The organism is uncultured Sneathiella sp., from assembly GCF_963973085.1.
GTDB lineage: Bacteria > Pseudomonadota > Alphaproteobacteria > Sneathiellales > Sneathiellaceae > Sneathiella.
Window position 1 is genome coordinate 56,737 of sequence record NZ_CAXAXA010000002.1, and the last position, 230,686, is coordinate 287,422.

209 protein-coding genes, 4 tRNA genes and 1 riboswitch (2 of these 214 running past the window's edge) are annotated in these 230,686 nt (G+C 51.2%); of the genes, 116 read left to right on the plus strand and 97 right to left on the minus strand.

Annotated features, from left to right (window positions below; genetic code table 11):
• Positions 1-515, plus strand: the 3' portion of a protein-coding gene (locus AACZ19_RS04445) for a NifU family protein (RefSeq protein ID WP_339631526.1). 370 nt of this gene lie to the left of the window's left edge; 515 of the gene's 885 nt are visible here — the last part of the coding sequence; the start codon falls outside the window, past its left edge; its stop codon occupies positions 513-515.
• Between the two features lie 6 nt (positions 516-521).
• Here the strand turns inward: AACZ19_RS04445 and AACZ19_RS04450 are convergent, their stop codons facing one another.
• Complete coding sequence (locus AACZ19_RS04450; protein ID WP_339631528.1) at positions 522-734, minus strand: hypothetical protein; 213 nt, start codon at positions 732-734, stop codon at positions 522-524.
• 62 nt (positions 735-796) lie between these two features.
• Positions 797-1,267, minus strand: a complete 471-nt coding sequence (locus tag AACZ19_RS04455) for an OsmC family protein (RefSeq protein WP_339631530.1) — start codon at positions 1,265-1,267, stop codon at positions 797-799.
• 140 nt (positions 1,268-1,407) lie between these two features.
• On the opposite strand from AACZ19_RS04455, the gene AACZ19_RS04460 reads away from it, so the two are divergent.
• The 3 genes from AACZ19_RS04460 (at position 1,408) to AACZ19_RS04470 (ending at position 3,719) form a co-directional block, all read left to right on the plus strand.
• Positions 1,408-2,019: a CDP-alcohol phosphatidyltransferase family protein gene (locus AACZ19_RS04460; protein ID WP_339631532.1), complete on the plus strand. Its 612-nt coding sequence runs from the start codon at positions 1,408-1,410 to the stop codon at positions 2,017-2,019.
• 71 nt (positions 2,020-2,090) lie between these two features.
• Positions 2,091-2,942, plus strand: a complete 852-nt coding sequence (locus AACZ19_RS04465; RefSeq protein ID WP_339631534.1) for an MBL fold metallo-hydrolase — start codon at positions 2,091-2,093, stop codon at positions 2,940-2,942.
• Positions 2,943-3,086: 144 nt separating this feature from the next.
• A complete protein-coding gene (locus AACZ19_RS04470; protein WP_339631536.1) occupies positions 3,087-3,719 on the plus strand; it encodes a glutathione S-transferase family protein in 633 nt (210 codons plus the stop codon).
• 12 nt (positions 3,720-3,731) lie between these two features.
• Here AACZ19_RS04470 and bmt read toward each other — a convergent pair whose 3' ends face one another.
• The 6 genes from bmt to AACZ19_RS04500 form a co-directional block, all read right to left on the minus strand.
• On the minus strand, positions 3,732-4,766 hold the full coding sequence (bmt, locus tag AACZ19_RS04475; RefSeq protein ID WP_339631538.1) for a betaine--homocysteine S-methyltransferase: 1,035 nt from the start codon (positions 4,764-4,766) through the stop codon (positions 3,732-3,734).
• 137 nt (positions 4,767-4,903) lie between these two features.
• The gene (locus tag AACZ19_RS04480) at positions 4,904-5,314 is read right to left on the minus strand and encodes a DUF4389 domain-containing protein (protein WP_339631540.1); all 411 of its coding nucleotides are present in this window, start codon (positions 5,312-5,314) and stop codon (positions 4,904-4,906) included.
• Between the two features lie 53 nt (positions 5,315-5,367).
• Entirely contained in the window at positions 5,368-5,832 is a 465-nt protein-coding gene (locus tag AACZ19_RS04485) for an isoprenylcysteine carboxylmethyltransferase family protein (protein WP_339631542.1), read from the minus strand.
• Between the two features lie 75 nt (positions 5,833-5,907).
• Positions 5,908-7,095, minus strand: coding sequence for an aminotransferase class V-fold PLP-dependent enzyme (locus AACZ19_RS04490; RefSeq protein ID WP_339631544.1), 1,188 nt, complete (start codon positions 7,093-7,095; stop codon positions 5,908-5,910).
• Positions 7,096-7,185: 90 nt separating this feature from the next.
• Positions 7,186-8,442, minus strand: a complete 1,257-nt coding sequence (locus AACZ19_RS04495) for an MFS transporter (protein WP_339631546.1) — start codon at positions 8,440-8,442, stop codon at positions 7,186-7,188.
• Between the two features lie 6 nt (positions 8,443-8,448).
• Positions 8,449-9,666: a multidrug effflux MFS transporter gene (locus tag AACZ19_RS04500; protein WP_339631548.1), complete on the minus strand. Its 1,218-nt coding sequence runs from the start codon at positions 9,664-9,666 to the stop codon at positions 8,449-8,451.
• Positions 9,667-9,915: 249 nt separating this feature from the next.
• Between AACZ19_RS04500 and AACZ19_RS04505 the strand changes: the two genes are divergently transcribed.
• The 5 genes from AACZ19_RS04505 (at position 9,916) to AACZ19_RS04525 (ending at position 14,833) form a co-directional block, all read left to right on the plus strand.
• A complete protein-coding gene (locus AACZ19_RS04505) occupies positions 9,916-11,283 on the plus strand; it encodes an MFS transporter (protein WP_339631550.1) in 1,368 nt (455 codons plus the stop codon).
• 26 nt (positions 11,284-11,309) lie between these two features.
• Positions 11,310-12,068 (plus strand): SDR family oxidoreductase, encoded by a 759-nt coding sequence (locus tag AACZ19_RS04510; RefSeq protein ID WP_339631552.1) that lies wholly within the window; start codon positions 11,310-11,312, stop codon positions 12,066-12,068.
• Positions 12,069-12,149: 81 nt separating this feature from the next.
• Positions 12,150-12,989, plus strand: a complete 840-nt coding sequence (locus AACZ19_RS04515; protein ID WP_339631554.1) for a pirin family protein — start codon at positions 12,150-12,152, stop codon at positions 12,987-12,989.
• 85 nt (positions 12,990-13,074) lie between these two features.
• Complete coding sequence (locus AACZ19_RS04520) at positions 13,075-14,301, plus strand: NADH:flavin oxidoreductase/NADH oxidase family protein (RefSeq protein ID WP_339631556.1); 1,227 nt, start codon at positions 13,075-13,077, stop codon at positions 14,299-14,301.
• An 88-nt stretch (positions 14,302-14,389) separates the two neighbouring features.
• Positions 14,390-14,833 carry a hypothetical protein gene (locus AACZ19_RS04525; RefSeq protein WP_339631558.1) on the plus strand — a complete coding sequence of 148 codons (444 nt, stop codon included), beginning with the start codon at positions 14,390-14,392 and terminating at the stop codon, positions 14,831-14,833.
• Between the two features lie 40 nt (positions 14,834-14,873).
• Here the strand turns inward: AACZ19_RS04525 and AACZ19_RS04530 are convergent, their stop codons facing one another.
• Complete coding sequence (locus AACZ19_RS04530; protein WP_339631560.1) at positions 14,874-15,482, minus strand: 2-hydroxychromene-2-carboxylate isomerase; 609 nt, start codon at positions 15,480-15,482, stop codon at positions 14,874-14,876.
• Positions 15,483-15,614: 132 nt separating this feature from the next.
• Here AACZ19_RS04530 and AACZ19_RS04535 point away from each other — a divergent pair, with 132 nt between their 5' ends.
• Positions 15,615-16,196 (plus strand): HD domain-containing protein, encoded by a 582-nt coding sequence (locus AACZ19_RS04535; RefSeq protein WP_339631562.1) that lies wholly within the window; start codon positions 15,615-15,617, stop codon positions 16,194-16,196.
• 25 nt (positions 16,197-16,221) lie between these two features.
• On the opposite strand, the gene AACZ19_RS04540 is transcribed toward AACZ19_RS04535, so the two are convergent.
• The 3 genes from AACZ19_RS04540 to AACZ19_RS04550 all read right to left on the minus strand — a co-directional run bounded on the left by AACZ19_RS04540 (position 16,222) and on the right by AACZ19_RS04550 (position 18,928).
• Complete coding sequence (locus AACZ19_RS04540) at positions 16,222-17,136, minus strand: DMT family transporter (RefSeq protein WP_339631564.1); 915 nt, start codon at positions 17,134-17,136, stop codon at positions 16,222-16,224.
• 140 nt (positions 17,137-17,276) lie between these two features.
• The gene (msrA, locus tag AACZ19_RS04545) at positions 17,277-17,876 is read right to left on the minus strand and encodes a peptide-methionine (S)-S-oxide reductase MsrA (RefSeq protein ID WP_339631566.1); all 600 of its coding nucleotides are present in this window, start codon (positions 17,874-17,876) and stop codon (positions 17,277-17,279) included.
• A 281-nt stretch (positions 17,877-18,157) separates the two neighbouring features.
• Positions 18,158-18,928 (minus strand): class II aldolase/adducin family protein, encoded by a 771-nt coding sequence (locus AACZ19_RS04550; RefSeq protein ID WP_339631568.1) that lies wholly within the window; start codon positions 18,926-18,928, stop codon positions 18,158-18,160.
• Positions 18,929-19,148: 220 nt separating this feature from the next.
• On the opposite strand from AACZ19_RS04550, the gene AACZ19_RS04555 reads away from it, so the two are divergent.
• From AACZ19_RS04555 to AACZ19_RS04580, 6 genes are all read left to right on the plus strand, one after another.
• Positions 19,149-21,497: a methyl-accepting chemotaxis protein gene (locus AACZ19_RS04555; RefSeq protein WP_339631570.1), complete on the plus strand. Its 2,349-nt coding sequence runs from the start codon at positions 19,149-19,151 to the stop codon at positions 21,495-21,497.
• Positions 21,498-21,799: 302 nt separating this feature from the next.
• The gene (locus tag AACZ19_RS04560) at positions 21,800-22,615 is read left to right on the plus strand and encodes an ABC transporter ATP-binding protein (protein ID WP_339631572.1); all 816 of its coding nucleotides are present in this window, start codon (positions 21,800-21,802) and stop codon (positions 22,613-22,615) included.
• Positions 22,612-23,325: an ABC transporter ATP-binding protein gene (locus tag AACZ19_RS04565; RefSeq protein WP_339631574.1), complete on the plus strand. Its 714-nt coding sequence runs from the start codon at positions 22,612-22,614 to the stop codon at positions 23,323-23,325. Before AACZ19_RS04560 ends, AACZ19_RS04565 begins: the two co-directional genes overlap by 4 nt.
• Positions 23,326-23,335: 10 nt before the next feature.
• On the plus strand, positions 23,336-24,208 hold the full coding sequence (locus tag AACZ19_RS04570; protein ID WP_339631576.1) for a branched-chain amino acid ABC transporter permease: 873 nt from the start codon (positions 23,336-23,338) through the stop codon (positions 24,206-24,208).
• A 4-nt stretch (positions 24,209-24,212) separates the two neighbouring features.
• The gene (locus tag AACZ19_RS04575) at positions 24,213-25,220 is read left to right on the plus strand and encodes a branched-chain amino acid ABC transporter permease (protein WP_339631578.1); all 1,008 of its coding nucleotides are present in this window, start codon (positions 24,213-24,215) and stop codon (positions 25,218-25,220) included.
• 66 nt (positions 25,221-25,286) lie between these two features.
• The gene (locus tag AACZ19_RS04580) at positions 25,287-26,504 is read left to right on the plus strand and encodes an ABC transporter substrate-binding protein (RefSeq protein ID WP_339631580.1); all 1,218 of its coding nucleotides are present in this window, start codon (positions 25,287-25,289) and stop codon (positions 26,502-26,504) included.
• A gap of 61 nt (positions 26,505-26,565) precedes the next feature.
• Here AACZ19_RS04580 and AACZ19_RS04585 read toward each other — a convergent pair whose 3' ends face one another.
• From AACZ19_RS04585 to AACZ19_RS04600, 4 genes are all read right to left on the minus strand, one after another.
• Positions 26,566-27,624, minus strand: coding sequence for an alcohol dehydrogenase (locus AACZ19_RS04585; protein ID WP_339631582.1), 1,059 nt, complete (start codon positions 27,622-27,624; stop codon positions 26,566-26,568).
• Between the two features lie 165 nt (positions 27,625-27,789).
• A complete protein-coding gene (gene hspQ / locus AACZ19_RS04590; RefSeq protein WP_339631584.1) occupies positions 27,790-28,131 on the minus strand; it encodes a heat shock protein HspQ in 342 nt (113 codons plus the stop codon).
• A gap of 88 nt (positions 28,132-28,219) precedes the next feature.
• Positions 28,220-29,767, minus strand: coding sequence for an AMP-binding protein (locus AACZ19_RS04595; RefSeq protein WP_339631586.1), 1,548 nt, complete (start codon positions 29,765-29,767; stop codon positions 28,220-28,222).
• A 308-nt stretch (positions 29,768-30,075) separates the two neighbouring features.
• On the minus strand, positions 30,076-31,143 hold the full coding sequence (locus AACZ19_RS04600) for a DegT/DnrJ/EryC1/StrS family aminotransferase (RefSeq protein WP_339631587.1): 1,068 nt from the start codon (positions 31,141-31,143) through the stop codon (positions 30,076-30,078).
• Between the two features lie 303 nt (positions 31,144-31,446).
• Between AACZ19_RS04600 and AACZ19_RS04605 the strand changes: the two genes are divergently transcribed.
• A complete protein-coding gene (locus AACZ19_RS04605; RefSeq protein ID WP_339631589.1) occupies positions 31,447-32,349 on the plus strand; it encodes a DMT family transporter in 903 nt (300 codons plus the stop codon).
• On the opposite strand, the gene glpD is transcribed toward AACZ19_RS04605, so the two are convergent.
• Together glpD and AACZ19_RS04615 are read right to left on the minus strand one after the other, a co-directional pair.
• On the minus strand, positions 32,327-33,850 hold the full coding sequence (gene glpD / locus AACZ19_RS04610; protein WP_339631591.1) for a glycerol-3-phosphate dehydrogenase: 1,524 nt from the start codon (positions 33,848-33,850) through the stop codon (positions 32,327-32,329). The two genes, AACZ19_RS04605 and glpD, sit on opposite strands and share 23 nt — an antisense overlap.
• Before the next feature lie 115 nt (positions 33,851-33,965).
• A complete protein-coding gene (locus AACZ19_RS04615; protein ID WP_339631593.1) occupies positions 33,966-34,748 on the minus strand; it encodes a DeoR/GlpR family DNA-binding transcription regulator in 783 nt (260 codons plus the stop codon).
• Between the two features lie 223 nt (positions 34,749-34,971).
• Here AACZ19_RS04615 and AACZ19_RS04620 point away from each other — a divergent pair, with 223 nt between their 5' ends.
• From AACZ19_RS04620 to AACZ19_RS04630, 3 genes are read left to right on the plus strand one after another with little or no spacing between them, the layout of a single operon-like run.
• Entirely contained in the window at positions 34,972-35,676 is a 705-nt protein-coding gene (locus tag AACZ19_RS04620; RefSeq protein ID WP_339631594.1) for an ABC transporter permease, read from the plus strand.
• Entirely contained in the window at positions 35,670-36,386 is a 717-nt protein-coding gene (locus tag AACZ19_RS04625) for an ATP-binding cassette domain-containing protein (protein WP_339631596.1), read from the plus strand. The genes AACZ19_RS04620 and AACZ19_RS04625 overlap by 7 nt, the downstream gene beginning before the upstream one ends.
• Positions 36,383-37,210, plus strand: coding sequence for a substrate-binding domain-containing protein (locus AACZ19_RS04630; RefSeq protein WP_339631597.1), 828 nt, complete (start codon positions 36,383-36,385; stop codon positions 37,208-37,210). The genes AACZ19_RS04625 and AACZ19_RS04630 overlap by 4 nt, the downstream gene beginning before the upstream one ends.
• Here the strand turns inward: AACZ19_RS04630 and AACZ19_RS04635 are convergent.
• Together AACZ19_RS04635 and glpK are read right to left on the minus strand one after the other, a co-directional pair.
• Entirely contained in the window at positions 37,207-37,806 is a 600-nt protein-coding gene (locus AACZ19_RS04635) for a 2-hydroxychromene-2-carboxylate isomerase (RefSeq protein WP_339631598.1), read from the minus strand. The two genes, AACZ19_RS04630 and AACZ19_RS04635, sit on opposite strands and share 4 nt — an antisense overlap.
• A gap of 30 nt (positions 37,807-37,836) precedes the next feature.
• Positions 37,837-39,333 (minus strand): glycerol kinase GlpK, encoded by a 1,497-nt coding sequence (gene glpK, locus AACZ19_RS04640; protein ID WP_339631600.1) that lies wholly within the window; start codon positions 39,331-39,333, stop codon positions 37,837-37,839.
• A gap of 336 nt (positions 39,334-39,669) precedes the next feature.
• Here glpK and AACZ19_RS04645 point away from each other — a divergent pair, with 336 nt between their 5' ends.
• The 3 genes from AACZ19_RS04645 to AACZ19_RS04655 all read left to right on the plus strand — a co-directional run bounded on the left by AACZ19_RS04645 (position 39,670) and on the right by AACZ19_RS04655 (position 44,536).
• On the plus strand, positions 39,670-40,893 hold the full coding sequence (locus AACZ19_RS04645) for an MFS transporter (RefSeq protein ID WP_339631602.1): 1,224 nt from the start codon (positions 39,670-39,672) through the stop codon (positions 40,891-40,893).
• 254 nt (positions 40,894-41,147) lie between these two features.
• The gene (locus tag AACZ19_RS04650) at positions 41,148-43,835 is read left to right on the plus strand and encodes a VWA domain-containing protein (protein WP_339631605.1); all 2,688 of its coding nucleotides are present in this window, start codon (positions 41,148-41,150) and stop codon (positions 43,833-43,835) included.
• A gap of 152 nt (positions 43,836-43,987) precedes the next feature.
• Positions 43,988-44,536, plus strand: a complete 549-nt coding sequence (locus AACZ19_RS04655) for a hypothetical protein (RefSeq protein ID WP_339631606.1) — start codon at positions 43,988-43,990, stop codon at positions 44,534-44,536.
• A 15-nt stretch (positions 44,537-44,551) separates the two neighbouring features.
• Here AACZ19_RS04655 and AACZ19_RS04660 read toward each other — a convergent pair whose 3' ends face one another.
• The gene (locus AACZ19_RS04660; RefSeq protein WP_339631607.1) at positions 44,552-46,168 is read right to left on the minus strand and encodes a short-chain fatty acyl-CoA regulator family protein; all 1,617 of its coding nucleotides are present in this window, start codon (positions 46,166-46,168) and stop codon (positions 44,552-44,554) included.
• Positions 46,169-46,372: 204 nt separating this feature from the next.
• Here AACZ19_RS04660 and AACZ19_RS04665 point away from each other — a divergent pair, with 204 nt between their 5' ends.
• The 8 genes from AACZ19_RS04665 (at position 46,373) to AACZ19_RS04700 (ending at position 57,197) form a co-directional block, all read left to right on the plus strand.
• Positions 46,373-47,725 carry an ABC transporter substrate-binding protein gene (locus tag AACZ19_RS04665; protein ID WP_339631608.1) on the plus strand — a complete coding sequence of 451 codons (1,353 nt, stop codon included), beginning with the start codon at positions 46,373-46,375 and terminating at the stop codon, positions 47,723-47,725.
• Positions 47,726-47,837: 112 nt separating this feature from the next.
• Positions 47,838-48,854, plus strand: coding sequence for a branched-chain amino acid ABC transporter permease (locus AACZ19_RS04670; RefSeq protein ID WP_339631609.1), 1,017 nt, complete (start codon positions 47,838-47,840; stop codon positions 48,852-48,854).
• Entirely contained in the window at positions 48,847-50,004 is a 1,158-nt protein-coding gene (locus tag AACZ19_RS04675) for a branched-chain amino acid ABC transporter permease (RefSeq protein WP_339631610.1), read from the plus strand. The genes AACZ19_RS04670 and AACZ19_RS04675 overlap by 8 nt, the downstream gene beginning before the upstream one ends.
• A 10-nt stretch (positions 50,005-50,014) precedes the next feature.
• Positions 50,015-50,773: an ABC transporter ATP-binding protein gene (locus AACZ19_RS04680; RefSeq protein ID WP_339631612.1), complete on the plus strand. Its 759-nt coding sequence runs from the start codon at positions 50,015-50,017 to the stop codon at positions 50,771-50,773.
• Positions 50,773-51,498 carry an ABC transporter ATP-binding protein gene (locus AACZ19_RS04685; RefSeq protein ID WP_339631614.1) on the plus strand — a complete coding sequence of 242 codons (726 nt, stop codon included), beginning with the start codon at positions 50,773-50,775 and terminating at the stop codon, positions 51,496-51,498. Before AACZ19_RS04680 ends, AACZ19_RS04685 begins: the two co-directional genes overlap by 1 nt.
• Before the next feature lie 126 nt (positions 51,499-51,624).
• Positions 51,625-53,565 carry an acetate--CoA ligase gene (gene acs, locus AACZ19_RS04690; protein ID WP_339631616.1) on the plus strand — a complete coding sequence of 647 codons (1,941 nt, stop codon included), beginning with the start codon at positions 51,625-51,627 and terminating at the stop codon, positions 53,563-53,565.
• A 178-nt stretch (positions 53,566-53,743) separates the two neighbouring features.
• On the plus strand, positions 53,744-54,136 hold the full coding sequence (locus tag AACZ19_RS04695; protein ID WP_339631618.1) for a response regulator: 393 nt from the start codon (positions 53,744-53,746) through the stop codon (positions 54,134-54,136).
• 310 nt (positions 54,137-54,446) lie between these two features.
• Positions 54,447-57,197, plus strand: a complete 2,751-nt coding sequence (locus AACZ19_RS04700; RefSeq protein ID WP_339631620.1) for a sensor histidine kinase — start codon at positions 54,447-54,449, stop codon at positions 57,195-57,197.
• A gap of 7 nt (positions 57,198-57,204) precedes the next feature.
• On the opposite strand, the gene AACZ19_RS04705 is transcribed toward AACZ19_RS04700, so the two are convergent.
• Positions 57,205-57,969, minus strand: a complete 765-nt coding sequence (locus tag AACZ19_RS04705; RefSeq protein ID WP_339631622.1) for a sulfite exporter TauE/SafE family protein — start codon at positions 57,967-57,969, stop codon at positions 57,205-57,207.
• 149 nt (positions 57,970-58,118) lie between these two features.
• Here AACZ19_RS04705 and AACZ19_RS04710 point away from each other — a divergent pair, with 149 nt between their 5' ends.
• From AACZ19_RS04710 to AACZ19_RS04725, 4 genes are all read left to right on the plus strand, one after another.
• Positions 58,119-59,123, plus strand: coding sequence for an NAD(P)-dependent alcohol dehydrogenase (locus AACZ19_RS04710; RefSeq protein WP_339631627.1), 1,005 nt, complete (start codon positions 58,119-58,121; stop codon positions 59,121-59,123).
• Between the two features lie 26 nt (positions 59,124-59,149).
• Positions 59,150-59,995, plus strand: a complete 846-nt coding sequence (locus tag AACZ19_RS04715; protein ID WP_339631628.1) for an ureidoglycolate lyase — start codon at positions 59,150-59,152, stop codon at positions 59,993-59,995.
• Between the two features lie 29 nt (positions 59,996-60,024).
• Positions 60,025-61,242 carry a serine hydrolase domain-containing protein gene (locus AACZ19_RS04720; RefSeq protein WP_339631630.1) on the plus strand — a complete coding sequence of 406 codons (1,218 nt, stop codon included), beginning with the start codon at positions 60,025-60,027 and terminating at the stop codon, positions 61,240-61,242.
• A 125-nt stretch (positions 61,243-61,367) separates the two neighbouring features.
• Positions 61,368-62,198 carry a GNAT family N-acyltransferase gene (locus AACZ19_RS04725; protein ID WP_339631631.1) on the plus strand — a complete coding sequence of 277 codons (831 nt, stop codon included), beginning with the start codon at positions 61,368-61,370 and terminating at the stop codon, positions 62,196-62,198.
• Here AACZ19_RS04725 and AACZ19_RS04730 read toward each other — a convergent pair.
• The 11 genes from AACZ19_RS04730 to uraH form a co-directional block, all read right to left on the minus strand.
• A complete protein-coding gene (locus AACZ19_RS04730) occupies positions 62,189-63,397 on the minus strand; it encodes a urate hydroxylase PuuD (RefSeq protein WP_339631633.1) in 1,209 nt (402 codons plus the stop codon). The two genes, AACZ19_RS04725 and AACZ19_RS04730, sit on opposite strands and share 10 nt — an antisense overlap.
• Positions 63,397-64,629, minus strand: a complete 1,233-nt coding sequence (locus tag AACZ19_RS04735) for a cysteine desulfurase family protein (protein ID WP_339631635.1) — start codon at positions 64,627-64,629, stop codon at positions 63,397-63,399. The genes AACZ19_RS04730 and AACZ19_RS04735 overlap by 1 nt, the downstream gene beginning before the upstream one ends.
• Positions 64,630-64,632: 3 nt before the next feature.
• A complete protein-coding gene (locus AACZ19_RS04740) occupies positions 64,633-65,640 on the minus strand; it encodes an adenosine deaminase (protein WP_339631637.1) in 1,008 nt (335 codons plus the stop codon).
• A 79-nt stretch (positions 65,641-65,719) separates the two neighbouring features.
• The gene (locus tag AACZ19_RS04745; RefSeq protein ID WP_339631639.1) at positions 65,720-66,796 is read right to left on the minus strand and encodes a BMP family ABC transporter substrate-binding protein; all 1,077 of its coding nucleotides are present in this window, start codon (positions 66,794-66,796) and stop codon (positions 65,720-65,722) included.
• Between the two features lie 41 nt (positions 66,797-66,837).
• Positions 66,838-67,767 carry an ABC transporter permease gene (locus AACZ19_RS04750; RefSeq protein ID WP_339631642.1) on the minus strand — a complete coding sequence of 310 codons (930 nt, stop codon included), beginning with the start codon at positions 67,765-67,767 and terminating at the stop codon, positions 66,838-66,840.
• Complete coding sequence (locus AACZ19_RS04755; protein ID WP_339631644.1) at positions 67,767-68,843, minus strand: ABC transporter permease; 1,077 nt, start codon at positions 68,841-68,843, stop codon at positions 67,767-67,769. Before AACZ19_RS04755 ends, AACZ19_RS04750 begins: the two co-directional genes overlap by 1 nt.
• The gene (locus AACZ19_RS04760; RefSeq protein ID WP_339631646.1) at positions 68,833-70,386 is read right to left on the minus strand and encodes an ABC transporter ATP-binding protein; all 1,554 of its coding nucleotides are present in this window, start codon (positions 70,384-70,386) and stop codon (positions 68,833-68,835) included. The genes AACZ19_RS04755 and AACZ19_RS04760 overlap by 11 nt, the downstream gene beginning before the upstream one ends.
• Positions 70,387-70,466: 80 nt before the next feature.
• Entirely contained in the window at positions 70,467-71,519 is a 1,053-nt protein-coding gene (gene xdhC, locus AACZ19_RS04765) for a xanthine dehydrogenase accessory protein XdhC (RefSeq protein ID WP_339631648.1), read from the minus strand.
• A complete protein-coding gene (gene xdhB / locus AACZ19_RS04770; RefSeq protein WP_339631650.1) occupies positions 71,516-73,870 on the minus strand; it encodes a xanthine dehydrogenase molybdopterin binding subunit in 2,355 nt (784 codons plus the stop codon). The genes xdhC and xdhB overlap by 4 nt, the downstream gene beginning before the upstream one ends.
• Positions 73,863-75,329 carry a xanthine dehydrogenase small subunit gene (gene xdhA, locus AACZ19_RS04775; RefSeq protein WP_339631652.1) on the minus strand — a complete coding sequence of 489 codons (1,467 nt, stop codon included), beginning with the start codon at positions 75,327-75,329 and terminating at the stop codon, positions 73,863-73,865. The genes xdhB and xdhA overlap by 8 nt, the downstream gene beginning before the upstream one ends.
• Positions 75,330-75,351: 22 nt before the next feature.
• A complete protein-coding gene (uraH, locus tag AACZ19_RS04780) occupies positions 75,352-75,705 on the minus strand; it encodes a hydroxyisourate hydrolase (protein WP_339631654.1) in 354 nt (117 codons plus the stop codon).
• Between the two features lie 153 nt (positions 75,706-75,858).
• Here uraH and AACZ19_RS04785 point away from each other — a divergent pair, with 153 nt between their 5' ends.
• The 5 genes from AACZ19_RS04785 to AACZ19_RS04805 are packed head-to-tail and all read left to right on the plus strand — an operon-like array spanning position 75,859 to position 79,580.
• On the plus strand, positions 75,859-76,614 hold the full coding sequence (locus tag AACZ19_RS04785; protein WP_339631656.1) for a GntR family transcriptional regulator: 756 nt from the start codon (positions 75,859-75,861) through the stop codon (positions 76,612-76,614).
• Entirely contained in the window at positions 76,611-77,543 is a 933-nt protein-coding gene (gene puuE, locus AACZ19_RS04790; RefSeq protein ID WP_339631658.1) for an allantoinase PuuE, read from the plus strand. Before AACZ19_RS04785 ends, puuE begins: the two co-directional genes overlap by 4 nt.
• 26 nt (positions 77,544-77,569) lie before the next feature.
• A complete protein-coding gene (gene uraD, locus AACZ19_RS04795; protein WP_339631660.1) occupies positions 77,570-78,052 on the plus strand; it encodes a 2-oxo-4-hydroxy-4-carboxy-5-ureidoimidazoline decarboxylase in 483 nt (160 codons plus the stop codon).
• A 30-nt stretch (positions 78,053-78,082) separates the two neighbouring features.
• Positions 78,083-79,087 (plus strand): allantoicase, encoded by a 1,005-nt coding sequence (alc, locus tag AACZ19_RS04800; RefSeq protein ID WP_339631662.1) that lies wholly within the window; start codon positions 78,083-78,085, stop codon positions 79,085-79,087.
• Between the two features lie 4 nt (positions 79,088-79,091).
• Complete coding sequence (locus AACZ19_RS04805) at positions 79,092-79,580, plus strand: ureidoglycolate lyase (RefSeq protein WP_339631664.1); 489 nt, start codon at positions 79,092-79,094, stop codon at positions 79,578-79,580.
• Here AACZ19_RS04805 and AACZ19_RS04810 read toward each other — a convergent pair.
• Complete coding sequence (locus AACZ19_RS04810; protein ID WP_339631666.1) at positions 79,575-80,189, minus strand: GNAT family N-acetyltransferase; 615 nt, start codon at positions 80,187-80,189, stop codon at positions 79,575-79,577. The two genes, AACZ19_RS04805 and AACZ19_RS04810, sit on opposite strands and share 6 nt — an antisense overlap.
• Positions 80,190-80,467: 278 nt before the next feature.
• Here AACZ19_RS04810 and AACZ19_RS04815 point away from each other — a divergent pair, with 278 nt between their 5' ends.
• Complete coding sequence (locus tag AACZ19_RS04815) at positions 80,468-82,528, plus strand: MMPL family transporter (protein ID WP_339631668.1); 2,061 nt, start codon at positions 80,468-80,470, stop codon at positions 82,526-82,528.
• The gene (hrpB, locus tag AACZ19_RS04820) at positions 82,525-85,041 is read left to right on the plus strand and encodes an ATP-dependent helicase HrpB (RefSeq protein WP_339631670.1); all 2,517 of its coding nucleotides are present in this window, start codon (positions 82,525-82,527) and stop codon (positions 85,039-85,041) included. The genes AACZ19_RS04815 and hrpB overlap by 4 nt, the downstream gene beginning before the upstream one ends.
• Before the next feature lie 8 nt (positions 85,042-85,049).
• Here hrpB and cobS read toward each other — a convergent pair whose 3' ends face one another.
• Genes cobS through cobA form a run of 4 tightly spaced genes read right to left on the minus strand, consistent with a single transcriptional unit; the run spans position 85,050 to position 88,456 of the window.
• Positions 85,050-85,838: an adenosylcobinamide-GDP ribazoletransferase gene (gene cobS / locus AACZ19_RS04825; protein WP_339631672.1), complete on the minus strand. Its 789-nt coding sequence runs from the start codon at positions 85,836-85,838 to the stop codon at positions 85,050-85,052.
• A 5-nt stretch (positions 85,839-85,843) separates the two neighbouring features.
• Entirely contained in the window at positions 85,844-86,356 is a 513-nt protein-coding gene (cobU, locus tag AACZ19_RS04830) for a bifunctional adenosylcobinamide kinase/adenosylcobinamide-phosphate guanylyltransferase (protein ID WP_339631674.1), read from the minus strand.
• A 1-nt stretch (position 86,357) separates the two neighbouring features.
• Positions 86,358-87,674, minus strand: a complete 1,317-nt coding sequence (locus tag AACZ19_RS04835; RefSeq protein ID WP_339631676.1) for a cobyrinate a,c-diamide synthase — start codon at positions 87,672-87,674, stop codon at positions 86,358-86,360.
• A gap of 2 nt (positions 87,675-87,676) precedes the next feature.
• Positions 87,677-88,456, minus strand: coding sequence for a uroporphyrinogen-III C-methyltransferase (gene cobA / locus AACZ19_RS04840; protein ID WP_339631678.1), 780 nt, complete (start codon positions 88,454-88,456; stop codon positions 87,677-87,679).
• A gap of 90 nt (positions 88,457-88,546) precedes the next feature.
• On the opposite strand from cobA, the gene AACZ19_RS04845 reads away from it, so the two are divergent.
• Both AACZ19_RS04845 and AACZ19_RS04850 read left to right on the plus strand, forming a co-directional pair.
• Positions 88,547-89,632, plus strand: coding sequence for a cobalt-precorrin-5B (C(1))-methyltransferase (locus AACZ19_RS04845; protein ID WP_339631681.1), 1,086 nt, complete (start codon positions 88,547-88,549; stop codon positions 89,630-89,632).
• 1 nt (position 89,633) lies between these two features.
• Positions 89,634-90,365, plus strand: coding sequence for a cobalt-precorrin-6A reductase (locus AACZ19_RS04850; RefSeq protein WP_339631683.1), 732 nt, complete (start codon positions 89,634-89,636; stop codon positions 90,363-90,365).
• Positions 90,366-90,382: 17 nt separating this feature from the next.
• Here AACZ19_RS04850 and cobM read toward each other — a convergent pair whose 3' ends face one another.
• Genes cobM through AACZ19_RS04880 form a run of 6 tightly spaced genes read right to left on the minus strand, consistent with a single transcriptional unit; the run spans position 90,383 to position 96,556 of the window.
• The gene (gene cobM, locus AACZ19_RS04855) at positions 90,383-91,147 is read right to left on the minus strand and encodes a precorrin-4 C(11)-methyltransferase (RefSeq protein ID WP_339631685.1); all 765 of its coding nucleotides are present in this window, start codon (positions 91,145-91,147) and stop codon (positions 90,383-90,385) included.
• Positions 91,144-92,979 (minus strand): precorrin-3B C(17)-methyltransferase, encoded by a 1,836-nt coding sequence (cobJ, locus tag AACZ19_RS04860; RefSeq protein WP_339631687.1) that lies wholly within the window; start codon positions 92,977-92,979, stop codon positions 91,144-91,146. Before cobJ ends, cobM begins: the two co-directional genes overlap by 4 nt.
• Positions 92,970-93,674: a precorrin-2 C(20)-methyltransferase gene (gene cobI, locus AACZ19_RS04865; protein ID WP_339631689.1), complete on the minus strand. Its 705-nt coding sequence runs from the start codon at positions 93,672-93,674 to the stop codon at positions 92,970-92,972. Before cobI ends, cobJ begins: the two co-directional genes overlap by 10 nt.
• Positions 93,671-94,876, minus strand: coding sequence for a precorrin-6y C5,15-methyltransferase (decarboxylating) subunit CbiE (gene cbiE, locus AACZ19_RS04870; protein ID WP_339631691.1), 1,206 nt, complete (start codon positions 94,874-94,876; stop codon positions 93,671-93,673). The genes cobI and cbiE overlap by 4 nt, the downstream gene beginning before the upstream one ends.
• Positions 94,873-95,508, minus strand: coding sequence for a precorrin-8X methylmutase (locus AACZ19_RS04875; RefSeq protein WP_339631693.1), 636 nt, complete (start codon positions 95,506-95,508; stop codon positions 94,873-94,875). The genes cbiE and AACZ19_RS04875 overlap by 4 nt, the downstream gene beginning before the upstream one ends.
• Before the next feature lie 4 nt (positions 95,509-95,512).
• Complete coding sequence (locus AACZ19_RS04880) at positions 95,513-96,556, minus strand: sirohydrochlorin chelatase (protein WP_339631695.1); 1,044 nt, start codon at positions 96,554-96,556, stop codon at positions 95,513-95,515.
• A gap of 91 nt (positions 96,557-96,647) precedes the next feature.
• Between AACZ19_RS04880 and cbiB the strand changes: the two genes are divergently transcribed.
• The gene (gene cbiB / locus AACZ19_RS04885; protein WP_339631696.1) at positions 96,648-97,685 is read left to right on the plus strand and encodes an adenosylcobinamide-phosphate synthase CbiB; all 1,038 of its coding nucleotides are present in this window, start codon (positions 96,648-96,650) and stop codon (positions 97,683-97,685) included.
• On the opposite strand, the gene AACZ19_RS04890 is transcribed toward cbiB, so the two are convergent.
• From AACZ19_RS04890 to cobD, 5 genes are all read right to left on the minus strand, one after another.
• Positions 97,678-99,141 (minus strand): cobyric acid synthase, encoded by a 1,464-nt coding sequence (locus AACZ19_RS04890; protein WP_339631698.1) that lies wholly within the window; start codon positions 99,139-99,141, stop codon positions 97,678-97,680. The two genes, cbiB and AACZ19_RS04890, sit on opposite strands and share 8 nt — an antisense overlap.
• The gene (gene cobO / locus AACZ19_RS04895; protein ID WP_339631700.1) at positions 99,141-99,773 is read right to left on the minus strand and encodes a cob(I)yrinic acid a,c-diamide adenosyltransferase; all 633 of its coding nucleotides are present in this window, start codon (positions 99,771-99,773) and stop codon (positions 99,141-99,143) included. The genes AACZ19_RS04890 and cobO overlap by 1 nt, the downstream gene beginning before the upstream one ends.
• Positions 99,770-103,507 carry a cobaltochelatase subunit CobN gene (gene cobN, locus AACZ19_RS04900; protein ID WP_339631701.1) on the minus strand — a complete coding sequence of 1,246 codons (3,738 nt, stop codon included), beginning with the start codon at positions 103,505-103,507 and terminating at the stop codon, positions 99,770-99,772. The genes cobO and cobN overlap by 4 nt, the downstream gene beginning before the upstream one ends.
• 1 nt (position 103,508) lies before the next feature.
• Positions 103,509-104,537 (minus strand): cobalamin biosynthesis protein CobW, encoded by a 1,029-nt coding sequence (cobW, locus tag AACZ19_RS04905; RefSeq protein WP_339631703.1) that lies wholly within the window; start codon positions 104,535-104,537, stop codon positions 103,509-103,511.
• A gap of 127 nt (positions 104,538-104,664) precedes the next feature.
• A riboswitch (cobalamin riboswitch) is annotated at positions 104,665-104,852 on the minus strand.
• Between the two features lie 25 nt (positions 104,853-104,877).
• A complete protein-coding gene (gene cobD / locus AACZ19_RS04910; RefSeq protein ID WP_339631704.1) occupies positions 104,878-105,924 on the minus strand; it encodes a threonine-phosphate decarboxylase CobD in 1,047 nt (348 codons plus the stop codon).
• 80 nt (positions 105,925-106,004) lie between these two features.
• Here cobD and AACZ19_RS04915 point away from each other — a divergent pair, with 80 nt between their 5' ends.
• The 7 genes from AACZ19_RS04915 to AACZ19_RS04945 all read left to right on the plus strand — a co-directional run bounded on the left by AACZ19_RS04915 (position 106,005) and on the right by AACZ19_RS04945 (position 111,971).
• Entirely contained in the window at positions 106,005-106,793 is a 789-nt protein-coding gene (locus AACZ19_RS04915) for an ATP-binding cassette domain-containing protein (RefSeq protein WP_339631705.1), read from the plus strand.
• 86 nt (positions 106,794-106,879) lie between these two features.
• On the plus strand, positions 106,880-107,620 hold the full coding sequence (locus tag AACZ19_RS04920) for a hypothetical protein (protein WP_339631706.1): 741 nt from the start codon (positions 106,880-106,882) through the stop codon (positions 107,618-107,620).
• 113 nt (positions 107,621-107,733) lie between these two features.
• Positions 107,734-109,155: a cation:proton antiporter gene (locus AACZ19_RS04925; protein WP_339631707.1), complete on the plus strand. Its 1,422-nt coding sequence runs from the start codon at positions 107,734-107,736 to the stop codon at positions 109,153-109,155.
• Between the two features lie 115 nt (positions 109,156-109,270).
• Entirely contained in the window at positions 109,271-109,834 is a 564-nt protein-coding gene (locus AACZ19_RS04930; RefSeq protein ID WP_339631709.1) for a DUF924 family protein, read from the plus strand.
• Between the two features lie 31 nt (positions 109,835-109,865).
• The gene (locus tag AACZ19_RS04935) at positions 109,866-110,630 is read left to right on the plus strand and encodes an SDR family oxidoreductase (RefSeq protein WP_339631711.1); all 765 of its coding nucleotides are present in this window, start codon (positions 109,866-109,868) and stop codon (positions 110,628-110,630) included.
• A 10-nt stretch (positions 110,631-110,640) separates the two neighbouring features.
• Entirely contained in the window at positions 110,641-111,501 is an 861-nt protein-coding gene (locus AACZ19_RS04940; protein WP_339631713.1) for a trypsin-like serine protease, read from the plus strand.
• 152 nt (positions 111,502-111,653) lie between these two features.
• A complete protein-coding gene (locus AACZ19_RS04945) occupies positions 111,654-111,971 on the plus strand; it encodes a hypothetical protein (RefSeq protein WP_339631715.1) in 318 nt (105 codons plus the stop codon).
• Here AACZ19_RS04945 and AACZ19_RS04950 read toward each other — a convergent pair.
• Genes AACZ19_RS04950 through AACZ19_RS04965 form a run of 4 tightly spaced genes read right to left on the minus strand, consistent with a single transcriptional unit; the run spans position 111,968 to position 118,326 of the window.
• On the minus strand, positions 111,968-114,031 hold the full coding sequence (locus AACZ19_RS04950) for an HD domain-containing phosphohydrolase (protein WP_339631717.1): 2,064 nt from the start codon (positions 114,029-114,031) through the stop codon (positions 111,968-111,970). The genes AACZ19_RS04945 and AACZ19_RS04950 overlap by 4 nt on opposite strands.
• Positions 114,024-114,728 (minus strand): transglutaminase-like cysteine peptidase, encoded by a 705-nt coding sequence (locus AACZ19_RS04955; RefSeq protein WP_339631719.1) that lies wholly within the window; start codon positions 114,726-114,728, stop codon positions 114,024-114,026. The genes AACZ19_RS04950 and AACZ19_RS04955 overlap by 8 nt, the downstream gene beginning before the upstream one ends.
• Positions 114,729-114,739: 11 nt before the next feature.
• On the minus strand, positions 114,740-116,068 hold the full coding sequence (locus AACZ19_RS04960) for an HlyD family type I secretion periplasmic adaptor subunit (RefSeq protein ID WP_339631720.1): 1,329 nt from the start codon (positions 116,066-116,068) through the stop codon (positions 114,740-114,742).
• A 2-nt stretch (positions 116,069-116,070) separates the two neighbouring features.
• Positions 116,071-118,326, minus strand: a complete 2,256-nt coding sequence (locus AACZ19_RS04965) for a type I secretion system permease/ATPase (protein ID WP_339631722.1) — start codon at positions 118,324-118,326, stop codon at positions 116,071-116,073.
• A gap of 808 nt (positions 118,327-119,134) precedes the next feature.
• Between AACZ19_RS04965 and AACZ19_RS04970 the strand changes: the two genes are divergently transcribed.
• Positions 119,135-120,478: a TolC family outer membrane protein gene (locus AACZ19_RS04970; protein WP_339631724.1), complete on the plus strand. Its 1,344-nt coding sequence runs from the start codon at positions 119,135-119,137 to the stop codon at positions 120,476-120,478.
• Between the two features lie 87 nt (positions 120,479-120,565).
• Here AACZ19_RS04970 and AACZ19_RS04975 read toward each other — a convergent pair whose 3' ends face one another.
• Positions 120,566-121,213, minus strand: coding sequence for a transglutaminase-like cysteine peptidase (locus AACZ19_RS04975; protein WP_339631725.1), 648 nt, complete (start codon positions 121,211-121,213; stop codon positions 120,566-120,568).
• A gap of 202 nt (positions 121,214-121,415) precedes the next feature.
• Here AACZ19_RS04975 and AACZ19_RS04980 point away from each other — a divergent pair, with 202 nt between their 5' ends.
• Positions 121,416-123,551, plus strand: a complete 2,136-nt coding sequence (locus AACZ19_RS04980; RefSeq protein WP_339631727.1) for an HD domain-containing phosphohydrolase — start codon at positions 121,416-121,418, stop codon at positions 123,549-123,551.
• A 13-nt stretch (positions 123,552-123,564) separates the two neighbouring features.
• Here the strand turns inward: AACZ19_RS04980 and AACZ19_RS04985 are convergent, their stop codons facing one another.
• Positions 123,565-124,587, minus strand: a complete 1,023-nt coding sequence (locus AACZ19_RS04985; RefSeq protein ID WP_339631729.1) for a response regulator — start codon at positions 124,585-124,587, stop codon at positions 123,565-123,567.
• A 175-nt stretch (positions 124,588-124,762) separates the two neighbouring features.
• On the opposite strand from AACZ19_RS04985, the gene AACZ19_RS04990 reads away from it, so the two are divergent.
• Positions 124,763-125,317, plus strand: coding sequence for a pseudouridine synthase (locus AACZ19_RS04990; protein ID WP_339631731.1), 555 nt, complete (start codon positions 124,763-124,765; stop codon positions 125,315-125,317).
• Positions 125,318-125,344: 27 nt separating this feature from the next.
• Here the strand turns inward: AACZ19_RS04990 and AACZ19_RS04995 are convergent, their stop codons facing one another.
• Positions 125,345-126,169: a universal stress protein gene (locus AACZ19_RS04995; protein WP_339631733.1), complete on the minus strand. Its 825-nt coding sequence runs from the start codon at positions 126,167-126,169 to the stop codon at positions 125,345-125,347.
• Positions 126,170-126,424: 255 nt separating this feature from the next.
• Here AACZ19_RS04995 and AACZ19_RS05000 point away from each other — a divergent pair, with 255 nt between their 5' ends.
• The 3 genes from AACZ19_RS05000 (at position 126,425) to AACZ19_RS05010 (ending at position 128,712) form a co-directional block, all read left to right on the plus strand.
• Complete coding sequence (locus AACZ19_RS05000) at positions 126,425-126,982, plus strand: nitroreductase (protein WP_339631735.1); 558 nt, start codon at positions 126,425-126,427, stop codon at positions 126,980-126,982.
• A 54-nt stretch (positions 126,983-127,036) separates the two neighbouring features.
• Positions 127,037-127,945, plus strand: coding sequence for a glutathione S-transferase family protein (locus tag AACZ19_RS05005; protein ID WP_339631737.1), 909 nt, complete (start codon positions 127,037-127,039; stop codon positions 127,943-127,945).
• A 152-nt stretch (positions 127,946-128,097) separates the two neighbouring features.
• Positions 128,098-128,712, plus strand: coding sequence for an OmpH family outer membrane protein (locus AACZ19_RS05010; RefSeq protein WP_339631739.1), 615 nt, complete (start codon positions 128,098-128,100; stop codon positions 128,710-128,712).
• Here the strand turns inward: AACZ19_RS05010 and add are convergent, their stop codons facing one another.
• From add to AACZ19_RS05060, 10 genes are read right to left on the minus strand one after another with little or no spacing between them, the layout of a single operon-like run.
• On the minus strand, positions 128,713-129,678 hold the full coding sequence (gene add, locus AACZ19_RS05015) for an adenosine deaminase (RefSeq protein WP_339631741.1): 966 nt from the start codon (positions 129,676-129,678) through the stop codon (positions 128,713-128,715).
• A gap of 2 nt (positions 129,679-129,680) precedes the next feature.
• Positions 129,681-130,886, minus strand: coding sequence for a phosphopentomutase (locus AACZ19_RS05020; protein ID WP_339631743.1), 1,206 nt, complete (start codon positions 130,884-130,886; stop codon positions 129,681-129,683).
• Positions 130,883-132,229 (minus strand): thymidine phosphorylase, encoded by a 1,347-nt coding sequence (gene deoA, locus AACZ19_RS05025; RefSeq protein ID WP_339631745.1) that lies wholly within the window; start codon positions 132,227-132,229, stop codon positions 130,883-130,885. Before deoA ends, AACZ19_RS05020 begins: the two co-directional genes overlap by 4 nt.
• Positions 132,219-134,600, minus strand: coding sequence for an aldehyde dehydrogenase family protein (locus tag AACZ19_RS05030; RefSeq protein WP_339631747.1), 2,382 nt, complete (start codon positions 134,598-134,600; stop codon positions 132,219-132,221). Before AACZ19_RS05030 ends, deoA begins: the two co-directional genes overlap by 11 nt.
• Positions 134,601-134,609: 9 nt before the next feature.
• A complete protein-coding gene (gene deoC, locus AACZ19_RS05035; RefSeq protein ID WP_339631750.1) occupies positions 134,610-135,596 on the minus strand; it encodes a deoxyribose-phosphate aldolase in 987 nt (328 codons plus the stop codon).
• Complete coding sequence (locus tag AACZ19_RS05040) at positions 135,583-136,449, minus strand: purine-nucleoside phosphorylase (protein ID WP_339631752.1); 867 nt, start codon at positions 136,447-136,449, stop codon at positions 135,583-135,585. The genes deoC and AACZ19_RS05040 overlap by 14 nt, the downstream gene beginning before the upstream one ends.
• A complete protein-coding gene (locus AACZ19_RS05045; protein ID WP_339631754.1) occupies positions 136,449-137,420 on the minus strand; it encodes an ABC transporter permease in 972 nt (323 codons plus the stop codon). The genes AACZ19_RS05040 and AACZ19_RS05045 overlap by 1 nt, the downstream gene beginning before the upstream one ends.
• Entirely contained in the window at positions 137,420-138,541 is a 1,122-nt protein-coding gene (locus AACZ19_RS05050; protein WP_339631756.1) for an ABC transporter permease, read from the minus strand. The genes AACZ19_RS05045 and AACZ19_RS05050 overlap by 1 nt, the downstream gene beginning before the upstream one ends.
• Before the next feature lie 4 nt (positions 138,542-138,545).
• Positions 138,546-140,093 (minus strand): ABC transporter ATP-binding protein, encoded by a 1,548-nt coding sequence (locus AACZ19_RS05055; RefSeq protein WP_339631757.1) that lies wholly within the window; start codon positions 140,091-140,093, stop codon positions 138,546-138,548.
• An 11-nt stretch (positions 140,094-140,104) separates the two neighbouring features.
• Complete coding sequence (locus AACZ19_RS05060; RefSeq protein WP_339631758.1) at positions 140,105-141,091, minus strand: BMP family ABC transporter substrate-binding protein; 987 nt, start codon at positions 141,089-141,091, stop codon at positions 140,105-140,107.
• A 252-nt stretch (positions 141,092-141,343) separates the two neighbouring features.
• On the opposite strand from AACZ19_RS05060, the gene upp reads away from it, so the two are divergent.
• Both upp and lpxC read left to right on the plus strand, forming a co-directional pair.
• Positions 141,344-141,994: a uracil phosphoribosyltransferase gene (gene upp / locus AACZ19_RS05065; RefSeq protein ID WP_339631759.1), complete on the plus strand. Its 651-nt coding sequence runs from the start codon at positions 141,344-141,346 to the stop codon at positions 141,992-141,994.
• A gap of 148 nt (positions 141,995-142,142) precedes the next feature.
• Positions 142,143-143,078 carry a UDP-3-O-acyl-N-acetylglucosamine deacetylase gene (gene lpxC, locus AACZ19_RS05070; RefSeq protein WP_339631761.1) on the plus strand — a complete coding sequence of 312 codons (936 nt, stop codon included), beginning with the start codon at positions 142,143-142,145 and terminating at the stop codon, positions 143,076-143,078.
• Between the two features lie 97 nt (positions 143,079-143,175).
• Here the strand turns inward: lpxC and AACZ19_RS05075 are convergent, their stop codons facing one another.
• Positions 143,176-143,562 carry a helix-turn-helix domain-containing protein gene (locus tag AACZ19_RS05075; protein WP_339631763.1) on the minus strand — a complete coding sequence of 129 codons (387 nt, stop codon included), beginning with the start codon at positions 143,560-143,562 and terminating at the stop codon, positions 143,176-143,178.
• 408 nt (positions 143,563-143,970) lie between these two features.
• Between AACZ19_RS05075 and AACZ19_RS05080 the strand changes: the two genes are divergently transcribed.
• The 3 genes from AACZ19_RS05080 to ligA are packed head-to-tail and all read left to right on the plus strand — an operon-like array spanning position 143,971 to position 148,583.
• The gene (locus tag AACZ19_RS05080) at positions 143,971-144,795 is read left to right on the plus strand and encodes an outer membrane protein assembly factor BamD (protein WP_339631765.1); all 825 of its coding nucleotides are present in this window, start codon (positions 143,971-143,973) and stop codon (positions 144,793-144,795) included.
• A gap of 14 nt (positions 144,796-144,809) precedes the next feature.
• Positions 144,810-146,471, plus strand: coding sequence for a DNA repair protein RecN (gene recN, locus AACZ19_RS05085; protein WP_339631767.1), 1,662 nt, complete (start codon positions 144,810-144,812; stop codon positions 146,469-146,471).
• A 3-nt stretch (positions 146,472-146,474) separates the two neighbouring features.
• Positions 146,475-148,583, plus strand: a complete 2,109-nt coding sequence (ligA, locus tag AACZ19_RS05090) for an NAD-dependent DNA ligase LigA (RefSeq protein ID WP_339631769.1) — start codon at positions 146,475-146,477, stop codon at positions 148,581-148,583.
• 12 nt (positions 148,584-148,595) lie between these two features.
• Here ligA and AACZ19_RS05095 read toward each other — a convergent pair whose 3' ends face one another.
• Entirely contained in the window at positions 148,596-150,599 is a 2,004-nt protein-coding gene (locus AACZ19_RS05095; RefSeq protein ID WP_339631771.1) for an aminopeptidase P family protein, read from the minus strand.
• A gap of 209 nt (positions 150,600-150,808) precedes the next feature.
• On the opposite strand from AACZ19_RS05095, the gene AACZ19_RS05100 reads away from it, so the two are divergent.
• Positions 150,809-151,090, plus strand: coding sequence for a hypothetical protein (locus tag AACZ19_RS05100; RefSeq protein WP_339631773.1), 282 nt, complete (start codon positions 150,809-150,811; stop codon positions 151,088-151,090).
• 44 nt (positions 151,091-151,134) lie between these two features.
• Positions 151,135-151,659, plus strand: coding sequence for a DUF1127 domain-containing protein (locus AACZ19_RS05105; protein WP_339631776.1), 525 nt, complete (start codon positions 151,135-151,137; stop codon positions 151,657-151,659).
• A 73-nt stretch (positions 151,660-151,732) separates the two neighbouring features.
• Here AACZ19_RS05105 and AACZ19_RS05110 read toward each other — a convergent pair whose 3' ends face one another.
• From AACZ19_RS05110 to gpt, 5 genes are all read right to left on the minus strand, one after another.
• Complete coding sequence (locus AACZ19_RS05110; protein ID WP_339631778.1) at positions 151,733-152,593, minus strand: 50S ribosomal protein L11 methyltransferase; 861 nt, start codon at positions 152,591-152,593, stop codon at positions 151,733-151,735.
• Complete coding sequence (locus tag AACZ19_RS05115; protein WP_339631780.1) at positions 152,577-154,856, minus strand: UvrD-helicase domain-containing protein; 2,280 nt, start codon at positions 154,854-154,856, stop codon at positions 152,577-152,579. The genes AACZ19_RS05110 and AACZ19_RS05115 overlap by 17 nt, the downstream gene beginning before the upstream one ends.
• A 52-nt stretch (positions 154,857-154,908) precedes the next feature.
• Positions 154,909-156,702, minus strand: coding sequence for a chloride channel protein (locus AACZ19_RS05120; RefSeq protein ID WP_339631782.1), 1,794 nt, complete (start codon positions 156,700-156,702; stop codon positions 154,909-154,911).
• A gap of 109 nt (positions 156,703-156,811) precedes the next feature.
• Positions 156,812-157,597, minus strand: a complete 786-nt coding sequence (gene otnI / locus AACZ19_RS05125; protein WP_339631784.1) for a 2-oxo-tetronate isomerase — start codon at positions 157,595-157,597, stop codon at positions 156,812-156,814.
• Positions 157,598-157,601: 4 nt separating this feature from the next.
• Positions 157,602-158,102 carry a xanthine phosphoribosyltransferase gene (gpt, locus tag AACZ19_RS05130; RefSeq protein ID WP_339631786.1) on the minus strand — a complete coding sequence of 167 codons (501 nt, stop codon included), beginning with the start codon at positions 158,100-158,102 and terminating at the stop codon, positions 157,602-157,604.
• A 120-nt stretch (positions 158,103-158,222) separates the two neighbouring features.
• Between gpt and AACZ19_RS05135 the strand changes: the two genes are divergently transcribed.
• Both AACZ19_RS05135 and AACZ19_RS05140 read left to right on the plus strand, forming a co-directional pair.
• Positions 158,223-158,468, plus strand: coding sequence for a hypothetical protein (locus AACZ19_RS05135; RefSeq protein ID WP_339631787.1), 246 nt, complete (start codon positions 158,223-158,225; stop codon positions 158,466-158,468).
• Positions 158,469-158,591: 123 nt separating this feature from the next.
• Entirely contained in the window at positions 158,592-159,284 is a 693-nt protein-coding gene (locus tag AACZ19_RS05140; protein WP_339631788.1) for an NnrU family protein, read from the plus strand.
• Positions 159,285-159,301: 17 nt separating this feature from the next.
• On the opposite strand, the gene AACZ19_RS05145 is transcribed toward AACZ19_RS05140, so the two are convergent.
• The gene (locus AACZ19_RS05145) at positions 159,302-159,763 is read right to left on the minus strand and encodes a PaaI family thioesterase (protein WP_339631789.1); all 462 of its coding nucleotides are present in this window, start codon (positions 159,761-159,763) and stop codon (positions 159,302-159,304) included.
• A 105-nt stretch (positions 159,764-159,868) separates the two neighbouring features.
• Between AACZ19_RS05145 and AACZ19_RS05150 the strand changes: the two genes are divergently transcribed.
• Positions 159,869-160,762, plus strand: coding sequence for a LysR family transcriptional regulator (locus AACZ19_RS05150; RefSeq protein WP_339631791.1), 894 nt, complete (start codon positions 159,869-159,871; stop codon positions 160,760-160,762).
• A 6-nt stretch (positions 160,763-160,768) separates the two neighbouring features.
• Here AACZ19_RS05150 and AACZ19_RS05155 read toward each other — a convergent pair whose 3' ends face one another.
• Positions 160,769-162,259, minus strand: a complete 1,491-nt coding sequence (locus tag AACZ19_RS05155) for an inorganic phosphate transporter (protein WP_339631793.1) — start codon at positions 162,257-162,259, stop codon at positions 160,769-160,771.
• 197 nt (positions 162,260-162,456) lie between these two features.
• On the opposite strand from AACZ19_RS05155, the gene AACZ19_RS05160 reads away from it, so the two are divergent.
• On the plus strand, positions 162,457-163,632 hold the full coding sequence (locus tag AACZ19_RS05160; RefSeq protein ID WP_339631795.1) for a M20 aminoacylase family protein: 1,176 nt from the start codon (positions 162,457-162,459) through the stop codon (positions 163,630-163,632).
• 150 nt (positions 163,633-163,782) lie between these two features.
• Positions 163,783-164,643: an MBL fold metallo-hydrolase gene (locus tag AACZ19_RS05165; RefSeq protein ID WP_339631797.1), complete on the plus strand. Its 861-nt coding sequence runs from the start codon at positions 163,783-163,785 to the stop codon at positions 164,641-164,643.
• Positions 164,644-164,649: 6 nt separating this feature from the next.
• Here the strand turns inward: AACZ19_RS05165 and AACZ19_RS05170 are convergent, their stop codons facing one another.
• Positions 164,650-165,522: a LysR substrate-binding domain-containing protein gene (locus AACZ19_RS05170; protein ID WP_339631799.1), complete on the minus strand. Its 873-nt coding sequence runs from the start codon at positions 165,520-165,522 to the stop codon at positions 164,650-164,652.
• Between the two features lie 270 nt (positions 165,523-165,792).
• Between AACZ19_RS05170 and AACZ19_RS05175 the strand changes: the two genes are divergently transcribed.
• From AACZ19_RS05175 to AACZ19_RS05190, 4 genes are all read left to right on the plus strand, one after another.
• Positions 165,793-166,347, plus strand: coding sequence for a histidine phosphatase family protein (locus AACZ19_RS05175; RefSeq protein ID WP_339631801.1), 555 nt, complete (start codon positions 165,793-165,795; stop codon positions 166,345-166,347).
• Between the two features lie 45 nt (positions 166,348-166,392).
• The gene (locus tag AACZ19_RS05180; RefSeq protein ID WP_339631803.1) at positions 166,393-166,875 is read left to right on the plus strand and encodes a MarR family winged helix-turn-helix transcriptional regulator; all 483 of its coding nucleotides are present in this window, start codon (positions 166,393-166,395) and stop codon (positions 166,873-166,875) included.
• Positions 166,876-166,927: 52 nt separating this feature from the next.
• Positions 166,928-167,488, plus strand: a complete 561-nt coding sequence (locus tag AACZ19_RS05185; protein ID WP_339631805.1) for a paraquat-inducible protein A — start codon at positions 166,928-166,930, stop codon at positions 167,486-167,488.
• A gap of 96 nt (positions 167,489-167,584) precedes the next feature.
• Entirely contained in the window at positions 167,585-168,391 is an 807-nt protein-coding gene (locus AACZ19_RS05190) for a class I SAM-dependent methyltransferase (protein WP_339631806.1), read from the plus strand.
• Positions 168,392-168,398: 7 nt separating this feature from the next.
• On the opposite strand, the gene AACZ19_RS05195 is transcribed toward AACZ19_RS05190, so the two are convergent.
• From AACZ19_RS05195 to AACZ19_RS05205, 3 genes are all read right to left on the minus strand, one after another.
• Complete coding sequence (locus tag AACZ19_RS05195; protein WP_339631808.1) at positions 168,399-169,577, minus strand: VWA domain-containing protein; 1,179 nt, start codon at positions 169,575-169,577, stop codon at positions 168,399-168,401.
• Between the two features lie 12 nt (positions 169,578-169,589).
• Entirely contained in the window at positions 169,590-170,435 is an 846-nt protein-coding gene (locus tag AACZ19_RS05200) for a MoxR family ATPase (RefSeq protein ID WP_339631810.1), read from the minus strand.
• Positions 170,436-170,566: 131 nt separating this feature from the next.
• Positions 170,567-171,205, minus strand: a complete 639-nt coding sequence (locus AACZ19_RS05205) for a carbonic anhydrase (protein WP_339631812.1) — start codon at positions 171,203-171,205, stop codon at positions 170,567-170,569.
• Positions 171,206-171,402: 197 nt separating this feature from the next.
• Between AACZ19_RS05205 and AACZ19_RS05210 the strand changes: the two genes are divergently transcribed.
• Both AACZ19_RS05210 and AACZ19_RS05215 read left to right on the plus strand, forming a co-directional pair.
• On the plus strand, positions 171,403-172,641 hold the full coding sequence (locus tag AACZ19_RS05210; protein WP_339631814.1) for an MFS transporter: 1,239 nt from the start codon (positions 171,403-171,405) through the stop codon (positions 172,639-172,641).
• Positions 172,642-172,851: 210 nt separating this feature from the next.
• Entirely contained in the window at positions 172,852-173,757 is a 906-nt protein-coding gene (locus tag AACZ19_RS05215; protein ID WP_339631816.1) for an RNA polymerase factor sigma-32, read from the plus strand.
• Here the strand turns inward: AACZ19_RS05215 and AACZ19_RS05220 are convergent.
• Both AACZ19_RS05220 and AACZ19_RS05225 read right to left on the minus strand, forming a co-directional pair.
• Complete coding sequence (locus AACZ19_RS05220) at positions 173,754-174,449, minus strand: SOS response-associated peptidase (RefSeq protein ID WP_339631818.1); 696 nt, start codon at positions 174,447-174,449, stop codon at positions 173,754-173,756. The genes AACZ19_RS05215 and AACZ19_RS05220 overlap by 4 nt on opposite strands.
• Positions 174,450-174,755: 306 nt before the next feature.
• Positions 174,756-175,505, minus strand: a complete 750-nt coding sequence (locus AACZ19_RS05225) for a cytochrome c biogenesis protein CcdA (RefSeq protein WP_339631820.1) — start codon at positions 175,503-175,505, stop codon at positions 174,756-174,758.
• Positions 175,506-175,626: 121 nt separating this feature from the next.
• On the opposite strand from AACZ19_RS05225, the gene AACZ19_RS05230 reads away from it, so the two are divergent.
• The gene (locus AACZ19_RS05230; protein WP_339631822.1) at positions 175,627-176,622 is read left to right on the plus strand and encodes an NADPH:quinone oxidoreductase family protein; all 996 of its coding nucleotides are present in this window, start codon (positions 175,627-175,629) and stop codon (positions 176,620-176,622) included.
• Positions 176,623-176,698: 76 nt separating this feature from the next.
• On the opposite strand, the gene AACZ19_RS05235 is transcribed toward AACZ19_RS05230, so the two are convergent.
• Positions 176,699-177,019, minus strand: coding sequence for a metalloregulator ArsR/SmtB family transcription factor (locus tag AACZ19_RS05235; RefSeq protein WP_339631825.1), 321 nt, complete (start codon positions 177,017-177,019; stop codon positions 176,699-176,701).
• 653 nt (positions 177,020-177,672) lie between these two features.
• Between AACZ19_RS05235 and AACZ19_RS05240 the strand changes: the two genes are divergently transcribed.
• A complete protein-coding gene (locus tag AACZ19_RS05240; protein WP_339631827.1) occupies positions 177,673-178,392 on the plus strand; it encodes a cell wall hydrolase in 720 nt (239 codons plus the stop codon).
• Here AACZ19_RS05240 and AACZ19_RS05245 read toward each other — a convergent pair.
• Both AACZ19_RS05245 and AACZ19_RS05250 read right to left on the minus strand, forming a co-directional pair.
• On the minus strand, positions 178,389-179,270 hold the full coding sequence (locus AACZ19_RS05245; protein WP_339631829.1) for a DMT family transporter: 882 nt from the start codon (positions 179,268-179,270) through the stop codon (positions 178,389-178,391). The genes AACZ19_RS05240 and AACZ19_RS05245 overlap by 4 nt on opposite strands.
• A 21-nt stretch (positions 179,271-179,291) precedes the next feature.
• The gene (locus AACZ19_RS05250) at positions 179,292-180,314 is read right to left on the minus strand and encodes an NAD-dependent epimerase/dehydratase family protein (protein WP_339631831.1); all 1,023 of its coding nucleotides are present in this window, start codon (positions 180,312-180,314) and stop codon (positions 179,292-179,294) included.
• A gap of 141 nt (positions 180,315-180,455) precedes the next feature.
• Here AACZ19_RS05250 and AACZ19_RS05255 point away from each other — a divergent pair, with 141 nt between their 5' ends.
• The 7 genes from AACZ19_RS05255 (at position 180,456) to AACZ19_RS05285 (ending at position 187,359) form a co-directional block, all read left to right on the plus strand.
• Positions 180,456-181,151: a 2OG-Fe(II) oxygenase gene (locus AACZ19_RS05255; RefSeq protein ID WP_339631833.1), complete on the plus strand. Its 696-nt coding sequence runs from the start codon at positions 180,456-180,458 to the stop codon at positions 181,149-181,151.
• 146 nt (positions 181,152-181,297) lie between these two features.
• The gene (locus tag AACZ19_RS05260) at positions 181,298-182,263 is read left to right on the plus strand and encodes a GlxA family transcriptional regulator (RefSeq protein ID WP_339631835.1); all 966 of its coding nucleotides are present in this window, start codon (positions 181,298-181,300) and stop codon (positions 182,261-182,263) included.
• 201 nt (positions 182,264-182,464) lie between these two features.
• Positions 182,465-183,202, plus strand: coding sequence for a cephalosporin hydroxylase family protein (locus AACZ19_RS05265; RefSeq protein WP_339631837.1), 738 nt, complete (start codon positions 182,465-182,467; stop codon positions 183,200-183,202).
• A gap of 3 nt (positions 183,203-183,205) precedes the next feature.
• Positions 183,206-184,333 carry a DegT/DnrJ/EryC1/StrS family aminotransferase gene (locus AACZ19_RS05270; RefSeq protein WP_339631839.1) on the plus strand — a complete coding sequence of 376 codons (1,128 nt, stop codon included), beginning with the start codon at positions 183,206-183,208 and terminating at the stop codon, positions 184,331-184,333.
• Positions 184,330-185,346 (plus strand): ATP-grasp domain-containing protein, encoded by a 1,017-nt coding sequence (locus AACZ19_RS05275; protein ID WP_339631841.1) that lies wholly within the window; start codon positions 184,330-184,332, stop codon positions 185,344-185,346. Before AACZ19_RS05270 ends, AACZ19_RS05275 begins: the two co-directional genes overlap by 4 nt.
• A complete protein-coding gene (locus AACZ19_RS05280) occupies positions 185,343-186,572 on the plus strand; it encodes an NAD(P)-dependent oxidoreductase (protein ID WP_339631843.1) in 1,230 nt (409 codons plus the stop codon). Before AACZ19_RS05275 ends, AACZ19_RS05280 begins: the two co-directional genes overlap by 4 nt.
• Positions 186,565-187,359 carry a class I SAM-dependent methyltransferase gene (locus tag AACZ19_RS05285; RefSeq protein ID WP_339631845.1) on the plus strand — a complete coding sequence of 265 codons (795 nt, stop codon included), beginning with the start codon at positions 186,565-186,567 and terminating at the stop codon, positions 187,357-187,359. Before AACZ19_RS05280 ends, AACZ19_RS05285 begins: the two co-directional genes overlap by 8 nt.
• Here the strand turns inward: AACZ19_RS05285 and AACZ19_RS05290 are convergent.
• Entirely contained in the window at positions 187,352-188,599 is a 1,248-nt protein-coding gene (locus AACZ19_RS05290) for a glycosyltransferase (RefSeq protein WP_339631846.1), read from the minus strand. The genes AACZ19_RS05285 and AACZ19_RS05290 overlap by 8 nt on opposite strands.
• 314 nt (positions 188,600-188,913) lie before the next feature.
• Between AACZ19_RS05290 and AACZ19_RS05295 the strand changes: the two genes are divergently transcribed.
• Both AACZ19_RS05295 and AACZ19_RS05300 read left to right on the plus strand, forming a co-directional pair.
• Positions 188,914-190,041 (plus strand): hypothetical protein, encoded by a 1,128-nt coding sequence (locus tag AACZ19_RS05295; RefSeq protein WP_339631847.1) that lies wholly within the window; start codon positions 188,914-188,916, stop codon positions 190,039-190,041.
• Between the two features lie 20 nt (positions 190,042-190,061).
• Complete coding sequence (locus tag AACZ19_RS05300; RefSeq protein WP_339631849.1) at positions 190,062-190,865, plus strand: class I SAM-dependent methyltransferase; 804 nt, start codon at positions 190,062-190,064, stop codon at positions 190,863-190,865.
• 83 nt (positions 190,866-190,948) lie between these two features.
• On the opposite strand, the gene rfbC is transcribed toward AACZ19_RS05300, so the two are convergent.
• Genes rfbC through rfbF form a run of 4 tightly spaced genes read right to left on the minus strand, consistent with a single transcriptional unit; the run spans position 190,949 to position 194,568 of the window.
• Positions 190,949-191,473, minus strand: coding sequence for a dTDP-4-dehydrorhamnose 3,5-epimerase (rfbC, locus tag AACZ19_RS05305; RefSeq protein WP_339631851.1), 525 nt, complete (start codon positions 191,471-191,473; stop codon positions 190,949-190,951).
• Positions 191,470-192,708 carry a class I SAM-dependent methyltransferase gene (locus AACZ19_RS05310; protein WP_339631854.1) on the minus strand — a complete coding sequence of 413 codons (1,239 nt, stop codon included), beginning with the start codon at positions 192,706-192,708 and terminating at the stop codon, positions 191,470-191,472. The genes rfbC and AACZ19_RS05310 overlap by 4 nt, the downstream gene beginning before the upstream one ends.
• Positions 192,709-192,711: 3 nt before the next feature.
• Positions 192,712-193,782 carry a CDP-glucose 4,6-dehydratase gene (gene rfbG / locus AACZ19_RS05315; RefSeq protein WP_339631856.1) on the minus strand — a complete coding sequence of 357 codons (1,071 nt, stop codon included), beginning with the start codon at positions 193,780-193,782 and terminating at the stop codon, positions 192,712-192,714.
• 12 nt (positions 193,783-193,794) lie between these two features.
• Positions 193,795-194,568 carry a glucose-1-phosphate cytidylyltransferase gene (gene rfbF, locus AACZ19_RS05320; RefSeq protein WP_339631858.1) on the minus strand — a complete coding sequence of 258 codons (774 nt, stop codon included), beginning with the start codon at positions 194,566-194,568 and terminating at the stop codon, positions 193,795-193,797.
• Between the two features lie 176 nt (positions 194,569-194,744).
• Between rfbF and AACZ19_RS05325 the strand changes: the two genes are divergently transcribed.
• Together AACZ19_RS05325 and AACZ19_RS05330 are read left to right on the plus strand one after the other, a co-directional pair.
• Entirely contained in the window at positions 194,745-196,193 is a 1,449-nt protein-coding gene (locus tag AACZ19_RS05325) for an NAD(P)/FAD-dependent oxidoreductase (RefSeq protein ID WP_339631860.1), read from the plus strand.
• A complete protein-coding gene (locus AACZ19_RS05330; RefSeq protein WP_339631862.1) occupies positions 196,186-197,082 on the plus strand; it encodes a DMT family transporter in 897 nt (298 codons plus the stop codon). The genes AACZ19_RS05325 and AACZ19_RS05330 overlap by 8 nt, the downstream gene beginning before the upstream one ends.
• A 121-nt stretch (positions 197,083-197,203) precedes the next feature.
• Here the strand turns inward: AACZ19_RS05330 and AACZ19_RS05335 are convergent, their stop codons facing one another.
• Positions 197,204-197,584 carry a VOC family protein gene (locus tag AACZ19_RS05335; protein WP_339631864.1) on the minus strand — a complete coding sequence of 127 codons (381 nt, stop codon included), beginning with the start codon at positions 197,582-197,584 and terminating at the stop codon, positions 197,204-197,206.
• Positions 197,585-198,053: 469 nt separating this feature from the next.
• Between AACZ19_RS05335 and AACZ19_RS05340 the strand changes: the two genes are divergently transcribed.
• From AACZ19_RS05340 to AACZ19_RS05405, 14 genes are all read left to right on the plus strand, one after another.
• Positions 198,054-199,787: an ABC transporter substrate-binding protein gene (locus AACZ19_RS05340; protein ID WP_339631866.1), complete on the plus strand. Its 1,734-nt coding sequence runs from the start codon at positions 198,054-198,056 to the stop codon at positions 199,785-199,787.
• Between the two features lie 127 nt (positions 199,788-199,914).
• Positions 199,915-200,982 (plus strand): ABC transporter ATP-binding protein, encoded by a 1,068-nt coding sequence (locus AACZ19_RS05345; RefSeq protein WP_339631868.1) that lies wholly within the window; start codon positions 199,915-199,917, stop codon positions 200,980-200,982.
• A 1-nt stretch (position 200,983) separates the two neighbouring features.
• On the plus strand, positions 200,984-202,060 hold the full coding sequence (locus AACZ19_RS05350; protein ID WP_339631870.1) for an ABC transporter ATP-binding protein: 1,077 nt from the start codon (positions 200,984-200,986) through the stop codon (positions 202,058-202,060).
• A gap of 4 nt (positions 202,061-202,064) precedes the next feature.
• The gene (locus AACZ19_RS05355) at positions 202,065-202,931 is read left to right on the plus strand and encodes a sugar ABC transporter permease (RefSeq protein WP_339631873.1); all 867 of its coding nucleotides are present in this window, start codon (positions 202,065-202,067) and stop codon (positions 202,929-202,931) included.
• A gap of 4 nt (positions 202,932-202,935) precedes the next feature.
• The gene (locus tag AACZ19_RS05360) at positions 202,936-203,733 is read left to right on the plus strand and encodes a carbohydrate ABC transporter permease (RefSeq protein WP_339631875.1); all 798 of its coding nucleotides are present in this window, start codon (positions 202,936-202,938) and stop codon (positions 203,731-203,733) included.
• 445 nt (positions 203,734-204,178) lie between these two features.
• Positions 204,179-204,574, plus strand: coding sequence for a BlaI/MecI/CopY family transcriptional regulator (locus AACZ19_RS05365; RefSeq protein ID WP_339631877.1), 396 nt, complete (start codon positions 204,179-204,181; stop codon positions 204,572-204,574).
• Positions 204,564-205,667 carry a M56 family metallopeptidase gene (locus tag AACZ19_RS05370; protein WP_339631879.1) on the plus strand — a complete coding sequence of 368 codons (1,104 nt, stop codon included), beginning with the start codon at positions 204,564-204,566 and terminating at the stop codon, positions 205,665-205,667. The genes AACZ19_RS05365 and AACZ19_RS05370 overlap by 11 nt, the downstream gene beginning before the upstream one ends.
• 1,043 nt (positions 205,668-206,710) lie before the next feature.
• Positions 206,711-207,916 (plus strand): amino acid ABC transporter substrate-binding protein, encoded by a 1,206-nt coding sequence (locus AACZ19_RS05375; RefSeq protein ID WP_339631881.1) that lies wholly within the window; start codon positions 206,711-206,713, stop codon positions 207,914-207,916.
• A 25-nt stretch (positions 207,917-207,941) separates the two neighbouring features.
• Positions 207,942-208,769 (plus strand): phytanoyl-CoA dioxygenase family protein, encoded by an 828-nt coding sequence (locus tag AACZ19_RS05380; RefSeq protein WP_339631883.1) that lies wholly within the window; start codon positions 207,942-207,944, stop codon positions 208,767-208,769.
• Positions 208,770-209,146: 377 nt separating this feature from the next.
• The gene (locus tag AACZ19_RS05385) at positions 209,147-210,355 is read left to right on the plus strand and encodes an amino acid ABC transporter substrate-binding protein (RefSeq protein ID WP_339631885.1); all 1,209 of its coding nucleotides are present in this window, start codon (positions 209,147-209,149) and stop codon (positions 210,353-210,355) included.
• Between the two features lie 119 nt (positions 210,356-210,474).
• The gene (locus tag AACZ19_RS05390) at positions 210,475-211,335 is read left to right on the plus strand and encodes a branched-chain amino acid ABC transporter permease (protein WP_339631887.1); all 861 of its coding nucleotides are present in this window, start codon (positions 210,475-210,477) and stop codon (positions 211,333-211,335) included.
• The gene (locus AACZ19_RS05395; RefSeq protein ID WP_339631889.1) at positions 211,335-212,309 is read left to right on the plus strand and encodes a branched-chain amino acid ABC transporter permease; all 975 of its coding nucleotides are present in this window, start codon (positions 211,335-211,337) and stop codon (positions 212,307-212,309) included. The genes AACZ19_RS05390 and AACZ19_RS05395 overlap by 1 nt, the downstream gene beginning before the upstream one ends.
• Positions 212,306-213,064 carry an ABC transporter ATP-binding protein gene (locus AACZ19_RS05400; RefSeq protein ID WP_339631890.1) on the plus strand — a complete coding sequence of 253 codons (759 nt, stop codon included), beginning with the start codon at positions 212,306-212,308 and terminating at the stop codon, positions 213,062-213,064. The genes AACZ19_RS05395 and AACZ19_RS05400 overlap by 4 nt, the downstream gene beginning before the upstream one ends.
• Positions 213,057-213,773, plus strand: a complete 717-nt coding sequence (locus AACZ19_RS05405; protein ID WP_339631891.1) for an ABC transporter ATP-binding protein — start codon at positions 213,057-213,059, stop codon at positions 213,771-213,773. Before AACZ19_RS05400 ends, AACZ19_RS05405 begins: the two co-directional genes overlap by 8 nt.
• Here AACZ19_RS05405 and AACZ19_RS05410 read toward each other — a convergent pair.
• Positions 213,770-214,516 carry a phosphoribosyltransferase gene (locus AACZ19_RS05410; protein ID WP_339631893.1) on the minus strand — a complete coding sequence of 249 codons (747 nt, stop codon included), beginning with the start codon at positions 214,514-214,516 and terminating at the stop codon, positions 213,770-213,772. The two genes, AACZ19_RS05405 and AACZ19_RS05410, sit on opposite strands and share 4 nt — an antisense overlap.
• Positions 214,517-214,548: 32 nt before the next feature.
• On the opposite strand from AACZ19_RS05410, the gene AACZ19_RS05415 reads away from it, so the two are divergent.
• The gene (locus AACZ19_RS05415; protein WP_339631895.1) at positions 214,549-214,896 is read left to right on the plus strand and encodes a Rieske (2Fe-2S) protein; all 348 of its coding nucleotides are present in this window, start codon (positions 214,549-214,551) and stop codon (positions 214,894-214,896) included.
• A 10-nt stretch (positions 214,897-214,906) separates the two neighbouring features.
• Here the strand turns inward: AACZ19_RS05415 and AACZ19_RS05420 are convergent, their stop codons facing one another.
• Genes AACZ19_RS05420 through AACZ19_RS05435 form a run of 4 tightly spaced genes read right to left on the minus strand, consistent with a single transcriptional unit; the run spans position 214,907 to position 221,001 of the window.
• Positions 214,907-216,577 (minus strand): DUF1116 domain-containing protein, encoded by a 1,671-nt coding sequence (locus tag AACZ19_RS05420; protein WP_339631897.1) that lies wholly within the window; start codon positions 216,575-216,577, stop codon positions 214,907-214,909.
• Between the two features lie 55 nt (positions 216,578-216,632).
• Positions 216,633-217,802 carry a 2Fe-2S iron-sulfur cluster-binding protein gene (locus tag AACZ19_RS05425; protein WP_339631899.1) on the minus strand — a complete coding sequence of 390 codons (1,170 nt, stop codon included), beginning with the start codon at positions 217,800-217,802 and terminating at the stop codon, positions 216,633-216,635.
• Entirely contained in the window at positions 217,799-218,626 is an 828-nt protein-coding gene (locus AACZ19_RS05430) for an FAD binding domain-containing protein (RefSeq protein WP_339631901.1), read from the minus strand. Before AACZ19_RS05430 ends, AACZ19_RS05425 begins: the two co-directional genes overlap by 4 nt.
• A complete protein-coding gene (locus AACZ19_RS05435) occupies positions 218,623-221,001 on the minus strand; it encodes a xanthine dehydrogenase family protein molybdopterin-binding subunit (RefSeq protein ID WP_339631903.1) in 2,379 nt (792 codons plus the stop codon). Before AACZ19_RS05435 ends, AACZ19_RS05430 begins: the two co-directional genes overlap by 4 nt.
• A gap of 225 nt (positions 221,002-221,226) precedes the next feature.
• On the opposite strand from AACZ19_RS05435, the gene AACZ19_RS05440 reads away from it, so the two are divergent.
• The gene (locus tag AACZ19_RS05440) at positions 221,227-222,492 is read left to right on the plus strand and encodes an amidohydrolase/deacetylase family metallohydrolase (RefSeq protein ID WP_339631905.1); all 1,266 of its coding nucleotides are present in this window, start codon (positions 221,227-221,229) and stop codon (positions 222,490-222,492) included.
• Positions 222,493-223,005: 513 nt separating this feature from the next.
• Here the strand turns inward: AACZ19_RS05440 and AACZ19_RS05445 are convergent.
• Positions 223,006-223,081: transfer RNA gene (locus tag AACZ19_RS05445), tRNA-Thr, on the minus strand.
• A gap of 97 nt (positions 223,082-223,178) precedes the next feature.
• On the minus strand, positions 223,179-224,027 hold the full coding sequence (gene rlmB, locus AACZ19_RS05450; RefSeq protein ID WP_339631907.1) for a 23S rRNA (guanosine(2251)-2'-O)-methyltransferase RlmB: 849 nt from the start codon (positions 224,025-224,027) through the stop codon (positions 223,179-223,181).
• Between the two features lie 168 nt (positions 224,028-224,195).
• On the opposite strand from rlmB, the gene AACZ19_RS05455 reads away from it, so the two are divergent.
• The 11 genes from AACZ19_RS05455 to rpoB all read left to right on the plus strand — a co-directional run.
• Positions 224,196-224,280 (plus strand) — tRNA-Tyr (locus AACZ19_RS05455).
• Positions 224,281-224,339: 59 nt separating this feature from the next.
• A tRNA-Gly gene (locus tag AACZ19_RS05460) sits at positions 224,340-224,413 on the plus strand.
• Positions 224,414-224,518: 105 nt separating this feature from the next.
• Positions 224,519-225,709 carry an elongation factor Tu gene (tuf, locus tag AACZ19_RS05465; RefSeq protein WP_339631909.1) on the plus strand — a complete coding sequence of 397 codons (1,191 nt, stop codon included), beginning with the start codon at positions 224,519-224,521 and terminating at the stop codon, positions 225,707-225,709.
• Positions 225,710-225,820: 111 nt separating this feature from the next.
• Positions 225,821-225,896 (plus strand) — tRNA-Trp (locus tag AACZ19_RS05470).
• A gap of 73 nt (positions 225,897-225,969) precedes the next feature.
• Positions 225,970-226,167 (plus strand): preprotein translocase subunit SecE, encoded by a 198-nt coding sequence (gene secE, locus AACZ19_RS05475; protein ID WP_293959282.1) that lies wholly within the window; start codon positions 225,970-225,972, stop codon positions 226,165-226,167.
• Between the two features lie 4 nt (positions 226,168-226,171).
• On the plus strand, positions 226,172-226,702 hold the full coding sequence (gene nusG / locus AACZ19_RS05480) for a transcription termination/antitermination protein NusG (RefSeq protein WP_339631913.1): 531 nt from the start codon (positions 226,172-226,174) through the stop codon (positions 226,700-226,702).
• Between the two features lie 86 nt (positions 226,703-226,788).
• Positions 226,789-227,217 (plus strand): 50S ribosomal protein L11, encoded by a 429-nt coding sequence (gene rplK, locus AACZ19_RS05485; protein WP_339631914.1) that lies wholly within the window; start codon positions 226,789-226,791, stop codon positions 227,215-227,217.
• A gap of 4 nt (positions 227,218-227,221) precedes the next feature.
• Entirely contained in the window at positions 227,222-227,914 is a 693-nt protein-coding gene (gene rplA, locus AACZ19_RS05490) for a 50S ribosomal protein L1 (RefSeq protein WP_339631916.1), read from the plus strand.
• Positions 227,915-228,188: 274 nt separating this feature from the next.
• Positions 228,189-228,698, plus strand: coding sequence for a 50S ribosomal protein L10 (gene rplJ, locus AACZ19_RS05495; protein ID WP_339631918.1), 510 nt, complete (start codon positions 228,189-228,191; stop codon positions 228,696-228,698).
• A 59-nt stretch (positions 228,699-228,757) separates the two neighbouring features.
• Complete coding sequence (gene rplL, locus AACZ19_RS05500; RefSeq protein ID WP_339631920.1) at positions 228,758-229,138, plus strand: 50S ribosomal protein L7/L12; 381 nt, start codon at positions 228,758-228,760, stop codon at positions 229,136-229,138.
• Positions 229,139-229,413: 275 nt separating this feature from the next.
• Positions 229,414-230,686 carry the start of a DNA-directed RNA polymerase subunit beta gene (gene rpoB / locus AACZ19_RS05505; protein WP_339632721.1) on the plus strand. Its footprint extends 2,825 nt past the window's final position, so the window shows 1,273 of its 4,098 coding nt (coding positions 1-1,273); it begins with the start codon at positions 229,414-229,416; the stop codon falls past the right edge of the window.

The following is a 230,686-nucleotide window of genomic DNA, read 5'->3' on the forward strand; positions in this document are numbered from 1 at the left end:
TGGAAACGCGGGTAAGGCCTCAATTGCTGGACGATGGCGGTGATGTCGCCTTTAAGTCCTATGACCCGGCGGATGGTGTTGTTGTGCTGGAAATGGATAGTTCCGGCCTGTCGACGCCGGCGTTCGGGACGCAGATTAAAATCGAGAATACGGTCAAGCATTTCATCCCTGAAATTCAAAGGGTCCGTTTTGAGCGTATGGTCGATGAAGAGGCGGAAAACACTACGGACCGTCCGGGACTTCAAAGCGATGAAGCGGAACAAATTCGCGTGCTTCTGGAAACCCGGATCAATCCTGCGATTGCTGCGCATGGGGGTTATATCACTCTGATCGATATTCAGGACCAGACCGCCTATGTCGAAATGGCGGGAGGGTGTCAGGGCTGCGGTATGGCAGACGCAACCCTTAAGCAGGGCGTTGAGGTGGAAATCAAGACTGCCGTTCCGATGATTGAGCGTGTTCTTGATGTTACCGACCATGCCGGTGGCACCAATCCCTATTATGTCGGGTATTAAAAAGCCCTAGTCGACTTCTTCGACAGATTTGATCACAAAACCACGCTCGGCGCTGTATTTCCGCCGCATTTTTTCCCATGCGTCCTCAAGGCTTGAGGCGTAAATTTCGAAGTAATGCGTTTCCGCCCAGCTGTCAGACAGATTCTTATGGTGCTCGCCATCCTGGATGGCCGTGAGGACTTCTTCGTTGAAAATCGCGGCTTCGAATTTAAGTTGCATAATCGGTCTCGGTTCAGGTTCTGTATTGGCAACTAAGGTGACATAACAGGATTAAATTTTGGTTATTTGGCGAACATAACACTGGCTTCGTTACGAACTGGAAAGTTCACAGAATTTGCAATGAAACAGATACCATGGGCATCTTCATGGAGCTTTTCCGCTTTTGTCAGATCCCCATTGGCGGTAATCGTCACAAAAGGTTTCAGAACGACTTCCGTGAATCGCAGACCGCCGTCTTTCATTTCCATTTTCCCCCAGGCGTCATCATGATAAGCGGTTACCTCTATCCTTTTGCGGGCGCACAGGGCGAGGTAGCTTAGCATGTGGCAGGCGGAAAGGGACGCCACCAGCAAATCTTCCGGATTATATCGATCGTCCGAGCCAAGGAAAGGAGGGGCCGCTGATCCCTTGATCGTCGGTCGTCCGTCAATCAGGATATCATAGTTACGAGAATATGTTCTGTAGTCCGTCGTTGCCCCATCCCGGGCGCCGGTCCAGTCAATACGGGCGAAAAATTCATGTATCTGAGCCATTTTATTCCCTGATAAAGAGAATTCACATTATTGGGAGCGACCTGATATCGCTTTGCTATGTCCGGTTATTACCATTATGTATTTCGTTAAGTACAATCTCACTAGACTGTTCTCGGATCAAGAGGGTATTTCAGGCCAAAATGTTTGATGCGGCGTTACGACATATCATTGATCCGCCGTTGAACGCGGTGGGAACGAAAATTGCGGCGACCGGTGTTTCCGCAAATACAATAACGATTGCCGGCTTTTTTCTTGGGCTCGTTGCCGTTCCCCTCATCGCGATTGAGGAATATGGTTTGGCCCTTTTCTTCATACTTCTCAACCGGCTTTTTGACGGTCTTGACGGTGCCGTGGCGCGACACTCGTTACTCACCGATTTTGGCGGTTATCTGGACATCGTTTGTGATTTCATCTTTTATTCTGCGGTTGTTTTCGCCTTTGCACTCGCCCGTCCGGAAAATGCTGTGTTCGCCGCTTTTCTTATTTTCAGCTTTATGGGTACGGGCTCAACGTTTCTGACCTATGCAATCATGGCGGAGAAGCATCGCATCACCACTGCTATTCAGGGAAGCAAATCACTCTATTACCTGGGTGGCCTTGCGGAAGGAGGCGAGACGATTGCGGCGATGGTGCTAATGTGCCTTTTCCCGGATTACTTTTTTGCAATTGCGCTGATATTTGGGGGTATGTGCTGGATAACGACCTGTACCCGTATTTATGCGGCTTGGGCGACCTTCGGAAAATCCGGTTGATCGTTATTGTAAGGTGATCCTGAACCGTTATACTCGTTTGCCAGAAAATAATAATAATGGAGGGAGAGCGGATGAACAGGTGGCAGATCGGGAATATTAAAATCACCCAGGTCGTTGAGGTGGAGGCAATGGGCGGGACACGGTTTATCCTGCCACAGGCAACCCCGGAGGCAATACAGCCTATTGACTGGCTTATCCCGCATTTCGCCTCGAAAGAGGGGAAGTTGATCATGAGCATTCATGCGCTGATCATCGACACGGGAGAGCGCCGAATTATTGTCGATACCTGCCTCGGCAACGATAAGAAACGTGAAATCCCGGCCTGGAATATGCTGCAAACCAGCTTTCTGGCGGATATCGAGGCCGCAGGCTATCCACGTGAAAGTATCGATACTGTTTTATGTACACATTTGCATGTCGATCATGTTGGCTGGAACACAATGCTTGTGGATGGTGAGTGGGTGCCGACATTTCCAAACGCGCGATATCTTATAGGCGAGAAAGAGTGGGCTCACTGGAGTTCTGCGTCACAGGACGAGTTCGGCGATGTAATCGGCGATTCTGTGGCGCCTATCGTTGATGCGGGGCTTGCCGACTTCGTCTCAATGGAACATCAGATTTGTGACGGGATAAGCCTGTTCCCTTCCCCCGGACATACGCCCGGGCATGTCTGTGTCCAGATCAGATCCAATGGAGAAGAGGCCGTGATCACGGGTGATAGTATGCACCATCCCTGTCAGATCGCCCATCCGGAATGGTCGAGTTCCGCCGATGCCGATGCGGATGCGGCCCGTGTTACCCGCGAAGGTTTTCTAAAAAAATATAGTGACTCGGATACGCTTATTATCGGCACGCATTTTGCCGGACCGACCGCAGGACATCTCAAGACGCGGGAAAATGGAGACTACTGGCTGAAAACGTAATAGCTAATGTTGTTTCCGGTCGGCGCCAGTGTTTCTTGAGAATGAGAAATCTACTACTGTGATCGGCTGCAACTGTTAGTTCGCAGAATTACCGTAAAACGGAGAAAACTGATCCGGGGCGCAAAACTGGATAGGAAAAAGAAAATGAAGCTATATGATTGTGTTGGCCCGCCAAGCCCGCGCCGGGTCAGAATATTTCTGGCGGAAAAGGGTCTTGAAGTAGAAAAAGTCATGGTCAATATGCGCGAGGGCGAGCAGTTGACGGACGCCTTCAAGCAGATTAATCCGAACTGTACGGTTCCGGTATTGGAGCTGGATGACGGCACACGGATCTCGTCCATCGACGCGATGAATCGCTATATCGAGGAAATTTGCCCCGAACCGCCTTTGTTTGGCAGAAATCCTACTGAGCGGGCACAGATAAATGACTGGTGCCACAATATTAATGTCAATGGGTTTATGGCCGTGGCGGAAGCGCTTCGGAATTCAGCCCCCCGTCTTGCCGGACGTGCGATTACGGGTCCGCGCGATGTGGAACAGATTCCGGCACTTGCAGAACGCGGACGGCAGCGTGTTGTCTATTTTTTCGAGGACCTGAATGAGCAATTGGCGGGGCATGACTTCGTCGTGGGCGACACTTTTTCAGCCGCAGATGTCGGAGCGCTGGTCGTTGTCGACTTTGCAACCGGCATGGCGAAAATCGAAATGCCGGAAGGGCTGGACAATCTGAAGCGCTGGTATGCCGCTGTATCCGCGAGACCAAGTGCGAGCGCCTAACGCACGCGTGATCTAATTCCTGCGACGACGGCCGCTGCGGCGGCCGCCTTCACTTCCCCCTGAGGCGCCATGCGTAGCACCAGCCGGTATTTCGGTTTGCCAGACCGGCCCGAAATGCGCCTCAATCTCTGGCAGGCCCAAGTTTGGTTTTGGCGCATATCCATCAAGGGCGTCTGCCATCGCCTTAAGGTGGGCATGACTGGTGCCACAGCAACCGCCAATAATGCGGGCGCCTGCATCTGCGGCGAGACGGGCATACTCGGCCATGACCTCCAATGTGCCGCTATAGGTGAGGGCACCATCCTTGAATTCAGGAATGCCACAATTGGCCTTCGCGACAATAATATCTTCCGCTGCTGCGGTTGATTTGAGACCCAGCACGGTTTCAAGCATTTCTCCCGCCCCAACACCGCAGTTCGCGCCCCAACCAATGGGGCGCACAGGAAGCTCGTGGCAGAACTCCGTATATTCCGAGGGCTTTATACCCATCATCGTCCGTCGGTTCGTATCGAACGACATGGTGCAGACAAAAGGATATCCGGTTGCCCGAACGGCATCGACAGCGGCGGCGACTTCCTCCTTCGACGACATGGTCTCAATCCACAGAACGTCTACGCCTCCTTCAATGAGGGCTTCAGCCTGCGCCTTGAAGGCGGCAACTGCCCCTTCATGGGTCAGAGTTCCCATCGGCTCCATGAGTTCGCCGGTCGGTCCCATGGACCCCGCGACGATCACAGTGTGATCTGTGCGGTCAGCCTCGGAGCGGGCAATTTTAGCGGCGGCAAGGTTCAGTTCATGGACACGATCCTGTGCATTGTGAAGCTTAAGCCGATAGCTTGTTCCACCAAAGCTGTTTGTCAGGATGATGTCCGAGCCAGCGTCTACAAAGCCACGGTGAAGCGCGTGAATTTTCTCCGGTGCGTCAATGTTCCAAAGCTCCGGTGCGTCGCCTGATTGAAGTCCGGCGGCGAAAAGGTTGGTCCCTACGGCTCCATCTGCAAGAAGAAACGGTTTTTCATTGAGGAGCTGTTCAAGTTTATTGGTCATGCCGACACACCGTATTGATTTTCAGTATTTTCGTCATGACATAGGCCGGCATTATTGGCAATGCAAAAGCTCCGCCGTGCTTACGTTCCGCGTCTATCACACGGTGAAGCTCAACTTCGTTATTACACACAGAAATATCAGCTTGTTTCCGGGCCAGAGTCTTTTTTCGGATCATCCGTCTTTTTTGTGCGGGTGGTAGTTGTTTTCTTCGGAGCGGTGGTTTCGTCGGCTTTCTCTGCGACAATAATGACCTCATCCGATTTTTCGACTTCCGGTTCCGGTGGCCACGGTCCGACCGGAAATGGCCGCTCATCACTCTGGTAGGAGAGAAAGGCAACCAGTTGTTTGTTGTATTCCGCCAATGCGCCGCCGAAAGACTGCAGGCGGGTAAACGGAGAGCCGGTTAAAAGAGATTTCAAAAATTGCACGATTGTAATCACAAGAAGTACAATTTCCGCAACCCGGTAGATAATCCCGTACAGGATCAGGTAAATCAGCCGTGTCCAGGTTGATTTCGATTTAACATGGGTTTTAACATCGTCCGTCATCCGTTGCGCCCTTTACTTTATTGAAGTTCAGCTAAATGCCGACGCGAAATATATCAAAGCCAGCGCCGGACCTTCTTCTTATAGTCTAGATATTCACTGCCGAACTTATCTTCAAGGTAGGCCTCTTCGCGGGCAATGACGTAATGGCGAATGATGTAAAGGCAGGCGGGCAGCAGCAGGAGCGCTAGCCAGCTTCCCGCCGCTATCGCCGCACCGACGTAAAAGACCGCCATGGCAAGATAGATTGGATTGCGGGAGTATTTATAGGCGCCGTCCGAAATTATCGTCGTCGTCGGTTTCCACGGCTCAACGTTAGAGCCTGCTGATCTGTGCTTTTGCGCGGCCAAAACCAGATAAACGAAGGAAGCGGCGGCTATTAAAGCGCCTGTAATGGTCAGGTAATTTGCCGCGAGACGCCCCTCAACCCAGGCGGAATTCGCAAGAATGCCAACCGCAAGAAATGTAAAGAAACAAAGGGGCGGTGGAATTCTCACCCCCGCATGATCCGGTTTGGACATGAAAACCTCCCTTTAACGCCAAAAATGTTAGCAGAAATGAGGCCTCATATCCGTGCCCTACATCACAAACAGCAGCTATTGCGGGACATTCTCTGCAAGGTAATCGATGGCGGCTTGGACGCCACCGGAACCATGAGGAATGTCCTGAGCTTTCATACTCATCTCGATCGCGCTGAGTGTTCCCATCAACATCGGGGCGTTGATGTGTCCCATATGCGCAATTCGAAGAGCTTTGCCCGAGAGTTGCGAGATTCCGACACCAACGACAACCCCACATTTTTCACTACAGTATTTATGAACGGCGTCGAGAGATTTATCGTTGGCAGCGAGGACAGTCGTGACCGAATTTGCACGTTCCGCCGGATTTAGGATATTGAACGAGAACTCTCCTCCTTCAGACCATTTTTTGACGGCCATGCGTGTCGCTTCAGCGAGGAGTTGATGGCGCAGGAATATTGCCTCCAACCCTTCCGCTTTGATCATTTCGAATGCTTTTTGAAGGCCGAACAACATGTGAACCGGCGGGGTGCCTGCATAATTCTGGTAGTGCTCCGGCCCCAGGCGGCTGGTCCAGTCCCAATAAGCCGTGCGAAGGTTTGCCGTTTCATGACGGGCCAGCGCCTTTTTGTTGGCGATGACAAAGCTGATGCCCGGGGACATCATCAGGCCTTTCTGGCAAGCCGTAACGGTTACATCAACACCCCACTCATCCATGCGGAAATCCATCGTGCCGAGAGAGGCAATTGTATCGACCATGAATAACGCGTCATGGCCGACATTATCGATTGCACGGCGGATCGCCGATATGTCATTTACAACACTTGTAGCAGTGTCGACCTGGACAACCAGCACGGCTTTGATGTCACCGCTCTTGTCTTCTTTCAACCTTGCCTCCAGGGCATCCACATTGACCGCCCTCTGCCAGCTGCCCGGTAATATCTCAACGTCAAGACCCATCGTGCCGCCAGTCTGGCCCCAGCCAACGGCAAAGGACCCGCTTTCAAGCACAAGGACCTTGTCGCCCCGGTTCAGTACATTGCTGAGTGCCGCTTCCCATGCGCCATGACCGTTGGCGATGTAGATAAATGGTGTTCCGTCTGATTTGCTGATCATGCGAAGGCCATCTTTTATCGCTGCCGTCACATCAACCAGTTCACCTTTGCGAATATCTATTGCAGGACGGTGCATAGCCGCCAGAACTTCATCGGGAACCGTTGTCGGGCCCGGAATGCTCAAAAATTGTCGTCCGTTCTTGACACTCATGACGATATTTTCCTCATGCTGCGATCTTTCATATATAGAGACTTTATCCGCTTTTTCCGGGGTGGCAACGGCATTTCCCCGGATCTTATATTAATCAGTTTTTTTGGTGCCACGCTTTCGGCTTTCCCTCACGACGGTACTGTAAAGTTGTTTACTAGATGATCCCAGGCTGCCAAGAGGCAGGAATACTGCTTTTTTGTCCCCTGCGGGGCGCTGTAATACACGAATTATAGTGAAACCGGCGAGAAATAGAGTGCAGCCGATGACATAGTAAAACAAACCATATGGCCCTACCCGGCCCATTATCTGCGACGCCAGTATCGGGCCGATGCTCGCACCCGTTCCGTAAGCAAGCAATAATCCTGCTGACACCTGGACAAGGCGGTTCTGATCTGCAAGGTCGTTTACCTGGGCGGATGACATTGGATAGATCGTATAACAGAATCCGCCATACAGGAGACAAAACGCAAACAACGCGATGACATGATGACCGGCGGCGGCCCAGACGATTCCGCCACTTATCAGTGCTGTTGCCAGGGCGGAACTGATCAGGATCGTCCGTCGGTCGAAATGGTCAGACAGTCGGCCAACCGGAAATTGCAGCAACATGCCGCCGAGCAATATACTCGCCATAAAAGTTGATATCTGTCCAAGACTGAGCCCTATTGAAGTGGCAAAAATCGGCCCCATGCTATTGATGGCCGAATTTGTCAGTCCCGCAATTAACGTACCGGCGACCCCTACCGGTGAAATTTTGATAAGATCGCGAAATTTCATGCGCTCCGGTGCGGATGGCCGGGGAACAGTAGCACGGGTCAGGAGAATGGGAACCAAGGCAATGGAAAAGATAATTGATGCAACGGAGAAAAGCTGGAATCCGTCGGGATTTGCAATGGTGATAAGGAACTGGCCGGAGCCAGCCCCAAGGTAATTTGTTATCATATAGAGCGAGAGAACGCGCCCCCTGGTGGCGTTGGTGGACCGCTCATTGAGCCAACTTTCGACGATCATGACCATCCCGGCCATACAGAAACCAGTGACCGCGCGCAGTGTGAACCATGCGACAGGATCAATTATCAGGACATGGGCAAGAACCGCAACCGACATTATGGAAGCGAAGGCCGCGAATGACCTGATATGCCCGGCACTGGCGACCACCCGGACCGCGTATAATGCGCCCAACAGCATTCCGATGAAAAAGCCGGCCATAATTACACCGGTCACTTCCGTCGAAAAGCCTTCAAGCTTGCTACGCAATCCAAGCAGGGTACCAAACATGGCATTCGCAACCATCAGGAGGCCATAGCTTGCCAAGAGAGAAGCGACGGATTTGATTGAATTCCACATTCCGGATCAGGAGCCCGGAAGTGTTTTAGATGTCCGCACGGTCCAGATCATCGCGGCGAGAGACAAGGCTCCCAAACAGGCAAACCCGGCAATCAGGGGCAACACCGTTCCATCATAAAATTGAGCAATCAGCGTGCCCAGTCCCATGGAAACGAAAGTCGTGATGGAACCAATGACGGCTGCGGCGACGCCGGCAATATGACCGAGAGGCTCCATCGCCATGGCATTGAAATTCCCGAACAGGATTCCAATGCAGAAAAAGGCAATCATAAAGAAACTGACAAGTGTCCAAAGTGGGGGGTGGCCAATTGTTATATAAGTAAAGACCAGAAAGAGGAAGGATATGCTAGTGAGAATAATAAGGGCAATATATGACAGTTGCCGCATCCCGAAACGCATAACAAGCCGAGCGTTGACAAAAGAGGCGGCCCCAATGGCCAGTGCAAGGACACCAAAATACACAGCGAACATCTCGCCGACACCGTACTGGTCCTGAAAAATTTGCTGGGACATTGTAAGATACCCCAAAAAAGCGCTGAAAATAAATCCACCGACCATCGTAAAGCCAAATGCGGCTCGGGTATAGATTACTTCTTTCACGGCACGCCAGATCCTGCGGAGTGAAAATGGCGCACGCTTTTCAGGAACCAAGGTTTCTTCCTGCCGCAAACCGAACCAAAGTAAGGTTGCAAAACCCAACATAAAAAGCGTTACGAAAATCATTCGCCATTCAGCAAAAAACAAAATTCCCTGTCCGACAGCGGGGGCCAATATCGGCACCAGAATGAAAACCGTCATGACGAGAGAGACAAATCTCGCCATTTCCCGTCCTTCATACTGATCACGAATGAGCGCAAGGGAGACAATGCGGGGTGAGGCGACGCCCAGTCCCTGCAAAAACCTTCCTATCAACATTACGGTGAAGTTCTCCGCGAAGATCGACAAAAGGCATCCCACAAGGAACAGTCCAAAGCCAAAGTAAATTGCCGGTTTGCGGCCTGTGCTATCGGAGATCGGTCCGTAAAATAATTGTCCGACCGCTAGCCCAAGGAAGACTGCGGATATAACATATTGTCGATCATTCGGGCTGTTTGCTTGTAGATCCTGACTGATGGGAAGCAGGGCGGGCAACATGACATCTATCGACAGCGCCACCATAGAAATCATCATCGCAAGCAGGACGACCTGTTCTACAAACCCGAGTTTTGTGGAGGACGAGGTCATGGCCCAATTCAGCTCCCGCATTTTGGTGACATTGAGAAATAAAGCCAGAAGAACTACGGTGCCTTTCCGACCCGGACCTACGGCTTGGTTAATCCGCCCTATAGTATAATTCCTGCCGGATAGAGCAAGTTGTTTATCGTCAAACAAAAAAGCAAATATTTCCGTTTCGCTCGCGGTAAATACTGGAGTAAGATTTTGTTATGCTGAGCGAGAGATTCCGCATTACAAAATAAATAACAGGGAAACAGCATGAGCCCACTAGAAAGTAACAGGCCGCTCAGCGGTATGGATGCCTTGCTGGCGCGCACGCCGTTTTTTTATGGCTGGGCCGTGGTGGCGATTGTTTTTATTACGATGGGAATCGGGGTTAATGTACGAACCTCCTTCTCCTTGCTTTTTCCGGCAATCCTGAATGAATACGGCTGGGATCGGGCAACGACAGCTGCGACATTTTCAATCGGATTTGCGATCGGGGCAATGCTGGCACCAGTTGTAGGCAAGCTTCTTGAGTTTGTTGCGCCGAGGTATCTTTTGTCAATTTCGGCGATTTTGGTCAGTCTCGGCTTTATTCTTTCCACATATGCGACGCAGCCCTGGCATTTTTATCTCACTCTGGGTGTGTTGATGGTCGGCACCGGCATTGTTCTCACCTACGTGGGGCAGTCAATGTTCCTGCCCAACTGGTTTCAGCGTCGTCGCGGACTTGCGGTGGGCGTTGCTTTCTCGGGTGTCGGGATCGGGTCGATTATTCTGATGCCGTTGATACAGGAAACCATTTCCGCCGAGGGGTGGCGGGACGCCTGCTGGCTAATGGCCGGACTGCTGCTGGTAATCGTGCTGCCGATGAATTTTTTCCTTCAACGCAAGGAGCCTGCCGATATTGGCCTGTACCCGGACGGGGACGCGGCACCGGACAAGGAAATGACTCGTGGCCAACAGACGGCGGCGGATCCTGTCGTTGACGTTGAATGGGTGAATACAGACTGGACCTTGCGTAAGGCAATCAAGACAGGCACATTCTGGTGGCTGGCGTTGGCATGCTCTACTGCACTTTACGTTTGGTATGCCGTGCAAGTGCATCAGACAAAATACCTAATTGAAATTGGTTTTTCCGAATTGGAGGCGGCATCTGCGCTGGGACTTGTCGGCTTTGCCGGCGTGATTGGGCAGATTTATCTGGGCAATCTTTCCGATCGTATCGGCCGTGAATGGGTCTGGTCTCTTTCCACCGCAGGATTTTTGCTGAGCTGTGTTTTACTGCTGGTGATGGAGCACGTACCGAGTGCGACCATGATGTATGCCATGGTTATACTGCAAGGGGGCCTTGGCTATGGGATTGCCACGGTTTTCGGATCCATGCCCGCCGATCTTTTTCAGGGACGGGGATATGGTATCATCTTCGGTACGCTCGGTACGCTGGCTCTTGTTGGCGGGGCTGTAGGACCATGGTTGACGGGATATTTTTATGATGAGGGCGGGAACTACCATCTGGCCTTTTATGTAGTTATTGCCATGTCAGTTTTGTCAATACTGTCTGTCTGGCTTGCCGCGCCGCGCAAACGCAGGTTGGTTGCGGGACAGGCTCGAAAACGGGCGATGAGGGCGATGTTGAAATAATAAAAACATAAAATTTGGGATGATAAATGGCTGATAAGGATAAGATCGCTCTTGTTACCGGAGCAGGGGCCGGAATTGGACGTGCAGTATCATTGATGCTGCTGAAAAATGGCTACAAAGTGGTTCTTGCCGGTCGTCACCGCAAGACGTTGCAGGAAACGCTGGACCTAGCAGAGAATAATGCGGAAAACGGTCGGGTTGTGCCAACGGATGTGAGTGATCCGGCTGCTGTCGATGCCCTGTTCGCAGCGATCCGGTCTGCTTTCGGGCGGCTCGATCTTCTATTCAACAATGCCGGGATTGGGGCACCGCCCGTGCCACCGGATGAACTGGCGATCGATGCCTGGCAGAACGTTGTCAATACAAACCTCAACGGATCGTTCTATTGCGCCCGTGCCGCCTTCGGGTTGATGCGCGAGCAAAGACCGATGGGCGGGCGTATCATCAATAACGGATCGATTTCCGCGCATGTTCCCCGGCCCTATAGTATTGCCTATACCTCGACCAAGCACGCGATAACCGGCCTGACCAGGTCTCTGTCACTCGATGGGCGGGCGTTTGACATTGCCTGCGGGCAAATCGATATCGGAAATGCGGAGACACCCATGACAGCCGTTATAAAGAAGGGGGTTCCGCAGGCAAATCTTGAAAAGGCGCCGGAACCTGTCATGAATGTGGAAAATGTGGCGTCGGCTGTTCTCTACATGGATAGTCTCAGTCTTGAGGCGAATGTCCAGTTCATGACGATAATGGCGACCAAGATGCCGTTTATCGGACGTGGATAGGGCAGGACTTACAATCTGGATATGGATGCCTATATCTAACCGATCGTTCCAATATTAAGGAGAAGGAAAGTAGGGTTTATTATGTCCAAATCACGTACCGTTACCCGTGTCATCCTCTCGACAGAAGCCTCGGATGGGGCCGGTGTAAAGCTCCGTCGGTCAATCGGGACAGGCCAGATTTCAGAGCTGGATCCATTTTTGCTGCTGGATAACTTCGGCACGGAAAATCCTGATGACTATATCGCCGGGTTTCCGTCTCATCCGCATCGCGGCTTTGAAACCGTGACATACATGATCGCGGGTCAGATGCGGCACAAGGATTCTACGGGCGCGGAAGGAATTCTTGGACCCGGCAGTGTCCAGTGGATGACGGCCGGTCGCGGTATTGTGCATTCGGAAATGCCGGAGCAGAAAGAAGGCCGTATGAGCGGATTCCAGCTCTGGGTAAACCTGCCGGCGAAGGACAAAATGTGCCCTCCTCGCTATCAGAATATTGATCCGGAAGATGTGCCTGAAGTGGATCTTGGTCGCGTGCATGTCCGTGTGCTTGCGGGTAAGGTTGACGGTCCTGACGGTGTCGTCGATGGGCCGGTTACAGGTGTCGCGACGGACCCGACCTATATTGATATAACGCTTTCACCCGGTGGTAGCTATGAGCATTTGATTCCTGAAGGTCATACGGCATTTGCCTATGTTTTCGAAGGGTCGGTCGATGTCGGTGGCAAGGCCATCGACCAGCACCATCTTGCGATCCTCTCTGATGGTGATCGTGTTCGACTGGCGAGCGAGGCTGGCGGACGGGCAATTCTGGTTGCCGGACGACCCATAGGCGAGCCGGTTGCGCGGTATGGACCTTTCGTGATGAACAGCTTTGATGAAATTCAGCAGGCTGTTCAGGACTTTCAGACCGGTAACTTTTAAGCCTGCTTGATTGGCGCGGCAAAGCCCGATAGGATTTTGCCGCGCATAATTGTCACCTTGAGAATGACGAAAAGGACAGCAACCGATGACCGTCGATATTTCCTCGCCGATAACCCTTCCCTGTGGCGTAACCGTGAAAAACCGGATTGCCAAAGCACCGATGACGGAGGGGCTGGCGGATTCCATGAACCGGGCGACTGAACGCCATGTCAGGCTCTATCGCAAATGGGCGGAGGGTGGCGCGGGTATTCTTGTGACCGGCAACGTTCAGGTTGATCGCCGGTTTCTGGAGCGGCCGGGCAATGTCGTTATTGATCAGAATGGTGGACTGGAAGAGTTGCGCGCCTTTGCCACGGCGGGAACGGTCAACAATACGCTACTTTTCATGCAAATTGGCCATGCCGGTCGTCAGACGCCCCGGCGAGTGAATCCGCGCCCTGTGGCGCCATCAGAAATTTCCATGACATTACCCGACAGCGCGTTTGGGGCACCCCGAGCGCTGACATCTGAAGAAGTGGAGGATGTTATCCAGCGGTTCATTCATGTAGCGAGGATCGCTAAGGAAACCGGCTTTTCTGGCGTGCAGATTCATGGCGCGCATGGATATCTGATTTCCGAGTTTCTCTCGCCCTTGGCTAATCAGCGTGAGGATAAATGGGGTGGAAGCCTTGAAAACCGGGCGCGTTTGCTGCGTGAAGCGGTGCAGGGTATCCGCGCTGCTGTTGGTAAGGAATATCCAATCTCTGTGAAGCTGAATTCTTCGGATTTCCAAAAAGGCGGTTTTAGCCATGAAGATTGTCTGCAGGTTGTCAAATGGCTGGAAGAAGACACTGTCGATCTTCTTGAAATATCTGGAGGGAATTACGAAAATCCGGCTATGATGATCGGCGCGCGCGGCACGGATGAAGTCCGAAGCACGACCGTCGCACGGGAAGCCTATTTCATGGGTTATGCAAAAAGTATCCGCGACGCAACCAGTATTCCGTTAATGGTAACGGGGGGTTTCCGCAGCCGAAATGCCATGGATGCTGCCCTTGAAGAAGGGGATATTGATATTATCGGAATTGGCCGACCTCTCTGCGTGGATACAGACGCGCCCAACCAGTTGTTGGCGGCGGCGAACAGCACGGCGATTGCCTATGAACAACAGATCAAGCCCTCAAAGGCTGCGCTTGGCTGGTTCTGCTTGAATATCATCCGAATTGCCGATGGTCTTGAACCGGATCGCAATATGAGCGGAGAGACGGCAATTGCCGACTATTTGGAGAATGAAGAGAAAACGGCCTCCGCTCTTGAGGGGCGAATTATCTAACGAGCAAAATCGTCAGAAATTGATCACTATCAATGCGGCGCTAAATTTATTAGATAAGCTGAATGTTCCAATTCATGAGGGAAGAGGTATGTTTGACAAACCGTCTTTGATTACACGTATTGCCGTTGGGAAGATTATCGGTTTTATCGTTGGGCTTATCGCATTTGTTCTTCTGCCCTATGTCTGGCCCGAAGGCGACCTCATGCTGAGGTTCGGTGTCCTGTTCTGGTACATTACGTTGGGCGCCATCATCGGGGCGTTCGGTGTGTTGACCTGGAACCCGGTGCTTCGCCTTCCCATGCCGTGGTGGTTCCGCGCTCCCCTTGTCGGCGGATGGATGAATTTTGTGCTGACGCTCTTTGTCTACGATACTTTTGCGCAAATGATGCTGGATATCTTCGGTCCTGATTTTCCCCTTACTTCCCCGTTTTGGTTCGTGCTGGAAGGGGCGCTGGTCGGACTTGTCATAGGCTTCTTCGCAACCAGATTTGGCGGAGAGGGTAAAGCCGCGGTTCCTGAGGCGCCGTCTTAGTCAAAGGGCTGCTAGTGGAAGTATAAACCGGGTGTGTCGGTCAGCTCTGTTTGATAATTTGCCCCTCGACGGCTTCCAGCCGGTCTTTGCCGAAATACATTTCATTGCCAACAAAGAACATCGGTGCCCCGAAACATCCGCGTTCGACAGAGGAATTCGTATTGTTGATGAGGGCGTCCTTGATCTCCTGATCCTGCGCGCGCGCCATGATTTTTTCCGCCTCGAGGCCGGCCTCGTTTAAGACGTCCTGAATAATGGCGGGGTCGTCCATTTTCTTGCCATCTTCCCACATGGCCGTGAAAACAGTGTCAATATATTGATCCACGCAGCCTTCCTTTTCAGCAGCAAGAGCCCCGCGCATGATCTGCACGGTATTTACCGGGAAATTGGGGTTCATTTTGAATTTTGTCAGGTTATGCTCTTCGATGAACCGCTTGGTTTCAAGGCGCATATAATCCATTTTGAGCGGAATCTCCCGGAACTGTTCCATCGGAGATTTGTTGTTGGTCAGCTTGAAAACGCCGCCAAGCAAAATGGGGAAGTATGTGAATTTAACGCCTGTGCGCTTTTCAATCTCGGGAATGACAAGATGCGAAAAGTAGCAATTTGGGCTGCCGAAATCATAATGAAACTCCACTTGCATTGTCATTTCTTCTTTCCTTTGTTTATTTTTGCTCTGTCAATGATATTGTAAAATCTGGATCTTGTCTCGAAGACAGACAGGCGCGGTTTCAGATTAATTTTAAACAAACAATAACAATAGCACACGGGAAACAGCAAGATGAATGACATGTCCGATGGAAGAGCGGCCTTCAGCCAGATGACAGAAGGCACGGCCGCAGATTACAAAATAATCTCAAAAAGTTTCAAGGCTTACTCTGCAGAGTTGCCGGACCGTGTGCTGGCACACCTCAAATTGCTGGAAGGCGATTTTGGAGGGTTTCCCGTAGACCGGCTGGAACACTCACTGCAATCGGCAACCCTTGCGCATAAAGATGGACAGGACGAGGAATACGTCGTTGCGGCACTTCTCCACGATATAGGGGACACCCTTGGTAGTTTTAATCATGCAGATATCGGAGCAGCAATACTCAAGCCATTCGTTTCTGAAAAGCTGCATTGGGTTCTTGAAAATCATGGTATTTTTCAGGGGTATTATTTCTTCCATCATATTGGGCTTGACCGGGACATGCGTGAGAAGTTCCGGGGCCATGATCATTTCGAGGACTGTGCGCATTTCTGTGAGGCCTATGATCAGGCGGCCTTTGATAAAGACTTCAAGTCAGCACCGCTTTCGTTTTTTGAGCCTATGGTTCGCCGGGTCATGGCGGCGCCAAAACAGTCTATTTATGTAATGGAATAACGAGATCTGCTTGACATAGGGGGCGCTATACCTTGGTGGCAATCGCCGTGGGGGTCTGTTGCTGACGACTGACCTGTAGCTCCCGATGGGAAATATAGGTAGCCGCGCCGATAATCACTGCCCCGCCTATCATGACATAAGGATCGAGAGGTTCGCCGAATGCGAGCACACCCAGAATAGCCGCCCAGATTAATTGCAGGAAGCCGAGAGGCTGAGTGACAGTTATCGGCGCTGCCTGGAAAGCCCGGGTTAATGTATAATGTGCAGCTGTTGCAATGACAGCGGCGAGGGTAAGCCACAGCAATTCTTCCAGCGTCGGGTTTCGCCATTGAAATATGGCACCCGGCAATAAGGCGATTGTGCAAGCTATCGTTAACATGCCAACAATTACCGAGGAATCTTGTGTTTCCGTCAGTTTTTTGGCAAGAATGAAGGAAATGGCAAAAAGCGGTGCAGCACAAAGCTGTGCCATCTGACCCAGATTTATTTCCTGAAATCCGGGCCGGAGAATAATCAATGCACCGATAAAGCCGCAGATTACCCCGCCAATCCTGCGAAACTGAAGTCTCTCCCCCAAAAACAGGGCTGCGCCGATGGTAACGAAAATAGGGGCGACATATCCGATCGCCGTCACTTCCGCGATTGGAATACGAGCCATGGCATAAAACCAGAGAATAACACCGCCTGCATGTACAATCCCCCGTAATGTGTAAAAGCCTGTTTCGCGTTTACTCAGCCTGCCCGGCCAGTGCCGGATGACCATGGGAAGGATCATAAGTGATCCAAGGAAATAACGGATGAAGGCCGCCTCAACAGCGGGCAGCCCGGATCCCAGATGCCGGATAATACCGGTCATGCCAACGAAAAGGATGCTCGACAGCACCATCCAGGCAATACCTTGAAGGGTTTTACTGTTTTGAAGCGCCGCAGGGAGGGGCATGGGCGAATCTTTTCTTGTTATTATTTGGTCGATTGGAAATAAGAATGGTTCCAATCGAAACTATATGAGGGGCATTCTAATTCGCCTATCGCTTTTATGCTACTTTAATTACAAGCGACCTCTCCTGCTAGCAATTGCGATTAGTGATCGAGAATGCCCTGATGTGCTTGGTCTCCCCATAATTCAACGATCTTGGCATCGCGACCACAGGAAAAGCGATAGAATTTATATCGAATTGGATTTTTGTTGTAATAATCCTGATGATATTCCTCCGCCGGATAGAATTTGGACGCGTCGCGAATTTCGGTGACGATCGGCTTTTTCAAGACGCCTGACTCATTGAGCGCGGCCTTTGAAGATTGCGCGGTTTCCTTTTGAGCATCGGTAGTTGCGAAAATTGCCGTTTTGTAACTTTCCCCCCGATCACAAAATTGTCCGCCATCATCGGTTGGATCAACACTCCGCCAGAAAACGTCAAGAATGTTTGAATAGGATGTCTTGTCGGGATCAAAGACAATCTTAACGGCTTCTATATTTCCCGTTCCGCCCGCGGAGACGGCTTTATAGGTAGGGTTTGGGGTCTCACCGCCGATATAGCCGGATGTTGTGGAAATGACGCCGGGCACATGATCATAATCGGACTCAACGCACCAGAAGCAACCACCTGCCAAAATTGCCGTTTCCTCCGCGGCAACGGCCCGGGACGAATATCCTAGGAGACCAAAACCCAATATGGTCATTGCCATGCAAGAAAAAACTAAGGTTTTTATGTATCTGCGCATCCGGAATTCTCCGTTTCACTGCTTTCATCATGTCTGAAAACTAGCGACTATCTACGTGAATACCAATGCCACTCGCGGAAAGTTGATATCACAACATCGTCAGTTGTCTCACACCGTGAAGGAATTTTAACGCATTCTCGTTCAGACGCCGCCGATCAACGGTGCAACTCTCATTCTGTTGCCGCCGAGCTAACCGATCTTCCAGACTTATGTTTTTCTTTGTAGGGGCAGCAATATTTTCAGTCGGCGTATCCGGGCAGCTGTCGGTCCAGCTTTCGCAAGAGAGCTTTCCACGCCATTCCCGATACAGCAGTGAGACCATTTTCACCTTGACCTGCTGTTACCTGCATTACCGCATCGGAAGGATAGTGAAGCTTCTCGCCGCCTGCCAGGCTGGCAACCTGCATTTCGCAGGCGCGCTCGAGAAAATACATTCCCAAGAAAGCGTCGGCAACGGTCTCTCCAAGCGCAAGGGTGCCGTGGTTCCAGAGCAGCATCAGCTTTTTACCCCCTAGATCCTTTTGCAGGCGTGGACGCTCCTCATGATTGAGGGCAATGCCTTCATACTCATGATAGGCAAGCTGTTCACGGATTACCAAAGCCGTTTGATTGAGGGGCATAAGCCCCTCTTCCTGAGTGGCAACGGCCGTGCCAGCAGCAGTGTGCAAATGTATGACACATGCCGCATCGTGGCGGACTTCATGGACAGCCGAGTGAATTGTAAAGCCAGCCGGGTTCACCTTATACTCACTTTCCCCGACAATTTCCCCGTTCATATCGACTTTGACAAGAGAGGACGCTGTAATTTCTTCGAACATCATGCCATAGGGATTAATGAGGAAATGGTTGTCTTCTCCCGGAAGCCGGGCAGAGATGTGAGTGAAAATAAGATCGTCCCAGCCATAGAGTGCGACGAGGCGATAGGCGGCGGCCAAATCGACCCGGACTTGCCACTCTGTCTCGCTGTATTGTTCATGTGATGACGGTTCTTTTAGTGTTGTTAAGCTCATCTTGATCTCCTGTTAGTGATTTTTGGCAAGAGTTCGAGTGCGGGGAATCGAAAAACTGCGCTAAAACGAATGCACTGGTATTATTTTTCTTAAATCAGTTTAGCGGAATTTTACTGCCTAGGGAAAAGCTCTTTCTGAATAGCCTAGTATAACTCATCGTTAATATTTTTACGGTAACTATGGCAAGGCCATTACAATTATTGAGGGGCTATGCAGGCTGATGTACCAGAAGATGAAAAAATTTACGAAGTATTTCGTTAGAAAAAACAAGGCTGTAAAAGAAAAGGGTGAGGCTTCTTTTTCGAAATTTGGAATTGGACCGAGACTTATCGCATCATTTTCGGTAGTGGCAGCATTAACCGTGGCGATATCGATTGTGAGCTGGGTCAGCCTGGGAACACTTACATCATCTAAAAAAGAACTGATCGATCAGAAGGTTCCGGCGATCACTCTTGCTTTGAAGCTTGCGAACGAAATTACGGCTTTTATAGCTGCGGCTCCGCAACTAAGTAATGCTAAGAGTGAAGCGGAGAGAAATCAAAGCTACAAAGGGATCACCAATGCCGCCAGTAAAACGAGCGAACAGCTGAAAATATTACAGCAGTATATGGTTGGAAATGAATCGCTTCAGAAAATTGACGTCGGCCTTACCAATATCCAGAAGAACCTGGAGCGTTTGAACGAGCAGGTTCAAATGCGTATTGAATATGCAAATATGTTAAATTCGACCGCGCCGCGGCTTTCCGTAGCACGCGACATATTGGATACTGGATTGAACACGTTTTTACTTCCGTTGCGCATACAAGTCATCGAAAACTCGGAACAATGGAAAGAAATCCTTTCAAATTCGGTAGACCAGGCGCTTACAGGCGTAAGACCGGAGTATGATACGTCAGAGCTTTCTTCAGGGCCTTCTAATGTTTTGCGCTTTCAGGAAGAAGTTTTCACTTTCAAGAGCAGTGGATATCAGATGCTGAGTCTTCTGACTGAAGGCTTGCAGGCAAATGATGTTGATTCTGTCACAGACTTGGAAGCAGTGTTTCTCTCTTCAATTTCATCTATGGGAACACCGCTTTCCGCGATCGAAAGTGAGACATCCAAAGCTCGCACAAAGGAATTGTCTGAACTTTTCAATGATTTCCTCGCCATGGGTGTAGAGGGTAACACAGATAGTTCGGTGAATATTTTTAAAACTCGCATTCAGGAGCTTGAGGCTGCGGCCGCCGCTCAGGGTATTGTAAGCGAAAGCCGGTTTCTCGCCGGGATTCTTGTAAAGAATGTAAATACTTTCACTCAAGAAGTGCAGGAATCTCTTGGCATCGCAGCCGAGAAAAGCGAAGCACTTTCCAATAACACGAAGATGGCGTTGATTGTCTGCGCAGTAGTTTCGTTAATCGTGACAATAGCTATCGGCTGGCTCTATGTCCGGCGTAATATCATCCGCCGCATGATGCTTTTGGTGGCGTCGGCGCAACGGCTTTCTGAAGGGGATCTGACGTCAAGCATATATCGTGACGGTTCAGATGAAATTGCTCGTCTCGGGCATGCTCTGGTCGGGTTTCGCGATACTGCGCGGGAAGCGAATGAAGCGCGACTGGAAGCTGATGAACAGCGTAAAATACGCGAAGAAGAAAAGGCAAAGCAGGAAGAAGCGCAGCGTCAGGCTGAAAAATCCGCACAGGAAGACCGTGAACGTGTTGAGCGTGAAGCCACAGAAACAAAAAACAGAGAAAGAAATCAACTTGCTGATACCTTTGAGGGCAGTGTAAAGCATATGGTCGAGAAATTCGCTGCTGCGACGGCTGAAATGAACGGAATGTCAGTATCGATGACAAGTTCGGCGGAAGATACGACGCAGCGATCTGCAACGGTTGCATCTGCTTCCGACCTCGCTACGTCCAGCGTGAACTCCGTGGCGGCGGCAACCGAGGAGCTGACCTCGTCCATCAATGAGATTAGCCGACAGGTTAATCAGGCAGCGAATATCGCTGGTGACGCCGTATCCGAGGCCGAACGGACGAATATAATGGTCACGTCCCTGAATGAAGCCGCCGCTAAGATTGGTGATGTTGTGGGTCTTATCAATGATATAGCGGGTCAAACCAACTTGCTGGCATTGAATGCCACAATTGAAGCGGCCCGCGCCGGAGACGCGGGTAAGGGTTTCGCCGTCGTCGCGAGTGAAGTAAAGAACCTCGCGGCCCAGACGGCTAAAGCGACGGAAGAAATCACTGAGCAGATCAGAGCCGTTCAGGAAGAAACCGGAAATGCTGTTGGAGCAATTGGCGGCATTACAACCACGATTAGCAAAATCAACGAGATAGCAACATCAATTTCTGCTGCAGTAGAAGAGCAGGGGGCGGCTACCGGCGAGATAAGCCGGAGTGTTCAACAGGCCGCAGAAGGATCGCAGGAAGTATCTCAGAATATCAGTTCCGTCAGAGATGCCGCAGAATCCACCGGGAAAACAGCGCTTCAGGTGCAAGAAGTCTCAAATGAAATGGCAAAAGAAGTTTCTGACCTTGATCGGGAAGTAGAGAATTTCCTGTCGCAAATTCGCGCCAGCTAAGTTTTCGTTGCGCATAAAAGGCGGCGCCATTCGGTAAAATCTGCCGAATTATGCGCCGCCTTTTTATTCCCGCAAAAACACCCTTATAGATAGTTTTCTAATATACTAAATACTAAAATCTTTCCTTACCCTCTAGAAACAATATATTTTTTTGCTAGCCAAATTGAAAATATTGAGTCACAGTCTGACTACAAAAATAAAGAATAACGTTTTAACTGGGAGGTGGACGCTTAGGCGTCTGGAAGCGTATTCAAAATGAGATTGAAGATGCATCTGGGAGCTTGTGCAGCCATTAGTTATGAGTGAACAAAAATACTGATAGTATAGCGTCTGCGGACGTTCAGGCGACAGACACATTGCTTAGTGTCAAGGATGTCAGCGTTCATTTCGGCGGGATCGTCGCATTGGATGGCGTATCCTTCGATATACCTTCCGGGCAAATCGTCGGACTCATTGGTCCGAACGGAGCCGGAAAGACCACCTTGTTCAATTGTATCAGTCGACTTTATGACGTCAATGGAGGCGATATCCTGTTTCGCGGGAAATCCATCCTAAAAAGCCCTGTGCACAAGATGAGCTCAATTGGTCTTGGACGGACGTTCCAAAATCTGGCCCTCTTTACCAATCTGACCGTTCTGGACAACATTATGATTGGCGGTCATTCAAAGGGGAAGTCAGACTATTTAAGCAATGCGCTCCATTTGCCCTGGATCAAGAGAGAAGAGAAGGAGCTGCGGCACCAGGCTCTCGAAGTTCTCCGCTTTATGGAGCTTGAAAACACGGCATTGCAACGCATTGGTGATCTCCCGTTCGGGGTCCAAAAACGCCTTGAAATTGCTCGTGCATTATTGAGCAACCCTAAACTGCTGTTGATGGATGAGCCGGCAGGCGGCCTCAATCACAATGAATTATCCTTGCTGGTCAATACAATACGACGGATTCGCGATGAGTTCGGTACAACGGTCCTGTTGGTGGAACATCATATGGGGCTGGTGATGGAAGTCTCGGAGAAGGTCGTTGCGCTCAGCTTTGGCCGTAAGCTGGCAGAAGGCCCGCCTTCTGCCATCCAGCAGCATCCTGATGTTATTGAAGCGTACTTGGGGACGGGCAAAAAATGAGTCATTTACTTGAAGTAAAAGGGCTTGAAGCATCCTATGGCCCGACCAAAGCTTTGCATGGGCTGGATTTCAGTCTGGAGAAGGGAGGGGTGACCACGATTCTCGGTGCGAACGGTGCAGGTAAAACGACGACGTTGCGTGCCATCAGTGGAATGGTTACCCGCAAAGGACAGATTAATCTCAACGGAACGGAATTGATTTCGCTGAGTACGGCGGATATTACGCGCAAAGGAGTTGCACATGTACCTGAAGGGCGGGGCACTTTTGTCAGAATGTCGGCAGAAGATAACCTGCGCCTTGGTGCTTACAGCCGTAACGATAAAGCTGGCATCGCAGAAGATATAGAACGGGTTTACAACTATTTTCCCATTCTCAAACAACGTCGAAATCAGCAAGCCGGCACCTTGAGTGGTGGTGAAGCTCAGATGCTGGCTGTCGGCCGGGCATTGATGTTGCGGCCGATATTACTTCTGTTGGATGAGCCATCCTTTGGCCTTGCACCGCTCATTGTTCAGGAATTGTTTGATATCTTGAAGCGGATCAACGCTGAAGAAGGCGTAAGCATGTTGCTAGTTGAGCAGAATGCGGCTCTCGCGTTGGAACTGGCGGATCATGCCTACTTGCTGGAGACGGGAAACATTGTCATTTCCGGCACATCACAATCCATTATCGAAAACGAGACCGTTCGCCGGTCCTACTTAGGGTATTAGGAAAACTTCCATGGATCTTTTTCTGCAACAAATACTGACAGGTATCGCGAACGGTGCAATTTATGCTTGCCTGGCTCTCGCGGTTGTCATGATTTATCAAGCAATCGACCATTTTAATTTTGCACAGGGCGAAATGGCGATGTTCAGCACCTATATTTGCTGGGCAATGATCGCGGGCGGCCTGCCTTATTGGGTGGCTTTTTTCGCGACAATCATTATTTCCTTCATTGGCGGGCTCGCGATTGAGCGGATTATCTTCAAGCCGCTCCATAGCGCGCCGGTCCTCAGCCACATTGTTGTGTTTATTGGTCTCGTCGCCATATTCAACAGTACGGCTGGTGCAATTTGGGATCATAATATCAAGACCTTCCCGTCGCCTTTTCCTGAGGGATCGTTCAGTGGCCTGATTGGGCTGCATGAAGTTGGCATGTTCTTTGTGACATTGTTCCTGCTTTTGGCGATTTTCTGCTTTTTCCGTTTCACCCGTGTTGGAATGGCTATGCAGGCTGCGGCTGCAAATCCAGCATCTGCCGGGCTCGTAGGTATTCGGGTCGGCTGGATGCTGGCTCTGGGCTGGGGCTTGGCCGCAGCGATTGGCGCGGTAGCCGGTATGATGATTGCGCCGATTGTCTTTCTGGAACCGAACATGATGCTGGGTATCCTACTCTATGGGTTTGCAGCTGCAATTGTCGGAGGGATATCAAGCCCGGGAGGCGCTGTCGCCGGCGGCTTCCTTGTCGGCATCATCGAGAATTTGGCCGGGACATACATTCCGGCAATTGGCAGTGAATTGAAACTGACGGTCGCGCTTGTGCTGATCGTTACGGTGCTGTTGTTCAAGCCGAATGGATTATTCGGCAAAACCATTGTGACCAGGGTGTAGCGGTATGGCAACGGATGTAGAAACGCGTGTAGATCCAAGACTGACAGTCGGCGCGAAAATTCCCTTCAAATGGGTGGCTTTCTTTATAATCATCGGCGCTGTCTTGCCCTTTTTCCTTGAAGGCTATGCGACCTTCCAGGGCACGTTGATCATGATTTATGCGATCGCGATTTTGGGCCTCAATCTTTTGACAGGCTTCAACGGACAGTTCTCGCTTGGCCATAGCGCCTTTTACGCGGTTGGGGCGTATACAGCGGCAATACTCGTTTATCATCTGGATTGGCCGGTATATGTGACAATTCCGTTCGGCGGTATTGTCTGCTTTGTTGCGGGCTTCCTTTTCGGGTTACCCGCCCTCAGGCTGGAAGGTCTGTATCTTGCGCTTGCGACTTTCGCGCTTGGTGTTTCCGTCCCCCAGATTTTGAAATCATCCCATCTGGAAGGCCTGACTGGCGGTGTTCAGGGTCTGGATATTTTCCGGCCGAAGGTTCCGGCGTTTGTGGCTGAAAATTTTGGTCTTACGATGGACCAGTGGTGGTACATGATCGCATTCGTTGTCATGTTGTTCATGTTCTGGATAGCCTGGAATCTGATCAACAGCCGTACAGGGCGTGCCATGATGGCAATTCGGGACAATCCCATTGCGGCAAGATCCATGGGCGTCAATGCGTCTCTTTATAAATCCCTTACCTTTGGTGTCAGTGCATTTTACACGGGTATAGCTGGTGCATTGGCTGCGATTGTAATTGAGTTTGTTGCTCCGGATAGTTTCACCTTCCAACTCTCTATCTTGTTGTTCATCGGCATGGTAGTGGGCGGAACGGGATCTATTTGGGGTGCAGTTTTCGGAGGGTTTTTCATATTGTCAGTTCCAAATTATGCAGAGGAAATCTCGACAGGCCTTTCCTATGCCATTTTTGGCGTTATTCTTATACTTGTCATATATGTGATGCCCTCAGGATTTGCCGGTTTGGTAAATGTGCTGAAAATGCGAGTAAAGAAGTTGTTTTAAACGATCAGTTGAATACGTGAAGAAAACTCGTATCATTGATATGATAACTAATAACAGGAGGAACTAATGTATAACGGGAGAAAACTAACATTTGGGCTTGCCGCCATTGCCGCAATGGGAATGGTCGCAAGCACGGCGTTTGCCGACAAAATGTATGGACCGGGCGTGACCGATGAGTCCATTAAAATTGGCAATACCATGCCTTACAGTGGCCCAGCTGCTGCCTATGGCCAGATCGGTAAATCTACAGCCGCTTATTTCGATAAGATCAATAAGGAAAATGGCGGCGTCAACGGTCGGAAGATCGAATTTATTTCGCTGGATGATGGCTATAGCCCGCCAAAAACGAAGGAGCAGATCCGCAAGCTTGTGGAGCAGGATGAAGTCTTGCTCATTTTTGAAAGCCTGGGAACGCCGACTAACTCGGCAATTCACAATTATATGAACCAGAAAGAGATCCCGCAGCTGTTCGTCGCGACCGGTGCGACAAAATGGGGTGATCCTGAGAACTTCCCTTGGACAATGGGCTGGCAGCCGAGCTACCAGACAGAAGGTAAATTGTTTGGGGCCTATATTCTTGAAAATGTGACGGATCCGAAAGTAGCCATTCTTTATCAGAATGACGACTATGGTAAAGATTATGTCCATGGTTTGAGAGAGTTCTTGGGCGATAAGGCCGATTCTATTATCGTTGCTGAAGAAAGCTATGAAGTGACGGACCCGACGATCAACTCACAGATGATCAAGCTCAAAGATAGCGGCGCGAATGTCTTTTTTAACGTTACAACGCCAAAATTTGCGGCGCAGGCCATTAAGAAATTCCGTGAGTTGAACTGGGATGCTGTTTTCCTGAATAACTCTGTTTCCAACTCTATTGGTTCCGTTTACAAGCCAGCCGGGCTTGATAATTCCAAGGGTATCATTTCCTTGATGTATTACATGGATGTCACCGATCCGGCGAACTTCGAGACAGAAGCATACCAGAAATGGTCGAAATTCATGGATGAGTACTATCCGGATGGCGACAAGACTAGTGCCTTTACTGCTTATGGATATCTGGTCGGTCAGACAATGGAGCAGGTGTTGAAGCAGGCTGGTGATAATCTGACGCGTGAGAATATCATGAAAGAAGCCGCCAATCTGGATCTGGAGCTTGATATGCTGCTGCCAGGCATCAAAATCAAGACCAGCCCGACTGACTTCTTCCCGATTGAAGCGATGATGCCGGCTGAGTTTGACGGCGAGAAACTTAAATCGCTGGGCGAGGTTGTCTCTGTAAACTAAGCAGATACCTAACCTGAATAAGAAAGGGCAGAGGATTAGATTCTCTGCCCTTTTTCTATGACTATTTGTTTGGACTGAGAACGACCCGCCCTCTTATTTTACCTTCTTGTAGGTCTGTCAGGGCACTATTTGCGTCGTCCAATGGCCGGACTTCGTAGGGGATCGGGGCCACTTTTCCCGCCCGCACGAGTGCCATCATCTCATGCATTTCTTCAAGGGAGCCAACGTAGGAGCCCTGTATCGTTCGCGTCATGAGGGGGAGCATGGCGATTGAAAGTGGCATTGAATCGCCAAACAGACCAACGGTGACCATATGGCCGCCTTTTCTCAAGCCATTGAAGCCAAAGAGTGCCGTAGCGGGGGCGCCGACAAAATCGATAGCACCCGCCGCTCCGCCGTTTGTAATCTCCTGAAGTTTGGCGAGCGCCGCATCGGGGTCACTGTTATCGATGGTTTCATGCGCGCCGGACTGACGGGCGATAGCGCGTTTTGTATCATCAATATCCGCTACAATTATTTTCGCCTTGACGACGCTGGAGGCGAAATGAACTGCTGACAGTCCAACGCCGCCTGCCCCGATAATAACCAGATGGTCGTCCTCGCTTAGATGAGAGAGTTTTTTTAATGCGCTGTAAGCGGTCAAGCCGGAGCAGGCATAGGTACAGGCAAGTTCGGTGGGAACGCCGTCATAAGGGATGAGATATTTTGGATGCGGCGCGACAACCTCATCTGCATATCCGCCGTTATATCGGGTGCCAACCGTTTGCGGGGCCATGCAGAGAAGCTCATCCCCCGCCTTGCATACATTGCAGCTCCCACAGCCAATCCAGGGGAAAACAATCCGTTTGTCACCGACTTCAACTCCTTTCGCATCTGGGCCGAGGGCGGCGACGACGCCGACAACTTCATGGCCTAGCGTGAAGGGGAGTTTCATGCGTTGCAAGAGATCCATTTTCTGCCCGCCGCCGAGATCGAAGAATCCCTCCCAGATATGAAGATCACTATGGCAGACGCCGCAGGCGGAGACCTTCAATAAAACCTGGGTTCCTGTGGGTTCCGGCGTTGGATAATCACGTGCCTGTAAAGGCTCTCCAAACTGGATGATTTGCTGGCAATGCATCAGTATTCCTCCCTTATTGTTATTTGGTTAGTGTCACTGTGATGCTAGCGCTTTTCACATAGGACGACCAGAGTTTCTAGGCGGATTTTTACAGCATCCGCAACGGTGCATTTTTTGGCTGCGCCGGAGAATAGAAGAGGGGAACTGCGGGTGAGCAGAGGATAGCTAAGATTGCAAACGGTTTTCGTAGATGTATCGCCCGTCGCGAAGTTCTGAAAAATATTCTTTTACGGCTGGATGGGAAATGGGTTTGCCACTATCATCAATCAGAAGATTTTGCTCTGATACATATGCCTCATATGTTGTTTGCGCATTCTCTGCGAACAGGTGATAGTATGGCTGATCTTTCTTTGGCCGCACTTCCTCCGGAATCGATTGCCACCATTCTTCGCTGTTGCTGAATGTTGGGTCAACATCGTAGATTACGCCGCGAAACGGATATACCCGGTGCTTGACGATTTGTCCGATTGAAAATTTAGCGGCTCTGAAATGTGAATCGTTGTCCATAGGCCGCCATCATAAGGCAGTTTATTCCTCGGGCAAGTCTTGAAAACAGAGATTTTGATCCAGTCGCTTATATATAAGGTGAAAGCTTCTAAACAATCTTGTTCTTTTTATCTCCCCAGTAGCGATCCCGGAGCAACCGTTTGTAGAGTTTGCCCGTTGGCAGGCGAGGTAGCTGTTCTTCAAAATCGAAGGAACGGGGACATTTTTGAGGCGAGAGATGCGCATGACAGAAGTCGGAGAGCTCCGCCGCAAGCGCCTCCCCCGGAGTAACACCGGGCATTGGCTGGATAACAGCTTTTACTTCCTCGCCGAAGTCTTCATTCGGGACGCCAAATACTGCTGCATCCGCAACTTTTGGGTGTGTTATAAGTAAATTTTCGCATTCCTGCGGGTAAATATTCACACCACCTGACACAATCATGAAAGTTGCACGATCGGTAAGGTAGAGAAATCCGTCCTCGTCAATATATCCCATATCCCCGACTGTACTCATTGCGCCATCCGGCGAGAGCGCTTCTTTTGTGCGATCCGGATCATTGAAGTATTCGAACTCCGTTGCCGTTTTGAACCAGACCGTGCCGGAAGTGCCCGTTGGACATGGGTTCATTTCTTCGTCAAGGATGTGTAAATCCCCCAAAAGGACTTTCCCCACGGAACCTGGATGGGCAAGCCATTCTTCACTGTTGCAGGCGGTAAAACCGAGGCCTTCCGTGGCACCGTAATATTCATGGATAATCGGTCCCCACCAGCTGATCATGTCTTTCTTGACCTGAACCGGGCAAGGCGCGGCGGCATGGATTGCAATTTCTAACGATGAAGTATCTGCGAAATTGCGGATTTCTACAGGTAACTTCAACATGCGTGAAAACATGGTGGGGACAAGCTGACTGTGGGTAACTTTGTACTTTGAAATTAATTGCAGATATTCTTCCGGATCGAAACGTTCCATGATGACAACGGTGCCGCCGAACCGGATCGCGAAATTGACGGCCGCCTGCGGCGCGGAATGATATAGTGGCGCTGGCGAGAGATACACCATGTCTTCGCGATAGCGCCAGAGCTTTTGCAGGAAGGTATAGAGCGGGATTTGCTCAAGAGGTGAATTGTCCGGCATAGGGCGGAGAATGCCTTTCGGCTGTCCGGTTGTGCCTGAAGAGTAAAGCATTGATAACCCGAGCTTCTCGTTTTCGAGTGGTTTGGTGGGGCAGTCTGCAGTTGCCTCTTGAAGATTGATGAACTGATCGTCCGTCTCTCCATCAACTACAATGCCCAATTTCACGTTCGGGCATGATTTCAATGCTTCTTTCGCGACGGAGCGTTTTGCGTCAGACGTTATGAGAATTTTTGATTCACTATTGTTGATGATATAGGCAAGCTCTTCTGCCGTTAGATAGGAATTTATGCAGGTGTAATAGAGGCCTGTTCGTTCTCCCGAGCCGCAGCTTTCGAGATACCAGGCATTGTTTTCCATAAAAATGGCGTAATGATCCCGCGGGCGCAATCCTTTCCGGGCAAGCAAATGCGCGAGCCTGTTCGTTCTCGCCTCATATTCCTTGTAGGTAACGGTCTCTCCGGTGGAGGCCATGATAAAGGCCGGCCGGTCGGGATTTTCCTTTGCAAATTTCCCCGGATACATCCTGCATACTCCCTTTTTATTCTTCCTTTTTCGGGAAGCCGTTTTCCCGAAAGGATAGGTTGCAGCGATAGCAACTGCAACACATTTATGGCGCGGAAAAATGCGGAAAGAGTGGAGAAAAGTTGTAACGAACAGCTTCTGGCGCGAGGGAAAATCGGTTCTCACGCTACATATCAGGACGCAGAACGCCCGTAAAAAATGAACGTCATACTCGCGCCGTCAGATGCTGGGCGGCGTGAGCCAATTTTGATGCGCCGATCGCGGGTGGTTCCAGCCCGCGAAAAGCAAGGTGGCCTGGTTTCTCAAGCTCAAACTCTAACGGTCGCTTTCCTCGTAAGCCGCGAGAAATCTTCAAGCAGCTTTTCCTCTTTAACCAGCGCGACGTCCGGGTGGCAGGGGATATTCACCAGCCGCTCGAAGATATTCAGGCAATTTGGTGTTGGCGCAAGCGGCTGATAGTACTTCGAGAGCATCAGGTGCTCCGCTTTAGCGATGTTCTCTTCGAGAACCGTCGCTGTCCCGCAAAAGGGAAGGCTTGTCGCCGGGATGTTTGCGTCAAACGGATATAGCGGTTTCAAACCGGCTTTCGCCGCAATCTCGACGACCCTTGCCGTTTGCTCAAGGTAGGACGGCTTCCAGATATGATTGTGATCCAGCCGGTCGATTTGAAACGCACAGGCAATATCTGAAACTTTTCCATTGTTTATCCAATGGCGTTTTTCCACATCCGTCAGATGACCGTAGTTCAGGAGATTGTAAATCGCCTCCGCTTCATCCTTTGGTGACAGAATCAATCCCCCTTCGCCGGCGCCATAAGGTTTCGTATGATGCAGGCTGAAGCTCTGGTAGGGCCAATCCGGCAGATGCTCGTTCAATCCGGCGGCATTATCGATCAGCATGAATTTGCCGGATTTTTTCGCATACTCGATGAATGGGTCGAAATCAGGCCAAGCCCCGAAGGGATTGGTGACCACAAATCCATCGAAACTGTCCGGATCCAGCGCCCCCAGGGCTTCCAGGCTTAATATGCCCTGTTTGGTGCAATCAGCGAACTGCATGCCGCTGAAATAGCCTCGTCCCAGGTTGCTGAAGCTGAACGAACTGGCGACCCAGCGGATCGGCTTGCCGAATTTAATTTCCAGGAATCGCGCAATCGCTTCCAGGCCAATGCCGCCGTTCGCGCAAGGGGTGATGGCCTGTTCCGCCGGAACATTCATATGCGCTTCATACTTTTCCGCCAGCATATGATAGAGAGGACCGCGGTTCGCCCACAAATTCGTTTCAATGCAAAGCTCGAGAAGCTTTGCAATATACGCCATGTCCGGCCGTTTGCTCTCGACAAACGGCATCTTCGCCTTGGAGTTTGACAGTTTCATGATCGTTACCGCCCAAATAAAAAATGTATCTACTGACGTTTAAAAAACGCTAAACACGCGTCAAATTATAATATAAGACAAATTTCTGAAAATTTGATTAGCGTCTAAAAAAACATTATTCCCAAATCAGGGATGCTGACGGCGAATTATCAGAATTAAGTCTTCGATGTTACGCCTTCTAAACGCTAGTTGCCGCCCGACTGGTAAATTCACCGGCTACGCTACGAATTTTCACCCTATCTATAGGTTGCCGTTGCCGTCAATATAGAAATAGCGCAAAAACAAAGGGACGGAGAATCCGGTATGAATAACAAGTCTGCGCGGGCGATATCGGGCGGTTTCAAAAGCGGGGATTTCTTCCTTATGGGAGCGGTTCTCGCTTGGGGAATTAATTTCCCGTTTGCCAAATATGCACTGGAATTTATGGATCCGGTCATTTTTTCGGCCACGAGATATATTGCCGCCCCTTGCTTTTTGTTTGGTATTTTGTGGGTGCGAAAGGTGCGCATCGCCATTTCCTGGCGTGAGGCGCGGATGCTTGTCTTGATAGGATTGCTGGGCATCACTCTGTTCCAGGGAGGGTGGGCCTATGGTCTTAATTTAACATCGGCGTCCAAAGCGTCGGTTCTCATTACAACGTCGCCGATTTTTGGCGCCCTGATATCGGCAGCCATGGGTAATCCGCCAAGCTTGCGAGGATGGTTTGGAATCCTGCTCGCGTTTCTTGGCGTCGCCGTGGTTATCAATAACAGCTTTACCGAAATCAGAATTGGCGAGGGATCGGTACTGGGTGATTTACTTATTGTCGCCGCTTCTTTTGCGTGGGCGCTTTATACAATTGTCTCGGGGCGCCTTGTTGCAGAGCGTGGCCCCCTCCTGGTGACGGCATGGGCGATGCTGTTTGGTGCCATCATGCTAACCGCTCTTGGGATACCCAGCCTATTTGAGCAGGACTGGGGGAGCATACCCGGGCTTGGCTGGCTGGCATGGGCTTCTACCGCTATTTTTGGGGCCGCCCTTGCCTTCGTCTGGTATTGCGCCGGCATCGCCCGCCTTGGTGTGACCAAGGGGATGGTCTACAGTTTCTTCATTCCCGTGATTGCGATCCTCAGCTCGGTCATTCTGCTCGATGAAGTTATTACAATGGTTCAGATTTTAGGGGCGTGCATTGTTTTGCTGGGTGTCAAGCTGACGCGTTCCGGCTAAAGTCTTCGTTTTGTGCCTTCATATATATATCAAGCTCGGATACTTGATTATTGTTCATGCCGATACCTAACTTGCTGCGCCGCCAAATAACGTCATCGGCACATCGCGCCCACTCCTGAGCCATCAAATAACGAACTTCCTTCTCGTAAAGCCCATTCCCGAAATGACGGCCAAGATCAGTTTCAGCTGCAGCGTCCCCCAGCAATGCGTAAACTTTTGTCCCGTAGGCACGGAGCATGCGGACGGCCTGGTGAACCTCTAGAAAAGGATATTTTTCTTGTACCCAATTGAGAAGGTCGTCAAACCCGTCCATCGGGAAATCCCCTCCGGGAAGCGGCGCTTCTATTGTCCATGCAGCTTTCTTGGGACCAAGTTTTACTTCCACTTTTTCTAGAACGGCTTCAGCTAACCGGCGATAGGTTGTAATTTTTCCGCCAAAGATGTTCAGGAGCAATGCACTATCGGATTCGGATTGCCATCTAAGGACGTAATCGCGTGTCGCTTCTTGCGCCTTGCTGGCTCCGTCATCGACAAGTGGCCGTACCGCAGAATAGGTCCAGATGACATCAGAATTCTTCACTGGCGTCTTTAAATATTCGCTGGCCGCGTCGCACAGATAGAAAATTTCCGAGTCACTGATGGCAACCTTGCCCGGATCACCATCGTAATCCCTGTCGGTCGTACCGATCAGGGTATAGTGTTGCTCATAGGGAATGACGAAGATGATACGTTCATCCTCGTTCTGAAATATATAACATTCGTCATGATCGTAGAGCTTGGGAACGACAATATGGCTGCCCTGGACGAGGCGGACATTGTGAGGTGATTTTTCTTCGGTTGCAGCATCAATGACACCATCAACCCATGGTCCAGCGGCGTTTATGATCATCCGTGCCGTTCTGCTTTTCTTTTCCCCGGTCTGGCTGTCTTCAGTTGTTATGCGCCAAAGACCGTTTTTTTGTTCGGCCCCGATGCATTTTGTTCGCGGCTCGATAACTGCGCCGTGGGCGGCGGCATCCATCGCGTTCAGTATCACGAGGCGAGAGTCATTCACCCAGCAATCCGAATATTCGAAGCCGGTTGAAAATTCTTCTTTCAGCAAGTTACCGGGAGCTGTTTTTCGAAGGTTAAGCGTTTTTGTCGCGGGGAGCTTTGTTCGCCCGCCAAGATGGTCGTATATGAAAAGTCCAAGACGTAGAAGCCAGGCGGGGCGCAATCCTTTATGGTGCGGAAGCACAAAGCGTAAAGGCCAGATAATATGCGGGGCATTCGACCAAAGCACCTCGCGTTCCGAAAGCGCCTTCTGAACCAGACGGAACTCGTAATGCTCAAGGTAGCGAAGACCCCCATGGACAAGTTTAGTCGATCCTGAGGACGTTCCGCTTGCGAGATCATTCATTTCGCAAAGCGCAACGGAATAGCCACGACCCGCTGCATCGCGGGCAATGCCACAGCCATTTACGCCTCCCCCGATGACAAACAGGTCAAATTCCGCAGTCATTAAGCCCCGCTTTCCTTAAATGCGAATTCACTGATTTCTCGCTGATAACGAAGAATAATAAGCTATATATGAAAATAAAAAGAAAATATAACGAAAATATTTCTATCAAGACTCATTATTGATTTCTGGAGGTCAGGGGGGAGACCTCTATCACTCGGACGTCGCCTTCTGCGCAGATTTGACGGATGGAGGGCTCTGTGACGCAGTCGGTAATCAGTGTATCCACTTGTGCAATCCTCGCAATTTTTACGGGAGCACGGCGGGCATATTTCGTCGAATCGGCGACGAGGATTACATGGCGGGCGTTCGCGATGATAGCCTGGGCAACCTTAACTTCGCGAAAATCAAAGTCAAGAAGAGAGCCGTCGGGATCAATAGCGGAGGCGCCTATGACAGCATAATCAACGCGGAACTGGTTTATGAAATCAATCGCGGCCTCACCGACGATGCCGCCATCTGAATGTCGGACAACACCGCCTGCAATCGCGACTTCGATTGATGGATAAAGCCGTAAGTTATTCGCAACATTAATATTATTCGTGACGACCATAAGCCCTTTGTGGTTGACCAGACTGTGTCCGACAGCTTCCGTCGTCGTTCCGATGTTAATAAAAAGGGAGGAATGATCCGGAATAATTTTAGCGGTTTCTTCACCGATCGCAGCCTTTTCCGCAGCAGCTATTTGCCGCCTCGCCTCATACTCAACATTTTCATTGGCTTCCGGAAAGAGGGCGCCCCCATGGAACCGGACAAGTACACGGTTAGCGCAGAGGCTATTCAGATCCATCCGGATTGTTTGTGGTGTGATATCGAAATGTGATGCCAGGTCATCAACCTGTACTCGTCCTCGCGTCTTCGCAATTTCAACAATTTCTGCCTGGCGCTTGGTCAGATGCATAAACGACGTCCTCTTTTTTTGAATAGGTATCCTGATTATATCGCGTCAATACGAAAAAAAATTGAAAAGATTCCCAAAAGGAAATTCACACTTGGCCGGGATGATTCTGGTAAAAATATTTATCATACTTTACTACTTAGTTGGAAAAGGCGCGCAAGCTGAATAAAAAACGACGGAAATGGAGAGCCTGAGGAACATCCGGTTCCGGTAAATTGCAGACAGAATGAATGATTTACTAGAAGGGCTGCAATCGGCTGCCGGACTCATTATTCATCTGGATCGTGATCTCATCGAAATTTCGTTGAGATCACTGCAGGTGACCGTTTCTGCTGTTCTCATCGCAGCAGTGATTGGTCTGCCGTTTGGGGCCTGGCTGTCAGTGACGCGGTTTCGCTACCGGCGCCTGGCAATAGCCCTGTTGAATGCGTTGATGGGCCTCCCTCCGGTCGTTGTTGGGCTAGTTGTTTATATCCTATTGTCACGGTCCGGCCCGTTTGGCGTTCTGGATCTGCTATTTACCCCAACAGCTATGATCATAGCGCAGGTAATCATTGTGACGCCGATTATTGCGTCTATCTCGCATCAGACCATGCGGGAGCTCTGGTTCCTTTATCATGATCTCCTGATCTCCGTGAGGACCACCAAGTGGCAGCGGATGACGGCGTTGCTTTGGGATGGTCGGCGGGGTCTCCTGACGGCGACATTGACAGGATTCGGCCGCGGCATTGGCGAAATCGGCGCCATCATGATTGTTGGCGGGAATATTGATCATTTGACCCGCGTATTGACAACGGCAATTGCACTTGAAGTGGGAAAAGGGAATTTCCCGCTTGCACTTGGTCTTGGCATTATCCTGATTACCATTGCGATACTTATCAATCTGGCAATCCATACCCTGTCGCGAACCGAGCGGGAGGGGACGTGGTAGAGTCAATCCTTCCTGTATCCCTTGAGAATGTATCCGTGCGTAAGGGTGGAAAGTCAATCCTCGGCCCGCTCGACCTTTATATTGGAGAAACCGGCTGCAGTATTGTCATTGGACCAAACGGGGCAGGGAAGACGACGTTGCTGCGCTTGATGCATGGGTTGGAACGGGCGAGTTCTGGCAGCGTCAAATGGGCCGTCAGGAAAAGTGCCGCATACGCACGGCAATCCTTCGTTTTCCAAACACCTGTAATGCTGCGCCGTTCCGTTATCGAGAATATCGCCTATCCGCTTTACGTTCGGGGTGTGGGCCGACGGACGGCGCGCGCCACAGCTGAAGAATGGGTCGCCAAGGTCGGTCTTGAAGAGGCGGCTTTTCTTGATGCGCATGTGCTTTCCGGCGGAGAGAAGCAAAAGCTGGCGACGGCGCGGGCGTTAATCACGGCGCCGGATATCCTGTTTCTCGATGAGCCGACGACGAACCTTGATGGCGCATCAACCCTGGAGATCGAAGCGTTAATCCGAACGGCGAATGAAGACGGAACGCGGATTGTTATGGCGACCCATGACTTTGGGCAGGCGCGCCGGCTCGCAACGGAAATCCTGTTCATGTATCACGGTGTCATCCATGAGCGCGCCGCCGTCAGTGACTTTTTTGACGGACCCAAAACCAAGGAAGCCGCAACTTTTATCAGAGGAGATCTATTGATATGAAATTTCGATCTTTCTTAATGGCATTTTCCATCTGGCTGATGACGGCTACAGTGACGGTGGCCGACGAGATGAAAATGGCCGTCACGACCTCTTTTCATAATTCCGGTCTGTCGGACATTCTGGTTCCGGAGATCAAGAAGGACCTCGGGATTGACGTGCATCTTCTTGTGGTTGGAACAGGTCAGGCGTTAAAGCTGGGGCGGGCAGGCGATGTTGATGCCATTCTGGTACATTCACGCAAGCCTGAAGAAGAATTCGTGGCGCAGGGTTTCGGCATGCACCGCCGGGAAATTATGTATAACGACTTTATCCTTATCGGTCCAAAAACCGATGAAGCAGGCATTGAGGGTGCGAAAACGGCCGCCGATGCCTTGGCCGCCATTGCAGAGAAAGGCGCTGTATTTGTCAGCCGCGGGGATGATAGTGGTACTCACCGGAAAGAGTTGGCGCTTTGGAAATCGGCTGGTCTCGACCCGGAAAAAGAAGGTGGGCAGTGGTATCGTGCCAGTGGTTCCGGCATGGGGGCGACGCTCAATACGGCAAGTGCAATGAATGGGTATGTGTTCGCCGATCGTGCAAGTTGGCTTAATTTCAAGAACAAGGGAGAGCTTGAGTTGCTGTTCTCCGGCGATCCGGTGCTGTTCAACCAATATGCGTATCTGCCGGTCAATCCGGAAAAGCACCCCCATGTAAAAAAGGAACTGGCGGTTAAGCTCGAAAAATGGCTGGTCAGCCCGAAGGCTCAGAAAATGATTGGTGAATATGAAATTGCGGGCCAGCAGCTTTTCGTGCCGAATGCCGGGACACTTGATAGCGACAGCTAGATTTTCAGGATATGGGCAATCAATTCCAGATGATCCTGCCCATAAAACATGTCACCGTCGATGAAATAGGTGGGAGAGCCAAAAGCCGATCGGCGAATGGCTTCCTCTGTATTCTTATCATAGATTTCACGCACTTCGCTGGATAATGCGGCGGAGAGGAGCGGCGACGGATCGACACCGGCCCGCGCACAGATTTTCGTCAGATCCTCAGGATTATTCAGGTCAAAATCGTCGACCCAATGCGCATGCAGCATTTCCAGTGACAGTTTGTCTATATTCAACCCCTGAACCAGAGCTGCGATTAACAGGCAGTTAGACAGCGTAATATCGTGCGCGTGATAAGTCGGCGTTCCCGTCATTATGGGGATGTTGCGATACTCCGCCCATCTCTCGATCTCGCGGCCGAAGAAATAATCTTTATGCGCCTGAGTTCGGGATGCAATAGGGGGAGCGCCCGTTGTCGCTACGAGCTTGCGTAAGTCAAACGGCCGATGGTCAATCTTGCGGTTAGCAGCTTTGGCGATGTGCAACAGCTCCGCATGACCGATATAGGTAAAAGCAGAGTATCCGGCATAAAAATATTCGATTACCGCCATGACATGCTTCTTCTTTCCCGGTTTTTTCGATTAGTAGTTTGAAAGGGTGCGGTGAACTGCGTCCTGCCATTTCTCATAAGCGGCATCCCGTTCCTGTCGAGATATCGAAGGAGTAAATTGTTTGTCGCGTTGCCAGCTATTCGAAAACTCTTCAACCGACGGATAAAATCCGATTTGAAGCCCGGCAAGGTATGCGGCGCCGAGAGCTGTTGTTTCGGCTGAAGCAGGGCGGTCGACCGGCGCTCCCAGAATGTCAGCAAGGCGTTGCATTGTCCATTCCGAGGCAACCATGCCGCCATCCACCCGCAACACCGTTTCATAGCCCTGGCTGTCGGTGAAATCCGCCTGCATGGCATTAAGCAGATCCCGGGTCTGAAAGCAGACACTTTCCAGCGCGGCTTTTGCAAGTTCCTTTGGGCCGGTTGCACGGGTAAGGCCAAATATCGCGCCGCGGCAATCCGCATCCCAATAGGGGGCACCAATCCCGACAAAAGCTGGCACCATGATGACGGACTGACCGGAATCCGCCTCCTTTGCGAACTCTCCCGATTGCGAGGCATGCTCGATGATTCCAAGACCATCCCGAAGCCATTGAACGGCGGCGCCAGCAACAAAAATAGACCCTTCCAGCGCATATGTCGGCTTGCCGTTTAACTGATAGGCTATTGTCGTTAGAAGCTTGTGAGTAGACTGAATAGGCGTATCGCCGGTATTGAGCAGGGCAAAGCATCCCGTCCCATAGGTTGATTTCATCATGCCGGGTTTGGTGCAGGCCTGACCGACAACGGCGGCCTGTTGATCGCCAGCGATGCCCGCAATTTTAACGGAGCGGCCAAACAGAGACGGATCCAGTTCGCCGAAATCCCCCGAACTGTCACGAACGTCAGGTAGCAGCGACTTTGGAATATTCAGGATTTCCAGCAATTCATCGGACCAGCACCCTTTATGAATATCGTAAATCAGGGTTCTGCTGGCGTTGGTGGCATCTGTTGCATGAACCTTTCCCCCGGTCAGTCGCCAGAGAAGAAAACTGTCTATTGTTCCGAAAGCGAGCTTTCCGGCATTTGCCGCATCACGCGCTCCTGTCACATTATCGAGCAGCCAGGAGATTTTGGTGCCGGAAAAATAGGGGTCCAGTAAAAGGCCGGTCTCTTCCGAGAACAGTGGCTCCAGATTCCGGGATTTTAGTTCCGTGCAGAATTGGGAGGTGCGGCGATCTTGCCAGACAATGGCATTATGTATGGCTTTTCCGGTTTCTCGATCCCAGATGACAGTCGTTTCGCGCTGATTGGTGATGCCGATGGCCGCGACATCCTCGATCGTTGCGTTTGCTAGCTCCAATGCGTCTTTGATGGTCGCCAATGTGCTTTGCCAGATATCTTCCGGATCGTGCTCGACCCATCCCGAGGCTGGAAAATGTTGCGTGAATTCCTGCTGTCCGACGGCAACTGGTTGATGTCTCTGGTCGAAAAGGATGGCGCGGCTCGACGTCGTGCCCTGGTCGATGGCTAGAATATAGTCCGGCATTCGTTTTATTCGCTTTTGTCTTTATTCCCTGTCACAGGATTTTGGCATGCAGAGAAATGATATGCCAGCCCGTTTTATATGACTCGGTATTCAAATGCTATTTTCAATGAAACTCACCTTTGCGAAATTGATGTGGAGTGGTGTGATTTCGGCTTTTCTGACTTGACGTAACCTCTCGGGGCTTTAACTTCGCGAAAAACGGGAGGTGGGCACGACAGAGCGTGTCATCGGTGCTACAGGAGCTTTTGGCCAGAAACATCTCGTTGTTCGATTGACTTGAACTTCCATACATGACGCAATGACGGGCAGTATATTTGTCTTAATCGGTTATGAATAATGTTGCGTCTACAGGGCACGCTTCCGTTTCTCCGCCTGGAATGGCGTTTTCTTTTGTTCGGCTTACTTCTGGCTTTCTGGTCCGGACCGGGGCAGACCTACGTGATCTCTGTCATTGGCGGGCATATCCGGAATGACTTCGGCCTCAGTAACGGTGAATTCGGTGGTATCTACACTGTAGCCACCCTTTGTTGCGCCGCGCTTCTGTGGAAGGCGGGACCGCTGGTGGATCGTTTGCCGCTCAAAAGTTTCGTTCTCAAGATAGGACTTTTGATGGTGACGGCAATGGTTGCCTTTGGGTTTGTGCAGGGGCCGATTTCTCTATTTTTCGGCATCATCGGCATCCGGTTTCTTGGACAGGGTATGATGACCCATGTGGCCCTGACGGCAATGGCGCGGCGCTACGAAGTCGAGCGGGGTCGGGCTATTGCAATCGCGGCGCTTGGCTTTCCATTGGGAGAGGCGTTATTTCCACCACTCATCGTGCTGGCGCTTGGCTTCGTCGATTGGCGTATGATCTGGCCAGGCATGGCAATTTTGGCAGCGATAACATTGTTGCCTGGCGCCTCTTTCCTGATCCGGCATACAAGCCATCAGGATGGATCGGGGGCTGCGGAACTTCAGGCGGCGGACGACGATGCCAAGCACTGGACTCGCGCGGAAATGCTCTCTGACAGTAAATTTTATTTGCTGCTTCCGACGGCGATGGCGCAGGCGGCGATTATCACCGGCCTGTTCTTTCATCAGGTGTATTTTATCTCCCTCAAGGGCTGGGATTTTGAGACTTGGAGTTTGAGCTTTGTGATCTTTGCGATCGCCTCGCTGGTCGGGGGTATGATGTCCGGATTTCTCGTGGATATGTTCCGGGCACGCCGTTTGGTGTCTTTTGTCCTGATTCCAATGTCACTAGGCATTCTTATTTTTGCCTTTCTTGAAGCCCAGATTTTCGCTGGCGTTGTTATGTTCTTTCTGGGAGTGGGGGCTGGTTCGACCAATCCTGTTTTATCGTCGCTATGGCCGGAATTATACGGAACCCGTCATCTCGGTGCCATTCGCTCGGTGGCAACAGTAGTCATGGTGTTTGGGTCGGCCCTTGGCCCCGTTTTCATGGGATTTGCACTGGATGCGGGCGCTTCCTTGGAAGCCATTGTTCTGGTTTCAGTGTTGATCACTTTGCTGGCGGCAATTATGGCCAAGATCGCGCTGTCTTCTCGTGTTCGTTAATTAGTATGGTCAATTGGCTGGCCAAAGAGGGCGCATTCGCCATTTTGCCGCCATTTCCCGGTTGAGAAGCTTAAAATTTTATTAATTTTTTTGTTATATCCCTCGTTTAGGGGATGAAGATGCGGGTCTCTTCATAGTAGGTTCACTTCAGAATTAAGAAATTTACAGACATGAGGTCCGAATTTAGCTATTTTTATAAAGAGTTAGCTGATTCGGTTTCGCCAAGGTTAAATTAGGTTCGTGGAGTAGGTAAAATGGTGACGGCAAACGGTAATAATGCTCTCGGTACAGGAAATGCCAGCGGCGCTGAAATAGTGGTTGAAGCGGCTCCTGGGATGACGATCAAGTTACCTATTGAATCGCTTCAGGGTGTATTGTTTACGCAGAATTCAGGGAATCTGATTGTTGTTCCGGCTGACGGCGGTGAACCTATTCTGCTTCAGGACTTCCTGACCTTTGGCGCCACGGAAAATCCTCCAAAAATTGAGCTGATGGATGGTGAAATCGTAGAGATAAGTGAAATTACACCGCTTATTCAGGGATATTCACTTGCGGACATCAACCCGGAGGCCGGTGAAGATATTAGCGATGGTGGAGGTGCGAACTTCCGTCCCTTTGCTGATGGAAACATCGGGGATCCCCTTGGGATTGCCGATTTGCTGCCGCCGACGGAATTGGCGTTTGCGCGGGATGAAATTGAGGAGATTATTGGCGAGAATGAGGATATTGATCCGATTTCCGACATACCGCCTGATACACCTCCGCCACCTCCTCCGCCTCCCCCGCCCGGTCCTGATGATCCGACGGGTACGGTTACCCTTACGTTTGAGACACCGGGAGGTCAGTCCGGGCCGGTGAACGGCGGATATGAGGATTGGCAGCCAAACCAGAATGTTGGCGATACGACCGAACTTCCGATGCAAGTCGTTGTGGGCTTCACTCCGGATACGGATGAAGAGCTGACGTCTGTTGATATTTCCGGATTTCCGGCTGGATCACGTTTCTTTATTGGAGGAACCGGCGCTGTTAATGAAGTAAATGTTGCCGGTGGCAGCTATTCGGTGCTGACTGTTGGCGGCGTTCTCCCGGCAATGTTTCTTTTGCCGCCAGGAAACACCGATGCTGATATTCCGTTAGATGTAACAGCGAATTTCCAGAACGGCGCTGGGGCAACCGGGTCGGCGGATGGCAACGGGATTGCTATCATTGATGCGGTTGCAGATGTGCCGACAGCTTCTGGGAGCGGTTCTGTTTCAGGGGATGAGAACACGGCAATTGAACTTCCCGAAATTTCAGCTGCGCTGCAAGATAACGACGGCTCCGAAACACTGGCCTTGTCTATTGGCGGCGTGCCTGTAGGGGCAACACTGACCGATGGTGTCAATAACTTTGTTGGGGATGGATCGGATGTTGATATTACAGGTTGGGATCTTGCAAATCTGACAATTACTCCACCAACAGATGATGACGCCGATTTCACCCTGACGGTAACGGCGACAGCCACTGAGAGTGCGACCGTGGCCGGTGGCGGAGAATTGACGGACGGAAATAATGAGGCAAGTACGAGCTTTACAATAGATGTAGCGGTTGAGAGTGCCGGCCCGCCTGGCGACGATGGCCCAACAGCAATTGACGATCGACCGGCGGCATTGATTGAGACAGTTAATACACATGCGGTTTTTGTTATTGATACGTCGGAAAGCATGGACTCCAACGAACTGAGGTTAGTGGAGGAGGCACTTCAGTTTTTGGCGTGGACCATGTTCACGCAGAATGAGACAGGCACCGCAATTACCCTGGTTGAATTTAATGATGAAGCAAACTTTATCGGTGGCGGAACCTATACGACTTTGGAATCTGTTTTGGAAGCGCTTAACGTTGTTAGCACGCTGTCTAATGGCTATACAAACTATGACTCGGCGCTCGATTTGACCCGAACTGTCGATTTTATGCCCGGATATCAACAGGAGATTTATTTTCTATCCGATGGTCAACCGACGTTGGGCGATACAGAGAATGGTATAAATGAATTCAATAGCTGGGTGACAAATGATCTCAATGGCGCAAAGGTGTATTCAGTCGGCATTGGAAGTGACGCACTTAATAGTGTTTATCTTGGCCAGATTGATAATACGCCTGACGATAATAACATCGATCCACCAGCGGGCGATCCGTATTTTCATGTGAACAATGCGGAAGATTTGATGTCGAGCATCGTTCCTAAAAGTGGGTGGGTTAATGGTAATGTGCTTGATAATGATGTTTTGGGCACAGATCCCCTGGCGGATATTCCAATTGAATCCATAAGCTATAAGGGCGAGACATTCAATCTTGATGGTAGTCCGAACTCTACTGTCGAAGGCAATTTTCTTTATATCGCTACGGATTTCGGCCTTTTGCAGATGAATTTCGAGAACGGTGAATACGCCTTCCTGACAAATACAAATGTGACCGGTGTCGAGCAGGAAGAGATAGGGTATACCATCGTAGATAATGACGGATCGACGAGTTCTGCGGTACTGACCATAACGATCGCGCCGGATTATAGCTTAATGGGAACAGTGGCGGATGATGATATTGATGGCAGCGCAATCAATGACATCATCATCGGCGGCGGCGGAAACGATATTTTGTCTGGTGGTGACGGAGATGACCAGTTCTATTATAGCAATGCCGCGTCAGATGGAAATGATGTCATCGAAGACTTTGGTGCCAATGGCGATTCAGATGTTATCAATCTGTCCGCAATTTTCGACCGGCTTGACATTGCATCCGGTGAGCGGGCAGATCATGTTGCCTTTTCTGAATCGGGAGGGAATACAACGATAACAGTCACCGATGGATCGAATGCGGAAATAGCCGGATTCTCTATCGTGGTTGAAAACGCCTCTCTAGACAGTTCCGATATTACTAATGGAAAAATTGTCGTCGATGAAAGCTAAAGGCTTTGTTGACAGGAAGGGAAAGGGCCGTAGTTATCTGCGGCCTTTTTTCTTTACAATCGGGATTTAAAATGCTGGAAGGTGGACATTGCTTGTTTTAGTATGAACTCCCGCATACGGAGTGTGGCGCAATAAATTTTGGGGATTGAGTTTTGAGCAGCATAAAAAGTTTTCTGATATTTGTTCTGGCCATTGTAATGGCCGCCCCGGCAATTGCGATGGCGAAGGACCTGCCGATTTCTGCATTTAAGGGTGATTGGCGGGGTAACGCTATTTCAGAAAGTAATGTCAGCGTTAGCTTTCCCATCACGAGTCGCGATATTGATGTCGATATCAAGCCGACAGCGGAAGGGGATTTTTCCATTACCTGGCGGACGCTCCTTCGTCAGAAAGGAACACCCGAAGATCCCAAAGAAGTCCTGAAGGAAACCACCCTCACCTTTATCAAAACGGACGAGAAAAATGTTTGGAAAGACAGTAAAGCAGGTGATGTTTATGCTGGAGATACAATTTCCTGGGCGCAGTTGAAAAATCAGACGTTGACGGTTTATGTCATGGCTATCAGTGGCTCTGGTGGCTACGACATGCAGATTTATAAGCGGACACTGACGGGTGTGAATATGGAGCTTGATTTCACGGCTATACGCGATGGCGCAATTCGCAGGACAGCAAAAGGCCAGCTTATACTCAATAACTATTGATTGTCCGGCGATGGCTCAGAAATCACCTATTCCTGGTGAAATATTACGCCTCTGAGGAATAGCTTGGCGCGTTTGTGAGGGTGGCGGCGCCGCGCGCTGGGCACAGTCTGGGCGTTCGCAAAGTCGGCAGGTTATGCCAATGGGCATGACGGCTTTCGGTGTGGTGAGATTTAGACTGTCTGCATAGATCAGCCGCCGCGCGTCGGCAATGTCGCATCCGATGCTGATGGCGTAATGACGCTTTGGCTGAGCATACCCAAGGCTCGGTTTTGTGACAGTGCGAGCAATTGAGAAAAAACGACTCCCGTCCGGCATCTCGGATATTTGCGGGCACAGTCTTCCCGGTGTCAGAAACGCTGAATGCAGGACCCATCGCGGACAGGAGTTGCCATATCTTGGAATGCGCAAGCCGGATGCGCTGAAGCGTTTTGAGATATTTCCGGCGATATCACTTCGGATCAGGTGGAGCGGAACACCGCTTTTTCCGGGTCGCATCAAGGTTGTCAATCGGTGGCAGATTTGCTCGAAACTTGCGTCGAACTGCTGTTGCAGGAGTTCGATATCATACCTTAGGTCCTCAGCTGACTGAAAGAACTGCTCGTAGGGAAGCAAAAGAGCGCCAGCAAAATAGTTGGCAAGGGCTGCTATCCCTTTCTGTCTGGCGGCATCCGTGGGCAGCTCTGGGGCATTAACAAGTTCTTGAAAAAGATCAGGGAAATTCAGATGCCCACAGAGCAAAGCAAGATGGAAATTAACGCTTGATTGCGGCAAAGACTTGGACAGAACCAGAGACTGGTTTTTCTCGTCATAAAGCGTTGCTTCAGTATTATGGCTGTCACGTGTCGCAAAATCGACGCTGACGCCATATTCCTGCTGCAAATGCTCGATCATGAGCGGCATCGGCGGAAGGCTATGATCGCCAAGTGACGCACGAAACTCCGTTGCCGCAGTTTCTATCTGGTCAAAGTAGTTATTGCGGGCCTGAATGAAATCTGAAACAGCCTCGTTTGGGGAGGGGGCCCAGCTTTTGCCGGTCAGACTGCCGTCACCGACGACGCCCAGCATTTCAGTTACAGTGTCATTCAGCGCGTCGCTATCTTTCAACGCGATTTGCAGAAATTCTCTACGTTCCTTCGGACTGAGGTCCTCATTGTCATGAACAATTTCTGTGGAGGACATAATAGACGTCACTAGTGTTCTTAACCGAAAGGATGAGTCTGCAAACAGCAGATCCTGGGAGAGACGTTCGCTCAATAGCTGCAGGTCTGTCTGCGCGGCCTTAAAGGCATCATAGGTTTTCTTAAAGGCGGAACTCAAAGCCGGCGCATCTGCCGCCATCTCGGCTATTTCTTCATCCGTAAATTGATCGTCCGAGAATAGTGGATCTTTCAGGGCGTCGGTTATCTCCCCGATCAGATGGCCTTCTTCTTGAGGCGAAAATACCTGAGGGTCGACTTTCAGGATTTTGCTTAAATGCAACAATAGAGGAACTGTAATGCTGCGCCGATTATGCTCGAGCAGGTTAAGGTAACTCGCGGATATGCCCAGCCGGTCCGCAAGCTCGACCTGTGTTAGTTTTCTTTCCTTGCGCAAACGCCGTAACCGGTTGCCTAGAAGTGGGGATTTCGCCATCAGCTGCTCCAGAAAATTTACAATAATTTACAAATTTACAAAACACATTAGAAAATATTTACATAAAAAACCGCTGTTTTACAATGTTTTATTGGGAAAAAAGGCGAAAATGTGAAACTTTTACACAACAGGGCCGAGTCTGAATAACAACATATCATGCGCGCCCTGTCCGGGGATGATCCAATAACCTATGGGAGACAATTCATGAGCGATATTAAAAAATCAGGCTTGTCGCGCCGCGGCCTACTCAAGGCCGGTGCTGTTGGCGGCTTGGTTGCCGCAACGCCAAGCTTCTTTATAAAGAACGCCTGGGCCGAAGAGTTCCGTAACAATCCTGAGAATTCTGGCGAGCTGAAATTAGGCTTTAACGTACCGCAGTCCGGGCCTTATGCCGATGAGGGGGCCGACGAGCTGCGCGCCTATATGCTGGCTGTGAAGCATCTGAACGGCGAGGGGGACGGCGGTATGCTGAATACCTTCAAGCCGTCGATGCTCACGGGCAAGGGCGTTCTAGGCAAAAAAGTGACCTATTCAACGGGTGACACTCAAACGAAATCCGACGCTGCGCGGGCCTCCGCAAAGCGGATGATTGAAAAGGACGGCGTTTTGATGGTTACTGGCGGTTCGTCCTCCGGCGTTGCCGTCGCCGTTCAGTCACTTTGTCAGGAGCAGGGCATTATCTTCATGGCTGGCCTGACCCATTCCAATGATACAACGGGTAAGGACAAGCGTCGCTATGGTTTCCGGCATTTCTTCAATGCCTATATGTCCGGTGCGGCACTGGCGCCTGTGTTGAACAAGGAATATGGCGGCGATCGCCGGGCCTATCACCTGACGGCTGACTATACATGGGGCTGGACCCAGGAAGAGTCGATCAAGAACTCTACTGAGGCGCTTGGCTGGGAAACAGTGAACACAGTGAAGACACCGGTTGGTGCTGGCGACTTCTCCCAGTATATTACACCGGTTCTGAATTCCGGCGCAGATGTGTTGATCCTGAACCACTATGGTAAGGACATGATCAACTCGCTTAGTCAGGCGGTCCAGTTCGGTCTGCGTGACAAGCAGGTCAATGGCAAAAATTTCGAGATTGTTGTTCCGCTCTTCTCGCGTCTGATGGCGCAAGGTGCGGGTGATGCGATCAAGGGAATTCTTGGCACAACCAACTGGAACTGGTCGCTGCAGGATGAAGGCTCGCAAGCCTTCGTTCAATCCTTCGGCGCAGAATATGGTGCGCCGCCTTCAATGGCCGCTCATACCTGTTACGTGCAAACGTTGCTTTATGCGAATGCTTGTGAAATGGCCGGAACATTCTATCCCCCGGAAGTGATCAAGCAGCTGGAAGGCTTTAACTTTGACGGTATGGGTAATGGTCCGACACTTTACCGTGCAGAGGATCATCAGTGCTTCAAGGATGTCCTTGTGGTGCGGGGTAATGACAACCCGAGCAGTCAATTTGATCTTCTGAAAGTGGTTGACGTTACGCCACGTGCGCAGGTTGAGTATGACTGGACAATTTTCGGTGGTGAATTGGGGCCATACGAAGTAAAAATGTAGTCCAACTTAAAACCATGGGCTGGCGCATGGTGAAATGCGCCAGCCTGTAATTTTCTGGACGGTGTTCTAAGTCGTTTAAAAAGGCGGCGCTGGGTTATTCGGGGTAGATTTCATGGATGCCATTTTTATTCAAATACTCAATGGCCTTGATAAGGGAGCAGCTTATGCTCTGATTGCATTGGGACTGACCCTGGTGTTTGGAACGCTGGGGATTGTGAATTTCGCGCATGGGGCCTTATTCATGCTCGGCGCCTTCTGCGCGGTGACCTTTCAAAAGCTCGTTACACTTTCAGTCAAGGTTCGCGACGAAGGGGTAACTGCCTTTGCCGCCTACAAAGAGCAGCCTTATCTCGAAACCTGGTTCGGTGATACCGGCCGGATGATTATTGACTATTCGGTTCCGCTGTCCATTTTGCTGGCCATTCCTTTCATGTTGCTGGTTGGCTATGTGATGGAACGGGGCCTAATCAAACATTTTTACAAGCGCCCGCATGCAGAGCAAATTCTCGTGACATTCGGCCTTGCCATCGTCATACAGGAAATTATCAAGGCGTATTTCGGCGCCAACCCGATCCCCCAGCCTGCGCCGGAAATTCTTGCCGGCAGCGCGGACGTCGGGTCCTGGGTCGGGCTTGGAAACAATCTTGTATATCCGTGGTGGCGCCTTGTTTATCTTTGCTTCTCCGGCATTGTCATATTTGCGGTTTTCGCCTTTTTACAGTTTACGACCTACGGCATGGTCGTTCGTGCCGGGATGCGTGATCGTGAGACCGTTGGCTTGCTGGGAATCAATATCGAGAGGCGGTTCACGGTGGTTTTTGCGATTGCCGCCATTGTCGCAGGTGTCGCAGGGGTGATGTACACGCCGATATTACCCCCGGATTATCATTTGGGGATGGATTTTCTTGTACTCTCCTTCGTCGTCGTTGTGGTTGGTGGTATGGGCTCCCTTGGTGGTGCTGTGCTGGCCGGGTTCCTGCTTGGGATCGTACAATCCTTCGCGTCCATGAACGAAGTGAAGGATATTTTCCCGGGCATTGACCAGATTATTCTCTATCTCGTTGCTGTTGTAATCTTGCTGGTTCTGCCGCGTGGCCTGATGGGCCGGGCTGGAGTGATGGATGACTGATATGAAAAAGCCATTCTTTAATGATACTCTCCTCGTAATTGTTTTTGCGGTCGCTATTCTGGCGATGCCTATCTGGCTGGACCCTATTGGCGGCAACTACCCGGACCTTCTTCAGAAGTTTGCGATCTATGGCATTTTTGCTATCGGGTTCAATATTCTCTTCGGTTTGACAGGCTATCTATCCTTTGGTCATGCCGCCTTTCTCGGTGTCGGTTCCTACGCGGCAGTATGGTCGTTCAAGCTGTTGACGATGAATGTTATTCCAGCCGTGATCTTCGGTGTGCTTTTTGCCGGGCTGCTGGCGGCGGCTATCGGGTTTTTGAGTTTGCGGCGATCAGGAATTTATTTTTCCATTCTAACTCTGGCCTTTGCGCAAATGTCATACAATCTCGCCTATTCCGTTTTGACACCCATCACTAACGGTGAAACTGGATTGCAGCTGTCGCGTTCCGATCCGCGCATACTTGACAACATGTTTTCGGATGGGCCGACCGCATTGGGCTTGCCAAGCACGGACCTGTTCGGAGAAACCATGAGCGGCTATCCAGGATTCTATTTCTGTGCCGTGCTACTGATTATATGTTTCTTCTTATCGCTCAGGATATTTCGATCACCTTTCGGGTTGATGCTGAAAGGGATCAAATCGAACCAGAACCGGATGAAATATACTGGCCTCAACACCAGGCCCTATATGCTTACGGCGTTCATTATCTCAGGCATGTACGCCGGACTGGCGGGTAGTCTGCTTGCGGTGACAGATCCGCTGGCTGGTGCCGAGCGCATGCAGTGGACTGCCTCTGGTGAGGTGGTTCTGATGACAATTCTCGGCGGTGCGGGCACCCTCGTCGGCCCGATGCTGGGCGCAGGTATCATCAAATATTTTGAGAATATCTTCTCGTCTTTCGATAATAATGTTCTTGAACAAGCGTTCTCTTTCATGCCTGAAGCGGTCGTTGACTTTATGGTTCCGGTCGTTGGGCTATTTGTCGGCAGCGGATGGCACCTTACGCTGGGATTGTTGTTCATGATCATCGTGATCTTCCTGCCAGGCGGGCTGGTTGAAGGTTTCCGCCGTATTTACAATTATATCAAGACGCGTGGAAATACTAAATCGCAGACGGTTGAAGCGCATAATCAGGCAGGCGAGTAGAGGGTAAATTATGAGCGATCTCGTTCTTCATCTTGATAATATTAACAAGAGCTTTGGTGGCCTTAGCGCTCTTTCCGACGTCAATCTGAGCGTCGAGGAAGGGACGACACATGCGATTATCGGCCCAAACGGCGCCGGTAAATCGACATTGCTGAATGTGTGCATTGGTCGCCTCAAGCCCGATACCGGAAAAGTGATCTTTGCCGGCTCTGAATTGACGGGGAGGCCACCGCATGAAATTGCCCAGCTCGGCGTTGCGCGGGTTTTTCAGACCCCTGAGATTTTTCAGGAGATGTCCTTGCTTGAGAATGTCATGATACCCGCCTTTTCGCATCGGGACGGGGCCTTCCGATTTAATGCAAATAAGCTGTTGAGCCGACAGTCGGAGCTTCGCGATGAAGCGGAACATATCCTCGAGGATGTGGGTCTTAAAGACATGATGATGACGGAAGCCGGTAGTCTTAGCCGCGGTGATAAACGACGGCTGGAACTCGGGATGTGTCTGATCTTGCGTCCGCGCCTGCTGCTCCTGGATGAACCCACGGCGGGTATGGCACGCCATGACACCAACCAAACGATTGAACTTTTAAAGAAGATCAAGTCACGGGGAATGACAAAAGTGATTATTGAACATGATATGCATGTTGTGTTCAGTCTTGCCGACAAGGTTAGTGTGCTTGCCCGCGGCCAGATTATCGCAGGTGGGGATCCGCAGAGCGTTCGGGAGGACCCAAAAGTTAAGGAAGCCTATCTGGGAGGGGCCCATTAATGTCTGAATCTTCTGAAAAGAGGCCCTATTTCAGCGTCAAGGATATCCACGCTTATTATGGCGAATCCTATATTGTTCAGGGCGTCTCCTTTGATGTTGAGGAAGGGGATATTGTTGCACTGTTAGGGCGTAATGGTGCGGGCAAGACGTCGACTTTGCGAGCGCTTGCCCGAGTTGACAGCCCGAATTTGAAGCGTGGTGAAATATATCTGAATGGTATGCCGGTTCACCCGCTCAAGGCGTATCAAGCAGCGAGTGAAGGTATTCAGCTTGTGCCTGAGGATCGCCGGATCATCGGCGGGTTAACAGTTGAGGAGAATCTCGTCCTTGCCCAGGTAGCAGAGCCAAAAGGCTGGGAGATCGAACGAATATATGATCATTTCCCACGTCTTGGTGAACGGCGCAATCAGGATGCAATCACCATGTCCGGCGGGGAGCAGCAGATGCTTGCGGTTGCCCGGGCACTTGCTAGAGATGTGAAACTCCTTTTCCTCGACGAGCCTTATGAAGGTCTGGCGCCGGTAATCGTTCAGGAGATCGAGAAAATACTCCTGGAAATCAAGAAACTTGGAATTACAACAATCATTGTTGAGCAAAATGCGATCGCGGCATTGAAGCTTGCAGACAAGGCGTTGATCCTCGATATGGGACAAATTGCCTTTCGCGGCACGGCTCAGCAAGTGCTTGATGATCAGGAATTACGCCACGAATATTTGGCGATCTGAGTGCGCTAAGATAAGTGAATTCTATTATTTTGATCGCATTTGGCTGGCGACAGGCGTTTAAATATCCTATTGATTGTTGATTAGCACGACGACAAAGACAAACATTGGGTGAAAGGACTTAGAAGAATGTCTGCAAAGGATCTATATCCCGTACCGGAAGAACTGGCAAAAACGGCGTGGGCCGATAAGACGAGCTATCAGGCGATGTATCGCGCGTCAATCGAGGATCCCGAGGCTTTTTGGGGAGAGCACGGTAAACGAATTGACTGGATCAAGCCTTATACGGAAGTCAAGGATGTTTCCTATGACAAAGATGATTTGCACATTCGTTGGTTCCATGATGGAACACTCAATGTTAGCTATAATTGCCTTGATCGGCACCTGGAAACCCGCGGCGACAGCACGGCGATAATATGGGAAGGGGACGATCCGAACGACGATAAAACCCTGACATATCGCGAATTGCATGCCGAGGTATGTAAATTCTCAAATGTATTGAAGGCGCAGGGAATCAAGAAAGGGGACCGTGTAACCCTTTATATGCCAATGGTCGTGGAGGCAGCTGTTGCCATGCTGGCGTGCACCCGCATTGGTGCCATTCATTCGATTGTGTTCGGAGGTTTTTCTCCGGACGCACTGGCAGGCCGTATACAGGACTGCAAATCAAACTGCATCATTACTGCAGATGAAGGTGTTCGGGGCGGTAAACCGATTCCTCTAAAGGCCAATACGGACAAAGCGCTGGAAGCTTGTCCCGATTGCACCACCTGTATTGTTGTTGAGCGCACGGGCGCAAAGACAGGCTGGGTTGAAGGCCGGGATGTCTGGTACCACGAAGAAATGGCCAAGGTTGATGCAGACTGCCCACCGGAAGAAATGAACGCCGAAGACCCGCTTTTTATCCTGTATACCTCCGGTTCTACAGGACAGCCAAAAGGCGTCTTGCATACGACGGGTGGATACATCGTTTATGCGGCGATGACGCATCGTTATGTATTCGACTATCACGATGGCGATATTTACTGGTGTACAGCAGATGTCGGCTGGGTAACGGGGCATAGTTATATTATATATGGGCCGCTCGCAAATGGAGCGACAACCCTTATGTTCGAAGGGGTGCCGAACTATCCGACTGTCTCACGTTTCTGGGAGGTGTGTGACAAGCATCAGGTCAATATTTTCTATACAGCACCGACGGCAATCCGCGCGCTGATGCGTGATGGGGATGAGCCGGTTAAAAAGACATCCCGTAAATCGCTTCGCCTGCTGGGCTCGGTCGGAGAGCCGATTAACCCGGAAGCCTGGCGATGGTATTATGATGTCGTTGGCGAAGGGCGCTGCCCGATCGTTGATACATGGTGGCAGACGGAAACCGGCGGTATCCTGATTTCGCCATTGCCGGGCGCCACAGCATTGAAGCCGGGTTCGGCAACTCTTCCATTCTTTGGAATTGACCCTGTTATGGTGGACACCGAAGGCAAGGTGCTCGAAGGGGCTTGCGAAGGGGTCCTTTGCATCAAGGATAGCTGGCCGGGCCAGATGCGGACAGTTTATGGTGATCATGAGCGGTTTATCCAGACCTATTTTTCTAACTTTCCCGGCCGGTACTTCACGGGCGATGGCGCCCGTCGGGATGAGGATGGGTATTATTGGATTACCGGACGGGTAGACGATGTGATCAATGTGTCAGGGCATCGCATGGGGACAGCGGAAGTCGAAAGTGCGCTGGTCGCCCATGACCTTGTGGCTGAAGCCGCTGTCGTGGGATATCCCCATGATATCAAGGGGCAGGGAATATATGCCTATGTGACGTTAACATCCGGCGTTGAACCCACGGAAGAATTACGGGCCGAGCTTTCGAAATGGGTGCGGCAGGAAATCGGTCCAATCGCGACGCCGGACTTGATCCAATGGGCGCCGGGACTACCAAAGACACGGTCCGGCAAGATAATGCGCCGGATATTGCGGAAAGTTGCGGAAAATGACTACGGAAGTCTGGGCGATACCTCAACATTGGCCGAACCTGCTGTCGTCGATGATCTTATCTCAAACCGAATGAACAGGTGATGCGCGCTGTCATTACTTGCTGATAGACATTGACCGATGACAATATCCGGATGAATGGGGTATGATTGACGTTCAGGAAGCTGAAGGGCTGGACAACTGATATAAAAGTGCTTGATGAAGAGCCGGATATTATCGTTGACCTCAGGACCTTTGGCGAAGTGAGGGAGCGTACGTCAATATGTCACATACGGTACTGGTCGTGGAGGACGAACCTAATATCGTCCTTTCACTACAGTTTATTTTGAGGCAGGCCGGTTTTACCGTGCGCGTAGCGCGAGATGGCGATCAGGCGTTGCGGGCGATAGATGACTATGTACCCAATCTGGTGATACTGGACATCATGTTGCCCAAACAGGATGGTTTCTCGGTATGCGAGGCGATCCGGGCCAACGCCGCCTGCCGGAACGTGAAAATTATCATGCTGTCGGCCAAAAGCCGAGAGGCCGATAAGGAACGGGCTCTTGCGCTTGGTGCGGACGAATTTGTTACCAAGCCTTTTTCTACCCGGGCACTTGGTAAAATGGTTAAGGATATCGTTGCGCCGAAAAAGCCGGCACATCAGGCGAAATAAACCTGAAACGGTAGGATGCTAACAGATGACACGGACATGAACGGATGATTAGGACCGGGCGCAAAAAGGAATGGTCAATCCTGTTGTTCGTTGTTTGCCTGATAGCCTTCGTGCCCCCAGTAATTTCTCTATTTGATGTACCGACCTTAACCTTTGGAATTCCGATTAGCTATCTGTACATGTTCGGTATATGGGCGGCTGTCATTGCCATGACCGCCCTTGGTGCAAGACGTGGGACTGAGAAAGCAGTCGCTTTACCTGGGGCTGGTCGCGACAGAGGCAACTCTGGTGGCGAGCGAGGAAATGAATAATGTCCGGTGGTATCGTCCTCACGGTTTCGTTCCTTTATCTCGGTCTGTTGTTTGCTATCGCCCAGTTTGTGGACTCGCGAGCTGAAAAAGGCCGGCCTCTTACTAGAAACCCCTACATATACACTCTTTCAATAGCAGTATTCTGCACCTCCTGGACATTCTACGGTAGCGTTGGATTAGCGGCGACGCGGGGCCTCGATTTTCTGCCTATTTATCTTGGGCCGACGCTTGTCTTCGTGCTCTGGTCGATTGTCTGGGTCAAGATTGTCCGGATATGCAAGGTTCATCGCATCACGTCCATTGCCGACTTCATTGCATCGCGCTATGGCAAGCAGGCGAAGTTGGGCGGTCTGGTGACAATCATTGCCGTGGTGGGAACAACCCCTTATATATCCCTCCAGCTTAAATCGATTGCGACCAGTTTTCGCATCCTTGTCAGTTCGTCGGAGACCGCGTTGCTGCACGCGCCGAGCGAACCCATATTCTTCATTGATACAACTCTCATTGTCGCAATTGCTCTCGCGCTTTTTGCCATTCTTTTCGGGACCCGCCATATCGATGCGAGTGAGCATCATGAGGGTCTTGTAGCTGCTATCGCCTTTGAGTCTGTGGTTAAGTTGGTCTCCTTTCTTGCTGTCGGCTTTTTTGTGACCTACGGCCTTTTTAACGGTTTCTCCGATCTTTTCACGACGGCAGCGGAGAGCGGTCTGAGCGAGCTTTTTACCGTATCGAGTGATAATGATTACAGCGTCTGGATGACCATGACAATTTTGTCTATGGCCGCAATTATTTGTCTGCCGCGACAGTTTTATATTACCGCCGTGGAAAACCCGGACGAATCCTTTTTGCGCAAGGCAACCTGGTTGTTCCCACTTTATCTGCTGGTCATTAACATCTTCGTCTTACCAATCGCGCTTGCGGGCCGTTTGTCATTTGGCGGGGCGTCGGCCGATGCAGATATGTTCATGCTCACCGTCCCGCTTTTTCACGACCAAGCTTTTCTTGCGCTCATCGCTTTTGTCGGCGGGCTATCTGCAGCAACATCCATGGTGATTGTGGCGGCAATTGCCTTGAGTACAATGGTATGTAATGACCTCATTATGCCACTTCTCCTTCGCTGGAAGGGACTTAATATTAACAAGAATGACGACCTGACCGGTCTTTTGCTGACGATCAGGCGGGTCAGCATTCTGTTGATATTGATCCTGGGATATGTCTATTACCTGATCGCGAGCGAGTCCTATTCACTCGTAACCATTGGGCTTGTCTCTTTTGCAGCGGCGGCGCAGTTTGCACCAGCCATCATTGGCGGCATCTTTTGGAAGGGGGCGTCCTACCGGGGGGCTTTGATGGGCCTTGCTCTTGGTTTTTTGGCCTGGCTCTATACTCTTTTGCTGCCGTCTTTCGCGCAGTCCGGCTGGCTTCCGCTCAGCTTTATTACAGAGGGGCCATATGGGATTGATTTGCTCAAACCTTATGCCCTATTCGGAATGGACGGGTTCGACCGTCTCACCCACGCCCTGTTCTGGAGCATGCTGCTCAATATTGGCGCCTATTGGGTGGTATCCCTGTTGTCGCAACAGACGGCAATCGAGCGTATTCAGGGCACGCTTTTTGTGGATGTTTTTGGGCATACAGACGACGAGCGGGACAGCCGGTACTGGCGCGGCTCGGCAACTGTGGCTGACCTGCAGCAACTCGTTGGCCGCTTTGTTGGTGTACAGCGCGCCGCGCAGGCATTCTCGGATTTTGCCGCTGATCGCGATATCAATCTACGGAAAAGTCAGACGGCAGACGCGGCACTTCTTGACTTTGCGGAGAAAATGCTCGCTGGCGCTATCGGCTCGGCAACGGCGAGGGTGATGGTCGGGTCGGTGGTCAAAGGGGAGATTGTCGGCCTTGAAGAAGTGTATCGCATTCTGGATGAAACCAGTCAGGTCATAGAATACAGCCACCGACTGGAGCAAAAATCAGCAGAGTTGGAACGTGCAACGGCGCAGCTCAGGAATGCCAACGAGCGTCTGCAGGAGCTGGATTCCCTGAAAGATCACTTCCTCTCTATGGTTAGTCACGAGCTTCGCACGCCGCTTACCTCGCTTCGTGCTTTTGGTGAAATTCTTGTCGATAACCCGGAGGTCTCACCTGAAGAAAGAACGCAATTTCTGAATGTTATTATCAAGGAAAGCTCCCGTTTGACGCGGTTGATTGACCAACTTCTTGATCTCGCCCGGATGGAGGCAGGACAGATGGATTGGTCCCTCAATACTGTTGATATGGAGGCGACACTACACGAGGCGATGGCGGCCCTCGCCGGGTTGATCAAGGAAAATGATGTCATTGTGGATGTGAATATCCCGGATCACCTGCCTAAGGTGCGCGCAGATCGGGATCAATTGATACAGGTCATCATCAACCTCGTCTCAAATGCCATAAAATTCTGTGACAAATCAAACGGGCGTATTGATGTCGCTGTATCTGTCGCCGATAACATGCTGGAAGTCAGCGTGTCCGATAATGGCAAGGGTATTCCGGAAAACATGAGCATGCGGATTTTTGAAAAATTCCATCAGTCTCTTGATCGGGACGAGGACAAGCCGCAAGGTTCCGGATTGGGACTGGCTATCTGTCGAGAGATTGTCACTTTTCATGGCGGGCAGGTCTGGGTTGTCAACAAGCCGGAGGGAGGAGCAGTATTTTCCTTTACCGTTCCACGTGCCGATCGTCTGGAAGCACGGCTTTCCGCAGAATAACAACCAATCAGAAAAGCGCCCGATAGATCATTATCACACCTATCAAAGCGACAAGCGTCAGGACGAATTTCTTAAAGGTGGCTTGCGGGATATGGCCGCGGACTTTGGTGCCAGCCCACATACCCGCAAAAAGTGGGACTAAACCGATAACACTGTAAGCGATCTCAGTGGGCTTGAGAAAGTCCATGCTTTGGAGGCTGAGCAACAGGAAGATGCTTCCTCCAAACAGCATGACGCTCACGGCGGAAACGAAATCATCCTTTTCAAGTCCGAGGGCGATGAAGAAAAAAACCGGCAAAGTGCCGTAAAGGGTTGTGATGCCGCCGATTATTCCGGCAGCCAGGCCAATGAGGGGGCCGTACAAATTCTCCCTCGACCCCAGGAAAGAAAAGGATATACCGGTAATTTCGAGTGTGGCGATAAACATCAGGAAGATACCGACCGCGATCAGTAAATATTGCGTTTCCACGGCAGACAGCATGAAGACACCGATTGGCAGGCCGGTAAACAATCCCAGAAACAGGCGCCAATGGCGGATGATAACGGATTTAATCCGGCCAGAGATCATCATCTGGACGAAATTGGTAATGACCATGGGGATGGTCATGATCGAGACAGCGGAAGGCAGTGACATAAACAGGACGATAGGCGGGACGGCGATCGTGGGGAGACCAAAGGCGGCAATTCCCTTGACAAATCCGCCGAGGGCAAAGGCGACACAGACAATCAGCAAATTGAAAAGATTGAATTCAGGAAGATATTGCGCGATCATGACATGGACTGCATTGAGAAATAAAAAAACGTCTTTCCGGAACAGGACGACCCGGACAGCCAAGCAGGACTATGGACCAGAAAAATGCTTTGCAGCAAACAAATAAATTACAAGTTAGAAGAAGTCTTAGCTGAGAACCGGAGTATTTTATGAAAGCCTGGGTCATTAACGGGGAGCAAGGTATTGAAAGCCTTGAACTGGTAGAGCGGGAAGTGCCAAAGCCGGGACCCGGAGAGATACTGGTGCGGCTTTGGGCCAATTCCATTAATTACCGTGATCTCTCGACAATTAAGAGTGTCCGGGCACGCGGTATTCTGGAGCCGCGCATCCCGAATTCTGATGGTGCCGGCATTGTTGAAGACATAGGCGACGGAGTTACTGCATTTAAAAAAGGCAACCGCGTTGTAGGCACCTTTTTCCAGGACTGGACCAGCGGACCTATTCATGATGACGCAATGGCCAGCGCCCTCGGCGGTGCGATCGACGGGCTCTTGTGTGAATATGCGATCCTGAATGAGAGCGGCGCCCTGCCAATTCCAGACAATCTGTCATTTGAGGAGGCAGCCACACTGCCGTGCGCAGGACTTACCGCCTGGAATTGCCTGATTGAGGCGGGGCAAGCGCGAGCTGGACAGACTGCGTTACTTTTAGGGACCGGCGGTGTTTCCATCTTTGCGCAGCAACTTGCCAGAGCTTCGGGCATTCGGACTATTCTAACCTCAAGCAGCGAGGAGAAGCTTGATAGAGCAAAAGCGCTCGGCGCAAAAGACGTCATCAATTACAGGGAGCATCCGGACTGGGAAAAGAAAGTTATGGAGATGACGGATGGGCGCGGTGTTGATCTCGTCGTAGAAGTTGGCGGTGCGGGAACCCTTGAAAAATCCATTGCTGCGGTACGGCTGGGCGGTCGCATATCCCTCGTCGGTGTGCTGACCGGCGGGCAGATTGACCCGACATCCATCATGCGGAAATCTATTACGCTACAGGGGATTTATGTCGGGCCTCGTGATATGTTTGCGCGGTTGAACGCGGCGCTCTCGCACAATGATATTCATCCTGTTATTGATGCGACCGTCGATTTTCAGGATGCGAAGGAGGCCTATCGCATGATGGAGCGAGCGGGCCATTTCGGAAAGATCGTGATAAAAATCTAGACAACAAATATGCGCGGGGAATGAGCATGAAGTTATTGAGGTACGGCCCTTCGGGGAGAGAAAAGCCAGGGTTGATGGATACGGAGGGCAAAATCCGTGATCTCGGTGATATCATCTCAGATATCGCTGGTGATGTGCTGACAGATGCGGGAATTGCGAAACTTCGCGATCTGGATGCGACATCCTTGCCGCTGGTGGAGGGGGAGCCCCGGATTGGACCCTGTGTTGGCGGAGTTGGGAAGTTTGTGTGTATCGGGCTTAACTACTCCGATCATGCTGCAGAAGCAGGCCAGCCGGTACCGACGGAGCCCATAGTTTTCATGAAGGCGACGTCTGCCATTTGTGGTCCCAATGACAATGTTGAAATACCGCGCGGCTCGGTGAAAACTGACTGGGAAGTTGAGCTCGGCGTCGTTATCGGCAAGCGCGCAAAGTATATCAGCGAGTCAGAGGCGCTGGATCACGTTGCGGGCTATTGTATCGTGAATGATATTTCTGAACGGGAATTCCAGTCAGAAAGGTTGGGTCAATGGACCAAGGGAAAAAGCCACGACAGCTTTGGCCCAATCGGTCCCTGGCTGGTGACACGTGATGACGTGCCGGACCCTCAAAAGCTTGATTTATGGCTCGAAGTTGATGGTGTGCGACGACAGGACGGAAATACGGATACGATGATCTTCGGTGTTGCTAAAATCATTTCGTATCTCAGCCATTTCATGACCCTCGATATTGGTGATGTGATCTCGACCGGGACGCCTCCTGGTGTCGGCATGGGACAGAAGCCAGCCCCCATATTCCTCAAGCCAGGCCAGATCATGAAACTGGGTGTTGATGGGCTGGGCGAACAGGAGCAAACCACTGTTCAGGCATAGTCAAACTAGCAACAAAAGGAATAGATACCGTGACACCCGTTCAAAATCCCGAAAGCGCCGGTTTCAACAAAATGCGTCTTGAGTATATCACGGACTGGATGAACCGGTATGTGGACGGCGGCAAGCTTGCGGGCGCCCAAACGGTCGTTTCGCGTGGCGGTAATGTCGTCTATTCGAAATCTGTGGGACAGGCTGACCGGGAAAGGAACATTCCCTGGAAGAATGATACCATGGCGCGCTTCTATTCCATGACTAAACCGATCACCTCTGTCGCCTTGATGATGCTTTATGAACGGGGATTGTTTCATCTGGATGATCCGGTGGAAGACTTCATTCCCGCATTCAAGGATATGCAGGTTCTTCGGCCACAGGCCCGGAGCGTCGACGATACGGAACCGGCAACCAGCAAAATGACCATTCATAACCTTCTCACCCACATGTCCGGTATGACCTATGGTTTTAATGAAGGCGTGCTCGGAACGCATTACAATGATGCCAGGATGGACTTTGGACCAACACGCGGTAGTCTTGAAAGCCAGATTGAAAAGCTCGCTTCCATGCCTCTTCTGTTCAATCCGGGCACGCGCTGGAACTACGGGGTGTCGACGGATGTGGTCGGACGATTGGTAGAAATTATTTCCGGGCAGGATCTTAGAGCTTACTTTCACCAAAACATATTCGAACCTCTCGGTATGGTTGACACGGATTTCGGCGTACCAGCAGCCAAAATCGATCGCTACAGCTCGGCCTATGGGGTTGATGACGCGGGCGGATCCATAGTTATGGATGACCGAACGAAAAGCGCGTTCCAACAGGAGAAAGTAGTTTGCTATTCCGGTGGGGGCGGACTGATTTCAACAGCTCCGGACTATCTTAAGTTCGCGGAGATGATCCGCAAACTGGGAGAGTATGACGGCGGAAACCTGCTGGGATCGCGAACGGTTGATTTCATGACGCAAAACCATCTCGATGGGGATCTTGCAGAATATGGCCAGCCGGTTTTCTCTGAAGTTTCCTTTGTCGGCGTCGGTTTCGGCCTCGGCGGCTGGGTCATGTTGGAACCGGCCCTGTCACAGATGATGGGGTCTCCTGGTGATTTTGGCTGGGGCGGTATGGCGAGTACGGTCTTCTGGGTTGATCCTGTTGAGGACATGACCGTCCTTTTCCTGACGCAGTTTATACCGAGCAGTCACTATCCGCTGCGCAAGGAACTTCGTTCACTCGTTTATCAGGCGTTGATCGATTAGGCCTATTTTCTGTCACGCAACTGACATAAAAGGGCAAAGGTTGCGTCACTGAACCGACATCCAATCGCAACAATTATTTGAGATATCTTCCTGCAACCTCTCGTAAGAGTATGTAGGAGTGTATTTTGGAAACCTTGCGATTCAATAATCTGGAACTTCGTCTTGCGAACAGTGCTGCCGATATCGACGCGGCGCAGGCACTGCGCTACCGGATTTTCTATGAAGAAATGGGCGCGACGCCGTCGGTTTTATGTAAAAGCCTTGCGCGTGATACAGACCGTTTCGATGAAATTTGCGATCACCTGCTCGTAATTGACCTGGAGAAAGGGACGGATTCAACACCTTATGTGGTCGGAACCTATCGTTTTCTCCGGAGCAGTATTGCCCGGAAAAATGGCGGATTTTATTCAGAGTCAGAATTTGATCTCGGTCATCTGAATGTCTTTCCCGGCGAGATTATGGAGCTGGGACGCTCCTGCATCGACGCTGCCTATCGCCGCCGAGGCGCGATGCAGCTGCTATGGCGGGGGATCGCCGCCTATATCCATCAGTATGATGTACAAATCATGTTTGGCTGTGGCAGCATTCATGGGACGGATCTGAAAGAGCAGGCGCGGGTTCTATCTTATCTTCATCACTATCATAAAGCGCCCGGGCATTTACGCCCGCGAGCGCTCGATAAGCACTACATTCCGATGAAGATGATGAAGCGTAAGGAAATTGATATTGAAATGGCACATCGGGAGCTTCCGCCGCTGTTGAAAGGGTACCTTCGCCTTGGCGGCTATATCGGTGACGGTGCGGTAATCGATCATCAGTTCAACACGATTGATGTCTGCGTCATTGTTGAAACCGAGAATGTGACGAACAAATATATCCGCCATTTTTCCCGGGATCAGAAACAGAAAGTGGGTGCCACCGTAGCTACGGGAAATCCGGTCCAGGTTTATTCCTGACCGGTTGACGCACCCTGTGAAATCCACCAGCCGATAATCTTGCGCTCCTCCTCCGTCATTTGGGTGAGGTTGCCAAGCGGCATGGTTTTCGTATCGACCGACTGCTGTCTGATGCGGGTCCTTTCGCGGGCAATTTGTGCGGGTGTCTCTAAGCGGACACCTTTGGGAGGGCTTTCATAGTCTGCATTCGTTGGCTTTGCGGCATGGCAACTGGTACAACGCTCAAAGATGATTTTTTCGACTTCGGCAAATGGAACCTTCTCCGCTGGCGCGTTGTCATCCGATTTCGGCGCGGCGGCATAGGCAATTGCAAAAAACAGGACGAAGGCAATTGGCAGCAGGATAAAACCCTGCTTCGCCCGACCTTGGTTCTTCATATTGAAGTAATGCCTGACCAGAATGCCGACCAGTGCAATGCCCGCAAGCAACGCCCAACCGTAGGTATTCCCATATGTCATGGGATAATGGTTGCTGATCATGATGAAGAGGACAGGCAGCGTAAAATAGTTGTTGTGAAGTGAACGCTGCTTTGCCCGCAACCCATAAACCGGGTCCGGGGCTTCACCTTTTTTTGCAGCCGAGACGAGCGCCATCTGCCCTGGAATGATAACCATGAGAACATTGGCGACCATGATGGTCCCCATAATCGCCCCGACATGTATGTAGGCGCCCCGGCCACTGAAAACCTTAGAGAGCCCGTATGCAGCCAAAGTGAGTAAGATAAAAAGGACGATACCGAATGCGGCCTGATTATTGATCAAGGGCGATTTGCAAAGAACATCATAGATAATCCAGCCCCCGACGATCGATCCGAGCCCAATCAAAATTGCGGCGTCCGTAGAAATATCAGCGATGCTTCTGTCGATGAGATAAATATCCGCCCCGAAATAATAGAGGATCGCGAGCAGGATGAAGCCGCTGATCCATGTAAAATAGGCTTCGTATTTGAACCAGTGAAGCACCGGCGGGATTTCGGGCGGGGCCAGTCGGTATTTCTGGACTTCATAAAAGCCGCCGCCATGAACGGCCCATAATTCTCCGCCAACCCCGGCTTTGTCCTTGTATCCGTCCTTGACGGGCGGGGTTAGGTTCATGTCGAGCCAGACGAAGTAGAAAGACGCGCCAATCCAGGCGATGCCGGTAACCATATGGATCCAGCGAATGGCCAACTGGACCCATTCCATCAAATCAAATTCCATCAACTTCCCTCACGGCGGATGTCCATGTCGCGTTCACCGCCGTTTCTGATGTTATGATAAGCTCTGACAATTTGCTGAACGGTATAGGCGACGTCGTCAAACTTTGTTGGTCGACCGAGGCCAATCCTGATGGTTGCAGCAGCTTCCTCAGCGCTTAGTCCCATCGCGCGCAGTACGTGAGAGGGCTCTGATGTCATCGAACTACAGGCAGACCCTGTGCTGAACGCGAGATCAGGTAGTTCAAGCAATAAGTCCTCGGCATTAATGCCGGTGAATGTCATACTGACACATCCTGGGATATGTGATGCTGCGTCGGCGTTAAAACGAACCTCATCTCCAAGTTGGTTGCATAACGCTTCCTTGAATGCAGAGCGCAAGCGCTTGATATGTTGAGTATCACTCTCCCTGGTCTCACTTACAATCCGGCAGGCTTCCCCAAGCCCAACGCAAAGAGCGGTTGGCTGCGTCCCGGGGCGGAGAGCCCTTTGCTGGCCGCCGCCATGGAAAAGGGGGTTGATTTTCGTGCCTTCTTTTACATAGAGGGCGCCGATGCCCATTGGGGCATATATCTTATGCCCGGATAGGCTGAGCAATGTGATGTTTTCAACGGTAACGTCGATCTTCTCTGTGACGAGGGCTTGTGCGGCGTCGCAGTGAAAGGCAATATTTCGTTCAGCGCAAATGCGGCCGATGGACCTAATATCCTGCCGTACTCCTGTCTCATTATTCGCGGCCATGACAGAGACAAGAACTGTCTCCCGTCTTATTTCCTTTTCCAGTCTTTTTAGATCTATCAGGCCATTCTCATCGACTGGCAACAGGGTAAGTTCGACGCCTTCATGGTTAGAGAGAAATTTGAGCGGTTGCAGGACTGCTTCATGCTCTGTTTCAACCGAGATTACGTGCCGTGTGCCGGATACAGCGCGTATGAAACCCAAAAGCGCAAGGTTATTCGCTTCAGTTGCTCCCGACGTGAAAATAATCTCGTGAGGACGGGCATTAATGAGGGTGGCGATATGCTCTTGCGCCTGTTCAATTGACTGGCGGGCCTGATGACCGAAGCTGTGTGTGCTGCTATGGGGATTGCCCGATGATTTCTGCATCGCTGTTGTTATTGCTATTGCGACTTGCTCATCCAATGGCGTCGAAGCCGGATAATCAAGGTAAATGGGAAGTGACAAAGTTGACCCTTCAAAAGATACCTGACGATGCTGGTTATCCGGGGAAACCATCAGCTAGGATCCATATGCATCGAGCTTGGCAAGCATGGCCTGCTTTTCGTCGGCGGTGCAGAAACTTGCCTCAAACCCGTTCCTCGCCAATGTGAGAATGTTTTCTTTTGTCAGGTCGAGGCTCTTGGCAATCGCGAGATAATTCTCGTTTACATAGCCGCCGAAATAAGCGGGATCATCGGAATTGACGGTTGCTTTCAGACCCAGTTCCAGCATTCTCTTTATGGGATGAGTCCGCATGTCCGTGACGCCTGCCAGCTTGAAATTGGATAACGGGCAGACCGTAAGGGCCATTCCGCTTTCGACAAGTCGCTTTACCAACACGTCATCTTCCAGCGACCGGTTGCCATGGTCCAGGCGATCGATTTTCAACAGATCAAGAGCCTCATAAACATACTCGGGTGGCCCTTCTTCTCCCGCATGGGCAACCGCGAGGAATCCCTCCGACTTCGCCTTTTCAAACACCCGCTCAAACTTTGACGGGGGAAATCCGACTTCGGATGAGTCAAGTCCAACAGCAATAATATGATCGCGATAGGGAAGGGCCTGATCAAGGGTTTCAAAAGCCGCATCTTCACTCAGATGGCGCAGGAAACACATGATAAGCTTTGAGGTAATGCCGTATTTCTTGTGTCCGTCGTCTAAGGCGCGGCTGATACCATTGATCACCGTTGCAAAGGGAACCTCGCGGTCAGTGTGGCCTTGTGGGTCAAAGAAAATTTCCGCATGTATGACATTCTGGTCATGGATGCGGGATATGTAGGCGAGAGTTAGATCATAAAAATCCTGCTCCGATTTCAGAACGCTCATGCCCTGATAATAGATATCGAGAAAATCCTGAAGGTTTGAAAACTGATAAGCAGCCCGAACTTCGTCAACATTTTTGAAGGGTATTTCAACATTGTTACGTCCGGCTAGCGCGAACATAAGCTCCGGTTCAAGGCTCCCTTCAATATGCAGATGCAATTCGGCCTTCGGCATTTTTCGGATGAAGCTATCAAGCTCTGTCATAACGGCGTTCCGTGCATTTCAACACCCGCCACCCGCTGGTCAAGAGAGATCAGCGGGTGGCGGAGTAACTTAAAAAAAGTTATTTTGGAAGCTGACCTTCAACGCCCTCAACATACCAGTTCATGCCAAGCAGCGTTCCGTCATCAAGGGCAGATCCTTCGGCCGCGCCGACGGAACCGTCCTGTTTGTTAAAGGGCCCTGCGAATGGAAGAATGGACCCGTCCTCGATGCCTTTCTGGGTTTCCATGGCAAGGGCGATGACATCTTCCGGAATTGCCTGGTTATAAGGAGCAAGTTCGACCATGCCGGACTTGAAACCGCCCCAGACATCCTCGGATTTCCAGGTTCCGTCAAGAACCGCCTTGGTGCGTTCAACATAATATCCGTCCCAATTGTCGATGATCGCGGTCAGTTGCGCCTTGGGGGCAAACTTGGCCATATCGGAGGCCTGACCAACGGCCCAAACACCACGATTTTCTGCTACTTGCAGCGGGGCGGGGCTGTCTGTGTGCTGCAGTATAATATCTGCGCCCTGGTCGATAAGGGCCTTGGCGGCATCGCCTTCCTTGCCGGGATCATACCATGTGCTGACCCAGGCAACCTTGACTGTTACGTCCGGATTTACGCTCCGCGCGGCAAGGGTCATGGCATTAATACCGCGTACGACCTCTGGGATCGGGAAGGAACCAACATAGCCAATAATGTTTGACTTTGTCATTTTACCGGCAACCTTGCCTACAACATAACGCCCTTCATAAAAGCGGGCGGAATATGTGCTCACATTGTCCGCACGCTTGTAGCCAGTCGCATGTTCGAACTTTACGTCGGGGAACTGCTTTGCAACTTTCAGTGTAGGGTTCATGAAACCAAAAGACGTTGTGAAAATCAGTTTGTGACCATCGGCGGCCATCTGACGAATTACCCGTTCGCTGTCCGGACCTTCTTTCACGCTTTCGACGAAAGTTGTTTTGACCTTGTCTCCCAGTTCGTTCTGAACGGCCTGACGACCAACATCATGGCGATACGTCCAGCCATGGTCACCGACCGGTCCTACATATATAAAGCCGATTTTATCCTCGGCATAGGCGCCACCAGCCAAAAGACTGCTGGCGAGCGCCGCGGCGCCGATCAGGGTCGAAATATGTTTCAATGTCATTATTTTCTCCTTTGTTTTCATGATGTCTTAATTGGGTTTTTCTACGCCGCTGGATGAAAAATCTTGCCTATACAAGCCGGCGCATGTTTTCGAATTCGGGATTGATCTTTCGATATTAGGACGAGAACAAGAATAGTCGCAAGATAAGGTAGCATCGAAAGGACCTGTGAAGGCACGTTAAGTCCGGCTGCCTGTGCGTGCAACTGCAAAATCGTGATGCCACCGAACATATAAGCACCAACGAGGACCAGGCCGGGCTTCCATGTGGCAAACACGATAAGCGCAAGAGCTATCCAACCTCTTCCGGCAGTCATATTTTCCGCCCACATCGGAGTATAGGCGAGGGAGAGATAGGCCCCGCCAATACCGGACATTGCACCGCCAAACATGACCGCAAGATAGCGTATGCCAATGACAGGATAACCGATTGAATGGGCGGCGTCATGGGAATCGCCGACCGCCCGAAGAATGAGGCCCGCCTTCGTTTTATAGAGAAACCAGCTGACCGCAGCGACCATAAAGAAAGACAGGTAAACCAACGCATCCTGGGCAAAGAGGATTGGTCCGACAAACGGGATGTCGGAAAGGCCCGGGATGTTGAGCTGTACCAATGCAGGCACCGGCGTGCCGACGAACTCCTGTCCCATTAATGCACTTAACCCGACGCCGAATAATGTCAGAGCAAGACCCGTTGCGACCTGGTTGGCCATCAGAGAGAGCGTCAAAATTCCGAAAAGAAACGCCATGACAGCTCCCGCCAATGCCGCCGCCGCGACCGCCAGAAAATAGTTTCCGGTCAAGGTGGCGGCGATAAAACCGCTGACGGCGCCGACGAGCATCATTCCCTCTATCCCGAGGTTTAGCACGCCAGACTTCTCGGTTACCAATTCACCTATTCCCGCGAAAACGAGGGGAGTAGCGGCCGTAATTACGGTGAGGATAACCGGTACGATCCAATCAAATCCAGACATTACGACGTAGCCTTTCTAACGATGTTCAAGCGGAAGCGATAATGGACCAGCACATCGCAGGCGAGCAGGAAGAAAAGAACCATGCCTTGAAAAACACCGGTGACAGCGACCGGAAGGCCGAGATTTATTTGCGCGGTTTCTCCGCCCAGATACGTCAGGGCCATCAACAGGCTGGCAAAGAAAATCCCGACTGGGTGCAATCGTCCCAGAAAGGCGACGATAATCGCTGTAAATCCGTAACCGGGTGAAATGGAGGGCAGGACCTGGTCTATCGGGCCACTCACTTCAGATAGTCCGGCAACACCCGCGAGAGCGCCGCCAAAGAGGAGGCTGAACCAGATGATTTTCTTCTGGCTGAAGCCGGCGTAGCCACCGGCCCTCGGGGCTTCGCCAATCACTTTTACCTGAAACCCGACCAAAGTGCGGGCCATCATGATCCAGGCACCAAAAACGGCCAACAGGGCGAGCAAGGTGCCAAAATGCATACGGGTTCCGGAAATAAGAATTGGCATGTCCGCGCTTTCGCTGAATGTCTGCGATTCCGGGAAGTTAAACCCGGCTGGGTCACGCCACGGACCATGCACCAAGACGGACAGCACCAAAATTGCAACATAAACCAGCATCAGGCTGGTCAGGATTTCGTTGGCATTGAACCGGGTCTTCAAGAAGGCCGGGATCGCGCCCCATGCAGCACCGCCAATAGCGCCCAGGATGATCATTGCGGGCAGCATAAAAATACTGTCTGTGTCCGGGAAATAAATGAACAGGCTGCTGCCGACGATGGCGCCCATGGTGAGCTGGCCTTCCGCGCCGATATTCCACACGTTCGCCCGAAAACCGACGGACAATCCGATGGCGCACAGCATCAATGGCGTTGCTTTGACAAACAACTCGGAAAATTCATACTCGGTATCCAGTGGGGCGACGAAAAACTGGTAGAGCGCTTCAATCGGATTTACGCCCAGTAGCTCGAACAGGAGGATGCTGGTAAGGACGGTCAGAGCAAGGGCTATGAGCGGCGTCAGATAGACCATCGCCTTCGAATATTCGCTTCGTTTCTCGATTTTAAGTAACATGGGTCGTCTCCACGTTTTCTCCCATGCCATGGGTGCCGCCCATCAGCAGGCCAATTTCTTCAATGGTTATCTCAGAAAGTTCCCGCCCTACGGACAGTCTCCCTTCCGAAATCACCGCTATTCTGTTGCTGATCGCGAACAGTTCATCGAGATCCTGACTGATCACCAGGACAGCGGCGCCGTTTTCGGCGAGGTTAATCAGTGTCTGGTGAATGAAGGATGCCGCGCCCGCATCCACACCCCATGTCGGGTGCGCCACGATTATAACATTCGGCTTCTGCAATACCTCTCGTCCGACGATGAATTTCTGTAAGTTGCCGCCGGAAAGGCTATTTGCTGTGTGGTTGACACCCGGAGTTCGAACATCGAACCGTTTTACAATATCGGCGGCGTAGGTTTCCGTATTCCCCTTATTGATGAAGCCGTTGTTCATCAGAGTCATGCGGCTGTAACCGCTTAAAAAGGCATTCTCCGTCAGCATCATTTCCGGTACGGAGCCGTGGCCGAGCCGATCTTCCGGTACAAATGCCAGCCCAAGATTTCGTCGTTGATTGGGGCCAAAGTGCCCTATTTCTTTTCCATCAAGGGCAATTGAACCAGAGTTTTTGCTGCGTGTTTCCCCGCTTAATGCAGCAAGCAATTCTATCTGTCCGTTACCGGCAACACCCGCAATGCCAAATACTTCACCGCTACGAACCTCAAAATTGATTGTGCTGAGGTTAATTCCGAATTCTATATCCGCCTCTACATTCAGGTTGTTCACTTTTAATCGAACGGGTCCTTTTGCCGTTTGCTCGGAATGTTCCGGCGCGTGCAAATTCGTCCCAATCATCATCTCAGCAAGACTTTTTGCGGTTTCCTGTGTCGGATCGCATTCACTGATATATTTCCCGCCACGCAGAATAGTCGCCTTGTGACAGAGTGCCTTGATCTCATCGAGTTTATGGCTGATGTACAGGATTGAGACGCCTTCATCGGACAGTCGCCGCAAAGTTTCGAACATTTTCTCGGCTTCCTGCGGGGTAAGCACCGACGTCGGTTCATCCATGATGAGAAGCTTCGGATTTTGCAGGAGGCAGCGGACGATCTCAATACGCTGCTTCTCGCCGACGGAGAGTGTGTGTACCTGTCTATGCGGCTCCAGTGGCAGGCCATAGTTATTGGAAACATCGACTATTTCACGTGCCAGTTCAGCCATGTTTTGCCGATCGGCCATACCGAGCGCAATATTCTCCGTGACCGTCATCGCCTCGAACAAAGAGAAATGCTGAAACACCATACCAATGCCGGTTTTGCGGGCGGTATGGGGGTTGGGAATCTTTACCGGGCTGCCCGCCCAGAAAATTTCCCCTTCGTCAGCTTCCAGGACACCATAAATTATTTTGACAAGCGTGCTTTTGCCGGCCCCATTTTCTCCCAGCAGGGCATGAATTTCACCGGGCATAATCTTGAGATCAATATGATCATTGGCAAGACAGCCCGGATAGGCCTTGGTGATCCCCCGCAGTTCAAGCTGTGGTGTTATGCCGCCATCATTCTTCATGCGGCCATTTCCGATACTTCATTTTCATCCCCCTCCATAGTCTGTCTTAATCGTAGCAGCCGATCATCTGATGGCCCTTATTACGTTCCATGAAGACCCTCCGACTGCACCAAGTTCCCTTTGTGTCGTGATTTTCGATGGCGCTTCATTATGTCGGTCGCGACGCCAAGTGCAATTTCCGCAGGCTGCTTTCCCTCCAGCTCCGGAAGTCCGATGGGGCAGGTAATACGATCGATTTTCGCTGTCGAAAATCCCCTTGTCGCCAGACGTTTATAGAATTTCGCCTTCTTCGTGGTTGATCCTATCAACCCGATATATCTCGCATCAGACCGCTGTTTTAGCAGTGCTTCGCAAATGTCCAGGTCCAGTTGATGACTATGCGTCATGATCAAGTAATAGCCACCAATCGGCCTACCGGGAATTGCACTGATCGGACTTTCGGTCACGATCTTGCGAACGTTGGTCGGGATATAATCGGGAAATTCATTCGGGCGCTCATCCACCCAATCGATGGTGCAAGGAAGTTGGGAAAGGGTCCGGACGACCGCTTTGCCGACATGGCCGGCACCAAAAAGGGTCAGATGAAACTCTGACTCATGAAGGGATTGAATCAGCGTAAATTCCGTCTCCGCTTCTGTTCCAGAGCTGAGAATTTCCACTCCGGGTGATGTGAGCCGTCGTTTGATAGCAGACTGGATCACTTGATCAAGGTAGATCCTGCTGTCGTCTGCTGTGATGATTTGTCGGCGGCAGCTCGATGCAGTCCAGCAAGAAAGCAGAATAGAATTTTCTTCATTTAACTGGTTAAATATATTATACGCATCTTCAACGGCTAGCTTTCCAAGCAGGATATCCACATGCCCTCCGCAGCATTGGGCGAGCTCGGGACCGAGCGGGACATTCAATATTTCTGCCGTTTTTTCGTCCTCACGAAGCATATTCCGGGCGGCATCGATCGCGAGATATTCCAGCCGACCTCCGCCGATGGTGCCCATTGATTTGGAAGACGTCACCAGCATATTTGTTCCCATGTCTCGAGGTGTGGAGCCTTTGACCCTGCCGACGGTCACGAGAACGGCCGCGCCGTCCTGAGCCGGATCGTATGCAGCGGCGATGTCGGTCCAATTACTCATTGTGCAGCTTCCGTAATTTTTTCAGGCTGACTGGCCGCCGACATTTTTTGTACGGCGAACAGGACGCGTTCCGGTGTGGCCGGGGCATCAAGATCCGGATAAAGTTGATAGCCTGACACGCTGGAAATGGCGTCTGCAATTGCATTGAATGCAGAAATGGCGAGCATGAAAGGTGGCTCACCAGTTGCTTTCGATTTGAAAATCGTTTCCTCGACATTTTCACCGCGATCAAAGATTTTCATATTGAACACGGGCGGGCGATCGCTGCAGGCAGGTATTTTATATGTCGATGGCGCGTGGGTTTTCAGGATGCCCTTATCGTCGAAAAACAGCTCTTCCGTCGTCAGCCATCCCATGCCTTGAATATAGCCTCCTTCGATCTGACCGAGGTCAATGGCCGGATTAAGGCTTTTGCCCGCATCATGGAGAATATCCACGGCGACAACTTTATTCTCACCGGTCAATGTATCAACAATAACTTCCGATACCGCCGCTCCATAGGCGAAATAATAGAACGGCCGCCCGCTGTATGTTTCGGCGTCATAATGAATTTTCGGTGTACGATAAAAACCTGTCGCGGATAGGGAAACCCGGTTCATATAGGCGAGCTGGATCAGGTCCTTGAAAGCGACGACTTGCGTTCCGATCTGCACACGGTTTGGCAGGAAAGTAATGTCATTTTCTGTGACCCCATAGTTATGGGCGGCGAAAGCTGTCAGCCGCTTTTTGAGGGTGAGAGCAGCCGCTTCCGCAGCTTTGCCGTTCAAATCCGCACCGGAAGAGGCGGCGGTTGGCGATGTATTCGGCACCTTATCCGTGCGCGTTGCCGTGATTTTGACCCGTTCAATATCGATCTTAAGCACTTCCGCGACTACCTGGGCAACCTTGATATATAGGCCCTGGCCCATCTCTGTGCCGCCGTGATTGATCATCACGCTACCATCCGTGTAAATATGCAAGAGGGCGCCAGCTTGGTTGAGGTGGGAAGCCGTAAAGGATATTCCGAACTTAACCGGGGTGAGGGAAATACCTTTCTTGAGATAGGGACTTGTTTTGTTGAATGCGCGGATCGCCCCCCGGCGTGCCGTATAATTGGCGCTCTTTTCCAGCTCATCAATAATTTCAGGGGCAATATTATCCTCGACCGTCATCTGATAGGGCGTCACATTGCGCTTGGTTTTGCCATAAAGGTTAATCTTGCGCACCTCAAGCGGGTCTTTCTTTAGATAGCAGGCGATGGCGTCCATCATGCGCTCTGGTGCCAGCATCCCTTGCGGGCCTCCAAAACCGCGAAACGCGGTATTGGAAACCGTATGGGTTTTGCACCGATGTGAAATTATCGTCACATTTTCGAAATAGTAACAGTTGTCCGCATGAAACATTGCGCGATCATTGATGGATGCTGAAAGATCGACGGAACGGCCGCAACGGGATGCAAGTATGAAATCGGCGCCACTGACGCGCCCCTTGTCGTCGAATCCCATCTCGACAGTAATGACAAAATCATGCCGCTTGCCGGTCATGATCATGTCATCGTCCCGATCGAGCCGGATTTTCGCCGGGCGTCCGGTTTTATGAGCTGCGAGTGCGGCAATGGCCGCGAACCAGGCACCCTGTGTTTCCTTGCCGCCAAACCCGCCACCCATTCTCCGGATCTCGACCGTGACCGCATGATCGGGCAGATCGAGGAACTTTGCGACGTTGTGTTGCACCTCAGTTGGATGCTGGGTGGATGAATGCACAAACATATCGCCATCTTCGCCGGGCAATGCGAGAGCGACATGTCCTTCAAGATAAAAATGATCCTGTCCGCCGACTTCAAAGCGCTGGGTCAGACGATGCTTCGCATTTTTAATGGCCTTGGAGGCGTCGCCGCGGCGTATTTCACGGCTTGGTAAGACAAATGAGTTCGCTGCTATGGCTTGTTCGACGGTTACAATAGCCGGGAGTTCCTCATATTCAATGTCTGCCAGCTTCGCTGCTGCACGTGCCTGTTCAATACTCTCCGCGGCAACGGCGAACAGGGACTGCCCGGCATATTCAACGGTTTCTTCGGAAAAAGCCGGATCATCTCCGGCGATTGGGGCCGCGTCATTTACTCCTGGCACATCCGCCGCTGTCAGAACAGCGACAACGCCCGGCGCCGTTCTCACTTTTGAAACGTCGAGCTTTGTGAGACGAGCATGAGCCTTTACACTTTGAGCAACATAAAGATGCAGGAGGTCTTTTGCCTCTGGAATATCATCTATATAGAGCGCTTCGCCCGCCACCTGCTTTGCCGCACTGTCATGCGGAGTGGGTGTGTGAACGGTACCCCGGACCACATTCCGGCTAAGCGGCGGATTACGCATAAGCGAGCCCCCCTTCGCCAACGATACGTGTCGCCTGGTCCGGTATGGTCGTTTCGATATGGAATTTCCTGAGGAGGTTTTGCGTGATCACCATCCGGTACTGGCTGCTTGCACGCATGTCGTTGAGGGGCTGAAAGTCTTCGGTCATTTTCAGCATGGCAGAAGCAATAGTGGCATCCGTCCATTCTGCTCCGATCAGTTCCTGTTCGGCTTTATATGCACGCCGCGGCGTGCCCGCCATTCCGCCATAACAAATGCGGATATCTTCAACAGTATTTCCGTTCAGAATTAGATGGAACGCTCCGCAGACGGCAGAAATATCCTGGTCAAATCGCTTTGATATTTTATAGGTGGCAAAATGACTCTCAGGCTTGTGATGTGGGAGAAACACAGCCTCTACAAACTCACCGGATTTAAGGTCCTGCTGTCCATATTCGATAAAGAAATCTTCAAGCAAAATCTCACGCAATCCCTTTTTGGACCTTAGGTGTAACTGCGCACCGAGAGCAATCAGGGCAGGCGGCATATCGCCGATTGGCGATCCATTCGCGATATTTCCGCCAATGGTTCCGCAGTTGCGAATCTGGGTCGAGGCGATGCGCCGGATAAGCTCACCAAGGTCCGGATGCAGTTTTTCAAGGGGGCGCCACGCGTCGCTATAGGTTGCTCCGGCGCCGATATGAAGCCCACTTTCCTTTTCGGTGATACTCTTAAGAGATTCAATTTGCCCTATATAGATAACCGTCTGAAGCTCCCGATGTTGCTTGGTTACCCAGAGTCCGACGTCGGTTGCCCCTGCGAGTAGGACTGCATCTGGATAGGTCGCGAGGAGTTCTGTCAATTCTTCAGTTATTTTCGGCGCGAAATAGGTACGATTTTGCCAGTCTAACTGTAGGCCAGGTTCATTCATGAGCGTTTCAAGTTTTTCAATCGTCGCTTTTTCTCGCGCGTGAAACTGGTCGATTGTATCCGTTTTGGTGACTGTAATCGCCGCGTCTACGATCGTTCCGTACCCTGTGCAACGGCAAAGGTTGCCTGCAAGGATATTGTCGATATGCCGACGATCCGGAGTCTTGCCTGTATGCATTTCAGCGAAAAGGGACATAACAAAACCCGGTGTACAAAAGCCGCATTGAGTACCATTCGCGTCGACCATCGCGCTCTGGACAGGATGAAGATCGCCGTTCGCAGATTTCAGGTCTTCAACTGTGATCAGTTCTTTCCCATTCAGCGTTGGAAGAAACTGGATGCAGGCATTTACGGCTTGATAGCGCAGCTTGCCGTCTTTCAAGTCGCCAAGAACTACCGTACAGGCGCCGCAGTCGCCCTCTGCGCATCCTTCCTTCGTCCCGGTCAGCGCCTGCTCATAGCGGAGAAAATTCAGAACCGTCATCGTTGGATCAATATTTTCCAATTCGACGATTTCACCACGATGAACATATTTTATTTTTTGGCGCATCAATTTCCTTTACTGACTTACCCTAGCTACCGCGGTAGGTGGAGTAGCTGTAGGGGGAGATGAGAAGGGGAACATGGTAATGTGTTTCGGCGTCTGCAATGCCAAACCGAAGCACCACCTCATCGAGAAATTTGGGTTCGGGCAATGTCACTCCGGACGCCTCGAAATATGCCCCGACATGAAACAGCAGTTCATACTGGCCGCGTTCAAATTTTGTACCCTCTAAGAGAGGTGTGTCGCAACGTCCGTCTGAGTTTGTGTGGCGAGTATCTATCAGCGTTCGTTCACTGTCGGCGACGCGATAGAGATCGACCCGGATCCCCATGCCGGGTTTGCCCGCGGCGGTGTCCAGTACATGCGTTGTCAGTTTCCCCATAGTCTTCCTTAAAACCAACGGCCCCTGATAGGGCACAGCAAAACTTTGCATGACAGAATTTATATTGTCCACATAATTAATTAATTTTGTATACAATATTTTTTACTATTGTATAACTAAACTAAGGGAAACCAATAAACTTGAGGAATATTCATGAGCCGGACTGCCCCAACAGTCGCTCTGAACCAGAGCGGAAGCCCGACACGCAAGGGCGTGAATAACGATTATATTTATGAGGAGATGTTTGCGGCAATTCTCGAGCAGAGATTGGCGCCGGGCACAAAACTCTCCGAGGATACCCTTGGTGAAATTTTTAGTGTTAGCCGGACGGTTATCCGCGCTGTGCTGCAGCGACTCGCCCATGAACGGATTGTTCAGATACATCCAAATCGTGGTGCTTTTGTCTCTGAACCGTCGCCTGCGGAAGCACAGGAAGTTTTGCAGGCGCGCCGCTTGATCGAAGCCGGAATTGTTCGGGAGGCCATTCGTAAGCAAATACCTTCAGATATGGAGACGCTCCGCCGTTCTGTCGCGGCAGAACGTGAAAGCCTTGAAAAAGGGGATCACGAATCCTGGGTCAGACTATCTGGTGATTTTCATTTGAAACTGGCCGCGATCGCAAAGAACCGGACGTTGGCGGCCTATGTAAAGGAGCTGGTCTCGCGGACATCGCTGATAATCGTCCAGTATCAGAAAGGGAACGTTTCCCCATGTAGTTGCGATGAACATACGGAAATTATTAAAGCGATAGAGGCTCATGAAGAAGAAAGGGCAGTCGAGCTGATGATTGCCCATCTCAAGGCATGTGAGGATCAGCTGAACCTTAGAAATGGCGAGGTTAAAGTGGACCTTTTCTCAATTTTCGCCAAGCCGGGAAATCGGGCAGTCAAGAAACGGAGCGTCGTATGAGTGGCGGGGAGGTCTATCCGCGTGACATGATCGGTTATGGTGCCGCGCCACCGGATCCGAAATGGCCCGGAAATGCCCGCATTGCTGTACAGTTTGTTCTAAATTATGAAGAAGGCGGGGAGAATTGTATCCTGCATGGAGATGATGCCTCCGAATCTTTTCTCTCAGAGATAATCGGCGCAGCGCCGATCCCCGATGCCCGCCATATCAGCATGGAATCAATTTATGAGTATGGAAGCCGGACGGGTGTCTGGCGGGTGCTGCGGCTGTTTGAAAAATACGACATTCCGCTTACCATATTTGGGGTTGCGATGGCACTTGAGCGGAATCCCGACGTCGCCCGGGCGTTTATTGACCATGGCCATGAAATCTGCAGCCACGGATATCGCTGGATCAATTATCAGAATGTGCCTGAAGCCGTTGAGCGCGACCATATGCATCGGGCGATCGAGATTATCGAGAGATTGACAGGGGAGCGGCCCTTGGGTTGGTATACGGGGCGAACAAGCCCGAACACCCGTCGCCTCGTCGCTGAGGAAGGCGGTTTTCTCTATGACGCCGATGCCTATGATGATGACCTCCCTCACTGGATTGAGGCAGCAGGCCGGCATCAGCTTGTCGTTCCTTATACGCTTGATGCAAATGATATGCGCTTTGCCGCGTTGCAGGGGTTTAATAGCGGAGATCAGTTCTTTACCTATCTTAAGGACAGTTTCGACACCTTATATGAAGAAGGGGAGAACAGCGCGAAAATGATGTCGGTGGGGCTGCATTGCCGGCTCGTTGGGCGACCCGGCAGGATTGCCGCTCTCAAGCGTTTTATAGAATATGCGCGAGACCATAAATCTGTGTGGTTCTGCCGCCGGATTGATATCGCACGACATTGGCATGAACATCACCCGCCAATTGCGAAAATGGTGTCGCGGTGACAAAATTTAAAACATTGCCTAGTAAAATGAACAATGTTCAATTCATAGGAACATTTGGAGAGGTGTATGAGCATTCTCCCTGGGTAGCGGAGCGTGCCTGGGAGTTCGGCATTACGAAAGAACATGATACGGTGGAAGGGCTCGCGACGCTGATGGCTCGAATTGTTAAGGAGGCGGAGCAGCCGCTCAAGCTGGAGCTGATTGCGGCCCATCCCGATCTTGCCGGTAAAGCTGCGATAAAGGGAAAGTTGACGGCCGCATCCAATTCCGAGCAATCGGGCGCCGGGCTTGACGAATGTTCGCGGGAAGAATTCGCTGTCTTTGAAAAGTATAATGCGGCCTATAAATCGAAATTCGGATTTCCCTTTATTATGGCCGTCAAGAACAGCAACCGCCATGACATACTTGCCGGGTTTGAACGGCGTCTTCAAAATTCTATAGAGCAGGAATTTGAGACAGCGCTCGCGGAAATCGACAAGATAGCTTTTTTTAGACTGGCTGGAATATAGTCCAGTAGTTTTTGATTTGAGGAGATGTAAATGAATTCGGCTACCATACCAACTGTCGGGTTTGTGGATAAGTTTATTGACCTTGCATCCCCTCGTCTCGGGACGGAGGTGATCTCTGCAACGGACGACTTTTTTGCCGACAAGTCGCGGTTGATCAATCCTGCGCCACCGGTCTTTATCGCCGATAAATATGATGAGAACGGGAAATGGATGGATGGCTGGGAAAGTCGTCGGAAACGCGGGGAGGGCCATGATCATTGCATTATTCGCCTTGGTCTCCTTGGGATCATTCACGGCGTAAATATAGACACCAGCCATTTTACCGGAAATTTCCCCCCATCGGCTTCAATCGATGCTTGCCTCATCGAGGGGGACCCTGATGAGAAGACGGACTGGACGGAAATTCTCCCTGCCGTTGCCCTTAAAGGCGATAGCCATCATTTGCATGCTATCGGGGATAACAGAAACTGGAGTCACCTCAGGCTTAATATCTATCCCGATGGTGGCATTGCCCGACTGAGAGTATATGGTGAAGTACAATGCAACTGGGAGAAACGGGACCCGGATGAACTGGTTGATCTTGCTGCCCTTATAAACGGTGGCCGCGGTTTTGAAGCAAGTGACCAGCATTACGGGTCGCCTTCACAGATTCTCGCGCCGGGCCGGGGAATCAATATGGGTGATGGCTGGGAAACACGTCGCCGCCGTGAACCCGGTAATGACTGGGCGTTAATCGCCCTTGGTCATCCGGGCATCATTTCGAAAATTGAAGTCGATACGGCGCATTTCAAGGGGAATTATCCTGACCGCTGCTCAATACAGGGGGCACTTGTCGCGGGGGGAACAGAGGACTCGCTTGTGACGCAAAGTATGTTCTGGAAAATGTTGCTGCCTGAACAAAAACTTGAAATGGATGCGATCCACCCTTTCGAAAAGGAGATTATTGATATCGGTCCAATCAGTCATATAAGGCTTAACATTATTCCCGATGGCGGGATAAGCCGTCTTAGACTTTTCGGCCGAATAAAGAGGTAGCGGAATGCCCCTCAAGATAGAACCACTGACCCGGGAGGCCTTCGCCCCATTTGGCGACGTCATCGAAACTGATGGTGCAGAGCATTTTGATATTAACAATGGTTCAACAATCCGCTTTCATGATCTTGCGAAAATTGAGACGGATGAAGGGGGGCGCGTTCTTGTCAATATTTTCCGGGCGACCCCGCTTGAGTATCCGCTCACTATCCGGATGGTGGAGCGGCACCCGAAAGGCAGTCAGGCTTTTGTCCCTCTTAATAACCAGCCTTATCTGATCTTGGTCGCGCCAAAGGGCGAAACTGTGCAGCCCCCGGATTTACGAGCTTTTCGCGCGACGGGACAACAGGGCGTTAATTATCATGTTGGGACATGGCATCATCCGGTATTGGCGCTGGAGGATGTCAGTGATTTTCTGGTTATCGATCGCGGGGGGGAAGGCATGAATTGCGATGAAATTTATTTCACCAATCCTGACCTCACACTCGATCTATGACTTTGTCCGGTAGTGATAGCGATAGAGTGTTTCCTCGAACCCCATCTGTTCCCAAAAGGCTTTTCCGATTTCATTTTCGGCCACAACTTGTAAATAGGCATGAGAAACTCCGGAGCTTTGAGCTTTGGTCAGCATGTGCTGAACGATATGCGCGGCGAACCCCCTGCGGCGGAAATCGGGATGGACGGCAAACTCAAACAGTCCGAGAAGCTTAGGAGATTGTACGCCGAAGCCGCAGGCGACGATTTCCTTTCCGCACAGAATGGCGAGAGCATGTATTTCAAGATCAATGAGAGTAAGCATCTCGCGGAAAACGGCTTGTTTTATCTTATCCTGCCCGGTCAAAGCTGCGACGCCTCTCCGCCAAAAGAAGCTATCACGGTCATAGGTATGGACTTTTGGTCCTTGGCCAGGCCTGATTGCCGCATCGAGTGTCCGTAGCCGTACTTCTGTTTCGCCAAAATAGCCATAGCCGCGCGAGGCTAACGCCGCATCAATTCCGTCATCGGCAAGGGGTGTCAGACGAAAATGACACGGTTGCTTTTCTTGCCTATAAGCAGCTTCGCAATAGTCAATTTTCTCTTCCAGCGGCAGTGTTCCCGATGCCATTACATTGACCGAGTTTGCCCGCCGTGTATGGTTTCTTGCGAAACGCAGGTGCCAGCCATCATAAATCTCTGTTCGAAGCGCAGGGATTGAAGCAAGGGAATGAGACTCTATTTCGGCGATTTGTTGCAACATGATGCCTGATCGGGATTAAACGGGGCTTGTGCAGACAGCCCACCCATACATACTTAACGACATATTGCCACAGGAGAAACGACCTGCCTATGGGTTCTTTTTTTAAGCCGCTAAAACGGCGCCTTATATCTGCCTGCCTTTTGGTAATGGCGTTCGTTGCATGTCTGTTCATGCTATTCGTCGATTTGCAGCCGAAAGTCTCGTCCGATTTCTTCTTTGGCTCCGATGACCCGGAGCTTGCTCAATCCGCTCGTATTCACGCGCTTTTTCCGTCCGACGAGTTTTTGATTATAAGTGCTGCCAGTCACGATATTTTCTCATCGCGTTACTACCAGACCCTTGAGAATTTTTCCGATGATATAGGGAAAATCGCCGGTATCCGGAGAGTCGTGAGCGTTTCAACAGGCCCGGAAAGTGTCGCCCGGGCAAGTGAGAGTCCTTTCTGGAAATCATTGCTGATCGGTGACGATGGCAAGTCGACATTGATTATCGCGTTTATTGATACGCCGACATCCTCTCACATTATAGAAGAAGTGGAGGCGGCAGCGAGGATATTCAATGTCGGTGAAGCTTTCCATATCCGCCTTTCCGGGACACCCTATATTGTTGAGCAGATCCGGCGAAGCCTGGTTGATGATATCAAGATATTCAGTTCCGCTTCCCTGCTGATTTTTGCTGTTATATTGTTGATTTTTTTTAAGTCCCCCGTCATTGCCTTGGGCGCGAGCGCCAGCGGCATCACAGCCATTTTCCTGACTTTACTAATACTCCAGTCAATTGGTCAGCCCGTTGGCATCCTGACGGCGAATCTGGCTATCATTGTGTTTGTGCTGATGCAGTCACAGGTTATCTACCTTACGGCTAACTGGCGTCAGACTAATGCCAAGGATGAAATCGCGGCCGTTCGAAGCGCTTTGGCCCTGACTTTCCGGGCATCTTTCTGGTGTATGCTGACGACCCTCTTGGGATTTGCCACGCTTTTGAATGTGGCTGCGGAACCGCTTCGGCAACTCGGGATGGGAGGTATTGTCGGTGCAATAGTTGCATTAATATGTAGCTATGGCCTTTACCCTGTTTTCCTGCTTTTTGCAGAGCGTAAGACGGAGAAGATGCCGAGAATTAATGGGATTGTGAAGATCCGTAGCTTTATTCGGTATGGGGTCGGAGGCTGTTTACTTTTGGTAGCTCTTAGTGCTGTTCCGGGGCTATCACGGCTCAATACGGACCCGAGCCTGCTGTCATACTTTGATCCGGGGACTGTGCTGGGTGAGGGGCTTCAATATATCGATGAGAACGGAGGCAGCAGTCCCTTGAAGCTGGTCGTCCGCCTTAAGGATGGCGCAAGGCTTGATAATGAAGCCGGATATAACGCCATGTGGCAATTGCACAATAACCTTTTGGCGGATGAAAGCGTTGGAACGGTGATTTCTCTGCCTGCGCTGCTGGCCGAGGCAAACACACATCCGCTGGCGTTTTTGCTGCCCTGGCGGGAGATCGTCACACTGCTTTCCCTCGGGATCAATGATAACGTGGCTGAGAATTTCCTGAATGAAGATCGGGATCAGGTGCTGTTTCTATTGCGGATGAATGAAGTAGGTCGTAACAAGACACGGAATATAGTTATCTCGGAGCTTCAGGAAATCACTGAAAGGGAAGGTTTTGAACCAGTACTGACGGGAGGCGTCTACATGCTGCAGGGTCGGCTGTCCTCGCTCGTATCACAGAGCCTGATTGCCGGTCTTGCCGGTCTTCTGGTTTTATTTGCGATAATCGCCTGGATTGTCAGTCGCAACTGGCGTGTATCCGCCGCCATGACACTGACGGCCGCGTTTATACCTGTCACGATCCTGGGAGGAGTTGGGTGGTTCAATGTTCCGGTGGATATAATTTCGGCGCCAGCGGTCAGTGTCTGTATCGGGATTGCGGTTGATGCGCTTATCCATCTTGCTCTTGCCCTTCGGCGACACGATTACAGTACGAATGGGATTAATGCCTGGACGCGGACCCTTCAGGAACAATCCATGGGAGTCATCGCCTCCAGCAGTCTCATCGCAATCGGATTTCTGATCTTCGCCGGTTCCGCATTTCCGCCGACAGCCCGATTTGGCATGGAGATTGTGCTAGGCGCGATATTCGCGGGCATCGCGGCTCTCACTCTGTTCCCGTTATTGACCTGGTTTCTCGAAAAAGTTACGAGGCGGCCATGACTATTGATTTTCTGCATACGGGACTACCGGTGGAGGGCGTGCTGCCGGTGCTTGCCACGGCACTAACATCTGCACCGGTCGCGATCCTTGAGGCGGCGCCCGGAGCCGGGAAAACCACGCTCGTTCCGTTATTTCTTCTCAAGTCCGGACTAATGGGTTCAGGCAAGATAATCATGCTGGAGCCCCGGCGTCTGGCGGCGCGGGCGGCGGCGCGGCGGATGGCAGACCTGCTGGGAGAAGAGGTCGGTCAGACCGTGGGTTATCGTGTCCGACTTGACAGTAAGGTCAGTCAGCAGACCCGGATCGAAGTGGTAACGGAAGGTATCCTGACCCGGCGCCTTCAATCCGACCCGGAGCTTGAGGGGGTTGATCTGCTGATTTTTGATGAATTCCATGAACGCAACCTGCAAACGGATCTAGGCCTCGCTCTCGCACGGCAGGTTCAGGAAATCCTGCGCGATGACCTAAAGCTGCTGTTGATGTCGGCGACAATCGATACGGCGAGGATATCAAAAGCGCTGGGAGGGGCGCCTGTCATCAGCAGTGCCGGACGACAGTTCCCGGTGGAAACCCGCTTCCTGTCACGCACTGGCTCCAAATCGACCGTGCAGGAAGTCGTAACCGCGATTGAACAGGCAATTCAGGAGGAAGGGGATATTCTGGTGTTCCTGCCCGGAGCCGGAGAAATTACGCGCCTGCAACAGCGGCTTTCACAGTTGCCCTCCTTATCGGATATCCTGATTTTAGCCCTATACGGAAACCTTCCGCCAAAAGATCAGGACGGGGCGATCCTGCCGGATCCCGATGGCAGGCGAAAAATTGTCCTTTCAACAGATATAGCGGAGACAAGCCTGACGATTGAAGGAGTGCGGATTGTCATCGATTCAGGCCTGGCGCGGCGGCCCGTATTCAACCCAAACAGCGGAATGACGGCGCTGGAGACCCGGCGGATTGCGCGGGCTTCTGCAGATCAACGTCGAGGACGTGCCGGGCGACTCGGTCCCGGCATTTGCTATCGCCTCTGGAGTGCTGCGGAAGACAGAGGGCTCATTGAGTTTGCACCGCCCGAGATTATGACAGCGGATTTAACGGCGCTGGTACTGGAATTGGCGAAATGGGGAGTTGAAGACCCTTCTGATCTTTTCTGGATGGATGTGCCGCCACGAGGCCCGTTCGCGCAGGGCAGAGATGTGTTGCAGGCGCTGGGCGCAGTTGACGAGAACGGAAAGATTACCGCCCTGGGGCAGAAAATTGTCAACCTTCCCCTTCACCCAAGACTAGGGGGAATGCTATTGAGAGCACAGAAAATTGGTGCGGGAGGGCTTGCCGTGAATATTTCCGCATTGTTGTCGGAGCGGGATATTTTTCGTCGCGACCCCGATTCTCCAAATGCGGATATTCGTTCGCGACTGGAGATATTGTCTCAGGCTGAACTGAAGGGCGGAAAAACCTTTGGCGCTGCGCAACAGGTGCGACGTACAAGCCAGGATTTACGCCGCCGTCTGAAAATTCCACATGGTTCAGAGGATCAGAATATGGCTGGGCTATTACTGGCCTTTGCCTATCCAGATCGGATCGGGGAGCTGCGCAGCGGAAGTCAGCTTCAATATCGTTTGTCTGGCGGGCGAGGGGCTCGGCTTATGGAGAATGACCGGTTACAAGGAGAGCCATATCTCGTGGTCGCCGACCTTGACGGGAAAGGCCGGGAGGCACGAATTGATCTCGCCGCACCGATCTCGGTAGAGGAGATAGAAGAGAATTTCGCGGACTTGATTGTATCGGTCAGGCGAGTCTTCTGGGATGAAAAGAAATCACGTGTTCTGGCTGTTCTGGAACGTAAACTCGGGGCTCTTCTGATCACACAGCAACGAATAGAAAACCCCGCCCCGGAAGAGGTGGAAGCCGCCTTACTCACCGCGGTCAAGAGTAAGGGCCTGAAAGTTCTTCCTTGGAATGAGGAAAGCAGATCCCTTGCCGCCCGGATCAATTTTGTACGATATCATGAAACCGAAGAGGGCTGGCCTGACCTGTCAGATACGGCACTGGTGAGTTCCGTCGAGGATTGGTTGCTTCCTTATCTTGCAGGAGCATCGTCCCTTGATGATCTCCAAAAAATCAATCTGACGGACATTCTGCTGAATCTTATGAGCCGGGATCAGCGAAAGCAGCTCGAAGAATATGCGCCACCAGCTATAAAAGTACCAAGCGGATCGTATATTCGGCTTAATTTCAATGATCCGGAAAGTCCGGTTCTTGCGGCGCGGTTGCAGGAATTGTTCGGTCTACAGGACGTGCCGAAATTATGTAACGGTCGTGTTTCTGTTTCCATCCATCTTTTGTCTCCGGCACGCCGGCCCGTACAGATTACGCAAGATCTCGCCAGCTTCTGGAAGAATACTTACACCGATGTAAAAAAGGATTTGAAGGGGCGATACCCGAAACATTATTGGCCGGATGATCCGCTGGAGGCAGAGGCAACGAGCCGCGTTAAGCCACGCCGGAGCCAAAAATGACGGCTTCGTTAAATGGCAGCGAGGCAGGCAATCAGGATACAAACTTCTGCAAGTTGCTGGATTGCACCGAGAACGTCCCCGGTTTGTCCGCCAACTTGCCGCATGGCGATTGCTCCCATAATGCTGGCGCCGACAATACCGGAAAGCAATGCAACGGCGCCTATTTGTGGCCCGAAAACGAGAACGGTAATCAGGACAATAAGGACTGTTGACGTCAGGGGCGCCATAATTTCAGGCCGACCAGCTCCGTGTCCCAGCCCATTCTCTCTTGCCGGGGGAAGAAAATAAAGCGCCCATGCAATCAGACCACGGCTGATTGTCGCCGCTACGACGAGAAGGGCAAACCCCTTCAATGGATCGGACAAAGTTCCCAATACGGCGACTTTAAGCCCGACGACTATGATCAGGGTTACGACAGCATAGGTGCCAACCCGGCTGTCGCGCATGATTTCCAGCTTTTTTGATTTGTCCCCACCGCCTCCGAAACCGTCCGCCACGTCGCCGATGGCGTCTTCATGCAGGGCGCCCGTGAGAATAATCTGCGCGGCCACGGCCAATATTGCACAAACGACAAGAGGCAGACCGATAAAGGCCGCAAAAACATAGATCGTTCCCGCAACGCCGCCGACGATTAACCCAACAAGCGAAAAGAAACGGCATGCGGATTTCAGTGCGTTCATTTCAAAAGTAAAGTTTGGGCGTATCGGTAGACGAGTCAAAAAGACGAGTGCAACAAGAAAATCCTGAACCCAACTGCCTTTGTATGCCGGATATTTTTTGGAAGGGGTGTTTGTCATGGCGCCTATTTCAATTTCTGCGGCAAGCCCGCAGTAATAAAATACACCTCTTTCGATATTTCGGCGAGTCGTTGATGGAGGCGTCCGGCATGATCGCGAAAGGCCCGTGCCAGTGCGTTATCCGGTACAATTCCTTGCCCCACCTCGTTGGAGACAAAGACGACCGGCCCGGAAAGTTCCTCGATTGCAGCGATAAGATTATCAAATTCCGCGTCAATCGGCGAGTCGCGTCCCATCAGGTTGCTGAGCCACAGCGTGAGGCAATCAACCAGAACAATATTATCGTTTCGGGAATGAGCTTTCAGAGCGTCGGCAAGTTTCAAAGGCTCTTCGATGGTCATCCAGCTAGCTCCACGATCTTGCTGATGCTGCCTAATTCTATCGTCCATCTCGGAATCATAAGATTCCGCTGTCGCAAGATAAATCCTATTTGCGCGCTGATTAATCACCAAGTCTTCGGCGAACCTGCTTTTGCCGGAACGCGCGCCACCCAGAACAAGGATAATGTCATCGCTCATGTTATCTCCTGTCAATCAGGTGAATAAAGGAACCCGATACAGAGCCGATCGCTGTCCCCGCATTGCCGAGATCAGCGCCGCGTGCATCCTGAATATTGAATAATACCGGCGCGTCGGCGGCCTTGATTATCGACGCATAGTGAAACTCATGGGCGGAGAATATGTCTCCTTTATCTCCAAGAATACAGTCTGTCGCAAGTCTGGCATTTCGATACCCCAAGTGTAATTTTGGCTTGGCAAAAGATGTTTCTATTGGCAGCAGGTTCAGCATTTCATGTGCCGTCCCGCCTTTGTCGAGAATATTTTTCCCGAGTACCATGAAGCCCCCGCATTCACCATAGATCGGTTTGTTCTTCGCTGCCGCGGTTTTTAAAGCTCTCTTGAACTTACCGGCGGCGGCCAGTTGCGCGCCATATAGTTCCGGATATCCACCGGGGAGGTAGATTGCCCCGGCGTCAGTATCGGGTTGCTCGTCCGCCAGGGGGGAGAAAAAAGAGATTTCCGCGCCGCTGGCACGCCAGCCATTCAGCAGATGCGGATAAGTGAAGGCGAAGGCATTGTCTTCGGCGACCGCTATTTTCTGAGCGAAAGGAACAAGCGAGGTGCCGGCCTTTGCCGGGATGTCGCGGGGGGCTTTGGCGATTTCCTTCAATCCATCAAGGTCGCAATGGCGCTCGATTATATCTGCAGCATTTTCCAGAAAAACATTCAGTTCCGGATTTTCCCGCGCTTGAACCAGACCCAGATGTCGGTGATCAATTGCGAGAATGTCTGATTTGGGAATGAATCCGAGGGACTTGACGCCGACAGCTGTGGCGGCTTCCTCAAGGAGGCGGATATGGGCCTCTCCACCAACATTATTGAAGATAACTCCGGCAATTCGAGTGTCGGTACGAAATTTATCAAAGCCCTGAATGAGCGCCGCAACACTGGCTGCTTGTCCTTTCGCATTGACAATGAGCACAACAGGCAGGTTCCATTCTGCGGCCGTATCTGCGGTTGAGCCGGAGCCATCCTGTGCCCCGTCAAATAATCCCATGACGCCTTCCCCGATGACCATGTCCGTGTCTGAGAATACGGTAGACAGGACAGCGGCTTGCGTGTCTCTCCGCATTGCCCATAAATCAAGATTAAAGCAAGGGGTGCCGGAAGCGAAAGTATGAAAGGCGGGGTCAATATAATCGGGACCAACCTTGAATGAGCCGATTTTAATGCCTTGCCGCCGAAATGCCCGCAAAAGGGCAAGTGTCACTGTAGTTTTGCCCGAGCCCGATGCCGGAGCCGCGATAAGCAAGGCAGGTTGATGAAGCGCTTCCACGGTCAGCCCTTGGCTCCCAGCGCGAGAAATTTGCCGTACCAATCAAGTTCAGGCCGAAGCTTGACCACGTCTCCTATAACGATGAGAGCGGGTGGTTTCAATTTGCTTTTATTGAGATCGTCAGCAGCGGTTTCGAGCGTCGTGATGACAACTTTCTGATCCTCTGTTGTAGCCTTGAAAATGATGGCTACACTCTCGGATTTATTGCGGCCGTAACGGATCAACCTTTCGGAAATCGACCGGATATGCTTGACCCCCATATAGACAACGATGACAGGAGAACCTTTTGCGATATGGTCCCAGTTGACATTGGGTATCTTGCCGCTCGCGTCATGGCCGGTCAGGAAGGTGACGGCCGAATTTGTTTCGCGATGGGTCAAAGGAATGCCGGCGTAGGCAAGACCACCCACACCGGATGATATTCCGGGAATGACCCGAAAAGGAACGTTGTGTGCTGCCAGCGTCAGGGCTTCTTCTCCGCCGCGACCGAAGATATAGGGATCACCGCCCTTAAGGCGCAGCACCTTCTTTCCTTCCCGGGCGAGCGCGATCAACCGCTCCGTAATATCGTTTTGCTTCGGAGACGGTTTGCCGCCCCGCTTGCCGGCATACTCCAGAATTGTGTCCGGGCCGGTCAGTTCCAGAATATCCTGACCGACCAGCGCGTCATAGACCAGCACATCCGCCTGCCGAAGCGCTTCGTAGGCATAGAGAGTCAGTAATCCGGCATCTCCGGGGCCGGCGCCAACCAGCCAGACTGAGCCCGCTTCAAACGGGGGCATTTTGTTTAAGATATTCTCCATAATCCTCTTTTACACATCTATCATCTTCGCGCCTAGCCATCTGTCCAGTTGCCGCTTATAAATGTTTTCATGAAGGATAGAAATGCCAAAGAGCTGCGATATGGCTGGACGACGGGAGCATGCGCGACGGCGGCGACCAAAGCGGCATTGATTGCCCTTTTCGGCGACGATTTCCCCGATCCGGTAACAATTACATTACCGCGCGGTCAGACACCGGCGTTTGCGCTTGCAACAGAAGAAAAGGGCGAAGATTTCACCCGTGTCAGCATTATCAAAGATGCAGGAGATGATCCGGACGTTACACATTTGGCCCGGATTATTGCGACAGTGCGTAGAGGCAAAGCAGGAGGCGGCATTGTATTTCGTGGCGGAGAAGGAGTTGGAACGGTTACCAGAGAAGGCCTGCCGATTGCGGTAGGAGAGCCCGCCATCAATCCGGTTCCTCGAAAAATGCTGCGTGAGGTGGTTAACGAAGTCACGACTGCGTATCGGCAGCCGACTGATATCGAGGTTGAAATCAGTGTCGAGAACGGCGCAGAGCTTGCAACACATACAATGAATGGGCGGCTTGGTATTATTGGTGGTTTGTCGATATTGGGAACTACGGGGATTGTTGTGCCTTATTCCTGCGCTTCCTGGATCGCCTCTATTCATAGAGGAATTGATGTCGCCCGCGCGGCGAAAGAACCGCACCTTGCCGCGAGCACGGGCTCAACTTCAGAGAAGGCCGTGGCAGAACTCTATGGCCTCCCCGAGATTGCATTGCTGGACATGGGAGATTTCGCAGGGGGTGTCCTTAAATATATTCGGACCCATCCGGTCCCCCGACTGAGTATTGCCGGTGGTTTTGGCAAGATTACAAAACTTGCGCAAGGCAGTATGGATTTGCATTCCGGCCGAAGCTCCGTTGATTTTATCTGGCTGGCGGATCAGCTGACTGAACTCGGCGCGCAAGAGAAACTAGTAGAGAATGCTCGGAAGGCGAATACTGCATTACAGGTGTTTTCCTGGGCGATGGAGGCAGAGCTATCCCTGGCGCATCATGTCGCCAGAAAAGCCAAAATTGTAGCTGTGGAGGCAGGTGGCCGAGAGACTGATATTGAAGTGCTGATTTTTGATCGTGCGGGCACGCTCGTGGGCCGGAGTGATGAGTGACATGAAGAAAATTCTCCTGATAGGAGGCACAAAGGAGGCGGTCACTCTAAACCGGGAACTTTTCGCCCGTCCTGATATAGATCTGGTAACCTCACTTGCCGGAAGAACAGCCCAGCCAGCGACCTTAAAGGGTCATGTCGTCACTGGCGGCTTTGGCGGGACAGCGGGCCTGGCGGAATTTATTGACCAGAACCGGGTAGACCACATCATTGATGCCAGTCACCCTTATGCCGAACAAATTACCCGGACGGCGATCACGGTCTGTCGTGCGAAGGGTATTCCGTGCCTGAGGTATTTGCGGCCTGCGTGGGAAAAGCAGCAAGAGGATCATTGGATTGCCGCTGGCAACATGGAAGATGCACCAGAAAAAACAAAAAATTTCAATCGCGTATTCCTGTCCATAGGTCGGCAGGAGCTCGCGCATTTTGAGAAAATCCCCAGGAAGTACTTTCTCGTCAGGACGATAGAGCCGATTGAATTTAATCCTGAAAACTCTCAGGCCGAGCTGATACGGGCGAGGGGGCCCTTCACCCTGGAAGATGAAGCACGCTTGATGGTAGAGCACAGGATTGATCTCATAGTCAGCAAAAACAGCGGTGGAGCTGCGACTTACCCAAAAATAGAAGCCGCGCGACAGCTTCGGATTCCGGTAGTGATGATCGATCGTCCGGAAACCACTGAAGGAAAAATATTCAGCCGATTGCAGGATCTTATAGCCGCTATCGATGGCTAGCTCAGTATGAGTTTCTACTAGGCCTTCTTTTTCGGCCGGAGAACATGAACATGATCGGCATGATAAAGAGCGCTGTCCCGATATGTTTCCGCCGTGAGAACCCTTCCGACAATAATCAGGGCTGTCCGGGTGATTTTCTCGGCTCGCACTTTTCCCTGTATATCTTTTAAGGTCCCGCGGATGACCTGCTCATCTGGCCAGCTTGCGCGAAATACCACGGCGACTGGGCAGTCCTCACCATAATGCGGGATTAGCTCCGCCGACACATGGCGCAAATTCCGCACGGAAAGATGTATGGCAAGCGTAGCCCCCGAAGCCCCGAGAGTTGATAAATCCTCCCGGTTAGGCATGGCGGTTGCCTTCATTGAGGTCCGCGTCAGAATAACGGTTTGACTTACCTCGGGTAGGGTAAATTCGGTTTTCAGTGTCGCTGCAACGGCGGCAAAGGCGGGCACCCCGGGCGTGATTGTATAATCGATCCCCAATTCATCAAGTCGGCGCATCTGCTCCCCTATCGCCCCGTAAAGACTCGGATCGCCGGAATGCACCCGCGCGACATGGAGCCCGGCTTCATTTGCCTTGACCATCTCTGAAATGATTTCATCAAGGGTGAGGGGGGCTGTATCAATAACCAGCGCGTCCTTCGGCGCATGGGTGAGAATTTCCTCCGGAACCAGCGATCCCGCATAAAGGCATACCGGGCAGGCGGCGATCAGATCGCGACCGCGTAAAGTGATAAGGTCCGCAGCGCCGGGTCCGGCGCCAATAAAATAGACGGTCATTTCTCTGTTCCTGTTTTGAGCGGCTGGCTTCTCATTTTTCCACTATAGCCTCGCGGCGTATAAACCCAGCTTCTTGCGCCTGAATTTGTGGTTGTAATCTGGCTTTCGCTGGACCCTACCATGACGAGGGTCAGCATATCGACCAACTCCGGATCGAGATCTTCAAGCGCGACAAAGGTCACATTTTCCGTGTCCCTGCCAAGATTGCGCGCAATGATCACCGGTGTGTCCGCCGGGCGATGTTTTAGCAGGATGCTCTTTGCCGCATGAAGCTGTGTCCGCCGCTTCATGGAAACGGGATTGTAGAAGGAAATCACAAAATCCCCCTCGGCGGCGGCGGTTATCCGCTTCTCTATCACTTCCCAAGGGGTTAGCAAATCCGAAAGGGATATGGTGCAGAAGTCATGGCCGAGTGGTGCACCCGCGCGGGCCGCTGCTGCCTGCAGCGCCGAAATTCCGGGCGCTACGTGAATATCAAGTCGGCCCCATTCTGCATTGTCTTCACGATCGATCAGTTCGAACACCAGTGTTGCCATTGCGTAGATGCCGATATCGCCGGAGGATATCAGGGCGACATTCTTGCCCTCCGCCGCGAGGTCAAGTGCCGCGCGAACCCTTGTTTCTTCTTCTCCCAGCCCAAAATCGTGGCGAATTTTACCTGCAATGCCCTCTCCCAGCAGATCAAGATACAGGCTGTAAGCAACGAGATCTGTCGCCTCATTAATAAGGTGACTTGCCTCCGGTGTGCGCCATGCGTCCTGCCCAGGGCCAATGCCGATCACCGAGAGTTTCCCTTGCATATTGCCGACCTGGCCCTGCTCGATCGGGTGACGAGCTCTTGCTATTGCAACGGTTGCTTTCCTGGATTTCTGCTTTGGAATGATAAGGTCACCTTCGGGACCGGCGGCGGAAAGGGCCGCCCCTTCGCTAACACCGTAACAACCGACTTCCTTGAACACGATTTCCGATGGTGTGCTAAGCCGGGGTGTTTCGCGGCTTAATGTTTCCGCGTCCATGAACCGGGCGTCGAGTCCGAAAAATCCAGCAACGGCATGCATGGCTGCCTCATCGGATTTGAGGTCTATCGAGCTGACGCAGCCAACGGAAAGTCGGCTTAAGTCGTGTTTTGCCAATGTCGTTTTTACTAATTCGACAAGCTCTGAAGGGTCTGTCCCACGCTCGCATCCGACACCGACTGACAGTGTTTTAGGGTGATAGACAAGTCGTCCACCGCCGCCGTGAACAACGTTTGTCGTCACCTCAATCGTCAGCGTGCCATCGTCGGAAAAGGGGAGATTGGAATTGGTAAGCCAGCCATGTCCGCCGTTTAGGCGGATTGTCTCGCCACTCAGCAATCGTGTAACGAAACCCTTCACATGTTGCGGATTGGCAAGGGCCAGGCCAGAGGGCGGCGCATCCATCGCAATGTCGAAATGCACATCGCTCGCTGTGGTGATTGCGGCGTGGCTCTCCAGTGCTTCCGCAATTTCCATCGCCAACTTGTTTGCGCCGTGATGCCCGCCAAGCAAAGGGACAATAGTCTGTCCATCATCAGCGATTGCCAAAACTGGCGGCTCCACCAGCTTGTCTTTCAAGACAGGTGCCAGACATCTGATCAGGATGGCAGAAGCGCAAATACCCAGGATCGGTGCACCTGCGCGAAATAGTTCCTGTATGTGTGATGCGGTTTGCTGAAAGGTGATATCAGAGCCTCTAACACGCCCGCTAAGTCCATGGATCAGCGCCTCAGGATAGAGCGCCTGTAATTTTTCAGCGGTTTCCCGTCCGCTATCATTCAAAAGGACAATTGCGATGGGAGGGGTCATTTCCATGCTTGGCCCCGCTTGTGAATAAGGATCATGGAAAAATAGGGCGCAGCATCCTTCGGCACATCCTCAAGCGCCATTATTTTCTCATTCTCCATCGTTGCACGCTCAATATATCGCGCACTTTTCTCAAGCCCGAGATCAAATATCAGTTTCCGTACCCGGTCGAAATGACGTCCGATTTTCATAATGGCAGCACTATCAGTTTCCTGAAGGCGTGCGGTCAGTATATCTGAAGGCAGCGGTGCCGGTAATACTGTGAGAATATCGTTCCGTGCCGATAGCGGAGATTGTAAAGCGGTTGCGCAGGCTGTCAGGGATGATACCCCGGGAATGACCTCCACCGGAAATTTCTCCGCAATACGGCCAAAAAGATACATGAAGGAGCCATAAAAGAAAGGATCTCCCTCACAGAGGACAACAACATCCTGTCCGGCGTCCAGATGCGCACAGAGTTCTTCAGCCGCGACGTCATAAGCCGCCTGAGCCGGCGCTCGCTCAATCGTCATCGGGATACGAATGGCTATTTCCGTTTTCGGGGTTGTCAGATGCGGAGCGATGATAGCCCGTGCGAGACTGTCCCCGTCTTCCAGCACCGGATAGGCAAGGACTGTCGTGGCCTGCAGGCGTTTCAAGGCTTTCACGGTGATGAGGTCCGGATCGCCGGGACCAATCCCGAGGCCGTAGAGAGTTCCTGTCATTCTTTTACCAATCGTAATTGTGTTATTTGTCGGAATGGTTTCCAACTTGTGAAGCCACCGATCTTTTCCGCACGGGAGTAATTAAGCCGGGTAAGCGCACCGTCATATGAGTCATGCAGCTGAAAAAGCCGTTGCTCACCCTCTATCGTGACGGCGTTTGCGACCAGCCTCCCTCCCGGCTTCAAGGCCTTCCAGCTCGCTTCAAAGATACCTTCGACATTTAGTCCCCCGCCAATAAAGATCGCATCGGGGGCCTCCAGTCCAACCAAGGCATCAGGTGCGGTTGCATTTAGGGTTTTAAGCTGCGGGACGCCGAGATTAACGCGGTTCTTTTCAATCAGGTCGAACCGGTCCTTACGCGCTTCAACAGCAATGGCGCGGTTGCGGGGATCGCACCTCATCCATTCGATGGCCACGGATCCGCATCCCGCGCCTATATCCCACAATAATTGCCCGGGAAAAGGACCAAGGGCAGAGAGAGTTGCGCTTCGAACTTCTCGTTTCGTCAGCTGTCCGTCATGCTCGAACGCTTCATCCGCAAGCCCTGGGATGGAAGGATACATTTTTGCATTGGATTGCGGCGGGCAATGTACTGCAATCGTGTTGAAATCACGGAACGATTTCCCCGCAAACTGATCGGCCGTTCCTTGATGGATACCCTCTCTCGCGCCACCCATATGTTCAAGTACAGCCATTACACTTTCCCCAAGCCCTCGGGAAGTCAGCAGATGTGCAACGCGCGATGGTGTCTCGCCGCTATCGGAGAGAGCCAGAATGCGGGCATCCGGGGCAAGGTGCGGGATTATCATTTCAAGTGGCCGCCCATGCAAAGTGATGGTGTCTGTTCGGGCCAGGTCCCATCCCAGTCTTGCCGCGGCAAGGCTGAAAGCAGAGCGGGATGGGAAAATTGCAATTTCCTCCGCGGGGAGGCGCTTGGCGAAGGTAACGCCAATCCCGTATTGCATCGGGTCGCCGGTCGCAAGAATACAGATTTTCTCGCCGCGTCGCGCCATGATTTCATTGACAAGGATCATCAGCGGGCTGGGCCAGGTTTTTCGTTCCCGCTCATCTTCTGGCAGCATGGCGAGATGGCGTTCGCCGCCGACGAGCAGCGTGGCCGACTCAATAGCCCGTGTCGCGGAGGGAGAGATTGCCTCTATTCCATCTTCCCCGATGCCCACAATGCTGAGCCATGCCGTCATTCCGTCTTCCCCGCAAGTCCGGCCAGAGCGTTGAGTGCTGCCGCGGCCATGGCGCTTCCGCCTTTGCGGCCCCGAAGTGTAATAAAAGGAACCTCGTAATTATGCGTTATCAGCGCCTCCTTGGATTCCGCCGCGCCGACAAATCCGACCGGAAATGAAAGAATGGCGGCAGGCTTTGGCGCGCCGGCGTCCAATCGCTCAAGTAAGTGAAAAAGCGCCGTTGGCGCGTTCCCGATTACCACAATACTTCCCTCCAATTGCTCCAGCCAGAGATCAACTGCGGCGGCAGAGCGGGTTGTTTGCAATCGCGCCGCCATTTTCGGAACTTCTTCCCGGTTAAGGGTACAGATCACTTTATTTCCCGGAGGAAGAAATCGCCGGATAATCCCATGTGTGACCATTTCGCAATCGCAGAAGATCGGCGCTCCTGCCTTGAGTGCTTTTGCGCCAGACGATGCGATATCGGCACTGCATACAAGATCGGAGAGGATTTCCGGCATACCGCAGGCATGAATGACCCGGGTAGCAAGGGTTCTCGTCGCCGCGTCAAAGCCGGAGAAATCCGCTTCGGACTCTATGGTCGCGAAGGATTTTTCATAAATAGCTTTTGGATCGCGGAGATAATCGAACATAACTCTATCGACCGTTTTTCTTCATGCTGACCGGGCCGAGTGGATGGTCGGCGTGAGGGTAAGGATGATGGTGATGGTCATGGTCATGGCTGTGGGAATGATCATGACCGTGCGAATGGTCGTGTTCATTGTGATGATGGTGATCATGACTATGGTCGTGAGTGTTATCGCCTGTGCCGATCCCTTCGACATGATGATGATGGCTCTCCTGTTTAAGGCCGACTTCATCCTCGAACCCGAGGGCCTGTTCACGGTACTTGCACATCCCGCAGTTCATATTATTGGTGCCATCAAGGATTTCCGTCACCCTTTCGGCGAAGCAGTCGAGAACCAAGGGATGATCATTGAGATAAGGGGCCTTGATGAATTCGATGTCCGGGTGAGCTGCGGCGACCTTGTCCGTATAATCATAGATTCGATTGACAAGAATGCCGGTGAACAGGAAATAGGGGAAGACGACAATTCGTTTGTAGCCAAGCCGCGCCGCATGTTCCAAGCCCGGCTCAACCAGCGGGAAGGTCACGCCTGAATAGACCGTTTCCCCCCATCCGAAGCCCAATCCTTCCCACAAGAGTCGCATAACCTTGGTGACATTGGAATTGGCATCCGGGTCCGAGGCGCCGCGTCCGACAACCACAAGCATGGTTTCATGCAAGGGGACGTCAGTGGCCGCTTCCGCCAGTGCCTCGCGGATTCTTTCTCCGGCAGCGCGGATCATTTTAGGATCAATACCGAGCTCCCTGCCGTAGGAAATAGTCAATCCTTCATGCTCCGCCGCATACCGATTGAGAACCGACGGAATGTCATTCTTGGCATGGCCTGCGGCAAACAACATGCCCGGAATGGCGAGGATATGGTTGTGATGGCTTTCCCGAAGGCGGTCGAGACCATCGCGGATTATCGGCGTCGCAAACTCAAGAAAACCTGAATCCACCTGATATTGCGGCAGGCGCTTCGCTATGCCTTTTGCAACGGCGGCAAACTCAGTCACCGCACCCTCATCGCGACTGCCGTGGCCGCAGACCATTACGCCATATTTTTCTGTCATATCAAGCTCCGGTTTCTGCACACAGCAAATTGTACGCAGGGAATAGTTTTAGGGGGCTGTGTCGTCTGAGGTCAATAAATTCAAGATTGACGTGTCCACACGACCATATCATGTTGCGCCGATGTCCAGCATATTGTTCACGTCCAGCTCTGCTTTTTTCACACCGCCGCTGATTATCCTGCTGGCGCTCCTCATTGATGCACTGGCGGGGGATCCAAAATGGCTTTATCGAGCTATTCCGCATCCCGTCGTCCTGCTGGGCAAATTGATATCGGTGCTGGAAACCCGGACGAACGACGGTGGAAAAAGTAGCAGGCAGCAGTTTGTATCGGGCGCACAATGTTGTGCAGCCGTCATTATCGTTGCGGTCTTGGTGGGATCTGCCATCGCAACACTTTGCCAGGCCATTCCGGCCGGCATGATTTTGCTGGCGGTTCTGGCGAGTAGCTTGATCGCCTGGCACGGGCTTTACATTCATGTTCGCGACGTAAGGGTTGGACTGGAGTGCAGTCTTGGAGAGGGACGAGCGGCGATTTCCCATATTGTCGGGCGCGATCCTGAGAAACTTGATGAGAGCGCCATTTCGCGGGCGGCCATCGAATCGCTTGCCGAGAATTTTTCTGATGGCACCGTTGCGCCCATTTTCTGGTTTGCCCTGCTGGGACTCCCCGGGCTCTGTGCCTATAAGGCGGTCAACACCCTCGATAGTATGATCGGGCATCACAATACGCGATATGAATTTTTTGGTAAAGCGGCGGCCCGGATTGATGATGTGGCGAACTATATCCCGGCGCGACTGACAGCTATTCTGATAGTTGTTGCAGCTTGTTTCGTGAAAGGCGCGAATGCGAAGGCGGCCCTTAAAGCTATTTTCAGGGATGCATCTTATCACCGCAGTTTTAATGCCGGCTGGCCGGAAGCGGCGATGGCGGGCGCTCTTGGTATCGCGCTGGCCGGACCGCGTATGTATGACGGGATCGAAGTTTCCGACCATTGGATGAACGGGGCCGGGATTCGTGCTGCCAGTTCTGAGCATATTTTTCGCGCCCTCCTTCTCTACCGGGTAGCGGGCGGTTTGATCATGGCGCTGCTTATTGGTCTCGCGTTCGTAATATACTGCTTCAGCTGACATCATTGGCAACCTCCAGCAGGCCATCAAGGTCAAGATGGCGCTCCATATGTTCTGCGAGTTTATCTAAGGTATTTTCTACAAGATATTCAAAATTATCAATTTTTTCATTTTGATTTTTAAACCGGTTAATAAATTTATATCGAAATTCATCGCTTGTGAATAATCCGTGCAGATAGCCTCCCATGATCCGCTTGTTTGGCGAGATTGCACCATCTGGGCCGGAGGAAAGCGTGACAAAAGGCTGTTCAAGGGCTGGTCCATTGGTCCTGCCGACATGCATGTGATACCCCCGGATCGCACTGCCGGTTAGATGCTCCTTGCCATCTTCTTCCACTAGTGTTTTCTCCGCCGTGAGCGTCGTCGTGAAATCGAGAAGGCCAAGCCCGTCAATGGTTCGCGCGGGGCCTTCAATTCCGCCGGGATCGGATAGTTGGCGGCCTAGCATCTGGTATCCGGCGCAAAGACCGATTACCGTTCCGCCCTGTCGGACATGAGACTGTATATCGATATCCCAACCCTGCAGACGGATGAAATCCATATCGGCGAGAGTCGCCTTGGATCCGGGCAGCAAGATTACATCCATGCCGGCTGGAATGGTATTGCCGGGACGCACCATATGAATCGTCACGCCGGGTTCGGCCAGCAGCGGATCAAGATCATCAAAATTCGCAATGCGCGAAAGGATCGGAACGGCAATATTTATGTCGCCAAGTCGAGCAGGCCGTGACGTGATCGAAAAGGCATCTTCCGGGGGCAGGTGATGTGCTTCATCGAAGAAGGGAAGCACGCCGAAATTCCTGAGCCCGGTTTTCTCACTCGTTATTTTGAGGCCATCATCGAAGAGAGAGATATCTCCGCGAAACTTGTTGATGAGATAGCCCTTCATCCGTTGCTGTTCCGACGGGGAGAGTAGCATATGTGTGCCGACAATCTGGGCGATCACACCACCCCGGTCGATATCCCCGATGAGGACGACCGGCACGTCGGCGGCCTCGGCAAATCCCATATTGGCAATATCGTTGGCACGGAGGTTGACCTCCGCAGGGCTGCCGGCGCCCTCGATAAGGACAAGATCGACATTTTCGCCGATCCGGTGGAAGCTCTCCAAAACCTTGGGTAGCAGTTTCTGTTTAATGGCCTGATAGTCGCGCGCAGCGGCGGTGCCATACATCTTTCCCTGCACGATAACCTGAGCACCGATATCGGTTTGCGGCTTAAGCAGAACCGGGTTCATATCGTTTAGAAGCGGTGTTCTTGCCGCTCGTGCCTGCAGGGCTTGGGCCCGGCCAATCTCGCCACCTTCGATCGTCACAGCGGCATTGTTTGACATATTCTGCGGCTTGAACGGTCGGACTTTGAGCCCCCGATTACTGTAGGCGCGGGCCAGTCCGGCAACAAGCAGCGACTTGCCGACATCAGATCCCGTTCCCTGCAGCATGAGGGCCGCTGTCATCAGAATTCTATCCCGACTTGCGCTTTTACGCCGGAACGAAAGGGATGTTTGATCTGGGTCATTTCGGTCACCAGATCGGCAATCTCGATAAGTTCTTCTTTCGCATTGCGGCCGGTCACCACCACATGCAGTTTTTCCGGTTTGTTTTTCAGGAACTCTATGACTTCTCCGAGAGGGAGGCTGTCATACCGGAGTACGATATTCAGCTCGTCGAGGATAACCATGTCATAGGCGGGATTGTCGCCACGGCTCGCTTCGATCATTTCCTTGGATTTCTCCCACGCTTTTTCGGCCGCACGAATGTCCCGCTCCCGATCCTGCGTTTCCCAGGTAAAGCCTTCACCCATGGTGTGAATGTCGATCTGGTCGGGGAAGGCTTCCAGGACTTTTCGCTCTCCGGTCTCCCATTTCCCCTTCACATATTGCACGACGCCAACTCTCATATCATTGCCGATTGCGCGTGCAGCAAGGCCGAAGGCCGCCGTCGATTTCCCCTTACCCTTGCCGGTATGCACAATCAACAATCCTTTTTCGATTGTTTTGGTGGCAAGCATCTTATCCCGAGCAGCCTTTTTCTTCGCGGCTTTTTCATTCGCGCGGGCGATTTCTTCCTGCGTTAGATTAATGCTCATTGCGCTCCCTCCTGTTTCAGTAACTTGAGCTCATCATGGATGGTGTTTCGGCGTGGACGCCAAAGATCTCGGTCTAATGCTTCCTGAAACCGGTCCGCCATTTCCCGCAAGGCGTCCGGATTGTTGTCTTTAAGGAAATCCCGAACCTTGCCGTCCATCATGTAAGCGTCAAACACGGCATCAAAATGATGATCCCTGACGGCCTTGGCCGTCGCGGCAAAGGCGAAAAGATAGTCGACCGTTGCGGCCATTTCAAAGGCCCCTTTATATCCATGGCGCATCACACCCTCTATCCATTTCGGATTAACGACACGGGCACGGACTACCCGGCCGACCTCTTCTTCGAGCGTCCTTATTTTCGGGTTCTCAGGTCGGGAATGATCGTTGTGATACACGATGGGTTGGACGCCCTTGATATGCCGTACTGCCGCCGTGACACCCCCTTCAAACTGGTAATAATCATCGCTATCAAGCAGATCATGCTCCCGGTTATCCTGATTGTGAACGACCGCTTCTACATGCCCCAGCCTTTTCTCGAAAAGGGAGTGTTCGGCCACGCCCTCGTCACCGGCCCCATAGGCATAACCGCCCCAGGCTATATAGGCGCGGGCAAGATCCCCTTCTTCTGTCCAGCCTTTTTCATCGATCAGGGCCTGCAATCCCGCACCATATGCACCGGGCTTGGAGCCGAACAGGCGATGTCCGGCACGCTTTGTCGCAACGTCCTCCGGTAAGCCGGATTTGATGAGCTCAGCCTTGTCACTACGGACACGAGCGGCGAGGGGGTTTGTCTTCTCATCCTCTTCAAGCGCAGCAACATCTCGTGCGGCACTATCGAACAGGGCCATTTGTTGCGGGAAGGCATCGCGGAAAAAGCCGGATACCCGTAATGTTACGTCAACACGAGGGCGGTCAAGAATGCTTGCGGGAAGGATTTCGAAGCCAGTCACCCGGTTGGAGGCTTTGTCCCATGTCGGGCGAACGCCCATCAGCGCAAGGGCCTGTGCGATATCGTCGCCGCCTGTGCGCATGTTGGAGGTGCCCCAGGCGCTCAGGATCATTGTTTTTGGCCAGGCGCCGTTTTCCTGCCGATAGCGGTCAATCAGAAGGCCGGCCGATTTCCAACCTAACAGCCATGCCGTTGGTGTCGGTATAGCGCGGCTGTCGACCGAGTAGAAATTTCGCCCTGTCGGAAGCACGTCACTTCGTCCGCGTGTCGGGGCCCCTGACGGGCCGGGCTCCACAAAGCGTCCGTTTAAGCCCTTCAGTAAGCCATCAATTTCGGCGCGGCCACTCGCTTCAACGGCTGGACGCAATGTATTCTCCAAACCTTCCAGTACCGCTCGGGTTTTTTGCCAATCCGGGCTTGCAACTTTTTCTCCGGCGACAAGCTCGGCAGCGAGGAGTTCAAGCCGTTCAACCGTATCGCCGTTGGATCGCCATGTGCCGTCATAGGCCAGCATATCAGGCCGCGCGCCGGTCCATTTCGCCCCCATGTCACAATCTAGTGGGTCAAAGTCTTCAGATAGTTCCAAGTCTTGCGCCATGCTGCGAATAAGGGATGCATTGCCGAATTTGCCGTCGCCGCGTGGGATGCGCAAAAGGGCGACGAGCAGGTCAGTAAGCTGGCGATCTGTCGGCGAAACACCAAAAACATGCAGCCCATCGCGGATCTGCAATTCCTTCAACTCACAGAGATAGTTGTCGAGTTTGGATAGTTGATTGTCTTCCGGCTCTTCAGCCTCAATGCCGCAATCAATGTCGATGCCAGTCGTTTGGGTCAGCTCCAGTATCTGTTTACGAAGCAGCGCTATACGACGCGGATCAACGCCGGCCGCCTCATAATACTCATCAATCAACCGTTCAAGATCAGCAAGCGGGCCATAGCTCTCTGCTCGCGTCATCGGCGGTGTCAGATGGTCGATGATAACAGCACTTGCCCGGCGCTTGGCTTGTGTCCCTTCACCCGGATCATTGACGATAAACGGATATAGATGAACCATAGGTCCAAAGACCGCCTCAGGGTAGCATTCTTGCGAGAGGGCAACCGACTTTCCAGGAAGCCATTCCAGATTGCCATGCTTGCCCATATGAATAACAGCATGCACTTTCTCAGCTTCCCGCAAGAAAGCATAAAAAGCCAGATAGCCGTGCGGAGGGACCAGGTCCGGATCGTGATAGCTGGCTGCAGGGTCAATATTATAACCCCGGGCGGGCTGGATGCCGACAATGATATTGCCAAGTCTGTGCGCCGCCAGTTTGAATTCGCCCTCTTCTACAAAGGGATCATTTTCGGGCTGTCCCCAACGTTCCAGTATCGTCGATTGCAAGAAGCCGGGCAGTTGTTCAAAAAAGTTTTTGTAAGATGCCATGGAATAGGAAAGGCCTGATTTTCGCTTTATGACTTTGCGGTCATTTGTTGGGCCTTCCAGCAGACTATTGATCAGGTCATTTCCGGACTCCGGAATAACGGAAACATCATAACCGTTTTTTTTCAAAGCCTTTAATACTTCTATCGTGCCCGCAGGCGTATCAAGCCCTACACCATTACCGATACGGCCATTTTTCGTTGGATAGTTTGCCAGGATCAGAGCGATTTTTCGCTCAGAGGCTTTTGCGTTGCGAAGCCGCGCCCAGCTTGCTGCGAGATCTGCAACAAATTCAATGCGATCCGGAACCGATTTATAGGCGATAATATTCGTTTGTGTCGCATCATCGAAACCGTCATCGGCTTTAAAGGAAACGGCGCGCGAGAGGATCCGGCCATCAACTTCCGGGAGGGCGACATTCATTGCAATGTCCCTTGCGTTAAGCCCGGTAACCCCGTCACGCCAGGCCGCTTCATTTCCGCCAGAAAATATAACCTGCAGGATAGGACAGTCTGCTGCGTCGAAGGGTGTTTCTTTTCTCTCCGCTCCCGGGTTGGATATTGCAAAACCGGTTGCATTCAGCAAGACAGACGGAGGCGCTTCGTATAGATGATGAGAGACTATTTCAGCTGATATTCTATCTTTCAGGCTGGAGACGAATATGGGCAGTGGATTTATATCCCGTGCGAGCAATGCAGCGATAAGGTCATTAACCGGAGCCAGATTATTCGCCTGAAAAAGTGCGCGATAGAAAATAATGCCAGCGACGGGCGCGTCCTTTTTCCAATGCTCGCGGAGACTATCTAAATCCGGCCTTTCAAGTTCCGGCCAGTAAAGACCCGCCCTCATCAGAGGTTTGGGTTCCCGCCACTCACCCTCTCCGTCCAGCAAATGCCGCGCATAATCCAGAAAGCCATTATAATTTTCTGCGCCGCCTTCCACCAGATACTGCCAGAGCCGGTGGACAGAATCGCGCGGCAGCGTGTTCAGGCCCGCAAGTTCCTCGTCTGGTTGATCGTCACCGGGCAGGAACGCAAGCCTTATGTCTTTTTGGCGGCAACATTCCGTGATCCTCTCAACCGCATAAGGCCAGTAGCTGACCCCTCCCAGAAGCCGGATTATGACCAGCTTTGCATGGGCGATGACATCCTCGACATAGATATCGACAGAAAGATTGTGCGATAGTTGCATATTATTGGCGAGCCGCAGCGACGGTCTGTTCAGTCCGGATTTTTGCGCCGTTGCAAGACTGGATAGTTCCGTATCTGCCGACGAGAGAAAGACGATGTCTCCCGGCGTCTGGCCAAGATCAATCGCTTCCGATCCATCCGCGATCCCACCCGGTATGGCTGCCAGCAAATGCATGTCAGGTCGTTATCAATCGGGTAACGGCAACCTGATCCATATCATGCTCACCGATAATTACCAGTTTGCTGACCCGGGTTTCGCCGTCTTCCCAGTCGCGATCGAAATAGTGTTGCAGCCGGTTGCCGACACCTTGCAGCACCATCCGCATGTCCTTACCAACCACTGCTATAAAGCCTTTTACGCGCAATATATTATGAGCAGAAATCGCGGCTTCTAGTTTGGAAACCAGGGCCTCAGGAGACGTTATTTCTCCGATATCAAGAACGAAACTTTCAAAATCATCATGTTCATGATCATCGGCGTCGTCGTGAACGGAGGGGCGCGCCGCGAGGTCATCTTCCGCAGCCGCGCCTAATCCTAGAAGCACTCGCGCATCGACCTTGCCATGACTTGACAGGAGCATCTTCACGGAAGGTCGGACCCTTCCTTTTAGCGTAGCAGTCGCCGCTGATATGGATGTTTCGTCCAGAAGGTCAGCCTTATTGAAGATGATCAGGTCAGCGCAGTTGAGCTGGTCATCGAACAGCTCTTCAAGCGGACTGTCGTGGTCGAGATTTTCGTCGGCTTCCCGCTGCGCCTGAACGGCCGCCGGGTTGGCCGCGAACAGGCCATCCCGATAGGCCGGGCCATCAATGACTGTTACGACACCATCGACTGTGACCTGCGTTCGTACTTCGGGCCAGCCAAAGGCACGGACAAGCGGCTTGGGAAGCGCGAGCCCTGATGTTTCCACAATGATATGATCGGGACGAATGTCACGATCGAGTAGTTTCTGAATTGTCGGCAGAAAATCATCTGCGACGGTACAGCAGATACAGCCGTTCGCAAGCTCGACGATATCATCTTCTGTGCAGTTCTCGTTGCCGCACCCCTTCAGGATTTCGCCATCAACCCCCAGATCCCCGAATTCATTAATGATCAACGCAATTTTGCGGCCATCTGAATTCTCAATCAGGTTTCGAATGAGACTGGTTTTTCCAGCCCCCAGAAAGCCGGTAATAACCGTTGCGGGGATCTTTTCGCTCATAATGAGAGTTCCATTGATTGAAAGAGAAAGTCGCAGTGAAGCGATGCTGACGCGTAAAGGTTGTCAGGAAGCAGATATTTAAGACGCGAAGCGATTACGCTCATCATGATCCTCCGTCATGCAGCTGACATTAACACATAATGATGGCAGGTCTCCTGGCTTGCGAATGGCACCGGCACTTGCCTTCCCGATTTCCTCAGTGGCTTTTTGTGCTGGCTAATCGCTTACAGTTGCGGGGACAGCCGCGGCATTGATAAAAATCGCACCGCATTCCCTTATAATCCCGGATTGGGAACCATCGGACCGGACGCTAAGGCGGAAAGCTTCTTCTGTCAATCCGTTAGCGGCTGTTTTCTGACCTAGTCCAGTCATGCAGAGAGGTTTCGAGACGGATCCATTCCTTTTCGGTCCCCGGATGGCCGAAACGCAGAAAATTTGGGCGCTCTGGAAACATCCTGCAGAGAATGGCCGCTTCGCAAAGATGCCGGAATAGATCCTCGGTGTTTTCCGATTCTGTCAGGCAAAATAGATCCGTGCCACCAACAATCTTGAGGCCGCTTTGCGCTAATAGATTGGTCATTCGATGCGCCGAATTGTGAAGCCTGCTGCGGGTCGAGGTGATCCATTCATCGTCGGCTAGTGCTTTTGCCCCGGCCTCTAAGGCGATGCCACTGACAGCCCAAGGGCCTAATTCTCCGCGAATTCTGTCGACGAACGGAGGTGGTCCGATCAGGAATCCAAGCCGGAGCCCGGCAAGCCCGAAGAATTTTCCGAAGGATTTCAGAATGAGGGGGCCGTTTTCATCGACATCCGGCGCAAGCGAAATTTCAGGGTCCGTGTCGGCGAAAGCCTCATCAATAATAAGCCAGCCGCCGCGGGCATGGAGTTTTTTTGCCAATGCCTTCAAGTCTTGCGTCAGATACTTTCGGCCATCGGGATTATTGGGATGAACAAGGATAGCAATTTTCGCGGTCCCACTGATATCCTCAATACCTTCTATTTCACGCACCTGATGCCCCGCTCGTGACCAGCAGGCGGCATGCTCATTATAGGTCGGAGAGATAATTTCTACTTCCGACAGAGGCATCAGTCGAGGCAACAACTGAATAGCCGATTGTGTTCCGGGCAATGCGCAGATTTTTGCGGCTTTGGAAACCGAATAGTAAGTTTTTGCCGCATCTAGAATTGCAGTTTCGGCACTCGCCGAAGGGAGTCTCTGCCAAGCGCTAGTCGTTACATCCGTAATCGGATAGGGATATGGGTTTATGCCGGTGCTGATGTCCAGCCATTCAGACATGTCATGGCCGAAATTCGCGCAGGCCCAATGTAGATCACCGCCGTGAAACTGCAGGCCGTTTTCGGGTTTTTGCAAGAAAGTCGGGATCATTGCACCTCGCGTTCTTAAAACTGTCCTCTCTTATCAGAATGCAGTTTGTTTTCGCAAATTTATCCTGTAGTTTCGAAATCATGACAGACACAGTCAAAAATAAGATCGTGGTCAAGGACCTCTGCAAGAGCTTTGATGGCGTTCAGGTTCTGAACGGCATTAATCTGGAGGTTAAAACCGGTGAGATTCTCACGTTGATCGGGCCTTCCGGCTCGGGCAAGACACTTACCCTCAAATGTATTCTTGGCCTTATCAAGCCTGATAGCGGTTCAATTCTGCTTGATGGCAAGGAAGTCAGCGACTTGCCGGAGAAAGAACGGGTCAAGTTTTTTCGTAATTTCGGTATTCTGTTCCAGCGTTCTGGGCTGTTTGATGGCATGCGGGTCTGGGAGAATATCGGTTTTCGGCTCAGTCAGCAGCCGGGCATGAGCAAAAGTGATGTCAAGGAAATGGCGATCAAGAAGCTGCGTTCTGTCGGACTTTCATCCGATGTCGCGGATCTCTATCCGGCTGAGCTTTCCGGAGGGATGCAGAAACGCGTTGGATTTGCCCGCGCCATCGCCGGTGATCCGGCAATCCTGTTTCTCGACGAGCCCACGGCGGGTCTCGACCCGATCATGAGCAACGTGATCAATGACCAGATTTTCAACAACGTGCGGGAGTTGGGGAGTACGGTGATGGCGATTACGAGCAATTTGCTCACGGCACGTATTATCTCTGATCGGATTGCCATGTTGCATGAAGGGCGCGTTGTTTGGACCGGGGATGTCCGCGAGGCCGCGCATAGCGATAACGCTTATGTTTCCCAATTTTGGAACAAGCGAAAAGATGGCCCGATACAAATGTCGGTATCAACGATTTCCGCTTGATTTGATTTACAGGAATTTTTATCACGCAGGCAGCTTGCTGAGCGTCTGAATTGTCACATGCCGACAATCAGGACTGCACAATATCCATGCGTGACAGGGAAATTGATTCTTTCATTGCTTCCGACCTATTAAGGCATCGCAAAAACCTGCCTTGGAAGCAAAATGCATCGTCCCCCGGCTGTTGGGAGCGTCCATATCTCATTGATGACTATATAACACGTGCCCATGCGGAAAACCGGCGCTTAGAAGAGAGTCGTGAATTGGCAACCCTGCGTGATGCGGTCGAGTGTGAACTCGCGCATCTGCCGTCGACAAAACAACGCCTGTGGTTGGCGGAATACCGGTTTCTGGAAAAACTTATGTCCTTTCGTCAGCTCGTAGTATATGCGCCGGCTTTTCTAACCCTGTCCCGTATCATGCCGAAGAAGATGGTGTTCTGCAGACGTGAGGTTGTTCATCGATATCTAAAACTGAATTCTTTGCCAAAAACGCCATATATGGAGAAGCTATCTCGCCAGTTTGTGCGTTCAAGTGTGCTGCTTTATCCTGCGGAGAAGCTTGTCCCGGCGGCCGACAAATTCATTCGCCTTGCCGTGCGTTCCGCAGATCAGAGCAAAAAGCAAAACCGCCATCGGGTGGCCATTTTATTACGTTCTCACCAGATGATGAGTGATAAGGAAATCTGTGAGAGATTTCAATGCGAGGAGATATATTTTGACGAACTGGCGCTTCTTGCGGAACTGGCTGATCACTACCGATTGACTATCGAAGATATTTTCAGGGTCTCCGCGGAGGAAATCAATCGTTTCTGGGATATCCAATATTAATGCTTGAGATCCGGAAATAAAATAGCGAAGGCGGCGCGCGCGCCTTGCGCTTTTGCCCGCGTAAACGTATCCTATTAATTCAAAACATCTTTTTGCAGGTTCCGAAGTACCCAATGCATCAACTCACGGAAATTGCCCTCATTGCGACAATTGCCCTGATTCTCGGGATGATTATGACGCGGCTCAAGCAGCCAGCCATCGTCGGCTACTTGCTGACGGGAATGGTTTTGGGTCGCTCCGCCTTCGGTTTTGTCGAGGACCGGGAAAATGTGGAAATACTGGCCGAGCTAGGTGTGTTGATGCTGCTCTATCTGATCGGGATGGAGCTGAATCTGAAATCCTTTATGCGTATCTGGAAAACAGCAATCGGGGGCGTTTTCCTCCAAGTTGCTGTTGCTTATCTGGTTGTCGGCGTCCTTGCGCTCTATTTGGACTGGCCCTGGCAGTTGACGGTATTGCTTGCTTTCAGCCTGTCCATCAGTTCGACGGCTGTTGCGGTAAAAATACTTGAAGATATAGGGGAACTTCATCAACGCACGGGTAACATTGCGATTGGCCTGCTGATTGCGCAGGATCTTGCTGTGGTGCCGATGTTGCTGATAGTCGGCAGCCTCTCCGGAGAAGCGCTGAATGTCCCGATACTCCTGCTTACGCTGGGCCTTGCCGTTGCATTCCTTATAGGACTCATTCTTTTTCTGAGCCGCCGCGAACGCATTCACCTTCCCTTCTTGCAGGCGATCTCGGGTCATGCGGATCTAGCGCCTCTTTTCGGAATTGTCTTCTGTCTTGGACTTGCAGCAATCAGTGGTCTTCTGGGTACATCCCCGGCCTTTGGCGCTTTCCTTGCTGGGCTTATTATTGGTAACAGCCAGGAACGTAAAAGCATTGTCGAGGCGACACAGCCCATACAGTCTATCCTGCTGATGATCTTTTTCCTCTCGATTGGCCTCTTGATTGACATAACCTATATCTGGGAGAATATAGGCCTTGTCCTGGTTATGCTGCTTGTTGTGATCGTCGGCAAAACGGCGATAAATATTGTTATTCTCAGGGTGACGGGCGTCGACTGGCGTTCAGCCTTTATTGCGGGAACTGCCCTTGGCCAGATTGGAGAGTTCTCCTTCCTACTTATGGCGATCGGTGGCGGTAGCGGATATGTATCGCGCGATATTTCCCAATTGATGATTACGGTCATCGCCTTGAGCCTGATGGTCAGTCCACTTTGGCTGATGACGGCGAGACGTGCGCAGACAGTGGCCGCGGGTCAGGCCAGTAATTTTCAAGCCTTCTGGAATAATGCATATGGCAAGGAAACTGTGGCGGTTGTCAGGGCAGCAAAGTCGACGAAGGGGTATCTCAAATCGTTGACGAAAGGTAAATCAGCGCGATCAAATGTGGCCGCGGATGATGGCGAAGAAAATACTGTCTCTTCTCATACGGAAGGATCCGAGACTCTTATCCAAAGTGAGGATGCAGCATCTTATCAGGCTTTGATGGAGCAGGAGCGCGGAGATAATGACAAGGACAGAAAATAGTCGCTGCGCAATCCGCCGCGTTAACAAGCCTGTTATTATTTTTCGGGCGATGCTTGTTTTCGGCAGTCGGCCTATATAGGTTTCTTCCACACTTCAAATTTTACAAGAGGTAACCTTGGACCGTATTCAGGACATACTGGATTTCTGGTTTTTGCCGGAAAGTGATAAAAATTATGGCAAGCAACGTGAAGTCTGGTTCAAGAAGAATTCTGATTTTGATGCCGAAATTCGTCAAAAATTCCTTGGCGACTTTGAAAAGGCCGAAGCGGGGGAGCTGCTTCACTGGACAGAAAGCGCCCGAGGATCGCTGGCTTTGATTTTGCTGTTTGACCAGTTTACCCGAAATATGTTCCGTGACTCATCCCGCGCTTTCGCCGCCGATGGTAAAGCGCGAGAAATCGCTCGGCATATGCTTTCCCGCGGCTTTTACGATAAGCTCAATGATGTGGAAAAGCAGTTCGCTGCATTACCATTTGAACATAGCGAAGATATGGACGACCAGAAGCTATCGGTTAAATTGTTCGAAGAACTCGGATCGGAAGAGGCCTTGGACTATGCTCAACGGCACCTTGACATTATTAAGCGATTTGGACGCTTTCCGCATCGGAACCAGCAGTTGGGCAGGGAAAGTACGAAAGAGGAAGAGGCGTTCTTGAAAACGCCAAATTCTTCTTTTTAGCAATTAACACTAAGAAACGTCAGGATACTAGATGGGTCAGTTGTCAGATCAGGTCATTTTAGTTACGGGTGCCAGTCGTGGTATCGGCGCTGCGGCTGCCGTGGCGCTCGCGGAATCGGGAGCAAAGCTCTGTTTGAGTGCGCGATCCGCAGCCTCCTGCAGTACTGTCCTTGAGGAAATTAAAAACGCCGGCGGAGAGGCTTTCGCCGCAAGTTGCGACGTATCTGATTTTTCAGCCGTGGAAAAGATGGTAACGGAAACGCTGGATCGGTATGGGAAAATTGATGCCATAATAAATAACGCAGGTATCGTTGACCCGATAGGTCTAATCGCGGAGAGTGACCCGGATGAATGGGCCCGTAATATCTCAGTTAACCTCCTCGGAGTTTATCATGGAACACGGGCGGTTTTGCCGAATTTTCTCGCGCAGCAGTCAGGCGTGATTATCAATATCAGCTCCGGCGCTGCGCACGGCCCCATGGAGGGGTGGGGTGCATATTGTTCTGGCAAGGCCGGGGTATATATGCTTACCCGGGCAACGGCCTTGGAGGCCGGCGAGAAAGGCGTGCGCGTTTATGGTTTTGCACCGGGTGTTGTTGATACTGAAATGCAGGTTGTGATCCGTGCATCCGGCATCAATCCGGTAAGTCAGATTCCCCGTGAAAACCTTGCCGCAGCTGAGGAACCGGCGAAAGCGATTGTGTGGCTCTGTAGCGATGCTGCCAGTGATCTCGCGGGGCAGGAACTCACGATCCGCGACGAAACATTCCGCGAGAGGGTTGGGCTGCCAGTCTGAGGAACAATAGATGAAGCTGTTTTCGCGGCGCTCTTTAAGGCTACAGCAATTAATCGCGCTTGTTCTTGCGTTTTCAGCTGGGGTCCTTTCATTTCAGCCAATTGATCTGCGAGCAGACGAAGCCGATATAAACGTAGCTGATCCCGGTAGGCCTTCGAAAACGCTCAAGGTATTGGGCATCAAAGGAGATGATAACCGGGTGCGAGTGGATATCTCCACCAAACCGTGGCAGATGGTCGGTCGGTTAAATCACTCCGGAAACCATTGCACGGCCGTGCTTGTCGGACCCGAAACCATTTTGACAGCGGCTCATTGTTTCTGGGACAAACGGCGAAATCAATGGTCTGTTGCAAGCGCCTATCACTTCGTTCTTGGATATGACAAAGGAGAAATTGCTGCGCACTCAAAGGTGAAAAGCTTCATTGTGGCAGGTGATAATTCTTCTGTCAAAAAGCAATCTCGTCCTGATTTTATAAATGACTGGACGATCGCGCGACTTGAAAAGCCTCTTGGGAAATCATTCGGTTTTGCCAAGCTTGCCAAGGTAAATCCGCGAAATCTGAATAAGCTTATTGCGGCCGGGTCGACCGTTGTGCAGGGCGGTTACAGCAAAGATATCGCACATGTCCTGACTGCCGATACAAACTGTCAAATTAAGAGCATCCAATCGAGTAAATCCGGTTCTGTATTGATACATCAATGTGATGCCACAAAGGGCGATTCCGGGTCTCCTTTGTTTTTACAGACTGGAAAGCAATATACTTTGCTGGGTATTCACGTTGCGACCCTGCCCCGATCCAATGGGGAGACAGACGGAATTGCCCTGGCTGTTGATATGTTTCAGGACGAAGTATCTGCGGCGCAAAAGTGACGAAATACATAAAATTTTATGAAAAAACGGCAAAATTTGTTATATTCTACTCCAAATGAGGGATGAAATGCTCAATAGCGCGGTTTAAGGTAATATAGAATTAACCAATGGGCCCCTTGAGAGAGCCATGGCTCATGAAGGATGTAGTGACGATGAGTGACGGACAGGCGAAAGACGTCGGGCAGAATACCGCGGATTCCTTGACACAGAATGATACCGACGAAACAGTCGCGGCCTTTCTGGAGCTGGATCAGAGTGGCGCAGTTGATCTGGACGCATTGTTCGATGCATTGAACATCGCGACGGAAAGCGGTGGTACCGCAGTGGAATTTGCATCTGACGATGCTGGCAATGGCGGAACGCTTACAATATCGGGAGCCAATATTTCCCTTGGGAGCGTTGCGCCGGAAGATTTGCCGGACGCGACGGATATGCTCGTCAAAAGTAATATTGTTTCTGACGAATCTTAAGCTTTTCCATCATTCTTTTCGATCCTTGCCTTAAAATCGCGACCTATCTCCGTGTCGAAAAACCGGACCATTGCTTCCACGATTTCAGAATCGTATTTCTCCGGATTATCTCTGAACACTCTGAGCGCTTCGTCAACCGTTGTCGCTTCCCGATATGAGCGCGGTGATATTCTGGCGATGAGAATATCCGCCATGCCAAGTATACGGGCCGGAACCTTGATCTCATTTGCGGTCAAGCCGTTAGGATAACCGCTACCATCGAGGCATTCGTTAATCTGTGTAACTGCATCCAGGACCGGCTTTTCCATATCCGCATTGGTTAGAATCTTCTCTGCGGTCAGAATATGTCCTTGCATGATTTTCAGTTCGTTTTCTGTGAGCCTAGAGGTCTTTACCCGGATTTCGCGCGGGATCGAGATTTTTCCAATCTGCGAAAGATGTGCACTCGTGTTGATCAGCTTACGCGTCTCCGGCGGTAACCCAAGCTCCGTCGAGATATGGTCGGCGAGTTGTGCCATACGTGCGGAGTGATGAGACAGGTAGGGATCATTCGCCTCCAGCATTTGCGATAGAACATTGATGGATTTGCGGTCCATATCTTCCTTGCGGCGCTGGTATTCCGCGTAGTCGGTGATATCACTGCATACAGTCACAATGCCGATAAATGCGCCTTCTTCATTGAGAAAACGCGATTTGGCGACTCGCAACGTCCGCACTCCGTCCCGCGTTTCTATATCGACGAAGGCGTTTACAGTTTGTTCTGTCGCGATGGCCTTGCGATCATATTCTGCAAGTTCCCGCGCAGCCTTGTCGCCAAAAATATCTCTATCAGTTTTGCCGGGTATGGAGCGAAGCGGAAAATCCGCAAGCCGGGCGAGGGATGGATTGGCATATATGTAGCGGCCTTCCGGATCGGTCAGGCTGATTAATTCGTCAATGGTGTTGTTGATGCTTCCCAATAACCGCCGCTGTACGTTGATCTGCGCCGCAAATTCCTTGTATTGATGCGCAAGTGCGCGAGCGTTCTGGCCTTTGAACATTAGCCAGATGGTTGCCAGAACCGTCATGATGACAATAAAAATACATATCGCAAGACCATAGACGAAGATCGAATAACTCTGAAGGGATGCAAGGGCGTGTGCCTTGCTGACAAGCTGGAAAACCATCAGGTTTGTACCGCTTACAGCTGCGCCAGAGGTATAGATATCTCTACCATTGCTATCTTGAAATTCCTGAAAGCCGATGGAGCCGGGGGTGAATTCCAACTCAGCTTGGCTATCTAAAAACGGAGGGTTGAGGGGAGTAATCTGGAAAAATTCCCCATCCCTTTCCTGATAGAGCCGAGTAGAGCCGACTTGCAGGCTGAAAGGCTCTATCTCCAAAAATCTAGAGAGTGGTTTCGAGGCAGGTACAGTGATCAACAGAACGCCGACAACATTATTATTGCTCGCAGGGTCAGTCTGTGCGGCCCGGATCGGCAATAGATAATCGAAAACAAGTCCGTCCCCTGCCTCTCGGAATGGTAAAAACGTAACATCCGCTTTCGAATATTGTTCTTGAGCCATTCTCCGCTGGGTCTCGTTGAGCGCAGGGGCATTGCCGGAGGCGAAATATGCGCGACCGGTCTTACCGATAAGGTAAGCCCCAATCAGCTCGTTCTGATCAGTAAATTTGGTCAGGGCATTTTGCATATAGGGAAGCTGTGCACTCAGAGAATTTTCCAGCTTTCTGTCACCAATAAGGTTTATCTCTGTCGCAAATAACTGAAATAGGTCATTGGAGGCAATCCTGTCCGCATTCTGGATAGTGCCCGCGAGCCAGGTTTCGATCACGCGAGCTTTTCCCGATGCGCTGACGTCTAACCGTTTGTGTAATTCCTCAACCATCGCGTCTTTACGCGATTCAACGGCGTAGTCGCAGATAAAATAACCCAGAACTGCCAGCACAAAGAGAAAAACGGCGGCAAATTTCATAGGCATGTTCCCAGACAGGCCCTTGTCGTCCGGCGATTCCCTGGAAAGAAAGGAATTCAGTTCGAGCTTCAACGATGCATCAGTCATTTTTCTCACTCCCGGACGCTTCCTGTGCAATCAGGTAGTCCTGAGGGATATGTGCCCAGCGTGTCGTTTCATTGACCGAGTAGAGCGGCAGATAATAGTTGATATGGTGATCATCGAGGATTGTATTATTGATGCTATCAAGGATATAGCGCTTTCCACGAAGTTCAACGCTCAGCAAACCGTGGGTTTCGTTGCGCAATACATCATTGGCAATCACGATCCGCATGGTGTCCGGGTCGAAGCCTAGTTCTTTTAGGCTGATGTATTTCATGACTGAAAAGTCACGTGACCCGCCGCCATTCGAAATAAATTCAAGCGGGGCAATCCACTCTGCATCGGACCCATTGCCCGGGTCACTCGCGTTGTGCTTCCAACCATTCAAAAAGCGGTTTATGCCGTGCATCTGGATGCGCTTGTCTTCCCGTTCCAGCTCCGCGATTTTCGTGCGCCACAGCGTCATCTGTTGCGATTTGCAATCTTCGATTTTTGCATCGCAAGCTTTTGCTGCCGCAGCAAGTTTCGGAAAGCTCTCCATAACTTTTTGCCAGCGCGGCAGTGCATCAAGATTATCTGAAGAAATTTCAACCATTCCAAAAAGGCCTTTTTCCGTAACTTCAGCCTGAACAGATACTCCATTTGAGAGACCAATGAGCAAAACACCCGCTGCCAGCAGGGCGAACAAAGATGTTTGGTTCATAACGTGGCGCATCAGCGTTCCCTCAACGCCGTATCCCGAGTCTTCAGGATCGGTTTCAGGATATAATCGAGGACTGTTTTATGCCCTGTCAGGATATCAACGGAAGCGACCATCCCCGGAATGATCGGGTAACTATTTTCGCCTCGCTTCAAGGAATTTTGATCGGTACGCACGATGATCTGGTAATAACTTTCGCCGGTTTTTTCATCGACGATGGTATCTGCGCTGATCCGCTCCAATTTTGCCGGCAACCCGCCATAAATAGAGTAGTCATAGGCTGTAATTTTGACAGTTGCCTCCTGGCCGGGTCGGAGGAACGCGATATCAGCGGGCCGGATATTGGCCTCCACCAAAAGCGTATCATCAATTGGAACGATTTCGATAATATCCTGCCCCGGTTTGACAACGCCGCCAATTGTCTGGATTTTCACATCTTTGACTTCACCGGTTACCGGTGATCGAACATCTGTCCGGGCCACGCGATCTTTGACGCCAAGAATGGCCTGGCGCGCCGCTTCATATTCTGCGCGGGTCTGACTAAGTTCTTGTGAGGCGGAACTCTTAAAACTTAGAATTTTCTCTTCAATACGCTGGTTCGCCTCTTTCAGCGCACCTTCCACCCGCGGAAGGGAGAGTTTGGAGGCGGCGATCTGGCCCTCCAGCTCGTTGATTTCGCGGCGCAGTTTGAGGGAGTCCACTTTTGGCACGATCCCTTTCTTGACCAAGGGGGCCGTAATTTCCATTTCTTCATTGGCAAGGCCAAGACTGGCGCGGAATTGACTCAGTTTCCCATTGATCTCAGCAATTTCTTGCTTCCGCTGTTGCGCTTGCTGGCGCAGGATCTGGATCTGGGATTGCAGAGCCGCCTGTCGGGCATTAAATAGATTCTGTTCGCGGATGGTGATGTCTTTTCGCTCTGCTATCAATTCAGCGGGGAAAGTTAGCGGCTCCCCTGACGCTTCCGCCTCAAGGCGGGCGATACGTCCCATTAGATTGAGGTAGTTTGATTCAATTTCACCGGCACGGGAGGCATATCCTGTAGCATCAATACGAAGGAGGATTTGTCCCTTCTCGACAATGTCGCCTTCACGGACCAGCAAGTCCTGAAGGATACCCCCTTCCAGGTTCTGGATTATCTGAACCTGACTGGAGGGTATGACTTTTCCGTCTCCGCGAGTCACTTCGTCCAGAACGGCATTTTTCGACCAGAAAAAAGCGACGACAAAAAAAGCAACAATTCCGAACAACAACAAAAAGGCGCGCGGATGCGGCCCTTGTATTTTTGCAGCAACGACATCGGAAGCAAAGTCAGTATCGTTCCATTTGAGCTTTGCTGACATCGCTACTCCTCCTTTCTCGGAAGAGGCTTGGTGACAGTCGCCGACACAGTTCTAGAGGCGGCATTGCCACTCTGTCCAAGCTTCAGGATTTCGTCACGTGGACCATCGGCCGCGATTTTACCATTTCCCAACACAATGATCCGGTCAACCAGTGAGAAAAGCGAGGTACGATGGGTTACCAGAAGGACAGTCTTTCCGTCGATATACGATTGCAACCGGTTGATCAGCTGGCGCTCGGAATTTAAATCCATAGCACTGGTCGGCTCATCAAGCATCAGGATGGGCGGATTGGGCAGAAAGGCGCGGGCAAGCCCGATTGTCTGTCGCTGTCCGCCGGACATCGTGGCACCCTTTTCCCCCACATGCAGATCATATCCATGTGGATGCTTGGAAATAAAATCATGAACACCGGACAGTTTCGCAGCATTCAGGATCATCTCATCATCCGCTTGCGGATGCCCCATGGTAATGTTCTGCCGCACGGATGCTTGAAAGAGTGTAATATCCTGCATGACACTGCCAATGCTGCGGCGGATATCGGACGGATCAATCTGCCTGATATCCGTGCCATCTATTAGTACAGCGCCTTCATCGGGTTCATAAAGATTGATCAGCAAACGTGAAATCGTCGTTTTTCCTGAGCCCACGGGTCCGATAATGCCAACTTTCTCGCCCGCGCTGATCTTGAAGGAGACATTATTGAGAGAGGGCAAGTCTGAGCCCGGATATTTGAAGGTGACATTCTTGAACTCGATGTCCCCCTGTATATTCGGCCGGCTGAGCTGACGTTTTTCTGCGCCGCGTTCCACCGGTAGGGACATGATGTTATTGAGACCCTTCAGGGCGACCATTGCCTGATTAAGGCGGGTGAGAAGACCTGCAATCTGACCCAATGGGGCCATTGTTCGGCCTGTCAGAATTGTACAGGCGATCAGAGCCCCAACTGTGATTGTTGAGTTGGGTTCGCCCATAAGTATGACCCCATAAACAACAACCCCGACCGTTACGAGCTGCATTGCGGTGGCAGAAAGATTAATGCCAAGGCCGGCAAAAAACCGGGCCGCCACACCGGTTTCGGCTGTCTTTCCGACAAAGCGTTCCCATTCCTTCTGCATATGCCCCTCAATCCCCATGCTTTTCACCGTATCGAGGGCTGAGATTGTTTCGATGATGACGCCATGTTTTTGTGCGGCTTCTTCGGATGTTTTTGCGACCGCGCGGCGCATCGGCCATTGCAGGAATAGCCCGATGATGAGAACGGCGGGAATAGCAACCGCCGGAATTATAAACAGCGACCCGCCGATCAGGTAGATAATAAACAGGAAGATTCCGAGAAAAGGCAGATCCACAAGCGCAGTCACAGTGACCGATGTAAAGAAATCCCGTAATGTTTCGAATTCACGCAAATGGTTGGCGAAGGCGCCTGCCGATGTTGGTCTCGCCTTGACTTGCAGATTGAGAACCTGTTCGAAAATCCGGCTGGACAGCAGGACGTCCGCCCGCTTGCCCGCATTGTCGACGAAATAGGCCCTGAGCGATTTCAGGAGCAAATCGAAACCGATGACGATAACAACACCAATCGCCAGGACCCAGAGTGTTTCCAGTGCGCGATTGGGAACAACGCGATCATAGACATTCATAATGAAGAGCGGGCTTGCGAGCGCAAAGCTGTTAATCAGGAACGCGGCAACGATGACCTGAAGATATGTCGGCCAGAATTGCCTCATTGTGCCCCAGAACCAGGAACCGGAGCGATTTTGTAGCTTCTCATCCTTGTCGACACGGTACTTGAAGCTTGGCCGTGTCAATATCGTGTATCCGGCGTAAAGCTCTTCGAGCTCTTTTAAGGGAAGGCTATCACTGCCTTCACCCGTCTCGGGGAAAATGACAGTTGCCTCATGGTCATTTCGTGAGAGCAAAATGCAGGCGCGGCGATCTTTCAGTAAAATGACGCAAGGCAGGACAACATCCGGCACTTTGTCAAGGCTGCGGTTGGAAATACGGGCGCTAATCCCTACGCGCTCTGCGGCGCGGACGAACAGTTGCGGCGTTAATCTGTTGCCTTCAAGCGGCAGCCCATAAATAAGGGCGTCCGGCGTTCTGGGATCATCAAAAAGTTTGGTTAAAGCCGCAAGGCAACCAAGCAGGGGATCCTGGTCCGACCGCGTGACTTCGGATAAGTTTATTGTCCACTCGCGTTTCTGTCGGGGTTCGTTCGTCATGGCCGGGCTAATGGCGCCTTTATCTTCGGCCTTCATTGGCTCTTTCTTTCTCTCTGGCTTCGGGTTCCCGCCAGAGGTGGTCTTTTCTCCGCCTTTGGATGCGAAAAGACTACTTGCAGACGCGGTATCCAAGGGTAAAGGATTACGTGATTTATCACTCACTTTCTCGCCCCCATTTTTCCCCAAGATATCATCACGTCGTCCCACAGAGCCTGATTGTAAAATCCGATATGTTCATTGTCCGGATCAATTATTTTCGCCTCATTTTTTTGTCTCGAACGTCGCTTGCAACCCAATTTGCACAGCCTGTCAGGGCATTTCGCTTTTGCGTCTATGACCATACTTAACCCATTCAATGCTCATTTGGTGAAAATGCAGTTAACAAAACGTCTAAAATTATCTATTCCCGGCACATAAGGCCTAGAGTTCAGTCGCTCCAAAATGCTTTTCAAAACATAAAGTGTATGACCGAAACATATATATAAGAATAATTGCGGAGTTTCTTGGCTTTTTTCAACAAAAATTAACCCTGTATAGCCTGCACGGCAAGACATGGGGGTTTAACGATTAGGTCGCGGATTTCCGATGTGTTAGAGCTTCAATGCATTTTTTGAACACAGTTTTATGTTGTCGAGACGATTGCTGTTGTAATTTGGCCACAGGGCGGTCGGGTCCCTGCGAATTCTGGCAAGGTCACGGACATATAAAGTTGATCGTGGGCAAAAAGAACGGGTAGATTACCCAACACATAAAACGATCTTGGACGTTTTGTTAAGTCTTGATAAGCATAATTTAGAGCGAAATGTTGTCATGACGATCAAAACGGACGAAATGGGAGAGGGGCATGAAGTTTAGAAACAGCGCGGTTAAGACAAGGAATGTGCTTTCCGCCAGTATTCTAACGGCAGTATTCGGTAGTTTTCTCGCGGCGGGGGCCGCGCATTCGGAAACCTTGAACGAGGCAGTTCAGCAAACGGTTTCTACCTATCCTGAAATTGCGGAGGCATCTGCTAATCGCCGGGCGGTCGATCAGGAGTTGAAGCAGGCAGAAGGGCTTTATCTTCCAACTCTGGATCTGGCAGCCGGCATCGGCTATGAATGGACCGATACAGTTACCATCGACAATGAAGATTTGCGCCGCACTGAGTCAAGTCTTCTTCTTGTGCAGACTCTGTACGATGGTGGTTTCCGCAGCGCCGAAGTTGATCGGCAGGGAAACCGGGTCGACAGCGCTGCTTATCGTGTGAGGGAGCGCGCAGAAGCGATTGCTCTGGACGCGGTGCGTGCCTATCTTGATACACTCCGGAGTATTGAAATAGTCGAACTGGCCCGACAGAATGTTGAAAAGCATCGCCGCACCTTAAATGAAATTCAGGACCGTGTGAGCGCCGGGCAGAGCGGCATCGGGGATGATCAGCAAGCGCTGGCTCGTCTGGCCGCCGCGGAAGATACATTGGTTGAGACAATGCGGGCGCTGGATGATGCGGAAATTACGTATCAGCGCGTTGTCGGTGCACCGCCTGCAAATCTGACGCAGCCTGAATTCAGCGACGGCACCCTTCCGGACAATATCGATGATATTGTCGCCATTGCGCTTGAGAGTAATCCCGATCTTAAATTTGCTGAATCTGATATCAAGTCGTCTGAGGCGGAAATCAGGGCCACACAGGCGAGCTACTATCCGACAATAAATTTGGAAGTTGGTGCCTCTGCTGACAATAACATCGATGGAGTTGACGGGCATAACGACGATTTTCTTGCCATGGTGCGGTTGCGCTATAATCTGTATCGCGGTGGTATTGATGAGGGCCGCGAGAAGGAAGCGATTGCACGCAAAGCCGAGACCGAACAGCGGAAACTTCGGTTTGAGCGTTTGGTTGAAGAGGAAGTCCGCCGTAGCTGGAGTTCACTTGCCCGTTCGCAAGCCCGTTCGGAAGTTCTTGCGGCCGCTGTTGTTGCCAACCGTGAAGTTGCCTCGACATATGGGCAGGAATTCGAAATTGGCCAGCGGGACCTGCTGGATCTTCTGTATGCCGACAATGAGCTTTTTAACTCCAGAACCTCTTTGGTAACGGTCGAATATTCGGTACGGTTTGCCAAATACCGGCTGCTGGCGACAATGGGACGATTGAATTCAACACTTGGTGTAACGCTTCCAAATGAAGCGACGCCGATGGAAAAAGGCTAGAGTCTCCAAAGACGCTAGCTGGATCTTGGAAATTGACAAAGCCGCTCTATGAATATAGAGCGGCTTTTTCTTTTCTCGGATACATGCTTATTGAGGCTTGTGTCGCCACCAGCCTGCCTCGTTCACTGAATAGATAGGCTTATAGTGACGAATACGTTTTGCATCGACGATCTGACCGATCTGATTATCGAGCACCAGGCTCTTGCCTTTGAATTCAACAACAAGAATTGCGTGAGCTACTGCTAGGTTGATATCTTGCAACACCACTATTTTCATGTCTTTTGCAGACCAGCCGAGTGCGCGCAAAGTAAAATATTTGACGATTGCATAATCTTCACAGTCCCCGAACCGCGCAAAAAACTCCTTCGGAATTTCCCAGTAATCACGAACGCCCCAGTTGATTGGGTCGAGGATATACCGAAATAAATTCATGTGACGGTTAACTTTTTCGAGCTGCTTTTCTTTCGGCAGTAACCTCCATTCGTCAATCAGGGCGGCCCATTTCTGGTAGGCGCAGCGATTGTACTTGTTTGGAACGCATTCCCCCGGTTCGTTTTTGTAGGTGTTGAGTACCTTACGCCATTTGGGAAAAGGTTTAAGGCCGGAATAGGGAGTTGCCTCATATCCGAAAAGACCGACAGCTTCCGCCTCTGTGGTCAGTGGGATGATGACAAGCATGCAGGCGAGCGTAACTGCCCGTAAAACCGTGAATAACTGCTTGCTTGTGCCTGCCACCGAGTTTGTTCCTGTTTTAATTTTATTCCATCTCCGAACGGTGGCATTATGGACAACAAATGGTTAACAAAGGCTAACCAGAGGCCCTATTGTCGTTGCAAGGTACACAGATAATTGCATAGGTTAAATGATAGGAATTTACCTATCTTAAAGGGTTCCACGTCATTCTATGGGCAAGTAGTTTATATGTACCGGGGCATCCATGACAGACACGCAGACTGAAGAACCAGTAAAAGGCAAGACGTACAGAACGCTTGGGATTAGTGTTCTGCTGCTTCTGGCTGTCGTCATTGCCGGAGTTTGGGGCACCTTCAAATTTGTGGAAGAGCAACGCGCGCGTGACATACGGAATTGGGAAATTCGTCTGGGTATTGTTGCGGACAGCCGCACGGCGAGTGTCGAAGAATGGCTACGCAAACAGGAACAGGCGATCGGAACGCTCGCGACGAATGCGTCATTGCAGGTTTATCTTACACAGCTGGTTATCGAAACGTCCGAAAACGGGAACGCCATCACGGAAGTGCCGGAGGCGGGTTACCTCATCAATCTGCTGAATAACCAGGCGGTCATCAGCGGCTTCTGGGAGCCTGAGGAACCGCAGGTTCGGGCAAATGTGTCGCGGCCGGGTCGTGCCGGGATTGCCCTTACCGATGCAACCGGGGATTTGCTTGTTTCAAGTGGCAGCATGCCGCCTTTGAACTCAATGATCCGGGCGGCCATGGCGAAGGCAGGTGAAGGTAGTGCAGCATTTATAGATTTGTATGAAGGGATCAACGGTGATCCAACTCTTGGCTTTGTCTGGCCTGTCTTTGCCGTTCAGGATGAAGGCAGCGCCAAAGATATCATTGGCTATGTCATTGGACTGCGGACAGTAGAGACCTCGCTGTTCCCTTTGCTATTCCAGCCTGGCGACACCCTGCAAACTGCTGAGAATTATCTTGTCCGCCGGGACAGCAATCTTGTGCAGTACATATCTCCATTGGCCGACGGAACCTTGGCGCTAACCAGGAAATTGAGCGCCCAGAAGGATTTGGCGGCCGCATTTGTCATCGACAATCCCGGAGATTTTGCGATTTCAGCAAACTATCTGGGCAATAAGGTTCTGGTGACCGGGCGGGCGCTCTCGATTGCGCCATGGTATCTTGTACGGACAGTATCAGAGCAAGAGGCTCTCTCGGAAACAGACCAGCGGTTGCAAACGATGCTGGGGATTTTTCTGCTCCTGATCTTTGCCATTGCAGGGACGGTTGTTGCGGTCTGGCGCCACGGGACATCAATCCGGGCGGCGGAGCTCGCCGTGCGCTACAAGAATATAGCGGAACGGCTTAAAGAGCGAAGCGAGTTTTTGAAAATTGTCACTGACCAGCAACCGACGGCAATTGCTGTCTTTGACGCTGAGGATAAATATACCTTCGCCAATAGCGTCGCCGCTGAAGAAATTGATATATCTCAGGAAGAGATGATTGGTAAAAAGGCGACGAGCGTCCTTGGACCAAGCTTGGCCCGGGAGATTATTGAGATGACCAATCTCGTCCGTCAGGACTATGAGCCTCGTTCGATCGTCAGTCGTTTGAAGAGTGAAACAGAGGAAAATCCCGATCGCGTTATCAAATCGGACTTCGTGCCATTGCGCTCCGCCCGTGTGAACAGCAAGGAAGTGCTCACGGTATTTCAGGATATTTCCGACGTCGTGATTGCGCAGGAGCGCCGGGAGGATGTCCTGCGCAATCTGGTCTCGACGCTGGTTGCTTTCGTTGATCGGCGGGATCCCTATTCGGCGGACCAGTCACGTCGCGTGGCGAAAGTTGCCGTTGCCATTGCCGGCGAAATGGATGCGTCGGAAGAGCTTGTGCGAACCGTTGATATTGCGGGCAACCTGATGAATATTGGTAAGATACTGGTGCCACCGGAACTCCTGACAAAGACGAAAAATCTGACCAAAAAAGAAATGAGCATTATCCGCAATAGCCTTGTTGCGAGTGCGGACCTTCTGGAAGAAGTGAACTTCGATTTGCCGATTACAACGACATTGCGCCAACTCCAGGAAAATTTTGATGGGAGCGGGCAGCCGAACGGCCTAAAGGGCACGGAAATTACGGAAGCGGCGCGCATTATTGCTGTCGCGAACGCCTTTGTCGGGATGGTAAGCCCGCGCGCTTATCGCAGTGCGCTCGGTTTCAGTGCAGCTGTCAAAAACCTGCTTGAAGATGCCGATATTCGGTATGATCGGCGGATGGTTAGCGCTCTCATCAATTATCTTGAGAACCGGGGTGGGCGCGAAGCCTGGAAGTATTTCTCGGAAAGTGTCGATCAGACTCCGGATAAACAGGAACCCTAGACGCCCGAAGTTATCACCGGCTTACGGATGCCTGTAGCGCGGCCGGTCCTGTAAGGATCAGCTTGACGACTTCACTCTGTCGGCTTGTATCCGTTTTGCGGAAAATCTGCCTGAGTTGGGAGCGGACTGTATGCATACTCACACCCCATTTCTCCGCCAGATCATCGAGTTTGTCTCCATTCGTCAGGCCAAGCGCGAGGCGACCTTCCGCGGGGGTCAATCCATAAAGACGACAAATGCTGTCAATTGAAAGTTCTACTGGTTCTGCGGGATCGGAGACAAACAAAACCGCGCCCTTGCCTGCAACACCTGTCCCGATCGGGGCCACCATGATGTTGAGCGGATAATCGCTTTCCATCCGTGTTATGGAGATTGCAAAATCGCCTTCGGCCTTCGCCTTTTCATCCGGGGAGAGGGTGTCAGACAACAATTTTGCCAACGCGCGGCTTTCGCCCGGCAGTGTGGCACGACATATCTTGTCCGCACCGACGACCAGGCCGTCTCCTTGTTCCAGATACCGTTTGGCCTTGTCATTGAAGAACAGGATCCTTGAATCCGCGGTCACAAGGATGACGCCGATGGGGAGCCTGTTCAGAACGGCAGTGGCAGAATCCAAGAGCGGCGCGGCCTCGGCATTACGTTGATGTCCCTGATGCCTTTGAATGGCATTAAGCAGATTGCGGGACATTCCGTCGGTTGTTAATTGGCTTTTGACGAGGTAATCCTGCGCGCCCTGACGAATGGCTTCCCGCCCGACTGTCTCGTCATCATCGGTCAACACGACAACGGGCGTCTGCGGAATTTTTGCGCTGAGAGTGGAGATCGCGTCGAGATGGGAGCCTGATGTTTCAGTTATGTCGAGAATAATGACATCGCCATTTTGTCCCCGTCCGGCCTCAATGAAATTCTCCAGACAGGAAACATGCTCAAATGAAAAATTTGCACTTGCGGCATTGGAAAGCATCCAGCTAATTTGCTGGGCATCCTCTTCCTTTCGTCCTATAAAGCGGACTGTCGCGGTTGCATTTTCGTCCATTGAGCAGGTCTATCCGGCTTTTTGCCTGATTGTCACGTAATTTGAGCCAGTGATTCATCCACAGCATGGTCAAAATTACCTAAAATTTTGATAAGATGAAGAAAATTGCTCTATAGTCCGACTTCCTTAAACATACTGTACTATTAAGGCAGTAAAATGCCGACCTCGTTGTTCAATGCCAAGATATATTCTTTTCAATAAGCCATTTGGGGTGCTCAGCCAGTTTACGGGAGGACCGGATCAACGCACTTTGGCAGAATTTTCGCTTCCCGCGCATGTGTATGCGGCGGGTCGGCTTGACAAGGATAGTGAAGGATTGCTCCTTCTCAGTGACGACGGACCTTTTATCAAGCGGCTCCTCGATCCGGCAAACAACCATGAACGCAAATATTGGGCGGAACTTGAGGGGGTTCCGACAACGGCCGCAATTGAGAAGCTATCGCGTGGTGTGGAATTCAAAGGCTATCGATCAAAACCATGCCGCGCGAAAATACTTGATCCGCAACCGGACATCGCTGAGCGCGATCCTCCTGTTCGCTTTCGCAAATCAATTCCGACCTGCTGGATTGAATTGGTCCTGACCGAGGGAAAGAATCGTCAGGTCCGCAGAATGACTGCGGCAGCCGGATTCCCTACCCTCCGTCTTATCCGCAAGAAGATTGGAAAACTATCGCTTGGCGATCTTGCGCCAGGGGCATGGCGAGAAGTTCAAAAAACCGATATTTTCTGACCTTCCGCCAAGCTAAATATTTTTATATCAATGGGCGAACAGAACCGGTGCAGTCATGTGCTCCAGGATATTCTTCGTCGCACCGCCAAGAATCATCTCGCGGAGCCGACTGTGGCCGTAGGCTCCCATGACCAGCATATCGGCACTGTAATCAACCAGAGCGTCGAGGATCGCATCTCCGACGCTGAGGTCCGGCCAGCGGCCCGCCTTATACTCGGCCTTGACCCCATGACGTTCCAGATGAGCGAGAATGTGCTTGGTCTCGTCCTCTTCGTCGTCTGTTGCGTTGACGCTTAACAGGGTAACCTTTTCTGCCATTTGCAGAAAGGGCATGGATTCATGCAGGGCGCGGGACGCTTCGCGCGTATTGTTCCAGCCAACAATGACATGCTTGCCGAAGTTTCGATAATTGCCGGCGGCGGGTATAATCAACACCGGGCGAGGTGAACTGACGACGATCTCTTCCGCAATGTATCGGGACTGGGTATTATTCTCCTCTTCCGGGTCGCCCTGACCTACCACTACAATATCAACAGCAAGCGCGTGGTGGTTGATCAGGTCGGGTGCGTAACCTTCCTCGACAATAATCTCAACCTGTTTGTCCACTTTGGCCGCGAGGCTTTCCAATTTGTTTTTTGCTGCGGCGGCATTCTCTTCTTCGGATTTACGGGATTGCTCGATAAATTCCGGCGGGACATAACCCATGAAGGATGTCGGAACAGTAACCTGTGCAATTGTATACAGACCTATCAGGTGGGCATCGTGCTCGACCGCGAGGCCAAGGGCTGTTTCAATGCGGGCATCAAGTTGCTGATCATTGTTAAGATGTAGCAATACAGTTTTTATGGACATTTTGCTTTTACCTCTTTTGAATCCTTAATCCGCGACCGCCAAACTTCATTTTAACGGTTTATTGGGTGCGCGCCATTGATTTGAAACAAACTTCTGCAAGGGTATATTTTAATGCACGCATCGGCGCCCCGTTGTTTATATAGGGTCTGCGGCATGTATAACATCCATACAAACACCTAGCATAGGCATAAGTTCCGTTCTCTGATATGAAGGACACTTGCTTATTAATTTTACGGGCAGGAGATATTTCCTCTGATGAATGCCATTGAAGCGCTTGTAACGCGTAAATCTACCGCACGGCTGATAGAGCCGGCTCCTGGAGCAGAAGATCTGGGTATTATGATGAAAGCGGCCATCCGCGCTCCGGATCATTGTCGTCTGCGCCCTTGGCGATTTCTGGTTGTTGAAGGCACCGCGCGAGAGAAGCTGGGGGACATATTCATGGATGCCCTCAAATCGCGTGACCCGGAAGCAGCGGAGGCGCTGCTTCAGAAAGAGAAAAATAAACCTCAAAGGGCGCCGATGGTTATCGTTGTAATCGCCAAGGTGGAGGAGCATCCAAAAGTTCCGGCAATAGAGCAGATTCTCTCAGCAGGTGCGGCCGCGCAAAATCTGATGCTGGCAGCCCATGCGTTGGGGTACGGAGGAATATGGCGATCGGGAAAGCCCTGTTTTGATCCGAACGTCAAGCGGGCGCTCGGAGCGCGGGAGGCGGACCAGATTGTAGGATTTCTCTATCTGGGAACGGCGGAGCGTCCACCGATCCTCTCCGATGAGTCTCCCGAGGAATATGTGGAAATGTGGAACGGATAAGGCGCCTTCCACTGTTGGATTATTTACTGAATAACAATAATAGGGAAAATTTATATGTCTGAGCTTATTTTACACCATTACGATCCGTCGCCTTATGCGGAAAAAGTCCGCGCTGTCCTGGGGTTCAAGAACCTTGAATGGCAGTCTGTGCAAATTCCGCGCATGATGCCCAAGCCGGAGCTAATGCCACTCACGGGGGGATACCGGAAAACGCCTGTTCTACAGATTGGCGCCCATGTTTATTGTGATACGCAAATGATAATCCGCGAGTTGGAAGCGCGTCATCCCACACCGACGATGTTTCCGGATAACAGTCAGTTTCTGGGATGGGGAACGAGTTTCTGGACCGACAAGCTTCTGTTCAGCACGTCCGTTGCAATCGTATTCGGAACCTTTGGCGATCAGATGCCGCCCGAGTTTATCAAGGACAGGGCCGAGTTTTCCGGCGGCGGTATTAATGTCGAGAAAATGAAGGCTCTCTTGCCAATCTCGCTGCAGCAGTTTGCGGCCATGATGGACTGGGCGGAGCAGGGCCTGGCGGATGATCGCGACTATCTTCTTGGTCCGAAAGCAAGTCTCGTTGATTTTAATCTCTATTTTAATGTCTGGTTCGCCGGGCGCGCGCCTGCGGCGAAAGAAATTATTGAAAGCTATCCGAAGTTAAAGGCATGGGCCGCACGGATGGCGGCATTCGGGAATGGCAATTTTACGGAAATGAGTGCAACAGAGGCGCTGGAAATTGCTAAAAATGATGATGTTTCCGGTTTTCAGGGTGAAATTGGCGAGGAGGAAGAAAACAAAGCCGGTGAAACGGTGACGGTAACACCGAATGATTCCGGCCGTGTACCGGTAAGCGGAACGCTTGTAACCCTCAATCGCCGGGAAATTGCGGTGCGTCATGAGAACGAAACAGTGGGAGAGGTCATCCTGCACTTCCCAAGGGCGGGATTTGTCGTTCGCTGACAATTTGGAAGAGAGGCGAAATCAAAGTTTCGCCTTTATTTCAATCTAGCTTTTGCTCATTGACGACAGTAACTCGCTATGACGCTTCTGGATTTATTCGTCCGGCGATGTTATGTAACACAATATAAATTCAGAATTTTCCGGAGAGACCATTGGTTACAAAATTTAAAGCTCTCGGCTTTGGGGTGTTTTTTTCAGCGATAGTTCTTGCGCTGAACATACAGAGCCCGTCAATTGCGCTCGCCCAGGAAAAGCTGCCGGAAGCCGTGGTTGCGATCGTAGATATCAATCAGATTTTGCAGGTTTCTGAACCGTCAAAAAAAGCGGAAGAAAAAGTGAAGTCGTTTTTAAAAACAAAGGTTGATGATTTGAACAAGCGCGGCGATGCATTGCTTGCCGAGAAAGAGGCGCTCGACAAGCAAAGGGCCATTTTGTCGCCGGATGCTTATCAGAAGAAACTGTCTGAGCTGAATGTCCAACGGCAAAATCTTCAGAGGGAATTTCAGGTCGTCAATGGTAAAATGAACGAAGTCCTAGTTGGTATTCGACTTCGCTTTCGCGAGATCATTGTGCGAATGGCAGCAGACGTGAGTAAGGAGAAAGGCGTTAACCTCGGCATCGATCGGGCAAAAACGGTCTTCTTCAATCCTGGCATGGACATCACTGAAGAGGTGCTGGCAAAATTTAATGCGGAAGATCCGAAAGTCGAGATTACAGAGAAAGTAGATGGCGCGGCGGAAACAACGCAGCCTGCGAAAAAAGAATAGCTATAGACAGGAAAGTAATTTTTCCTTCAGTTCCTCGCCGCAAAAAGCAGCGGAAATGGCATTTCGCGTAATATTCTTCAAATCAGCTTTGGATAATCCGAAGATCTTCGCAGCCTGCTCATATTCATGTCCAATGGATGTGCCAAAATACGGTGGATCATCGGAGTTAAGCGTGACAAGACAGCCGGTATCCATAAATTTTCTGAATGGATGTTTTTCCCAGCTTTTATAAAGGCCGGTGGCGATATTGCTGCCTGGGCATAGCTCAAGAGGGATGCGGCGGTATGCTAACTCTTCGAGCAATTCCGGGTCTTCAATGGCGCGAACGCCATGGCCAACGCGACTGATTGGAAGGGCGGCAAGGGATGCCCGAATGCTTTCCGGTCCGCTAAATTCTCCGGCATGGCTTGTCGTCTGGTATCCAGCCTTAGTCACAAGATTGAAGGCGGCAGCAAAATCATCTGGATGAAAACGGGATTCATCACCGCCCATTCCAAAGCCAACCACATAAGGATGAGGTGTCAATGCGACGAGACGCGCGATTGCGAGCGCACGCTCAGCACCAAGGTGCCGGACACAAGTGACAATGATCCGGCCTTCAATTCCGAACTCCAACCGCGCGTCATCAATACCTGCAGCAATTCCTTCCAAGTGATCCGTATAGCTCATCCCAACCTCGGCGGCGTGGTCGGGAGACGAGAACATCTCGACATAAATCGTGTTTTCTTTTGCGCATCTCGCCAGATAATCATAGGTGATCAGGCGATAGTCATCCTTTGTCAGGATCGTCGCCGCGGCCTTGTCATAACAATCAAGAAACTCCCAAAAATTGGACCACGCGAACTCCCCGCCTGATTTAAATGTTGTCGGATCAAGCTTTGCGCCATTACGTGCTGCCATTTTCCGTACAAGAGCCGGTGGGGCTGTGCCTTCAAGATGCACATGAAGCTCAGCTTTCTTCACCATGATTAGCTCAGAAACGCAGTGCCAAAAGGCAGCGGTGGGAGTGACAGATGCGCGGCAATCGTCTGGCCGATATCGGCAAAAGTCTCCCGCTCTCCTATCGGGCGGCCTTCTATCCCCGGTCCAAATGCCAGCACAGGAACAACCTCCCGCGTATGATCTGAGCCAGGCCAGGTGGGGTCGCAACCATGATCCGCACTCAGGATCACGATATCGCCCGGCCTTAACTTATCAATGAGTTCCGGCAGGCGCGCATCAAATTCCTCTAGCGCCTTGGCATATCCGGCGATATCGCGTCGATGCCCGTATGACTGATCGAAATCGACAAGGTTGGTGAAAATCAGGCTGCCGTCTACAGCGCTATCAACTGCGTCCATCGTGGCATCCATAAGCGCCATGTTGCCCGCTGCCTTGACAATCCTACCGGTTCCCTGATGGGCAAAAATATCACCAATCTTCCCTATTGAAATTACTTGATGACCGGCCTCCGTCAAATAATCGAGAAGGGTTTTTCCAGGCGGGGGAACCGCAAGGTCTTTTCGGTTTGCGGTTCTGGTGAAATTGCCGTTGCTGCCGATAAACGGTCTTGCGATCACACGTCCTATATTCAATGGATCAACGAGCTCACGGGCGAGATCACAAAGTGTGTAAAGCCGGTCGAGCCCAAAGCATTCTTCATGCGCAGCAATCTGGAAAACACTATCGGCAGATGTGTAAATGATGGGCTTTCCCGTTGCCATATGCTCATCCCCGAGCTTTGCAATTATCTCGGTGCCGGAAGCGTGGCAATTCCCAAGAACGCCCTGCAACTCTCCTTGTTCGATCAGCGTCGTTGTCAATTCTTCGGGAAAGCAAGGGATCGTCCGTGGGAAATATCCCCAGTCAAATAACACTGGAACGCCGGTCATTTCCCAATGCCCGGACGGGGTATCCTTGCCCTTGCTCATCTCATGCGCAACGCCATATAGTCCGGTGAAAGGTCCGTCTTTCGGCATTTTACCGTTATAGAGATCATGGGCGGCAAACAGTCCGAGTTTTTCCAAATGCGGCAAATTAAGGGGCCCGGACCGGCTGTCGGTGTCCGCCTTGCCCGCGCTCGCCTCTTCGATTATATGCCCGAAAGTATCTGCGCCTGTATCACCAAAAATGTCTGCATCACGTGCGGCGCCAAGCCCAAAACTATCGAGGACGATCAGAATTGCCCGCATCATAAATCCTCCTTGGTTAATCGGGATCGAACCGGCGGTGTCGGGCTTTGCGTTTCATCAACAAGCGTGATTGCGTTCAGTATACGCATTTCCGCTCGTCTGGCGTCATCTTCACTCCGGGCGAAGATTGTGGCAATAGGCCTTCTCGGCCCAAGTTTTGCTCCAAGACCTGCAATATCTGAAATGCCAACACCGTAATCGATGGGATCCGATGCCTTGTGCCGGCCACCTCCTAAATCCATCACGGCGACACCCATTTCACGGACATTCATTGATCCGATAACGCCACGCTTTGGTGAAATGACATCATGGCGGACGGGTGCAAGTGGAAGATGCTTCCCCACATTCGTCATAAGGTCATGGGGTCCGCCTAGGGCGGCGATCATCTGCGCGAATTTTTCGGCGGCGGTTCCGCTTGCAAGGGCGCCCTGCACCGCATGCGGCGCGGTCACTTCATCCGCGACGTCACCAAGCACGAGCATCTCTGCTGCAAGGGCTGTGACAACACTAAGAAGTCTGGGATCCACATTCTTGCCCATCAGGAAATCGATTGTCTCACGCACTTCGATGGCATTCCCGGCCGACGCGCCAAGAACCTCATTCATGTCGGTCAGAAGCGCCGTGGTTGGAAGCCCGGCGCAATTGGCGATAGTTACAATACTGTGGGCAAGCTCTTGTGCTTCGTTATAGTCTTCCTTGAACGCACCGGAGCCGAACTTAACATCCATAACAAGGGCCTCCAGTCCCGCTGCCAGCTTTTTCGACAAGATCGACGCAGTAATGAGAGGAATGGATTCAACGGTCGCTGTCACATCGCGGATGGCGTAAAACCGTTTGTCTGCGGGGGCGAGGTCAGCAGTCTGACCGATGATGGCACAGCCGATCTGCTTTACGGTTTTTGTTAGCAATGCCGGATCAGGCGCCGTATTATAGCCGGGCACACTGTCTAGCTTATCAAGCGTTCCTCCCGTATGACCCAGGCCGCGTCCCGAAATCATTGGGACCGCCCCACCGCAGGCAGCGACGATCGGGGCGAGCATCAAGCTGACTTTATCGCCTACGCCTCCCGTGGAATGTTTGTCGACGACGGGGCGGCCAAGGTCCGCTTTTTTCCAGTCCATCACTTGGCCGGACTGAACCATTGCGTGTGTCAGGGAGACACGCTCGTCCATCGTCATTCCCTGAAAGAAAACCGCCATGGCGAAGGCCGCAATTTGTCCTTCGGAAATTGAATTGTCTGCAAGCCCGGCCACCATGAACCGGATCTCGGCGTCATTCAACGCGGAGCCGTCCCGTTTCTTACGGATAAGCTCCTGCGGAAAGAAGTTTGCGGGCTTAGTCGCCATAAGGAATCCAAATATTCTTTACCTGGGTGGCCTGATGCAGGAATTCCCGCCCTTCGCCCTGTCGTCTGTCAAACCAGTTTCGCTGGCGTCCATTATTGACCCATGTGCGCTTCATGTTTCCGCTTGATGTGGTTTCAACGATACGGCTCCCCTCAAGCGGACCGAAATACCAGACGGATTTTACGTCATCATGCGCGGCGAGGGTTTTGGCAAGGTCATCGCGATGGCCCGTTACGATGTTAAAGGCGCCACCCGGTACGTCGGATGTTTCGAGAATCTGGTAAAAATCCGTAGATGTCAGCGGATGCCGTTCGGAGGGAATCAAGACAATCCGGTTTCCCATCGCCAATGCCGGGGCAGCGAGAGAAACCATTGACAAAAGCGGGTTCTCGTCCGGACAGGCGATGCCAATCGTTCCAAGCGCCTCTTTCATGGCAAGGGTTACGCCGCGCATCGGTGGTGAATGGACGGTGCTTTCATATTTATCTGCCCAGGCACCGTAGGAGAAAAGGCGTTGGATGGTAGCCGCTACCTCAGCCGCAGCTTTTTTTGCACTGACGCCGGTAGTTTGACGGAGGCGTGCAGCAAACTCTTCCTTTCGGGTATCAAGGTTTTCGGCCATGTAATAAAGAACCTGGGCCCGATTATGGCTGCTCGCTTTTGTCCAGCCGGTTGCCTTGTTCGCGACCTCTACGGCATTGCGGATATCTTTGCGATTGCCATCTCCGACCTCTCCTGTTTTCTCTCCCTTTGGCGAATAGACGGGGAGGCTATAGCCTGAGTCCGGTCGTGCCTGCTTTCCGCCAATATAGAGCTTCGGCGTTCTGTCCAGATGCTTAGGTGAGGGTTTATCGGCGGAAATTTTAGAAGGTGTTGCTGCCGTTTTATACAGCGGTAATTTTGAGATAAAGACAGGTTTCAGGACTTCCATCATCCCTTCAAGGCCGCCTTCGCGTCCATAGCCGGATTCGCGATTCCCGCCAAAGCCGCAGGTTGCATCAAACTGGTTGGTGGAATTGATCCAGACAACACCGCAATCGAGCTTTGGCGCTACATCAAGCGCTAGATTGATATTCTCGCTCCAGATCGAGGCGGCGAGCCCGTAACGGGTGTTATTGGCCAGAGCCACGGCCTCATCCGGTGTTCTGAATGTCATGGCGACGAGAACGGGTCCGAAAATTTCTTCCTGCGCGATGGTCGCGGCCGGGGCGACATTGGTGAAGAGGGTGGGCGGGTAGTAGCAACCTTCCTTCGGTGCCGCCCAGCTCGGTTGCCACATTTCGGCGCCTTCCTCGGTTCCCTTGCTCACCATTTTCTTGATGGTTTCAAGCTGAACCGGGGCGACAATCGCACCCATGTCGATGGATTTATCAAGCGGATCGCCAATGCGCAGGGTCTCCATCCGGGCGCGCAGCTTGGCAATCATTTTCTCGGCGATACCTTCCTGCAGCAGCAATCTGGAGCCTGCACAGCATACTTGCCCCTGATTGAACCAGATGGCATCGACAACCCCTTCGATGGTGCTGTCGAGATCGGCATCTTCAAAGACAATAAACGGGGATTTCCCGCCGAGCTCCAGTGTCAGATGTTTGCCGCTTCCCGCTGTGACTTCGCGAATGTTGCGGCCCACGTCGGTGGATCCGGTAAAGGCAATTTTGTCGACATCAGGATGCTTCACGAGAGCGCCCCCAGTTTTGCCGCCGCCCGTGACAATATTCACCACACCTTTCGGAAGGCCAATATCCTGACATAGTTCTGCAAAATAAAGAGCTGTAAGGGACGTATACTCCGCCGGCTTCAGAACGATTGTATTTCCGGCCGCGATGGCAGGCGCAATTTTCCAGGCGAGCATCAGGAGAGGAAAATTCCAGGGAATGATCTGGCCGATAACGCCCATCGGCTCAAAGTCTGGAAACTCCTGCTCCAGCAGTTGCGCCCAGCCGGCGTGATGATAGAAATGCCGGGCAACCAGCGGAATGTCGATATCCCGAGTTTCCCGCACCGGTTTGCCATTATCCAGCGTTTCAAGGACTGCCAGAAGCCGGGCATGGCGTTGAACAGCACGGGCGAGCGCATAGAGATAACGAGCGCGGGCAGGACCGCCAATAGCCTGCCAGTTTTTCTGGGCGTTTCGTGCGGCGGCAACGGCAGCATCGACATCTTTCTCACCTGCGGCGGCGATTTTCGCCAGCAGTTTGCCAGTTGCGGGATTATAGCTCTCGAACCAGCTTCCGGATATAGGCTTGACCCATTCGCCATTAATAAAGAGGTTGAACTTCCCTTTTCGGGTTGAGATCCAGTCGAGAGCAACCTCGCTGCTCTCCGGGGCAGGGCCATATTCCATGCTGTCAAATTTTTCTGCGATACTCATTGTCGTTCCTCAGGCCATCGGGTGGCGGAAACCGGCAGAATAACGGCCGGTGACGAAATGCTCTATCTGGCGTTCGATATCCCCAAGCAGGCTGGAAGCACCGATGCGGAACAGATCAGGCTGTAACCAGTCATTTCCAAGTTCTTCCTTCATCATGATCTGGTAATTTAGCACATCTTTTGCCGTACTGATCCCACCCGCCGGTTTGTATCCGATCTTGTAACCCGTCATCTCAAGATATTCCCGTATCATACGGACCATGACGAGGGTTACGGGCAGTGTCGCATTCATGCTTTCCTTCCCGGTTGATGTTTTGATGAAATCCGCACCGGCCATCATGGCGATCATGCTGGCTTTGGCGACGTTCCGCAATGTCACAATATCCCCTGTTCCGAGAATGGCCTTGAGATGGGCTTGTCCGGCGGCAGCGCGAAAGGTTTTTACCTCTTCATAAAGCGCCTGCCAGTTCTGCGTCAGCACATGGCCACGGGTAATCACGATATCAATTTCATTTGCGCCTGCTGCGACCGATGCTTCTATCTCTTTCACGCGCAGATCGAAAGGGTTGAGACCGGCCGGGAAGCCAGTCGAGACAGCGGCGATTGGAATGTTTGACCCCTTCAAGGCTTCAACTGCCGTATCAATCATGCTGTGGTAGACGCAAACAGCGCCTGTCGTCAGATTACGATCTCCCATGCCCAAGGCATCAAGAAGGTCAGCGCGTACTGGCTGGCGTGCCTTTGCGCACAGACGTTGGACGCGGCCCGGAGTGTCATCGCCATTTAACGTGGTCAAATCAATGCAGGTAATGGCTTTCAGAAGCCATGCCGCTTGCGTTTCTTTCTTGACGGTTCGCCGACCGCCAAGAGTGGAGGCCCGTCGCTCTACGGCACTCATATTGACACGAATGCGGTCCAGAACGTCCAGATCAAGCGGAATGCCGGAATTTCTCCGATGAGTATCGGGGGCCTGTTGTAGTGAGCTAATTGTCGCCATTTTCGGTGCTCCGTAAATGCGCTTTCAGCAATTCTCGTTTCAGGGTTTCAAGAAACACAATAATGAGAGTCTCCAGATCCTCCGCCGCAAGCTTGGCGCTTTCAAGGGTTTGTTCATGGCTGAGCTCGGTCTTGCTCATTCCAGCGGCGAGATTGGTAATGTTTGAAATCGCCGCAACGCGCAAACCGGCATGACGAGCGACGAGAACTTCCGGCGTTGTGGACATGCCGACGGCATCGGGGCCCAATGCCTTGAAGGCCTTGATTTCCGCTGGGGTCTCGAAATTCGGTCCGAGATAATGCAGATAAATGCCCTCATGCAACGTGATATCCAGTTCCTTCGCCACCGCCTTAAAATGCTTGCGAAGGGTTGGGTCATAAGCATTTTCCATCGAGAAAAACCGCGGGCCGAATGTATCGTCATTCTCTCCGACCAGCGGGTTTAGCCCCGTGAAATTGATATGATCGCTGATCAGCATCAGGCTGCCAGGTCCCATTTTCTTATGAAAACTACCGGCCGCATTGGTTAGCAGCAGAATGTCGACGCCGAGAAGTTTCAGCATCCGCACGGGAATGGCAAGGTCCTGAGGATTAACTCCCTCATAATAGTGGACGCGTCCCTGCAGGCAGGCAATCGGCATGCCGCCGAGCCGACCGAGGATAAGACGGCCTTCATGCCCCTCTACTGTTGATTTCGGGAAGTCCGGGATATCTTCATACTCAATGCTGGCAACGACTTCGACTTTGTCTGCAAGGGGGCCCAGTCCGGACCCCAGAACGATGCCGACGCGAGGAGAAAAGCCTGGCGCGGCCTCTTTAACAAAATTTGCAGCCAGATTTGGGTCTAACGTCATCATCTTTCCTTAATATAGGGCTTGCCAATAGCTTTTGGCGGATGCGCCTTGCCAACAAATCCGGCAAGCAGCAATACTGTCAGTATATATGGGAGCGCCTGAATAAACTGCACAGGAATAACACCAACTACAGGAAGCTCAACACCCTGAAGCCTTATCTGAACCGCATCCGTAAAGGCGAAGAGCAGGCAGGCGAACAACGTCGGCACCGGCCGCCATTTCCCAAAAATAAGAGCCGCCAGCGCAAGATAGCCTTTGCCTGCCGTCATATCGCGCGTAAATGCCGCTCCATGGGCTGTCGAGAGATAGGCTCCAGATATCCCGCAAAGAAGTCCGGTGACGGCCAGGGCCTTGTAGCGCAGATAGTTGACGGAAATGCCTGCCGTATCAACCGCATGAGGATTCTCCCCGACGGCCCGCACGCGGAGGCCGAAACGTGTCTTGTACAATATCCAAGCGCATATCGGTACCGCTGCCGCCGCCAGATACACGATGATGTTATGTCCAGAGATCAGATCGGCATAGATATAACCGATGACCGGAATCTGACGAGCAGCCTCTGTGAACGGTAATTCCAGGGAGCGAAAGCGCTCATCTCCGGCAAGAGCCGGGGTCTGGCCCCCCATCTGAAACCAGGCATAGGCCAATGTTGGAGCAAGACCGGCAACGACGATATTGATTGCCATACCGGAAACAACCTGATTCCCTTTATGTGTGACGCAGGCATAGGCATGCAGCGCGGAAAGGGCAAGCGAAGCCATGATCCCGGCGCCAAGCCCCACCCATGCAGAACCGGAAACAGAGGCGACCGCTGCCGCCGCGAAGGCCGCGCCCAGCATCTTGCCTTCCAGTCCGATATCAACAATGCCGGCGCGCTCCGAGAACATGCCCGCGAGTGCCGCGAGTACCAGCGGCGTTGCGACACGGAATGTCGCATCCATGAGCAGGACAATGATGTGAAATGTTTCCATCACCCCGCCTCCACAGTCCGCCAAGTGGCAAGACGACGGTAAGCGGCCTCGATTCTGGGCCGAAACATATGTTCAAGCGCGCCAGAAAACAGGATGATCAATCCCTGAATAACAATCACCATTTCCTTGTTGATCGTTTTCATTTCGAATGCCAGTTCAGAACCCCCTTGATACAGCGCACCAAACAGAAGCGCCGCAAGCAAAATCCCGACCGGATGGTTGCGCCCCATCAATGCCACAGCAATTCCGACGAAGCCATATTCGTTGGTAAAATCCAGGATTAAGCGATGCTGCACGCCCTGAATTTCATTGACACCGACAAAACCGGCAAGGGCGCCCGAAATCATCATGGCAAGGATAATGTTGCGGGCAGGAGAGATGCCTGCGTAACGCGCCGCCGTTTCATTCTGACCCACGACCCTGATTTCATATCCCCACCTTGTGCGCCAGATAAAGAAGTAAAATCCGCCTGCCAGAACCAACGCATACAGGAAAGAGAGATTGAGCGGGGTTTCCGGCATACTCAGGAAATCATGAAAATAGGGAAGCCAGGTCGCCTCGATAAAGGGACGGCTTTCCGGAGACTGACCTTCCGGATTAATAAGAACCTCTACAAGCAGGTATGTCATTACGGAGGCGGCAATAAAATTGAACATGATTGTCGTAATGACAATATGACTGCCGCGCTTCGCCTGAAGATATGCGGGAATATAAGCCCATGCTGCACCGAACAGGGCCGCCGCAATCATGGCAATGGGGATGATGGCCCAACTTGGCAGCCAGTCAAGATAGAGGCAAACAATGGCGGTTCCAATGCCGCCAAGGGCAGCCTGTCCTTCCGCCCCGATATTGAAAAGCCCGCAATGAAAGGCAATCGCGACGGCGAGGCCGGTAAAGATGAAGTTGGTGGTGTAATAAAGTGTATAGCCAACAGCCTCCGGATATCCGAAGGCTCCATATAATAACACCTCCAATGCCTTTAACGGATTATCGCCGACGATAAGGATGACAATCCCGGAAATCAGCAGTGCAGCCAACAGATTAATCAACGGAACCAGAGCGTAGTTGATCCAACCGGGAATTTTCAAGGGTACGCCGAACTTTGCCTTGCTTTCCGCCATCGGGTTAAACCATTTCCGATGAGATGTTTTCGCGCACACCTGCCATCATCAGGCCAAGCCGGGTTTCCGTGGCGTCGGCGGCGCTTACCTCGCCGACGATTTCGCCATCGAACATGACCGCGATCCGATCCGCAATGGACATGACTTCGTCAATTTCGACGGAAACGACGAGAATGGCCTTGCCTGCATCTCGCATCTGGATCAATTGTTTATGAATAAACTCAATTGCGCCAATGTCGACACCCCGTGTCGGTTGTCCGACCAGAAGAACATCTGGTGACTGCTCCATTTCCCGCGCAAGCACCAGCTTTTGCTGGTTGCCGCCGGAAAAGCCAGATGCCAGCAGATATGCATCCGGTGGCCGGATATCATATTTCTCTATGTAGGTTTCGCAATTCCTGACCATTGTGTCCCGGTCCAGTCTTATGCCCCGATTGTACTCCGGGTTGTCGTGATATCCCAGAATTGTGCATTCATTCGCACTAAAAGAGAGAACAAGGCCGGCACGGTGGCGGTCTTCCGGGACGTGACCTATACCAATTTTCCGGAGATTCCGGGCAGAAAAAGCCTTGCTGCCAACCAGCTCCTGCCCTTTGTATTGGATACTCCCGGAGGTCGGTGACAGCATCCCGCCCAGTATTTCCAGCAGTTCCGACTGGCCATTGCCCGAGACCCCGGCAATGCCAAGTATCTCTCCCGCTTTGAGGTCCAGATCTAAGCTTTTAAGGCGTGGGACGTTATCCATATCTATATAATTCAGGTTCCGTATAGCCATGAGGGTCTCGGCAGGCTTCGCGGGAGATTTCTCAACCCGAAGAAGGACAGACCGGCCAACCATCAATTCAGCGAGGGCATCCCGCGTTGTGTTGGCTGTTTTCAAATGCGCGACCATTTCCCCCCGGCGCATAACAGAGACACTATCGGTGATCGCCATGATCTCACGAAGTTTGTGAGTAATAAGGATGACTGTCTTGCCTTGTTGGCGGAGCGTGTCAAGGATACGGAACAGGTGGTCCGCCTCCTGCGGGGTGAGGACACCAGTAGGCTCATCCAGAATAAGAATTTCCGCCTCACGGTATAAGGCTTTCAATATCTCGACCCGCTGACGAAGCCCTACCGGCAAATCGCCAACGACCGCATCCACATTGACTTCGAGAGAATATTCCTTTTCCAGCCGGATTAATTCTTCACGAGCAGCGGCAAGTCCTTTTGAAAGGCGTGCCCCTCCCTCGATCCCCAGAATAATATTTTCAAGCACAGTAAAGGTGTCAACGAGCATGAAATGCTGATGCACCATGCCGATACCGGCTTCGATAGAACTCTGTGGGTTGTCGATATGGCAGGGCGTCCCGTTGACCAGTATTTCACCGCTATCGGCTTGATAAAAGCCGTAGACGATGCTCATCAGTGTCGATTTTCCGGCTCCATTTTCACCGACAATGCCGTGAATGCTGCCCCGGTCCACTGACAGGGAAATATCCTTGTTCGCATGGACCGGGCCGAAGCTTTTATTGACACGGCGGAGTTCAAGCGCCGGGCGTTGCTCTGACATGATAGCCAGGATTACTTATCCATATAATTCGTGACCTTGATCTTGCCATCGATGATATCGTTTCTAGCTGCGTTCAGCTTGGCGATCATATCTTCCGTCAGCAGATCCTTGTTCCACTCATCAACAGAGAAACCAACACCGTCTTCCGCCAGGCCGAGGACCTGTATGCCGGGCTTCCATGTACCTTCTTTTGCCGTCATCAATGCATTGTAGACTGCGACATCGACGCGCTTCATCATGGAAGTTAGCATCGCACCCGGATGCAGATAGTTCTGGTTGCTATCAACGCCGATGGCAAGTTTGCCTTCATCCGCTGCGGTTTGAAGTACACCTAACCCCGTTGCGCCAGCAGCCGCAAAAATCACATCGGCCCCGCGGTCAAACTGACTTTGGGCAAGTTCGCTGCCTTTTGTCGGGTCGTTCCAGGCGGCTGGAGTTGTGCCGGTCATATTCTCGATAACCTCGGCGTCCGGGTCGGCATACATGACCCCTTCCTTGTATCCGAGTGCAAATTTCCGGATCAACGGTATATCCATGCCGCCGATAAAGCCGACTTTTCCGGATTCGCTGGCCATAGCGGCTGCCATGCCAACTAGGAAAGATCCCTGTTCCTCACGGAATACAACGGATTGAACATTTGGCAGATCAACGACCATATCAATAATGGTGAATTTTGTGTCCGGGTATTTCTTTGCGGCCTTTTCCACTGCAGCTGCCTGGGCGAAGCCAATCGCGATGACAATATCTGCATCTTTCTTGGCCATTCGCTGTGCCGCCTGTTCGCGTTGTGAAACCTGCGTGACTTCAAATTCCATATAATCAACGCCGGTTTCCTTCTTGAACTTTTCGATGCCATTAAAGGCGGCTTCGTTAAAGGATTTATCGGATTTCCCGCCCATATCAAAAACAATGGCGGGATTGAAATCTTCTGCATGAGCCAGTCCGCTGACGGCAAGCGCGGCTGTTGCAACAAGCCCGAGGGCAATTTTCTTCATCATGTCTCTATACCTCTCCCTATTAATGCCCGCCTATCCATGTTCTTCACAGAACCGAGTGGGACAGTCTAAATCCAAATCAAAATCTGACCGGCTGGTCAAGTTGTTATGCTTGGGCTGCCTGAAGTATAGGTAGGAATTTTTCTGACAGCTAGAATTTATCGACTTTTTGATCGCACCATAGTGATTTTAAAAGTGAAGTCGGATAAGGTCAGGCATAAACTTCGTCTGCAATCCAGCTAAGGGCAATTTCTCATGGCCTACGACCCGCGGTTTCCGAATCTTCATATTCTCGATCATCCGCTAATTGTTCATAAACTCAGTCACATGCGGAACAAAAAAACCTCGACTAAGACTTTTCGTCAGTTGCTGAAGGAAATTGCCCTGTTGATGGGGTATGAAATTACCCGGCATATGCCGACGACAATCGAGAAAATTGAAACGCCGATTTGCCCGATGGAGGCACCGGTGCTTGCAGGAAAAAAATCCGCTATTGTCCCTATTTTGCGGGCTGGGCTGGGCATGGCGGACGGACTGTTGGAACTGATGCCCTCTGCAAGAGTAGGTCATATAGGCATGTACCGCGACCCGAAGACAAAGCGTCCGGTGGAGTATTTGCGAAAATTGCCGACCGCAGAAGACCGCTTCTTCATTCTGGTGGATCCCATGCTGGCCACGGGGTATTCTGCTGCCGCCGGTGTGAAGGTCCTGCTTGATCACGGGGTTAAGGAAGAGAATATCCGGTTCATGGCGCTGGTTGCCGCGCCGGAGGGAGTTCAGGTCATGCAGGATATGCATCCGGATGTCGTTATATATGTCGCGGCGCTTGATCAGAAGCTAAACGAAAAGGCTTATATTGTCCCCGGGCTCGGCGATGCTGGAGATCGACTATATGGAACACTGTGACGCCCCCTGCGCCCCTGCCATTCAGGCAGTTTACCATATTTTTGTGCAGCGCGGTAATAATTGGTAACAATGTTTGATTTGTGTGGACGGGGGGGCTTTCGTACATTCAGCTCGAATATTTATGACGAGTAACAATGAGTGGCGGAATATGGTCGTTTTTCAGAAAACATTACGCAATAGTATCAGCTGTACCGGTGTCGGACTGCATGGCGGCACGCTGATCAATATGAAGCTGGCGCCTGCGCCGGTAAATAGCGGCATTGTTTTCAAGCGTACAGACGTTGATCAATCGGTGTCTGAAATCCCGGCGCAATATAATACTGTGACCGATCTTATGATGTGCACAACGGTGGAGAATGGAGCAGGGACAAAGGTTGCGACGGTTGAGCATTTGATGGCCGCCCTTTCCGGCTGCGGTGTTGATAATGTCGTGGTTGAGCTTGATGGCCCGGAAGTTCCGGTAATGGATGGCTCTTCTGCACCTTTTGTTTTCCTCATTGAATGCGCGGACGTCGTTGAGCAGGACAGCCCGCGCCGCTATATCAAGGTGCTGAAAGAAGTTGAAGTCAGTGATGGCGAAGCAAAGGCGATCCTGTCACCTTCTGATAATATATCCGTTGCTTTCGAGATTGATTTCGACAATCCGCGTATTGGCAAGCAGAATTGCAGCTACAGCCTGCGCAATGGCACCTTCAAGAATGAACTTTCCCGGGCTCGCACATTCGGTTTCCTCGGTGAATTTGAGCAGCTCAAAAAACTGGGACTGGCCAAGGGCGGCTCGCTCGATAACGCAATCGTGCTGAGCGGTTCAGATATTCTAAATGAAGAAGGGCTGCGGTACGAAGATGAATTCGTCCGCCACAAAGCGCTTGACGCGGTCGGGGACCTGTATCTGGCGGGTGCTCCGATTATCGGTGAGTTTTATGGTTTCCGTTCCGGTCATGCTTTGAATAACAAGCTCTTGCACGCTTTTCTCGCGGATAAGGATGCTTGGTGCTATACAACGGAAGCACCTGTAAGAATTGCGAATGTTGGCGGGGCCCACTGGCCGACGAAAAAGGCAGCTGCGCCGGCTACGGACTGATCTTGTAGCGTTAGGCAGTCTTTCGAATTTTCAGGCTGAGTAAAATAATTAAGGCGCGGGATTGATTCCCGCGCCTTTGTTGATCTCGACGTGACAGTTAAGCGGTTTTTCGCCGCCTTTCCTTGCCAGCGAGGCTTTTGATAAGGCCGCTGACAGCGGATCGCACAGCCGGTTCGTCAATTTCGCTATAATTGCGGACTAGCTCGATGGTCGATCGGTTCTTGCCACCATGTTCCAGCGGAATACTGGTCGTTGACGGTTCGAGGTTTTCAAAGAAATATGCGACATCTACTTCCAGCCGTTTGGCGATCTCAAAAAGACGACCGGCACTAACACGGTTTGCACCCGTTTCGTATTTTTGAACTTGCTGATATGAAATATCCAGCGCTTTGGCCAGATGCTCCTGGGTTAACCCCATCATAGTTCTTCTTTCACGAATCCGTTCGCCGACATGATCGTCGACTCTTTTCGCGACTTTACCCATTTTTGTTTGGTACCTTTCTTAGACTTTCAATTTATTTTTTTTGTTATGCTAGTATTGAGGGCGATGTCAGCAGTTCAAGATTTTTGGTGATATTTGGAGAAAATTAAAATGCAACTCCACCCTTATAGGTAATATATCACATGCGATTTGAAAAAGAAAACGCATAAAAACTAACACTAATTAGATAAAATAAATTTATCGATAGATGCTTCGATATCCCTTTTAATGGCCAATACTGCAATTTATTTATGGTAATGCTCCAAATCAAACTTATGCGTGCAACCCCTGAAAATGAATTACTGTTAAAGAAGTTAAAGAAAACTGAAACCATACCTTTCCCTTGGCAAACGGATTGGATAAAATAGCGAACTTATTAAGGATTGTCGGCCATGGGCCAAGAGGGATAAGTTGCATCAACTATTATTTTCAAGAATCGCCCGGGCGATCGGCGGTATTCTTTTATTGTTGCTGGTCACGGGATGCAGCTCTAATGAGCCGGAAGCCTATGTCGAGCGCCCTGTGGAGGAGCTGTATAATCAGGCGCTGGCCGACCTTAACAGCGAAAACTATCTTGAGGCAGCTCGTAATTTTGACGAGGTAGAGCGACAGCGCCCTTATTCCATCTGGTCGACAAAGGCCCAGATCATGTCGGCGTTCGCCTATTATCAGAGCAACGAATATGACCAGGCGATTCTGGCCGCAGAAAGATACATAGAACTTCATCCCGGGAACAAGGATGTCGCCTATGCTTATTATTTGATCGCCATTTCATATTATGAACAGATTACGGGGGTGGAGCGGGACCAGAAAGTCACCCGTCAGGCCCTTGATGCCCTGCAGAATCTTGTACGGCGCTTCCCGAATTCAGAATATGCGCAGGACGCCCGCCTGAAAATTGATCTGACGCGGGACCATCTTGCCGGCAAGGAAATGGCGATCGGGAGATATTATCTCGGTCAGAAATATCTGGTTGGTGCGATCAATCGTTTTCGGACGGTGGTCGAGCAATACCAGACAACCACCCATGCGCCAGAGGCACTGCATCGGTTGACGGAGGCGTATCTGATGCTCGGCATTACGCAGGAGGCGCAAACGGCGGCGGCGGTCCTTGGCTATAACTTTCCAGGAAGTGAGTGGTATCAGGATTCTTACGCGTTGCTGGACGCCAACTATCTGAAGCCCGAAGCGGATGAGGATTCCTGGATTGTCAAAGTATGGAACTCCGTGTTTTAGTGCGCTGATCAGAAATGCTGGAACAACTCTCCATCCGCAATATTGTACTGATCGAAAAGCTGGACCTTACCTTTGAAGACGGACTTTGTGTGCTGACCGGTGAAACGGGGGCGGGCAAGTCAATACTCCTTGACAGCCTGGCGCTTGCGCTTGGTGCGAGAGCGGATACAAGCCTCCTGCGGACTGGCGCAGAGCAGGGTTCCGTGACAGCAACGTTCAGCCTTGCGCCCACGCATTCTGTTTTTGAGATAATGGGTGATATTGAAGTCGCGCCGGGAGAGCCACTCATCTTACGTCGGTCACTTGGTGCGGATGGACGTAGCCGGGCCAGCATCAACGACCAGGCCGTGAGCGCCGGATTGCTCCGCGCTGTCGGGGAGGTTCTCGTTGAAATTCATGGCCAAAATGCGGAACGCGGATTACTGGATGCCCGGAGCCATCGGGCATTGCTGGATCAATACGGGCGATTAAGCCGTGAGGTTTCAGCGACGGCTGGGAAATTCGAGACTTTACAGGCGGCGGAAGAAAAGCTGACGCGGGCCCTTCAGGAAATCGAACAGGCGCGCGTAGATGAGGAGTATCTGCGCCATGTCATTGAAGAGCTGACGGAACTGGCGTCGGAAGAAGGGGAAGAGGAGGCGTTGGCGATTCAACGCTCAAACCTGATGCATGCCGAAAAAATCGCTGAAGCTCTCCGGGATGCAGAAAAGGCACTTACGGATCATGGGGGCGTGGAAAATCGTATCCGAACTGCGACACGCGCCGTAGAGCGCGTCATTGAAAAAGCGGCGGGAAAGCTTGATCCTGTTTTAGAAGGTCTGGAGCGGGCAGCCATCGAAATGGCGGAGGCCCAGGTTATTATTAACTCCGTTGCAGGTGATCTTGATATGGATCCGGCTGGCCTGGAAGCGGTCGAGGAACGGCTGTTCGCGCTTCGTGCGGCGGCCCGAAAGCATAAATGTGAAGTTGCTGATCTTCCAAAACTGCTGCAAAGCTTTGTTGCGCGGCTGCAATCGGTAGAGGACGGAGATCGAGAGGTGGAGGCCCTTCGAAGAGCAGCGGCTGAGGCCCGAAAAGAGTTTATGCAGGCTGCCTCAAAGTTGTCGGAGCAGCGCGTCAGTGCTGCGAAGAAGATGGATAGTGCCGTTATGGCGGAGCTGGAGCCGCTTAAACTCGGCGCGGCAAAATTTATGACGGCAGTCAGCGAATTGCCGGAGAGTAATTGGGGTCCTGCCGGCATAGATAGAGTTTCTTTTCAGGTGGCAACCAACCCGGGAAGTGCGGCGGGCCCGCTCCTCAAGATTGCGTCGGGCGGAGAACTCTCACGCTTTATGCTGGCCCTGAAAGTGGTGCTGGCACAGGTTGGCTCTGCTCCGACATTGATATTCGATGAGGTTGACAGGGGCGTCGGCGGAGCAACGGCGGACGCTGTTGGAGATCGCCTGCGCCGACTTGCAGAAGGGCTTCAGGTGTTGGTTGTTACCCATTCGCCACAGGTCGCTGCCGCCGGACAGGCCCATTGGAATATCCGGAAATCGGAAATGAACAATGTCACGATTACATCTGTGGATCGCCTCGATCCCTCTGCCCGTACAGAGGAGATCGCCCGCATGCTCTCTGGTGCCAGCATAACAGCGGAAGCCCGCGCCGCCGCCCTTAGCCTGATTGAAGGGTGATCAATGGCGGACTTGCAAAACATGACATCCGAAGAAGCGAAGGAAGCTCATAAAACGCTCACCAACACCATCAAGGAACATGACGCCGCCTATTATACGGAAGATGCTCCCGTTATATCCGACGCGGAATATGATGAACTGAGAAAACAGCTTCTTGCTCTGGAGGCTCAATTCCCCGAACTGGTGACAGCCGATAGCCCGTCTCAAAGCCTTGGCGTCGCCCCCGCCAAAGGATTTGGCAAAGTCAGGCACAAGGTGTCCATGTTGTCTCTCGACAACGCCTTCAGTAACGATGAACTTCGTGAGTTCGAAGGGCGTATCCGGCGGTTTCTTGGGCTGGGGCCGACAGAGGAAGTCGCCTTTTTTGCCGAACCGAAGATCGATGGCCTTTCCGCGAGCCTGCGGTATGAGAAAGGCAGGTTTGTTCAGGGAGCCACCCGTGGTGACGGACAAGTCGGCGAAGATATCACGGGGAACCTGCGCGGTGTCACGGACCTCCCTCATGAATTCGCAAATGTGAAAACGTCACCACCGGATTTGTTTGAAGTGCGTGGCGAGGTCTACATGTCGAAGGCGGATTTCCTTGAGTTGAACAAGGTACAAGCGGAGAGCGGCGGCAAGATTTTTGCCAATCCCAGGAATGCGGCGGCAGGCAGTTTGCGGCAACTTGACCATTCAATTACTACCTCGCGTAAACTGCGCTTTTTCGCCTATGCCTGGGGAGAGGCGTCCAGCGTGCCGGGGGAAACTCAGGCGGAAGTGCTGGCGACTTTCAAGGAGTGGGGCTTTTCGGTGAACCCTTTGTCTGAGGTCTGCTCTAATATGGAAGAGGCGATCGATGCGTATCGCAAGATAGAGGAACTTCGGGCGGAGCTCGATTATGATATCGACGGCGTTGTCTTCAAGGTTAACCGTCTTGAGTGGCAATCAAGACTTGGTTTCGTCAGCCGTAGTCCGCGCTGGGCCATCGCGCATAAATTCCCGGCGGAACGGGCGACAACGATCATAGAGGATATTGAGATTCAAGTCGGTCGCACCGGAGCCTTGACTCCCGTTGCCCGACTTCATCCGGTAACCGTTGGCGGCGTCGTCGTTTCCAACGCCACCTTGCATAACGAAGACGAGATAGTCCGGAAGGATGTCCGCAAAGGTGACACGGTGGTTGTCCAGCGCGCCGGCGATGTCATTCCGCAGGTGGTGGAAGTCAATTTTGAGAAGCGTCCCAAGGATAGCGCGCCCTATGAATTCCCGACCCGCTGCCCCATTTGCGGCAGCCATGCGGTTAAGGAGGTCAACGAGACCACGGGTAAAGAGGATGCCATCCGCCGTTGCACAGGTGGATTGATCTGCCGGGCTCAGGCAGTTGAGAGGCTTAAGCACTTTGTCTCCCGCAATGCTCTCGATATTGAAGGGCTTGGGGCAAAGCTGATAGAGGCATTTTATCAGGACGGGTTGGTCCGGAGCCCCGCAGATATCTTTACTCTTGAAAAGAGGGACGCGGAACCGGGTAACCTGCAACGGATCAAGAACCGGGAGGGTTTTGGTGAAAAGGCGACCCGCAACCTTTTTGACGCCATTGATGACAAGCGCGAAGTGCCGCTTGACCGCTTCGTCTATGCGCTCGGTATCCGGCATATCGGGCAGGGGAACGCGAGATTATTGGCCCGGAGTTACCTGAGTTTCGATAAGCTCAGATCCAGCCTGAGCGATACCGGGGATGATGCTGGCGACGCCTATGCCGAGCTTCTCGACATCGACGGGATCGGGGCTGCGGTTGCCGATGCTGTCACCGAGTTTTTCCGCGAGGAACGTAATCAGAAAATGCTGGATGACCTGCTTGCGGAGGTAACGGTAACGGACTTCGATCCGCCGGCGCAGGACAGCGTCGTTGCCGGAAAGACGGTTGTCTTTACCGGAACGCTGGAGCTCATGACCCGTCAGGAAATGAAGGCAAAGGCCGAGGGCCTTGGCGCAAAGGTGAGCGGTTCGATCTCGGCCAAAACGGATTATCTGGTGGCAGGCGCCAACGCGGGATCCAAGCTCAAGAAAGCCAAAGAGCTTGATGTGACTGTTCTGAACGAACAGGAATGGCTTGATTTAATCAGCAACTGATTGCGCTCCCTTCTAAAGGGGCGCCGTCGCCTCCTGCAACCAGGCCTCTACCTTACCTTCGACAAGTGGTGTTAATTTTTCACGCACCTGCAGGTGATAGCTGTTGAGCCACTCCAATTCTGATGGGCTTAGCAGGTTTTTATCAATTAGCGCCTTGTCAATTGGCGCAAAGGTCAGGGTCTCGAACCCGAAGAGTTCCCGTTCTGCCCCATCTGGAGGCGTGACTTCCCTGACGGTCACGAGATTTTCTATCCGTATGCCATAGGCATCCGTTTTATAGTATCCCGGCTCGTTCGAAATAATCATTCCGGGGACGAGAGCCACCGTGCTTGGTGCCTTCGAAATCCGCTGCGGTCCCTCATGAACGGAAAGATAGCTGCCCACGCCATGCCCTGTACCATGGTCATAATCAAGGCCAGCTGCCCAGAGCGGCGCGCGCGCAAGCGTGTCAAGCTGGCTCCCCGTCGTGCCTTTCGGAAAAAGTGCGGTGGCAATGGCGATATGCCCTTTTAGGACCAGTGTAAACCGATGCTGCATCTCCGGGTTCGGCGTTCCGATGGCGACAGTACGGGTGATATCGGTGGTGCCGTCCAGATATTGCGCGCCGCTATCAACAAGATAAAGAGAGCCCGGTGTTAGCGGTTGGCTGGTGGCTTTGCTGGCGCGATAGTGGACAATCGCGCCGTTGGAACCGGCTCCTGAAATTGTATTAAAACTGAGATCACGGAAATTCTGGCCGGTTTCGCGAAAAGACCTGAGCTTTGATTCCGCTTTCAGTTCATCCACATTTCCGCTCATGGCGTTGTCGGATAGCCAATGCAGGAACTTTGCGACCGCCGCGCCGTCACGAATATGCGCCTGACGGGTACCATTGATTTCAGTCTCGTTCTTGATTGCTTTGGGCAACAAGCAAGGGTCCGCGGCGCGAACGATGATAGCATCGGCGCCGGTCAGTTGATCGACAATATACTGACTGGTGACCGTTGGGTCGATCTGCACATGTTTTCCGCTAAGGCGAGCCAATGCCAGTTCAAATTCTGCTGGTGATTTCACACGCACCATATTGCCAAGATGCTCCCGCATGTTCGGGGCGAACTTTATCTCATCCATAAAAAGATCGACCGTCGCATCTTGATAGGTAATCGCAAATCCAAGGGCGAAAGGCGTACAGGGTAAATCGGCGCCGCGAATATTCAAAAGCCAGGCGACGACGTCGGGCAGAGTATGGACGACGGCATCAACGTTCCTTTCCGCCATTCCGACAGCAATGCGGTTACGTTTGCTTGCGGACTCCTCGCCGGCGAATTGCTTTTCATGCGGCACCACCAGGGCAAGGGGTTTTGGGGGACGGTCATCCCATACCTTGTCGACAGGATTTTCCGGAACGGATTTAAGATTGATCCCAGTATCCGTCACAAGTTTTTTCAAGGATGCCGTACTGTTTTCAGTATGCAGCCATGGATCGATTGCGAGCGTTTCCCCGGCTTTCATGTTCTCGGACAACCAGGCGCTCATCGGTTCCTCGCTGACATGGAGGGGAGTGAAAAGCGTTGTATCCACTTCATTGCGAACCTGAAGCGTGTAGCGGCCATCAACAAAGATCGCGGCCCGGTCTTTCAGGACGGCGGCGACCCCAGCAGATCCCGTGAAACCTGTCAGCCATTTCAGCCGTTCGGCGGCAATTGGGGCGGCCTCACCGTGGAACTCGTCATTGAGAGGCACAATGAAGCCATCAATTTTCTCCCGTGCCATTTCCGCCCGCAATTTTTTCAGGCGGTCTTTTGATGCCGCCGGATTGAGGACCATCGCGTTCATTTCCTCGCGCATATTATCCCTCACTGTTTGTAATTTCTTTAATTCCGTATTTGAAAGATTTGAAAAAAGCTGGTGAAGGAGCGCATCCTCATCGGCCCGCCGTGGTGCGGCTGCGACGGCCCGCAGCAGGTGAATTGTTTCACTATTGTCGGAGCCAGATGTTAGTCCGGCGACGATCTGGTTTAACTCAGCGATTTCCATCGATACTTCCTGAAGTCTGGCGTGTCCCCTCAAAATCAGGGGTTTTGCCGTGGGATATGGCGCTTTTTCGCATAAGTACAACGTGAGCTATGCAATTTATGCAATGCACCGTTACGATCTTAGCGGGCAAAAGTGTGATGTAAGTCATTGTTATTTAATGAATGCAGTGCAATATATTCCTCATCAGAGACGTAGGTAAGGAAAGTCAAATGTACGCAGAAATCGAGAAAGCTGGCAACGCACAGAATTTGCATTATGGGCCCGTTACCGGGACATCGCTTAATACTGTATCGCGAATTCGGCATTTCAGAATTTCGGCGCTCTTGCAGTCTATGCGAAAACATATGCGCCTTGCCAAGGAAAAAACAGATGTCGTCGTTGACCTGACACGAGGTCCGCTCAGCATCGCAGTGAATGATGGTGTTGGATTTGCAAGATGGGCCGCGAACGAGAATTGTCCAGATCCGACGACGAAGAGTTTCACCCAGTGATAACCGTCCGTGCGGGCGATAAAGAATTTTGATGGAGTAGTAAGATGATTAGCTATGGCAAGAAAGAAATGGAAGCATTGGCTTTGATAGAGCCGATTAACGCAAACAATATCGCTATCGATACAGAGAAATATGTCAGGAAAGCGCATGAACTGAGAAGCGAATTCCTGGCCGATACTCTTCAGAAAATGTATCGGGGTACGGTCGGCAAGTATAGGCAACACCGGAAATTAGAGGCGGCTAAGAATGCTTTATATGCGATGTCTGATCGCGAATTGAATGACATTGGTATTACCCGGTCAGAAATTGACCAAGCTGTTGAGGGAAAAAGAGAAATGGAAGCAACGAAGAAAACGGGTTTCTGGCAGAACCTGATGAACAAGTTTGTTGAGGCCCAGAAAGCACGTGCTGCCTATGTCCATTTGATGGCAATGGATTCACGTCAGCTGGCCGACATTGGCCTGACGCGTGGTGAAATTGAAGTTGCCGTCAACGGTAACAAGAAGGACCGTGCCAACGACAATCTGGCGCAGCCAATCAATACGAACGATCACCGTAAAGCGGTTTGATCGTCAGCGGCCGATCCGCCTTTGCCTCCCCCAATGTGAGGCGGATCGGCCGACATACTCTTTAGCCGAAATTCTATCGGCCAAGTACCAAGGCACTCCAACTACCGATATTGTAACCTCGCTTCAGCCTCAGGCCTTGCTGTAAATACGCGCGGCTTACCATTATTTCCTGCGTTTTCAGTAGTCCGGAAAGCACCAATACGCCCCTTGCAGAAAGCGCATTGCTGATATTCGGTGCCATTTTCACCAAGGGCCATGCAAGTATATTGGCAACGATCAGGTCATATGGTGCTGACTTCTGTAATGTCCGGCTCTGCATACCGGCGGCTTGCACCGCGGTAATGAACGGCGCCAGATGGTTTTTTCTCGCGTTGTCGCGTGTTACTGATACCGCTGCGAGATCAATATCGCTGGCGAGAACCGGCTTGCCCCAGGCCTTCGCAATAGCGAGGGCAAGAACACCTGAGCCGCAACCGAGATCCAGCGCATTAGTGAATTTCCTGCTTTTGCGTAAATCATGCAGGGCCAGCAGGCATCCGTAGGTCGTTTCGTGAAGTCCCGTGCCGAATGCGCGGCCCGCATCGATCACGAGGTCATGGCGGGAAACGGCAGGATGCGGCGTGTCGTGGGAGCCATGGATATAGAACCGGCCCGCATCAACTGGCGGCAGCATCTTCTGGCTCTCGCTGACCCAGTCTTTTTGTATAAGTGGTGTAAGTTCGAATGAAAGGTCAGAGGGTAGCTGAACAAGCAGATAGGCTTCCGGTTCGCCGGCAAAAAGTATATCCAGACGCCAAAGAGAGCCATCGCTGACGGCTTCTTCCATCGAAACGGTGAGCGCCTCCTCTTCAAAAATATCTGAAATTGCGTCAGTTTGTTCAAAGGGCAAGGTAACTGTAAGCTGCCAAAAGTCAGGATCAGGTGCTTTGGACAAAATTTTCCATCACTTTCTTGACTCCCGCCTTTTCAAAAGCGATCTCCAGCTTCGGGCCATCTACGCGTATAATTTTCCCATAGCCGAACTTCTGATGGAAAATACGACTGCCCACAGAAAACTTTCCGTCACCGGAAGAGCCGACAACCGGCTTGGCGCTGTTATCGACAAGCCTTTGGTTGGCGCTCGCCCGTTTTTCCAGAATTTCAGTTAAATGCGAACTATCTGGGTTCCGCCAGCTGGTATGGGAAAATCCTTCGCTTTTGCGCGTAGTGCTATAAATTCCCTGATTGGAATGATCACTAATGTGATCAGGCGGAAGTTCATCCACAAAACGGCTGGGGATCGAGGATTGCCACTGCCCATGGATCCTGCGGTTGCTGACATGGCTGATATAGCAGCGTTCCTTCGCGCGCGTGATCCCGACATAGGCCAGACGCCGTTCTTCCTCCAGTGCTTTCAGGCCGTTTTCATCAAGCGCTCGCTGATGCGGGAACAGGCCTTCCTCCCAGCCGGGAAGGAACACAACGTCATATTCAAGCCCCTTGGCGGCATGCAGGGTCATCAGGCTGACCATTTCGCTCGTATTGTCCGCATTGTTTTCCATCACCAGCGAGACATGCTCAAGAAACTGCGCAAGGCTTTCATACTCTGCAATTGCAGGGATGAGCTCTTTCAGGTTTTCGCGTTTACCTTCGGCTTCCGGTGATTTGTCCTGCCGCCACATGTCGAAATATCCGCTTTCCTCCATAACCGCCTCGACCAGTTCGTCGGGCGGGATCAGGTCTTTCTGTGCGCGCCAGTCATCAAAACAATCCATCAGATCTTTCAGGGCCGCTTGGGGCTTCCCTTTGAAGATATTTTTCTCGACCGCAATCCTGGCGGCGCGGGCCAGGGACAGATTTTCCGCACGAGCAAGAACGCGCAATTTTTCCAGCGCTTTGTCGCCCAAGCCGCGTTTGGGGAGATTATAAATCCGCTCAAAGGCGAGATCATCATCCGGTTGATTTATCACGCGTAAATAGGCCAGCACATCGCGAATTTCCCGGCGTTCATAAAACCGCAGACCTCCGATGACGCGATATTTTATCCCCATGCTCAGAAAACATTCTTCAAAATCACGGGTCTGGAAACTGGCCCGAACCAGAATGGCAATCTGTTGAAGGCTTGTGCCCTTGCGCTCCAGATTCTCGATTTCATCGGCGATCCAGCGTGCCTCGTTCTGTCCGTCCCAGAGACCGTTCAGGGTGACCTTGTCTCCGTCATTCCCTTCGGTGAAAAGGGTCTTGCCAAGACGGCCCTCATTATGGGCGATTAGTCCTGACGCCGCACCCAGAATATGGGAAGTGGAGCGATAGTTCCTCTCCAGCCGGATAACCTTCGCGCCCGGGAAGTCATCCTCGAATTTAAGGATGTTGCCAACCTCGGCCCCGCGCCAGCCATAAATCGACTGATCATCATCGCCAACGCAGCAGATATTTCTGTGCCTTTGTGCCAGCAATCGCAGCAGAAGATACTGTGCGACGTTTGTATCCTGATATTCATCCACGAGGATATATTTGAACCGGTTCTGGTAAATGTTGAGAATATCCGGGTTTTTCTGAAACAGCGTCAGCACATGTAGCAGCAGGTCGCCAAAGTCGCAGGCATTCTGTGCTGCCAGCCGTTCCTGATAGAGGGCATAAAGCGCGGCGGCCTTCCCATGGGCGAATTCGGAGCTCTCCGGACCCTGAACCTGATCCGCCCGAAGTCCTTTGTCTTTCCAGCGGTCTATGACGGCGGCGAGGCCGCGGGGCGGCCATTTCTTCTGATCAACGCCTTGATCGGTCATGATCTGTTTCAGCAGGCGAAGCTGGTCATCCGTATCAAGAATATTGAAATTTCGTTCAAGGCCGATCAGTTCCGCATGACGGCGAAGAAGCCAGACGCCAATGGCATGAAAGGTGCCGAGTTTGATCTCTATTGCTTGCGGGCCGACAATATTTGCCGTCCGCTCCTGCATCTCGTTTGCGGCCTTGTTTGTGAAGGTAACGGCGAGAATCTCCCAGGGGCGAACGTCTCGGCAGTTGAGAATATGGGCGAGGCGGGATATCAGCACCCGGGTTTTGCCGGTGCCAGCTCCGGCAAGCACCAGAACCGGGCCGTCCAGCGCCTCAACGGCCGCCTTCTGGCCGCTGTTCAAACCGTCGAGATACTTAAAATTGCCGTCTTCAGGGCGTGCCCCTGCGTCCTCGAAACTGCCGATGTCAAATCTGTCTTCCATGGGTCAAGATATAGACCAAGCGCAGACGGGAGGCTACCGCGGATCGTCGAATTTACCGGAAAACTTTATCGCGCGCGTCGTCCTGTGCAGAGAGCAGGGCCGCGTTATAGGCATGAAGCAAGTCTTTATGATGAAGGATGCCAATCAGGCGCCTCTCAGCTGCCCTGTTAATGACCGGAATATGGTCAATCCCGGCTTTTTCTATAATCTCAACGGCGGATTTCAGGCTGGTGTCGGGGAAAAGGACGGGGCTGTTCTCATGAACAAGATCGAGTGCGGTTAAGTTTTCTCTTGGCTCATCCCCGAAAAGGCCGGTCTTGATATCACTGTAATCTATACGACCGATAAATTCATGGGTTTCCGGCTCGACCACGACGAATTTGTCATGGTTTGTATTGCTGATGATCTTGCGAAGCTCCTGCATCGTCGTCTGTTTGGGGACTTCAATGAATTCCCGATCCATGATGCCGCGCACCTGGCGGAAGCTGAGCGCTCGTAATGCGCGGCTTTCATTGACGTCAACATTGCGATTCAAAAGCTGGGTTTGCCAGATGCTGCGACCGAATAGATGCTTGGTAATCAGAGTTGCTACGGAGACGGCGACCATGACTGCGATGGAAATCTTGTAGTCACCTGTCAGTTCGAAGACGATCAGGATTGTGGAAATCGGCGCACCGAGGACGGACGCCGCTACCGCGGACATCCCGATGATGGCGTAGAGGCCGTGACTCGCCGCCATTTGAGGAAATGCCGTCGCTGCGATCAGGCCAAACGCGCCGCCTGTCATGGCACCGATGAAAAGAGCGGGCGAGAAAAAGCCGCCACCAAAACGGGAGCCGAACGTGATACCCACGGCAATCGTCTTGACCACAATCAGCGTTAACAGTAGCAAAAGCGGGTAATTCCCTTTAAGGGCATTGTCCGTCGCTTCGTAACCGACGCCGATGATATGAGGGAAGAAGACGGCGATGCCGCCAAGAACCAGTCCGCCTGCGGCAGGGCGCAATACCTCCGGAATATGAAATCTGTCTATGGTCTTTTCCGAAAACTTGATGCTCCAGATGAAAATCAGGGAGACAAGCGCCGCGACAGCCCCCAACAGTGCAATTGCCGGAAACTCCCAAAGTGTCACGATCTCATATCGGGGAATAATAAAGGCCGGAAAATCACCGATATAGATCCGGCTGATGACGGTTCCAATAACAGAAGCAATCACGATAGGCGCAAAGGCCTGCGTCGCAAGTGATCCGACCACCACCTCGAGAGCGAAGAACATCCCGGCAATGGGCGCGTTAAAAGAGGCCGCTACGCCGGATGAGACACCGCAGGCAATCAAGGTCAGATAATATTTGGAGGGAAGGCGCATGCGCTGGCCGAGCTGGCTTGCAATCAGGGCGCAAAAATGAACGACTGGTCCCTCGCGACCGCTTGAGCCACCGCCGCCCAGTGTAAGGGCACTAACAAACAGGGCACCCAGTCCCGGAATGAGCTTCATCTTGCCGCGATTTACAATCACGGCTTCTATGACATCGGCGACCCCTTGCGCGCGTTGCCCTGGCAGGATGAATTTCCAGAAAAGCCCGATGATCAGTCCGGCAATTACTGGCACACCCATAATATGCCACCATGGAAGGTCCGCTACCTGTGAAACAACATCGTGGCTGTTGAAGCCATAAAACAGATGTTGTATTTCCGCAATTGCGATACGAAATCCAACTGCGCCATATCCGGCGAGCAGACCAATGGCAATGGCGCAGACTATCAGTTTAACCGGCGTGCTACTTGTCGCGGTGCGGATCGGGCTAAGAATTTTTTCCCCGGTGCGGGAATTTTCAGAGACGGCCATAGGCAGTCATTCATCCAGTCCATTTATTTTTATTGGGCAAATTATTTGCCTGAACACCAGATGTATCGCGAATGTTTTAAAGTTTCAATAATTTCAAGGCTTTTTATCGCTAACGGCCTAAATATTCCCGAGCCCAGCCGAGAGTCTCTGTCGTTCCTGCCGAAGGTGTGTACTCACATCCAATCCAGCCATCATAGCCTTCGGATTCCAGAAAATCGAAAATATAGGGATAATTAATCTCGCCGTTGTTTGGTTCGGACCGGTTGGGCGGATTGGCAATCTGGATATGGCGGATGAGCGGGGCAAATTTCGTGAATTGTCTGATAATGTCGCCATCGGTTTTCTGCACATGATATATATCAAATTGAAGGCGTATTGCTGGATGGTTGATTTCTTCAATGAGCGCCGCCGCCATGCTCACGCTTTCAAGGAAATATCCTGGCATATCCTTGTTGTTGATAGGCTCGATCAGAATGATGATGCCGGCCGCTTCTGCAGCGGTGGCGGCGATGCGTAAATTATGTCGGTAGACTGCAAGTTGCGTGTCATGGGTTATGGTATTGTCACGTATCCCGGCCATGACATGCAGCCGCTTGCAGCCGAGTGCATTCGCATAGTCGATAGCTTGATTGACCGTCGCCTGAAACTCTGCTTCCCGCCCGGTCAGGCTCGCAAGACCGCGTTCCCCCTTTGCAAAATCGCCGGCCCGGACATTGAACAAGACCTGTTCAAGATTATTCCGCTCAAGGTGGTTTCTTATTTCCGCCGGATCGAAATCATAAGGAAACAGGTACTCAACTCCCTGAAAGCCATCACGGGCAGCGGCCGCGAAACGATCCAGGAAGGGCAGCTCCTGATAGAGAAAGCTCAAGTTGGCGGCAAATTTGAGGGCCATGGATTTAGGTCCCGTTCCGGGTTTCTTCGACAATCGGTTTAGCGAAAGAAGGAGCTTGATCCCAGGGGAACAGTATCCATGTGTCCTGACTGACTTCCGTGATAAAGGTATCGACTTGGTCCAGACCTTTGGGCTTCGCATAAATTGTCGCAAAATGGGCCTTGGGAACCATTTTTCTGACGTGCCGCGCGGTAATTCCGCTATCAACCAGATCGTCCACGATCACCCAGCCGTCGCCCTCATCCGGCAGTTCCAGACCCTTTATCAAATTCACTTCGCCAACGGATTTATCATCGCGGTAGGCCGCTATGCAGACGGTATCGATATGACGGATATCGAGCTCTCGCGCGACAATGGCGGCGGGGACCATGCCGCCCCGGGTGACGGCGATGACGCCTTTGAATGGAGCCTTTTCCATTAATCGCCAGGCAAGCGCCCTTCCATTGCGATGGAGTTCCTCCCAGGATACCGGAAAATATTTGACATAGCCCGCACCGATTGACATCTCATCCCCCTTTTTTGTGTCAATTGTTTTAAACCGGCTTTAAAAAGAATAAAAGCTTCGATTTCCGTATCATTGACGTCCGTGACTTTTAACTACGGTGAACTTAGGGTAGGCTTCTTCATGGCATCAAAAACCCCGACCACGGCCCAACTCAAATATCTTCGGCTTGGACGATTTCAGCCAGGGGGCAAGCTGCCGATTTTTGATCCAAACGGACAACAGATCAACAAAACGGTGATAAGAAGCTGCCTTAAAAAGGGGTGGGTGAAAACCTGGTTCGAGAACCCGATCAAGCCTGACTGGCTCGTCTGCAAGCTGACAGAGGAGGGGCTTCGGGTCATTGACAAGCATACAGATCGACATTGATTGCAGAGATACATTTTGTGATCGTGTTCGCATATGTCCTGATTTCTGCTGTAAGGCACTTTTGAAATTCTTCCAATAGTGGCAAGCTTGCCCCATCCGATAATCTACAGGTGAGGCAAGATCATGACAGGGACCTTGGGCGAACTTATTGTTGCGGCGCTGGCCTTTCTTTTAATTCATATTATTCCGTCCAGCGTTCTGCGCGTGCGGTTGGTGTCGAAGATTGGCGAAAAAGGCTATATCGTCGGCTTTAGCTTTCTCTCTCTCGTCATTATTATTTGGCTGGTTACTGCCTATCGCGACGCACCGGTCGGAGATATGCTGTGGAATGCTGGAAATACAGGGCGTTACCTCGGTATCCTGTTGATGCTGATCGCGTCAATCCTGTTTGTCGGCGGCATTACGAGCCCGAATCCAACAGCTGTTGGCGCAGGCAAGCTGATTGAACGCGAAAGCGCTTATGAAGGTTTCAACGCAATTACTCGCCATCCATTGATGTGGAGTTTTGCCTTGTGGTCAATTACTCACGTTGTCAATAACGGCAATGTTTCGGCTGTTATCTTTTTCGGCACGTTTGGAGTGCTTGCCTTGGCGGGGACCGCGCTCATCGATGCGAAGAAGGCGCGGCAGCTAGAGGAAAGCTGGGCTGGTTATAAGGCGCGAACTTCCAACATTCCGTTTGCGGCGATCCTGCAGGACCGCGCGACACTCTCAATCAAACCGCTCTGGTGGCGGATATTGCTCGGCATTGTTCTTTATGCTGTACTTTTCCACTTTCACAACTTTGTTTTTGGCGTTTCGCCCGCACCCAATTAATGGATTGGACATCTAACTCAATAGATGACGCAGGTCGTATTCCCGCTGGCATAGACTTTGCCGTCTTCCCCGACCAGACGCCCTTCCGCAGTCGCGATTTTTCGGCCCTTGTGCACGACTTCCGCCGTTACGGTCACCTTGCCCATCCCTGGGAACATGGCTCTCAAATATTTAATGTTGAGATCGACGGTTGTATATCTCTCCCCCGGCTCCAGCACAGTATGGATGGAACATCCCAATGCGGAATCGAGCAGTGTTGCGGCGTAACCACCATGTACGGTGCCGAGCGGGTTCAAATGCTTTTCACTTGGGATGCCCGTGAAGACAGCTTTGCCAAAACTAATTTCGAAAAGATCGAACTCTAGGGTCTGCGCGATCGGAGGTGGGGTTCCGCCATCGATAAAGGCCTGCATCTGTTGAAGCCCCGTCATCTCCTTGCGGGATTCTTCCAGTTCTTTTTTCCTGCTCAGTGCATTCATCGTCTGGTTCCTTGTCTTGAGAGGGCTATATTGGGCAAGATAAGAATTTTTATTAAAACGAAAATATGCTAATTTTGAATATACTCTATTCAAATATGAATGATTATGTCCTGGGATTTATATCGATATTTTCTGGCAGTCGCCGAAACGGGGAGCCTTTCCGCAGCTGCACGGCAGCTGTCTGTCTCTCAGCCTACCGTTGGCAGGCAGATTGCCGAGCTTGAGAAACGGGTTGAAACGCGCCTGTTCGAGAGAGCTTCCCATGGTTACCTTTTGACGTCGGCGGGACAGCAGATTCGCGCCAGGATAGAAAGAGTGTCGGCGGATCTTGTTGGCGCAGAACAACAGATACGCGGTATGGACAAATCGCTTTCTGGCTTGATAAGGGTCTCCGCCACGGAAGGATTTGGAAGCTACTGGCTGACCCCGAAACTGAGCGAGTTTCAGGAACGCCATCCGAATATCCGGTTTGAACTGATGCTCAATATTTCTGTTGTTGATCTGCGCAGGCGTGAAGCGGATATCGCCCTTCGTCTTGCTAATCCGCGGGTTTCAGACCTTGTGGGCCGAAAGGTCGGGCAGGCCGGATTTGGCCTGTATGGCGCCAAAGCCTATTTTGAGAAGAAGGGGATGCCAAAGACCATGGCCGATCTCATCCATCATGATTTTGTTGGCTGGCAGTCGGGGCCAGGTGATTTTGTTCTAAGTTCTGCTCTTGAGCAACTTGCAACTCCTGCTCAGATAAAATTTCGATGCAATACCGTCGCCGCGCAAATCGCGGCGGTGTCCCATGGAATCGGGTTGTTTCTGGTCCCCCATTATCTCGTGCCGCGCGATGGTCGTTTTATAAGACTGTTCCCTCAGGAAATCGGCCAGAAAATCGATATATGGCTGCTTACCCATCGCGATCTTGTCAAGGCGCAGCGTATGCGCGCGCTGCTCGATTTTCTATATGATAAATTTCAGAGTGATCGAAAGATGTTTCTGGGCGAGGGCTGAGAATTTCTATTCGGCAAAATAGGAAACAGTCAGGAAGATACCGGCGCTGAGCAGGGCCGCCGAAGGCACAGTAATCACCCAGGCCGCCACGATGGTCATTAACTGGGAGCGTCGAACCAGCTTTTTGGGACGGTTTTCGGATTGATCCAGTTCTGTCGCGGGTAAGTTGCTGTCTGGATGAATTTTCTCATCTCGTAAACTTTCCCGTAATTTTCGTGCGCGTCGCTCCGTATCCCATTCACGAAAAAAACCGACACCAAAAACGGCGCCGACAGCAATATGGGTTGAACTCACAGGCAGGCCGAGAGCTGAGGCGATCAACACGGTAATACCTGCCGAAAGGGCAACGCAATATGCCCGCATCGGATTCATTTTGGTGATTTGCTCACCAACAGTTCTGATCAGTTTGGGTCCGAACAGGAAGAGACCCGCGCTTAAACCTGCCGCCCCAATCAACATGACCCAGAGCGGAATGCCGACCTTGGCATCGATTGCGCCAGAGGTGGAAGTTTCCACGATTGCGGCAAGCGGGCCGACAGCATTGGCGACGTCATTTGCGCCATGAGCAAAAGATAGAAGCGCGGCGGAACAGATAAGCGGAATGGTAAACAGGGCGCGAACGGATTTATTCCGGTTTTCCATGCCGACGGAGGCGCGGTGAATGACAGGTTTGACGATTGCGTAGGTGCCGGCAAAAAACGCCAGGGAAATGGCGAAGACGGTAACAGCATCAGGTCTCCAGATACGCTTGAGGCCCTTGGTGACAAGATATGCCGAGAAAACGCCCGCCATAATCGCAACAAGTAACGGAACCCAGCGCCGGGAGGCAGACACCTTGTCGTCCTTGTAAATGACATTGTATTTTATGAAAGCGAGGAAAATTGCAGCGATGGCTCCGCCCATGATGGGGGAAATGACCCAGCTCGCGGCGATGGCGCTCATGGTCCCCCAATCAACGATACTGAAGCCCGCTGCGGCAATACCGGCTCCCATCACGCCGCCGACGACAGCATGGGTTGTCGAGACCGGGGCGCCCACCCAGGTTGCAATATTTACCCAGAGCGCCGCAGCAAACAGCGCCGACATCATGGCCCAGATAAATACTTCGCTATTTTGCATCGAGGCGGGATTTATAATGCCCTTTTGAATGGTGTTGACGACATCGCCGCCCGCAAGAATTGCGCCTGCTGCCTCGAATATAGCCGCAATTATTAGCGCGCCGAACATAGTCAGCGCCCGCGAGCCAACTGCCGGCCCGACGTTGTTGGCAACATCGTTGGCACCGATATTAAGCGCCATATATCCGCCGATTATCGCCGCAATGATAATCAGGGTGGAATGCTCCCCTGCGGCGGTGACACTTGCGGAAAAGGCCCAGACAATCAGCAAAAACAGAACCGCCAGAGCGAGCGCCTTGTATCGGGCGCTGCCATGCATCGCCTCGGTACCAATTGTCTCGATACGACCAAGATCTTTATCGAGTGTTTGCTTTACCATATTGTCACCAAGCCTGTTTTAAAGTAGGGGCCTAACTGTCATAAAACTGTCATGATTTCTAGTCCACCCCGCGACAGAATAAAAGGGTGTTTCCGCGCTGGCCGAATATACCGCCCTAATCCTGACTTTTATTTGTCCGCCGGCTTGTGATAGTGTCTTGTAAAACTGCGCCGGATTTTCCCTCAAAGGACAAAAAGATGAAAATACTTCCTGAACTGAAAGAGCTGCATAACGAGATGACCGAATGGCGTCATCGTATCCACAAGCACCCTGAAACGGCGTTCGAGGAGTATGAAACATCTGATTTCGTCGCAGAGAAACTGGAAAGCTTTGGAATTGAGGTGCATCGCGGCTTGGCCAAAACGGGTGTCGTCGGGACGCTGACGAATGGCAGTGGCAACCGGGCGATCGGACTTCGGGCGGATATGGATGCCCTCGATCTTCAGGAACTTAACAAGTTTGAGCATCGGTCACAGATTGACGGTAAAATGCATGGATGTGGCCATGATGGCCATACGGTAATGCTGCTGGGCGCGGCTAAGCATCTGGCGGAGACAAAAAACTTTGATGGAACGGTCCGGTTTATCTTTCAGCCAGCAGAGGAAAATGTGGCTGGCGGGCGGGTTATGATCAGTGATGGTCTGTTTGAAAAGTTCCCTGTCGACAGTGTTTATGGAATGCATAATATGCCCGGACATGACACAGGAACATTTGCCGTGCGCAAGGGGCCCATCATGGCATCTGCGGATTTCTTCGAGGCGCGGGTTATCGGTGTCGGCGGGCATGGCGCTTTTCCGCACCAGACAACAGATCCTGTTATCATTTCCGCAGAAATTATTCAGGCATGGCAGAGTATTGTCAGTCGCAATGTTGACCCGCTTCAGTCGGCAGTCGTGACAGTCGCCCAAATTCATGGCGGCCACACGGGTAATGTTATCCCGGAGGAAGTGGTCATGAGCGGGACGACACGGGCATTCGACCCGGATGTCCAGGATATGATCGAGAACCGGATGCGGCAGCTCGCTGTCGGCATTGCGGAAGCACATGGCGCAAAAGTCGAATTTAAGTATGACCGGCGTTACGCCCCGACGATCAACACTGCGGACGAGACGGATTTGGCTATCGCGGCAGCGGCTGAACTGGTGGGCGACGCAAATGTGAACAAGGACGTTACTCCGGTGATGGGAGCAGAGGATTTCTCATGGATGCTGCGGGAGCGTCCGGGCTGTTATATCATGATCGCCAATGGTGCTGGTGAGGGAAGCTGTCATATCCACAACCCGAATTATGATTTCAATGACGAAATACTGCCGCTTGGGGCGAATTACTGGGTGCAATTGACCGAGCAGATTCTGACTCAGGAAGCAAATTAGAGGCATTCTTAAGTCACTTTTGGGCCAGATTGGACCAGATTTTCGTGATCTAGGTTACAAAATGGCTATAAACATGGTGGTTTTAATCGTTTGGTGACATCACATTAGTTACATTAATCCTTCCGAAAAGTAAGGAGTGATGTCGACTTAATGGGTATGCATGTGAAATTCTGGGGGGTTCGAGGGTCTATCGCGACACCTTCCGCTGATCATATGAAATATGGCGGGAACACCTCCTGCGTTGAAGTCGTCATCAATAACCGAATTATTATTCTTGATGCCGGAACAGGGGTAAGGTTACTGGGCGAATGCCTTATGAATCGAGGCCTGAAAGATTACCTCTTCTTGCAGTCCCATACTCACTGGGACCATATCAACGGGTTCCCATTTTTCAGCCCGATTTACCGAGATGATGTGAATATCAAGGTTATGGCGGGGCATTTAAGTGAGTTGGGGGGAATTAAGAAGGTTCTTTCCTCGCAAATGTGTCAGCCAACTTTCCCTGTCCCGTTCGCCGAGCTGGCGGCCGACCTCACGTTTGAGGACTTCAAGGCAGGAGACAGTTTCCCCCTCGGAGACGGCATTTACGTCCGTACTGCTCCGATGAAGCATCCGGACGGCGGCACGGGCTACCGAATAGAGTATGAAGGCAAATCCATTTGCTATATTACCGACACGGAGCATGTCATCGGGCATCCGGATAAGGACATCCTGAACCTTATTGATGGCGCCGACCTCGTTATTTATGACTCGACCTATACGGATGAAGAGTATCCAAAGTTCAAGGGATGGGGTCATTCCACCTGGCAGGAAGGGGTACGCTTATGCAAGGCTGCTGACGTCGGCCAACTGGCAATCTTCCATCATGACCCTTCCCATAACGACGCCTTCATGGACCAGATTGCAAAAGATGCTGCTCGCGCCTGGCCGCGGGCTTTTGTTGCCCGGGAAGGTATGACAGTAGAGATCGAAACAGAAAAATATCCAAATAATATTTCGCTGTTGGTTTAACCGGTTCTATCTTGACTCGCTTAGCTGGGTTGCCGTTTCAACGAAAGATGAGATAAGGTGGGAACTCCTCTCCTCGGCAAGGCAGGTGATATATGTCGCCTCCTTCAGGCGTTTATCCCGTATGTCTATTGCGTGAATGCGTTTATCCCAATGAATGTCTTTTTCCGTAAAGAAAGCAATACCTAGATCGTTTGCTACCGCTTCACGACCAATCTCCTTATTTTGCAGGCTTAAAATCTGCTCCTCCTCATACCGAATGAGTTTTGACCAATGTCCCCGTATTTCACGGGCGGTCTCTAGGTCAAAAGGAAATATGATCATTTGGTCCGTTATCTCATCAAGTTTCATCACCTTTTTCGTTGACCAGGGATGCTTTTTTGAGACGGCCAGCTTTAGAGGAGCTTCCTCGATCTTAAGGCAAAACAGCCTCTTGTCTTCCGTCGGGATATGATGAATGGCAATATCGGCCCGAAAGTCCAGAACTTCCTCGTCGATCGTCTCCGTGGAGACTGTGGTAAAGGAAAAATCGATGCCTGGGTACTGCGCTTGAAAGGCGGATAAAATAGAGAGCGATCGCAAGGATGATGTTGCGACGATTTTCAAAAGGCCGACTTCCAGTGAACCAAGGGAGGAGAGGAGCGTATGTGCTTCGTCTTCCAGACTAAAGATTCTCTTGGAGAGATTGAGAAGTAATTTTCCCGAAGCCGTGATTTCGGTCTTCCTGCCACGTCGTTTAAACAGTTTCGTGTTGTAGCTTTGCTCCAGTGCCTGAACCTGCAATGTGACCGCTGGTTGGGTAAGCCCCAAAATTTTTGCTGCATTAGAAAATCCCCCAGATTCTGCCACAGCATGAAACGCTTTTAACTGTACATGGTTCATTGTCGCTTTCCGGCTTTAGGTCATGCAGTGGTATTCCACATTTACGCCCCTCAAACAGATACAAATATACGTACAGACGATTAAGTCATGTTTTAACCCCTGTCAATTGAAATAATTGTATATAATACACCATAATAGAGTATTTATTGTGACTATTTTTGATACTCGCCATTGAAACCATAATAAATTTCCCGTTTATGATGTGGTTTTTAATTTGCGACCGCGATAGTCTGTGGGAACGCCCTGCCTTCGCTATGAAAAGGAGTACATGTGCCCATAACTATATATCTGGTTCGCCATGGCGAAGCCGCCGGTTCCTGGGATAATGCCCTCGATCCGGGATTGAGCGAACGCGGAGCCGATCAGGCTAGCAAAATGGCAGACCGTTTGTGTCAGGAAATACCGGTTACCAATCTATATTGCAGCCCGCTTCATCGAACCAGAGCAACAGCAGAGCCCCTTGCCAAGCTTTGGCACAAGGAAGCAATTATCAAACCTGAGCTGTCTGAAGTTCCCTCAGAGGGCGTCGATTTTGGAGATCGGCGAAGCTGGCTTACCCGTGTTATGGCGGGTACATGGCCGGAACAATCCTCTAGACTGAATAGCTGGCGAACTGCCATCCTCGATTTCACGGTGGCTCAGACGCAAGATGCGGTTTTTGTGACCCATTTTGTTGTTATCAACGCCATCATCGGGGCAATTGAAAAGAGCAATAATGTGATTGTTTTTCGTCCCGATCATTGCTCTGTCACGAAAATACATGTCTCTGCTGACGGCATGAGCCTCATTGAAAAAGGGCAGGAAGCTGTTACAGTTGTGAAATAGCTGCATATGACGCTCCTTTGGCAGCTTTATATCCGGATTCACAATATGGAAACAATGGCAGATATGGCGTATGCGAATACTTCGAAATCCGAGGCGGAAACGGGTCGTACAATTGATGATTATCGGGTTGAGGTGCAAATCGGACATCTGCTCCGCCGTGCACATCAACGGGCCAGCGCTATCTTTCAATCCTACATGGGATATGAGCAGATTACCCCTACACAGTTTGCTGCTCTGGTGAAGCTGAGAGATGAAGGGGAACTCTCACAAAACTATCTGGGTCGCCTGACTGCGATGGATCCGGCGACAATTCAGGGCGTGACCCGCCGTTTGATTGATCGGGGGCTCGTGCAAACTCAACCAGATCAGGCGGACCGTCGTCGGATGTCGCTGAGGTTGACAGAAGCGGGAGAGGAGTTGATCAAAGCGATCATTCCGCACGGATTTGATATTACGGAGGAAACCTTGGCGCCCCTTTCGCACGAAGAGCAGGAGCTGTTTCTTGCATTATTGCTTAAGATATCCTGATCTGTGACATGCAACCTTCTCTGAAATATGTGCAGAGGTCAGCGGGAATAATATGAGCTGGGTCAAAAAGCGAATACTCCTTGGGCGACCGGACCGACAGACGATTGCGAAATATGCAAAGGGAAGTGACAGATATCTGGGCGTTTTGCTCATTGTCTCGGCGGCGTTACTTGGCCTTGCGATAACGCAGCCAATGATTACAACGATGGGGTTTTCAGGGCTGGACGGTACCTATTCCTTGTTAACGGCGATACCGGAATTGTTTAAAGACGGACGGGGTGGGTTGGCCGTACTAATCGCCGTCCTCACTATCATTCTGCCAATTATTCTTCTCTCAACGGCGTTCGATCTTTGGTATAAACATGAGTTGTCAGACAGCAAGTTTCTTCGCAAGTCGCGGTTGCTTAAACAGCTCGGGCGGATATGGCTCATACTCCTCGGGCTCGTCCTGATCGCCATATATTATGCAACACAGGCCGGGGCAGACACGACGCTACATCTTGCCGTCTATTATCTCGTTATATCGCTCGCGCTGCAAAAGCTTATTGCCGCAAGACTCATACCCTTGATCAATGCGGTAGAATTCGTTGAGATCGAGGGGGATATAGACTAAATGAAAGTTAACACTTTGCCCGGATACTTAGTGAGTTCGGTAAGTAGCCAAGCGTTGGGTTTTATAGTTCCGTCATTAATGTTGTAGGTGTATCCGGTGTTGAAGTTTGTTTTTACGAAGACAGCCCGCTATCCGGGGCTTGAAGTAGAGCATTATCAGATTATGCGAAATCTGCGCACCTTGCTCGTCAATTTCAAATACCGCGGGTTCTTGATGACCTTGCTGGGTCTTGCCGCCACTATTTGCGGTAAAGCAAAAATTCCATTCCTTCAGGAGTATCGTTTCAACAAACAGAATCTCAGGGAGAGCGGACTGGACACAGATGGAATTGTAGAACCAGCCATGATGGATATACCGGATGAGTTTCGTGCCTCTGCCTGCCGTTATGAGGCGGCGTCGGATTATGAGTTCCGGCATGTCCTGGAGCGGCTTCACATAGATTACTCGGCCTATCACTTTGTTGACTATGGATCGGGGAAGGGCGCTATTCTGGCGTCTGCCGCCCGCTATCCCTTCAAGTCGGTGACAGGCATTGAGATAAGCGGCGCATTACACCAAACTGCGACGCAGAATATCGCCGAGATGAAACGGCGGGATATGATCCGTGCCAGCTCACTCACTTCTGTTCACAGCGACGCAGCGAGTTATTCCTTGCCGGCGGCGCCACATGTTATTTATGTCTATAATTCATTCGGCCCGGAGGTTCTGCAAGAGGTACTGGATCGGATTTCGGAGGATCTCTGTAATGTGACGGAACCGGTATACTTCCTTTATAACAATCCGATGCATCATAATGTGCTGGAAGAAAGACCGGATTTTCACCGGATGTCGAAGTCCTTTGGCGGAAAATGGCTTATCTTCGTTCGGCCGGGAAATTCTGATGAATTTAGAAAAGCCGGTTAAACTATATTTACCTGCTTAGCTCTTTCATAGCCGCTTCAAGCCCACCGATTGTGAGCGGAAACATCCGGTCCGTCATCAGCTGTTTCATCATCTGGACAGACGGGGTGTAGTCCCAGTATTTTTCCGGCACCGGATTAAGCCAGACCGCCTTGTGATAAATGCCGAGAAGCCGTTCCATCCAGGCCTGACCCGCTTCTTCATTCCAATGTTCGACGCTACCGCCGGCATAGGCAATTTCGTAAGGGCTCATCGTGGCGTCCCCAACGATGATCAGTTTATAGTCGGCAGGATAGGTATGCAGCACATCCCAAGTCGGCATGAAGGACGTATGACGGCGGCTGTTCTCTTTCCAGAGCTTTTCATAAATGCAGTTATGGAAGTAGTAGAATTCCAGATGCTTGAACTCGGTGCGGGCGGCGGAGAAGAGTTCTTCACACGCCTTGATATGATCATCCATAGACCCACCGATATCAAACAGGATCAGGACCTTGACCGTGTTGTGCCGTTCCGGACGCATCTTAAGGTCCAAAAAGCCTGCATTGCGGGCCGTTGATCGAATGGTGTCATCCAGATCCAGCTCTTCGGCGGCGCCTTCCCGGGCGAATTGCCGGAGCCGTTTCATGGCGACCTTGATATTCCGGGTGCCCAGTTCAACACTGTCATCGAGGTTCTTGTATTCTCGTTTGTCCCAGACCTTGACGGCCTTGCGGTTCCGGCTTTCCTTTTGGCCGATACGCACGCCTTCCGGATTATAGCCATAGGCCCCAAACGGTGATTTACCTGCTGTTCCAATCCATTTATTGCCGCCCTGGTGCCGCTTTTCCTGTTCTTTGAGGCGTTCCTGCAGTGTCTCCATGAGTTTTTCCCAGCCGCCCATGGCTTCAACCTGCGCTTTCTCCTCATCCGTCAGGGATAGTTCAGCAAGCTTCTTTAGCCATTCATCCGGGATTTCAACAGTTTGGTCGTCAGCAATAAATTCGATACCGTTAAAGCAATGACCGAAGACCTGGTCGAACTTGTCGAGATTCTTTTCATCCTTTACCAGTGTCGTCCGGGCGAGATAATAAAAGTCATTCACCGAATATTCCGCGCACCCAGCTTTAAGTGCCTCGATCAGGGTCAGGTATTCCCGCAAGGTCACGGGGATCGAGGCCTCTTTAAGCGTAAAGAAGAATTTCGTGAACATGGCTGCTCTATCCTATCGTTGCTCGCGACGGGACAAGAAGGCGAGCCGCTCGAACAGATGCACATCCTGCTCGTTCTTGAGGAGTGCGCCATGAAGCGGCGGAATAAGTTTGGACGGATCCTTTGAACGAAGCACGTCTTCGGGCAGGTCTTCGCTCATCAGCAGTTTCAGCCAGTCGAGCAGTTCACTGGTGGAGGGCTTCTTTTTCAGGCCCGGCGTCTCGCGGACATCGAAGAAGACCTTGAGGGCGTCGCGAACAAGTTCCTGCTTGGCATCCGGATGATGGACGTCGACAATTTTTTGCATGGTTTCCGTATCGGGGAAACTGATGTAATGGAAGAAGCAGCGACGCAGGAAGGCATCCGGCAGTTCCTTTTCGTTATTCGATGTGATGATTACCAAAGGACGATGTTGTGCCTTGATCGTCTGTTGGGTTTCATAGACGAAAAACTCCATGCGATCGAGTTCCTGCAGCAAATCGTTCGGAAACTCGATATCCGCCTTGTCGATTTCGTCGATCAACAGGACCGGGCTTTCCTCAGCCGTAAAGGCTTCCCACATCTTGCCGGGACGGATGTAGTTGGAAATTTCGTGGACCTTGTCGTCGCCAAGCTGTGAATCGCGCAAACGAGAAACTGCATCATACTCATAGAGGCCTTGCTGCGCCTTTGTGGTCGACTTAATGTTCCATTCAATAAACTGCTTACCCAGAGCATTCGCCACTTCCTGCGCCAGCACGGTTTTGCCGGTGCCGGGCTCGCCCTTGATGAGAAGGGGGCGCTGCAAGGTTATGGCGGCGTTGACGGCGATCATCAGATCTTCCGTGGCCACATATGTATCGGTACCTTTAAATTTCATGCCGTACTCTCGTTTTCTTTTTTCTTTTTCTATGGATTGCGAAGGCGCTATTTATTGGAAAATAAGCTCCATGGGCGTTTTGATCAAGCTATTTGACAAAAAGTCAATTTAGGAAGGATCAAAATGCCCGGTTATTTCAAAACTGCAGGGAAGTCCTCACCTTGGGTAACCTTGTTGCCCGCCTCACAGTGGAGGAGGTCTTTGAGCAGGCCATTCTTCACGGAATAGATGATGCCGTGGACAGCAAATTTCTGCCCGCTGTCCCATGCGTCCTGAACGATCGTCGTGGCACAGACGTTCTGAACCTGCTCAATGACGTTCAATTCGCAAAGAAGGTCGGCTTTTTCTTCCTGAGTTTCCGCTTTTTCGATCAGTTTGTTATAGATCCGGGCAGTCGTCCGGATATGCCGGAGCCAGTTATCGATCATGCCGTTTTTCTGAGACGACATGGCCGCCGCGATACCGCCGCAACCATAGTGGCCGCAGACAATGACATGCCGCACCTTCAAGACCTCGATGGCATATTGCAGGACGGAGAGGCAGTTCAGGTCCGAAGGCACGACAATATTTGCGATATTGCGGTGAACGAAAACCTCGCCGGGCGGCAGGTCCATAATCTGATTGGCAGGAACACGGCTGTCTGAACAGCCGATCCATAGATGTTCGGGAGTTTGCTGATGGGCGAGGCGAGAGAAAAAATCGGGATCCGAGGCCGTGGTACTCGCCGCCCAGGCCTTGTTCTTCTCGAATACTTTCTTAAAATCTTCCATCAACCGGTTCCTTGTCAATTTCTTACTTGGCTATTCGTGCCTAATGAGCCGCACAAGGCCGACTATTTAGCATAATTCGAGGGTAGGGAAACTCTTTATTGAGATATCCGTAAACGCAGAAATAAATCTAAATGAATTGACAAATGAGCCGTTTGGACTGAGCGTTAGGATAACAAGAATAATAGTAAGAAATCTGTATGTCCCCGGAACCCAGGCCTCCTGCTGTCAAAAGACGCGCTATTTATATCTTCCTCGTCTGCGCAGTTTTGTTCGGTCTGGGGCAGTTCCATCGGTATTCCGGCGGGGTTGTGATGCTTCCCATTGCCAATGACCTCGGTATTGCCGTTGAAAGCCTCGGCATAGCCGCGGCGGTATTATTCTTTGCCTCGGCGCTGGTGCAGGTGCCAACCGGCATGGCGCTCGATCGTTTCGGACCACGCATCATTATTCCGGCGATCACAATTTTGGGGGTGGTCGGATCGCTTATGCTGGCCATCGCGACGGATTTCCATGAGGTTTTGGCCGCGCGTATTCTGATCGGGGTCGGATATTCCGCCATTATGATGTCATCCTATGTGTTGTTTGCGAAATGGTTTCCGCCAACGAAGTTCTCAACCCTGGCGTCCTGGTTACTGGCGGCGTCCAGTTTCGGCGGTATGATGGCATCCGGTCCGCTGGCCTATATCATAGAAACGTATGGGTGGCGCAGCCCCTTTATTGTCATTGCCGCCCTAACCTTGCTAATGCTGATGATCGGCATTTACATCATCCGGGATGTTCCGCCCGAATATAGATATGATGCAGCGACGCCCGGCACCATGGGACAGAGCGTTCGTGGATATGGTGAAGTCCTGATGCATCCGAGATTCTTCAATCTTCTAGCCATGGGCTTCGTCGCCTATGGTCCGGCTGTTGCTGTTCTGGGTATGTGGGGCGGACCCTATCTGGAAAAAAACTATGGCCTGAACGGAGTTGAGCGGGGACAGATCTTGTTTCTGATGACGGTGGTTGTCCCGATCGGCGCCCTGTTCTTTGGCCCCCTCGATCGCATCTTCAGCAGCCGAAAAAAAATTGTTATCACGGCCGTCCTGACCGAGCTTGTCGCGTTCTGTATTCTCGGCCTCGTCGATAATCTCCCGCTCTGGGCCGTCACCTGCCTCTTCGTCTACATCGCCTTCGTCCAGCAATATTATGTGGTACTGGGCGCCCATTGCCGGAACTCTTTCCCGGATCATCTTGTTGGTCGGGCCAACTCGACATTGAACTTGATCAGTATTACCGGCGTCGGGTTTATGCAGTCTTTGTTCGGTTGGGTTCTCGCGGTAAATGGGGAGACAGGATATGAGACTTCCTTCCTGATTGTCGCCGGATTGCTGATTGTCGCGTTGGTTATCTATGCCGGCTCTTCAGAAAAGCCGGTCTTCCGTCAGATCTGACATTCGATTTTCAACGTTTTGCGGGATGTCATCATTCCAACATAGTTATCTGTTATAAAAGAATAACACACAGGGCTGATCACATTTTCGTCAGCTGGAGGTCAGGGGGATTGCAAATTTGTGGAAAAGCCCTTAAATTAGAACGATTACAATGTGCGCCCAGTTCCACGCCGTCCGCATACGGCCTTATTCCAGTGGGAGGAAGATCACATGAACAAGCAAGAGGCAGCAAATTCTCATAAGCGCAATCGCGCATTTGTCTCAACTGCAATGTCCATTCCGCTTTTATCGCGGGAAAGAGAATTTGAACTTGCATATCTCTGGCGAAAAGAAGGCGATGAGAAAGCGCTGCATGAGCTGGTCTCCGCCTACATGCGCCTTGTTGTCTCCATGGCGTCAAAATTCCGGAACTATGGCCTGTCCATGAGCGATCTGGTTCAGGAAGGGAACATCGGCCTGATGCAGGCGGCCTTCAAGTTTGAACCGGAACGGGAAATTCGATTTTCAACCTATGCCAGCTGGTGGATCAAGTCGGCGATGCAGGACTATGTTCTTCGCAACTGGTCAATCGTGCGTTCCGGTACCAGCGCGTCACAGAAGTCTTTATTTTTCAATCTGCGTTGGCTGCGCGCAAAAATACAAAGTATGGATGATACGGCTTTCTCTAGCGAAACGCTGATCGCCATCTCCAAGAAACTGAAGATCGGTATTGCCGACGTGGAAACGATGGCCCACCGCCTTTCAAGCCGGGACCAATCCCTGAATGCTCCAATCGGTAAGGAGGGCGACGATAGTATTGAGGACTTTCTCCCTGACACCAACCCATCGCCCGAAGAAACGGCGATGCGGACGATTGATGGCGCCGCTCGATCAAGCTGGCTTGAAACAGCACTTCTGGAGTTGACCGACAGGGAACAGATAATTATCCGCGAGAGACGTCTTCAGGATGACAAGACAACTCTTGAAGTGCTCGGCAATCGCCTTGGAATCACAAAAGAACGTGTCCGACAGATCGAGCATAAAGCTTTTGAAAAGCTGCGGAATTCGGTTGTTCGCATTAGTAGGGATGCGGACCGAAACCCGGCGCTTGCAGCGGACAGGAAGCAAATATCCTAGAATAGCTGTCCCTGTGTTCCGCTTGATTTCGTGGGCTCAATCAGTTCCGCATCATCATTTCTGACATTCCCAACACGACTGGAGACTTCGTAAAATTGCATTCGATCTGCATCAAACGGCCGGAGCAGTTGTTCTCCCGCCTTGCCGTTTAACCAGAATTCGTAATCTGCAGGTTCCAGGATCACCGGCATACGGGGATGAATGAAGTCGATGCTTTTCGCCGCGGTGGTTGTCAGGATCGTGCAACTATCGATGCTTTCTCCGTCCGGTGAGGCCCAGTTCTCCCAAAGCCCGGCGAAGGCGAAGAGTGGCATGTCAATAATACCGATGCGCCAGGGTTGCTTTATATTTTTTTCCTTTTTCTGCCATTCAAAAAAACTGTTCGCGGGGATAAGGCCGCGGCGGCATTTATAGGCGGTACGAAATGCGGGCTTCTCGGCCACTGTCTCGCTTCTTGCATTGATCATACGCGCGCTGAATTCCGGTGATTTTGCCCAGGAGGGGATAAGCCCCCAATGCGCATAAAAGTGATGAGGGCTTTGTTTCCCTTTTTCGTCTTCCTGAAGCCGGACCGCTGAGATGCGGGTTGTCGGCGCAATGTTATAGCGTGGCGCAAGATTGGGCCGTTCCGTGTAACCGAAAAGCTTCTGTAGAGCCTCAGTCGGACTCGTTAAACTGAAACGACCACACATCACCTTGTCCTTTTTGCGGTTCTATCCTTTCACCTCACTGTGACCAAGGCTACAGTTTATAACGTTTCCGGACCCAAATACGCCTATTCCGAAACAAACCCCTTGATCAGATTCACAGGATATATATTTCACCAGTCAAGAAAGCAGACTATTGAAATCGAATGGATCTGCCAAGGAAAACGCTTAATAAAGCGGTCCATACTTGAAGGATGAAGAAGATGGGTGATGAAGTTAAGGCAGCATGGATTCTCGCTGTGATGATAGTCAGCTTTTTGGGTTTGGCTTCCTTTATTCTATAGGTCCAGCCTAGCCGAGAGTGGCAAGGCCAGGAAATATCTCCAAAAACCAGTAGGCCAGTATCTGGAACTGTCCGGTAAAGATAAGCAATCCGGTTGCGATCAATATGACGCCGGTTCCGATTTCTACCAGCTTGAAATAGCGGCGAAAGCTACGCATGAAAACAAGGAAGCGGTTGATGGCGAACGCCGAAAGGATAAAAGGAATGCCCAGGCCGAGCGAATAGACGCCCAGCAGGCTGACCCCGTATCCAAGCGAGCTGTCACTGGCGGCGATGGCAAGAATGGTTCCGAGAATAGGCCCGATACAGGGGGTCCATCCAAATCCGAATGCAAGCCCGATGACATAAGCGCCGAACCAGTTTTGCGGCTTGTCGATGTCATTGAAGCGCGCTTCGCGGTAAAGCAGCGGAATACGCAGCAGCCCCGTCATATGAATGCCAAAAATGATTATAACGCCGCCCGCGATCTTCGATAAAATGTCGAGATGTTCGATGATCAATCGATTTATATAGGAGGCGGAGGCCCCGAGGAGGATGAAGACCGTTGAAAATCCTGCCACGAAAATAAGGGACAGTGTAACGACCCGCCAGTTTATTCCTGGAGACGTACCATCACTTTCGGCTTCCGTCAGTTCCTCCAGGCTGGTGCCTGCAATCAGGCAGAGATAGGCCGGAACCAGGGGCAGGACGCAGGGACTCAGGAAACTGATCAGGCCACCACCGGCCGCCGCGAAATACGATACTTCCAAACCCGCCATTACAAAATTGACCTCGCCTTGTCAGGAGCCTCGCCAGAATTACCTCTTTTGTGCAGTGCAATCCAGTCACAAGATTGTATATTGCTCTGTAAAACAGAATATCGACCGGGGCTGCGACAAAATGACCGAGAAATTAGCGACCTATGCACTTTGCCGCGCGCTGAATGGCCCTGGCGCGGTGACACTTGAACAACGTCCAGTACCTTCACTCGAACCCGGGCAACTGCGTATCCGCATGAAGGCTGCGGCGCTCAATTTCCCCGATCTTCTGATGACATATGGAAAATATCAATTCAAACCGACATTACCGTTTGTTCTCGGCATGGAGGGCGCAGGCGTTGTCGAAGAAACCATGGACCCTGCTGCTCCCTTTAAGGTCGGCGATGCGGTGCTCTATAAAAGCAAGACAGGTGCCTTTGCGAGCCATGCGACTGCGACGGCCAATCAGCTTGACCCGATGCCAACGAACCTGGCGTTCGAAGAAGCTGCGGCATTCTCAGTGACATTTTTGACAGCCTATGTCTCCCTGGTGGAGCGAGGCGGATTAAGAGCAGGCGAGACGCTATTGGTGTTGGGTGCCGGGGGCGGGGTTGGTCAGGCAACTGTCACACTTGGCAAGGCTCTCGGCGCAACCGTTATCGCCGCCGCGAGTTCGGATGAAAAGCTGGCTATCGCGAAAGCAAGCGGCGCAGACTATCTCATCAACTATCATCGTGAGAATTTTCCAACGCGCGTTCAGGAAATTACTAAAGGGCGCGGGGTAGACGTAATCCTTGATCCGGTCGGCGGGAAATTCTTTGAGCAAAGCCTCGAATGTATCGCCTGGGCAGGCCGTCTTCTGGTGGCCGGATTTGCCAGCGGTGAATTTGGCGTGCTGAAGACGGACCTGGCGATGGCGCGGGGATGCTCCGTTATTGGGGTGCGGGCCGGCGAATTCGGTCGCCGCGATCCCGATGCGGGACAACGGGCGTCCGCCGCCCTTCGTCGCATTGCAGAAGAAAAAGGTCTGAAGCCGATAATCGGGGAAAGCTGGCCTCTCGACAAGATAGCCGATGCCCTTTACGCCATGGAACGCCGCGCGGTCACCGGCAAGCAGGTTGTTCTGATCGACAACTAACTCATCACGCACTCTCAGTCATGTAAGGACAAAACGATCTGCCCAGACAACATGACGGCATTCTTGAGAGAAATGATCAGGCGACTTCCGCAAATTTTGCCGAATCGCCAACGAAAATATTTTCCAGCAATCGAAGGACGTCGACGACATTTTCATCCTGTAGTGAATAATATATTGTCTGCGCCTCTCGTCGTGTCTTTACAACATCTTCCTTGCGGAGTCTGGCAAGGTGCTGTGACAGAGCGGATTGGCTCAACCCAACTATTTCTTCAAGCTCGCCGACTGAACGTTCTGAATCGACAAGATTACATAAAATGAGAAGACGGTGTTTGTTTGAGATTGCCTTTAAAAAACGGCTGGCGTCATGCGCCTTATTCTGAAGCGGCATTATATTCATCAATAAAACCATACACTTTTGTTTAAATTTAAAATTCTCATTAGCTGATATAACAATTAGGCCAATTGATGCAAGCAAAACAGTTTAAAATAACAACAAAAATCTGTGAAACTCTAATTTATGAGCAGTGAGCACAAATTTTAGGCAGCTAATGCACAGTTTTTGTTAGCTTTTCTTGCTTCGCCTCTGTTTCAGCGTCACTGTTACTTGGCGAATCTAACCTGTGGATTGGGCCAGAAAAGGCCCGCGCGCCGCAAAATCTTGTATATTACGTTAATCTCTGATAAGAAACCTCCGTTCGGTTAAACCTTCATTCTGAGTTTATTGAAATTCTGTATGGTTGGATCTTATACCTCATTTGGGGGATAAGCCTGTCGGCAAGCAGGCTCGTTGATTTCAGGTTAAAAGCAAACATCTTAACTAAATGTTTTGGCTGCCCTTTTTTAGCCTTATCGGAATGATAGCATCGTCAAGTGATAAGATTTTATTAACCAGTAATCACGATCTATAGTTAACAGAAGGTAAAATAAACAAGGGCGCGTCCCGTAAAGGGGGGATGAGGGCTGATTAGTCGATTTGATAGACTCTCTGGATAACAGGAATGGTTCCTGATAATGCAGCTTTGCAATTTACATGGTAATGGAAAAGTGACGATGCAAAAACCACGGAACGAAAAGCTTTCGATGGCAAATTCCCGATCGCATGAGCTTGGCTTGGCCCTTGGGGCCCTCAGCATCATGGCCGCGGTGATCGTTGGCTTTGGCCTTCTGTTCCAAATTGGTGCGTCGGCCAAACCGATGGATAATGTCGCGTTTTCCGGAGCGATAAAGCATGCAAACCTGATGCGGCTTGATAAGAAGTTTGCTGAATTAAATACGTTGCCAGGCAAGGCGATAACTATTCCCAATCTTGATATGCCCTTCGGTGACAATCTGGACAAAAACCTGAAATCGGTTGATCTGTTTGGCCGTGTTTTTACCAGAGAAGAAATGTGCCTCGCTCAAGCGGTCTATTTTGAAGCCCGTAGCGAACCGCTTGTCGGTCAGGTGGCCATTGCCGAAGTCATTTTGAATCGCATCGTAGATCCTCGCTATCCGGATACGGCCTGTGACGTTGTCTTTCAAAATCAGCATCTTCGCAATAAATGCCAGTTTTCCTTTGCGTGCGACGGTCAGTCCGACCGTCCTAAAAATACTGGCGCATGGGAAAAATCCCTCAAGGTTGTCGCTCTGGTAATGAAGGGTGAGCGTAGCGGCGTTGCAAAGCGGGCAACCCATTATCATGCCTCTTATGTTTCTCCGAGATGGAGCGCGCATTTAAGCAAGCTCGGCCAGGTTGGCAGCCATATTTTCTATCGGGAAGAGTCGATCTAGCCTGTGGCAATTCCACGCTGCCTTCTGCGATAGGCATATCCAGTATGAATAAACAATGTGGTAATAACCACGGCTCCGCCTCCTAAAGTTTCCGGGCGGGGTATTTCATTCAGTACAAGCCAAACCCAAAAAGATCCGAAAATACTCTCCAGCAACATCAGCAAACTAACTTCCGGCGCGGATATATAACGCGGCCCGATGGTGATCAGGCCGAAGGCGAGGGGAAGGACGATAAGGCCGAGCAGAACCAGATATGTAAAATCCGAGCCCGTGATGGCAAGCGGGGAGGCGAACGGCAGGGCGAGAAGTGCTGTCAGGAGGCCAGCGAACCCGAGCGAGGGCACCATATCGATACTCCGCGCATGGCGTACTGTCGTGATCTGGCCTGCGATCATAAACGCGCAGGCGATGGCGGAAATATCCCCGTAGCGGCTGCCTCCGCCGATGCTGCCCATGAAAATCAGGCTTATTCCGCCGGTACAGACGGCAATGGCAATCCAGGTGGAAAGCAGAATCGATTCTTTCAGAATCAGCCAGGAAAAAAGCGCGGCAAAAAGCGGTGCTGTTGAGATAATTACAAGGGCATTTGCAACGCTGGTATGGGTGATCGCCAGGACAAAGAAGATGGTGCTCAGGCAGAAAAGAACCGCTGCCAGGAAACCGCGCCGTCCCATGGCACGGACAGTATCGAGAGCGCCAAAACCGTGTCTGAGCATATAAAAGCCGAAAATCCCGATTGAGAACAGCAAACCGCGCCAGAACAGGAGCGTTGCGCTGTCCGTCGCAATGAGCCGGACGAGAAGCCCGTCCGGAGAAAGAATAATGACACCTGCTGCTGTAATCAGAATGCCATATAAATGTGGGGAAATTTTCGCCATTTTATTATCTTCTCATCATTTTCAGACAATCTTATGCGCGATCAGGCTATCGGCGGTTTCTTCAACGGATCGCGTCATCTGCATAGGGCGCCAGTCGAAGTCATCCCGTATTCTGGATGTATCGAATTTCGTAGCGGGGCCAAGCCGGGTAACGACCAGTTTGAATGTCGGGCTAAAGAGCGCAAGGAAATGCACAAGCCAGTCCGGAGCAGGACGCTGTATCACCTCGTACCCTTTCGGCGCGACATGTCGTTTGAGGCACGCAGCGATGTCGCGAAACGACATGGCCTCGGCCACACAGATGTAGCGCTTTCCCGGTGCGGCGGCGTGGGTAAGCGCTGTGACATGCGCGGAGGCCACGTCACGGACATCTACCAGACTGAAGCCGATGTTAGGGATACCAGGGACATCCCGAACAAGTAACCGGCGGATGATTTCATGGGACGCGCTGGTATCCGCATCGAGAAGGGGCCCGAGAACAAAACCCGGATTGATAACGGAAAGTTCCGGCCTTTTCTCGGCAGGCAGGGAACCGATAAAATCCCAGGATGCGCGTTCCGCTATGGTTTTGCTTTTCTGATAAGCACCAATATCCTTTTCAATGTCGCTCCAATGGGATTCATCCAGTGTCGCAGACTTGGCATGTCCTCCGGAGACAGCAGCAATAGAGGAAGTCATGACAATACGCTTGACCCCGGCATCGACGGCGGCCTTGATTGCTCTGAGTGCGCCGTCACGCGCTGGGACAATCAGATCATTTTCGTCCTTTGGCGCCTCGGCAGGTAAAGGGGAGGCCATATGCAAAAGATAGTCCGCATCCACCATGGCGTCTGCCCAGCCGTCATCGTCATTCAACTCTGCCCGCACAAAACTCAAATTCGTCACATCGCAATGATTCGAGAGAGACTTGACCAGGTTCTCCATCCTGCTGACATCACGGAGCGTCCCGCGAACCGAATACCCCTGTTGCAGCAAAAGGCAAATAGTATGAAGTGCAATAAAGCCTGACGCGCCGGTTACCGTAACCAGAGTGGTATTCTTCATTCTTCTCTCCTTGATCAACGATGCCCTACCATAGGGAACTTTTCCACGGTCTACTCTAAAAAAATCCGCCCCGTTTTTTGGGAAGACTTATCTTTTGGAAATACGCAAACTGGTTGCACGACTTAGGCGAAGGAGTAGGACATGAGAAGCGGGGATATTAATTGGCAAAAGACGGAAGAAGATATGGATCGCGACGGCTTTGTCAGGCTTCCGAATCTATTGGATGCCGGGCAATGTCGCAGAGTGATCAATGGATTTGAGGAAGACCGGCGCTATCGCCGTCATATCGTCATGCAGCGGCATGGATATGGTCAGGGTGAATATAAATATTTCGACTACCCTTTGCCAGAACTGGTGGCGGAACTGCGGGAAGAGTTCTATGCACCGCTCGCAGATATAGCGAACCGATGGGCGGAGAAACTGGCGACAGGTCAGCGATTCCCTGAAACACTTGGCGAATATACAGCACAATGCCATGCGGCCGGGCAGGTTAAGCCAACGCCATTGATCCTGAAATATGGGGAGGGGGACTATAACCGCCTGCACCAGGATCTTTATGGCGAGTTGCTCTTTCCGCTGCAGATGGCCATCCTGATGAGTGAGCCAGGGCAGGATTTTGATGGCGGAGAGTTTATCCTGACGGAGCAGCGCCCGCGTCAGCAATCCCGGGCTCGGGTGGTACCGCTTTCAAAAGGCGATGCCGTTATCTTTGCTGTCAATCAACGGCCTGTGCCGGGCAAAAACCGGTTTTCCCGCGTCACGATGCGTCATGGGGTAAGCGATGTGCGCAGAGGTCAACGATTTACTCTCGGCATCATTTTCCATGACGCGAAATAGAGCAGGGAACAAAAAATTCCGCTGATTGCAGCCTTTATTTTGTTTTGACAACCGAATGGAATTGGATACTGTTCTGGAAGCGGCACGCACTCCTATAGTCGTGCCGGTCATGGGTGTGGCCGTTTGGGGAGGCGCCAGAGCAATATATGACCGAAAAATCCAAGCGCTTTGGATTTCTCCTGACCGATCAATCCAGCATGATTTGTTTCAGCAGCGCCATTGAGCCTTTACGCTCCGCCAACCGGATGAGTGGCCGCCATCTTTATGACTGGAACATTCTCAGTGTCGATGGCTTAAGCGTTCAAACCAGCAATGGCCTCAGCATTCTGCCGGATATGGCGCTCGCAGATGCCGCCTGTCTCGATATCCTGTTTGTCTGTGGTGGAATCGGGACAGACAAGATCAGGGATGAACATTTGTTTGCGGAACTTCGCCGGATTGTACAACATGGTACCGAAATTGGCGCGCTCAGTACCGGGGCTTTCGTTCTGGCCGCGGCCGGACTGCTGGACGGGTATCGTTGTACCATTCACTGGGAAGGGGCGATAAGCCTCAAGGAAAGCTATCCCAAGCTGATTTTCACGGGCAGCATCTTTGAGATAGACCGCAATCGCTATACCTGTGCAGGGGGCACTTCGGCAATCGATTTGCTGCTCTACATGATTTCAAAGTCGCATGGCGACAAACTTGCCTATGACATATCCCTGCAATTCATGCATGACCGTATTCGCAGCCATAGCGACAAACAACAGGTCGTGCGAAAACTCCAGCTTGCCGCGAAGTCCCAGAAATTGCTGACCATTGTCGAGATCATGGAGCAGAACATAGAGGAGCCGCTTTCTCCCGAAGAACTGGCGTCTATGGTCGGGATATCCATCCGGCAGGTGGAGCGATTGTTCCGCCAGCATACCGGGCGGTCTCCGGCGCGCTATTATATGGAAATGCGGTTGGAACATGCCAGGTTGCTTCTGCTTCAGACCAGCATGTCGATCACCGAAATTTATGTTGCCTCCGGCTTTTCAACCCATTCGCATTTCGCCAAAAGCTACCGTGAATATTATGGCCTCAGCCCCAGCCGGGAGAGGAAGCCTGTGTTCCCGATGGTTTATTGATTTCCATGAGGCCCTGGCATTTTATCGCAATATCTCAATTATATTGTTTTGCATAGTGAGGCGGGGTAAAACCCTGTAATATGAACGGAAAGCAGGAGCATAAGATGTATTGACTGGTGCGAAGGCAATTGAGTATGGGACCACTAAGATCAGATTCACACTAAGTTTGCTCAAATCCTGAGAAATATGTAGAAAGAACAAATGACCGATAATATTGAAGCCTTCAACTTATCTGTAGAAGATAATATTAAAAATCTTGGTAACTCAAAAGAGATGCAGGATTTAGGCGTTACTTTTTTAAAAGAGACTGCGAAATTCAATTATACATATAATTTTTCCTGGATGGGACTTCCCATAATTCAATGTCCGCAAGATATTATCGCGATGCAGGAAGTCATTTGGAAGGTAATGCCCGATACCATTATTGAAACAGGAATTGCGCGTGGGGGATCCATCGCATTTTATTCTAGCATGATGGATATGATGGGAATTGAAGATGGAAAAGTGATTGGAGTCGATATTGATATCCGTTCCCATAATCGCGACGCGATAGAAAAGCATCCTACATCGAAACGTATTCATTTGGTGGAAGGATCCTCTATTGACCAGCAAACCGTCGACCGCGTCAAGGAAATTTCTGCGGACGGCAAGACAATACTCGTTTGTCTGGATTCAATGCATACAAAAGATCATGTTCTTGAAGAATTAAGACTCTATTCTGAGTTTGTAACACCTGGTAGTTATCTAGTTGTTTTTGATACTACAATTGAATATCTACCGGATAATTTCTATCCTGAACGACCGTGGGGGGTAGGCAATAGCCCTATGACGGCGATTGATGAATTTCTAAAGGAAATCTCGGATTTTGAGATTGATCGAGGGATTTCCGACAAGTTGTTGATCACTGTAGCGCGTAACGGATTCTTGAGAAAAAAATAGAAAATGCCTCATTCGCGTATCTTATATGCCAAACCGTCGATCACTAATCTTGAAGTGCAGTATGCGACTGATGCGGCCGCTAGTGGTTGGGGATCCCATTGTTACGACTATATCATTCGCTTCCGTGATTTGCTGAAGTCCTATTTGGAAGTCCCCTATGTAATTCCAACCTCAAGTTGTACTGGTGCATTGCACCTAGCGCTGGCGGCACTGGACATTAAGGCGGGGGATGAAGTTATCCTTCCGGACATCACATGGATTGCGAGCGTGGCTCCCGTTACGTATGTCGGCGCGACGCCTGTGCTCGTGGATGTATTAGAAGATAGCTGGTGTATTGATCCGACGGCGATCAGACGCGCAATTACGGAAAAGACGAAAGCGATTATTGTTGTCCATTTGTACGGAAATCTTTGTGATATGGACGAGATCATGAGCCTGGCGAAGGAACATGGTATCGCTGTGATTGAAGATGCCGCTGAAGGGTTGGGATCGGTATACAAGGGTCGTAAGGCCGGCGCTATCGGCGATATGGCGACATTTTCATTCCACGGAACTAAAACTGTCACGACTGGCGAAGGTGGCGCTTTGATTGTTCAGTCTCCGGAGTTGTATGAGAAGCTTCTGGTGCTGGAAAGTCATGGTCGTGACCCCAAGATATCAAAGCAGTTCTGGTGCGAAAAGGTTGGCTATAAATACAAGATGTCAAATCTAGATGCGGCAATTGGCACGGCGCAGATGGAGCGAATAGAAGAATTAATCGCCCGGAAGAGAGAAATTTTTTCGGAATATCAAGAGGTTTTGAGCAGAAGACCGGAGTTGCACCTCAATCCGGAACCGGAAAATACATTGAACTCCTACTGGATGACGACTGTAGTATACGACAAGTCAGTGAATTTTGATCGTGACAACCTCCTAAGCGAGATGGAGGCGGCGAATATTGACGCCCGGGTTTTTTTCTATCCAGTCAGCATGATGCCACCTTTTCCATCGAAGCCGGAAAATGCAGTGAGCTATTCCCTGTTTGAGCGTGGAATTAATCTGCCTTGTTATCATGATATTAGCACTGATCAAATTAATCGGGTTTGTGATGTCGTATTGCGCCACCTTGATCGGGAAAAAGCCCGAAAATGAAAATAATGATTGCAGGGATTGGCGGCGCTTCATTGGGTACAGAACTATTGAAGTGCCTTAAATTGGCGGGACGTTATGAGGTCTATGGCTGCGATATTTCGCCTAGCGCTTATGGGTTGTATCAATCAGAATTCGTTAAAACATATCTGATTGATCGCGATCGTTATATCGAGAATGTTCTCAGGGCCTGTCATGATTCTGGCGCCACCTGGATTTTACCAGGTGCGGAGAAAACAACCATTCTGTTGGGGGCTGCTCGAGAAGAATTATCATCGAACGGCGCCCGGCTTGTCGGTAATAACCCGGAAATTGTCCGGACATTTTCTGACAAGGCGGCGTCATTTGAAGTCCTGGCTAATAAGGGGATCCCGATTCCGAAAACAGTAGCCGTCAGTGGTCGACTGGATCTAGACGGGGTTCAAATGCCCTGTATCGTCAAACCTTCGACGGATTCTGGTGGCAGCGCGATGGTCTTTTTTGCGGTGGATATTGAAGAGGCCATGATTTATGCTGAATATATAAAAAGGATGGGTATTGTCCCGATAGCGCAAGAATATATCGACGATAGCGAAGGCGAATTTACGATCGGCGTCCTGTCCTTGCCCGATCAAACAATTACCGGCTCTATTGCGCTCAGACGGAGCCTAGATGCCAAATTATCTGTGATGTTGAGTAATCGTGGCGGTATTATTTCTTCCGGCTATTCGCAAGGATATATTGCTGACTATCCTGATATTCGCCGACAGGCAGAGGAGATTGCGCAAGCTATTGGCAGTACAGGTCCGATAAATGTCCAGGGACGGGTGCGTGACGGTGTGTTTATTCCTTTCGAAATCAATCCCCGGTTCTCTGCGTCGTCGTATTTGCGGGCGATGGCGGGCGCCAACGAGGTAGACGTATATCTTCAATATCTCTCCTCGGGGAAGAAGGCGGCCGGTTACCAGATACGCGAAGGCTGGTATTTACGAACGTTGGCCGAGTGTTACGTCGCACCGGAAATGCAGAAAAAATGATACGCTGGATTACTGATTTTCTCGGGACAGCGCCGGCGTCTCAAGTGGTTCTGGAAGATGACATGCGTCTTCTCGATGTTCGCGATCTCGTTGATAAATTCGGCAATGCACCGGACGAAGTCCGTAAAAAAATAGATGCCGGCGTTGCTCTCCTTAAAGAAGGGCATCGCCTCGTCGTTGCTTGCGATTACGGCATTTCAAGAAGTAACTCCGTCGCAATCGGTTTACTATCGGTATTTGAGAGCATTCCGTTTGACGATGCCGCCTATAGAGTTGTCCAGGCAACCGGCGAGCAGGAAATCAAGCTTGGCCCTCTCAATGCGGTTAGGGCGGCATTGAATGGCAAAGGCCGGTCTGTTTCGCAAGGTGCCAGAATTTTGGTGACCGGCGGAACCGGATTCATCGGCAGCTATTTTTTGTCTCAATTTGAAAAAGAGCTTAATATTTTTGCGCCTACTAGTAACGAAATTGATCTTTTGAGCGGGTCAACCCTGCTTGATTTGTATGTTAAAAAGAATGGGATCACTCATATCGCCCATTTGGCAAACCCGCGAATCTATACTTCCAATCGGGCGATGGGCGACACATTATGTATTTTAAGAAACGTTCTGGATGTATGTGTTTCTAACTCCGTCAAATTAATATTTCCATCAGGTTGGGAAATTTATACAGGTAACAGCGAAAATCTAATTGTTGCGGATGAAAAATTGAAAGCATTGCCTAAGGGGCCTTACGGCGAAACAAAATGGCTTTGCGAAATGCTCATTAATCACTACCGCGCCCACAATAACTTATATTGTACAATTTTAAGATCATCTCCTTTATATGGCGTGCAATCGGACAAGCCAAAATTTATATGGAATTTTATTGGCAAATCAAAAAAAGGTACCGATATTTTTACCCACAAATATCGCAATGCTTTTCCAGCCTTAGACTTAATGCATGTTAGTGATTTTTCTGCCGCAATACATAAAGCAGTTTTCGAATCTTATAATGATGACTTTAATTTAGGGACTGGTAGAGTATGGCAAACAAACGACATAGCGGAAATGATTTGCGAATTTTATAGCTCAAACAGTAAAGTTAAATACCATTTGATTGATGATGACCTCACGAACATAGCCATGAATTATTCATTAGCCAAAGAGAAGCTCGGCTGGTATCCCAGTATCAAATTTGATGATGGACTAAAAGAAATATTGGCTACGGGTGGAAAGCATGAATGATTTAACAGATGAAAAGCAACGGCAAGAGGAATTTCCATGGCAGAGGGCTACCTTTCATACGGACTACAATGGAGTGCTTGCCAAGTACAAAGTAATGTCATGCCTTGAAAATTCACGCGGTGACTCGCTGCTTGATTTGGCTTGCGGAGATGGCCTTATGACAGAAATGTTTACGCGTCATTTTCAGAGAGTTGTCGGCGTTGATGCGTCGTCCAAGCATGTTGCGGAGGCACGGAAAAGGCTCCCGACGGCGGAGTTTCATGAATGCCTGATTGAAGATTTTGAAACAGATGAAAAATTCGATTCCGTATTTCTTTTGGACATATTAGAGCATGTCATTGACCCTATTGCTGTTCTGAAAAAAGCGGCTAGCTTTTTATCAGACAACGGTGTCCTGATTGCTCATGTGCCGAATTGCCAGGCAATTAACCGGCGCCTTAATGTTATCATGGGCTCATTGACAAGCTGTGAAGAGCTCTCCCCTTTCGATATAAACGTCGTTGGTCATAGGAGATCATACGATTTGAAAAGTCTGGCCAGCGAATTCGAAGCTTCGGGTCTCGAGGTTAAGTCGACCGGAGGTATTTTCTATAAAATCCTCTCAACGCCTCAGATGGACTGGTTCCTGAAAGAGGGATTATGGGAGGAGGGCGGTCATGGCTGGGGCCGGACCGGTGCTGAGAAAGAGAAAGACTGGAAGGCTGAATTTTGCCGAGCATCTTACGAACTTGGCAAGGAAAACCCCGGCGATTGCAACATTATCTTTGTCTGCGCTACCCTTAAATAGGCTGTTTTTTAATTGATTTCAACGCTTTGCGCATGCAGATTGACTTTAATAATTGCCAGGCAAATGCCACGGATATTGATTTCTTTGGAAGGTGCGGTCTGCCAGTAACTTTTTGCAGAAACTCAACCACTGCAGCGACATTTTTTGTGTATTGAGCAGGAACCAAATTCGGTTTTTTGACAGATGATTTTCGATCGTTTGATCCCGCCGTGGTTATAGGCGGAGTATCTGTATCGGCCAGCCTTTTTATTTCATAACCTGGATCCATTTGCCTGAAAAATTTTTCGAGAAGGCTCCACGTCCTGAGATCGAATGGTAGCGCTTGCATATCCTTTATCGAAGCGTTACGCCAAGCTTCATGATTTATGGGTTGCTGTTGATTTATATCCAGCGTGTCGTTTACCCTCTTAACATTTGCATATGTGGCAGCAGCAATTGACCGAATCCTCAAATCGAGTTCCGGAGCTATATGATCGTGAAGAGCAAGAGTGGTAAAATTTTCTGATATTTTCGCCTGTTCCGTCGTGATTTTTTTACTGCCGCTCATTGCGGTGCCATTGCTTTTCGGACTGGCGCCGGCGATAGAGATTGGATTGCGAACCCAAATGATAGAATTGGAGACAGTAAGGTTTGAAATCGCCGTATTAATGTCGGGGCTTTGCCCGAGAAAATACTCACCGCCATTTCCTTTGATTTTTTCGATGACGTCGCGAGACACGCAGCCATGATAGATGTTCGCGGCATCTCTATATACTGTCAGTTTCGCAGAGCAAAAATCCGCATAGATTTTCGTCGGATCCAATTGGTATGCCGGACCATTGAAGTCTCTGTAACGGAACTTTAGGAGGCCTTCTCCCATGCCTGCATCCGGATCTGGCCAAAGGTACGTAATATGCCGCCATAGGATAATATCCGGATGTCGGGTGGCAATAAGATGTCGAAGTGTTACGATACCGTTGGGTATAATACCATCGTCATCGCCGATGAAAATAACATAATCTCCCGTAGTCTTTGACAAGGCGAATTCGAAGTTTTGCCGCATACTGAGATCTTTTTCAGTATCAAACCAAATTAGTCGCGGGTCCGTTATCGAAGATAAAATGCATGCGGTGTCATCGACGCTGTTGTTGTTACTAACAATGACTTCAATATCGCTATCACGGGTTTGCAGGCATGATCGCAGGCAGTATTTTAAGTACTGTGATCTGTTTCTTGTTGGTATAACAATACTGATTTTCATGAAGCGGATCTTCGTATGTTGGGAGAATTTATGTCGCCAAAATAAACTAAACAGTCTCAAGCATTATTTAGTGTTTAGCGGAGATTTGCTGTCCCGTGCAAGCCTGCTATCGATTTTCCTTTTTTGAAGTCCATCGTTTTCTTCCAAAAGTACCTACCAGGAATCGAGAACTGGTGCTTTACAGCATTTCGCTTTTGACAGGAAGAATCTATAAGTGTAACAAAGTCACGAAATTTACTAGGGAACGCTTTATGATCCTAAAATTTTATCTAAAGACGTTTGTGCCATTTTCTGATCTGTTTGGATAGGGCACCATGGAAAATACCGAGCCAGATCTTGAATTGATATATCTTTTTCTGAAAGAGCCCTTTCCAGATGAATTGCTTGGCAAAATGAGATCCGTTCTCGCGATGTACGGTTATTCATTATTAGTAACCCGGAATTTAACAAGCTCTCAAATAAGTGATATGGCTGTACCTGCTGATCGATCACATGGGCTTGCGTTGATTGTTCAAGATATTCAACCCTGTTTTGGCGAAAAATACGGCGACCGCATAAATTTGAATATTTTTAAGGCCGTCAAGGGCATAGTCAGGAAATTCAAGGAGTATGATTTTTTTGTTGTCACTCCGAGGAGTTTATCGGAGCACAAATTATCATTGGATTGGTTGAAATTACCAGATCGTATTTCATTGCAAAAGTTAGCAAAGGAAAATATCGACAGTTTTACGCCACCATATCCCGTGATCTTATGTATAAGTAACGAAAATGGCCGAACCCGTATTGATAAGGTTGACTTTAAGGGAGAGCAGGCTGTTTGCAAAACCTTCTGCGCGACAAATCTGGAAGGACTTCAGAAAGAAATAGAAGCGCGCAGGTTGCTGTCGGATAAAATTCCGGAAATCGCGCCAATTTTGGAATATGGCGAAAATTACATGATGTTGCCGTATTACGAAGCCGCCTGGCGCTGGGATTCTGATAGCTTGGGGTTGATGCCGATTAAATATGCTGAAAAATGCTTGGATATTATACGGCGTATACATGCTGAAAACTGGGCTGTCGTTGATTGGCATCCTGGAAACTTCATTTTCTGTCATGGAAGTGATGTGGTGTTAATAGATTTGGAGGCGCTGTTACCTCAGCCGGAGAGGGTGCCATTTGAGCAAAGCGCCGATATCTTGGGTTATCCGAATTTCCCCTATCAAGGTAAGCCGACAACTTATGCCAATACCTGGCAGTCTGTTGTTGGCCTTCCACTTCCCGCCCTCCTAAATTCGTCGGCGACAAGGAAAAGATTTTTGCGCGGATTTTATTTTGTAACGAGATCTTTGCCCAAGTGGCTTACGAAAAGAACTGAACAGGCGCTACGGAAGCTATATAGGCATTATGTTGGCGTTTCACAAATAAAGTGCCAAGGCCGATTTTTGGTCTATCGATTTTAGGAAGCTTAGAATAAAGGTGAATGATGAAAAAATTTTTGAAGAAGGTGCCGATTTTAGGACCTATGGGATATGCATTATCTCGATGGCTCAAATTCACCGGCCGCAGAATTCGAGGTAAGGATACGCGAGGTCGGAACAAATACCTATTTCGCCGACTCCAGCTGACACATGAACCGCAAAATGGGATGGAGATGCCCGTTCAGCAGATCACCAACCTTTTAAACTATACTAAAGCAAGTCCCTTGGGGCAGGGGCCGGGCCCCAAGGATTTCCCTGCATCTCTTAGCATGAATATACGCGGTTACTATATAGAAGGATCGCGCAATCCCGAAGAGAGGTTGGACTTTTATCCACAAGACTGGACCGGAAAAACCGTCTTAGATCTTGGTTGCAATCATGGCGGCATGCTTTTATCGATAGCGGATAAAATAAAATATGGAATAGGGGTTGATTACGATCCGACAACAATTAACGTTGCCAATAAAGTTAAATCCTGTCTGGAAAATAATAATCTGGATTTTTACGTATTTAATTTAGAAAATGAAGATATTAACTTAATCAGGGACTTTATTCCCGATGAACAAATCGATGTTACCTTGTTATTAGCCGTTTGCGCATGGATAAAAAATGGCTCGGACGTCATAGATTTTGTTTCCAAGATATCGAAAACGTTATTGTTTGAAGCGAATGGTACTGAAGACGCTCAACAAGATCAAATTTCAAGTTTGCGCTCAGGATATAAAAATGTAGAGCTTTTGTATCAAGTCCTGGGCAGTAAAAATGGCCAGGAGTATGTTCAGCGTCGCCTGTTCTTCTGTTACTAACTTACTGGACTGGATATCGCTTTCACTCGGTAAAGACCGTTGCGCGGGTCACGACACGAGGCGGCTATCGTTCTGCCGCCTTATCAAGGAAACCCAAGCCCTGCATCGCGCGCCGAAATCACCTTTGGCTCCGCCGGCCATTTAATCCCTATCGCAGGGTCGTTCCAGCGAAACCCTCTGTCATGTCCGGGTACATAGGCGGGGCTCATCTGATAGAAGACTTCGGTTTCGTCTTCCAGGGTTAGAAAACCATGTGCGCACCCTGCTGGAATAAAGAGTGCACGGGCGTTTTCCCGGCTGAGCTCAAACCCTACCCATTTTTTGAAGGACGGTGAGTTTGGACGGATGTCCACTGCGACATCGAAAATTTTTCCGGCGCTGCATCTCACGAGTTTTGTTTCTTCGTAAGGCGCCGCAAGAAAATGCATTCCACGCAATGTATATGCTTTCTTATTATAGGAAATATTGCATTGAATGGGCAGGAATTTGATGCCTGCGTCGGCGAATTCTCTCTCGCAGAAACTGCGGGTGAAGTAGCCGCGCTCATCTTCAATAAACTCGGGCTCGACAAGATGTACACCGGAGATTTCTGTTTCCAAGAAAATCATGAAAGGACCTTAAGTTTCGGGATGGGAATAACGAAACGACCGCCCCAGTCGGCGACATCGGCCATTTCCGCGGCGATTTCGCTGGCGAGGTTCCAAGGCAGGATGAGAACATAATCCGGCTTTTCCGCGTGTATTTTATCAGGACAAAAAACCGGGATATGGCTGCCCGGGAGGAGCGTGTTCTGCTTCTCGGGGTTGCGGTCGACGACATAGTCAATCAGTTCCGTTCCGATTTTGCAGTAATTTAACAGCGTGTTGCCTTTTGCGGCGGCTCCATAGGCCGCAACCTTCTTGCCTCGCTTCTTGGCATTGTTCAGGAAATCAAGGAGGGCGGCGCGGACCCCCTCGACTCTTGGCGTGAAATCACTGTAGGCGTCAAGAGACGCGAGCCCCGCAACATGTTCCTTTTCCCGCACCGCCTCAAGCTCGCCGGTGGGTGGATAGAGCATGCATTCCTTGTGACAGGCATATATGCGGAGCGATCCGCCGTGAGTCGGTAATTCCTCAACATCGAACACCGCTAACCCATGCGCGCCCAGTATTTTTTCAACAGTCAGAAGCGAGAGATAGGAATAATGCTCATGATAGATGGTATCAAACTGGACCTTCTCGATCAGATTGAGAAGATGCGGAAATTCTATGGTGAAGACGCCAGATTCACCAAGCAGGATGGGAACGCCTGCAATAAAATCATTGATGTCGGGAACATGCGCCATCACGTTGTTTGCGGCCATCAGATCGGCCTGAAGTCCGTCTTTCGCAAGCCGGGTCGCCGTTTCAACACCGAAAAATGCGACCTCCGTTTTAACGCCAGCGGCTTCCGCGGCTTTGGCGACATTGGCCGCCGGCTCTATTCCGAGAACCGGAATACCTTTGGCCAGAAAATGCTTCAGCAGATAACCGTCGTTGCTGGCAATCTCGACAACGAGGGAATTGCCGTCAAGTCGGAGCTTCTGCGTCAATTTATCGGCGAAAGCCCTCGCATGTTCAACCCAACTGCTGGAGAAGGACGAAAAATAGGCGTAGTCGGAAAAAATATCCTCCGCCGGAACCACGTCCTCGACCTGCACCAGAAAGCAGTTCCCGCAAACCCGCGCATGCAGGCGATAGGACTTCTCCGCCGCGATATCGCGCTCTTGCCTAAGGTAACTGTTGGCAAGCGGCGTTGATCCCAGATCAACGAAAGTCTGGGTCAACGCGTGATGGCAAAAGCGGCAGTTCAAATCGGTATTCATCGGCTAGGTCTCATAATCTTCAATCTGCGTGAGGGTAAGGGCATGAATATCCTGATTATCGCTGAAGGCCTGATACCAGTCGACCGTCTTTGTTAATGTCTCATCGCCGTTCCATTTTGTCCGCCAGCCGAGCGTTCGCGCCGCAAGACTGGCATCCAGCGCCAGAAAGGATTTTTCCGGAGGTTGCTCATTATTGATTAGCCCCCAGTCGCCCTCAATACCAAAGGCTTTCTGCACCTGCTGGGCAATCCGGCCAACGGTGACGACCTCGCCGTCCGCGGGACCGAAATTGAGGGATTTCGGCAATTCGGCGCCTTTTTCTCCGGCGAGCGCCTGCAAATAGATAAGATAACCGGAGACGGATTCCAGCACATGCTGCCAAGGGCGAGTCGCGTGCGGATAGCGGAGCGTGACCGTTTTGCCCTCTCGCGCCGCGCGCCAGATATCGGGAATGAGCCGATCTTCAGAAAAATCACCGCCGCCGATTACATTGCCTGCGCGGGCCGTGGCGACCCGGACATTTCCGTCGGCGAAAAAGCTTTTCGCAAAAGATGCCGTTGCAATTTCACAGGCCGCCTTGGAAGAGGAATAGGGATCATCTCCACCAAGCGGGTCCGTCTCTTTGAAGGCCCGTCCGTCCTCATTGTTCAGGTAGACTTTGTCGCTTGTGACAATTAGCGCGGCGCGAAGGTCGGGGAGTTCAAAGAGGGCTTGCAACAGATTGATTGTGCCCATAACATTGGTCTCGAAGGTGGAGACTGGCTCCCGGTAGGACCGTCGGACAAGCGCTTGGGCCGCCATATGTAGGACAATCTCGGGATTGCTCTCCTGAACGACCTCTTTAAGCCGCTCCCGCTCACGGATATCGACGAAATGGGAATTGAGCGCAAGTTTTTCTGCAATGCTGCCGTAAAGTGAAAACTCACATTCCGGCGGCAGGGAAAGGCCCGTGACCTCTGCTTCCATCTTGCAAAGCCAAGCTGCCGCCCAGGACCCCTTGAAACCGGTATGGCCGGTCAGCAATACCCGGCGCCCTTTCCAGAAGCTGGGATCGACGTTTGCGGATTTCACCATTCGATCCTGACCTTAATCCCAAATCCGCCAAGGCGCTCTGCCGCTTATCCAGAGATTTTCAAGATATATCTTTTCACGAAGCGTATCCATCGGCTGCCAGAAACCCGTATGGTGAAATGCAGAAAGCTGCCCGTCCGCGGCCAAGCCCATGAGGGGCGCGCTTTCCCATGGCATATCGTCTCCGGCAATTCTGTTAATGACGGAAGGCTCCAAAACGAAGAAGCCCCCATTGATCAAGCCGTTATCGCCTGCCGGTTTTTCAATAAACTTCTTGACTTCTCCACCTTCAATTATGGTTGCGCCAAAACGCCCCTGCGGCGCGACGGCAGTTAAGGTGGCCTCTCGACTTTCCGATTTATGAAATTCAATAAGATCCGAGATATTGATGTCGGCAACACCGTCGCCATACGTCATGCAAAAAGGTTCGCCGGGATCAAGATAGGGGGCGACGCGCTTTAATCGTCCTCCGGTCATTGTCTTGTCACCGGTTTCCACAATCGTTACCCGCCATGGCTCGACGGTCGCGTGATGATAGGTGATCTGGTTGGTTTCAAGATCGAATGTCACGTCAGAGCGATGCAGCACATAATTGGCGAAATATTCCTTGATCACATAGCTGCGATAACCCACGCAGATAATGAAATCATGGATGCCGTGATGGGAATAAATCTTCATGATATGCCACAGGATCGGGTATTCACCAATTTCGATCATTGGCTTCGGCTTAAGGTGGGATTCTTCCGAAATGCGGGTGCCGAGTCCTCCGGCCAAGATTACTGCTTTCAACGATATCCCCTTGTATTTCCGCGATGACGTCATCTTAAGCAAGCGGCGCCCTGTTGGTAAGTCTTATTTCAATATCAGCTGCCGCTGTCAAGTTATGCCCTTTGTATGTTTTCGGATGATTTTACGGAAAACGGCCTTATGCTGTGCCTTCGTATAAAAATAATAAAGCAGTTGTGATGAAACAGGAAAAATACGGTCTTGCAGCGTTGGAAAGACAGATTCAACGTGAGTTGAAATATTTGAATTATCCGACGGAAAACTGGGTCAAACCAGTGGTAGGGTCAAAAGGAGAAGCCGTTCTGGATGTGGCCGTCATTGGTGGTGGCATGTGTGGTATGGCCGTTGCGTTCGGTCTCACACGCGAGGGGATTTCAAATTTCCGGATATTCGATGGCGGAAACGAGGGGTGCGAGGGGCCTTGGGTCACAACTGCACGGATGAGGACTTTGCGATCCCCCAAGCACTTGCCCGGTCCGCATATGGGGCTGCCCTCGCTTACGTTCCAGTCATGGTACCGCACTCAGGTGGATGACAAAGCGTGGGAAGAACTGGAACACATTCCCCGGGAAACATGGATGGAGTATCTGCGGTGGTATCGCCATGTGCTAAAAATTCCAATTGAGAATTATAGCACCCTCAAGAAGATAATTCCCGATGGCGATCTACTGCGGCTTCAGTTGTCACACCCGGAGGGGGAGTTTGACGTCCTTGCCCGGCGGTTGGTTTTGGCAACAGGGCGGGCGGCGTTCGGCGGCGTTCGGGTACCGGATATTTTTAAGGACGTTCCGAAAGAGTTATATGCCCATACCGAGGAGATGATCGATTTTACCGCCTTGAAAGGAAAGAATGTTCTCGTGATCGGAGGGGCCGCTTCGGCTGTTGATAATGCCGCGGTCGCCCTCGAAAACGGGGCGAGTGAAGTGCATCTTCTGATGCGCTCAGAGACAATTCCGAGGCTGAATAAATTCAAGAGCATTGCCTATGCCGGTTTCTTGCGGGGATATCACTATCTGAATGATGAGATGCGCTGGCGGTTCCTTCACCATGGGCTGGGATCGCAAGTTGCTGCCCCGCGCCGATCCATGCTGCGGCTAAAAGAGTATCCGAATTTTCACATCCATACCGGTGCTGGTGTTAAGAATGTCAGGATTGGTGATCGGGACGTCACGCTTGTCACAGATAAAGCGGAGTTTACCGGAGACTTCGTCATTCTCGGTACGGGGTACGCAATTGATATTAAACAGCAGGCAGAACTTGCGGATTTCGCTGACCAGATATTGCTTTGGCAGGATTGCTACACCCCGCCAAAGGATATCGCGAATGAAGAGTTGGGCCGCTTTCCCTATCTTGGGCCGGGCTTTGAATTTCTTGAAAAGGAAAAGGGCAGCGCGCCTTATCTTGGTCAGATTCATCTGTTCAATGCAGCGACGACACTTAGCCATGCAGCGGTGAGTAGTGATATTCCGGGCGTCAATGTCGGCGCGGACCGCCTCGTGAGCGCGCTCTCCATCCAGTTTTTTACGGAAGGCGCGGAGGCTCACCTGAAAGATTTCTACGCCTATAACGATCCGGAGTTGCTGGGAGATGAATGGCGGGAAGAGGATTCCGCCACTCGCCATGTTTAGCGCAGGAACCCTGAACCCGCTTCGTTCAGCGCTTATGATGCTTGGCGCCTGCGCGCTGATTGCGGCGACAACGATCCTTGCAAAGGCCTTGGGAACCGGATTTCTGGGCGAGCCCTTGCATCCGCTCCAGGTAAGCGCCGGTCGTTTCATCTTTGGCTTCTCCGGGCTCCTCTGCGCGTCGGCCTTCCTGCGCCCGAAAATTCACGCGCCGGCGATCAAACTCCACTTCGGCCGGTCTTTTTTCGGCTGGGCCGGGGTCAGCCTCATGTTTGCGGCTGTCGTAAGGATCCCGATATCCGATGCGACGGCCATCAGTTTCCTGAACCCTGTCTTCGGCATGCTTCTCGCCATCCCGCTTTTAGGGGAAAAGGTGGGACCTATCCGCTGGCTCGCCGTCTTCATCGCCTTCATAGGAGCCTTGATACTGCTTCGGCCGGGCACAGCGGCCTTCGACCCCGCCGCCTTTATCGCGCTGCTGGCCGCGTTCTGCATGGGTGTGGAGGTCATATTGATCAAAAAGCTGACGGGTCGCGAACCACCACTACAAATTCTGTTGATCAATAACGGCATCGGCGCTGTTATCGCCTGTGCGGCTGCAAGTTTTGTCTGGTCAGCGCCGTCGTTTCTGCAATGGGGAGCGCTGATTTCAATCGGTCTTGTCATGATATCGGCCCAGTCGCTGTTTATCCAGTCGATGCGAAGCGGCGATGCGAGCTTTGCCCTGCCGTTCTCCTATTCCACTTTGATCTTTGCGGCAATATACGATTTCTGGATATTCGGTGCGATTCCGGGTTGGGTCAGCGTTCTGGGCGCGATCGTTATCCTGTCCGGGGCACTATTGCTGGGATGGCGGGAAATTGTTCGTGCTCGGAAGAATGCTGTGAAGTAAGTATATATCGCCGAATAAATTTGATTGTCATCCCGCCGTATCCCGCATCCCCTCCCGGATAATCCTATGTGTCACCTCAAAGAATATTTGTGCCGATCGTAGACAGAGTTACTTGAGTTGCTTATCCCATACGGTGCAGGGCGCATATTTTATTGCCCGATGGATCACGTAGATAGGCGAGATAAAGATTACCGTTGGCGCCTTCCCGAACACCGGGAGGGTCCTCGCAGGTAACGCCGCCGTTTGCCAGGCCGGCGGCATGCCAGTTGTCTACCGCCTCGCTGTCAGATGCCGCAAAACCGATCGTACTGCCGTTACCGTTACAGGCGGGCTCCCCATCGATAGGTTTGCTGATCGCAAACACGCCTGTTTTTGTGCGGTAAAAATACCGGCCTTTACTGTCAATCACACCCGGTTTATGCCCGAGTTCTCCAAGGATTGCATCGTAAAAGGCCCTTGCTGTCTCAACGTCATTCGCTCCAACCATAATATGACTAAACATTCTAACTCCTGATAATTTGGGTACATGCAATCGGTTGTTCGTTGGTCATGTTATTCTGATTACTCGTGTAATTCAAACAACAACCCGTCGGCCCATATTAAGGTCCATGCTTGACCCAATTGGCCCGCATTAGAATAGTAAAATAGGATTTAGTAGGTATGACTCTCGCTTTCCTCGCCACTGCGGATGTAAAACACAGATCAAGGTTTGATCGCGACAGTGTCAATACTGGATGGGAGAATGTCGAATTACTAATACTCCTCAGAAAGTTAGATTCTGCGATAAACTCTACGTTGAAGATCCATATATTAGCAGAAAATTCAAACGCCCTCTAATTCTTTTATTAAATATCAAATAGATAGAGCAGCAGATTTTTATCTACTAAAAAATTAGTTGACAAAATACGCGAACTACCAAAACCTTAGTTGGCCGACAAACTCGGCGCATTGAAACCTTGGGAGGAAGAACGATGCGTAAATACCTTATCTCTGCTGTGGCAGCTTGTGCTGTCATGGCGGGAACAGCAGCGGCACATGCAGATGAAGCCGCCGCGAAAAAATGGATCGATAATGAGTTTCAACCATCTACACTCAGCAAAGAACAACAAATGGCTGAGATGCAGTGGTTTATTGATGCATCAAAACCTTTTTCCGGTATGGAAATTAACGTTTTGTCTGAGGGTATCCCAACACATGGATATGAATCAGAAGTTCTAACCAAAGCGTTTGAAGAAATAACCGGCATTAAAGTCAATCACCAAATTCTCGGTGAAGGTGAAGTTGTGCAGGCTGTGCAAACACAGATGCAGACAAAAAGGAATCTTTATGACGCGTATGTAAATGATTCCGACTTGATCGGTACGCATTCTCGTCTACAGCTTGCATATAACCTTACCGACTTCATGGCAGGTGATGGCAAAGATGTAACAAATCCAATGCTGGATCTTGAAGATTTCATGGGTACGCAGTTTACTACTGGTCCGGACGGTGATTTATACCAGCTCCCTGACCAACAGTTTGCCAACCTATACTGGTTCCGCAAAGACTGGTTTGATCGTGAAGACTTAAAGACCGCATTCAAAGCAAAATATGGTTATGACCTTGGCGTGCCGGTAAACTGGTCAGCCTACGAGGACATTGCAGAGTTTTTCTCAAAAGACGTCAAAGAAATCGATGGGACGACGATTTACGGTCACATGGATTACGGTAAACGCGCTCCCGATCTCGGATGGCGTATGACGGATGCATGGCTGTCAATGGCGGGAGCGGGTTCGAAAGGTGAGCCAAATGGCGTACCTATTGATGAATGGGGCATCCGTATGGAAGCTGGTACATGCAATCCTACCGGCGCATCTGTCTCACGTGGTGGCGCCGCAAATGGTCCCGCTGCAGTCTACGCTATTCGCAAATGGGATGAATGGCTGCGGTCTTATGCGCCTCCAGGTGCAGCATCATATGATTTTTACCAGTCATTACCTGCACTTGCGCAAGGAAATGTCGCTCAGCAAATTTTCTGGTATACGGCCTTTACGGCTGACATGGTAAAACCTCAATCCGAAGGAAATAATACTGTTGATGCCGATGGAAAGCCTCTATGGCGCATGGCTCCTTCACCACATGGCCCCTATTGGGAAGAAGGGCAAAAAGTCGGGTATCAAGACGTGGGTTCATGGACAATCCTGAAGTCAACGCCTCTTGACCGCGCAAAAGCGGCGTGGCTTTACGCACAATTCGTTGTGTCTAAAACTGTTGACGTGAAAAAATCTCATGTTGGCTTAACATTCATTCGTGATAGTTCCGTCAACCATGATTCATTCACTGAACGCTCAGAAAAACTTGGCGGCCTGGTAGAATTCTATCGCTCGCCTGATCGGGTTGCATGGTCACCAACAGGTATCAATGTTCCTGATTACCCAAAACTTGCTCAAATTTGGTGGCAACAAATTGGTGATGTGAACTCCGGTGCTTTTACACCACAAGAAGCGATGGATCGTTTAGCCGAAGAAATGGATATTACAATGGCTCGTATGCAGCGCGCTGACGAAAGCGCAAATGTATATGGCGGTTGTGGGCCTCGCTTGAACGAACCGAAAGATCCATCCGAATGGTTGGGTAAAGGTGGCGCAAAAGCGAAACTTGACAATGAAAAACCTGCTGGTGAAACAGTGAATTACGACGCACTTGTTAAACGCTGGCAGAAATAGATTAGCCCAACACCAAGCAGAGCAAAATGACTCTATCTAAGCTGAGGTCCCTCGGGACCTCAGCACTTCAATTGCGAATAATCTATTAGTTTATTAATATGCTTGATATGTAGGGGCTAATTGTCACATGGCACTTGAGTTAAGAAAAGTTACCAAGAAAGTTGGTATCCATACCTATATCAAGCCTACAAGCCTAGTGCTTGAGCCCGGTCAATTTAATGTTTTACTTGGGAAGACCGGTTCTGGAAAAACCTCTCTTATAAAATTGATGGCCGGACTTGACCCATTGGCCTCCGGCCAGATTATTATGAATGGCAAGGATATATCTTCGGTAAGTACCCAAAAACGAAATATCAGCCTTGTGCACCAGTTTTTTGTTAATTATCCGCATATGACAGTGTTCGACAACATTGCGTCACCATTGCGTGTGGCCGGCATGGCACGGTCTGAAATAGAAGGCAGGGTAGAAGAAGCAGCGGATATTCTGCAGCTTCGTCCATTCCTTAACCGGCGCCCGCACCAGCTTTCAGGCGGGCAACAACAACGTTGCGCACTTGCCCGCGCGATCGCCAAGAATAGCGATGCGGTTTTTCTAGATGAACCTCTGGCAAATCTTGATTATAAATTGCGTGAAGAACTTCGTGAACAATTACCAGAACTTTTTGCCGGCCGCGGTGCCGTTGTTGTCTACGCGACATCTGAACCTGAGGAAGCCCTTTTACTTGGCGGCAAAACCGGCCTTATTGACGATGGCCGCGTGACACAGTTTGGTCCGACCTCTGAAATCTATCGAACGCCATCAAATCTGGCGTCCGCACGCGTCTTTTCAAATCCTCCTATTAACTGCGCCCAGATTAAAAAGAAGGGGGACCTCATTAATATGGGGGAAGTGGCAAAATGGCCCGTGAATGAGCAGACGAAAGATTTGGCAGACGGGGATTATCTAATAGCGATCAGGCCATATTATGTGCGGCCTGAAATGTCAGATCAGAGGAATGTTGTTCTGAAGGGGTTGGTAAAAGTCACTGAATTAAGCGGTTCCGAAAGTAGTGCCCATTTCGAAATGGAGGATGAGACATGGGTATCTCTCGCACATGGAGTCCATAATTTTGAAATCGGCACTGAGCACAAATTCTATATGGATATTTCGAAATGTTTTTATTTTGATTTAGACGGTCAGATAGCGGGAGGATAATATGGCAAAAATCTCACTCTCGCATCTTAAGCATAGCTATGAACCCAATCCTAAAGGCCCGCAAGACTATGCGTTGCAGGAAATTAATCTGGATTGGCAAGATGGCGGGGCCTATGCCTTGTTGGGGCCATCGGGTTGCGGCAAATCGACCCTTCTCAATATTATTTCAGGCCTGTTGATCCCCTCTGAAGGAAAGATACTGTTTGACGACAGGGATGTGACGGCGCTGTCGCCTGATCAACGTAATATAGCGCAAGTATTCCAATTTCCCGTCATCTACGACACGATGACAGTATATGACAATCTGGCGTTTCCTCTTAGAAATCGCGGTGTTGATGAAACAACAGTAAAAAGGCGTGTTTCGGATATTGCGGCAATGCTTGAGGTCGAGGACATTCTTACGCGCCGCGCTTCGGGCCTGTCTCCCGACAATAAACAGAAAATTTCAATGGGACGCGGTTTAGTACGAGACGATGTAAATGTTGTGATGTTCGATGAACCGTTGACGGTAATTGATCCACACCTCAAATGGAAACTGCGATCCAAGCTTAAAGAACTGCACCACCGTGTGAATGCAACAATGATCTATGTCACCCACGACCAGACCGAGGCCCTGACGTTTGCTGATCGTGTGGTTGTTATGGATGAAGGTCAAGTTGTTCAAATCGGCACGCCTGTTGAGTTGTTTGAACGCCCAGAACATACGTTCGTTGGTCATTTTATCGGCTCCCCCGGAATGAATATTATTCCGTGTTTGGTTGAAGACGGTGCTGCAAAGTTTTTGGATCAATTCATTGATCTGGAGGGTCCAATTAAGACTGGCGGTTCTGCGAATTGCGAAATCGGAATTAGACCGGAATTTGTATCCTTTGGAGAATCTACTTTGCGGGGAACGGTCATGAAAGTTTCCGATATTGGCCGTCATAAAGTAGTCGAGGTAATGTTAGGCGAGTATAAGATTGCCAGCATCGTTGAAGATATTGCTCCACAGAGGGGAGAGAATATAGGTGTCGTTTTTCAGAAAAATCAGACACGCATCTACCGCGATGGCTGGCTAGCAACAGAAAAGGCAAGCTAAGATCATGAGAGCGTATAATCAAAAAGCTTGGTTCTTCGTTTTACCAGTCCTCCTCCTGGTTGCCTTCAATGCATTGATCCCGATTATGACAGTGGTAAATTACTCTGTTCAGGAAACATTTGGAGACAATGTGTTTTTCTGGCAAGGGTTAGATTGGTTCGAACAACTACTGCGTTCTGACAGGTTTCATGCGGCCCTCGGGCGCCAGTTCCTGTTTACAGGATTGATATTGTTGATCGAAGTCCCCTTGGGGGTAGCCGTTGCCCTTTCTATGCCGCGAAAGGGTATTTGGGTTCCAGTATGTCTTGTTACCATGGCGCTGCCAATGTTAATTCCATGGAATGTTGTTGGTGCGATGTGGAACATATTCACTTTGCCTGACATTGGGCTTCTTGGATATTTCTTCAACAATATACTGGGTATTTCCTACAACATGACCCAGGATCCGCTTGCAGCCTGGATCACGATTGTAACAATGGATGTCTGGCATTGGACGTCATTGGTGGTATTGCTAAGCTATGCTGGGTTGGTTTCAATCCCTGACGATTATTATCGAGCTGCGCGAATTGATGGGGCCTCCAATTTTTCAGTATTCAGATATATTCAGTTACCGAAAATGAAGACGGTTTTGACGATTGCCATATTGCTTCGCTTTATGGACAGCTTCAATATCTATACGGAGCCGTTCGTCTTAACGGGCGGGGGGCCTGGTAATTCAACAACATTACTATCGATCGATCTGGTGAAAATAGCACTTGGCCAATTTGATTTGGGCCCGGCGGCGGCAATGTCCCTCATCTATTTTGCAATAACCTTGTTAGTGAGTTGGGTATTCTATTCTGTAATGAATAATCAACCGAAAGAGGGATAGAAAAATGCGGAAGCGAAATATTGTTCCAATTCTTTATATCCTGTTTCTCTTGCTGCCAATTTATTGGCTTTTGGCGATGAGTTTCAAAACAACCAACGAAATTCTCGCAGGTTTTTCTCTCTTTCCACAAACCTGGACCTTTGAAAACTATAAGACGATTTTCACTGATCCAACCTGGTATTGGGGATACATAAATTCGATTATCTATGTATCAATGAACACTGTGATTTCGGTATGCGTCGCGCTTCCAGCAGCCTATGCATTTTCACGCTACAGGTTCTTGGGCGACAGAACATTATTCTTTTGGCTTTTGACGAACAGAATGGCGCCAGCCGCAGTATTTGCTTTGCCATTTTTCCAGCTTTATTCATCCATCAGTCTGTTTGATACTCACCTAGCCGTCGCTTTGGCGCATTGTTTGTTTAACATTCCGTTGGCCGTCTGGATTTTGGAAGGCTTTATGAGCAGTATTCCCAAAGAGTTGGACGAGACAGCCTATGTTGATGGCTATTCGTTCATGCGCTTTTTCACGACAATTTTTATTCCAACAATTAAATCTGGTGTTGGCGTTGCCGCATTTTTTTGTTTCATGTTTTCGTGGGTAGAATTGCTTTTGGCAAAAACGCTAACTGCTGTGGCCGCAAAACCAATTGCGGCTACCATGACCAAAACCGCGTCTTCTGCAGGATATGAACTCGGGCTACTTGCAGCCGCCGGGACGCTGACAATTATTCCCGGCGCGATCGTCATCTATTTCGTTCGCAACTATATTGCCAAAGGGTTCGCAATGGGGAGGGTCTAATGTGCAGAGTAACTGATTTTGTAACTAAGGCAATGGGGTGCCCGGCATGTTAAGTTGGATGGCTTGGACCTGGCCCACGGCTGTCGGTTTTATCGCTCTGTTTTCTGCAATGGGTATATTGACAGTGTTGGAAATCAGAGCCCCGGGGCGAAGTGAGAGATGGGGGGTGCTTGGGCTTAAAACCACCCGTGGGGATCGTTTGTTTTTGACACTCTTGGGGTCGGCATATATTTTTCTTGCCTGGCTTGGCCTTGTCGGGCAGCCGCTCTGGTGGCCACTTGGCATCGCTATTCTTTGGGGTGTTTTTTGCTTTCGTAAAGTGTAAGCGGTTGGTGGAAGTTGCTCGCCAACTAAAATATTAGTATAGTGAACAAAAGCACCCTGAAAGTTCGGATAAACCGCTCAAGTCGCGATTTTCTCGTTTTAATTTGTGGATATATTTTAGATGCGGCAAAAGAAAGCTAACACCCTCCTGACTGAAGTAGAGTTAGAGTTTATGAACGCGGTCTGGGCAATAGGGAAAGGCACTGTCCGGGAAGTGATGAATAATCTTTCGCCGCCCCGTGAGCTTGCCTACACTTCCGCATCGACAATTATCCGTATTCTGGAACAGAAAAAGTTTCTTACCAGTATTAAAACAGAAAAGTCGTTTGTTTATTACCCAACTATCGAAAAGGCTGACTATCAATCTAAAACCTTGCAGCATTTATCAGCAAAATTATTCAATAACACGCCTTCTTCACTTGTGGCGCGATTGGTTGATGATGAAAACTTATCTGATGATGCCTTGCAGGAGATAAGGGATTTACTTGACAAAAGGCTGAGGACAAATGACACCTGAAACCGTTCTAAATGTATTTATTGATGCCAATATACTTCTATTGGTTGCATGTTTAGTATGGACTGCTGTTTTGGCAATATTTCCGTTTATCGGATTGAGAGGTACTTTTAGAACCCAGCTTTTTCTTCTTAACGGTAGCATAGGCACCATTATTTTATGTCCGATTTTTGTCTATTTGTTTAGTGGTTGGACATCACAGCATTCACTCAATATATCCGATCTTGTTGTCTCGAATTATCTTAATGGAAATTTTCACATGGATGCCGTGCGGTTAGAATTAGCGCTCGGATTTCGTGAAGAAATAGTGAGAGAGATTACAAGCTTAAAATCTCTAACCGCCCAGATTCTGGTCGGGACATTTGCCGCCATTTCCGCCGCATTGTTTTTCCGACTGCTGTGTCAGGGCCGCAGGCTTTTGGCTCAGCTTAACGATAGTTATCTATTAAAACGCATAGGCAATGTATATATTTTAGTGAGTGATGAAGTCTCTGTTCCTTACTCTACCCGTGGCTTGACGCGCCGCTATATTGTAATCCCGGAAGAAACTTTGACGCGCCAACTTGACCTGAAAATTGCTATCACGCATGAATTGCAACACTTTAGGCAAAAGGACATTGAATGGGAGTTTTTCCTGGAAGCATTGAAACCATTATTCTTCTGGAATCCTGTTTATTATATATGGTGTGCCCAAGTACGGCGATTGCGAGAATATGCTTGTGACCAGACTATAGTCAATCGCTCCTCTTACGGCATAAGAGCCTATTGCGAATGTCTTTTGAGAGCAAGCCGCTCCCAAGCCAAATCAAATCTTAGCCGTCGTACCCGGTTGCCATCCGTTGCACTTGTCGACATGTGCGATTCTGAGAAATCGAAAAGAAGCCTCTTGCGCAAACGCATTTTAATGATGACGAACGAGCATGGAAATAAAGGCTCAAAATTAGTATCCGCCCTTGCCTCTATATCAGTTTTTGGAATTGTATTCACGACATCCGTTCTAATGCAAAATCCAAAGGACTGGTCACATGATCGATTAATGCTGTCGACCATAATTAATTTGGAGCGTATGAATACAATTAATAGGGTTTCTCGGTAAATCGGCTCAACGACGCAAATGGGATGCGGTTAAGTCGAGCTTGTTTAGTATATAAGTCCCATAGTTTTGGTCATCGGGAATGCAGAATTAATGCCGGGCGCTAGGTTTTGCAGTGAGATGGAACCGCGATCACCAACCGTGTATATCATAGATGTATAAGGTGTATTCAATACTAGAATACGCGACCTTAGCAGCTTTTAGCAAGTTATCCATAAACAGATAGGCCCTCGAAAACGATGTGTTTTCAAGGGCTTATGTGGTGCCGCCACCAGGAGTCGAACCCGGGACCTGATGATTACAAATAGCATGATTATGATCAAAGAGGATAGGCGATGAGCCTCAAGGATAGAGAAAATATGGGATTTTATAGAATCGAGTATCCTCGGTAATTACGGTCTGCCGCCAATTTTCATGGGCAATTGTGCCTGAAACTCTATTAAATATTGGTACATAATATTAGGGCTTTACGTTTGTGGAAAAGGATCCGGCGTTGAATTAGTCTTCTTCGGTGAAAAAATCTTCTATCGGCATCATCGTTGCCCACCCGGTCATGACTGCGCGGCATGCTCGTCAGGCGGTTGAAGAAGAAATCGCGCGGCGACAAAGAAAGTGCGCGGCTCCGGTCAGGTTCGAAGAATTTGTGGATGAATGGCGTGAAGAAGATACATAGTGTGAAGAAAAATTCCTTGCAGAATGTGTTTCGCTTAGTAGACGCCTGAAAAGACAACACTGTTCTGTAGCTGCTCAACTATCATAATGCCGCAATCAGAAATTAAATTGATCAAATTCAATACTCGCATTAATGGGCGCGACGTCTGATAGGCAATAAATTTGCTCAATAAACCATGCCCATTTTTGGTGCATTGCGCTTCATTTCTGTCCAAATTTCCTACATTATTTAAGAGTTTATAGGCTATTTCAATAAAAAAGTAGTTACTATAGTAGTAGTTACGACTTTGGCATGTCTCTTGCTTTCATATTCAAATGGCCAGCCCTGACAAGGCTGTCTTTGGAACCCTTTGAACAGGAAGGATGGTGTTGATATGGAACAGGGCTTTTTGAGAAGACTTCGATTAACGGTGATGGCAGTTGCTATGTTTACCCTGGGATCGGCAGGGCTTGCGATGGCGGCCGATGGCGTGGTTAAAATCGGGGCGCCGCTAGCACTTTCAGGTGGACTTGCAGCGGAAGGGGCGAAGCAGAAGTTGGCATATGACCTGTGGCTGGAACGAGTCAACGCGGCAGGGGGTATCAATGTTGGCGGAGTGATGATGCCGGTAGAACTGATCACCTATGATTATCAGACGGATGGCAAGCGGGCGAGCCAGCTGGCCGAAAAGTTGATTATTGACGACAAGGTCGATTTCCTCACCGCGCCTTTTGGATCCGGGCATTCCAAGATTACAGCGGGTGTAGCAGAGCGCTATGGTGTGCCGATTATCGCAGTTGCGTCTTCCGAGCCGGTTCATAACCAAGGGTTCAAGAACCTGTTCGGCACGTTGGCGCCGTCCGGCGGTCTTATTGACGGCATGCTAAAATTGTTCCTTGAGAAAAAACCAGATACAAAAAAAATTGCCATTTACGGTCGTGATGACGTCTTCCCGAAAATCATGGCGACCTTGATGTCAAAGGGTGCGAAGGAAAGCGGACTTGAAGTCGTGTATGAGGAGCTGTACCCGGTTGGAACGCTTGATCATGCAACGGCGACGGTCGGAATGCGATCTGCCGCTCCGGACTGGATATATGTAACCGGCTACACGGAGGATCTGGTTCTCGTCCGCAAGCAGATGGCGGAGCAGGGCCTAGAGGCTCCCATCGTGACAATGATCACCGGTCCGGCCTATCGCGAGTTTGTGGAAAATCTTGGGCCACTCGCCGAAAACGTGACCAGTGCGACTTGGTGGCACTATTCCGCAGGGTACTCCGGAGATGATGTATTTGGTACCTCACAAGCATTTCATGAAGCGGTTCAAAAGGCCTCTGGTGAGGATCCGGACTATGTCCATGCATCTTCTGCGGCAGCTATGATTGCACTGCAAAAAGCGATTGAAACTGCAGGAACGCTGGATCGTGATGCCGTGCGTACGGCACTTCAGAATCTCGATATCAAGACATTCTATGGGCCTATCAAGTTCCGCGAAGATGGCCTGAATGATAATCGTAACTTGCCAATCATACAAATCCAGGGCGGCAAGCCGGTGATTCTGTCTCCAGCGGAACTGGCAACAACGGAAATGCTTTTGAACTAGCAATGCGCACTCGAGGAGTATGAAGATGAGCGGATATTTGACGCCAGATGAAGTTACGGCTTTTCAGCGTGACGGATATTTCATGAAGCGGCGGGCCATTTCAACCGCCCATGCCTCTGATTGTCGGCGCCGACTGGAAGCCATGGAGGATAGCCTTCAGGAGGACTGCAACAAGCGTATGAAAATCAAAGCGCATGTTGTATCCCCCTGGATGGTCGATCTCGCCCGGAACCCGGTTATTCTGGACGCTGTGGAATCTCTTCTTGGGCCGAATATTATGCTTTTTGGTTCTTCCATGTTTGCCAAGGCTGCCCAAAGTGACAGGTTCGTGTCTTGGCATCAGGATTCGGCTTACTATGGTCTGAAGCCCAATGATTCTGTGACGGTCTGGCTTGCCTTTACGCCCAGTAATAAAAGCAATGGCGGTTTGCGCGTGCTTCCGGGATCGCACCTCGGCGATGACCTTGAACACGACGAGACGTACGATCCTAAGAACCTGCTTGCCAAAGGCCAGACAATCCGTGGCGTGGATGATAGTCAGGCTGAATATCTTGAGCTGGAACCCGGTGAGTTTTCCATGCATCACGTCCGGACGGCTCATGGCAGTTTGGGTAATTTCTCTGATGACCGCCGTATCGGGCTGGCATTCTTCTACATCGGTGCGCATGTCGATTCTACATTGGGCCGGCGTACAGCGTTGCGCGTCCGTGGAGAGGATAAATTCAATTACTGGGATGATGATCCATTGCCGAGGTACGATCTTGATCCGATCACACTCGATTTCCTTACAAATATGTGGTCGCGGTATCAGAGCAAAGAAGTTCAACAAGCGGCGAAAAGTGGCAAACTTTGAGTATCTTTAGTAGAAAAATCAGAATGTGTTTTGCTGTGACCGAGCTTGAAAGACTGCGTGAGCCTTCTTCCGGCGCTTAATGACGAAGTCTGTCTTTGCAGTAGGAGGGCGGTTCCGGATTGTTCGGGCCGCCTTCTTTATATGTCCGGGATATATATGCCGCCTTTTGGCCTGCCTATTTCCTAATCAGGTTCTCTCTTAATGGTTAAAAATTAAACAAATTTAGGGACTTGTGTCCGCTCATTTTCAAAATTGTAGTTACAATAGTTATAGTTACGACTTTGGCATATCTCTTGCTAGCTCCTACTGGAAGAAGCCGCCTCGGGCATGGCAGTCGGGGACTTAAAATAAACTGGAAGAAAGGGATGGTTATGAATATGATACTGAAAAGGCAACTGAAGGTTGCTGCTGTGACAATAGGACTGGCGATGGCCGGCAATATTGGAGCAGCCTCTGCGGCAGATGATGTCCTGGTTATCGGCGCGCCGTTAGCCCTGACAGGTGGTCTGGCGGATGAAGGTAAAAAGCAGCAGGATGTCTGGAAACTCTGGCTTGATAAAATCAACGCCGCCGGTGGTATCGATGTCGACGGTAAGAAAATGCAAGTCAAATTCGTTGAGTATGATTACCAGACGGATGGCAAGCGGGCCGGCCAACTGGCCGAAAAGCTGATTACCGATGATAATGTCGATGTGATCATGGCGCCCTTTGGTTCTGGTCACACGAAAATTATTGCGGCGGTCGCCGAGCGTTATCAAGTGCCGATGCTGGCATGTGTTGCATCTTCTGTTTCCGTGTATGATCAGGGCTTCAAGTATCTTTTCGGTACTCTCGCCCCGAATACCGGCATGACGGAATCCATGGTGGAGTTTTTCAAGGAAAAGTCGCCTGATCTTAAGACGGTGGCTGTCTACGGCCGAGATGACGTGTTCCCAAAAGCGATGGCGACGGCTTTGGCGGCGTCTGCGGAATCCGGTGGCCTTGACGTTGTGTATAACGAGCTTTATGCCGTCGGTACCATGGATCATTCGGCTGCGGTGTCCGCCATAAAGTCAGCAAACCCTGACTGGGTGTACATGACCGGATATACGCAGGACCTGATCCTGGGTCGGAAACAGATGGCAGACATGGGGGTTACTACTCCGATTGTTACCATGGTAACCGGCCCGGCTTATCGAGAGTTTACAGAGGGATTGGGTGATCTTGCAGACGGGGTGACGAGCTCAACCTGGTGGCATCACTCGACTGCCTATACCGATGCTGTGGGCCCGTGGAGCGCAACAGCAGATTTCTACGCTGATTTTACAGCTGCCTACAAGTCTGACCCGGATTATGTGCACGCTTCCTGCGCTGCCGCTGCGGATGTGCTGGTAAACGCGGTTCAGACTGCAGGGTCCAAGGATAAGCAAGCTGTCCGGGAGGCATTGGCGGCAACTAATATCCTGACATTCTACGGCCCGATTGATTTCGGAGACAATGGAATGAACCAGGGCCGCGAAATGCCAATCATCCAGGTTCAGGGTGAAGAGATCAAAGTTCTGTATCCAGGATCAATCGCTAATGCCGAAATGAAAATGATCAAGTAGGTCCTTTTTCAAGCCTGGAGGATCGGGGGTGGCGCTGGGAACAGTTGCGGCCTCCGATCGTCAGAAATCCGCAACAGTATATTTCGCCCAATTGAGACCATTTCCGGGAACCAATCACAGTGGATATCATTCAAATACTACTAAATGGCATAGTCTTAGGATCGCTCTATGCCTGTATTGCGATCGGGTTTTCGCTGGTATGGGGGGTCCTGAACATTATCAATATGCTTCATGGATCCTTCATTATTCTCGGCGGTTACCTTGCTTTCTTTGCATGGCAATATTCGAATGTGAACCCAGTCTTCCTGTTGCCAATAATTGCTACTGCTTTGTTCGGTCTGGGCTACCTCCTTCAGTATTTCTTTATCAACAAAGTGGTTATGTCACCTGTGCTAACAACCCTGACCCTGACTTTTGGTCTGGACATGATCCTTTACAACCTGATGACGGTCTTTTTTACCGCTACGCCGCGTCGTGTGACGCTGGATCTGGGGACGGTAAATCTTGGGGAAATGTATCTGCCGGTTGATCGTTTGATGGGCATGGGGCTGGCCTTGTTGCTCACCGCCTTGCTTTTCGTAGTGATGCGGGCATCAAAGATCGGCAGGGCCATAGTCGCCGTTCGCATGGACCGTCAGGCTGCTACCTTGATGGGAATTCGTGTGAACAATGTTTATGCGATTACCTTCGGGATCGGTGCCTTTATGGCTGGTGCGGCAGGGGTTATTTTTTCCATGGTTTTTCCCATAACAACAAATCTGACCGGAACTTTTCTGGGCAAGGCATTCGTTATCTGTGTGATTGGCGGCTTGGGCAGTGTCCCCGGCGCTCTAATTGGCGGACTTGCTCTTGGGCTGATTGAGAGTGTGGCTGGCTATACGATTGGTCCGCAGAACGCGACGACCGTTGGATTTGTACTCATGTTGTTTTTGCTGGTTGTGCGGCCCACGGGTCTTGTCGGCGTTAAGGGGTACGAGTAATGAGGCAGTTCCTATATTTCGGGGCTTTTGCGCTTTGGGTCGCGATGATCGCCGCCACGCCGACACTTGCCGATAACTATACAATCCGGATTGCGATCTCCATCGCTATGTTCTCCGCTATGGCGGTTTCCTGGAATTTTATCGGCGGCTTTACCGGCTATCCATCTTTTTCGACGGCAGCCTTTTTCGGGTTGGGCTGCTATGCGGGAGCGATCGCACAGCGAAATGGCATTCCACTTGTGGTCGCCTGGATGTTCGCGACCTTGTTCGTTGGTGTTTTTGCGGCATTGCTTGGGACAATTATCCTGCGCCTTAAAGGTCATTATTTTGCCATCGGATCAATCGCGATCGTGGAATTGACGCGCCTGATCACATCGTCATGGGGAAGCCTGACGGGCGGTGGAGATGGCCTGAATGTTCCTCTATTGCAGGGTAACCCGCAAGAAGTTTCGGCTCTCGTTCTTTATGTCATGCTTGGAATTCTTGTCGTTGCGTTCTTGACGTCGGTTTATGTGGATCGCTCCCGGTTGGGATTCGGGCTGAAATGTATCAGTCAGAACGAAGATGCCGCGGATATGGTGGGTGTTAATACCACATCTTTCAAGATTGTAGCCTATACGCTATCAGCGGTTTTCTGCGGTGCAATCGGTGCCGTATATGCTTCCTGGGTCGGATATATCGACCCAACAGACAGCTTTTCTATTCTCTTAACAGTGAAGGTGCCGGTGATGGTTCTCCTGGGTGGAGCGGGCACGTTACTTGGTCCAGTTTTGGGGGCCGGCGTTTTTGTTCTGCTCGAAGAAGTATTCTGGGCCAACTTTCTCGAATGGAACCGCGCAATCCTTGGCGGTATTATTGTTTTCCTGATCTTCTTCCTGCCGAACGGACTGCTGAAAATCCAGTATCGTACTCTCTATGCGAAATTGATGCAGCAGTTGCGCGCAGAAGCTAAGCATGTGGAGAAAAACTCATGACTGAAATTCTCAGGCTTGAAAATGTCAGCAAAAAGTTTGGTGGTATCAACGCGGTCAATGACGTTTCCTTCAGTCTGAAAGAGGGAGAGATCATCGGTCTGATCGGTCCCAATGGGGCCGGAAAAACAACCTTGGTCAATCTGATTACCGGGGTTCATTCTCTGACATCCGGTAAAGTGGTTTTTGCAGGGGAAGATGTAAGCCGTCAGCATGCTTACCAGGCAGCGCGGCGCGGATTGGCAAGAACCTTCCAGATAGTCCAGCCTTTCCCGAATATGACTGTGCTGGAAAATGTCGCAGCTGGGGCGCTGTTCGGTGGCGGAACCGTTTCCGTACAGGGCGCTCTAGCGCTGGCTCGAGAGGAATTGAAATTTGTCGGTTTGGATGCAGTGGCAGATACATCTGCTTCCTCGCTGGCCTTGCCCAATAGAAAACGTCTGGAACTTGCCAAAAGTCTGGCCATGCGACCAAAAGTCCTCCTGCTTGATGAGGTGAATGCAGGTCTGAACGCCGCGGAGATTGACGGTGCACTTGAGCTTATCCGCAAGATCGCCGCGCGCGGTGTCACGATCCTGATCATTGAACATTTGATGAAGGTTGTGCTTTCGATTTCTCAGAGAATTCTGGTGCTGCATCACGGGGAACTGATTGCCCAAGGTGATCCACGGACCGTCATTGAAGATCCGCAGGTGGTAGAAGCATATCTCGGTTCAAAATTTGCAGCGCGTGTGAAAGCGGAGTCCCATCATGTCTGAGTCCTACCTTGAAATCAGCGGTGTACAGGCCGGCTATGGCGATGTGCGTGTTCTCTGGGACGTTTCCGTTTCGGTCAACAAGGGTGAGATTGCCTGTATAGTTGGATCCAACGGGGCCGGAAAAACAACGTTGCTCAACACCATTTCCGGCATTGTGAAAGCAACAGCAGGCAGCATCAAGCTGGATGGGCAGGAATTAGTAGGCAAGCTGCCAGACGCAATCCTGAAAGCGGGTATTGCTCATGTGCCAGAGGGGCGGCGCCTTTTCAAGGGGTTATCCGTGCAGGATAACCTCATGCTGGGGGCGTATTTGCGTGATGACCGTGACGCGATCCGGGAAGACCTTGAGTTTGTGTATGATCTATTTCCTATTCTGAAGGAGCGCGCGACACAGGATGCAACAACGATGTCCGGTGGCGAACAACAGATGTGCGCTATTGGGCGTGGTATCATGTCAAAACCCCGCCTTTTAATGATCGATGAACTTTCCCTTGGCCTGGCACCACGTCTTGTTGACCGTCTGGGGGAGACATTGTTGGAAATCAATAAAGCCGGGTTGTCCATTCTGCTGGTTGAGCAGGATGTGATGACGGCCTTTGAAATCGCCCAGCATGCGTTCGTCATTGAAACCGGCCGTGTCTCGATTTCCGGCACGACAAATGAACTCGGCGACAATCCGAAAATAAAGGAAGCCTATATGGGGATCTAGGGAGTATCGGTATCAATTGTTTCAGTAATTGGCATCCATCCGTCCGGGCCAACTTCAAATAGGGGCGCCGCAATTACACTCCTGACCAGAGCCGATGACCTGGGATGTTCGCGATCAAGTGTGGATTTCCATTTAATTCCCTGTCGCATGGCAACAAGGATACCAATGACTTCACAATCGAGGCGATGCAGCAGTTTTAGGACGGAAAGGATCGTTGAGCCGCTGGAAATGGCATCGTCTACGATTACTATACGCTTCTTTTCCAAACGCGGTAACATGTTCGGATCAAGGAAAATTTTCTTGGTACGGTCCGGGCTGGTAATTGAATAAACAGGTTCGGAAAGGTCGTCAGAATACCAGAATTTTCGGGAATATCCCAGCGGGATGAAATTCTGATGCCCTAACCCCTCTGCGACCATCGGGGCGAACGCAAGCCCCAGGGTTGGCAAGCCGACGATATGATCCGGATGGAAGGATCTCGCAATGTGAACCATTGCCTTAGACAGGGCGGCAATTACAGGAAAGCTGGCCTGATTTGCAATAAGGGAGGCAACGGCTCGCGTGTCATCGGGAAGTTTGCGTAGGGGTAGGAGCAATGCACGTCCGTCTGGTAAGATGGCAGGGTATCCATATTGATAAGGCGGTTCCTGCATTGCTTTTGGGTCAGTGGCCGAGATCAATTCCTGCCAGAAATGTGTCGTCGGCATGGTATAGTCAGGTGATGCAGGTGGCCGTTGGGTCATGTCAGGAACTCTTTTTCGAATCCGGCAGTATGATGATGAAAGATAAGTTTGAATGGCATGAAGTTGCCAATATTGCCGATACTTCTTCCGATCGACCACTGGAAGTTATCGTCGGGGATACTGTTGTAATCCTGGTTAAATTTGGGAAAGATGTCATGGCTTATCAGGGGTTGTGTCCACATCAATTTGCAAGATTGTCTCAGGGAACCATCGCGGGAGACTCATTGCACTGTCCCCGGCACAAGGCGTCTTTCGATATTCATGACGGTACATGTGGTCCCGGTTGGCAGTTGCCAGCGCTGCGCCAATACCGCGTTCGCATTAAAGCAGGAGTGGTCTTGCTGGCGTATCCTCTGGCGGTCAAGGCCGGGCAAGACTGAGAACACCCCATTAATCCTCGGGCCAGGGTGATACACCGCGCCCGATCAGGCCATTTTTCCCTGTTGCCTCTACCATACCAAGGTTAATTCCAAGGCATGTTCGGGGCCGGGCCAGGTCGAGACCGAGCATTAAGCTGCTATCCGACAAGGCGGGATGCGGTCCTACAAACGGCGCATGGGCGGCGTTTGTAAGGTAGTCTGGATGAATATGTCCCCGATAGCTATCTGTTAGGCTGGGTGATTTGCGTAAAGAAGCAGCCCCAAACCCAAGGGCATCAATGACGGCGCTATCGCCAATTGCTTGCAATGCGCTTGCGGCCTCTTGTCCGGGAAACTTCGGTCCCACTGGGGGCGCAGCCGGACGCGTTATCCATGTCTTCGGATCTGAGGCCAGCTTATACCCAATTTCCTGTCCATTCCCGCCGCACGCAACAACCATATTGCTGTTAGTATCCCCTGAACCCGCGCCGATCATAAGAGATGCTGCCGCCATAATGATGTTAAGACAAAACTGATTGGCGGATGCCAGATAAGCGGACGTTTCAGGGTCGCTTGAATCCGGGAAATAGGTTCGTATTCGCTCCTGCGCCGCGGCGACTTGACCATGCAGGTCATCGCCATTGCAAAGACCGTGGTCTAGAATGGGTAACAGCGGGATGGGCTCGGACAACATCTCTGCCAGCTCGGGTCCGATATGTTCTGTCAGCCGATGCAAGAGTTTATGTCCGTCCGGATGCCCGTTTCCCAGCCGCAACGCATAAGGAAGAGGTCCGTCATTCAGGGGGGAGAAACGTCGACGGGTTGGTGCAGCCATATCCTTGACTTCCAGGGAATAAGCGCAGGGGCCGACAACAAAGGCGAGGGGAGTGACCACATCGAAATCCTGCGCCGGACGTAGATGTAGCGTCCCATTTTGTAGTTGGGAAAGGGCCTCTTTCTCGTCTGCGGCCCAGCCCTCAAGCTTCGCTGCGGCAATCAATGAATTGATCATTGGCCTGGGAAGCTGGTCCAGATTACGAAAGGGAGGGCCCGCGTGCAGCAATGTTCGATCTGGCAGGTTCGGCAGCATTTCCTTAAGTTTTGCAATACGCGTCAGCGCCGGAATGACAGCTATCAGCTTTTTATAAGATACTTGTGTCGCGGCGGAGGAACGGGCCAAACTTGCTGAGCCATTATCGTGGGGAGCAGTAGATGGAGTTTGCCCTTCTGCATCCGGACTATGCGCGTTGATAATCTGGGTCATCATTTCGATGAGGCGGGGGCGGTCTTCCGGAGCAAGGCTCTCAATCGTTCGCTCATGCGCCCGCTGTGCCCGTTCATCCAGCAAGTCCAGCATGTTCTTTCCGTCCTCGGTAAGCGAGGTGAGGCGGACGCGTCTATCGCTGCTGGAAACACGTCTCTTGATGAGGCCACGTTTCTTGAGGCGATCAAGAATGTCGGTCATGTTTGTTTTATCGATTGCCACGGCCTTGGCTAGGGTTGTCTGGTCCACAGGGCCGCATTGCTGGAGTGCAGATAACACCGAATACATCACCGGCGTGATATTCTGCTCACCACATTCAAGTGCAAAAAGGGCAGTATGGATTTGGTGTAACCGACGTATCAACACGCCGGGGCGAGAGGTGAGGGATCCATTTCGCCAGGGATCGGAGGATGTTGCTAGCGTGTTATCTGGTTTCATGAACTTGACCGTTGAACTGTTATCATTGTTACTTTTTTATAAGACTGAATCACAATCAACGAAACCCCAAGGTTTTTTTGATCCATCCTAAAAAAGCTGAGGTCAGCAGGGAGAGCCCGTTCAGGTCAGCATTTTCGATAAGTTCCGGATTTCTCCCTTCCGCCTTCGCTTCAATAGAGGCGGCGACCTGATCGAGGATACGATCTGCGATCTCGGCGACGAGTGAAGGTCGACTGAATTGCGATAACGGTCCGGTAAGTTTGTATTGCATATCCAGACTTAGTTCCGATCCACCTTCGGCGTGGTCTGTGATCTGAAAATCAAGTGCACCATCCAGTTGGGATCGACTAAGGCCGTCCTTGCCGCGACCAACAACCTCACCAGTCTTGCTCATTTCGTCGAGTTCCATCCGAGCGACGCCTGTAAACGCAGCCTTTATTGGCCCCATGGAGATCGCACATTGTCCCTGCAACAGTCCATCATCAGCAACATTGTCAAGTCGCGCGCCCGGAATACAGGAAACAATCTTTTCTGGGTCCGACAGTATTTCCCATATTCTGGATGGTGACACATCAAAGGTCAGCCTCCGAGAGAGAGTGGGTGCGTTGGCAAGTGATTGGCGTGACGGGATATCCGCTGGATCAGCAAACTTTGACGAAGAGACGGGCGCGATCTTCGAATTTTTCTCTAATGCCGCAGCCGCACTTTCATCAGGGTATTGCCGCAACCTCGCGTGGGGTTGAACGCGCGCGGAGGGTGGATTGTTTTCCAGCACATCGGCAATTGCGGCAACAATTCCGGCGTAACCTGTACAGCGGCATAAGTTGCCAGATAGCTCCTTGCGGATGCGCGCCGTATCGGCGTTGGGAAGCCGCCGGACAATGTCATAGCCGGTGACGAGCATCCCCGGTGTGCAGTAGCCACATTGCAGACCATGATGTCTTTTGAAGGCATCCCTCAAAGCCTGCATCAGCGGATCGTCGTCAAACCCTTCGACACTTTGCACATTTGCGCCTTTGCAGGCGGCAGCGAGAGTTATGCAGGATCGTGTCGGTCGTCCATCAACAAACACCGTACAGGCGCCGCAGACACCTTGCTCGCACCCCAGATGCGTGCCTGTCAGCAACAGGTCTTCCCGGAGGAAATCAGCCAAATGTGTGCGCGATTCCGTCTTTTCAGAAACCGGCCTGCCGTTGACGGTAAGATCGACAGTCGTATCGGTCATGTGGAAAACTCCTCAAAGTCTTTAATCTGGTCGAGGGCTCTAGATAAGGCTACGGTATGCATATGCAGGGCGTCTGCAGGTTGATCCGGTATCGCCTCTGCCAAGGCTTCCAACGGAGTTTGCGCTTCCGTCAGAAGTGATTGAGGGTTAGGCAACAGCGCAGGTTGTCGCCCTAGTGCTCCGATTGCTATTCGCGTTCGATTGTTCGCCGGATCAATCAGGATAGCTGCGCTTGCCTTGGCAAATTCTCCGACTTGTCGAGAATATTTCCAATAGGCCCAGCGTGCCCCGTTTCCCGGTCTAGGAACATCGACGGCAGTTAGAATATCCTCTGGGCTAAGGGCGGTGCTATAGGGCCCGATAATGAATTCTTCCATTGGGATTTGGAGCGGAGGAGAATTGCCCCCGGGCTCCCGTACGATGACTGTTGCACAAAGCGCGGTCAATACAATCACCCAGTCTGCCGCAGGATCAGCATGGGCGAGGCTGCCTCCGATCGTGCCGCGATTGCGGACTGCGCGATAGGCGATGTTCGCAGCCGCGTCCCGCATCCAGTGGCCGGTTGGATCCGGCACCACCCCATCCTCGATTTCGGCATGAGTAATAGCGGCACCAAACCGAATATAGCCATCATGTTCTTCAACTTTGCACAATTCCGGTAGCTGAGACAAATCAACTAACGCGGCAGGCCGGGCTAAACGTAAATTCATCATTGGCCCAAGGGACTGATTCCCGGATACGAATTTACTCTGTCCGTTCTGAAGAGCGCTTTGGGCATCGTTCAGAGATTGAGCTACGGCATAGTCAAACAAGACGGGCTTCATGCTGCGCCTCCCGCTCGCCTTGCGGGAGGCTCCACTTTCGCAATAGCCTCCAAAACCCGTTCCGGAGTCATCGGTACTTGCGCGACTTCTGCGCCAATATGGGCGAGGGCATCATTGATTGCATTGGCGATCGCCGCCGGGGGACCAATGGCGCCACTTTCCCCGATTCCCTTCTGGCCGAACCGGCTCAGCGGGGAAGGAGTTTCCATATGTTCAATGCGGATATCCGGTATATCGGAGGCAAGCGGCAGATGGTAATCCACAAGAGTTGAGGCAAGTGGCTGACCGGAGTCATCGAAACACATTTCCTCAAACAGGGCCGTGCCGATACCTTGTGCCGCGCCGCCATAGACCTGTCCATCAACAATCATCGGGTTTATCATCGTGCCGGCATCCTCGACGATGACGTAATCCAGCAGTCGGACATGCCCAAGATCCATGTCAACTTCCACTTTTACCGCATGGCAGGCGTAGGAAAACGTGCCGGTGTCTTTTGTTGTTTTATAACCCGCGACAACATCCAATCCTCGTGGGTCCACATCATCGGGTAGGAGCTGCGGTTTCAGATACCAGGTGCGGGCTACATCCTCAATGCTGATGGCGCTATTGCCACTCAAGGCCATGCCGTTTTCAAGGATGATTTTTTCCGGATCAGCCTGAAGCAAATGACCCGCTATTTTGCGAATGCGCTCGCCCAGCGACTCACAAGCGGTGCCCACTGCGCCGCCCGCCATTACGATGCAGCGTGATCCCCAAGTGCCAGTGGAGTATGGGGTGTAGGCCGTATCGCCATGAACCAGCTTTATTTTTTCTGGATCAATTCCGATTTCGCTATTGGCAATTTGCGCGAGCGTTGTTTCGAGGCCCTGGCCATGACTGTGTACGCCAACCCGAAGTTCAAGGCCGCCATCGGGTGTGAGTCGGGCTGTTGCCTGCTCGAAGCCAGGTACCATCGGAATGCCCCAGCCATGATAAACGGATGTTCCATGCGCGCCCTGTTCGCAGAAGATAGACAAGCCGACGCCAATCCGGGTGCGCCCATTTTGGTTTTGCTGCTTTTCCCGGATACCCGCCATATCGATGGCGGCAACAGCACGTTTCAGAGCTTCGGGATAGTCGCCACTATCAAAGAATTTGTTTGTGATGTTGGTGAACGGCATTTGTCCCGGCTGGACCAAATTGCGCGCCCGGATGGCTTCGGGTGTAATTTCAAGTTCCCGAGCTATTCCATCGAGCAACACCTCTATTGCGAAGCAAACACCGGTTCGCGCTACACCGCGGAATGGCAGAATAGGCGGCTTGTTTGTTGCCACCGACCAGGTTTTGCAGCGGTATCCTTGCATGATATAGGGGCCGGGCAGGATGCTGGCAACCTGCGCTGCTTCCAGGCAGGCGGAGAAGGGGTAGCTGGAATAAGCACCGGAATCAACGATGGCGGTACAATCCACCGCCAGCAATTCCCCGTCCGCTTTTGCATAGCCGGTTATTTCGTAACTATGTTCGCGGCAATTTGCCCCTGCGGTCAGATGCTCTCTGCGATCTTCAATCCACCGGATAGGACGATCCAGCTTCATGGCAAGATAACAGGCGCAAACCTCTTCCGCCAGAAGTATGCCCTTATATCCGAAACCGCCGCCGACATCCGGTGCAATCACGCGAATTTGTCCATGATCCATATTGAGACAGTCCGCGAGTCCGGTTCGAACAATATGGGGCATTTGAGTTGCGGAATGAAGGGTGAGGATTTCCAGATTTCGATCCCACCATGCGATCAGACCACGACCTTCAATTGGCGCCATGCATTGGCGCGCTGTTTTGAAGCTTCGACTTACGATTACATCTGCCTCTGCAATGGCCGCGTCGAAATTGATGTCGGCATTGCTTTCCAGAAATGAATTTTCATCCCAATCCTCATGCAACAAGGGAGCATTGGCATCGCGCGCCTTGGTCATGTCGTGGACCGCCGACAACTCATCAAATGTGATATCAATAAGTTCTGTCAGGTCTTCGGCGCGGGCGCGGTTTGATGCGAGGCATGCGGCAATAGGCTCCCCGACATGGCGAACCTTGTCCTCTGCGAGTATGGGCTGGATCGACGGGCGAAATCCGGGAAGACCGGACACGGCACGGATTCCCGAAACTCCCTTAAGGTCAGAAGCAAAAAAGACGGTTTCCTCAGTATCATCAGGTTTGGTTCGCGATGTAATTCGGGCATGAGCTAGCGGACTTCTCAGAAAGGCAAGCTCCAGCATACCGGGCATTCGCATATCGGCGATATAGCGCCCCTTGCCGTTCAGATAGCGATCATCTTCTTTTCGTATAAGGCGCGCACCAATACCTTTCGCGCCTTCCTTTATTCCTTGATCGTTACTCATTGCAACCTTTCCCAATGGCCTTCATATCCGGCATCTGGATTAGTTAGAAGGGCATTTTTCAAACTTCCCGCCGCCAAAATGCTGCGCCGCACAACATCACAATAATAGAATTTCAAAAATAATTGTAGATATAATTTTTGCTATTACAACTTTTTTGCTTTTCCGATTGTGCGCTGCGGGATATATTCTCTTTAAATCCAGTGAAAATGATTAGGGACACCAGCGATGAACGAATTGAAACCATTTGATGTCGTATTGGAAAACGGGACGTTGATTGATCCAGTTACCGGATTGAATGGATCTTACGACGTCGGGGTTCGTGATGGTGTGATCGCCGCGGTGGATGCTAGTCTGAAATCCGAGAAAGCAATTGAGCGGATAGATGTGACAGATCATCATGTCATACCGGGGATGATCGACACCCATGCGCATGTTTATGAGCATGTCACTGGTAAATTTGGACTGTCTCCTGATCTGGTTGGTGTTTACTCTGGAGTGACAACCCTGGTTGATCAGGGCGGCCCGAGTTGCATGACGGTCGGCGGATTCCGGAAATTCATAGCAGAACCATCCGCCAGTCGCGTCCTTGCCTTTTTATCAGCCTACCTCGTTGGCGGGCTGGAGGGGCATCTGTATCCTGAGTTGTATGGGCCCAACGGCGTCAATGCAGAACATACAATCACCGCAGCAAAGGTAAACCGGGACCTTGTTAAAGGTATTAAGGCGCATGCTGAGATTGGGGGCCAATCCCGCTGGGGGATGGAGGTTATCAAGATCGGGCAGGAAATAGCGACCGCCGCTGACCTTCCGCTCTATATCCATCTGGGCCAGTTGTGGCCGACAAGCAGCAGTGCGCCTATCCCGTCTTCGGAAGAACTGATCCGTGAGTTGTTGCCCATCATGAAGGAAGGGGACGTGCTGGCTCATCCTTTTACCCGACATCCCGGCGGTTTCGTCTCAAGCGAGGGGGAGATACATCCGATCCTGCTGGAAGCCGTTCGTCAGAAGCAGATTCTCGTAGATGTCGGTCATGGATCTCATTTCAGTTTCGACGTTGCTCGCCGGGTTCTGGATGCGGGCATTATGCCTTTCACGCTCGGGGCGGATATGCATGGCTACAATGTTACAATTCCCGATGCCACCGACAAGTCGGAGAGGGCGGCAAATCCGTTCTCTGGCGTAGCGCCATTTAACCTGACGATCGCCATGTCGGAGCTATTACATTTAGGTGTTCCTTTGGAGAAGGTGATTGAGATGGTTACCTGTAATCCTGCCAAGTTGTTGCGAATGGAGGGAGAGCTAGGTTCTATTGCCGTCGGCCGTGAGGCGGATATTTCAGTCCTCAAGATTGAAACGGGTCGGTTTACGCTTTCCGATAACAGCGGTGAGAATGTGACAGCTGAGAAATTGATACGCCCCGCTTTTTGCCTTCGCGGCGGCGAGAAGTTTGACGCAAATTCGGCTTTTGTACCGGCGGCTATTGTCGCCTAACCGTTTTTCCATACATAGCTGGCGCGAGACTTGACGCGGATTTAGGTCGTCAGCAAACACGACGTGCGGGCGCCTGCAAATACATATGGTTGCTTGGCAAGTTAGCGGAAATTAAATGGCCCAATTTTCGTGACCAACGTCTAGATTGACTCCTGCCATTTTTAACACAGGGACCATGAACCCGCTTCGTTCGGCGCTTACGATGCTTTGCGCCTGTGCTGCTGCAAGTTTTATTTGGACGGCGCTCTGTGGGCGATCTTTATTCTGTCCGGCGCCCTGTTACTGGGATGGCGGGAAATCATTCGTGCTCGGGAAAACGCCGAGGAGTAAGTATAAGCCGCCGCATAATTTGATTGTCATCCCGATATATGCCGTCACATCCCGCTGTATCCCGCATCCCCTTCCGGTTAATCCTAAGTGTCACCTCAAGGAATATTTGTGCCATGTGGAAAGGTGGGGAAAGGTTTTGAAACAGATAAGCCCTCGAAAACGATGTGTTTTCAAGGGCTTATGTGGTGCCGCCACCAGGAGTCGAACCCGGGACCTGATGATTACAAATCAACTGCTCTACCAGCTGAGCTATAGCGGCCTATGGTGCCGCGCAAAATAGTCAGCTTGCCGAGCTTCGACAAGTAAAAAATTAAGTTTTTTTTGCGGGGTGTTGCCGCGCTGATTCTAGTAGATAATTAGCAGCTTCGTTTGCCACGTGTCAGTTCATAAAAGGTGATCGCTGCGGCGTTGGAGACGTTGAGACTCTCGACCCGGGGGCTGATCGGCAATTTGGCGATCAGATCACATTTCTGAGCGGTCAGCTGGCGAAGCCCTTTTCCCTCCGCGCCGAGAACAATGGCGATCTTCTGAAACTTGTCGGCGACTTGCTCCAGCTCCCCTGTTGCATGGCCGTCAAGGCCGATTCGCCAAAACCCGGTTTCCGCCAGCTGGTCCAGGGCGCGGGATAAATTCCCGACACGAATGATCGGAACCATTTCCAGTGCACCGGAGGCCGCTTTCGCCAAAACACCCGTGACAGGCGGAGAGTGTCGGTCCGGCATGATCAGGGCGCTTACATTAAAAGCCGCGGCGGATCGCAAAATAGCCCCGACATTATGGGGGTCCGTTACCTGATCAAGGACGGCAACGACAACCGGTATAGATGCAATGGCGTCCGGAAGGTCTGCAATCGTCACTTCCGGCAAGGGGGTGGGTAGGAGGGCAATACCCTGATGAAGAGCATTTTCAGGCAGCAATGCGGTAATTGCGTCCTTGTCGACCACTTCTGGTGCAACTATTTCTTCAATTCCGCCTCGCGTGTCGATATCCAGGGCTTCGAGCTTTGCCCAAGTCATGACAAGTCGGCGAACCTTGCGTGCTGGATTTGCGAGGGCGGCCATGACAGCATGATCGCCGTAAAGCCAGCTATCTTGGGAGGTTGCGGCGTTCCCTTGGCGGAATGAACGCGGGTTCTTGCGGCCTGAATTAGCCGTATCCCTTTGCGGTTTGCTGCTCCGCCTATTTGCTGGCTTGCTTCTTGACATGGCGTTGCTTATATTGCGCTTCGTATCTTGCAACAAGTCGCCATTTCCAATGCAGTCGAAAAAAATTGAACAAATCAGTCGGATTTGCTCTTTTTCGGTTGACTTTATTTGGGAATTTTCGATAGTGCCGGTCACCTTCGGTGCGAGCCGGGGGCCTGATGCATGCGCGGAGGGGTGCCTGAGTGGTTAAAAGGGACGGACTGTAAATCCGTTGGCTATGCCTACGTTGGTTCAAATCCAACTCCCTCCACCATCTGCATGTTGAAATATATAAGATGTCGCGGGAGCTGACATCGACTGATGCGTGATAAGGCGGGTGTAGCTCAATGGTAGAGCAGCAGCCTTCCAAGCTGAATACGAGGGTTCGATTCCCTTCACCCGCTCCAAGCGCTGGTCAGCGCGATATAAATAGGCCATGAAATTGTGAATGCCGGAAAATGGATTTTCGGTGTTTTCGGGCTGTGTAATTTATTGCTTCGGGACGACGGAAAATGGCCAAAGAGAAATTTGATCGTAGTAAGCCGCATGTTAATATTGGGACGATTGGTCATGTTGACCATGGGAAGACGACGCTGACGGCGGCGATTACGAAGGTATTGTCGGAAGCGAGCGGCGGCAAGTCGTTTGCGTTTGACGAGATTGACAAGGCGCCGGAAGAGAAGGCGCGCGGGATCACGATTTCGACGGCCCATGTTGAGTATGAGACGGCGGACCGTCACTATGCGCATGTGGACTGCCCGGGCCATGCTGACTATGTGAAGAACATGATCACGGGTGCGGCGCAGATGGACGGGGCGATCCTTGTTGTTTCTGCGAACGACGGCCCGATGCCTCAGACACGGGAGCATATTCTTTTGGCCCGCCAGGTGGGTGTTCCGGCGCTTGTTGTGTTCATGAACAAGGTTGACCTTGTGGATGACGAGGAGCTGATCGAGCTTGTCGAGATGGAGATCCGCGAGCTTCTGTCTGAGTATGACTTCCCGGGTGACGACATTCCGATCATTGGCGGTTCGGCGCTTGCGGCGCTGGAAGGCCGGGATGATGCGATTGGCAAGGAAGCGATCCTGAAGCTGATGGCGGCGGTTGATGAATCGATCCCGCAGCCGGAACGCGAGATTGACAAGCCGTTCCTGATGCCGATTGAGGATGTGTTCTCGATTTCGGGTCGTGGGACGGTTGTGACGGGTCGTGTTGAGAGCGGCATTGTCAAGGTTGGCGAGGAGATCGAGATTGTCGGCATTCGTCCGACGACGAAGACGACCTGCACAGGCGTTGAGATGTTCCGCAAGCTCCTGGATCAGGGTCAGGCGGGCGACAATGTGGGTGTTCTGCTGCGTGGTACGAAGCGTGAGGATGTTGAGCGTGGCCAGGTTCTGGCGCATCCGAAGTCGATCACCCCGCATACGAAGTTCAAGGCGGAAGCCTATATCCTGACGAAGGAAGAAGGCGGTCGTCATACACCGTTCTTCACGAACTATCGTCCGCAGTTTTACTTCCGGACGACGGACGTGACGGGTGTTGTGTCGCTTCCCGATGGGACGGAGATGGTGATGCCGGGTGACAATGTGACGATGGATGTCGAGCTGATCGCACCGATCGCCATGGACGAAGGCCTGCGCTTCGCAATCCGCGAAGGCGGCCGCACCGTCGGCGCCGGCGTCGTCGCAAGCGTAACCGAATAAGGAAAATGGCTGTCGTTTGTTTTCGGCAGCGAAAAGATTACATGTAGATTATGGTCAGTCCCGGGCGTCGGAAATTGATTTCGGCGACCCGGGATTGCCCGTTCAGACCGGAGGAGTGTAGCTCAATTGGTAGAGCACCGGTCTCCAAAACCGGGGGTTGTGGGTTCGAGTCCCTCCTCTCCTGCCAATCTGGTTGATCTATGTGTAAAAGTCTTGTATACCGCCGGGTCATTCACCGGATGAAGGAATTTTGAAGAATTATGGCAAAGGTAAACCCAGGAGCTTTTATCCGCCAGGTGCGGCAGGAAGCCTCGAAAGTCACATGGCCGACCCGCAAGGAAACGCTGGTGACGACGGGGATGGTGTTTGTCATGGTCTTTCTGGCGTCCATGTTCTTCTTCCTGGTAGACACCGGCATACAGTTCGTCATTAAAACAATCATGTCCCTGGGATCCTGATCACATGGCAAAACGTTGGTACATCATTCACGCCTATTCGGGTTTTGAGAAAAAAGTCGCTCAATCCGTCAAGGAACAGGCCATTGTCAAAGGTATGGCAGACCTGTTCGAGGATGTTCTGGTACCGGTTGAGGAAGTGGTTGAAGTGCGGCGTGGCCAGAAGGTCAATGCGGAGCGCAAATTCTTTCCCGGTTACGTGCTCGCCCATATGGAAATGAATGACGAGACATATCATCTTGTGAAAAACCTGCCGAAAGTGACAGGTTTTCTCGGGAATGGTAACAAGCCGACGCCGATCTCCGAGAAGGAGGCGTTGGCGGTTCTCAACCAGGTGCAGGAGGGGATTGAACGGCCGAAGCCGTCGGTCACGTTTGAGCTGGGTGAGGAAGTGCGCGTCAGTGACGGTCCGTTTGCGACCTTCATGGGCCAGGTCGAGGAAGTGGACGAGGAAAAGGCGAAGCTGAAAGTCTCGGTATCCATTTTCGGACGTTCTACGCCGGTTGAGCTTGACTATTCGCAAGTCGAGAAGAACTGAATATTCGAAATTTCCGCATGGTGCGGATCGTTGTGGGAGGCCGGCCATGGTCGTACCACAGCCCCTTAAGATGAAGAGGGTTTAAAATGGCAAAGAAGATTAAAGGCTATATCAAGTTGCAGGTCCCGGCGGGACAGGCAAATCCATCCCCGCCCATTGGCCCGGCTTTGGGTCAGCAGGGCGTGAATATCATGGAATTCTGCAAGGCGTTCAATGCCTCGACAGGAAATATGGAAGGCGGTATGCCGATCCCGACCGTTATCACGGTATATGCCGATCGGTCGTTCAGCTTTATTACCAAAACGCCGCCAGCGTCCTATTTCCTGAAGAAGGCTGCCAACCTTAAAAAAGGCGGCAGCACGCCAAGCAAGGAAGTCGCGGGCAAGGTAACGGTTGCGCAGGTTCGCGAAATTGCCGAAGCGAAAATGGTAGACCTGAATGCCAATGATATTGACTCGGCTATGAATATTATCAAAGGCTCTGCCCGGTCTATGGGCCTGGAAGTGGTGGAGTAGGATCATGGCAAAACTGACGAAAAGACAAAAAGCCGCAGTCGACGTAATTGACCGCGAGAAATTCTACGGACTTGAAGAAGCCGTTGACATCATCAAGACCCATGCCAAGTCGAAATTCGATGAAACCGTCGAAATCGCGATGAACCTGGGTGTCGATCCCCGCCATGCGGACCAGATGGTTCGTGGCGTGATCCAGCTGCCGAACGGCACGGGTAAGTCCGTCCGGGTTGCTGTGTTTGCGCGGGGTGACAAGGCGGACGAAGCGACCGCCGCAGGCGCGGATCTTGTTGGTGCGGAAGACCTGATGGAAAAAATTCAGGCAGGTGAAATGAATTTCGATCGCTGCATTGCAACGCCGGATATGATGGCCGTTGTCGGTCGCCTCGGTAAGGTGCTGGGTCCGCGCGGCCTGATGCCAAACCCGAAGCTGGGAACGGTAACGCCGAACGTTGGTGAGGCCGTTGCGGCCGCCAAAGGCGGGCAGGTTGAATTCCGGGCTGAAAAGACCGGTATTATTCACGCCGGCCTTGGTAAGTCCAGCTTCACGAAGGAAGCCTTGAGCGAGAATATCAAGGCCTTTGTTGAAGCAGTTGCGAAATCCAAGCCAAGCGGAGCAAAAGGAACATTTATCAAGAAGATCGCTGTCAGCTCGACAATGGGCCCCGGCGTGAAGCTTGAAATCGGCGATGTGATCTAACGCTGAATACCGAATTTGCCGCATTTCGGTGCGGCAAGTGTCGGGCTGGTTCGCCAGTCCGTCTGTCCAAGACTGCAGGTGTTCCCGGAAAATTTATTTTTCGGGAATTTAAAAGCAAACCGTTGCCTGCATAGACAGGGAAGCTAAATAATTCGCTGCGTGTCAGCAATTCAGGTGGACCTGGGACAGTTTAACCGGACCCGACGCAAGTCAGGTTCAAATGTAAGCGGAATGTCTTGCGTAATTATGACATTCCAAACACTGGAGACGACGAGTGGACCGATCGCAAAAAGAAGTGGTGGTTACCGAGCTAAACGGTGTCTTTAACGAGGCAGCGGTTGTTGTTGTCGCCGAATACAGTGGTCTCACTGTGGCGGAAATGACAGACCTGCGTGTAAAGATGCTTGATGCCGGAGCCAGCTTCAAAGTGACTAAAAATCGGCTTGCGCGTCTCGCTCTTGACGGCACGGACTACAGTTCCCTGTCCGGTAAACTCAAAGGCCCGGTCGGTATCGCCTATTCAAGCGATCCGGTTGCGGCTCCCAAAGTTGCCACGGACTATGCAAAGGGAAATGACAAGTTCATCGTTATCGGAGGTGCCATGGGGGTAACGGAGCTCGATCCTGACGGGATCAAGTCTCTTGCCAGCCTGCCATCTCTTGATGAACTTCGTGGAAAACTGGTCGGGTTGCTTCAGGCCCCTGCGACAAAAATCGCAGGTGTCCTTCAGGCTCCCGCAGGTCAGTTGGCCCGTGTCCTGTCGGCGAAAGCCGAACAGGGTTAGATGTAATAGCCAGTTAATTTTAAACGAAACCAATAGGTTTACCTGAGGAGAATAGTACAATGGCCGATCTCGAAAAGATTGCCGAAGACCTTTCCAGCCTGACTGTGCTGGAAGCTGCAGATCTTGCAAAACTTCTGGAAGAAAAATGGGGCGTTTCCGCTGCCGCACCTGTGGCTGTTGCCGCTGCTGCTGGTGGTGGTGCAGGTGAAGCTGCCGCCGCTGAAGAGAAAGACGAGTTTGACGTTATTCTTGCCGCTGTTGGCGACAAGAAAATCAACGTCATTAAAGAGGTTCGTGCGATTACCGGCCTCGGTCTTAAGGAAGCAAAAGACCTCGTTGAAGGCGCACCCAAGGCCGTTAAGGAAGGCGCTCCCAAAGACGAAGCAGCCAAGATCAAAGAACAGCTTGAAAGCGCAGGCGCAACTGTTGAGCTTAAATAAGCGGCGCAGATGCGGCGACCTTCGGGAAGCTGAAATGTTAACGGGGAAGGCGGCTTTTGCTGCCTTCCCCGCAGCCGCTTTCTAAGCAGGCAAGCGGTAATCCGGCGGGATTTAAACGACGCGGCTTTTCCGGTAGTCCGCAAACCGGAAGAAAATTTGTCGGATACCCCGCTTTCGCCGTCTGTCGGTGCGGATATGGGGAATTCGGCAGGCAGCCTTTTTGATAAAGGTTGTTTTTTAGTTGGCCAATAAACATACGGGGATTTGGCATGGGCATATTGCAGTCGTTCACCGGTCGCAAGCGCGTTCGTAAAAACTTTGGAAGTATCGAGGCGGCCACTGAGATGCCGAACTTGATTGAGGTTCAGAAAACCTCGTACGATGCGTTCTTGATGAAGGAGACGCCGCCAGATGCGCGTGGCGATGAAGGTCTTCAATCCGTTTTCAAGTCCGTTTTTCCGATCAAGGACTTCGCCGATACAGCCAGCCTTGAATTTGTTTCCTATGAGTTCGAAGCTCCTAAGTATGACGAGGAAGAGTGCCAGCAGCGCGGCATGACCTTTGGCGCACCGCTGAAAGCGACGCTGCGCCTGATCGTCTTCGAAGTGGATCCGGATACGGAAGCAAAATCTGTCCTCGATATCAAGGAACAGAGCGTTTACATGGGCGATATGCCGCTCATGACCGATAAGGGTACCTTTATTATTAACGGTACCGAGCGTGTCATCGTTTCCCAGATGCACCGTAGCCCGGGCGTTTTCTTCGATCATGACAAGGGCAAGACCCATGCGAGCGGCAAGCTTCTGTTCGCGGCGCGCGTGATTCCCTATCGCGGTTCCTGGCTCGATTTCGAGTTTGATGCAAAAGACATTGTACATGTTCGTATCGATCGTCGCCGCAAGCTGCCTGTTACGGCTCTCTTGCAGGCGCTCGACATGAGCCATGAGGATATCCTTAACTATTTCTATGATCGGGTAGATTACAAACTGGAGAAAAAGGGCTGGCGCACGCCGTTCAATGTTGATCGCGTTCGTGGCAGTCGTCTGATCCGCGATCTTGTGGACGCGGATACCCAGAAAGTCGTCGCCGAAGCCGGCACGAAGATCACCCAGCGCCTCGCCAAGAAGCTGATGGATGAAGGCCTGAAAGATATGCTGGTGGGTCATCTCGATCTGGTCGGCCGATATATCGCGGAAGACCTGATCAATGAGAAAACCGGTGAGGTGTTTGTTGAAGCCGGTGAAGAGCTTACAGAAGCGCTGATTGATCAGCTCGAAGCGGCGGGCTTCAAGGAAATTCCGACTCTCGATATCGACAATGTGAATGTCGGACCGTATATCCGCAATACGTTGGCCGTCGACAAGAGTAGTTCACGTGATCAGGCCCTGATCGACATTTACCGGGTTATGCGTCCGGGTGAGCCGCCGACCGAGGAAACAGCGGAAGCGCTTTTCAACGGGCTGTTTTTCGATTCTGAACGCTATGATCTCTCGGCTGTCGGCCGGGTGAAAATGAACCTGCGTCTTGATCTTGATGTGGAGGATACGG

Excerpts from the sequence above, each read along its gene's own strand:
- AACZ19_RS05395 (WP_339631889.1), top strand. The coding sequence starts at position 211,335 with ATGAGGCAGTTCCTATATTTCGGGGCTTTTGCGCTTTGGGTCGCGATG.
- AACZ19_RS05040 (WP_339631752.1), bottom strand. The coding sequence starts at position 136,449 with ATGACGTTAGACCCAAATCTGGCTGCAAATTTTGTTAAAGAGGCCGCG.
- AACZ19_RS05260 (WP_339631835.1), top strand. The coding sequence starts at position 181,298 with ATGACCGAAAAATCCAAGCGCTTTGGATTTCTCCTGACCGATCAATCC.
- nusG (WP_339631913.1), top strand. The coding sequence starts at position 226,172 with ATGGCAAAACGTTGGTACATCATTCACGCCTATTCGGGTTTTGAGAAA.
- puuE (WP_339631658.1), top strand. The coding sequence starts at position 76,611 with ATGAGTGGCGGGGAGGTCTATCCGCGTGACATGATCGGTTATGGTGCC.
- glpK (WP_339631600.1), bottom strand. The coding sequence starts at position 39,333 with ATGCCGGACTATATTCTAGCCATCGACCAGGGCACGACGTCGAGCCGC.
- AACZ19_RS05240 (WP_339631827.1), top strand. The coding sequence starts at position 177,673 with ATGCAAAAACCACGGAACGAAAAGCTTTCGATGGCAAATTCCCGATCG.
- AACZ19_RS05160 (WP_339631795.1), top strand. The coding sequence starts at position 162,457 with ATGAAAATACTTCCTGAACTGAAAGAGCTGCATAACGAGATGACCGAA.
- AACZ19_RS05185 (WP_339631805.1), top strand. The coding sequence starts at position 166,928 with ATGAGCTGGGTCAAAAAGCGAATACTCCTTGGGCGACCGGACCGACAG.
- AACZ19_RS05360 (WP_339631875.1), top strand. The coding sequence starts at position 202,936 with ATGCGGAAGCGAAATATTGTTCCAATTCTTTATATCCTGTTTCTCTTG.
- cobO (WP_339631700.1), bottom strand. The coding sequence starts at position 99,773 with ATGAGCATTAATCTAACGCAGGAAGAAATCGCCCGCGCGAATGAAAAA.
- AACZ19_RS05430 (WP_339631901.1), bottom strand. The coding sequence starts at position 218,626 with ATGAAGCCCGTCTTGTTTGACTATGCCGTAGCTCAATCTCTGAACGAT.
- AACZ19_RS05135 (WP_339631787.1), top strand. The coding sequence starts at position 158,223 with ATGGCATCAAAAACCCCGACCACGGCCCAACTCAAATATCTTCGGCTT.
- rfbG (WP_339631856.1), bottom strand. The coding sequence starts at position 193,782 with ATGGTGAAATCCGCAAACGTCGATCCCAGCTTCTGGAAAGGGCGCCGG.
- AACZ19_RS05385 (WP_339631885.1), top strand. The coding sequence starts at position 209,147 with ATGATACTGAAAAGGCAACTGAAGGTTGCTGCTGTGACAATAGGACTG.
- AACZ19_RS04750 (WP_339631642.1), bottom strand. The coding sequence starts at position 67,767 with ATGTCTGGATTTGATTGGATCGTACCGGTTATCCTCACCGTAATTACG.
- xdhA (WP_339631652.1), bottom strand. The coding sequence starts at position 75,329 with ATGCGCCAAAAAATAAAATATGTTCATCGTGGTGAAATCGTCGAATTG.
- AACZ19_RS04525 (WP_339631558.1), top strand. The coding sequence starts at position 14,390 with ATGTTTGACAAACCGTCTTTGATTACACGTATTGCCGTTGGGAAGATT.
- cobS (WP_339631672.1), bottom strand. The coding sequence starts at position 85,838 with ATGACAAACACCCCTTCCAAAAAATATCCGGCATACAAAGGCAGTTGG.
- cobA (WP_339631678.1), bottom strand. The coding sequence starts at position 88,456 with ATGCCCCCGTTTGAAGCGGGCTCAGTCTGGCTGGTTGGCGCCGGCCCC.
- AACZ19_RS04520 (WP_339631556.1), top strand. The coding sequence starts at position 13,075 with ATGACCGTCGATATTTCCTCGCCGATAACCCTTCCCTGTGGCGTAACC.
- AACZ19_RS04755 (WP_339631644.1), bottom strand. The coding sequence starts at position 68,843 with ATGTTACTTAAAATCGAGAAACGAAGCGAATATTCGAAGGCGATGGTC.
- AACZ19_RS04985 (WP_339631729.1), bottom strand. The coding sequence starts at position 124,587 with ATGGACGAAAATGCAACCGCGACAGTCCGCTTTATAGGACGAAAGGAA.
- AACZ19_RS05095 (WP_339631771.1), bottom strand. The coding sequence starts at position 150,599 with ATGGAAATCGCTGAGTTAAACCAGATCGTCGCCGGACTAACATCTGGC.
- AACZ19_RS04480 (WP_339631540.1), bottom strand. The coding sequence starts at position 5,314 with ATGACGGACGATGTTAAAACCCATGTTAAATCGAAATCAACCTGGACA.
- AACZ19_RS05250 (WP_339631831.1), bottom strand. The coding sequence starts at position 180,314 with ATGAAGAATACCACTCTGGTTACGGTAACCGGCGCGTCAGGCTTTATT.
- AACZ19_RS04995 (WP_339631733.1), bottom strand. The coding sequence starts at position 126,169 with ATGTCCATAAAAACTGTATTGCTACATCTTAACAATGATCAGCAACTT.
- AACZ19_RS05170 (WP_339631799.1), bottom strand. The coding sequence starts at position 165,522 with ATGAACCATGTACAGTTAAAAGCGTTTCATGCTGTGGCAGAATCTGGG.
- bmt (WP_339631538.1), bottom strand. The coding sequence starts at position 4,766 with ATGACCAATAAACTTGAACAGCTCCTCAATGAAAAACCGTTTCTTCTT.
- AACZ19_RS05245 (WP_339631829.1), bottom strand. The coding sequence starts at position 179,270 with ATGGCGAAAATTTCCCCACATTTATATGGCATTCTGATTACAGCAGCA.
- AACZ19_RS04695 (WP_339631618.1), top strand. The coding sequence starts at position 53,744 with ATGTCACATACGGTACTGGTCGTGGAGGACGAACCTAATATCGTCCTT.
- recN (WP_339631767.1), top strand. The coding sequence starts at position 144,810 with ATGCTGGAACAACTCTCCATCCGCAATATTGTACTGATCGAAAAGCTG.
- AACZ19_RS05155 (WP_339631793.1), bottom strand. The coding sequence starts at position 162,259 with ATGGTAAAGCAAACACTCGATAAAGATCTTGGTCGTATCGAGACAATT.
- AACZ19_RS05420 (WP_339631897.1), bottom strand. The coding sequence starts at position 216,577 with ATGAAACCAGATAACACGCTAGCAACATCCTCCGATCCCTGGCGAAAT.
- AACZ19_RS05265 (WP_339631837.1), top strand. The coding sequence starts at position 182,465 with ATGACCGATAATATTGAAGCCTTCAACTTATCTGTAGAAGATAATATT.
- AACZ19_RS04495 (WP_339631546.1), bottom strand. The coding sequence starts at position 8,442 with ATGTGGAATTCAATCAAATCCGTCGCTTCTCTCTTGGCAAGCTATGGC.
- AACZ19_RS04890 (WP_339631698.1), bottom strand. The coding sequence starts at position 99,141 with ATGACAGCGGCCCTCATGCTGCAGGGAACGGGATCTGATGTCGGCAAG.
- AACZ19_RS04605 (WP_339631589.1), top strand. The coding sequence starts at position 31,447 with ATGAATAACAAGTCTGCGCGGGCGATATCGGGCGGTTTCAAAAGCGGG.
- AACZ19_RS05370 (WP_339631879.1), top strand. The coding sequence starts at position 204,564 with ATGACACCTGAAACCGTTCTAAATGTATTTATTGATGCCAATATACTT.
- AACZ19_RS05255 (WP_339631833.1), top strand. The coding sequence starts at position 180,456 with ATGAGAAGCGGGGATATTAATTGGCAAAAGACGGAAGAAGATATGGAT.
- rfbC (WP_339631851.1), bottom strand. The coding sequence starts at position 191,473 with ATGATTTTCTTGGAAACAGAAATCTCCGGTGTACATCTTGTCGAGCCC.
- AACZ19_RS04680 (WP_339631612.1), top strand. The coding sequence starts at position 50,015 with ATGAGCGATCTCGTTCTTCATCTTGATAATATTAACAAGAGCTTTGGT.
- AACZ19_RS05375 (WP_339631881.1), top strand. The coding sequence starts at position 206,711 with ATGGAACAGGGCTTTTTGAGAAGACTTCGATTAACGGTGATGGCAGTT.
- AACZ19_RS05440 (WP_339631905.1), top strand. The coding sequence starts at position 221,227 with ATGAACGAATTGAAACCATTTGATGTCGTATTGGAAAACGGGACGTTG.
- AACZ19_RS05215 (WP_339631816.1), top strand. The coding sequence starts at position 172,852 with ATGAACAAGCAAGAGGCAGCAAATTCTCATAAGCGCAATCGCGCATTT.
- AACZ19_RS04940 (WP_339631713.1), top strand. The coding sequence starts at position 110,641 with ATGAAGCTGTTTTCGCGGCGCTCTTTAAGGCTACAGCAATTAATCGCG.
- AACZ19_RS05115 (WP_339631780.1), bottom strand. The coding sequence starts at position 154,856 with ATGGAAGACAGATTTGACATCGGCAGTTTCGAGGACGCAGGGGCACGC.
- AACZ19_RS05280 (WP_339631843.1), top strand. The coding sequence starts at position 185,343 with ATGATACGCTGGATTACTGATTTTCTCGGGACAGCGCCGGCGTCTCAA.
- AACZ19_RS04970 (WP_339631724.1), top strand. The coding sequence starts at position 119,135 with ATGAAGTTTAGAAACAGCGCGGTTAAGACAAGGAATGTGCTTTCCGCC.
- AACZ19_RS05435 (WP_339631903.1), bottom strand. The coding sequence starts at position 221,001 with ATGAGTAACGATCAAGGAATAAAGGAAGGCGCGAAAGGTATTGGTGCG.
- AACZ19_RS05210 (WP_339631814.1), top strand. The coding sequence starts at position 171,403 with ATGTCCCCGGAACCCAGGCCTCCTGCTGTCAAAAGACGCGCTATTTAT.
- AACZ19_RS04615 (WP_339631593.1), bottom strand. The coding sequence starts at position 34,748 with ATGCATCTGACCAAGCGCCAGGCAGAAATTGTTGAAATTGCGAAGACG.
- AACZ19_RS04785 (WP_339631656.1), top strand. The coding sequence starts at position 75,859 with ATGAGCCGGACTGCCCCAACAGTCGCTCTGAACCAGAGCGGAAGCCCG.
- AACZ19_RS04490 (WP_339631544.1), bottom strand. The coding sequence starts at position 7,095 with ATGAGTGTCAAGAACGGACGACAATTTTTGAGCATTCCGGGCCCGACA.
- AACZ19_RS04845 (WP_339631681.1), top strand. The coding sequence starts at position 88,547 with ATGAAGGATAGAAATGCCAAAGAGCTGCGATATGGCTGGACGACGGGA.
- AACZ19_RS04880 (WP_339631695.1), bottom strand. The coding sequence starts at position 96,556 with ATGACAGAAAAATATGGCGTAATGGTCTGCGGCCACGGCAGTCGCGAT.
- AACZ19_RS05335 (WP_339631864.1), bottom strand. The coding sequence starts at position 197,584 with ATGTTTAGTCATATTATGGTTGGAGCGAATGACGTTGAGACAGCAAGG.
- AACZ19_RS05150 (WP_339631791.1), top strand. The coding sequence starts at position 159,869 with ATGTCCTGGGATTTATATCGATATTTTCTGGCAGTCGCCGAAACGGGG.
- AACZ19_RS04500 (WP_339631548.1), bottom strand. The coding sequence starts at position 9,666 with ATGACCTCGTCCTCCACAAAACTCGGGTTTGTAGAACAGGTCGTCCTG.
- upp (WP_339631759.1), top strand. The coding sequence starts at position 141,344 with ATGGCCTACGACCCGCGGTTTCCGAATCTTCATATTCTCGATCATCCG.
- AACZ19_RS04565 (WP_339631574.1), top strand. The coding sequence starts at position 22,612 with ATGAGTCATTTACTTGAAGTAAAAGGGCTTGAAGCATCCTATGGCCCG.
- rplL (WP_339631920.1), top strand. The coding sequence starts at position 228,758 with ATGGCCGATCTCGAAAAGATTGCCGAAGACCTTTCCAGCCTGACTGTG.
- AACZ19_RS04850 (WP_339631683.1), top strand. The coding sequence starts at position 89,634 with ATGAAGAAAATTCTCCTGATAGGAGGCACAAAGGAGGCGGTCACTCTA.
- AACZ19_RS05285 (WP_339631845.1), top strand. The coding sequence starts at position 186,565 with ATGAATGATTTAACAGATGAAAAGCAACGGCAAGAGGAATTTCCATGG.
- AACZ19_RS05140 (WP_339631788.1), top strand. The coding sequence starts at position 158,592 with ATGACAGGGACCTTGGGCGAACTTATTGTTGCGGCGCTGGCCTTTCTT.
- AACZ19_RS04485 (WP_339631542.1), bottom strand. The coding sequence starts at position 5,832 with ATGTCCAAACCGGATCATGCGGGGGTGAGAATTCCACCGCCCCTTTGT.
- xdhB (WP_339631650.1), bottom strand. The coding sequence starts at position 73,870 with ATGCGTAATCCGCCGCTTAGCCGGAATGTGGTCCGGGGTACCGTTCAC.
- AACZ19_RS04510 (WP_339631552.1), top strand. The coding sequence starts at position 11,310 with ATGGCTGATAAGGATAAGATCGCTCTTGTTACCGGAGCAGGGGCCGGA.
- cobI (WP_339631689.1), bottom strand. The coding sequence starts at position 93,674 with ATGACAGGAACTCTCTACGGCCTCGGGATTGGTCCCGGCGATCCGGAC.
- AACZ19_RS04735 (WP_339631635.1), bottom strand. The coding sequence starts at position 64,629 with ATGGTTTCCCCGGATAACCAGCATCGTCAGGTATCTTTTGAAGGGTCA.
- AACZ19_RS05060 (WP_339631758.1), bottom strand. The coding sequence starts at position 141,091 with ATGATGAAGAAAATTGCCCTCGGGCTTGTTGCAACAGCCGCGCTTGCC.
- AACZ19_RS04805 (WP_339631664.1), top strand. The coding sequence starts at position 79,092 with ATGCCCCTCAAGATAGAACCACTGACCCGGGAGGCCTTCGCCCCATTT.
- AACZ19_RS05330 (WP_339631862.1), top strand. The coding sequence starts at position 196,186 with ATGTTTAGCGCAGGAACCCTGAACCCGCTTCGTTCAGCGCTTATGATG.
- AACZ19_RS04620 (WP_339631594.1), top strand. The coding sequence starts at position 34,972 with ATGAATGATTTACTAGAAGGGCTGCAATCGGCTGCCGGACTCATTATT.
- uraD (WP_339631660.1), top strand. The coding sequence starts at position 77,570 with ATGAACAATGTTCAATTCATAGGAACATTTGGAGAGGTGTATGAGCAT.
- AACZ19_RS04570 (WP_339631576.1), top strand. The coding sequence starts at position 23,336 with ATGGATCTTTTTCTGCAACAAATACTGACAGGTATCGCGAACGGTGCA.
- AACZ19_RS04705 (WP_339631622.1), bottom strand. The coding sequence starts at position 57,969 with ATGATCGCGCAATATCTTCCTGAATTCAATCTTTTCAATTTGCTGATT.
- AACZ19_RS05290 (WP_339631846.1), bottom strand. The coding sequence starts at position 188,599 with ATGAAAATCAGTATTGTTATACCAACAAGAAACAGATCACAGTACTTA.
- AACZ19_RS04960 (WP_339631720.1), bottom strand. The coding sequence starts at position 116,068 with ATGTCAGCAAAGCTCAAATGGAACGATACTGACTTTGCTTCCGATGTC.
- AACZ19_RS05400 (WP_339631890.1), top strand. The coding sequence starts at position 212,306 with ATGACTGAAATTCTCAGGCTTGAAAATGTCAGCAAAAAGTTTGGTGGT.
- lpxC (WP_339631761.1), top strand. The coding sequence starts at position 142,143 with ATGGTCGTTTTTCAGAAAACATTACGCAATAGTATCAGCTGTACCGGT.
- AACZ19_RS04965 (WP_339631722.1), bottom strand. The coding sequence starts at position 118,326 with ATGAAGGCCGAAGATAAAGGCGCCATTAGCCCGGCCATGACGAACGAA.
- AACZ19_RS04470 (WP_339631536.1), top strand. The coding sequence starts at position 3,087 with ATGAAGCTATATGATTGTGTTGGCCCGCCAAGCCCGCGCCGGGTCAGA.
- AACZ19_RS04715 (WP_339631628.1), top strand. The coding sequence starts at position 59,150 with ATGAAGTTATTGAGGTACGGCCCTTCGGGGAGAGAAAAGCCAGGGTTG.
- AACZ19_RS05045 (WP_339631754.1), bottom strand. The coding sequence starts at position 137,420 with ATGGAAACATTTCACATCATTGTCCTGCTCATGGATGCGACATTCCGT.
- AACZ19_RS05275 (WP_339631841.1), top strand. The coding sequence starts at position 184,330 with ATGAAAATAATGATTGCAGGGATTGGCGGCGCTTCATTGGGTACAGAA.
- AACZ19_RS04915 (WP_339631705.1), top strand. The coding sequence starts at position 106,005 with ATGACAGACACAGTCAAAAATAAGATCGTGGTCAAGGACCTCTGCAAG.
- AACZ19_RS05225 (WP_339631820.1), bottom strand. The coding sequence starts at position 175,505 with ATGGCGGGTTTGGAAGTATCGTATTTCGCGGCGGCCGGTGGTGGCCTG.
- rlmB (WP_339631907.1), bottom strand. The coding sequence starts at position 224,027 with ATGTCAAGAAGCAAGCCAGCAAATAGGCGGAGCAGCAAACCGCAAAGG.
- AACZ19_RS05120 (WP_339631782.1), bottom strand. The coding sequence starts at position 156,702 with ATGGCCGTCTCTGAAAATTCCCGCACCGGGGAAAAAATTCTTAGCCCG.
- AACZ19_RS05345 (WP_339631868.1), top strand. The coding sequence starts at position 199,915 with ATGGCACTTGAGTTAAGAAAAGTTACCAAGAAAGTTGGTATCCATACC.
- AACZ19_RS05030 (WP_339631747.1), bottom strand. The coding sequence starts at position 134,600 with ATGAGTATCGCAGAAAAATTTGACAGCATGGAATATGGCCCTGCCCCG.
- xdhC (WP_339631648.1), bottom strand. The coding sequence starts at position 71,519 with ATGAGTAATTGGACCGACATCGCCGCTGCATACGATCCGGCTCAGGAC.
- AACZ19_RS05180 (WP_339631803.1), top strand. The coding sequence starts at position 166,393 with ATGGAAACAATGGCAGATATGGCGTATGCGAATACTTCGAAATCCGAG.
- hrpB (WP_339631670.1), top strand. The coding sequence starts at position 82,525 with ATGACTATTGATTTTCTGCATACGGGACTACCGGTGGAGGGCGTGCTG.
- cobJ (WP_339631687.1), bottom strand. The coding sequence starts at position 92,979 with ATGGAAATGACCCCTCCCATCGCAATTGTCCTTTTGAATGATAGCGGA.
- AACZ19_RS05235 (WP_339631825.1), bottom strand. The coding sequence starts at position 177,019 with ATGAATATAATGCCGCTTCAGAATAAGGCGCATGACGCCAGCCGTTTT.
- AACZ19_RS04760 (WP_339631646.1), bottom strand. The coding sequence starts at position 70,386 with ATGAAGAATGATGGCGGCATAACACCACAGCTTGAACTGCGGGGGATC.
- AACZ19_RS04980 (WP_339631727.1), top strand. The coding sequence starts at position 121,416 with ATGACAGACACGCAGACTGAAGAACCAGTAAAAGGCAAGACGTACAGA.
- AACZ19_RS04550 (WP_339631568.1), bottom strand. The coding sequence starts at position 18,928 with ATGAGCTTAACAACACTAAAAGAACCGTCATCACATGAACAATACAGC.
- AACZ19_RS04535 (WP_339631562.1), top strand. The coding sequence starts at position 15,615 with ATGAATGACATGTCCGATGGAAGAGCGGCCTTCAGCCAGATGACAGAA.
- AACZ19_RS05270 (WP_339631839.1), top strand. The coding sequence starts at position 183,206 with ATGCCTCATTCGCGTATCTTATATGCCAAACCGTCGATCACTAATCTT.
- AACZ19_RS05105 (WP_339631776.1), top strand. The coding sequence starts at position 151,135 with ATGATTAGCTATGGCAAGAAAGAAATGGAAGCATTGGCTTTGATAGAG.
- AACZ19_RS04920 (WP_339631706.1), top strand. The coding sequence starts at position 106,880 with ATGCGTGACAGGGAAATTGATTCTTTCATTGCTTCCGACCTATTAAGG.
- AACZ19_RS04635 (WP_339631598.1), bottom strand. The coding sequence starts at position 37,806 with ATGGCGGTAATCGAATATTTTTATGCCGGATACTCTGCTTTTACCTAT.
- AACZ19_RS05380 (WP_339631883.1), top strand. The coding sequence starts at position 207,942 with ATGAGCGGATATTTGACGCCAGATGAAGTTACGGCTTTTCAGCGTGAC.
- AACZ19_RS05425 (WP_339631899.1), bottom strand. The coding sequence starts at position 217,802 with ATGACCGATACGACTGTCGATCTTACCGTCAACGGCAGGCCGGTTTCT.
- AACZ19_RS04530 (WP_339631560.1), bottom strand. The coding sequence starts at position 15,482 with ATGACAATGCAAGTGGAGTTTCATTATGATTTCGGCAGCCCAAATTGC.
- AACZ19_RS04455 (WP_339631530.1), bottom strand. The coding sequence starts at position 1,267 with ATGGCTCAGATACATGAATTTTTCGCCCGTATTGACTGGACCGGCGCC.
- AACZ19_RS04575 (WP_339631578.1), top strand. The coding sequence starts at position 24,213 with ATGGCAACGGATGTAGAAACGCGTGTAGATCCAAGACTGACAGTCGGC.
- AACZ19_RS05055 (WP_339631757.1), bottom strand. The coding sequence starts at position 140,093 with ATGTCAGAGCAACGCCCGGCGCTTGAACTCCGCCGTGTCAATAAAAGC.
- AACZ19_RS04450 (WP_339631528.1), bottom strand. The coding sequence starts at position 734 with ATGCAACTTAAATTCGAAGCCGCGATTTTCAACGAAGAAGTCCTCACG.
- rplA (WP_339631916.1), top strand. The coding sequence starts at position 227,222 with ATGGCAAAACTGACGAAAAGACAAAAAGCCGCAGTCGACGTAATTGAC.
- AACZ19_RS05295 (WP_339631847.1), top strand. The coding sequence starts at position 188,914 with ATGGAAAATACCGAGCCAGATCTTGAATTGATATATCTTTTTCTGAAA.
- AACZ19_RS04600 (WP_339631587.1), bottom strand. The coding sequence starts at position 31,143 with ATGAAACTGTCAAACTCCAAGGCGAAGATGCCGTTTGTCGAGAGCAAA.
- AACZ19_RS05410 (WP_339631893.1), bottom strand. The coding sequence starts at position 214,516 with ATGACCCAACGGCCACCTGCATCACCTGACTATACCATGCCGACGACA.
- AACZ19_RS04955 (WP_339631719.1), bottom strand. The coding sequence starts at position 114,728 with ATGAACCAAACATCTTTGTTCGCCCTGCTGGCAGCGGGTGTTTTGCTC.
- AACZ19_RS05415 (WP_339631895.1), top strand. The coding sequence starts at position 214,549 with ATGATGAAAGATAAGTTTGAATGGCATGAAGTTGCCAATATTGCCGAT.
- deoA (WP_339631745.1), bottom strand. The coding sequence starts at position 132,229 with ATGGCGACTAAGCCCGCAAACTTCTTTCCGCAGGAGCTTATCCGTAAG.
- AACZ19_RS04555 (WP_339631570.1), top strand. The coding sequence starts at position 19,149 with ATGTACCAGAAGATGAAAAAATTTACGAAGTATTTCGTTAGAAAAAAC.
- AACZ19_RS04700 (WP_339631620.1), top strand. The coding sequence starts at position 54,447 with ATGTCCGGTGGTATCGTCCTCACGGTTTCGTTCCTTTATCTCGGTCTG.
- AACZ19_RS05355 (WP_339631873.1), top strand. The coding sequence starts at position 202,065 with ATGAGAGCGTATAATCAAAAAGCTTGGTTCTTCGTTTTACCAGTCCTC.
- AACZ19_RS05405 (WP_339631891.1), top strand. The coding sequence starts at position 213,057 with ATGTCTGAGTCCTACCTTGAAATCAGCGGTGTACAGGCCGGCTATGGC.
- AACZ19_RS05310 (WP_339631854.1), bottom strand. The coding sequence starts at position 192,708 with ATGAATACCGATTTGAACTGCCGCTTTTGCCATCACGCGTTGACCCAG.
- AACZ19_RS05340 (WP_339631866.1), top strand. The coding sequence starts at position 198,054 with ATGCGTAAATACCTTATCTCTGCTGTGGCAGCTTGTGCTGTCATGGCG.
- AACZ19_RS04740 (WP_339631637.1), bottom strand. The coding sequence starts at position 65,640 with ATGACAGAGCTTGATAGCTTCATCCGAAAAATGCCGAAGGCCGAATTG.
- acs (WP_339631616.1), top strand. The coding sequence starts at position 51,625 with ATGTCTGCAAAGGATCTATATCCCGTACCGGAAGAACTGGCAAAAACG.
- AACZ19_RS05020 (WP_339631743.1), bottom strand. The coding sequence starts at position 130,886 with ATGATGCGGGCAATTCTGATCGTCCTCGATAGTTTTGGGCTTGGCGCC.
- AACZ19_RS04515 (WP_339631554.1), top strand. The coding sequence starts at position 12,150 with ATGTCCAAATCACGTACCGTTACCCGTGTCATCCTCTCGACAGAAGCC.
- AACZ19_RS04815 (WP_339631668.1), top strand. The coding sequence starts at position 80,468 with ATGGCGTTCGTTGCATGTCTGTTCATGCTATTCGTCGATTTGCAGCCG.
- AACZ19_RS05005 (WP_339631737.1), top strand. The coding sequence starts at position 127,037 with ATGTCTGAGCTTATTTTACACCATTACGATCCGTCGCCTTATGCGGAA.
- AACZ19_RS05350 (WP_339631870.1), top strand. The coding sequence starts at position 200,984 with ATGGCAAAAATCTCACTCTCGCATCTTAAGCATAGCTATGAACCCAAT.
- AACZ19_RS05325 (WP_339631860.1), top strand. The coding sequence starts at position 194,745 with ATGAAACAGGAAAAATACGGTCTTGCAGCGTTGGAAAGACAGATTCAA.
- AACZ19_RS05050 (WP_339631756.1), bottom strand. The coding sequence starts at position 138,541 with ATGGCGGAAAGCAAGGCAAAGTTCGGCGTACCCTTGAAAATTCCCGGT.
- AACZ19_RS04810 (WP_339631666.1), bottom strand. The coding sequence starts at position 80,189 with ATGGCATCGGGAACACTGCCGCTGGAAGAGAAAATTGACTATTGCGAA.
- AACZ19_RS04675 (WP_339631610.1), top strand. The coding sequence starts at position 48,847 with ATGACTGATATGAAAAAGCCATTCTTTAATGATACTCTCCTCGTAATT.
- tuf (WP_339631909.1), top strand. The coding sequence starts at position 224,519 with ATGGCCAAAGAGAAATTTGATCGTAGTAAGCCGCATGTTAATATTGGG.
- AACZ19_RS04660 (WP_339631607.1), bottom strand. The coding sequence starts at position 46,168 with ATGGCGAAATCCCCACTTCTAGGCAACCGGTTACGGCGTTTGCGCAAG.
- AACZ19_RS05145 (WP_339631789.1), bottom strand. The coding sequence starts at position 159,763 with ATGAATGCACTGAGCAGGAAAAAAGAACTGGAAGAATCCCGCAAGGAG.
- cbiE (WP_339631691.1), bottom strand. The coding sequence starts at position 94,876 with ATGACGGCATGGCTCAGCATTGTGGGCATCGGGGAAGATGGAATAGAG.
- AACZ19_RS04595 (WP_339631586.1), bottom strand. The coding sequence starts at position 29,767 with ATGTATCCGGGGAAATTTGCAAAGGAAAATCCCGACCGGCCGGCCTTT.
- AACZ19_RS04465 (WP_339631534.1), top strand. The coding sequence starts at position 2,091 with ATGAACAGGTGGCAGATCGGGAATATTAAAATCACCCAGGTCGTTGAG.
- AACZ19_RS04580 (WP_339631580.1), top strand. The coding sequence starts at position 25,287 with ATGTATAACGGGAGAAAACTAACATTTGGGCTTGCCGCCATTGCCGCA.
- AACZ19_RS04585 (WP_339631582.1), bottom strand. The coding sequence starts at position 27,624 with ATGCATTGCCAGCAAATCATCCAGTTTGGAGAGCCTTTACAGGCACGT.
- AACZ19_RS04925 (WP_339631707.1), top strand. The coding sequence starts at position 107,734 with ATGCATCAACTCACGGAAATTGCCCTCATTGCGACAATTGCCCTGATT.
- AACZ19_RS05195 (WP_339631808.1), bottom strand. The coding sequence starts at position 169,577 with ATGTTCACGAAATTCTTCTTTACGCTTAAAGAGGCCTCGATCCCCGTG.
- ligA (WP_339631769.1), top strand. The coding sequence starts at position 146,475 with ATGGCGGACTTGCAAAACATGACATCCGAAGAAGCGAAGGAAGCTCAT.
- cobU (WP_339631674.1), bottom strand. The coding sequence starts at position 86,356 with ATGAGCGATGACATTATCCTTGTTCTGGGTGGCGCGCGTTCCGGCAAA.
- AACZ19_RS04645 (WP_339631602.1), top strand. The coding sequence starts at position 39,670 with ATGTTGCGTCTACAGGGCACGCTTCCGTTTCTCCGCCTGGAATGGCGT.
- deoC (WP_339631750.1), bottom strand. The coding sequence starts at position 135,596 with ATGGCGACAATTAGCTCACTACAACAGGCCCCCGATACTCATCGGAGA.
- gpt (WP_339631786.1), bottom strand. The coding sequence starts at position 158,102 with ATGTCAATCGGTGCGGGCTATGTCAAATATTTTCCGGTATCCTGGGAG.
- cobW (WP_339631703.1), bottom strand. The coding sequence starts at position 104,537 with ATGAGCGAAAAGATCCCCGCAACGGTTATTACCGGCTTTCTGGGGGCT.
- AACZ19_RS05075 (WP_339631763.1), bottom strand. The coding sequence starts at position 143,562 with ATGGGTAAAGTCGCGAAAAGAGTCGACGATCATGTCGGCGAACGGATT.
- msrA (WP_339631566.1), bottom strand. The coding sequence starts at position 17,876 with ATGACCATATTGGGTTTTGGTCTCCTAGGATATTCGTCCCGGGCCGTT.
- AACZ19_RS04990 (WP_339631731.1), top strand. The coding sequence starts at position 124,763 with ATGCCAAGATATATTCTTTTCAATAAGCCATTTGGGGTGCTCAGCCAG.
- AACZ19_RS04945 (WP_339631715.1), top strand. The coding sequence starts at position 111,654 with ATGAGTGACGGACAGGCGAAAGACGTCGGGCAGAATACCGCGGATTCC.
- AACZ19_RS04665 (WP_339631608.1), top strand. The coding sequence starts at position 46,373 with ATGAGCGATATTAAAAAATCAGGCTTGTCGCGCCGCGGCCTACTCAAG.
- AACZ19_RS04540 (WP_339631564.1), bottom strand. The coding sequence starts at position 17,136 with ATGCCCCTCCCTGCGGCGCTTCAAAACAGTAAAACCCTTCAAGGTATT.
- rplK (WP_339631914.1), top strand. The coding sequence starts at position 226,789 with ATGGCAAAGAAGATTAAAGGCTATATCAAGTTGCAGGTCCCGGCGGGA.
- AACZ19_RS04875 (WP_339631693.1), bottom strand. The coding sequence starts at position 95,508 with ATGTTCGATTATCTCCGCGATCCAAAAGCTATTTATGAAAAATCCTTC.
- AACZ19_RS04935 (WP_339631711.1), top strand. The coding sequence starts at position 109,866 with ATGGGTCAGTTGTCAGATCAGGTCATTTTAGTTACGGGTGCCAGTCGT.
- AACZ19_RS04710 (WP_339631627.1), top strand. The coding sequence starts at position 58,119 with ATGAAAGCCTGGGTCATTAACGGGGAGCAAGGTATTGAAAGCCTTGAA.
- cobD (WP_339631704.1), bottom strand. The coding sequence starts at position 105,924 with ATGATCCCGACTTTCTTGCAAAAACCCGAAAACGGCCTGCAGTTTCAC.
- AACZ19_RS05200 (WP_339631810.1), bottom strand. The coding sequence starts at position 170,435 with ATGAAATTTAAAGGTACCGATACATATGTGGCCACGGAAGATCTGATG.
- cobM (WP_339631685.1), bottom strand. The coding sequence starts at position 91,147 with ATGACCGTCTATTTTATTGGCGCCGGACCCGGCGCTGCGGACCTTATC.
- AACZ19_RS05165 (WP_339631797.1), top strand. The coding sequence starts at position 163,783 with ATGGGTATGCATGTGAAATTCTGGGGGGTTCGAGGGTCTATCGCGACA.
- AACZ19_RS04650 (WP_339631605.1), top strand. The coding sequence starts at position 41,148 with ATGGTGACGGCAAACGGTAATAATGCTCTCGGTACAGGAAATGCCAGC.
- alc (WP_339631662.1), top strand. The coding sequence starts at position 78,083 with ATGAATTCGGCTACCATACCAACTGTCGGGTTTGTGGATAAGTTTATT.
- AACZ19_RS04630 (WP_339631597.1), top strand. The coding sequence starts at position 36,383 with ATGAAATTTCGATCTTTCTTAATGGCATTTTCCATCTGGCTGATGACG.
- AACZ19_RS04685 (WP_339631614.1), top strand. The coding sequence starts at position 50,773 with ATGTCTGAATCTTCTGAAAAGAGGCCCTATTTCAGCGTCAAGGATATC.
- AACZ19_RS05220 (WP_339631818.1), bottom strand. The coding sequence starts at position 174,449 with ATGTGTGGTCGTTTCAGTTTAACGAGTCCGACTGAGGCTCTACAGAAG.
- AACZ19_RS05100 (WP_339631773.1), top strand. The coding sequence starts at position 150,809 with ATGTACGCAGAAATCGAGAAAGCTGGCAACGCACAGAATTTGCATTAT.
- add (WP_339631741.1), bottom strand. The coding sequence starts at position 129,678 with ATGGTGAAGAAAGCTGAGCTTCATGTGCATCTTGAAGGCACAGCCCCA.
- AACZ19_RS04460 (WP_339631532.1), top strand. The coding sequence starts at position 1,408 with ATGTTTGATGCGGCGTTACGACATATCATTGATCCGCCGTTGAACGCG.
- AACZ19_RS05205 (WP_339631812.1), bottom strand. The coding sequence starts at position 171,205 with ATGGAAGATTTTAAGAAAGTATTCGAGAAGAACAAGGCCTGGGCGGCG.
- uraH (WP_339631654.1), bottom strand. The coding sequence starts at position 75,705 with ATGGGGAAACTGACAACGCATGTACTGGACACCGCCGCGGGCAAACCC.
- AACZ19_RS04670 (WP_339631609.1), top strand. The coding sequence starts at position 47,838 with ATGGATGCCATTTTTATTCAAATACTCAATGGCCTTGATAAGGGAGCA.
- AACZ19_RS05300 (WP_339631849.1), top strand. The coding sequence starts at position 190,062 with ATGATGAAAAAATTTTTGAAGAAGGTGCCGATTTTAGGACCTATGGGA.
- secE (WP_293959282.1), top strand. The coding sequence starts at position 225,970 with ATGGCAAAGGTAAACCCAGGAGCTTTTATCCGCCAGGTGCGGCAGGAA.
- AACZ19_RS04505 (WP_339631550.1), top strand. The coding sequence starts at position 9,916 with ATGAGCCCACTAGAAAGTAACAGGCCGCTCAGCGGTATGGATGCCTTG.
- AACZ19_RS05365 (WP_339631877.1), top strand. The coding sequence starts at position 204,179 with ATGCGGCAAAAGAAAGCTAACACCCTCCTGACTGAAGTAGAGTTAGAG.
- cobN (WP_339631701.1), bottom strand. The coding sequence starts at position 103,507 with ATGCATTTGCTGGCAGCCATACCGGGTGGGATCGCGGATGGATCGGAA.
- AACZ19_RS05230 (WP_339631822.1), top strand. The coding sequence starts at position 175,627 with ATGACCGAGAAATTAGCGACCTATGCACTTTGCCGCGCGCTGAATGGC.
- AACZ19_RS04950 (WP_339631717.1), bottom strand. The coding sequence starts at position 114,031 with ATGACTGATGCATCGTTGAAGCTCGAACTGAATTCCTTTCTTTCCAGG.
- AACZ19_RS04730 (WP_339631633.1), bottom strand. The coding sequence starts at position 63,397 with ATGGAATTTGATTTGATGGAATGGGTCCAGTTGGCCATTCGCTGGATC.
- hspQ (WP_339631584.1), bottom strand. The coding sequence starts at position 28,131 with ATGGACAACGATTCACATTTCAGAGCCGCTAAATTTTCAATCGGACAA.
- AACZ19_RS05000 (WP_339631735.1), top strand. The coding sequence starts at position 126,425 with ATGAATGCCATTGAAGCGCTTGTAACGCGTAAATCTACCGCACGGCTG.
- AACZ19_RS04745 (WP_339631639.1), bottom strand. The coding sequence starts at position 66,796 with ATGACATTGAAACATATTTCGACCCTGATCGGCGCCGCGGCGCTCGCC.
- otnI (WP_339631784.1), bottom strand. The coding sequence starts at position 157,597 with ATGGCCCTCAAATTTGCCGCCAACTTGAGCTTTCTCTATCAGGAGCTG.
- glpD (WP_339631591.1), bottom strand. The coding sequence starts at position 33,850 with ATGACTGCGGAATTTGACCTGTTTGTCATCGGGGGAGGCGTAAATGGC.